The sequence below is a fragment of the Pedobacter sp. MR2016-24 genome (assembly GCF_026239655.1).
Classification (GTDB): Bacteria; Bacteroidota; Bacteroidia; order Sphingobacteriales; family Sphingobacteriaceae; genus Pedobacter.
In genome coordinates this window covers 230,686-461,371 of the sequence record NZ_JAPIVO010000002.1, presented here as the reverse complement: position 1 = coordinate 461,371, position 230,686 = coordinate 230,686, and the positions used below count along the sequence as shown (strand labels likewise).

216 protein-coding genes, 1 tRNA gene, 1 other RNA gene and 1 riboswitch (1 of these 219 cut by a window edge) are annotated in these 230,686 nt (G+C 41.6%); of the genes, 95 read left to right on the top strand and 123 right to left on the bottom strand.

The window, feature by feature from the left end:
• Positions 1-37: 37 nt before the first annotated feature.
• Positions 38-1,201: an MFS transporter gene (locus tag OQX62_RS06205; RefSeq protein WP_265830552.1), complete on the bottom strand. Its 1,164-nt coding sequence runs from the start codon at positions 1,199-1,201 to the stop codon at positions 38-40.
• Between the two features lie 113 nt (positions 1,202-1,314).
• Between OQX62_RS06205 and OQX62_RS06200 the strand changes: the two genes are divergently transcribed.
• Entirely contained in the window at positions 1,315-1,692 is a 378-nt protein-coding gene (locus OQX62_RS06200; protein WP_265830551.1) for a winged helix-turn-helix transcriptional regulator, read from the top strand.
• Positions 1,693-1,728: 36 nt separating this feature from the next.
• Here the strand turns inward: OQX62_RS06200 and OQX62_RS06195 are convergent, their stop codons facing one another.
• The 4 genes from OQX62_RS06195 to OQX62_RS06180 form a co-directional block, all read right to left on the bottom strand.
• Entirely contained in the window at positions 1,729-2,118 is a 390-nt protein-coding gene (locus OQX62_RS06195; protein ID WP_265830550.1) for a hypothetical protein, read from the bottom strand.
• A 176-nt stretch (positions 2,119-2,294) separates the two neighbouring features.
• On the bottom strand, positions 2,295-3,728 hold the full coding sequence (locus tag OQX62_RS06190; RefSeq protein WP_265830548.1) for a hypothetical protein: 1,434 nt from the start codon (positions 3,726-3,728) through the stop codon (positions 2,295-2,297).
• Positions 3,729-3,758: 30 nt separating this feature from the next.
• Positions 3,759-4,562 carry a porin family protein gene (locus OQX62_RS06185; protein ID WP_265830547.1) on the bottom strand — a complete coding sequence of 268 codons (804 nt, stop codon included), beginning with the start codon at positions 4,560-4,562 and terminating at the stop codon, positions 3,759-3,761.
• Between the two features lie 226 nt (positions 4,563-4,788).
• The gene (locus tag OQX62_RS06180) at positions 4,789-5,139 is read right to left on the bottom strand and encodes a winged helix-turn-helix transcriptional regulator (protein WP_265830546.1); all 351 of its coding nucleotides are present in this window, start codon (positions 5,137-5,139) and stop codon (positions 4,789-4,791) included.
• A 103-nt stretch (positions 5,140-5,242) separates the two neighbouring features.
• On the opposite strand from OQX62_RS06180, the gene OQX62_RS06175 reads away from it, so the two are divergent.
• Entirely contained in the window at positions 5,243-5,986 is a 744-nt protein-coding gene (locus OQX62_RS06175; RefSeq protein WP_265830545.1) for an SDR family oxidoreductase, read from the top strand.
• A gap of 413 nt (positions 5,987-6,399) precedes the next feature.
• Here OQX62_RS06175 and OQX62_RS06170 read toward each other — a convergent pair whose 3' ends face one another.
• From OQX62_RS06170 to OQX62_RS06125, 10 genes are all read right to left on the bottom strand, one after another.
• Positions 6,400-6,978, bottom strand: coding sequence for a hypothetical protein (locus tag OQX62_RS06170; protein ID WP_265830544.1), 579 nt, complete (start codon positions 6,976-6,978; stop codon positions 6,400-6,402).
• Between the two features lie 116 nt (positions 6,979-7,094).
• Positions 7,095-8,084 (bottom strand): basic secretory protein-like protein, encoded by a 990-nt coding sequence (locus OQX62_RS06165; RefSeq protein WP_265830543.1) that lies wholly within the window; start codon positions 8,082-8,084, stop codon positions 7,095-7,097.
• 71 nt (positions 8,085-8,155) lie between these two features.
• On the bottom strand, positions 8,156-10,006 hold the full coding sequence (locus OQX62_RS06160; protein WP_265830542.1) for a RagB/SusD family nutrient uptake outer membrane protein: 1,851 nt from the start codon (positions 10,004-10,006) through the stop codon (positions 8,156-8,158).
• Between the two features lie 11 nt (positions 10,007-10,017).
• Positions 10,018-13,221 carry a SusC/RagA family TonB-linked outer membrane protein gene (locus OQX62_RS06155; protein WP_265830541.1) on the bottom strand — a complete coding sequence of 1,068 codons (3,204 nt, stop codon included), beginning with the start codon at positions 13,219-13,221 and terminating at the stop codon, positions 10,018-10,020.
• A 58-nt stretch (positions 13,222-13,279) separates the two neighbouring features.
• Entirely contained in the window at positions 13,280-13,846 is a 567-nt protein-coding gene (locus tag OQX62_RS06150; protein WP_265830540.1) for an ATP/GTP-binding protein, read from the bottom strand.
• A 1,035-nt stretch (positions 13,847-14,881) separates the two neighbouring features.
• Positions 14,882-15,976, bottom strand: coding sequence for a glycoside hydrolase family 16 protein (locus tag OQX62_RS06145; RefSeq protein WP_265830539.1), 1,095 nt, complete (start codon positions 15,974-15,976; stop codon positions 14,882-14,884).
• A 10-nt stretch (positions 15,977-15,986) separates the two neighbouring features.
• On the bottom strand, positions 15,987-17,288 hold the full coding sequence (locus OQX62_RS06140) for a hypothetical protein (RefSeq protein WP_265830538.1): 1,302 nt from the start codon (positions 17,286-17,288) through the stop codon (positions 15,987-15,989).
• 63 nt (positions 17,289-17,351) lie between these two features.
• Positions 17,352-19,037, bottom strand: a complete 1,686-nt coding sequence (locus OQX62_RS06135; RefSeq protein ID WP_265830537.1) for a RagB/SusD family nutrient uptake outer membrane protein — start codon at positions 19,035-19,037, stop codon at positions 17,352-17,354.
• Positions 19,038-19,073: 36 nt separating this feature from the next.
• Positions 19,074-22,121 carry a SusC/RagA family TonB-linked outer membrane protein gene (locus tag OQX62_RS06130; protein ID WP_265830536.1) on the bottom strand — a complete coding sequence of 1,016 codons (3,048 nt, stop codon included), beginning with the start codon at positions 22,119-22,121 and terminating at the stop codon, positions 19,074-19,076.
• 41 nt (positions 22,122-22,162) lie between these two features.
• Positions 22,163-22,996 (bottom strand): PKD domain-containing protein, encoded by an 834-nt coding sequence (locus tag OQX62_RS06125; RefSeq protein WP_265830535.1) that lies wholly within the window; start codon positions 22,994-22,996, stop codon positions 22,163-22,165.
• 173 nt (positions 22,997-23,169) lie between these two features.
• On the opposite strand from OQX62_RS06125, the gene OQX62_RS06120 reads away from it, so the two are divergent.
• Positions 23,170-26,046, top strand: coding sequence for a ligand-binding sensor domain-containing protein (locus tag OQX62_RS06120; protein WP_265830534.1), 2,877 nt, complete (start codon positions 23,170-23,172; stop codon positions 26,044-26,046).
• 132 nt (positions 26,047-26,178) lie between these two features.
• On the opposite strand, the gene OQX62_RS06115 is transcribed toward OQX62_RS06120, so the two are convergent.
• The 6 genes from OQX62_RS06115 to OQX62_RS06090 form a co-directional block, all read right to left on the bottom strand.
• Positions 26,179-26,556: a hypothetical protein gene (locus OQX62_RS06115; protein ID WP_265830533.1), complete on the bottom strand. Its 378-nt coding sequence runs from the start codon at positions 26,554-26,556 to the stop codon at positions 26,179-26,181.
• A gap of 4 nt (positions 26,557-26,560) precedes the next feature.
• Positions 26,561-26,854, bottom strand: a complete 294-nt coding sequence (locus OQX62_RS06110) for a hypothetical protein (RefSeq protein WP_265830532.1) — start codon at positions 26,852-26,854, stop codon at positions 26,561-26,563.
• 10 nt (positions 26,855-26,864) lie between these two features.
• Entirely contained in the window at positions 26,865-27,029 is a 165-nt protein-coding gene (locus OQX62_RS06105) for a hypothetical protein (protein WP_265830531.1), read from the bottom strand.
• A 538-nt stretch (positions 27,030-27,567) separates the two neighbouring features.
• Positions 27,568-27,641 (bottom strand) — tRNA-Ile (locus OQX62_RS06100).
• Positions 27,642-27,798: 157 nt separating this feature from the next.
• Positions 27,799-29,517, bottom strand: a complete 1,719-nt coding sequence (locus OQX62_RS06095; RefSeq protein WP_265830530.1) for a GMC oxidoreductase — start codon at positions 29,515-29,517, stop codon at positions 27,799-27,801.
• Between the two features lie 12 nt (positions 29,518-29,529).
• Positions 29,530-30,060: a gluconate 2-dehydrogenase subunit 3 family protein gene (locus OQX62_RS06090; RefSeq protein WP_265830529.1), complete on the bottom strand. Its 531-nt coding sequence runs from the start codon at positions 30,058-30,060 to the stop codon at positions 29,530-29,532.
• A 221-nt stretch (positions 30,061-30,281) separates the two neighbouring features.
• On the opposite strand from OQX62_RS06090, the gene OQX62_RS06085 reads away from it, so the two are divergent.
• The 3 genes from OQX62_RS06085 (at position 30,282) to OQX62_RS06075 (ending at position 32,880) form a co-directional block, all read left to right on the top strand.
• Positions 30,282-30,920: an HAD family hydrolase gene (locus OQX62_RS06085; protein WP_265830528.1), complete on the top strand. Its 639-nt coding sequence runs from the start codon at positions 30,282-30,284 to the stop codon at positions 30,918-30,920.
• Positions 30,921-31,256, top strand: a complete 336-nt coding sequence (locus tag OQX62_RS06080; RefSeq protein ID WP_265830527.1) for a DUF962 domain-containing protein — start codon at positions 30,921-30,923, stop codon at positions 31,254-31,256.
• A 115-nt stretch (positions 31,257-31,371) separates the two neighbouring features.
• Positions 31,372-32,880, top strand: a complete 1,509-nt coding sequence (locus OQX62_RS06075; RefSeq protein ID WP_265830526.1) for a catalase — start codon at positions 31,372-31,374, stop codon at positions 32,878-32,880.
• 66 nt (positions 32,881-32,946) lie between these two features.
• On the opposite strand, the gene OQX62_RS06070 is transcribed toward OQX62_RS06075, so the two are convergent.
• Together OQX62_RS06070 and OQX62_RS06065 are read right to left on the bottom strand one after the other, a co-directional pair.
• On the bottom strand, positions 32,947-33,609 hold the full coding sequence (locus OQX62_RS06070; RefSeq protein ID WP_265830525.1) for a DUF6266 family protein: 663 nt from the start codon (positions 33,607-33,609) through the stop codon (positions 32,947-32,949).
• Positions 33,609-34,253, bottom strand: a complete 645-nt coding sequence (locus tag OQX62_RS06065; protein WP_265830524.1) for a DUF6266 family protein — start codon at positions 34,251-34,253, stop codon at positions 33,609-33,611. Before OQX62_RS06065 ends, OQX62_RS06070 begins: the two co-directional genes overlap by 1 nt.
• A 1,089-nt stretch (positions 34,254-35,342) precedes the next feature.
• Here OQX62_RS06065 and OQX62_RS06060 point away from each other — a divergent pair.
• Positions 35,343-36,011, top strand: a complete 669-nt coding sequence (locus OQX62_RS06060) for a hypothetical protein (protein ID WP_265830523.1) — start codon at positions 35,343-35,345, stop codon at positions 36,009-36,011.
• 77 nt (positions 36,012-36,088) lie between these two features.
• On the opposite strand, the gene OQX62_RS06055 is transcribed toward OQX62_RS06060, so the two are convergent.
• A complete protein-coding gene (locus OQX62_RS06055) occupies positions 36,089-37,273 on the bottom strand; it encodes a proline dehydrogenase family protein (protein WP_265830522.1) in 1,185 nt (394 codons plus the stop codon).
• A 95-nt stretch (positions 37,274-37,368) separates the two neighbouring features.
• On the opposite strand from OQX62_RS06055, the gene OQX62_RS06050 reads away from it, so the two are divergent.
• From OQX62_RS06050 to OQX62_RS06005, 10 genes are all read left to right on the top strand, one after another.
• A complete protein-coding gene (locus OQX62_RS06050) occupies positions 37,369-37,575 on the top strand; it encodes an RNA-binding S4 domain-containing protein (protein ID WP_265830521.1) in 207 nt (68 codons plus the stop codon).
• Positions 37,575-38,642, top strand: coding sequence for a 3-dehydroquinate synthase (aroB, locus tag OQX62_RS06045; protein ID WP_265830520.1), 1,068 nt, complete (start codon positions 37,575-37,577; stop codon positions 38,640-38,642). Before OQX62_RS06050 ends, aroB begins: the two co-directional genes overlap by 1 nt.
• Positions 38,643-38,997: 355 nt before the next feature.
• Positions 38,998-39,831 carry a prephenate dehydratase gene (locus OQX62_RS06040; protein WP_265830519.1) on the top strand — a complete coding sequence of 278 codons (834 nt, stop codon included), beginning with the start codon at positions 38,998-39,000 and terminating at the stop codon, positions 39,829-39,831.
• 55 nt (positions 39,832-39,886) lie between these two features.
• Positions 39,887-41,020: a chorismate mutase gene (locus OQX62_RS06035; protein ID WP_265830518.1), complete on the top strand. Its 1,134-nt coding sequence runs from the start codon at positions 39,887-39,889 to the stop codon at positions 41,018-41,020.
• Positions 41,021-41,022: 2 nt separating this feature from the next.
• Positions 41,023-42,279, top strand: coding sequence for a 3-phosphoshikimate 1-carboxyvinyltransferase (gene aroA, locus OQX62_RS06030; protein ID WP_265830517.1), 1,257 nt, complete (start codon positions 41,023-41,025; stop codon positions 42,277-42,279).
• Positions 42,280-42,290: 11 nt separating this feature from the next.
• Entirely contained in the window at positions 42,291-43,379 is a 1,089-nt protein-coding gene (gene aroC / locus OQX62_RS06025) for a chorismate synthase (protein WP_265830516.1), read from the top strand.
• Between the two features lie 338 nt (positions 43,380-43,717).
• Positions 43,718-44,830 carry a PAAR domain-containing protein gene (locus tag OQX62_RS06020; RefSeq protein WP_265830515.1) on the top strand — a complete coding sequence of 371 codons (1,113 nt, stop codon included), beginning with the start codon at positions 43,718-43,720 and terminating at the stop codon, positions 44,828-44,830.
• A gap of 1 nt (position 44,831) precedes the next feature.
• Positions 44,832-45,266: a hypothetical protein gene (locus OQX62_RS06015; protein WP_265830514.1), complete on the top strand. Its 435-nt coding sequence runs from the start codon at positions 44,832-44,834 to the stop codon at positions 45,264-45,266.
• A 1-nt stretch (position 45,267) separates the two neighbouring features.
• Positions 45,268-45,915 (top strand): hypothetical protein, encoded by a 648-nt coding sequence (locus tag OQX62_RS06010; protein ID WP_265830513.1) that lies wholly within the window; start codon positions 45,268-45,270, stop codon positions 45,913-45,915.
• Between the two features lie 32 nt (positions 45,916-45,947).
• Positions 45,948-47,123: a hypothetical protein gene (locus OQX62_RS06005; RefSeq protein ID WP_265830512.1), complete on the top strand. Its 1,176-nt coding sequence runs from the start codon at positions 45,948-45,950 to the stop codon at positions 47,121-47,123.
• Between the two features lie 72 nt (positions 47,124-47,195).
• Here OQX62_RS06005 and OQX62_RS06000 read toward each other — a convergent pair whose 3' ends face one another.
• A complete protein-coding gene (locus OQX62_RS06000) occupies positions 47,196-49,619 on the bottom strand; it encodes an alpha-ketoacid dehydrogenase subunit alpha/beta (protein ID WP_265830511.1) in 2,424 nt (807 codons plus the stop codon).
• 130 nt (positions 49,620-49,749) lie between these two features.
• Here OQX62_RS06000 and OQX62_RS05995 point away from each other — a divergent pair, with 130 nt between their 5' ends.
• From OQX62_RS05995 to OQX62_RS05980, 4 genes are all read left to right on the top strand, one after another.
• A complete protein-coding gene (locus OQX62_RS05995; protein WP_265830510.1) occupies positions 49,750-50,139 on the top strand; it encodes a DUF1573 domain-containing protein in 390 nt (129 codons plus the stop codon).
• A 62-nt stretch (positions 50,140-50,201) separates the two neighbouring features.
• Positions 50,202-51,401 carry a pyridoxal phosphate-dependent aminotransferase gene (locus OQX62_RS05990; RefSeq protein WP_265830509.1) on the top strand — a complete coding sequence of 400 codons (1,200 nt, stop codon included), beginning with the start codon at positions 50,202-50,204 and terminating at the stop codon, positions 51,399-51,401.
• Positions 51,402-51,564: 163 nt separating this feature from the next.
• Positions 51,565-51,963, top strand: coding sequence for a hypothetical protein (locus OQX62_RS05985; protein WP_265830508.1), 399 nt, complete (start codon positions 51,565-51,567; stop codon positions 51,961-51,963).
• Positions 51,964-52,107: 144 nt separating this feature from the next.
• Positions 52,108-53,220, top strand: coding sequence for a Gfo/Idh/MocA family protein (locus tag OQX62_RS05980; protein WP_265830507.1), 1,113 nt, complete (start codon positions 52,108-52,110; stop codon positions 53,218-53,220).
• A gap of 20 nt (positions 53,221-53,240) precedes the next feature.
• On the opposite strand, the gene OQX62_RS05975 is transcribed toward OQX62_RS05980, so the two are convergent.
• A complete protein-coding gene (locus OQX62_RS05975; protein ID WP_265830506.1) occupies positions 53,241-54,080 on the bottom strand; it encodes a transglutaminase-like domain-containing protein in 840 nt (279 codons plus the stop codon).
• On the bottom strand, positions 54,077-54,820 hold the full coding sequence (locus tag OQX62_RS05970) for a peptidase (RefSeq protein WP_265830504.1): 744 nt from the start codon (positions 54,818-54,820) through the stop codon (positions 54,077-54,079). The genes OQX62_RS05975 and OQX62_RS05970 overlap by 4 nt, the downstream gene beginning before the upstream one ends.
• Positions 54,821-55,009: 189 nt before the next feature.
• On the opposite strand from OQX62_RS05970, the gene OQX62_RS05965 reads away from it, so the two are divergent.
• The 4 genes from OQX62_RS05965 to OQX62_RS05950 all read left to right on the top strand — a co-directional run bounded on the left by OQX62_RS05965 (position 55,010) and on the right by OQX62_RS05950 (position 59,595).
• On the top strand, positions 55,010-56,458 hold the full coding sequence (locus tag OQX62_RS05965) for a circularly permuted type 2 ATP-grasp protein (protein ID WP_265830503.1): 1,449 nt from the start codon (positions 55,010-55,012) through the stop codon (positions 56,456-56,458).
• Between the two features lie 39 nt (positions 56,459-56,497).
• The gene (locus OQX62_RS05960) at positions 56,498-57,430 is read left to right on the top strand and encodes an alpha-E domain-containing protein (protein ID WP_265830502.1); all 933 of its coding nucleotides are present in this window, start codon (positions 56,498-56,500) and stop codon (positions 57,428-57,430) included.
• A gap of 10 nt (positions 57,431-57,440) precedes the next feature.
• On the top strand, positions 57,441-58,442 hold the full coding sequence (locus OQX62_RS05955; protein WP_265830501.1) for a transglutaminase family protein: 1,002 nt from the start codon (positions 57,441-57,443) through the stop codon (positions 58,440-58,442).
• A 226-nt stretch (positions 58,443-58,668) separates the two neighbouring features.
• Positions 58,669-59,595, top strand: coding sequence for a hypothetical protein (locus tag OQX62_RS05950; protein WP_265830500.1), 927 nt, complete (start codon positions 58,669-58,671; stop codon positions 59,593-59,595).
• A 1-nt stretch (position 59,596) separates the two neighbouring features.
• On the opposite strand, the gene OQX62_RS05945 is transcribed toward OQX62_RS05950, so the two are convergent.
• Positions 59,597-60,205 (bottom strand): YdeI/OmpD-associated family protein, encoded by a 609-nt coding sequence (locus tag OQX62_RS05945; protein WP_265830499.1) that lies wholly within the window; start codon positions 60,203-60,205, stop codon positions 59,597-59,599.
• Between the two features lie 116 nt (positions 60,206-60,321).
• On the bottom strand, positions 60,322-60,678 hold the full coding sequence (locus OQX62_RS05940) for a nuclear transport factor 2 family protein (protein ID WP_265830498.1): 357 nt from the start codon (positions 60,676-60,678) through the stop codon (positions 60,322-60,324).
• A gap of 82 nt (positions 60,679-60,760) precedes the next feature.
• On the opposite strand from OQX62_RS05940, the gene OQX62_RS05935 reads away from it, so the two are divergent.
• From OQX62_RS05935 to OQX62_RS05915, 5 genes are all read left to right on the top strand, one after another.
• Positions 60,761-61,657 carry an AraC family transcriptional regulator gene (locus OQX62_RS05935; protein ID WP_265830497.1) on the top strand — a complete coding sequence of 299 codons (897 nt, stop codon included), beginning with the start codon at positions 60,761-60,763 and terminating at the stop codon, positions 61,655-61,657.
• 109 nt (positions 61,658-61,766) lie between these two features.
• Positions 61,767-62,120: an SDR family NAD(P)-dependent oxidoreductase gene (locus OQX62_RS05930; protein ID WP_265830496.1), complete on the top strand. Its 354-nt coding sequence runs from the start codon at positions 61,767-61,769 to the stop codon at positions 62,118-62,120.
• Between the two features lie 91 nt (positions 62,121-62,211).
• Positions 62,212-62,718: a hypothetical protein gene (locus OQX62_RS05925; RefSeq protein WP_265830495.1), complete on the top strand. Its 507-nt coding sequence runs from the start codon at positions 62,212-62,214 to the stop codon at positions 62,716-62,718.
• Between the two features lie 277 nt (positions 62,719-62,995).
• Complete coding sequence (locus OQX62_RS05920; RefSeq protein WP_265830494.1) at positions 62,996-64,252, top strand: paraquat-inducible protein A; 1,257 nt, start codon at positions 62,996-62,998, stop codon at positions 64,250-64,252.
• 45 nt (positions 64,253-64,297) lie between these two features.
• Positions 64,298-65,626, top strand: a complete 1,329-nt coding sequence (locus tag OQX62_RS05915) for a paraquat-inducible protein A (protein ID WP_265830493.1) — start codon at positions 64,298-64,300, stop codon at positions 65,624-65,626.
• Between the two features lie 468 nt (positions 65,627-66,094).
• Here OQX62_RS05915 and OQX62_RS05910 read toward each other — a convergent pair whose 3' ends face one another.
• Both OQX62_RS05910 and ssrA read right to left on the bottom strand, forming a co-directional pair.
• A complete protein-coding gene (locus tag OQX62_RS05910) occupies positions 66,095-66,301 on the bottom strand; it encodes a hypothetical protein (protein ID WP_265830492.1) in 207 nt (68 codons plus the stop codon).
• Positions 66,302-66,382: 81 nt separating this feature from the next.
• Positions 66,383-66,748: a transfer-messenger RNA gene (gene ssrA / locus OQX62_RS05905) on the bottom strand.
• Positions 66,749-66,924: 176 nt separating this feature from the next.
• Here ssrA and OQX62_RS05900 point away from each other — a divergent pair.
• Complete coding sequence (locus tag OQX62_RS05900; protein ID WP_265830491.1) at positions 66,925-67,152, top strand: hypothetical protein; 228 nt, start codon at positions 66,925-66,927, stop codon at positions 67,150-67,152.
• A gap of 400 nt (positions 67,153-67,552) precedes the next feature.
• Here the strand turns inward: OQX62_RS05900 and OQX62_RS05895 are convergent, their stop codons facing one another.
• The gene (locus tag OQX62_RS05895) at positions 67,553-69,010 is read right to left on the bottom strand and encodes an ATP-dependent DNA helicase (protein WP_265830490.1); all 1,458 of its coding nucleotides are present in this window, start codon (positions 69,008-69,010) and stop codon (positions 67,553-67,555) included.
• A gap of 53 nt (positions 69,011-69,063) precedes the next feature.
• On the opposite strand from OQX62_RS05895, the gene OQX62_RS05890 reads away from it, so the two are divergent.
• Genes OQX62_RS05890 through coaD form a run of 3 tightly spaced genes read left to right on the top strand, consistent with a single transcriptional unit; the run spans position 69,064 to position 70,891 of the window.
• A complete protein-coding gene (locus tag OQX62_RS05890) occupies positions 69,064-69,897 on the top strand; it encodes a DUF3822 family protein (RefSeq protein ID WP_265830489.1) in 834 nt (277 codons plus the stop codon).
• Positions 69,888-70,427 carry an RsmD family RNA methyltransferase gene (locus tag OQX62_RS05885; protein ID WP_265830488.1) on the top strand — a complete coding sequence of 180 codons (540 nt, stop codon included), beginning with the start codon at positions 69,888-69,890 and terminating at the stop codon, positions 70,425-70,427. Before OQX62_RS05890 ends, OQX62_RS05885 begins: the two co-directional genes overlap by 10 nt.
• 2 nt (positions 70,428-70,429) lie before the next feature.
• Positions 70,430-70,891 carry a pantetheine-phosphate adenylyltransferase gene (gene coaD, locus OQX62_RS05880; RefSeq protein ID WP_265830487.1) on the top strand — a complete coding sequence of 154 codons (462 nt, stop codon included), beginning with the start codon at positions 70,430-70,432 and terminating at the stop codon, positions 70,889-70,891.
• Here the strand turns inward: coaD and OQX62_RS05875 are convergent.
• Positions 70,888-71,508, bottom strand: a complete 621-nt coding sequence (locus tag OQX62_RS05875) for an NUDIX hydrolase (protein WP_265830486.1) — start codon at positions 71,506-71,508, stop codon at positions 70,888-70,890. The two genes, coaD and OQX62_RS05875, sit on opposite strands and share 4 nt — an antisense overlap.
• A gap of 208 nt (positions 71,509-71,716) precedes the next feature.
• Here OQX62_RS05875 and pyrE point away from each other — a divergent pair, with 208 nt between their 5' ends.
• Both pyrE and OQX62_RS05865 read left to right on the top strand, forming a co-directional pair.
• The gene (gene pyrE, locus OQX62_RS05870) at positions 71,717-72,364 is read left to right on the top strand and encodes an orotate phosphoribosyltransferase (RefSeq protein WP_265830485.1); all 648 of its coding nucleotides are present in this window, start codon (positions 71,717-71,719) and stop codon (positions 72,362-72,364) included.
• Positions 72,365-72,379: 15 nt separating this feature from the next.
• Positions 72,380-72,778, top strand: coding sequence for an SRPBCC family protein (locus OQX62_RS05865; RefSeq protein WP_265830484.1), 399 nt, complete (start codon positions 72,380-72,382; stop codon positions 72,776-72,778).
• A 660-nt stretch (positions 72,779-73,438) separates the two neighbouring features.
• On the opposite strand, the gene OQX62_RS05860 is transcribed toward OQX62_RS05865, so the two are convergent.
• Together OQX62_RS05860 and OQX62_RS05855 are read right to left on the bottom strand one after the other, a co-directional pair.
• Entirely contained in the window at positions 73,439-74,257 is an 819-nt protein-coding gene (locus OQX62_RS05860; RefSeq protein ID WP_265830483.1) for an endonuclease/exonuclease/phosphatase family protein, read from the bottom strand.
• Entirely contained in the window at positions 74,247-75,167 is a 921-nt protein-coding gene (locus OQX62_RS05855; protein ID WP_265830482.1) for an EamA family transporter, read from the bottom strand. Before OQX62_RS05855 ends, OQX62_RS05860 begins: the two co-directional genes overlap by 11 nt.
• Before the next feature lie 241 nt (positions 75,168-75,408).
• Here OQX62_RS05855 and clpB point away from each other — a divergent pair, with 241 nt between their 5' ends.
• The 3 genes from clpB to OQX62_RS05840 all read left to right on the top strand — a co-directional run bounded on the left by clpB (position 75,409) and on the right by OQX62_RS05840 (position 81,477).
• Positions 75,409-78,015 (top strand): ATP-dependent chaperone ClpB, encoded by a 2,607-nt coding sequence (gene clpB / locus OQX62_RS05850; RefSeq protein WP_265830481.1) that lies wholly within the window; start codon positions 75,409-75,411, stop codon positions 78,013-78,015.
• 184 nt (positions 78,016-78,199) lie between these two features.
• Positions 78,200-80,449, top strand: coding sequence for a glycosyltransferase family 4 protein (locus OQX62_RS05845; RefSeq protein ID WP_265830480.1), 2,250 nt, complete (start codon positions 78,200-78,202; stop codon positions 80,447-80,449).
• A 26-nt stretch (positions 80,450-80,475) separates the two neighbouring features.
• Entirely contained in the window at positions 80,476-81,477 is a 1,002-nt protein-coding gene (locus OQX62_RS05840) for a glycosyltransferase family 4 protein (RefSeq protein WP_265830479.1), read from the top strand.
• An 18-nt stretch (positions 81,478-81,495) separates the two neighbouring features.
• Here OQX62_RS05840 and OQX62_RS05835 read toward each other — a convergent pair whose 3' ends face one another.
• Positions 81,496-82,977 carry a glycoside hydrolase family 130 protein gene (locus OQX62_RS05835; RefSeq protein ID WP_265830478.1) on the bottom strand — a complete coding sequence of 494 codons (1,482 nt, stop codon included), beginning with the start codon at positions 82,975-82,977 and terminating at the stop codon, positions 81,496-81,498.
• A gap of 400 nt (positions 82,978-83,377) precedes the next feature.
• On the opposite strand from OQX62_RS05835, the gene OQX62_RS05830 reads away from it, so the two are divergent.
• The gene (locus tag OQX62_RS05830; protein WP_265830477.1) at positions 83,378-84,010 is read left to right on the top strand and encodes an outer membrane beta-barrel protein; all 633 of its coding nucleotides are present in this window, start codon (positions 83,378-83,380) and stop codon (positions 84,008-84,010) included.
• Between the two features lie 311 nt (positions 84,011-84,321).
• On the opposite strand, the gene OQX62_RS05825 is transcribed toward OQX62_RS05830, so the two are convergent.
• Positions 84,322-86,829: a S9 family peptidase gene (locus OQX62_RS05825; RefSeq protein WP_265830476.1), complete on the bottom strand. Its 2,508-nt coding sequence runs from the start codon at positions 86,827-86,829 to the stop codon at positions 84,322-84,324.
• A gap of 161 nt (positions 86,830-86,990) precedes the next feature.
• On the opposite strand from OQX62_RS05825, the gene OQX62_RS05820 reads away from it, so the two are divergent.
• Positions 86,991-87,860: a polysaccharide deacetylase family protein gene (locus OQX62_RS05820; RefSeq protein ID WP_265830475.1), complete on the top strand. Its 870-nt coding sequence runs from the start codon at positions 86,991-86,993 to the stop codon at positions 87,858-87,860.
• Between the two features lie 149 nt (positions 87,861-88,009).
• Here the strand turns inward: OQX62_RS05820 and OQX62_RS05815 are convergent, their stop codons facing one another.
• Positions 88,010-88,462 (bottom strand): 3-oxoacyl-ACP synthase, encoded by a 453-nt coding sequence (locus tag OQX62_RS05815; protein ID WP_265830474.1) that lies wholly within the window; start codon positions 88,460-88,462, stop codon positions 88,010-88,012.
• A gap of 1 nt (position 88,463) precedes the next feature.
• Positions 88,464-89,042 carry a nitroreductase gene (locus OQX62_RS05810; RefSeq protein WP_265830473.1) on the bottom strand — a complete coding sequence of 193 codons (579 nt, stop codon included), beginning with the start codon at positions 89,040-89,042 and terminating at the stop codon, positions 88,464-88,466.
• A 109-nt stretch (positions 89,043-89,151) separates the two neighbouring features.
• Between OQX62_RS05810 and OQX62_RS05805 the strand changes: the two genes are divergently transcribed.
• Positions 89,152-90,774, top strand: a complete 1,623-nt coding sequence (locus OQX62_RS05805) for an ABC-F family ATP-binding cassette domain-containing protein (RefSeq protein ID WP_265830472.1) — start codon at positions 89,152-89,154, stop codon at positions 90,772-90,774.
• A 76-nt stretch (positions 90,775-90,850) separates the two neighbouring features.
• Entirely contained in the window at positions 90,851-91,039 is a 189-nt protein-coding gene (locus OQX62_RS05800; RefSeq protein ID WP_265830471.1) for a hypothetical protein, read from the top strand.
• 141 nt (positions 91,040-91,180) lie between these two features.
• On the opposite strand, the gene OQX62_RS05795 is transcribed toward OQX62_RS05800, so the two are convergent.
• The gene (locus tag OQX62_RS05795; protein WP_265830470.1) at positions 91,181-92,386 is read right to left on the bottom strand and encodes a GTP-binding protein; all 1,206 of its coding nucleotides are present in this window, start codon (positions 92,384-92,386) and stop codon (positions 91,181-91,183) included.
• A gap of 238 nt (positions 92,387-92,624) precedes the next feature.
• Between OQX62_RS05795 and OQX62_RS05790 the strand changes: the two genes are divergently transcribed.
• From OQX62_RS05790 to OQX62_RS05775, 4 genes are read left to right on the top strand one after another with little or no spacing between them, the layout of a single operon-like run.
• A complete protein-coding gene (locus tag OQX62_RS05790) occupies positions 92,625-93,251 on the top strand; it encodes an ABC transporter ATP-binding protein (RefSeq protein WP_265830469.1) in 627 nt (208 codons plus the stop codon).
• Positions 93,251-94,540 carry an ABC transporter permease gene (locus OQX62_RS05785; protein ID WP_265830468.1) on the top strand — a complete coding sequence of 430 codons (1,290 nt, stop codon included), beginning with the start codon at positions 93,251-93,253 and terminating at the stop codon, positions 94,538-94,540. The genes OQX62_RS05790 and OQX62_RS05785 overlap by 1 nt, the downstream gene beginning before the upstream one ends.
• A gap of 33 nt (positions 94,541-94,573) precedes the next feature.
• The gene (locus tag OQX62_RS05780; protein ID WP_265830467.1) at positions 94,574-95,014 is read left to right on the top strand and encodes a hypothetical protein; all 441 of its coding nucleotides are present in this window, start codon (positions 94,574-94,576) and stop codon (positions 95,012-95,014) included.
• A complete protein-coding gene (locus tag OQX62_RS05775; RefSeq protein ID WP_265830466.1) occupies positions 94,995-95,444 on the top strand; it encodes a Fur family transcriptional regulator in 450 nt (149 codons plus the stop codon). Before OQX62_RS05780 ends, OQX62_RS05775 begins: the two co-directional genes overlap by 20 nt.
• Positions 95,445-95,536: 92 nt before the next feature.
• Here the strand turns inward: OQX62_RS05775 and OQX62_RS05770 are convergent, their stop codons facing one another.
• Together OQX62_RS05770 and OQX62_RS05765 are read right to left on the bottom strand one after the other, a co-directional pair.
• On the bottom strand, positions 95,537-96,037 hold the full coding sequence (locus OQX62_RS05770) for an FKBP-type peptidyl-prolyl cis-trans isomerase (RefSeq protein WP_265830465.1): 501 nt from the start codon (positions 96,035-96,037) through the stop codon (positions 95,537-95,539).
• Positions 96,038-96,048: 11 nt separating this feature from the next.
• Positions 96,049-98,061 carry a thioredoxin domain-containing protein gene (locus tag OQX62_RS05765; protein WP_265830464.1) on the bottom strand — a complete coding sequence of 671 codons (2,013 nt, stop codon included), beginning with the start codon at positions 98,059-98,061 and terminating at the stop codon, positions 96,049-96,051.
• Between the two features lie 139 nt (positions 98,062-98,200).
• Between OQX62_RS05765 and OQX62_RS05760 the strand changes: the two genes are divergently transcribed.
• Positions 98,201-99,211 (top strand): type IX secretion system membrane protein PorP/SprF, encoded by a 1,011-nt coding sequence (locus OQX62_RS05760; RefSeq protein ID WP_265830463.1) that lies wholly within the window; start codon positions 98,201-98,203, stop codon positions 99,209-99,211.
• A gap of 63 nt (positions 99,212-99,274) precedes the next feature.
• Positions 99,275-101,164, top strand: a complete 1,890-nt coding sequence (locus OQX62_RS05755) for a gliding motility-associated C-terminal domain-containing protein (RefSeq protein ID WP_265830462.1) — start codon at positions 99,275-99,277, stop codon at positions 101,162-101,164.
• Between the two features lies 1 nt (position 101,165).
• Here OQX62_RS05755 and OQX62_RS05750 read toward each other — a convergent pair whose 3' ends face one another.
• Positions 101,166-102,125, bottom strand: coding sequence for a glycoside hydrolase family 25 protein (locus tag OQX62_RS05750; protein ID WP_265830461.1), 960 nt, complete (start codon positions 102,123-102,125; stop codon positions 101,166-101,168).
• A 59-nt stretch (positions 102,126-102,184) separates the two neighbouring features.
• The gene (locus tag OQX62_RS05745; RefSeq protein WP_265830460.1) at positions 102,185-103,555 is read right to left on the bottom strand and encodes a dipeptidase; all 1,371 of its coding nucleotides are present in this window, start codon (positions 103,553-103,555) and stop codon (positions 102,185-102,187) included.
• Positions 103,556-103,751: 196 nt separating this feature from the next.
• On the opposite strand from OQX62_RS05745, the gene OQX62_RS05740 reads away from it, so the two are divergent.
• The 3 genes from OQX62_RS05740 (at position 103,752) to murA (ending at position 108,190) form a co-directional block, all read left to right on the top strand.
• Positions 103,752-106,061, top strand: coding sequence for an ATP-dependent helicase (locus OQX62_RS05740; protein ID WP_265830459.1), 2,310 nt, complete (start codon positions 103,752-103,754; stop codon positions 106,059-106,061).
• Positions 106,062-106,141: 80 nt separating this feature from the next.
• Positions 106,142-106,825: a DUF4290 domain-containing protein gene (locus OQX62_RS05735; RefSeq protein WP_265830458.1), complete on the top strand. Its 684-nt coding sequence runs from the start codon at positions 106,142-106,144 to the stop codon at positions 106,823-106,825.
• Between the two features lie 39 nt (positions 106,826-106,864).
• Positions 106,865-108,190: a UDP-N-acetylglucosamine 1-carboxyvinyltransferase gene (gene murA, locus OQX62_RS05730; protein WP_265830457.1), complete on the top strand. Its 1,326-nt coding sequence runs from the start codon at positions 106,865-106,867 to the stop codon at positions 108,188-108,190.
• 225 nt (positions 108,191-108,415) lie between these two features.
• On the opposite strand, the gene OQX62_RS05725 is transcribed toward murA, so the two are convergent.
• The 4 genes from OQX62_RS05725 to OQX62_RS05710 all read right to left on the bottom strand — a co-directional run bounded on the left by OQX62_RS05725 (position 108,416) and on the right by OQX62_RS05710 (position 112,834).
• A complete protein-coding gene (locus OQX62_RS05725; protein WP_265830456.1) occupies positions 108,416-109,777 on the bottom strand; it encodes a pyridoxal-phosphate dependent enzyme in 1,362 nt (453 codons plus the stop codon).
• 146 nt (positions 109,778-109,923) lie between these two features.
• A complete protein-coding gene (gene dprA, locus OQX62_RS05720; RefSeq protein WP_265830455.1) occupies positions 109,924-111,024 on the bottom strand; it encodes a DNA-processing protein DprA in 1,101 nt (366 codons plus the stop codon).
• Between the two features lie 65 nt (positions 111,025-111,089).
• Positions 111,090-111,722, bottom strand: coding sequence for a 16S rRNA (guanine(527)-N(7))-methyltransferase RsmG (rsmG, locus tag OQX62_RS05715; RefSeq protein ID WP_265830454.1), 633 nt, complete (start codon positions 111,720-111,722; stop codon positions 111,090-111,092).
• Positions 111,713-112,834 carry a glycosyltransferase gene (locus OQX62_RS05710; RefSeq protein WP_265830453.1) on the bottom strand — a complete coding sequence of 374 codons (1,122 nt, stop codon included), beginning with the start codon at positions 112,832-112,834 and terminating at the stop codon, positions 111,713-111,715. The genes rsmG and OQX62_RS05710 overlap by 10 nt, the downstream gene beginning before the upstream one ends.
• 210 nt (positions 112,835-113,044) lie before the next feature.
• On the opposite strand from OQX62_RS05710, the gene tgt reads away from it, so the two are divergent.
• From tgt to OQX62_RS05685, 5 genes are all read left to right on the top strand, one after another.
• Positions 113,045-114,175: a tRNA guanosine(34) transglycosylase Tgt gene (gene tgt, locus OQX62_RS05705; RefSeq protein ID WP_265830452.1), complete on the top strand. Its 1,131-nt coding sequence runs from the start codon at positions 113,045-113,047 to the stop codon at positions 114,173-114,175.
• Positions 114,176-115,279 carry an LptF/LptG family permease gene (locus OQX62_RS05700; RefSeq protein ID WP_265830451.1) on the top strand — a complete coding sequence of 368 codons (1,104 nt, stop codon included), beginning with the start codon at positions 114,176-114,178 and terminating at the stop codon, positions 115,277-115,279. It begins immediately after the preceding gene.
• The gene (locus tag OQX62_RS05695) at positions 115,280-116,182 is read left to right on the top strand and encodes a DMT family transporter (protein WP_265830450.1); all 903 of its coding nucleotides are present in this window, start codon (positions 115,280-115,282) and stop codon (positions 116,180-116,182) included.
• 558 nt (positions 116,183-116,740) lie between these two features.
• Positions 116,741-119,563: a TolB family protein gene (locus tag OQX62_RS05690; protein ID WP_265830449.1), complete on the top strand. Its 2,823-nt coding sequence runs from the start codon at positions 116,741-116,743 to the stop codon at positions 119,561-119,563.
• A 4-nt stretch (positions 119,564-119,567) separates the two neighbouring features.
• Positions 119,568-119,864, top strand: a complete 297-nt coding sequence (locus OQX62_RS05685; RefSeq protein ID WP_265830448.1) for a LapA family protein — start codon at positions 119,568-119,570, stop codon at positions 119,862-119,864.
• Between the two features lie 67 nt (positions 119,865-119,931).
• On the opposite strand, the gene OQX62_RS05680 is transcribed toward OQX62_RS05685, so the two are convergent.
• A complete protein-coding gene (locus OQX62_RS05680) occupies positions 119,932-120,348 on the bottom strand; it encodes an OsmC family protein (RefSeq protein ID WP_265830447.1) in 417 nt (138 codons plus the stop codon).
• A gap of 4 nt (positions 120,349-120,352) precedes the next feature.
• The gene (gene ispE, locus OQX62_RS05675) at positions 120,353-121,156 is read right to left on the bottom strand and encodes a 4-(cytidine 5'-diphospho)-2-C-methyl-D-erythritol kinase (protein ID WP_265830446.1); all 804 of its coding nucleotides are present in this window, start codon (positions 121,154-121,156) and stop codon (positions 120,353-120,355) included.
• Between the two features lie 170 nt (positions 121,157-121,326).
• Between ispE and OQX62_RS05670 the strand changes: the two genes are divergently transcribed.
• From OQX62_RS05670 to OQX62_RS05655, 4 genes are all read left to right on the top strand, one after another.
• The gene (locus OQX62_RS05670) at positions 121,327-122,121 is read left to right on the top strand and encodes a thymidylate synthase (RefSeq protein WP_265830445.1); all 795 of its coding nucleotides are present in this window, start codon (positions 121,327-121,329) and stop codon (positions 122,119-122,121) included.
• A complete protein-coding gene (locus OQX62_RS05665; protein WP_265830444.1) occupies positions 122,118-122,603 on the top strand; it encodes a dihydrofolate reductase in 486 nt (161 codons plus the stop codon). The genes OQX62_RS05670 and OQX62_RS05665 overlap by 4 nt, the downstream gene beginning before the upstream one ends.
• Positions 122,604-122,715: 112 nt before the next feature.
• A complete protein-coding gene (gene secDF, locus OQX62_RS05660; protein WP_265830443.1) occupies positions 122,716-125,661 on the top strand; it encodes a protein translocase subunit SecDF in 2,946 nt (981 codons plus the stop codon).
• 79 nt (positions 125,662-125,740) lie between these two features.
• Positions 125,741-126,604: a hydroxymethylglutaryl-CoA lyase gene (locus OQX62_RS05655; protein ID WP_265830442.1), complete on the top strand. Its 864-nt coding sequence runs from the start codon at positions 125,741-125,743 to the stop codon at positions 126,602-126,604.
• A 4-nt stretch (positions 126,605-126,608) separates the two neighbouring features.
• On the opposite strand, the gene OQX62_RS05650 is transcribed toward OQX62_RS05655, so the two are convergent.
• The 3 genes from OQX62_RS05650 to fbaA form a co-directional block, all read right to left on the bottom strand.
• A complete protein-coding gene (locus OQX62_RS05650; protein ID WP_265830441.1) occupies positions 126,609-127,031 on the bottom strand; it encodes a GNAT family N-acetyltransferase in 423 nt (140 codons plus the stop codon).
• Positions 127,032-127,038: 7 nt separating this feature from the next.
• Positions 127,039-127,503, bottom strand: a complete 465-nt coding sequence (locus OQX62_RS05645) for a low affinity iron permease family protein (RefSeq protein WP_265830440.1) — start codon at positions 127,501-127,503, stop codon at positions 127,039-127,041.
• A 112-nt stretch (positions 127,504-127,615) separates the two neighbouring features.
• Positions 127,616-128,695, bottom strand: coding sequence for a class II fructose-bisphosphate aldolase (gene fbaA, locus OQX62_RS05640; RefSeq protein WP_265830439.1), 1,080 nt, complete (start codon positions 128,693-128,695; stop codon positions 127,616-127,618).
• Positions 128,696-128,846: 151 nt separating this feature from the next.
• On the opposite strand from fbaA, the gene accD reads away from it, so the two are divergent.
• Entirely contained in the window at positions 128,847-129,692 is an 846-nt protein-coding gene (accD, locus tag OQX62_RS05635; protein ID WP_265830438.1) for an acetyl-CoA carboxylase, carboxyltransferase subunit beta, read from the top strand.
• Between the two features lie 64 nt (positions 129,693-129,756).
• Here the strand turns inward: accD and OQX62_RS05630 are convergent, their stop codons facing one another.
• The 6 genes from OQX62_RS05630 to glmM form a co-directional block, all read right to left on the bottom strand.
• Positions 129,757-132,048 (bottom strand): GH92 family glycosyl hydrolase, encoded by a 2,292-nt coding sequence (locus tag OQX62_RS05630; protein WP_265830437.1) that lies wholly within the window; start codon positions 132,046-132,048, stop codon positions 129,757-129,759.
• 27 nt (positions 132,049-132,075) lie between these two features.
• Complete coding sequence (locus OQX62_RS05625) at positions 132,076-132,756, bottom strand: basic secretory protein-like protein (protein WP_265830436.1); 681 nt, start codon at positions 132,754-132,756, stop codon at positions 132,076-132,078.
• 193 nt (positions 132,757-132,949) lie between these two features.
• Positions 132,950-133,156 carry a hypothetical protein gene (locus tag OQX62_RS05620; protein ID WP_265830435.1) on the bottom strand — a complete coding sequence of 69 codons (207 nt, stop codon included), beginning with the start codon at positions 133,154-133,156 and terminating at the stop codon, positions 132,950-132,952.
• Positions 133,157-133,253: 97 nt separating this feature from the next.
• The gene (locus tag OQX62_RS05615; protein WP_265830434.1) at positions 133,254-133,793 is read right to left on the bottom strand and encodes a GNAT family N-acetyltransferase; all 540 of its coding nucleotides are present in this window, start codon (positions 133,791-133,793) and stop codon (positions 133,254-133,256) included.
• 70 nt (positions 133,794-133,863) lie between these two features.
• Positions 133,864-135,012: a cysteine desulfurase family protein gene (locus tag OQX62_RS05610; protein WP_265830433.1), complete on the bottom strand. Its 1,149-nt coding sequence runs from the start codon at positions 135,010-135,012 to the stop codon at positions 133,864-133,866.
• Between the two features lie 5 nt (positions 135,013-135,017).
• Entirely contained in the window at positions 135,018-136,406 is a 1,389-nt protein-coding gene (gene glmM / locus OQX62_RS05605) for a phosphoglucosamine mutase (RefSeq protein WP_265830432.1), read from the bottom strand.
• 138 nt (positions 136,407-136,544) lie between these two features.
• Between glmM and OQX62_RS05600 the strand changes: the two genes are divergently transcribed.
• The 3 genes from OQX62_RS05600 to OQX62_RS05590 are packed head-to-tail and all read left to right on the top strand — an operon-like array spanning position 136,545 to position 138,555.
• On the top strand, positions 136,545-137,276 hold the full coding sequence (locus OQX62_RS05600) for a class I SAM-dependent methyltransferase (protein ID WP_265830431.1): 732 nt from the start codon (positions 136,545-136,547) through the stop codon (positions 137,274-137,276).
• Positions 137,273-137,836, top strand: a complete 564-nt coding sequence (locus tag OQX62_RS05595) for a phosphatase PAP2 family protein (RefSeq protein WP_265830430.1) — start codon at positions 137,273-137,275, stop codon at positions 137,834-137,836. Before OQX62_RS05600 ends, OQX62_RS05595 begins: the two co-directional genes overlap by 4 nt.
• Positions 137,836-138,555: a ZIP family metal transporter gene (locus OQX62_RS05590; RefSeq protein ID WP_265830429.1), complete on the top strand. Its 720-nt coding sequence runs from the start codon at positions 137,836-137,838 to the stop codon at positions 138,553-138,555. The genes OQX62_RS05595 and OQX62_RS05590 overlap by 1 nt, the downstream gene beginning before the upstream one ends.
• Positions 138,556-138,570: 15 nt before the next feature.
• Here the strand turns inward: OQX62_RS05590 and OQX62_RS05585 are convergent, their stop codons facing one another.
• The 9 genes from OQX62_RS05585 to OQX62_RS05545 form a co-directional block, all read right to left on the bottom strand.
• The gene (locus tag OQX62_RS05585) at positions 138,571-139,071 is read right to left on the bottom strand and encodes a MarR family winged helix-turn-helix transcriptional regulator (RefSeq protein WP_265830428.1); all 501 of its coding nucleotides are present in this window, start codon (positions 139,069-139,071) and stop codon (positions 138,571-138,573) included.
• Positions 139,034-139,204, bottom strand: a complete 171-nt coding sequence (locus tag OQX62_RS25090; RefSeq protein WP_265830427.1) for a DUF5522 domain-containing protein — start codon at positions 139,202-139,204, stop codon at positions 139,034-139,036. Before OQX62_RS25090 ends, OQX62_RS05585 begins: the two co-directional genes overlap by 38 nt.
• A complete protein-coding gene (locus OQX62_RS05575) occupies positions 139,204-140,145 on the bottom strand; it encodes an exonuclease (protein WP_265830426.1) in 942 nt (313 codons plus the stop codon). Before OQX62_RS05575 ends, OQX62_RS25090 begins: the two co-directional genes overlap by 1 nt.
• A gap of 6 nt (positions 140,146-140,151) precedes the next feature.
• Positions 140,152-140,739 carry a dephospho-CoA kinase gene (gene coaE, locus OQX62_RS05570; protein WP_265830425.1) on the bottom strand — a complete coding sequence of 196 codons (588 nt, stop codon included), beginning with the start codon at positions 140,737-140,739 and terminating at the stop codon, positions 140,152-140,154.
• On the bottom strand, positions 140,739-141,686 hold the full coding sequence (locus OQX62_RS05565) for a YbbR-like domain-containing protein (RefSeq protein ID WP_265830424.1): 948 nt from the start codon (positions 141,684-141,686) through the stop codon (positions 140,739-140,741). The genes coaE and OQX62_RS05565 overlap by 1 nt, the downstream gene beginning before the upstream one ends.
• A gap of 78 nt (positions 141,687-141,764) precedes the next feature.
• Complete coding sequence (yajC, locus tag OQX62_RS05560; RefSeq protein WP_265830423.1) at positions 141,765-142,094, bottom strand: preprotein translocase subunit YajC; 330 nt, start codon at positions 142,092-142,094, stop codon at positions 141,765-141,767.
• A 23-nt stretch (positions 142,095-142,117) separates the two neighbouring features.
• Complete coding sequence (locus OQX62_RS05555; protein WP_265830422.1) at positions 142,118-142,585, bottom strand: DUF1573 domain-containing protein; 468 nt, start codon at positions 142,583-142,585, stop codon at positions 142,118-142,120.
• A gap of 3 nt (positions 142,586-142,588) precedes the next feature.
• Positions 142,589-143,482: a transcription antitermination factor NusB gene (nusB, locus tag OQX62_RS05550; protein WP_265830421.1), complete on the bottom strand. Its 894-nt coding sequence runs from the start codon at positions 143,480-143,482 to the stop codon at positions 142,589-142,591.
• Positions 143,483-143,573: 91 nt separating this feature from the next.
• Positions 143,574-144,662: a Glu/Leu/Phe/Val family dehydrogenase gene (locus tag OQX62_RS05545; protein WP_265830420.1), complete on the bottom strand. Its 1,089-nt coding sequence runs from the start codon at positions 144,660-144,662 to the stop codon at positions 143,574-143,576.
• Positions 144,663-144,771: 109 nt separating this feature from the next.
• Between OQX62_RS05545 and OQX62_RS05540 the strand changes: the two genes are divergently transcribed.
• Together OQX62_RS05540 and OQX62_RS05535 are read left to right on the top strand one after the other, a co-directional pair.
• Complete coding sequence (locus tag OQX62_RS05540; RefSeq protein WP_265830419.1) at positions 144,772-146,562, top strand: ABC transporter ATP-binding protein; 1,791 nt, start codon at positions 144,772-144,774, stop codon at positions 146,560-146,562.
• 69 nt (positions 146,563-146,631) lie between these two features.
• The gene (locus tag OQX62_RS05535) at positions 146,632-146,958 is read left to right on the top strand and encodes a DUF3276 family protein (protein ID WP_265830418.1); all 327 of its coding nucleotides are present in this window, start codon (positions 146,632-146,634) and stop codon (positions 146,956-146,958) included.
• Between the two features lie 63 nt (positions 146,959-147,021).
• On the opposite strand, the gene OQX62_RS05530 is transcribed toward OQX62_RS05535, so the two are convergent.
• Entirely contained in the window at positions 147,022-147,438 is a 417-nt protein-coding gene (locus OQX62_RS05530; protein ID WP_265830417.1) for a hypothetical protein, read from the bottom strand.
• A 79-nt stretch (positions 147,439-147,517) separates the two neighbouring features.
• A complete protein-coding gene (locus OQX62_RS05525) occupies positions 147,518-148,123 on the bottom strand; it encodes a hypothetical protein (protein ID WP_265830416.1) in 606 nt (201 codons plus the stop codon).
• A gap of 125 nt (positions 148,124-148,248) precedes the next feature.
• Between OQX62_RS05525 and OQX62_RS05520 the strand changes: the two genes are divergently transcribed.
• Entirely contained in the window at positions 148,249-148,857 is a 609-nt protein-coding gene (locus OQX62_RS05520; RefSeq protein ID WP_265830415.1) for a PAS domain-containing protein, read from the top strand.
• Here the strand turns inward: OQX62_RS05520 and OQX62_RS05515 are convergent.
• The 5 genes from OQX62_RS05515 to OQX62_RS05495 all read right to left on the bottom strand — a co-directional run bounded on the left by OQX62_RS05515 (position 148,840) and on the right by OQX62_RS05495 (position 151,442).
• Complete coding sequence (locus OQX62_RS05515; RefSeq protein WP_265830414.1) at positions 148,840-150,048, bottom strand: MFS transporter; 1,209 nt, start codon at positions 150,046-150,048, stop codon at positions 148,840-148,842. The two genes, OQX62_RS05520 and OQX62_RS05515, sit on opposite strands and share 18 nt — an antisense overlap.
• 21 nt (positions 150,049-150,069) lie before the next feature.
• Entirely contained in the window at positions 150,070-150,315 is a 246-nt protein-coding gene (locus OQX62_RS05510; protein ID WP_265830413.1) for a hypothetical protein, read from the bottom strand.
• Positions 150,316-150,613: 298 nt separating this feature from the next.
• On the bottom strand, positions 150,614-150,787 hold the full coding sequence (locus tag OQX62_RS05505; RefSeq protein ID WP_265830412.1) for a hypothetical protein: 174 nt from the start codon (positions 150,785-150,787) through the stop codon (positions 150,614-150,616).
• Positions 150,788-150,812: 25 nt separating this feature from the next.
• Positions 150,813-151,211 carry a (deoxy)nucleoside triphosphate pyrophosphohydrolase gene (locus OQX62_RS05500; protein ID WP_265830411.1) on the bottom strand — a complete coding sequence of 133 codons (399 nt, stop codon included), beginning with the start codon at positions 151,209-151,211 and terminating at the stop codon, positions 150,813-150,815.
• Positions 151,212-151,442, bottom strand: a complete 231-nt coding sequence (locus tag OQX62_RS05495; RefSeq protein ID WP_265830410.1) for a hypothetical protein — start codon at positions 151,440-151,442, stop codon at positions 151,212-151,214.
• On the opposite strand from OQX62_RS05495, the gene OQX62_RS05490 reads away from it, so the two are divergent.
• A complete protein-coding gene (locus OQX62_RS05490; RefSeq protein WP_265830409.1) occupies positions 151,429-151,953 on the top strand; it encodes a hypothetical protein in 525 nt (174 codons plus the stop codon). The genes OQX62_RS05495 and OQX62_RS05490 overlap by 14 nt on opposite strands.
• A gap of 305 nt (positions 151,954-152,258) precedes the next feature.
• Here OQX62_RS05490 and OQX62_RS05485 read toward each other — a convergent pair whose 3' ends face one another.
• Positions 152,259-152,570: a hypothetical protein gene (locus OQX62_RS05485; RefSeq protein WP_265830408.1), complete on the bottom strand. Its 312-nt coding sequence runs from the start codon at positions 152,568-152,570 to the stop codon at positions 152,259-152,261.
• Positions 152,571-153,200: 630 nt separating this feature from the next.
• Here OQX62_RS05485 and OQX62_RS05480 point away from each other — a divergent pair.
• Entirely contained in the window at positions 153,201-153,854 is a 654-nt protein-coding gene (locus OQX62_RS05480) for a YceH family protein (RefSeq protein WP_265830407.1), read from the top strand.
• 21 nt (positions 153,855-153,875) lie between these two features.
• On the opposite strand, the gene OQX62_RS05475 is transcribed toward OQX62_RS05480, so the two are convergent.
• Entirely contained in the window at positions 153,876-154,256 is a 381-nt protein-coding gene (locus tag OQX62_RS05475) for a DUF4440 domain-containing protein (protein ID WP_265830406.1), read from the bottom strand.
• A gap of 14 nt (positions 154,257-154,270) precedes the next feature.
• Entirely contained in the window at positions 154,271-154,702 is a 432-nt protein-coding gene (locus OQX62_RS05470; RefSeq protein ID WP_265830405.1) for a nuclear transport factor 2 family protein, read from the bottom strand.
• A gap of 161 nt (positions 154,703-154,863) precedes the next feature.
• On the opposite strand from OQX62_RS05470, the gene OQX62_RS05465 reads away from it, so the two are divergent.
• Genes OQX62_RS05465 through OQX62_RS05435 form a run of 7 tightly spaced genes read left to right on the top strand, consistent with a single transcriptional unit; the run spans position 154,864 to position 162,224 of the window.
• A complete protein-coding gene (locus OQX62_RS05465) occupies positions 154,864-155,664 on the top strand; it encodes a TIGR04325 family methyltransferase (protein ID WP_265830404.1) in 801 nt (266 codons plus the stop codon).
• On the top strand, positions 155,657-156,685 hold the full coding sequence (locus OQX62_RS05460; RefSeq protein ID WP_265830403.1) for a glycosyl transferase: 1,029 nt from the start codon (positions 155,657-155,659) through the stop codon (positions 156,683-156,685). The genes OQX62_RS05465 and OQX62_RS05460 overlap by 8 nt, the downstream gene beginning before the upstream one ends.
• Before the next feature lie 38 nt (positions 156,686-156,723).
• Positions 156,724-157,203, top strand: coding sequence for a hypothetical protein (locus OQX62_RS05455; protein ID WP_265830402.1), 480 nt, complete (start codon positions 156,724-156,726; stop codon positions 157,201-157,203).
• A gap of 5 nt (positions 157,204-157,208) precedes the next feature.
• Complete coding sequence (locus tag OQX62_RS05450; RefSeq protein WP_265830401.1) at positions 157,209-157,796, top strand: RNA polymerase sigma factor; 588 nt, start codon at positions 157,209-157,211, stop codon at positions 157,794-157,796.
• An 11-nt stretch (positions 157,797-157,807) separates the two neighbouring features.
• Positions 157,808-158,800, top strand: coding sequence for a FecR family protein (locus OQX62_RS05445; protein ID WP_265830400.1), 993 nt, complete (start codon positions 157,808-157,810; stop codon positions 158,798-158,800).
• A gap of 45 nt (positions 158,801-158,845) precedes the next feature.
• A complete protein-coding gene (locus tag OQX62_RS05440; protein ID WP_265830399.1) occupies positions 158,846-161,383 on the top strand; it encodes a TonB-dependent receptor in 2,538 nt (845 codons plus the stop codon).
• A gap of 1 nt (position 161,384) precedes the next feature.
• Positions 161,385-162,224 carry a hypothetical protein gene (locus OQX62_RS05435; RefSeq protein WP_265830398.1) on the top strand — a complete coding sequence of 280 codons (840 nt, stop codon included), beginning with the start codon at positions 161,385-161,387 and terminating at the stop codon, positions 162,222-162,224.
• Positions 162,225-162,250: 26 nt separating this feature from the next.
• Here OQX62_RS05435 and trxA read toward each other — a convergent pair whose 3' ends face one another.
• The 3 genes from trxA to OQX62_RS05420 all read right to left on the bottom strand — a co-directional run bounded on the left by trxA (position 162,251) and on the right by OQX62_RS05420 (position 164,491).
• The gene (gene trxA / locus OQX62_RS05430; protein WP_265830397.1) at positions 162,251-162,553 is read right to left on the bottom strand and encodes a thioredoxin; all 303 of its coding nucleotides are present in this window, start codon (positions 162,551-162,553) and stop codon (positions 162,251-162,253) included.
• 216 nt (positions 162,554-162,769) lie between these two features.
• Positions 162,770-163,933, bottom strand: coding sequence for an MFS transporter (locus OQX62_RS05425; protein ID WP_265830396.1), 1,164 nt, complete (start codon positions 163,931-163,933; stop codon positions 162,770-162,772).
• A 48-nt stretch (positions 163,934-163,981) separates the two neighbouring features.
• Entirely contained in the window at positions 163,982-164,491 is a 510-nt protein-coding gene (locus tag OQX62_RS05420) for a DNA-deoxyinosine glycosylase (RefSeq protein WP_265830395.1), read from the bottom strand.
• Between the two features lie 99 nt (positions 164,492-164,590).
• On the opposite strand from OQX62_RS05420, the gene OQX62_RS05415 reads away from it, so the two are divergent.
• Complete coding sequence (locus OQX62_RS05415; protein WP_265830394.1) at positions 164,591-165,424, top strand: S1 RNA-binding domain-containing protein; 834 nt, start codon at positions 164,591-164,593, stop codon at positions 165,422-165,424.
• Between the two features lie 74 nt (positions 165,425-165,498).
• On the opposite strand, the gene OQX62_RS05410 is transcribed toward OQX62_RS05415, so the two are convergent.
• From OQX62_RS05410 to OQX62_RS05365, 10 genes are all read right to left on the bottom strand, one after another.
• On the bottom strand, positions 165,499-165,993 hold the full coding sequence (locus OQX62_RS05410; protein WP_265830393.1) for a GNAT family N-acetyltransferase: 495 nt from the start codon (positions 165,991-165,993) through the stop codon (positions 165,499-165,501).
• Positions 165,993-166,784, bottom strand: coding sequence for a DUF3050 domain-containing protein (locus OQX62_RS05405; protein WP_265830392.1), 792 nt, complete (start codon positions 166,782-166,784; stop codon positions 165,993-165,995). Before OQX62_RS05405 ends, OQX62_RS05410 begins: the two co-directional genes overlap by 1 nt.
• 2 nt (positions 166,785-166,786) lie before the next feature.
• A complete protein-coding gene (locus OQX62_RS05400) occupies positions 166,787-167,791 on the bottom strand; it encodes an NAD(P)H-quinone oxidoreductase (protein ID WP_265830391.1) in 1,005 nt (334 codons plus the stop codon).
• Positions 167,788-168,498: an AcvB/VirJ family lysyl-phosphatidylglycerol hydrolase gene (locus OQX62_RS05395; protein WP_265830390.1), complete on the bottom strand. Its 711-nt coding sequence runs from the start codon at positions 168,496-168,498 to the stop codon at positions 167,788-167,790. Before OQX62_RS05395 ends, OQX62_RS05400 begins: the two co-directional genes overlap by 4 nt.
• A 171-nt stretch (positions 168,499-168,669) precedes the next feature.
• Positions 168,670-170,100, bottom strand: a complete 1,431-nt coding sequence (locus OQX62_RS05390) for a glycoside hydrolase family 30 protein (RefSeq protein WP_322973694.1) — start codon at positions 170,098-170,100, stop codon at positions 168,670-168,672.
• Positions 170,101-170,187: 87 nt separating this feature from the next.
• A complete protein-coding gene (locus OQX62_RS05385; RefSeq protein ID WP_265830389.1) occupies positions 170,188-171,402 on the bottom strand; it encodes a DUF763 domain-containing protein in 1,215 nt (404 codons plus the stop codon).
• A gap of 108 nt (positions 171,403-171,510) precedes the next feature.
• The gene (locus tag OQX62_RS05380; RefSeq protein WP_265830388.1) at positions 171,511-172,125 is read right to left on the bottom strand and encodes an HAD family hydrolase; all 615 of its coding nucleotides are present in this window, start codon (positions 172,123-172,125) and stop codon (positions 171,511-171,513) included.
• Between the two features lie 58 nt (positions 172,126-172,183).
• Positions 172,184-173,206, bottom strand: coding sequence for a cytochrome d ubiquinol oxidase subunit II (locus OQX62_RS05375; protein ID WP_265830387.1), 1,023 nt, complete (start codon positions 173,204-173,206; stop codon positions 172,184-172,186).
• Positions 173,203-174,537, bottom strand: coding sequence for a cytochrome ubiquinol oxidase subunit I (locus tag OQX62_RS05370; RefSeq protein ID WP_265830386.1), 1,335 nt, complete (start codon positions 174,535-174,537; stop codon positions 173,203-173,205). Before OQX62_RS05370 ends, OQX62_RS05375 begins: the two co-directional genes overlap by 4 nt.
• Before the next feature lie 116 nt (positions 174,538-174,653).
• Entirely contained in the window at positions 174,654-175,958 is a 1,305-nt protein-coding gene (locus OQX62_RS05365; RefSeq protein WP_265830385.1) for an NAD(P)/FAD-dependent oxidoreductase, read from the bottom strand.
• Between the two features lie 135 nt (positions 175,959-176,093).
• Here OQX62_RS05365 and OQX62_RS05360 point away from each other — a divergent pair, with 135 nt between their 5' ends.
• Both OQX62_RS05360 and OQX62_RS05355 read left to right on the top strand, forming a co-directional pair.
• Positions 176,094-176,606, top strand: coding sequence for a hypothetical protein (locus tag OQX62_RS05360; protein ID WP_265830384.1), 513 nt, complete (start codon positions 176,094-176,096; stop codon positions 176,604-176,606).
• Positions 176,607-176,668: 62 nt separating this feature from the next.
• A complete protein-coding gene (locus OQX62_RS05355; protein WP_265830383.1) occupies positions 176,669-177,709 on the top strand; it encodes a hypothetical protein in 1,041 nt (346 codons plus the stop codon).
• A gap of 86 nt (positions 177,710-177,795) precedes the next feature.
• On the opposite strand, the gene OQX62_RS05350 is transcribed toward OQX62_RS05355, so the two are convergent.
• The 10 genes from OQX62_RS05350 to OQX62_RS05305 all read right to left on the bottom strand — a co-directional run bounded on the left by OQX62_RS05350 (position 177,796) and on the right by OQX62_RS05305 (position 194,430).
• Positions 177,796-178,527 (bottom strand): DUF481 domain-containing protein, encoded by a 732-nt coding sequence (locus OQX62_RS05350; RefSeq protein ID WP_265830382.1) that lies wholly within the window; start codon positions 178,525-178,527, stop codon positions 177,796-177,798.
• A gap of 60 nt (positions 178,528-178,587) precedes the next feature.
• On the bottom strand, positions 178,588-180,567 hold the full coding sequence (locus OQX62_RS05345; RefSeq protein ID WP_265830381.1) for a sialate O-acetylesterase: 1,980 nt from the start codon (positions 180,565-180,567) through the stop codon (positions 178,588-178,590).
• A gap of 20 nt (positions 180,568-180,587) precedes the next feature.
• On the bottom strand, positions 180,588-182,927 hold the full coding sequence (locus OQX62_RS05340) for a glycoside hydrolase family 95 protein (protein ID WP_265830380.1): 2,340 nt from the start codon (positions 182,925-182,927) through the stop codon (positions 180,588-180,590).
• 24 nt (positions 182,928-182,951) lie between these two features.
• Positions 182,952-183,722, bottom strand: a complete 771-nt coding sequence (locus OQX62_RS05335) for an SDR family NAD(P)-dependent oxidoreductase (protein WP_265830379.1) — start codon at positions 183,720-183,722, stop codon at positions 182,952-182,954.
• An 18-nt stretch (positions 183,723-183,740) separates the two neighbouring features.
• Positions 183,741-185,393: a sodium:solute symporter gene (locus OQX62_RS05330; RefSeq protein WP_265830378.1), complete on the bottom strand. Its 1,653-nt coding sequence runs from the start codon at positions 185,391-185,393 to the stop codon at positions 183,741-183,743.
• A 30-nt stretch (positions 185,394-185,423) separates the two neighbouring features.
• Positions 185,424-186,647, bottom strand: coding sequence for an enolase C-terminal domain-like protein (locus OQX62_RS05325; protein WP_265830377.1), 1,224 nt, complete (start codon positions 186,645-186,647; stop codon positions 185,424-185,426).
• Between the two features lie 76 nt (positions 186,648-186,723).
• Positions 186,724-187,944, bottom strand: a complete 1,221-nt coding sequence (locus tag OQX62_RS05320) for a DUF4998 domain-containing protein (RefSeq protein WP_265830376.1) — start codon at positions 187,942-187,944, stop codon at positions 186,724-186,726.
• 42 nt (positions 187,945-187,986) lie between these two features.
• On the bottom strand, positions 187,987-189,222 hold the full coding sequence (locus tag OQX62_RS05315) for a DUF5000 domain-containing lipoprotein (RefSeq protein ID WP_265830375.1): 1,236 nt from the start codon (positions 189,220-189,222) through the stop codon (positions 187,987-187,989).
• A gap of 25 nt (positions 189,223-189,247) precedes the next feature.
• Entirely contained in the window at positions 189,248-191,170 is a 1,923-nt protein-coding gene (locus OQX62_RS05310; RefSeq protein ID WP_265830374.1) for a RagB/SusD family nutrient uptake outer membrane protein, read from the bottom strand.
• Between the two features lie 8 nt (positions 191,171-191,178).
• Positions 191,179-194,430, bottom strand: coding sequence for a SusC/RagA family TonB-linked outer membrane protein (locus OQX62_RS05305; protein ID WP_265830373.1), 3,252 nt, complete (start codon positions 194,428-194,430; stop codon positions 191,179-191,181).
• 322 nt (positions 194,431-194,752) lie between these two features.
• On the opposite strand from OQX62_RS05305, the gene OQX62_RS05300 reads away from it, so the two are divergent.
• Positions 194,753-195,649, top strand: a complete 897-nt coding sequence (locus tag OQX62_RS05300; protein ID WP_265830372.1) for an AraC family transcriptional regulator — start codon at positions 194,753-194,755, stop codon at positions 195,647-195,649.
• A gap of 8 nt (positions 195,650-195,657) precedes the next feature.
• Here OQX62_RS05300 and OQX62_RS05295 read toward each other — a convergent pair whose 3' ends face one another.
• From OQX62_RS05295 to thiS, 8 genes are all read right to left on the bottom strand, one after another.
• On the bottom strand, positions 195,658-196,050 hold the full coding sequence (locus OQX62_RS05295; protein WP_265830371.1) for a hypothetical protein: 393 nt from the start codon (positions 196,048-196,050) through the stop codon (positions 195,658-195,660).
• Positions 196,025-196,516, bottom strand: a complete 492-nt coding sequence (locus OQX62_RS05290; RefSeq protein ID WP_265830370.1) for a hypothetical protein — start codon at positions 196,514-196,516, stop codon at positions 196,025-196,027. The genes OQX62_RS05295 and OQX62_RS05290 overlap by 26 nt, the downstream gene beginning before the upstream one ends.
• Before the next feature lie 162 nt (positions 196,517-196,678).
• Positions 196,679-197,794, bottom strand: a complete 1,116-nt coding sequence (gene thiH / locus OQX62_RS05285; protein ID WP_265830369.1) for a 2-iminoacetate synthase ThiH — start codon at positions 197,792-197,794, stop codon at positions 196,679-196,681.
• The gene (locus tag OQX62_RS05280; RefSeq protein ID WP_265830368.1) at positions 197,787-198,551 is read right to left on the bottom strand and encodes a thiazole synthase; all 765 of its coding nucleotides are present in this window, start codon (positions 198,549-198,551) and stop codon (positions 197,787-197,789) included. Before OQX62_RS05280 ends, thiH begins: the two co-directional genes overlap by 8 nt.
• An 11-nt stretch (positions 198,552-198,562) precedes the next feature.
• The gene (locus OQX62_RS05275) at positions 198,563-199,201 is read right to left on the bottom strand and encodes a thiamine phosphate synthase (RefSeq protein ID WP_265830367.1); all 639 of its coding nucleotides are present in this window, start codon (positions 199,199-199,201) and stop codon (positions 198,563-198,565) included.
• Between the two features lie 37 nt (positions 199,202-199,238).
• On the bottom strand, positions 199,239-199,775 hold the full coding sequence (locus tag OQX62_RS05270; RefSeq protein WP_265830366.1) for a thiamine phosphate synthase: 537 nt from the start codon (positions 199,773-199,775) through the stop codon (positions 199,239-199,241).
• Complete coding sequence (gene thiC / locus OQX62_RS05265; RefSeq protein ID WP_265830365.1) at positions 199,776-201,659, bottom strand: phosphomethylpyrimidine synthase ThiC; 1,884 nt, start codon at positions 201,657-201,659, stop codon at positions 199,776-199,778. It abuts the gene before it with no gap.
• 35 nt (positions 201,660-201,694) lie between these two features.
• Positions 201,695-201,898 (bottom strand): sulfur carrier protein ThiS, encoded by a 204-nt coding sequence (thiS, locus tag OQX62_RS05260; RefSeq protein ID WP_265830364.1) that lies wholly within the window; start codon positions 201,896-201,898, stop codon positions 201,695-201,697.
• A gap of 60 nt (positions 201,899-201,958) precedes the next feature.
• A riboswitch (TPP riboswitch) is annotated at positions 201,959-202,046 on the bottom strand.
• A gap of 165 nt (positions 202,047-202,211) precedes the next feature.
• On the opposite strand from thiS, the gene OQX62_RS05255 reads away from it, so the two are divergent.
• Genes OQX62_RS05255 through OQX62_RS05245 form a run of 3 tightly spaced genes read left to right on the top strand, consistent with a single transcriptional unit; the run spans position 202,212 to position 204,103 of the window.
• Entirely contained in the window at positions 202,212-202,865 is a 654-nt protein-coding gene (locus OQX62_RS05255) for a FadR/GntR family transcriptional regulator (RefSeq protein ID WP_265830363.1), read from the top strand.
• A 6-nt stretch (positions 202,866-202,871) separates the two neighbouring features.
• Positions 202,872-203,705 carry a sulfite exporter TauE/SafE family protein gene (locus OQX62_RS05250; RefSeq protein ID WP_265830362.1) on the top strand — a complete coding sequence of 278 codons (834 nt, stop codon included), beginning with the start codon at positions 202,872-202,874 and terminating at the stop codon, positions 203,703-203,705.
• A gap of 2 nt (positions 203,706-203,707) precedes the next feature.
• Positions 203,708-204,103 carry a DUF1634 domain-containing protein gene (locus OQX62_RS05245; RefSeq protein ID WP_265830361.1) on the top strand — a complete coding sequence of 132 codons (396 nt, stop codon included), beginning with the start codon at positions 203,708-203,710 and terminating at the stop codon, positions 204,101-204,103.
• Positions 204,104-204,159: 56 nt separating this feature from the next.
• On the opposite strand, the gene OQX62_RS05240 is transcribed toward OQX62_RS05245, so the two are convergent.
• Positions 204,160-205,380, bottom strand: coding sequence for an MFS transporter (locus OQX62_RS05240; RefSeq protein WP_265830360.1), 1,221 nt, complete (start codon positions 205,378-205,380; stop codon positions 204,160-204,162).
• Between the two features lie 101 nt (positions 205,381-205,481).
• On the opposite strand from OQX62_RS05240, the gene OQX62_RS05235 reads away from it, so the two are divergent.
• Positions 205,482-206,354, top strand: coding sequence for a LysR substrate-binding domain-containing protein (locus OQX62_RS05235; protein WP_265830359.1), 873 nt, complete (start codon positions 205,482-205,484; stop codon positions 206,352-206,354).
• A 23-nt stretch (positions 206,355-206,377) separates the two neighbouring features.
• Here OQX62_RS05235 and ribB read toward each other — a convergent pair whose 3' ends face one another.
• Positions 206,378-207,028, bottom strand: a complete 651-nt coding sequence (ribB, locus tag OQX62_RS05230) for a 3,4-dihydroxy-2-butanone-4-phosphate synthase (RefSeq protein WP_265830358.1) — start codon at positions 207,026-207,028, stop codon at positions 206,378-206,380.
• Positions 207,029-207,056: 28 nt separating this feature from the next.
• The gene (locus OQX62_RS05225) at positions 207,057-208,346 is read right to left on the bottom strand and encodes a sensor histidine kinase (RefSeq protein WP_265830357.1); all 1,290 of its coding nucleotides are present in this window, start codon (positions 208,344-208,346) and stop codon (positions 207,057-207,059) included.
• A 220-nt stretch (positions 208,347-208,566) separates the two neighbouring features.
• On the opposite strand from OQX62_RS05225, the gene OQX62_RS05220 reads away from it, so the two are divergent.
• From OQX62_RS05220 to OQX62_RS05185, 8 genes are all read left to right on the top strand, one after another.
• Positions 208,567-210,957 carry a heavy metal translocating P-type ATPase gene (locus tag OQX62_RS05220; protein ID WP_265830356.1) on the top strand — a complete coding sequence of 797 codons (2,391 nt, stop codon included), beginning with the start codon at positions 208,567-208,569 and terminating at the stop codon, positions 210,955-210,957.
• Positions 210,954-211,136 (top strand): cbb3-type cytochrome oxidase assembly protein CcoS, encoded by a 183-nt coding sequence (gene ccoS, locus OQX62_RS05215; protein ID WP_265830355.1) that lies wholly within the window; start codon positions 210,954-210,956, stop codon positions 211,134-211,136. Before OQX62_RS05220 ends, ccoS begins: the two co-directional genes overlap by 4 nt.
• Positions 211,137-211,210: 74 nt before the next feature.
• Entirely contained in the window at positions 211,211-213,322 is a 2,112-nt protein-coding gene (ccoN, locus tag OQX62_RS05210; protein ID WP_265830354.1) for a cytochrome-c oxidase, cbb3-type subunit I, read from the top strand.
• 18 nt (positions 213,323-213,340) lie between these two features.
• Positions 213,341-213,520, top strand: a complete 180-nt coding sequence (locus OQX62_RS05205) for a hypothetical protein (RefSeq protein ID WP_265830353.1) — start codon at positions 213,341-213,343, stop codon at positions 213,518-213,520.
• On the top strand, positions 213,501-214,340 hold the full coding sequence (locus OQX62_RS05200) for a cbb3-type cytochrome c oxidase N-terminal domain-containing protein (RefSeq protein WP_265830352.1): 840 nt from the start codon (positions 213,501-213,503) through the stop codon (positions 214,338-214,340). Before OQX62_RS05205 ends, OQX62_RS05200 begins: the two co-directional genes overlap by 20 nt.
• Before the next feature lies 1 nt (position 214,341).
• Entirely contained in the window at positions 214,342-215,736 is a 1,395-nt protein-coding gene (gene ccoG, locus OQX62_RS05195) for a cytochrome c oxidase accessory protein CcoG (RefSeq protein WP_265830351.1), read from the top strand.
• Positions 215,737-215,739: 3 nt separating this feature from the next.
• On the top strand, positions 215,740-216,165 hold the full coding sequence (locus OQX62_RS05190; protein WP_265830350.1) for a FixH family protein: 426 nt from the start codon (positions 215,740-215,742) through the stop codon (positions 216,163-216,165).
• Positions 216,162-216,842 (top strand): sulfite exporter TauE/SafE family protein, encoded by a 681-nt coding sequence (locus OQX62_RS05185; protein WP_265830349.1) that lies wholly within the window; start codon positions 216,162-216,164, stop codon positions 216,840-216,842. Before OQX62_RS05190 ends, OQX62_RS05185 begins: the two co-directional genes overlap by 4 nt.
• Positions 216,843-216,869: 27 nt before the next feature.
• Here OQX62_RS05185 and hemN read toward each other — a convergent pair whose 3' ends face one another.
• From hemN to OQX62_RS05160, 5 genes are all read right to left on the bottom strand, one after another.
• Positions 216,870-218,234 carry an oxygen-independent coproporphyrinogen III oxidase gene (gene hemN / locus OQX62_RS05180; protein WP_265830348.1) on the bottom strand — a complete coding sequence of 455 codons (1,365 nt, stop codon included), beginning with the start codon at positions 218,232-218,234 and terminating at the stop codon, positions 216,870-216,872.
• On the bottom strand, positions 218,231-218,683 hold the full coding sequence (locus tag OQX62_RS05175) for a lactate dehydrogenase (protein ID WP_265830347.1): 453 nt from the start codon (positions 218,681-218,683) through the stop codon (positions 218,231-218,233). Before OQX62_RS05175 ends, hemN begins: the two co-directional genes overlap by 4 nt.
• 81 nt (positions 218,684-218,764) lie before the next feature.
• Positions 218,765-219,823, bottom strand: a complete 1,059-nt coding sequence (locus tag OQX62_RS05170; protein ID WP_265830346.1) for a response regulator — start codon at positions 219,821-219,823, stop codon at positions 218,765-218,767.
• 64 nt (positions 219,824-219,887) lie between these two features.
• Complete coding sequence (locus tag OQX62_RS05165) at positions 219,888-221,072, bottom strand: PAS domain-containing sensor histidine kinase (RefSeq protein WP_265830345.1); 1,185 nt, start codon at positions 221,070-221,072, stop codon at positions 219,888-219,890.
• 63 nt (positions 221,073-221,135) lie between these two features.
• The gene (locus tag OQX62_RS05160; RefSeq protein ID WP_265830344.1) at positions 221,136-221,462 is read right to left on the bottom strand and encodes a hypothetical protein; all 327 of its coding nucleotides are present in this window, start codon (positions 221,460-221,462) and stop codon (positions 221,136-221,138) included.
• A gap of 164 nt (positions 221,463-221,626) precedes the next feature.
• Here OQX62_RS05160 and OQX62_RS05155 point away from each other — a divergent pair, with 164 nt between their 5' ends.
• Positions 221,627-223,429, top strand: coding sequence for a hypothetical protein (locus OQX62_RS05155; protein ID WP_265830343.1), 1,803 nt, complete (start codon positions 221,627-221,629; stop codon positions 223,427-223,429).
• A 140-nt stretch (positions 223,430-223,569) separates the two neighbouring features.
• Here OQX62_RS05155 and OQX62_RS05150 read toward each other — a convergent pair whose 3' ends face one another.
• Together OQX62_RS05150 and OQX62_RS05145 are read right to left on the bottom strand one after the other, a co-directional pair.
• Positions 223,570-223,803, bottom strand: coding sequence for a hypothetical protein (locus OQX62_RS05150; protein ID WP_265830342.1), 234 nt, complete (start codon positions 223,801-223,803; stop codon positions 223,570-223,572).
• Between the two features lie 310 nt (positions 223,804-224,113).
• Complete coding sequence (locus OQX62_RS05145; RefSeq protein WP_265830341.1) at positions 224,114-224,758, bottom strand: DUF4142 domain-containing protein; 645 nt, start codon at positions 224,756-224,758, stop codon at positions 224,114-224,116.
• 108 nt (positions 224,759-224,866) lie between these two features.
• Here OQX62_RS05145 and OQX62_RS05140 point away from each other — a divergent pair, with 108 nt between their 5' ends.
• Positions 224,867-225,709: a DUF2911 domain-containing protein gene (locus tag OQX62_RS05140; protein ID WP_265830340.1), complete on the top strand. Its 843-nt coding sequence runs from the start codon at positions 224,867-224,869 to the stop codon at positions 225,707-225,709.
• A gap of 38 nt (positions 225,710-225,747) precedes the next feature.
• On the opposite strand, the gene OQX62_RS05135 is transcribed toward OQX62_RS05140, so the two are convergent.
• The 4 genes from OQX62_RS05135 to OQX62_RS05120 all read right to left on the bottom strand — a co-directional run.
• Positions 225,748-227,445, bottom strand: a complete 1,698-nt coding sequence (locus OQX62_RS05135; RefSeq protein ID WP_265830339.1) for a sodium:solute symporter — start codon at positions 227,443-227,445, stop codon at positions 225,748-225,750.
• Complete coding sequence (locus OQX62_RS05130) at positions 227,442-227,567, bottom strand: hypothetical protein (RefSeq protein ID WP_265830338.1); 126 nt, start codon at positions 227,565-227,567, stop codon at positions 227,442-227,444. The genes OQX62_RS05135 and OQX62_RS05130 overlap by 4 nt, the downstream gene beginning before the upstream one ends.
• A complete protein-coding gene (locus OQX62_RS05125) occupies positions 227,567-230,002 on the bottom strand; it encodes a PIG-L family deacetylase (RefSeq protein ID WP_265830337.1) in 2,436 nt (811 codons plus the stop codon). Before OQX62_RS05125 ends, OQX62_RS05130 begins: the two co-directional genes overlap by 1 nt.
• Positions 230,003-230,092: 90 nt before the next feature.
• Positions 230,093-230,686, bottom strand: the 3' portion of a protein-coding gene (locus OQX62_RS05120) for a hypothetical protein (RefSeq protein ID WP_265830336.1). 6 nt of this gene lie beyond the right edge of the window; 594 of the gene's 600 nt are visible here — the last part of the coding sequence; its start codon lies beyond the right edge, outside the window; it ends in the stop codon at positions 230,093-230,095.

Sequence of the window (230,686 nt, the reverse complement as noted above, 5' to 3'; positions counted from 1 at the left end):
GCTTGTCGCTCTTTTTAAGGCCAACATGGGATTTTTTCTAAAAAGACTCACAAGATACCAGCTTTTTTCTTTCCAGCGCATGCCTTAAGCCAATCATTGCAAAAGCCAGCAGGCCAAAAACCATTCCTATCCAGGGGTTGTACGCTACCCCTTTCGACATAATCATCCAGCCACCAAGAGTGGTGCCCAGGGTAACACCCAGATTACCAAAAGAAGTAGCCAGACTGTTGGCAAATTCCAGCGACTCCGGCACAGCGGAGATCATATAAGTCGATGCGTTTAAAAAGCTTGGAGAATACAGAAAACCCCAAATCGCTATGACAATAAAAGTGGAGACGGTATTTCCATCTGAAAAATGGAGCAGGACGGGAATTAATATGGTACCAGAGAGAAAAAAGGCAGTAGTTTTAGCCACATTCCTGTTGAGCATCTTACCTGCCACCCAGTTAGACAAGACCCCCATTAGGCCAAATAGCAGCAGCATATAACTCACCATCTTATTATCCATACCCTTCGCTTTATTCAGGTACTCTGCAAAATAGCTGTAAGTGGAAAACCAGGCTACAATCATAAAGAAGTTCATTGCTATGCTGATCACAAAAGCAGGTTTCCCAAATACTTTCAGCTCACTGCCAAACGACTTTTTCTCTTTTACCGGCATGGATGGCAGTACAAAATAAATTCCCGTTAAAGCGAGGAGACTTACTATAAACTGAACAAAAAATGAATATTCCCACGACCACAAGCTGGCTAAATAGGTAGCAAAAGGAACCGTTGTCACCATTGCGATAGCTACTCCGCTGAAAACAATACTCATCAACCCATTCTCATTTTTTTTGTCTGATCCTGAAACTGCTACAGACAAAGCTGTGGCGATATAAACAGGCTGGAGGAATGCAGGCATGATCCTAACCAGCATCAAAAGCCAGAACGGCGGAGAGAATGATGATACTAACCCTGTAATAGCGAATATAGAAATGGCCGTCAGCATTACCTTTTTACGATCGAAACCGGAAGCCAGTAAAGTCATAAAAGGACCGGTTAATGCAATAATCAGGGCAAAGGCACTGAGCAGGTATCCAGCCTGATCAATATCTATTTTATAAAATGTAGCTATCTGTGGCAAAATACCGATCACACCAAATTCTGTAGTAATCACTCCAATAAATCCGAGACAGCCGATGTAGGCATATTTTTTCATAATTATTTGTTATGTTATTTTATTATTAATCAAAATGAGCTGCAAATTTATCAGTCTTCGTTACTTTTGCGGCCTGTACAGTCAATTGTTCGGGACAAACAAATTTGTAAGTGATGGGAAAGAGAAAAGAGAATTCGACTAATATGGTCAATCAAAAGTGTATCACAGAAGGCTGTGACCTGACCTTTGCTGTATGCAAAATAGGCGGAAGATGGAAACTGCTGATTTTATGCAAACTTGAACATGAAAAGCTAAGATTCAGTGAAATCAGAAAGCTGATTCCAAATATTAGCGAGAGGATGCTGACGCTGCAGCTTCGCGAACTTGAAAAAGATGGATTGGTTAAACGGACTGTTTATGCTGAAGTTCCATTACGGGTTGACTATGAGCTGACCGATATTGCACAGGAACTCATCCCCATCTGGTTACAATTAAGCAACTGGGGAGCTAAACTGAGAGTGGCCACCGATGAGATTGCTGCTATAGGATAATAATTAAGAACCTGTCTCTAACAAGCCTTCTTCCGTTTAACGTTTTTCTCTGGTCGCTTTATCAAAAGAGAATACCAGATTTTTCTGATCAATCTCTTTCAATGATAGTTCATGTCTGTCTTCTCCAGGACGATCAGCGGTAAAATAAACTTTAACCTCATCAGTTTTTCCTTTTTCCAGCCCATCGTCAAATAAAGCAATTCCGAACAAGGTGCTATCCACTTTAGAATAGGCATTGATAGTTACAATGCCTAAATTATACTTACCATTATTTTTTATGGTAATAATTCCGTCTTTGTAAGTATAACTGACTCCTTTCAGTGTCGCAAGATAGGTTTTGTTCTTGCTGGTAATAGCTTTGTAGGTTTGCGCATATCCTGAAATTGAAGCGATGGATAAAAAAGAGGCCAGTAATATTTTCTTCATAGATTTAAGCTTATACAAAAATAGTCTTTAAAGCATTAACTAAAGAAATGGTTTACAAAATTCCGCTTGCTGTATCTCAGGCCCGAACTTCCCCCACTCATCAGCTTCTCCGAGTCATACAAAACCCCTGCAGGCGTTACTTGCAGGGGTTTCTAAAATACATAAATTAGATTTATCTAGAAGATTCTCTTTGTTCTGCTGTCTCCTGAGCCATAATAAAAGTTAACGACTTTTTTATCGCCCTTGTTAGCAAGAAAATAGGTCGTACTGATACCTAAGTTATTAGTAACGTTTAAGTTTAAATTATAACTCAGAACATATAAGTTTTGAGAAGTATCGTAAAGCGTAGCTTTTGAAATTAAACCTTTGGCGTTGGGCACCAGCACTCCGTTAGCATCTCTTCTCAGGTGAACATATCCATATCCGCCTTCTGCCGAACTATAATTTGCTATTTTTCCAGAAGCATTTGTCGTTGCACTTAACAAGGGCTGACTTTTGATTATAGTTCCTGTAATGTCAATAACTGATACATCTAATTTTACATTTGCATCATAGGTGCTTTGATTTAAATCGTAATAATTTCCATTATAATAATTATAATTACTGATATTCAACCGCTCTACCTGATAACCATCTGAAATGGAACTCAAGAAAATAGAATTGCTGTTATAGTTCGCATTTACTTGTAAATACATCTCCCTTCCTGATTTATCTTTTGGAAATTTCAGATATACAGGGCTGTTTACTGCAGGAACAGGTGCGTTATAGATATTAACATTAAAATATGTCTTAACTGAAGTTACGAAAGGTAATTGGAAAGGAATTGGATTAGCTTCGTTATCTTCTGTACCATAAACATACAATTTCTGATCTGCTTCGATTTGTCCAAAACTAAGTGTATATAAGCCTGGAGCGGCAGGTAGTTTGAGCGAATAAGTACCAGTTGGTGTAGTAAAAGTTGGGAATGATACACTATATGAGCCATTAAACCCGTTTGGAATATTAGTAGAGGCTGATACCAATACATTTCCTCCAACTTTTTCTGCTGACGAATTGGTTAAATCAGTATCGATATATAATGTTCCTGAAATTTCGTTTAACAATTCTGCTGTGTTCCATAACTTTGCAGTTCCTAAAGTGATGTCTTTACACATCACATGTGTTGCTGCATAGCCAGTCTTAGTGATTAAGAATGTACTGGTAGGAAACAGATATAAGGAAGAAAACATCGCTACGCCCTGCGCATTTGTTTTACTCGAGAATAGTTTGCCCTCCGAGGAGACAATTACATCTGCATCAGCGATCGGCGCATTTGTCACTACATCAGTCACCGCCACACTATAGTCTTGTTTAGCAGCAGCAATGGCGCCTGCACGGGCCAAACTGTCATTCAATTTAAGCTGTTCTAAAGCAGCAGTATTGGTAAGCTGCTGCAGTGCGTTTGCGCCTTTTTGTTTTAAAGTTTCTAAATCCAGCTCATGCTGGTATTTTAGCGTCAATAGCTCTTTTTGCGCAGCAATCGCATCTGCTTCGGAAAATTCGTCTTTGGAACAGCCCGCAACATAGATAGCCAGGGCGACTAAAATTAGTCTGGTAAATTTTAATTTCATATGAATTGATTCTGGATTGAGATTTTGTGGCTAGAGAACTGGAATAATAAGGCCTATTCTGGATATAAAAGAGTTGGATCTGATATCGCTCCCGAAACCAACCTTTTCCATATAAGAATAATTTTTCCTTGCCGGACTTAGGCCGGCCATATACCTGAAGTCTAATAATAACTTCACATTGCTGAAGAGTGGTAAACGCAGATCTGCGCCCAGTATAAAGTTTAATCTATCTTTGTTATACCTGCTGGTCAGGTCGTCTGAGTCTGATACAGTAGTGATAATATCTTCTCCTGGCAGTAAGTTACCTGTCTTTTGATAACGCTCCGTTGCATTGAAGTTATAAGCATAACTTCCTCCAAGGTACAGCGCTGGTTTCCAGTCTTTTTCCAAGAGAATAGTATACCTCAAAAGCAAGGGTATGTTTAAGCTGTTTAAATGAACGGAGCTGTTTTTAACATTTTTCGTCGTAAAACTCTCCGGTAAACCAAATCTCGTATCATCTTTAAAGCTCAGGAGCTGACCACCCTGTTGCACAAAACTTGCTTCCACCTGAACACTCCATTGTTGATGCACATGATAGGTAAGCAGCAGTCCGGCCGCATAGCCGGTGTTGGTTCCTGTTTGAGGCTGACCATTGCTAAACTTGTTTACAGCTAATCCTCCCGCTACACCGATCTCAAATTTAGAATCACTGAATTGAACATCAGCGCTATCAATAATACCCTGGGCCTTTGCGTGATCGGAAAATAAAAAAGGTAAAGCAAAACAGAAAATAAAAGCAGAAAATAGCTTATGAATTGCAAAAAATTGCAACTTTTGAGAGAGAGCGTGCATTAATTATTGGCTTAAGCAACAAAAGTAGTGAATTTTTACATAAAATAAAATACAAGAACTTATTTTTGATAAATTTTATTCAGATACTATGTACTGATCTCTATTTCTATTTCAAGAATTTGACTATACGGCTAATAGTCCAGTATTTACATTTTATTTGGTTACAGAATTATTTCCGTTAGTGACTTCCTTATTACCCTGAAATTTTCAAATACTGTAGCCATTTCTATTTTCCACTAATTACTTTTCGGTGCTCAATTCCCCATTCTGCCAGGTTGTTGATAATGGTTTTCAACGTTAGGCCATATTCTGATAATTGATATTGAACAGCTATAGGCTGCGTATCTAACACAGTTCTCTTTACCAGTTTATTGATCTCCAGGTCTTTCAATTCCTGACTCAACATTTTGTTTGATATTCCCGGTATATCATTCAGGATATCAGAGAATCTCCTTTTGTTATAATAGCAAATGGATGAAATGATAGAAATTTTCCATTTCCCATTCAAAACGTCCATCGCATCGTGGACAGCCATAATCTCCTTTTTGTGCCCTAATTGGCATTCGTTTTCAGTCATAAGTTACCTTGTTACTCAAAAGTTACTGTTACTTTTCGTTACAAAGTAACCTAAATAAATGTTCATAATATAACTTTGCACCATAAACATTATCAAAATCATCATGGACTTTACAAATAAAAACGTTGTTATTACAGGTGGAACAACCGGAATAGGCCTGGCAACAGCAAAAGCATTTATCAGCGCAGGCGCAAACGTATGGATCACAGGCAGAAATGCTGCCAATCTGGAAAAAGCGACCACAGAGATAAACAATCCCAAATTATTTACTGTAATATCAGACACTTCAAAAATCGACGACATTGCAATCCTGGAAAAAGCAGTTGCAGAAAGCGGGAACAAATTAGATGTGCTTTTCCTGAATGCGGGAATTGCGACATTCGAGCCCATAGCAAACGTAACTGAGGCAAATTTTGATGCACAATTCAACACCAATGTGAAGGGACATTTTTTCACCTTGCAAAAATTACTTCCTCACCTGGCAGATGGAGCAGCGGTGGTGTTCACTTCTTCAACAGTTGCCACAGCTGCAAACTCGGGATCCAGCGTATACGCTGCCACTAAGGGCGCATTGAATAAAATTGCCCAGATTGCTGCAAATGAACTGGCAGAAAGAAAAATTCGTGTAAACATCGTTAGCCCGGGACCTATTTTAACCCCGGGTTTAGAAGGCGCCGTGCCCGAAGAAGCAAAAGGGTATTTAGCAGGTGCTACAGCACTGCAACGAATTGGTGATCCTGATGAAGTTGCAAAAACTGTATTATTCCTGGCTTCTGATGCCGCAAGTTTCATTACAGGTACTGAGCTCGTTGTGGATGGCGGTTACCTGAACTATGCATTAAAATAGTTTTTAACGTTATTCTTCAATAGCTAAGCATAGAAAGCGGCATTGTCACTTTCTATGCTTCATTTCTGGGATTCATTGCAATAACATACTTCGAAGCGCTTTCCACACAAGGCCATTCTTCTGGCCAGCATCCCATAAAATTCGTAAGAGAAAATACGTGGTTTGGTTTTATTTACGAGACCTTTCAAAGAAGCAAACAGGTACATTTATGCTGAAGAGTCAGAAGAATTTTCACGGAGCGTAATTAAATCCTGAATCTGAGCGGGCGAAGGAAAAGAAGGAAGCAGCTGATCAGCCGGCCATAGGACCTGCCGCGTCGATGACGTGACAAACAATTCGAATAAAAGCAGGCATGCAACTTTGATTTCAAGCAATCTAATCCGTTTTATCATCGGTTAATTATAGTTTAGTTACTATTTCTTGTTTGAAGTTACAGACTGATAGGTTAGGATATCCGTACCTTTACATCCAAAAATCCTGCTCTTCACATCGTTTAGCACCAGAACTTCAGTTGAATCGAAGGCACGGCTAAAGGCTACATAATCGCCTTTTGAAGTTTTGCTATCAATAACGTACATATGCCACATCAGGTATCCGGAAGGGAGAGAGATGATCACTTTCCTTCCGGCTGCCAATTCGTGGTCAATTGTAGAAAAAAGCCGTTCATAAGGGAACTGATCTCCTCTGGGTACTGCGAACTGCTGGCCAAACCTAAGACCAGCAATAACTTTTTTGTCAAAGTTTTTAAAGGTCCCGTCCGCCCTGTTGTTCCAATTGCGCTGAAGCTGATAGTAATCCGCTGCTGCCTTTTTATTGAACTTCAGTATAAGCTCAACTGACATAGGAATGCAGGAATTGGGGGAGATCTGGCTGTGCTTTAGCGCAGCTTCCCGGATCGACCCATTACCTGACCTTCGGGTAGCTTTCTTTTGACTATAACCCGTTTGAGAAAAACACAGAATGGTGATTAGCAAAAATGTAAATCTTTTCATCTTTGAGCAGTAAAAATTATAAAACAAGATAGACAAAAACCAGCTTGCAAAGCCTGTACAACATCAACACTGTTACAACAGGGTGCTTGCCAAACCAGTTCTCCTCTCATTGGTAACTAATTGCCGGTTTCAGCCCGTTTATCACTGTATTTTAGTTGTATCTCATCAGGGTTTTTAGCATAGTCAACCCAAAGCTGATCAATAGACTTTCCCGTCAGATTTACCCAGCTCTGTTCAGTGTATTGATGTGCTCTCAGTTCCTGGTCCAGTGATGCTATTAAACCTGATTTCACATGCTGTTCTAACCACGTAAAAAATCTGGCAGTAATCCTATAGCTGTTTTTATAGCTTTGATTAGTATTAAAGGCTGGCAGACTCCATTTTGAACCCACATTATCTACACCATATGTATACCGCACATAGTCCGCAATGCCCTCAGTTAACCAAACCGGTCCGGCACTATAACCATAACCCTGAACAATATGCATGGTTTCGTGCGTTACTACGTCGATGTCGGTAGAATGGGCTTTAAGATATCCTGCACTGAATAAAATGCGGTTGCCACTTGCCTCGGCCACTGCTTTATAAGCCGTATCCACCACAAAAAGCACATCATGGATAGATTTACGATTATAAGTCTTCACCAAAGTTGGATACACCTCAAAATAGGTATCAATCAATTTTTGCTGTACTACCGGGTCCAATTGCGGGTCTTTACTAATAAAAGTAAGTTTATACCCTTTCTTTTTTTGCGAAGAGAAAACAGACCAGTTGGTGATAAAGGCTTCGCGTAATTGTTTTTCAATTTTATTCCGGGATTTTCCTTTTAACCAGTTTTCATTTATAATAATTTCTCCCGCCTTCGCTTTAATTCCGGCAGTTTCGGTAGCTGAAAATTTGACTATCACATCTCTTTTAGTCCGGTAACCATCAGCAGAAGCAAACCAGGGATAGACATTATAAAATGCTGCAGTTAATTTTTCTTTTGTTTTTTGTTCTATCGTAGTCCCTGTATTATTGATGGAGATAGTATAGCCCTTTTTTTGCGCTGATACTCCCGTCCAGCTAATGGCTAACAGGGAAATCGCAGTAAGTACCTTAAGCATGTATGTAATTGTTCATGTTTGTGAATAAAAATGATCACACCTGACAGTGCATCCGGTGTGATCAATAGTTTTTACCAGCCTGTGTTTTGTACCAGCATTGGAACTTTTTGAATTTCCCCGTTAGGTATTGGCCACAAGTAGTGTTTTTTTTGGAAAACTCTGTTTTCGGTTACTACAGGGGTGTAAAAACCTGGCGCATTCTGCGTGATGTTCATCCCTCTGATTTGCGTATCAGTCGTCTCCGCTATTTTCCATTCCCTGGTATAAAAATACCTGTCCGTCTCAAAAGCCAGCTCTACACGTCTTTCCCGGCGGATCGCCTCTCTCATATTTGCCGGAACCGCAATTGCACCAGCACCACTGCCATAAGGCGCTATACCAGCCCTTTCACGAATCCTGTTCAAATAAATCAGAATATCAGGATCTGATGGGTTTGATTCTTGTAATGCCTCAATATAATTCAGGTAAATTTCAGCTAATCTGATTACGGTGAAAATCGGTCTGCTAGTTGTCCAGCCCGCAACAGTTAAGTGCTTCCTTGACGTATAACCCGTTTTGGAGTAGTCGTTATTTGCAATTCCACCTTTACCCGCATTACCGCTATTGGTAAAATCGGTAATGATGTTAGACTGCGGATTGATCCATTTGCGCCCTGTATAGGTAATATTCGCATAAAAACGCGGCTCCCGGTTCACGTACATATTACTAATCGGGCGCGTAACATTCTGATCATTGGGATCAGGTGCCTGGAAATTCGAAGTTCCTATTGCAGTATAGGTTGGATCACTTTCAACAGGCAGTCCGTTCGCCGTAAAAAATGCATCCACCAGCTGTTGGGAAGGTGACAGGAATGAACCGCCTTTATCTCCTCCGGAAGCACCGTTGTGATTTGGTGCCAGGGAATATTGATAAAATGTAACATCCCCTCCTCTTCCAAATATGATTTCAGTGTTCCATCCATTTAAAAACACATCTCTTGTGGCTATAAAAGCACGGTTAAAAGCAGTGTTTGGCAAACCCGTAGGCGTGGCAGCAACCGAATACAGCGCGTAGCTGGAATAATTTGCATTCGTTAAAAATGCTTTAGCAGCAGCGGCCGCTTTAGTCCATTTTTCCATACTCGAAGCCTGACTGATCAGCTGTTTACCATCCTGGTTTCTAAGGTTCACATAATCCGTATTTCCATTAAATAAAGGACGGGCAGCAGTTATTAAAGCTCTGATTTTGTAAGCATCGGCAACAGACGAGGTGATATGACCATAATCTTCGTTTGCCTGCGGCGTAGCGGGAAGTAATGCCGCAGCTTCCTGTAGTTCATTTACAACATAATCTACACATTCGTCCATTGAATTACGCGGCTTGCTAATTTCCGAGAGCGGTGCGTCTGATTGCAAGGGATCGTTACCCAATAAAACCACGGGGCCATATTGTCTGATCAGGTAATAGTAATAGATTGCCCTTAAAGCTCTTGCCTCATTATAATAACGTTTAACAAGATCCAACCCACCAATATTACAGTCGGTACACCTGTTTATATTTGCCATAAAAGTACTCGCTGCCTGTATACCGCGATAATAGTTTTGCCAGTGATAATTAACCTGTCCGCTGGTTGCATCCCAGTTACCAGTATTGACATTTTCAGTAAAATTTGGCAGGGTATAGTCCGCTTCGTCCGAAGCCGCTGTGTAGGGGCCACTATTAGAAATGACATTATTAACGGAACCTACACTAGCATCACGTTCCATCACCTGATTTGGAAGGGTGGTATACACGTTTGCCAATGCCTGATCGACTGTAGCCTTTTTTTCATACAATTGCTGAAAAGTAAGTCTGTCATCGGGTACCTGATCTAAGTATTTTTTGCAGCTATAATTGCTCATCAGCAGCAATGCACCAGCTGTATATAGGAGTGTTTTTTTCATTCTTTGTTGTATTAAAAATTAGCTGTGAGGCCTAAAGAGTAATTTGAGGTGAGTGGATAACGTGTTCCGTTATCAGTTCCAACTTCCGGATCCCAAAGCTTGAACTTACTAAGCGTAAACACATTATATCCCATAGCATAGATTCTCAGACGTTTGACACCAATTGATTTGATACCATCTTTGAGAGTATAACCTAGATCAGCATTTTTCAACCTTAGGAAACTGACATCACGAAGCCACCAGGTGCTGGACTGGTAATTATTGCTATTGGTGCCACCATATGATAAGCGGGGATAAACTGCATCCTGCCTCGGGTTTTCTGGTGTCCAGCGATCTGCAGCTACCGCAAGCATATTACCCAAACCGCCCGAATTTGCAAATGAAGGGATATTTAAAAAGATATCCGCATTGTGCTGCCCCTGGAAGAACAGACCGAAATCAAAGTTTTTAAATGTTAATGAAAATCCAAAACCATAAGTAGTACTTGGCATATCTCCTCTACCAATAACTGTGCGGTCGAATGAGTCAATACGGCCATCACCATTTAAGTCTTTGTATTTGATATCACCTGGCATTAATGTTCCAAACTGTGTCGGACTGGCATTTATTTCTTCCTGACTATCAAATAATTTCTCTGCAATATAACCTACACGAGTACCTGCCAGCACATTACGTCCACGCAACTCCATCCAGGGATAAGCCTGAGGTGCCTGGTCGTTCTCAATTACTCTATCCTTGTTAAAAGTAGCATTGGCTCTCAAGTTAATAGACCAGTCTTTCCCCAGCTGTGCGTCATACTGAATAGTCCCGTCAATACCCTTATTTTCTACAATTCCTAAATTACCAATTGGCGTACTGGCCAAACCTCCATAATTCGGTACTGTACCTCTGGTAATGAATTGATTTTCTCTGCGTTCTTTGAAAAGGTCTACAATGATGGAAAGGTTACTATTTAATGCCTTTAATTCAAAACCTAAATCTTGTTTACGCGTTTCTGCCCAGGTTACATCTACTCCGTAGGCCGTTACACCGAGTCCGCCAGGTGAGATGTTTCCATTCTGACCAAAAGTATAACCACCCGCACTACCAACCTTTGTCAGATAATAAAAGCGCTCACTCTCATTGGAGACATATCCTGAGCCACTTCCCCCACTACCTACAATACCGTCAGAATAGCGGAATTTAACCATTTGAAAAGTATTCTTTAAAGGTTCAAAGAATTTTTCGTTGGATAGCAACCATCCCACACCAAATGCAGGGAAGAATCCATAGCGTTTATCTGGCGCGAAGTTTTCTGAACCATTATAACCCATGTTTGCCTCAAAGAAGTACTTATTATCATAAGCATAAGTGGCACGACTGGCAACACCTTGTAAACGATAGGGAATGGAAAGCGTTAGGTTACCGGCGAAGGGTGCAGTATTGTCATTTTGATTGTATAATACTAAACCAGTTACAGCATGTTTACCAAATGTGCGGTTATAGTTAATGGCTGCTTCAAAATAAATTTTCTTATCACCACCGTTTTCTTTATCATAGTTTAAGAATTCCTGACCCTGTAAAATCAAACCGTATTTATAGCCTGATGCCGCATCTCCAGGTACGATATAGGGATCAGAAGGATTTATCCTATATAAACTCTCTCTCTTGGTTCTGAAGATTGAGTTATCATTTTTCACATCAAAAGAGAACATGGTAGTGGCTGACAGACCTGGTGTTAACTCTTTCAGGTCTTGTGTTAAACGAAGATTGGAATACAGCTGATTGCTGTAGCCTATTCTATATCCATTTCTCGTCACGTCTCCATAGGGGTTACGCTGATCGGCTTGTGGACTAATCCCGGGCAAACTTCCATTTGGATAAAGAATGGGAAAAGAGGTTGGGTTAATTAAAAAAGCCTGACTAAAGATATTCTGAGCATTTATATTGCTTGGATAACTGGTCTGCGCAAGAATCCCTTTGATTCCTAAATCCAATTTAGTGGTTCCTGTGATATCCCAGTTTAAATTGGTGCTTACATTATAGCGTTTAAAACTCTGACTGGCGGCATCATTTACAGCATCATCTGTTTTAAATAAACCATCCTCACCATAATACCCCAATGATACATAATACCTGGCATTACTCACTCCCCCGGACAGATTTGCAGTTGCTGATCTGTTCCGGCCAAAATCGTTATAGATTGCTTTAAACCAATCTACATTTGGATATAAAACAGGATCCGTTCCTGCTGCAGTCCGCTGTATAGCATCAATAGAATATGCCGGATTAAACGCTCCTGCGGCACCCCCTCTCAGGTAATCAGAATATTTGGCCTCATTAGCCAGGTTCATATAATCTACCCCATCAATTAAATCAGGTTTATCAGTAAACCTGCTGATTCCTTCATAGTATTCTACATTAATTTTCGGAGCACCCAAAGTACCTTGTTTAGTATTGATGAGGATTACACCATTTGCACCGCGAATACCATAAACCGCTGTCGCAGCAGCATCTTTCAGTACCGTAAAATTCTCCACATCATACACACTGATGTCATTCAGGTTACGATTAGGCACCCCATCAATGATAACCAGGGGGCCCCTGTCGCCAGAATTCAGCGATGATATTCCACGAATAAAAATATCAGATCCGGTTGCCCCCGGCTCACCGTTTCTGGATACGTTTAGCACTCCGGGAATACGGCCTGCCAGTAATTGGCTCATACTCGAAACAGGCTGCCTTAATTCAGATGCTTTAACGGATGACTGTGCACCAACCAGGCTCTCTTTCTTCTGAGTTCCGAAACCAACAATAGCAATCTCCTTTAAGTCTGAACCAGGTGTTGCTTTTAAGCGGATATCCAGTACAGTTTGCGTTCCTACCGTGATTTCCTGGGTATCATAACCCACATAAGTGATCAGTAATACCGTTTTTGAATCTGGAACCGTAATCGTAAATGCTCCGTTTATGTCTGCTACAGCACTGATGGAACCACCTTTTACGCGAACGCCAGCTCCCGGTAATGGTAAGCCTGACTCGTCTTTGATGATGCCGCGTAATATGATATCGGCTCTGGATTGTTTTAGCGTGGCTGAACTGCTAATATGTATAGGTACTGCATTGGCTTGTGTATACAAACAGCTGTTCAAAGCCAGCAGGGCAGCAAATGCCTTCAACCTGTAGTCGCGCTGTTTAAGACTGCCGCCAATTGAATATTTAAATTTCTTCATCATTATTTATCGTTAACAGGTATTGTGATAGGTCAGTTAGTAATAAGTTTGTATCAAAATATTATTGTTGTTCTACCGGCACTTCAATCAACCGCCATTCAGACAATTGAAATAAAGTACCGCTTCCAACCGCTGAAATACTGATCCTGTAATGATTATACAGTATAATATTTTTGAAACTAAAGGTTCTGGTCAAATTGCGGCCTGAAAATGTTTCACCCGTTCTTACATCAAGATCTACCCAGGTTGTACCATCCATTGATCCGCTAAATTTCCAGTCCTTAGGGTCTCTGCCTGGGGCATCATTGCCTGACGTTAAAGTGTAAGAGGCCACCTGCTGTGGCGCAGGGAATGACAATTGCATGTAAAAGTCCGCCTGATAAGGGTTGATCAGAAATTTCGAAGCCGCGCTAAAGTCATTGTCAACAACTTTTTTCGATCCTTCATTACCTGTAGCGCCTCCGATACTTTCGACATTAACTGAAAGGTTGGCCTTATCGGTCACATCTACCTTAGCTTTCCAGGTAAAAAGATCAACAGCAGGAAATTCTTCTTTCCCGCATCCAAGAAGCAAAACCGGAACTAAACAAAGTCCGATAGTTCTCCTTGTAATTTTTAAGAGTGTCATAAATTAATTGGTTTTAGGTGGGTTGGTTTGTTTTCTATTTAAAATTGGGTTTACATCGTATTCGCTTGATCAGCTTAATAAAAACAGGGCATAATAATATACCTGACCAAACCATTTAAGGGTTTAATCATTAAGCCTCATCATGCTTATCAAAAAATATTGAAAACACACAAGTTAAAATACCTCGAATTTGAGTTAAGAATTGCCTGAATGGAATTACCTATCAGTCACCCAATATATACAGCATTTGATGTGTGGGTAGCGTTTGAGTTATCGGGGGTCGAAAACGCGAAATTGCAAGAAGCTTGGTTAGGGCTGGTGTAGTAAATGTTTTAATCATAATTTGTGGTTTAGGTTCTGTTTTGGTTTAAATAGGGGCTTAAAGTATAATAATAAAGCTGGTCGGTTAACTCATAGGAAAGGGTTTATTTCTGACAATTTAGGAGTTGAATAATATTTGAATAGGTTATTTTATGCTTCTTAATGAAATGGCCAGAGCCTGTAATTTATAATTGACATCTCATAAGCTAATTTTTTAGTCTTGTTAAAACGTTTTAGTAATACAATTAAAAAAAATGCATGTCGATAAACATACATCTTAACAGCCTAACAGTCAGGGAGAATTTTAGCCGCAATAACCGTTGCGAAACAATAATAGAAATATTATGGCAGAATAAAAATTACTTCAATCAATATTATTTATAACATTCTTGATACAAAGTAATATTAAGACTTATCTCCGGCCAATTACCTTATTAATGGCTTTGAAAGATATATTTCTTGTCAGCAGACCGTTTAATTTTCGGGGGGGGGGGGACTGTAGCTCAAGCAATACCTTTCCAGCAACGTAAAAAGGGATATATAAACCCAACTGGGCCTTTCCGAACCATTTCCTGCCTGACATAAATTTAACCGCTGATTTGTGCTTAACGAAAAGTAATATTTTTTGTAACTAATAAAAAAGGCTAAAAAAAAGGAAACCCCAAAAAATCGGGGTCCCCATTCAATAGACGCTGAAATTAACGGTATAACTCGTTATTGAAAAACCCGGACATAATCTACAATATACTTTTGTGGAAAGACTGTATTTTCATTAGGAGCACCTGGCCAGTTTCCGCCAACGGCAAGATTAATGAGCAGGAAGTAAGAACGTCTGAATTCATCTTTGTTGGCTCCTGTAGTATCAAATGTGTAAAACTCAACATTGTCTACATACCATTTCAAAGACGTCTCCGTCCATACTAAAGAAAACACATGAAATTGATCAAAAAAATCTCCCGATGTCAGGGTTGTAGAGCCGCCGACGTATTTATGTCCACCATCTTCATAATGTACTGTTCCGTGAGCGGTGTTATCTTTTCCGGAACCACCACCTACCATTTCCATAATGTCGATTTCTCCGGAGAATGGCCAGGGCGTAGTCCGGATATTTGCACCTAAAGCCCAAAATGCTGGCCAAATGCCCTGTCCTTTAGGTAATTTTGCTCTGAAATCGATACGTCCATACAAGAAGTCCTTTTTTGCTTCTGTTGTTAATCTTGATGATGTATATTCCCTGCCACCAAAAGATTCTTTTTTCGCAGTAATGGTCAGGTAACCACCAGATACCCTGGTATTTTCTTTACGATAGTATTGTAACTCCCGGTTACCCCAACCTTCGGTACCGTTTCCCTCTTCGAAGTTCCAAAACTTAGGATCCAGCGCACTGCCGTTAAATTCATCTTGCCAAACCAGGGTCATTCCCGGATAACTCTCCGGCGAGACGTAACCTGCATTATTGATCACTTCATTTCTATCCACGGTAATTTGCTTAGTGATTTCCATTGATTTATCACCAGCGTAGGCAATGACTTTGACTGTATAAGTTCCACTTTCCGCATAAATAGTATAAGCCTTACCATCGGCAGACCTGATACTTTCGTCGGTGCCTTGTCCAAAGGAGAACAGATAGCGATCTGCATTACCCGCACTGGCAACGAAATCTACTCTGCCCGAACCATCATCGCTTACCTGAGCTGCCAGTTGAAGATCAGTAGGCGCTGTTGCATTTGCTTCCTTCTTACAGCTTATATTAAGCATCAGTAAAGTCAATATCAGCAACAAGTTTTTAAAAAAGGTGTGTTTTTTCATTTCGCAGGCTTTATTTTATGTAAAACGGAATATTCGCTGTAGCAACTTTATTTTTGCCATCAGCAACATAGACAAATAAACGATAAGCACCTGATGCTTCAGGTGCAGTCAGGCTAATTTTACCTTTACCAATCTCCTTGTATGCCATTTTTACTGTCTTTGGTTTATCTTCATGATCGCCACCCTCGCCTACTTTCGTGGCTTCCGGCAACAATTCCCAACGGTAAATTAACGCATCATTATTGGGATCAAAAGCATCTACTTCTGCATTGCAGGTCGTCCCGGGCTTAAGGTAAACGCTTTGATTTGCTCTTTTGTCATCTAACGTAAAACCATAAACATGGGGCGCCCTATTTTTAGGATACGCTCCACTCCAGAGATACTTCATGACATCTATCACTTCACTTTCTTCGCCTTTGGCTGTAAAAAGACCATACCATGTTGGTGTTCGCTCTTGTTTCTGTCCCCATAAAAATACATACGAGCCCAAACAATTCGCCTTATCTTTCTCCACAGAATAAGTATACCTGCTTTTGTAAACAGCTGCTTTTTCACTGCTGGTTTCTTCTACAGGTGCATTCCATTCGGTTTGTAAGCCTTCCCAGTGACCTGTGGGCCCCCATTCAGTCACCATATATGGGCCAGCCCAGCCAGTCGATTTAATCATTGCAGGCAATACATCCAAATCGGCATAGATATTAATAGACAGGAAATCTAAATCTTTAGCACTCGCATTAATATGACCGATCTCTTTCTTATTAATTCCGGCAAGTACAGTAGTAGCAGGGTGATTAGGATCCACTTCATGAATCATCTTTGCAATATCATTAACCGCCTTCCAAACGTTCGGATTTGAGTAGGAAAGATTTAACTCGTTACCAATTCCCCAGCTTAACATAGCTGGATGATCTTTATACTTCATCACATCTGCTTTTGCTTTCTCGAACTGTTTTCTTACCGCAACAGTATCATCATAATTAAAGCCATGACGTTCTGGAGCTACCCATAGCCCCATCATCACAGTCAGGCCATTTTGCTGTGCAGAATCTAAAATCCCTTTAGCGCCATTGGTACCCCAGGTACGTATAGAATTGCCGCCATTTGCTGCCACTCTATGAAAGTAAGAACTTCCGCCAGCGCCTTTAACAAAATAAGGTTTGCCTCCGCGTAACAGCTCAAATCCTTTTTCAGTTTTTTTAACTTCTACTTTAATGGGCTGAAGTTTTTCGCCAGCTGGCAATGTGTCTGCCGCAAACAGGTGGCTACAAATTGTTGCGCACATGGCAATAGCGCCAAAGAATATTTTCTGCATAAGTTTTTGTAATCTTGATATGCTCATCCCTTTTAAAAATAAGGGATGAGCATATGGTTTCTATTAAGGATTTGGCGTTAGTTTTCCATTTCTCTCTATTTCAATTTGAGGAATCGGGAAAAGGTTATAACTTTCTTTATAAACCCTGTTTTCCAGCACGACTTTGCTGTATGTCAGGGTAGCGTTTGCATTTTTAATGATATTCATTCTGTAAACAGGCTGATTAAAATAGGTCATTCCTGTTTTCCAGCGTCTGACATCATATACACGGTGCTCTTCGAAACAAAGTTCTACCCGGCGCTCGTTACGAATCTTGGTACGCAAATCTCCCTGAGAAAAACTTCTGCTTAAAGGTGGCAAACCTCCTCTTCTTCGTACCACATCTAAGGCATCGTAAACAGTTCCGTCCGGGCCGCTGAACTCATTTTTCGCTTCAGCATAGTTTAATAGTACTTCAGCATAACGCATGTAAATCCAATCATTATCACCACCCTGATAAACCGCATCAGAAGTCATATTTTTTTCGTCAATGAATTTACGCAGGCCGTAACCTGTTTTGGTCCTGTCTCCATTGGTGCGACTATTCGCATTACCATCAGGAAAAGCATTAAGATCTGCACTTTGGAAAGTTTCTACTGTGATACCTTTGAATTGCGAGCCATTCATTAACATTGCTTTATCCAGGCGGATATCGCGGTTTACATACGGATTTTGTGGATCATAACCAGAACCAGCTTCATCAGGACGTAAGCCTGTTGTTCTCATTTCAAATGCATCTACCAGGTTTTGCGTCGCATGGAAAGCACCCCAGCCGCCCCATCCTGTTGGGGTAAAACTCATGTGTAACATCCAGGCACTTTGATGTGTACGGTTAGGGCGTCCAAATTTTTTAGCAAAAATCACCTCCCTGTTCCCAGTTTTCGTCATAAATAACTGGTAATAATCCGGATGCAAACTGTAAACAGCAGGAGACATGTTCATGACCTCCTGAGCTGCTTTTGCTGCGTCATCCCACCTTGAAGCTGTATTGGAAGGGTTGTTGAGCGCGCTGGCATGATATAGTAATACCCTGGCTTTTAAAGCTAATGCTGCACCTTTTGTAGCTCTGCCTAAATCTGCATCCGGGTACGTTGGTGATAATACCGCAGCAGCTTCATCACATTCTTTGATGATAAAAGCCACACACTCATCGTAAGTGTTTCTAGGGACTTCCAGGTCGTCATTTGCATTTTGTTCTGTAATAATCAAAGGTACTCCTCCAAAAGATTTTACTAAATCAGCGTAAGCAAATGCTCTTAAAAATTTAGTTTCCGCTTTCAGGCGATTTTTTAAATCTGTATTGGTAGTGGGTACACCATCTATACGTGCTAATAAAGTATTAGCCTTTCTAATTAAAGAATAATTAACAGCCCACAGCTGTGTACCCATAGAAAAATGTGAGTTCAAATCACCTGCCTGAACCCTGTTCATAGGCAAATCGTTATGTCCTTCAATGTCATCGGTCATCATATCTAAATTGGCAAAACCACGTGCCCAATCCTGGTCGTAACCAAAATCACGACGTTCGAAACCACTTACCATTGTGCCATAGATGTCGTTCACAAATTGAGTTGTAAGGGCAATATCCTCAAAGACGGCCGCATCTGATACGAAATCTATCGGTTTGATATCCAACAGGTTTTTTTTGCAGGAAGAAGTTGCCAACGTAAATACCATTACGCAAACCAACCATTTATATTGTTTAATCATGTCTTTTCTTTTAATATTTATTTCAACGATTGGTTATTAGAATTGTACATTAACCCCAAAAGTATAAGTCTTTTGTTGAGGGTAATACCTACCTATACCATTAGTGTTTTCAGGATCCAGATTGATCAAATCGGTAATGGTAAATAAGTTTTGACCCTGAGCATATAGCCGCAAATTATTAGCGCCAATCTTTGACAAAAGCTTATGCTTAATTGTATAAGCAAACTCCACATTCTTTAAGCGCAAATAGCTGGAGTTTTGAACCCAGAAACTACTGACCAGATAATTATTACCATTAGTGTTCAAGCTTAAACGTGGAAGCGGTGCATCAGGACGGTCTGGTGTCCATCTGTCTAACCATTCCGCATTTACACGACCACCATTATGGAAGGCCCAGGCTGCATTTTGAGTAAACAATTGTTGCGACTGTGCTGCTCCCTGAAATAAGAAGTTCAACTCGAAGCCTTTATAATTTACACCACCACTGATACCATAAAGGATTTGTGGCAATGAACCATTTCCCAAATACGTAATATCATCATCGTTGATAATGCCATCACCATTAATATCCTGATATTTGATATCGCCAGGCCCGGTAGAATTTAAATACGCACTATGTTTTGCTGAACCTGCATAATCTGCTTCATCTCTAAAAATACCTATTGCTTTGTAACCGTAAATTCCTCCGTTCGGTCTTCCTGTGATACGCCTGTGTTCTGGGATATTTGATGCTTCTGCAGCCTCTACGATTTTATTTTTTGCATAGGTAAAGTTACCACCAATGAAGTAAGAGAAATTGTCAGACAATTGCTTGTTGTGATTTAAAACCAACTCTAAACCTTTATTGTCTACAATACCGAAGTTTTCGCTCGGTAAAGCCGCTCCAAAACTCAAAGGAACAGACAATGCTCTGGTTGCCAGGATATCTTTCCTTCTTTCTTTAAAAACCGTTACGTCTACGCTCAATTGATTTTTGAAAAATTTAGCTTCGATACCTGCATCCATTTTGATTGAGGTTTCCCAGGTTAAATTTTCATTGGCAATTGCACCCGGTGTTAAACCAGTAACGAATGTGCCACCAAAAGGATAAACATTTGGTACCAGGTTGTAACGGTTATAGTAACCAAAGCGACTAGGGATACGGTCACTTCCCAATGTTCCATAAGACGCTTTCAGTTTTAAGAAATCCACAAACTTTACATTTTGCATGAAACTTTCCCTGGTCAGTAACCAACCCGCAGAAAATGCAGGAAAATAACCCACTCTTTCTTTTGGAGCAAAATTTTCCGACTCATCTCTTCGTAAACTCGCCTGAAAAAGGTATTTGCCATCAAAATCGTAATTGATACGGAACGCAGCACTACGCAAAGCCGTTTTGTCTTCACCATCGCTCAATACTTCATTTAGCGCCGGGCCGAAATTCAAAATTTGCAGTGCAGAACTTTCGTAAGAATTTCTGGCTGCATAAATTCCGGTACCCTGATTTTGTTTCTGCAACACCAGTGCTAAAGCGGAAATACCATGTTTTCCAAACCTTCTGTCGTAATTGATATGGCCTTGTAATTCTGTACTCTGACCTTCACCGTATCCTTTTGAAAGTGATGATTTAGACTCTGCGTTGATTGCGTAGGTGCCATCGTTATTTCTTACGTAAAGCGGTACCCACTGGTTCCAGGTTTTATTCGAATTGAAGTTTTTATCAAATGCAAGGACACCTTTGACAGACAGTCCTGCTACGCCCGGGATTTGTTGTAATACCTGAAAGTTGCTCATAAAAAAATTCGCATTATTTCTGTTGTAGCCGCTTTCTTCACTAATTAAGGCCAGGGGGTTAGGATATACACCTGGTGCAGCCAGTAATCCATTAGAAAACATTGCTGGTTGCACTGGCGGATTACGCATGGTATGCTCAAAAATATTATCTACACTTGCTGGCGGAGATTGCTTGTTCTCCACCCTTCCCGATAAGTCGACAGAGATTTTGGTCGTAGATGTGGCCTGGATATCAATGTTACTCCTAACATTATATCTATTATAATTCAATGATTTATACAAACCATCTTCATTAAGATAGCCAAAGGATGTAAAGTATTTGATTTTTTCGCTGCCGCCAGAAAGTGACAGATTGTGCTGCCTTCTTGGTGCAGTACCTCCCAGCACTAAATCCATCCAGTCTGTGTTCGGGTCTGCATCAGGGTTTGATCCATTTCTAAAAGACTCCAAACGCTCCAGGGAATATTCTGGCGTAGCTAAAGGATTGTCGTTTAACTTAGCTTCGTTGAATAATGTTGCGTATTCGTAAGAACCCAAAGCATTTGGTAACCTGGTTACTTTTGAGAAACCATAATTGAATGAATAATTTGCACTCATCTGGCCGGCTTTACCGCGTTTAGTAGTGACTAAAACTACACCGTTAGCACCTTTAACCCCGAAAATTGCCGCCGAAGAAGCATCTTTTAAGATGCTTACGCTTTCGATTTCATTAGGATCCATCTGCCCGAAATCACGCCCGGTGCGAACCACACCATCAATTACAAACAAAGGTTCCATGCTGCCACCACCAAAAGTAGAGTTACCTCTGATGAAAATCTGCGTACCATCGGCACCGGGCTCTCCGGAAGGCTGTTTCGTAATCACCCCCGGCGAACGACCAGCTAAGGCATTACTTAAATCGCCAACAGGAGTTTGCACCAATTGTTTGTTGTTTACCGTAGAAACAGAGCCGGTTACGTTACTTCTTTTCTGCGTACCAAACCCTACTACCACAACGTCATCCAGGTTGTTAGCGGCATCATTCATGATGATGTTAACAACCTCCGGTCTGGTCACAATAATTTCCTGGCTGATCATCCCAATAAATGAGAATACTACGGTTGTACCAGCTTTCGGTACGGTAATGGAATATTTACCATCTGCTAGGGTAGAAACACCTTTTGTTGTTCCTTTGATGATTACCGAAACACCCGGCATTTCTTTTCCTGTTTTGTCTTTAATCACCCCAGAAAGGGTGATGCTTTGGGCAAATGCCTCTGACAAGGCAACTGAACAAATCAGTATTACAATTAATAGTCGAATTCTTTTCATATTTATATTTGGCTTCAATTAAATAATAATAAAATAGCTGCTTATTTTTTCACAAAACGCATCGTATGTACTGCCTCATTGACTTTTCCAGAGCGTAATACCATTTCATTTGTCGTGATAGAAATAATCCGGTAATTGTTAGAAGAAACATCGGTTACACCAATAAATCTATTTGGCGGCGTATTGGGAATAGTTATCGTAGCAATGCCTGCTCCTTCCACTGCTGTAGTAAATGTAAAAGCAGAATCATAAGATCTATCGCTACCGCAGTTATAGTTAGGTTCTACATTTCCACCGTTGAAAGTTGCGCCATGAGCATTATAGACAACTTTAAAGGCATTATTTGCAAATGAGAAGGTGTAATCGTCATCTAATTGACAAGTGGCCAATGATCCGCCTCCAAAATATTCTGATGGATTACCTTCTGTACCTACAATAACCGGCGCAGAGGAACCTCCGTCTAATTTCCATGCATGGGCAGTTAATAATTTAAAATTTTCATTATTTAAAGTTGGAGTAAAATCATCCTGGTCAACCACTACTGATTGAGTAGCTATATCATAACCACCTTTGCCGTAAGCATACAATTTCACATTATAGGTTCCCTTAGAAACAAAATAGGCTTCGATAGCTGAACCGCCGGCTTTCAGGCCTTCATTTAAGCCGAAATCCCATTGGTAACGATAAGCATCCTGGGAAGTGCTTTCTAAAAGATAGGTATTTAATTTACCTTGTACCCGCGTCACTTTAAAAGAGGCCTTTGCAGAGGTACCTAATTTGCTGGCATAATCTTCTTTTTTACAGCCAAAGCCTAAAAGGGAAAAGAATACGACCAGCGGAAGACAACATTGCCTTACACACAATTTGTAATTCATACGATTTGAATATTTGGTTAATGGATTTGAGGCAAAATTATCCTTTAAACCCGGGATCTTCCAAATTTCCAACCCCTACAAAACTACATCAAAACCGCTTAAAATGGCGCAAGAGCTTGTTTAGCCCTACTACATTTGCAGATAGAAAGATTTTGTCTACTTTTATTTTGATAATGAAAAGCCAAATATTTTACCTGCTCCTTTTTTCTCTAAGCCTACCGGTTTTTGCACAAAATCCTATAGGAATGCCGGATATTGTGAACTATGACAATACTAGTTATAATGCCGGAACTCACAATTGGGATATCCAACAAGATCGTAACGGTGTAATGTACTTTGCAAATAATGAAGGGGTACTTACGTTTGACGGCAGCCGATGGAAAATATATCCATTACCTAACAAGACAATTGTCAGGTCGGTCAAAATAGGTTTCGACAAAAAACTATATGCCGGAGGTCAGGGCGACTTTGGTTTTTTCTCCCCAAACAGCAACGGGAAGCTGATTTTTACGAGCCTGAAAGATAAAATACCCAAAAAGCATCAGTCATTTGCCGACATATGGAATGTGCAAAGCATTGGAAACGCAATATTTTTCCGTGCGGAAAACAATATTTTTAAATGGCAAAACGAAAAAATCACCATTTTAGAGACAAAAACGAAGTGGCTTTATATGGGAATGGCCAACAATACCATTATTGCTCACGAAAAAGATAAAGGGCTGTTAAAACTTTCAGGGAATAATTGGCTGCCTCTTTTAACGGATCCTATTCCTTATGATTTCATGGTCAGTTCCATTTCCCAATTTGGAAAAGATACCATTTTAATTAGTTCGTTTGCGCATGGCTTACATACCATTCAAGGTGGAAAAATTACTCCGCTAAAATCCGCTGCAAACATCTTAAATATTAGTAATGCACGTAAAATAGATGATCATTCCATTGCTATAGCCACACTTTACAACGGCTGTTACCTGATGGATACCCGCGGGAAATTAATTTATCATATTTCCAAAGGCTCCGGATTGCAAAACAATGCCATCATCAGTGTCTTTAAAGACAGTAATAAGAACATTTGGCTGGGCCTTTCAGATGGAATCAGCTTTATTGCCAACAATAATGCCATCAAACACATCAATCCAGCAATCTTCGACAATGCTGCAGGCCATACGGCTATCATCTATAACCATACCTTTTATGTGGGTTTGTCGAATGGTTTTTATAGTCTTCCTCTAGCTGCTGAAACAGATATCAGCACAACCCAAAATAATTTTGCTACCGTACCCAACGCTAACGGACAAGCCTGGGGAATGAACCTCGTTAATGGGAAATTATTATTAGCCAGGCACGAAGGTGCTTTTGAATTGAACGGAAAAGGAACTCAACCTATTTCCAGTGGACAAGGCTATTGGAATTTTTTAAGTTATAAACAAACAAATACCACGCAACCGACCGTGCTTGCCGGCAACTATAATGGTATTTCCATTTTCAATTACGTTAATCATACGTTTAGGCTGGCTGGAAATATTGACAATTTTAGCGAGTCTGCCCGATTTGTCGTAAATGATGGAAAGAACAACGTTTGGGTTTCTCATCCTTATAAGGGGGTTTATAAAATCGCGTTGACAAATATGCACACCAAAAGTGTAACACTCTATACAGATAAAAAAGGCTTGCCATCTACCTTTAATAATCACGTTTACCAGGTTAAAAATAGAATTGTAGCAGCTACTGAAAAAGGTGTTTATGAGTATAATGCCCATAAAGACAGTTTTGAAATTTCAAGCTATTTTGCACCTGTTTTTGGCAAAAAGTATGTGAGATACCTAAAAGAAGATGCGCAGGGCAATATCTGGTTTATTGAAGAGAAGAAACTTGGTGTAGCGCAGTACAATGGTAAAACTTACAAGCTGCTCTACATCCCGGAGCTAAATGGCAAAACTTTAGGTGGTTTCGAAAACATATATTGTGTCGACAAAAACAATCTATTTGTAGGTGCACAAAAGGGATTCTACCATATCAATTACGAAAAATATTTAGCTGATGCAGGCAAACAGCAAGTGCGCATCAGTTTGGTTAAAGCTTTCGGAAAATCAGATATAGGATTGTTTAGCGGTTACTTTGGCAACGTAAATGAAAATTCGAAACAGATAGAAGTGCCCAAAATTAAACATGGCTGGAATTCTTTTCGCTTCGAATATTCGTCTACCATTAACAGGAACAAGGAAAATACTTTGTATAGCTGTTACCTGAAAGGATTTGATGAGACATGGTCGGCGCTCGACAAAAAGACAGAAAAGGACTACACCAATCTTCCGGCGGGGCATTATACCTTCATGGTAAAAACACAGGATAACCTGGGCAACGAATCGTCTGCAGCCACTTATAAGTTTGATATTCTGCCGCCCTGGTACCAAAGCATTGTGGCCTACCTGGTGTATGGCTTAATTTTCTTAAGCATTATTTATCTGGTGTACAAAAGGCAACAGAGAAAAATCATGAACCAACGGATTGCTTTTCAAAAAGAACAGGAGCATCTCCAATATATGCATCAATTGGAGATGGATAAGTCTGAAAAGGAAATCATCAATCTCAAAAATGAAAAGTTAGAACTTGAAATTGAAACCAAAAACTCGGAATTAGCTTCTAACACCATGCATCTGGTACAAAAGGCAGATATGATGTCCAAGATCAAGAATGAACTATTCAAGCTTAAGAATGAACTTAAGGATGATACCCAAACCGCCGACTTTAATAAGATCATCAGGCTGCTTAATGCCGAAGAAAAATCTGATGACAGTTGGGAACAATTTTCTGTCCATTTTGATAGAGTACATGTAGATTTCATCAAACATCTGAAAGACAAATTTCCGTCGATAACCAGCACTGAGCTACGCTTATCTGCCTATCTTAAAATGAACCTTTCGACTAAAGAAATAGCTACACTAATGAAAATATCGCCCAGGGGTGTTGAAGTTGGGAGATATAGACTGCGAAAGAAACTGAATATTGCAAGTAATGTAAATTTATTTGAGTTTTTTAATGCGGTGTAAGAAACTGCTTAATTATATAAATCCTGCCAAAAGGACCAAGCCTTTGACACTATAGCTAACGAAAATTAGCTAAAAAAACCGTTTCTACATCATAGAAAAGGGTTTCTGAAATAGTGGGCCGAAGCATAATCGTTAAGCAAGTCCTGTCTTCCTAGCGTATTCTTCTTTAAGAACAGTTACAAAATCTTTTTCATCACGCGGCAAAAAAAAGCCTTTTATTGAATTAAAATTCCTTACGCAGATTTGTATATGGTTTTTCATCTGGATAGCAGAGCCAGGGAATGCTTCTCCACCTTCAGTAAATACTCCACGGGTAGAATCGAATAACTTTACATTAGTATACCCATTATTTGCAATGATCTCCTGCTGGTAATCTGAGAAAATCTGCTCATGCATGAACTCAATCAGTGCACAATCTAGCTCCCGCATAAGTCTGTCCTTATGCTCATCTTGTTTTACGTCCTTGTTTATAGGAATAGGTTTCTTCAGTGCTTGAAAGTTAGCTTCCATTAATTTATAATAAACTGCTAAGGCTTAAATACTTGCTATCTAAAAAATCCAAGCAATTACCAAGTTGCAGCACAGCACCAACAACGGAGGATTCCTTAATTTCGCCCTTTCGCTCTTTATCTTTTGCCCAAAGCTTTGCACGTTCCAGGTTGTTTTCCCAAAAGTACATTCCATGTCCTAACCAATCATAAGGCTTTTCACTTTTTTCAATGGTGGGATGATTAGCAATAAGGTTATCAGCAATTGATTTGTCACATCCATGAAATCCAATAACTAAATTGGGGCGGATGTCATACATAAAAAAGTTGTTATAGAGTTATTTCTTCCAGGTCCTTATACGGCTCTGTATAAGTGCCTTCATTATTCAATATACCCGCATTCACAAAAGAGTTCAATGCTTCTTGTTCAGAAACACCTTTATCAAGCTTAGCATTAGCTAACTCAATAAGTAATTCGATATCTTTATCACTCATCGTATTTCCTCCCTTTGTATTAACACAAAAATAAGCATTAGATTTTATACCCGCAACTCCTTTTTATCTCCTCTTATTATAGGATCACTTTTCCTCTAACGGCGTAAGTTTTAAATCTCCTTATCCTTCGTTCTATAAGACATTCATAAATGAAGGATCTACTGCTTACCGGTAATGCAATGGTAGCGGTTTCTCAGTAATTCCTCAATTGTTGGGGCAATCATATTACAGTTTTTAACATTTAGAGGAATCCCAGACACTTTAAATTTACGACCATAGGAGTTTCGGCGTACAATAAGCTTCATGCCAAAAATATGTGCATGTTTCTTTTAAATGACATAACGAGAATGAATAAATTTGGTTTTGTAACAAAACAAACCCAAATTCATCCACATTTCGTAACAAAGCAAGCCCAATTTGAATACCGTTACATTTTCGTTACAGTTTTTATGAAGAATTAACGTAAAAGTCGTGGCCGATGATCAAAATCAGAAACAAAAAAAGCCGTTTTTCTTTACGAAAAACGGCTTTTACTAAGTGGGCCATGATGGGCTCGAACCATCGACCAAAAGATTATGAGTCTTCTACTCTAACCAACTGAGCTAATGGCCCCCATTTTGATTATAAGCGCAATGTTAAGACTTTTTTCTCGTATCTGCAAAAATTCTTTGGCTCATAATCGTTAGCTTTTGATTTACATGCACATAAAATATCAATATCGCTCCTTTACTAAAGAGCCATCGTTGTCCAGTAGTAAATTCAACTCTGTTTATATCTCATTTCTCTTCATTGCCTTTACCGCATAATCAACCGCCCTTGCAGTTAGCGCCATATACGTAAGGGAAGGATTTTGTGTAGATGTAGAAGTCATACAAGCGCCATCAGTTACAAACACATTTTTACTGGCATGCAATTGATTCCATTCATTAAGAATCGAAGTTTTAGGATCACGTCCCATTCTTGCACCACCCATCTCATGGATGTCCAGTCCCGGTGCCTGAGAAGATTCGTTAGGGGTTATATTTTTAAAACCTGCAACGGTAAACATCTCTGTCATCTGCTCCAGGTAATCTTTTTTCATTAAAACATCATTCTCATCATAGTCTACCGAAATATTCAGCAGCGGAACACCCCATGCATCTTTTTTATCCGGACTAAGACTTACGAAGTTGGTTTCTTTAGGAATGGTCTCCCCCATCATGTGTGAACCTACTCTCCAGGGTCCCGGCGTATGGTCTACCAGTGTATTTTTAAGCTCTTCACCAACCAAACCGGAGGTATCCTTACCACTCGATCTGTATGCGCTGAATCCTGCCGCATACCCTCTTTTAAAATTCGTTTCCTGTTTCAGTAAATTCCTGAAACGCGGCATATACCCACCTCCTGCAGGATTTCTGCCATCGGTGGTAAATTGTTTCAAACCGTCATATTCTGCACTGATCCTGGCGCTGTAATTATGAAATGCGACAAACTTGCCCAGCTGACCATTATCATTCCCCAAACCTTGCGGGAATCTTTGAGATTTAGAATTCAGCAAGATCAGGTTTGTATTTAATGCGGCAGCATTCACAAAAATTACCTTCGCATAATATTCTGTTACCTCTTTCGTATTCGCATCCACTACCCTTACACCGGTAACTTTCTCCTTTTTATCATCATAAATAACAGACTCTACCACAGAAAATGGTTTCATAGTCAGATTACCTGTTTTTGCTGCCCAGGGTAAGGTAGTCGCATTACTGCTGAAATATCCTCCAAAAGGACAACCCCGCTGACAAAGGATTCTATTCTGACACTGCGCCCTGCCCTGATCAAAATGGATTTGTTTAGGCTTGGAAAGGTGCGCACAGCGGGCACTGATCACATGACGGCTCGAAAACTTGTCCTTAATCACTCCCTTAAAATAGTCTTCCACTGCATTTAAAGGAAAAGCAGGTAAAAATTCACCATCAGGTAATTCTGCCAGTCCGTCATTATTACCCGAGATACCAGCAAACTTCTCCACATAACTATACCATGGCGCAATATCCTTGTAGCGAATCGGCCAGTCAACCGCGAAATCATCCCTTGCGGGGCCTTCGAAATCGAAATCGCTCCAGCGTTGTGTCTGCCTCGCCCACAGCAATGACTTCCCGCCAACCTGATATCCCCTGATCCAGTCGAACGGCTTTTCCTGCACGTAAGGATGTTCAGCATCCTTTACCACAAAATCCATTGCATCTTCTTTGAAGATGTAACATCTGGTAGCTATAGGGTTCGCTTTCTTAATCGCCAGCGCCGGATCTCCCCTATGCTCAAACTCATAAGGAAACTTATTTGTAGTAGGATAATCCTTAAGATGTTCCACATTTCTCCCACGCTCTAAAACAAGCGTTTTCAAGCCCTTTTCAGTGAATTCTTTTGCTGCCCAGCCGCCACTGATACCAGAACCGATCACAATCGCATCGTAAGTATTTGCTTTTTGAGCATCTATATTAATATTCGACATGTTTTGATTTAATTAAGCAGATTTAACGGGAAAATAACCATTGTACCTTCCGGGCACCAATTCATAAATATTCAGATTTGTCATCACATATTTTGAATTCAGGTAACCCTGCACTGTCCTGTTCTTCATGATTTTATAAAAGCCTTTTAATTCTTCCGACTGCTGTTCGTCCTTTTCAATGGCTAACAATAATTCTTTGCGCTGCGGAGCTTGTAATTCAGCAAAGGCTTTAGAAAATTTGTCCTTAGAAAGATCCTTAAACGCAGTAAGCCCTTTTACAAACAGCTGCTGATCTTTTTCCTCCTCACAATCATCCACCATTTTAAGCACGAAAAGATGCAGATTGAGATCTTTAGCTCCCGGAGTAGTAGTTTTAGGAATTAAGGTCTCCGCAATTTCCCCCAGTAATTTCTCATCATCAAGATCCACATCAAGATTTTTTAATACTATCGATGCTTTTCCAGCCTCCCTTAAACAGGAAGGTAAGAGGGCTAAACCGCCCGCCAGAATCAGAATTTGTTTTATCGCAAAACGTCTCTCCATTTTTTATGTAGATATTAACAGCTAAATATTTGGTATGCTCACCGCTTGAATTCATTATAACAGCTTAACATGCATGCTATACTGTTTTACCAATCGAATATTAAATGTAGTGAATTCTCCTGCAGTATTCCAAATTAACATTGTAGAATTAAAACCTGTCAGAATCTATTAGATTTTGCGACGCATAAATTCCATATTTGCAGAGATTTTAAAACCTGCTGATGAACAACATTAAAAACATCATATTCGATTATGGAAATGTTATTTTCGAAATCGACTTTAGAATAGCCCAAAATTCATTCGCTCAATTGGGAATCCCCGGGATTGAAGAGTTTTTTGGTCACAAAGGACACCATAGTTTGTTCGATCAACTGGAAACAGGGGCAATTACAAAAGCAGCATTCCGGACTGGCATCAGGGAAGCAGCTCATAATCCTGCATTAACTGACGAAGAAATTGATGCAGCATGGAACAGCCTGCTGATTGGTGTACCTGAAAATGTTCATGAAGTATTGCTGGCCGTTAAAAAGAATTACCGTACCTTTTTGCTGAGTAACACAAATCAGATCCATTACGATTATATTATGGATTATCTGAAAAATGAGTACAAAGTAGCTAACAATGATCATCTCTTTGAAAAGGCTTATTACTCGCAGCTGATGCAACTGCGAAAACCAAACGTGGAGATCTTTGAACAGGTCATCAAAGAAAACAACCTGAACCCGGAAGAGACACTGTTTATTGATGATAGTCCGCAGCACCTGATCGGCGCTAAAAAGGCCGGATTGCATACCTTATTAATGACAGAAAACCCTAAAAACCTGGGCGCCTTTTTAAAAAGTAACGGTATATTTGTATAAATGAACAACAATCATCAATTACCGGATCAAAAATATGCTACACCTGCAGAATTTTATCCGGTGTATTTATCAGAACATCAAAATACAGTAAACAGAACTTTACACTTCATAGGAATAGGATTAATGGGACTAAGCTTCGTTACCGCGATGCTCTTTCACCTGTTTATCTTTTTTGCACTGATGCTGGTATTTGGTTCAGTGTTCGCCTGGATGGGTCACCTGTTTTTTGAGAAAAACAAACCTTCCACATTTAAATACCCGATTTTAACGCTGGCCTGCGACTTTATATTTTTCGGAGACCTGATGATGGGCAGGCAATCCTTCAAAGTGAAATAGTTAATAATTATAGGTTTATAAAGTCTAATAGATTCTACCTATATCGTTATAGAAAATAGGTGTTTGGACGCGCAATGAATAGTGTATACTTTTATCGCAGTAAAACACTTAAATAATGGAAGAGCCCAACAAAATTAGCCGCAAATTAACAACCGCATCAGGCAGACCTTATACTGAGCACGAAAACAGCCAATCAGTAGGCAGCAGAGGTCCACTCTTATTACAGGACTTTGTTCTGCATGAGAAAATGGCACATTTTAACCGTGAGCGTATTCCTGAACGTGTAGTCCATGCAAAGGGCACAGGTGCATATGGTACTTTCAAGGTAACACACGATATTTCAAAATATACCAAAGCTAAAATCTTCAATGAAATTGGCAAAGAATGTAAAATCTTCCTCCGTTTTTCTACCGTTGGTGGTGAAAAAGGAAGTGCAGATTCTGAACGTGATCCACGGGGTTTCGCTTTGAGATTTTATACTGAAGATGGCAACTGGGATATTGTAGGTAACAACACCCCGGTTTTCTTCATCAAAGACCCTAAAAAATTCAGCGATTTTATCCACACACAGAAACGTGATCCAAGAACAAACCTGAAAAGCCCGACAATGATGTGGGATTTCTGGTCGCTTAACCCTGAAAGTCTGCACCAGGTAATGATCCTGATGAGTGATCGTGGTACTCCTTACTCTTACCGTCATATGGATGGTTTTGGCAGTCACACTTTTTCCATGATCAATGCCGATAACCAGCGTGTATGGGTTAAATTCCATTTCAAAACTCAGCAGGGGATTAAAAATTTCACAGGGCCAGAAGCTGATGCGATGCGCACACAGGATATGGACCACTCACAACGTGATTTAGTTGATGCGATTGACAACGGTGAGTTCCCTAAATGGACTGTAAAAATTCAGGTGATGACAGAGGAAGAAGCGCAAACCTTTAAATTTAATCCTTTTGACTTATCTAAAGTATGGCCACATGGCGAATTTCCACTGATCGAAGTTGGTGAAATTGAATTGAACCAGATTCCTAAAAACTATTTCGCACATGTGGAGCAGGCGGCATTCGCCCCTACTAATCAGGTGGATGGTATTGGCTTCTCACCAGACAAAATGTTGCAGGGCCGTATTTTATCTTATCCAGATGCAGCACGTCACCGCCTGGGTGTAAATTACCAGCAATTAGCAGTAAACGCCTGTCCGTTTATGACCAATAACTATCACCGTGATGGTGCCATGCGTTTTGATGACAATGGAAATGATGAGCCTAACTACTTCCCGAATAGCTTTGGTGATGTTATTCCGGATGAAAGTTATAAAGAACCTGCTCAGGAACTGGGTTCAAGTACGGCTGATTGGTATGATAGAAATGAAGGCCCCGGAGATAACGACCATTATACACAGCCAGGCGATTTATACCGCAAGGTCATGAGTGATGCTGACCGTAAAAATCTGATCAACAACATTATCGGTGCAATGAGCGGAATCAGCGGACCTAAAAAAGACCAGATCATTAACCTGCAGTTATGCCATTGGTTCAGAGCAGATATAGGTCTTGGGATGGCTATCGCCAGCGGCTTAGGCATCGATGCGGCACAAGCAATGCAACAGCAAAAACATTAATCGGCAAACAAACACACCTATTATATCCAAAGCCGGCTTACAGCGATGTAAGTCGGCTTTTTTGTGTTATAATATAAAGTTCCCCAGGTATTTGGTATGCGAAACCTTTTTGAAGTCAGCAGAACAAAAAAATATCCAGGCATGCATATCCCGTTCAGGTGCCGGTGTTTTTTTCAAAGCGCGTGAAAATTCAACAGACAATTCATCCCTTCTCACTGCATTGTAAAAAAAATACTGCTTATTTACTTCATAAAAAATGACCAGGGCCAGATCATCGGGATGAGTATGTTTTTGAGGAAAGGGATTAAGCTCCCAGCTCACCACCGCCGTTTGGGCTATGGAAGTATCCAATTTTACATTCCAGGCACCTCCCGTCAAATTGATAGGTTGCGTAAATCTAACCTTACTTAAGTCTAATTCAAATGGAGCAGTTTCTCCAGCTAGTGCATTGTGCCTATGATAAGCAAATGCCAAATTAGATGCTGTGTATTTCGACTTTCGTGGCAGTTGATAACCGAGATTTATAAGTTCCAGCGGTATACTTGCCACAAATTTTTGCACATTTGTAAAATTTGCTCTTTCTATTCGTTGTTTCTCGGTAGTTTTTGACTTTTTGGGAGGTGTTGGTGCGGAACGAACTACATTGATACCTTTCCATGTAAGAAAAACAACCGGCCCAACTTTCCCGTGGATATCGCCCGTGATTGAAAAACTTCTGCTCGTTCCCATTATTCCCAGATAACTTGTCCCATGTAAACACTGTCAGATATGCTTTTCCTGTCATCAGCAACAAATGCTACGTATACTTCTGCGGAATAACCTTTTTCTACTCCGCTAAGCATTAGCATATCTTTGCCAACATGGCGCTGCGCACCGGCAGTTGTATATCTTACCTCTGCCAGTTCAGGAAAATAAGCCACCATTACGAACTGATCCGTGAAATGAGCTTGTTTTGAATTGATTTCTTTATTCCAGTTAAAAAGGAGCCCAAACTCATTAATGCTTAAACTCACCTCAGACGGAGCAGACTTAGCTCCTCTGGTCACTAAAACTTTACTGAAATCAAAATGGCGCTCTGTACCTTCACCAGTGAATGAATGCTTCCGGAGATATTTTACCATTGCATTGTTTTGATTCATCTTCTCCATCTTGCCCTGAAGTTCCCAGCCCATCTTTACAAACTCTTTCATTACTGACATGAAAGCCCCCATTACTTTGGTCTCCTGCTGAACTGCCAGCTGCCTGATTGTTGGTGGAATATCACTTGCCTGGGGTGCCTGACTCACAGAAGTTCTGCCATCAGGTTGTTTTGCGAATATTAAATTCCCTACTTTTCCGGTCCAGCCTGCGCCAAGACCATTTACTATTGCCATTGTTTTTTGTTTTATAAGATTTATAATTAAACATTTATCGGGTATATCTTTCTTAAAAAATGCCCTTCAAAACAATGGCTTTACCTGAGTAAAGCAGATGAAATCCGAGCGGAAATTAGTTATTGGTAATCATATATGCAAAGGTAAATCATTAATCACAACAAAACAAAATTTTTTATAAAATAATAATACATTTCAATTGTTTGCATTTTAATAGTCTCCAAAGAATTTAACGTTCCATCTGCAATTTAGGAGTAATAAGGATGGAGTTGATAAAGGTTCGGATACGGCTCTATAGTTACACGTGTATCGATGCTAGTTCAATACTACATTGTACATCCCTAACATACCCCAGACTTACGCTGACCCTACCCCGGCTATACCCTGGCTATACCCACGGGGGTATAGCCAGGGTATAGCCGGGGTGACTTTAGAGTATGGTTAGGGTATGACCGGCAGGTCTAAACTACGTCTAATCTAAGAGCAATGCAGGTACAATTATATAGCCCTACCCAACCACAATACGATGCCGTGCTCTGCAGTAGGATATCCTAAAAATAACTCTTATTTAGGGCTACTTTTAATTAGAATCTGAGAGCTATTTACCAAACGTCGACTCTAATTATGGCAGACAGAGGTTATATGAAATATAATAGTTGATGGTGCTGAACAACTCTATCTTCAATAGTTAAATCAGAATGACCGGAATGCACATTACACAAAAAATGTTAGTTATTTAATTTTAAATATATTTTTTATTTCTAATAAAGCTAACTAAATTAGCATATGGAAAAATTAAAAAAGAAATAAAACAACCGCAATACTGAATTATAATTAAGAATTGCTTACAAGCCTCGCAGCATGAATCTAGTAAATTTAACTCAGCAAGCGTAAGTAAAGCAACCTAAACCCTATATTTGCTATAGGGCTGGTGCTCCTTATGTCATTGTTGAGGCCCTTTCGAAAGATGGGGTGGCTTTACTAGAGCCAATGCTACAATAGACTGAGTGAGTTACCAGCCCTATACCATTTAGGGTGTTAACCCCTCATAGAGGCTTATTTAAATTGAAAAAATTAAATAAGATCAATATGAAAACACAAATCAACTATCACACGCTTACCATCCCGCTGGAATTCCGTGTCGCCTGTGCCCTCTACAGACTGGATGAACGGGAAGTATTACAAATTTTCATCAATCATGCTACAGTTTACGATTCATTAGCTGACCCTTACAGTGAAGGTTATTCTGAAGCCTCAAAAACTATCGGACTTTATGTAGCGGAGAAAAGGAGAACTCCTAATGGCAGCCATGCTTTCAGCCATTGCCTGGCCAATGCCGCAAATTGCTTCAGATGGATCAATGAGCTGGCCGAAAAAGTATTGAGCAGTTCAGTAGCAAAAAGAAAGAAATCTCTTTTGTATATAGATGAACTGTATACCAATATGAACCGGGTATATACCAGTTCAGATACCTTTCACCTGGATGAAAATCGTTCCTTAAATTTCACGAAAGACTTTACCGTGCGTAAAAACACGAAATGGACTACCTTGTTCTTTCTGCAATATACAGAACTGATGGAGCAGGATAGCGATACAGAGTTTGACCTTGAAGATTTACTTACAGTATTTTACCGATACACTGGCCGAAAACATGGAAAAATACAAAGACGGCGGAGCGAAAGCGAGGGAAGCAGGAAGAGAAGTGATCCGGGAATGGCAAAAGGCTGTGCTGGCGGAAAGAGCAAAATATATTACTGATGAATTATGATGAAGATAATGAAAGCTTACCCTTTGTCACCAATGGTGATCATATTATAGGGTAAGCTTTCATCAAATTAAGCGTTCCTGCGTTTTTTCTCGCGCTCAATCAGATCAAGCTCTCTGCTGGTCTGGCCGGCAATAGAAGTATTTTCCTGCGCTCGCCTGAACAGATATGGCATAACAGCTTTAACAGGTCCATAAGGAACGTATTTAGCTACATTATAACCTGAATCTGATAAATTGAAACTTAGATTATCACTCATGCCCAGCAATTGTGAAAAGTATACATGGGGATGATTATGATCAATCTGATGCTGGTCCAGCAAAGCTGCCAGTACACCACAACTGTTTTCATTATGGGTACCGCAAACTATTCCTATTTCTTCGATATGCGCTACACAATAGGTAATTGCTGCATCATAATCCTGATCGGTAGATTTTTTATCTGGCTGGATGGGCGAAGGATAACCCATTTCAAGGGCTCTTTTACGCTCTTTTTCCATATAAGCGCCACGAACTACTTTCGCACCTAAGATAAAACCCGCTTTCTGAGCTACTAAATGGTCTGCTTTTAAATCGGCCAGTTTATCATGACGGTACATTTGATAGGTATTGTATACAATCAGCTTCTCTTTATTGAAAAGCAGCATCATATCCAAAGCCAGGTCGTCTATCGTTTTCTGAATCCAGGTCTCTTCTGCATCAATCATGATAGGCACATTTTTTTCAAATGCAGTACGGCAGATTCTTTCACAGCGTTTTTTCACTTTTTCAAACTCCGCTTTTTCTGCATCATTGAGGTCCTGTTTTGCATCAATTTTCTGCAACAGGGCAAAACGTGCAATCCCGGTAATTTTAAATACGGTGATGGGAATGCGTTTATCTCCCGCAGCACGGTCTACCGTTCTGATAATCTCTGCACAGGTAAAATCGAATACATGTTCTTCTTCCTCCCCTTCTACAGAATAATCCAGAATAGTACCTACTTTACCATCGGCCAGCTGTGCGATAGTATGTTCACATTCTGCAATAGTCTCCCCACCGCAAAATTGCTTAAAAATAGTAGACTTGATAATTCCCTGGATCGGAAGTCCCACATTCAGCATCAAATTGGTAACCGGAGTTCCTACTTTGATCAGTAGATTGCTGCTCATAGCTTTAAATAACCAATAAGCGCTGTTTAGTTCTGATTTTGACTTGTTCCGGAAGGCGATTTCGGTGTTATCAAAATTTATTTTTTTCCCTGAGGATTTCTGCATTTGGATTGATGTGTTAGTCAAACGGATGCAAAAATATAAATTCCCTCACTATCAGAGGTAAATCCCTTTGTAAATAATTGTAAATTTGCGCTACAATGATAGAATTTAAATTAGAAGGCGAGTTTATCCCCCTTATTGCTTTGCTAAAAGCAACAGGATTGGTTCAAAGTGGTGGCGAAGCACAGACTGTTGTAGAAGATGGTCTGGTAAAATATAATGGCGAAGTTGATCACCGTAAACGTTTAAAAGTACGTAAGGGCGATGTGATTGATTTCATGGGCAATCAAATTAAAGTAGTATAATGAACAATATCGAAAGCGCTGGTCACCAGATACACTTTGAAACACAGCTTGAGCCCCTTATGGAGCTGATCAATAAAGGAAAATACAGTAATGTATTTGTTTTTGCCGACCGTAATACAACGGAATTGTGCATGCCTGTATTCAGACAGATGCTGGATGAGTACAGCGAATTTGATATGATCGAAGTTGATCCGGGAGAAGAAAACAAGAATATCGATTTCTGTATCGGGATCTGGAAGACTTTACTTGATTTTGAGGCCGACCGCAAAAGTCTGATGATCAATCTGGGTGGTGGTGTAGTGACCGATATGGGTGGCTTTGTCGCTTCCACGTATAAACGAGGGATAGATTTCATCAATATACCTACCACGTTGCTGGCTATGGTGGATGCTTCTGTAGGTGGAAAAACAGGAATAGATGTAGACAATGTCAAAAACATGGTCGGCACCTTTAGTTTACCGCAGGCGGTATTTATCGAAACTGAATTTCTTAAAACCCTGCCTTCACGTGAGCTGCTTTCGGGCTTCGCAGAAATGATCAAACATGGTCTGATTGCGGATGCTGCGTATTATGACGAATTGAAAAAATCGGATTATAAAAATATCTCTGCGGCTGCTATTCACCGTTCGGTAGAAATTAAAAACCAGGTAGTGACGGAGGATCCGCTGGAAAAAGGATTGCGCAAAATTCTGAACTTTGGCCACACTATTGGTCATGCAGTAGAAAGTTACTCTCTGAGCAAAGATAAAAAGCCATTGACCCATGGTGAAGCAATAGCTATCGGTATGGTCTGTGAAGCTTATTTATCGCATAAAAACAGTGAGCTGACGGCAGAAGAGCTGCAGGAAATTTCTGCATATATCAAAAGTGTATATCCAGCGTATAAAATTAAAGAGAAGTCATTTCCTCAGCTTGCAGTTTTAATGCAGAGCGACAAGAAAAACGAACATGGTAATATTCTCTTTTCGCTATTGGAATCGATAGGAAAATGTACTTATAACTGCAGGGTATCAGAAAGTGATGTGATCAGCAGTATGGAATATTACAATTCACTTTATGCTAAATAACCTGATATAGGTAAGATTAAAAAGAAAAAGGTCACAAAAAATAATTTTTTTTATTTAGCTATTGACAAATTAAATTTTGTTAGTTACATTTGGCTCGGCAACAAAGAGGATTGAATCCTGCTAAAACGTTATCCTTCAATTTGAAAAAGATAAAGCAGCGGTTCCCATAAAGTCAAAAAAAGAAAAATGAGAAATATCACTACATATTGGTTTAGCTACTTCTACTATTTTAGTAAGAGCCGGGACTGATATGCAATCAAAATAAACACAAGATTAATTGTATATGAAAAGTCCCGGCATAACGCCGGGACTTTTTTTTGTTTAAGGAATTAGCGCAAATAAATTATCATTTAAAATGAAAACAGTTACAAGAGTAGCCATCCAGGGTATCAAAGCCTCCTTCCACGAAGAAGCTGCTTTCAAATTTTTCGGCAGGGACATTGAAACAATTGAATGTAACTCATTTAAGCAAACTTGCGACAGTCTGGCCAACAATGAGGCCGACTTTGTAGTCATGGCCATTGAGAACTCTATCGCAGGCAGCCTCTTACCGAATTACACCCTGATCCGTGAGTATAATTTTGCAATTACCGGCGAGGTTTACCTGCCGATCCAGCTGCATCTGATGGCATTGCCTGGTGTAAAACTGGAAGATGCTAAATTTGTGACCTCCCACCCTATTGCCATCCGTCAGTGTATTGATTTCTTTGATGAACTGCCGCATTTGAAAGTGGTGGAAAGCAGTGATACTGCAGCCTGCGCCAAAAAAATCAGAGACGAGCAGTTGACTGATACACTGGCTGTCGCAAATTCCCTTGCAGCGGAGCTTTACGGACTGAATATCATTGAAAAAAGAATAGAATCGAATAAGAAAAACTACACCCGTTTCCTGATCCTGAAACGCGACAAAAGCGAAGAAACTGCCATGGTAAATAAAGCATCGATCTGTTTCCAGCTGGGCAACTATGTTGGCGCATTATCCAAAGTACTGAACCTGTTCGCAGAACAGGAGGTTAACCTTACAAAAATCCAGTCGATGCCTGTATTGGGCAAAAGGAACGAATATTATTTCTATATCGACACCGAATGGGACGATATGAATAAATACGACTTCGCCATCCGCAAGGCCCTTAAATATACTGTGAACTTCAACATTATGGGCGAGTATCAGAAAAACGATAAAGTATAAACACAACAATTAACGATATAATTTAACAACGGCAAACGCATAAAAAACCTTCATCATGAAATTAAATTTAAACATCCAGCCTTTAGAGAGCTGGTTAAACATCAAAAATGAACCATTGATCATCTCTGGACCTTGTAGTGCAGAAACAGAAGAGCAATTGGTATCTACAGCACATTTATTGGCTGCAACTGGTAAAGTGTCTGTATTGAGAGCTGGTATCTGGAAACCACGTACCCGTCCGGGAGAATTCGAAGGAATCGGAAGTATCGGTCTGGAATGGTTAAAAAGAGCTAAAGCGGAAACAGGATTACCTACAGCGGTAGAGGTTGCAACGGCAAAACATGTTGAAGAAGCATTGGCTGCCGGCGTTGACATCCTTTGGATCGGTGCACGTTCTACTGCTAACCCTTTCACTGTTCAGGAAATTGCTGATGCTTTAAAAGGTCATGATATCCCGGTATTGGTTAAAAACCCGGTTAACCCTGATATTTCCCTATGGGTTGGTGCTTTAGAGCGTATCAATAATGCCGGCATCACTAAACTGGGTGCTATTCACCGTGGTTTCTCTTCATACGAGAAAAGCTCTTTCCGTAATGAGCCAATGTGGGAACTGGCTATTCAGCTGAAAACACTTTGCCCTGAATTACCGATCATCAATGATCCTTCACATATCTGCGGAAACCGCGAACTGATTCCTTATATTTCTCAGAAAGCATTGGATATGGACATGCAGGGATTAATGATCGAAAGTCATATTGATCCTTCTGTAGCATGGACTGACGCTAAACAACAGGTTACTCCTGCTGCTTTAGACGAATTGGTTTCTAAATTAAGCATCCGTGAGCCCGAATCAGCAAATGAAGCTTTTGTAGATAAATTAGCAGAATTACGTACCAGCATCGATAAAATCGACGATATCATCATCCAGAAATTAGGTGAGCGTATGGCTATCGTAGAAAAAATCGGTCTGTACAAAAGAGATAATAACGTAACTATTTTACAGGTTAACCGTTGGGATGAAATCCTTAAAAAAGGAAGCGCATTTGCAAGGGCATTGAAATTAGACCTTGGTTTTACAGAGAAGTTTTTAGAACTGGTTCACGGTGAATCGATCAGGAAACAAACTGAAATTATGAACGAAGGTAAAGTTGCTGCTGATGTAGCTGCAGCAGAATCTGTAAAATTATAAGGATGAAAAAGAATGCAATTGTTTCTTTCAGGGGGCAAAAAGATATCGCTGCCACTATTAACCTGACTGGCTCTAAGAGTGAGAGCAACAGGGCGCTGATCATCTCTGCGCTGAGCAAAGGTGTGGTGAAAGTGGAAAACTTATCTGATGCAGCCGACACGGTGATTTTGAACAGGATCCTGAGGGATCTTGAAATTAACCCGGCTACGGAGAAACAGACAGTGGACGTTGGTCATGCGGGCACAGCAATGCGCTTTCTGACGGCCTACCTTTCTACTTTACCGCAGCAGTTTACGCTGACCGGTTCTGGCAGGATGCAGGAACGTCCTATTGCAATTCTTGTAGATGCACTGAAAACACTGGGCGCGGATATCTCTTATGAGAAAAATGAAGGCTATCCGCCTTTAAATATCAATGGCGGACTAAATAGTGATGCTGCCGAGGTGTCTATCAAAGGCAATGTGAGCAGCCAGTATTTATCAGCCTTGCTGATTATTGCACCCACATTACCTTTAGGTTTAAGGCTGAAAATTGAAGGCGGACTTACGTCGAGACCCTATCTGGAAATGACCCTGAATATGCTGGCTGCAACAGGAATACAGCATGAATGGTCAGACGACACCATTTATATTGCTCCTCAAAAACACCAGGAAGCTACTTTGGTAGTGGAGCCCGACTGGAGTGCTGCGTCTTACTGGTACAGCATCACTTCGCTGGCAGATACGGGCGATATTACGCTGACGAATATGCGTGAAGAAAGTCTGCAGGGCGACAGTAAGATCCAGGAAATCATGATTGCACTGGGTGTCCGCACCTCGCGTGTGCCTGATGGAATTGAACTGAAAACCGGCACTTCGGTAGATATTCAGGAAGTATTAAACCTGAAGGACTGTCCGGATCTGGCACAAACAATTATTGTATGTGCAGCGGCCAAAGGACTGAACTTATCTTTCACAGGATTAGAAACACTGAAAATCAAGGAAACAAACAGAATCCTGGCTTTACAGCAGGAACTGGCTAAGATTGGTGTAACACTAAATGAAGACAACGAGGTGTATACATTAAACTGTGATGCACTCGCATTTCCGGAAAAGATGACGATCGCTACTTATGATGATCACCGGATGGCCATGGCTTTCGCGCCATTAAGTCTGCTGATCAAAGAGGTAGAAATTGAAGATTACCAGGTAGTGGAAAAGTCTTACCCGGATTTCTGGAAAGATTTGGAAACGGCAGGTTTTACAGTTAACGAATTATAAAATATAAAAATATGGCAGGAAATTCCTTCGGGCAATTATTCAGGATCTCTACTTTTGGAGAATCACATGGCGAAGCTATTGGAGTGATCATTGACGGCTGTCCTGCACAGCTGCCGATTGATCTGGAGTTTATCCAGGCAGACCTGGACAAACGCAGACCTGGTCAGTCCAAAATCACCACCCAGCGTAAGGAAAGCGACACGGTAAAAGTGCTGTCTGGTATATTTGAAGGTAAAAGTACCGGCACACCTATCGCATTGATGATTCCGAACGAGGATCACCGTTCTAAAGATTATGAGCATAACAAGGATGTTTACAGACCTTCTCATGCAGATTATACTTATGATGCAAAATATGGTATCCGCGACCACAGAGGTGGCGGCCGCTCTTCAGCAAGAGAAACTGCTGCCCGCGTTGCGGCAGGTGCAATTGCGAAGTTGTTATTGCAGCATTACGGTATCTCAGTTTTCGCGCATGTAAGTGCCGTTGGAAAGATCAATGCGCCGAACCTGGAAGCTTTACCTGTAGCAGCATTAATCGACCTCAGGGAAGATAACATTGTGCGCTGTGCAGATCCGGCAACGGCTAAAGAGATGATCGGGTTTATCGATGAAATCAGGAAAGATGGCGATACTGTAGGTGGAAAAGTGAGTTGTGTGATCAATGGCTGTCCGCCGGGATTGGGTGAGCCGGTTTTTGATAAACTGCATGCCGACCTGGGCAAAGCGATGTTAAGCATTAATGCAGTACATGGTTTTGAATATGGATCAGGATTTTCTGGTAGTGAAATGAGAGGATCTGAGCATAATGATATTTTTCTGGCCACATCAGATGCACCTAAAACGCTGACTAACTTTTCCGGCGGTATTCAGGGGGGGATTGCTAACGGCATGGAAATCAACTTTACTGTTGCTTTCAAACCGGTTGCGACCATCATGCATAACCAGCAGACTGTAAATGCGGCGGGTGAAGCTGCTGAGATCAAAGGAAAAGGCAGACATGATCCTTGTGTAGTACCAAGAGCAGTTGTAATCGTAGAAGCGATGGCTGCATTGGTTATCGCAGATCAGCTGTTAAGGAATAAAAGCAGTAAACTTTAAGCGCGTTGCATTTAGCTACCAGTTAGTTAAAATTCCGGCTTTATAAAACCGCCCCGTATTCTTTCGATATACGGGGCGGTTTGTTTTTACATGTATCCTAGTCCAGCCGGGGGTGATTGCTGATTCCTGATGTTAGGGTTTACATCAATTTCATTTTGTGGAATTGGGAATACCCATACTCTTAAAGTAAAAGGCAGTGGTGTTTCCTGCACTGAAGCGGCTGCCCCCACAAAGTCCGTTCTGGTTACAGTTCTGGTTCAACATTATTCCTTCAGAAGCAATTTTGTTTTGGCATCTTATTTGTTAACAGAATGATAAGTAAAATTAACTCCTGAGAAATGGGAAAACCTGCCGCACGGGCTAATATAGATACAGGAGCCCATAGTGGCCCAATCGTAAAAGGAAGCCCCGATGTTAAAATCGGTGGTATGCCTGCAGCGCGTAAAGGTGACCCGGTAACGTGCTCGCTGCATGGTGACGCTTCTATTGTTGAAGGATCAGCATCTGTATTTATTAATGGACAACCGGCAGCACGCATGGGTGACAAAACATGCTGTGGTACCGCTGCAAAGCCTGCTTCATACGGACCAACAAAGGCAGAGGATAAAATAAAAGTACATACACTTGCCCCAAACGTCAGAGCAGACGGCACTTCTAAAAACTCGCCGGATTATATTGATGCTAAAGCCATGTACCTTGAATATGGAACAAAGGACAGAACCGGCGATGGGAGTCGCGACCAGGCAGTTTTTGGTACGGCAATAGTTGATTTAAAGACAAAGGGTAAAGACAAGCCAATTTTTGGAGAGGGCAACGGCGGACTTGGCGGAGGCGCCAATATTTCAGTAGCGAAAGTTGATGCAATGGCTGGTGCGTATGGAAGTAACGGAATTGGGGGCGCAGAAGTAAATGCAAAAGCCGTAGGTGTTGGTGGTGGCGTTGAAGGACATGTCGGCAAAGAAGATGTCGCCTATCTGAAAGGTGAAGCAAAAGGGGATATAGGTTATGCAGAAGCTGGTGCTAAAGCTGAAGGTTATGCTGGTGGCTCCGAAAATGCATATGGATTTGACCTTTCTGCAGTGGCAGAAGCTGGTGTAGCAAGAGGTTCGATAGGTGCATCTGGCGACTTATTCGGTCAGAAATTAGGTGGTAGTTCCAAAGCAAATGAGACCAGTAAGGTGAATGGTGAATGGACAAAAAAACCAGGCGGAAAAGGTGGCGGAAATTATCTGGAGGGTAAAGCTGGTGGTGTTGGAGGAGATATTGGTCTTGGAATTATAGCAGATACCGATGATTATACCTTACGGGTAAAGGCTAAGCTGGGGGCTGAACTCGGACTTGGACTGGAAATTGGGGTTGACTTTACGCTTAAATTCTGGTTCAGTGATAAAAAACCGGCAATTGTTCCCGGACAAGTATTAATAGGTTGTGCTAACGTTTTAATTGGTTAATATGTCTGTAATCTTCTTCATCCTCTTCATACTTTTAAACTATCTGCTTATTTTCAAGTTTGCTGAACAGCTGAAAAATAAGGGGATCACAATTGGACTTATCATTTTGTATTTTGTATTACTGGGTATAGCACTGGCAGTGCACACTTGGTTCCTGGACAAACAAATCTTCTCACATGCAGCAAGGAGCATCATTTTTCGCAGTTATTTGTCCATTATGATTTCCATAGCGCTAAGTTTTGTGAACCGGATCTTTCCGGCGTTAACGTCATACATCATCAATTTCCATAGAAAGTATAATACAGCTAATATTAACCGGCAGCCAATTAAATTTTTAATAGAAAATCAGCAAAACATAATAACTGTTAGTTCCTGTCTGATCCTCGCTGGTGCAGTATTAGCCATGTATGGCGTATGGTTCAATGTAAAGCAATAGCATGAAAAAAATAACGATAACCCTGGCCTGTATGGCTATTTTAAGCAGCTGCGAGTTTAAGGCAAACAGCGCAGCGAATCAAATCAAAGAACAGACAATGGAAGAAAAAGCAGTACTACCTTTTCCTTTAACGGTAGCCTTTTCAGAAGAGTATCTACGGGCAAATTTCTATAAATGTAATTATACTGAGGCCGGAGACCGCTTCGCGTACTGGGTATTTCTGCCTAATTTTATCAAACCTACGGTACTGAAGCCGACTGCTGTGGAAAAACTGAAAGTGATCAATGCGGGATTTTATGAATCTGCCGATAAGGAGCCTCGTATTGAAGTTTGGGCAGCTTATGAGACGCTGAAAGAACCCATATCAACATCTGAGTGGCTTCTTAATAAGATTAAAATAACTGATGGGAAGGTAGTGAAACAGAATAGTATCAATGCTCCTAATGGAGAGCAAAATATAGATGTCCTGACTTCACAAAATGTAGGTGATGGAGAAACAGTGATTACCCGCTGGATTGCTATGAAAAGAGACAATGACTATTTAGTAGTTAAAGCTACCTGTACAGAAGATGATTATGTGAAGCATGCAGATACTATTTTTTATATCGTTTCTCACTGGAATTTTACGAACCAAAAGTCATCATCGTAAAAATTGATATCCATATTCCTGACCCAACATGTATGACTGAACAGCAGATTAAAAAATATAGCTTTCCCACTGAACAGCGCTTGTCTCCTGATGAGCTGAGAGCTGCTTTCTGGAAATGTAATTACACAGAAGGATCGAAGCCATTACACTACTGGGTAATTCTTCCGAATAATGTAAAACCGCTGGTTGTTGAACCAGTACAGGCAGATGAAGTGAACCTGACTATCATTGGTCAGTATGTCCGCACAGATGACAGTCCGTATTACGAAGTTCAGGTAGTGTATGAACATGTGAATTACGAAATGAATGCGTCAGACTGGCTGTTGAAAAAAATATCATTAATGGGAGAAACAATTCTTGAAAACAGAATTGTACAAGGCGAAAGTACAGGGAAATATCTGGACGTGCTGACCTGGAAAGAAACATCAGGTGGTGAAGAAATGATTTCACGGTTCACGGTTTTAAAGGACTATGATGTGGAAAAGTCTGGCGCGAACCTCTTTTGTATCAAGGCATCTTGTGTAGCAGCAGCATATGAACAGCTATCTTTGGGTATGTTGCAGACAGTTGCTAATTTTGACCTTCTAAATAAATCAGATTGGCAGATGGCTGAATCCATTTTTCCATTCAGTTACGAATTTGTGGAACCACTAAGTTTTTATATCCCTGATTCATGGGAGGTTAAATATGATGAAGGTAATACCACATCATATGCCCATTTTATATTTTTACACAACACGGTTACACATGGCAACAAAGGACTCATCTCTGCCTGGTTCTATGAACGTGATACGGCAATAAACCTGGATATTGTATTGAGGCGTGCTGCTGGCATCTATGCAAAACATAGCCATGAATTGCCAACCTTAGCACTACAGGACTGCCTTAATCCTGCTGTAGAGCAGTCATGGAATACCCAGGGGGAAATCCGCTACGATGATGCAGATGGCTCAGCTTTCCTGACCGTCTGCCTAGTGAGAACAGCAAAGGGCTGGTACCATTTCGAGATGATGGGTCCGGGTCCAAATTTCGAAAATGATTATTGGGAGATCAATAAAAGGTGCATGGAAATGATCATAGAATCGTTGAATAATCCGGAATTTCATAAAAGCACAGTAAATCATGGAACAAAACCTGATGCTGCTGATTTCCCGGAAATAGATGAAAAACAGAAAAACAGCTGGCTCCCGCCTGACTGGAATTATTAAAGCACAAAAAAGCGGGTGATTAAATATTCACCCGCTTTTTGTGCTTTAATAATTCAGGCTTAAAAACTGGTATCAGAATATAGCCGGATATTTACTGCTATTGTATTTGTGCATCATTTCATAAATGGTTTCCACTACATCGTCTACAGAAGGCTTGGTGAAATAATCACCATCAGTGCCATAAGGTGTGCGATGTGGTTTTGCCGACAAGGTCTGGGGCTGCGCGTCCAAGTGATAATAACCCTGCTGCGTTTCTAAAACCTGTTGCAAAATATAAGCAGAGCCACCGCCCGGTACATCTTCATCCACTACCAGCAGCTTATTTGTTTTCTTCAATGAAGCGGCACACAAATGTTCTGTATCAAACGGAAGCAGCGTCTGCGGATCAATGATCTCAACAGAGATACCAAACGCAGCCAGTTCTTCCGCAGCTTCTTCTACAATTCTTAAGGTCGAGCCGTAAGATACCACAGTAATAGCTGTACCTTCTTTGATGATCTCTGCTTTTCCTAATGGAACAGTGTAATCGCCCACGTTATCCGGCATCATCTCTTTCAAACGGTAACCATTCAGACATTCAATCACCATAGCGGGCTCATCAGCCCTGAATAAGGTATTGTACATACCCGCAGCCTGTGTCATGTTTCGTGGCACACAGATATGGAGACCCCGTAATGAACCTAAGATCATGGCGATAGGAGATCCTGAATGCCAGACCCCTTCTAAACGATGTCCGCGAGTCCTGATAATAACTGGTGCTTTCTGACCCGCTTTTGTACGGTAAGATAAACTTGCCAGGTCATCACTTAATACATTGATGGCATATAAAAGATAATCAAGGTACTGAATTTCGGCAATTGGTTTCAAGCCCCTCAATGCCAAACCTATACCCTGACCAACAATAGTCATTTCCCTGATTCCTGTATCGGTAATTCTTAAATCACCATATTTTGCCTGCAAGCCTGCAAAACCCTGATTTACGTCCCCTATTGCACCTAAATCCTCACCAAAAGCAACCAGACGCTGATCACGTGCAAAATTCGCATCAAAACAGGCATTCAGCAATTCGCGGCCGTCTACCATTTTACTGTTTTCATGGTAAGCAGCAGGCACTATTTCGATTAAAAGCGGACTATCTTTTCCATCTGTAAACAGCTTGGTATTGTAACGTTCCTGATTTACAGCAGCTTCCTTTTCATACCAGCTCATCAGCATCGTTCTTTCGTCAGATGGCTCATTAAGCGTCAAACGAAGTGCTTTTCTTGCGGAAGATATTAACTCTTTACGTTGTGCATCCGGCGTACCGGCCAGCTGGCCGGCTATCTTATCCAGCGCAGGATTTCCTTTCGCCAGTTTATTGATCAAACTGATGGCCTGATCTTTCTCTACTTTAATATCAGCAAGGAATTCATTCCATGCTTCTTTTTGTGCGGTCCGTACCAGTTTTTTAGCCGTATCTTCTATGACCACCAAATCTTCTTCAGCAATAATGGCCGACTCCAGCATCCATAACCGCATCTGGCGGATACAGTCAAATTCTTTCTCCCATTCCAGTCGGGCTTTATCTTTGTATCTCTCATGCGAACCTGAAGTAGAGTGGCCCTGCGGCTGAGTTACTTCTGTCACATGAATTAATACAGGAACATGTTCGTCCCTGCAGACAGTGATGGCCTGCTGATATGTTTCGCAAAGGGCAGGATAATCCCATCCCCTTACTTTATATATTTCATAACCAGCGTTATTTTCATCCCGCTGGAAACCTTTCAATATTTCAGATATATCTTCTTTTGTGGTTTGATATTTAGCCGGAACAGAAATGCCGTAACCATCATCCCATACCGATACGGCCATAGGAATCTGCAGTACTCCCGCAGCATTGATGGCTTCAAAAAATACGCCTTCAGAAGTAGATGCATTACCAATCGTACCAAAAGCCACCTCATTTCCTTCTACCGAAAAGTTTTTCAGGTAGCTCAGTTCCGGATTCTGGCGATACAACTTTGAAGCATAAGCCAGGCCTACCAACCTTGCCATCTGTCCACCCGTAGGGGCAATATCCGAAGAAGAGTTTTTCATCTGCGTCAGATCTTTCCATGACCCGTCCTCATTTAGCGAACGTGTAGAAAAGTGGCAGTTCATTTGCCGGCCTGCCGACGCAGGATCTGCCTCTAAACTGGGATTCGCATATAATTGTGCAAAAAATTCCTTGAGGGTACAGATGCCCGTTGCGAATGCAAAAGTCTGATCCCTGTAGTAGCCCGAGCGCCAGTCGCCGTTTTTAAAAGCCTTTGCCATGGCAATCTGGGGCAGCTCTTTACCGTCGCCGAATATTCCAAATTTAGCCTTACCCGTCAATACCTCCTTACGACCTAATAAACTAGCTTGTCTGCTTTCAAACGCAATCTTATAATCCTCGATTACAATCGTCTTAAAGTCGTCAAAACTTAATTCTGAGGCGTCAATCGGATTCGTAGTAAGTTTATCATTTAGCATCATATCTACAAAAGTTTATTGGGCAAAGATACATATTTTCTAAAGTCTGACTTTATTCTGAGTGTAATATATATATTAGCTTAGTCCTTTGATTTATCAATCAAATCATTAAATTTGTGTAAAACATACAAACATGAAAAAGCTAATTGTACTATTAACCTTTGTTTTAGGTGTAAGTGTTGCAGCAATCGCGCAGAATAAACCTGCTGAATTTAAGTTCGAAAAAGAATCGCATGATTTTGGAAAAATTCCATTGACTAAACCAGTTTCGGTAGAATTCAAATTTACAAATATTGGTGATGAGCCATTGATCATAACTAAAGTAGAAACTACTTGTGGATGTACCGTTCCTACCTACACCAAAACACCAATTAAAAAAGGTGATGCAGGTGTAATCAGCGTAACTTATACCCCGGCAGGTTCACCATTGCCATTCAGCAAAAGCATTACAATCACTTCTACATCAAAAACACCTACTAAAGTGTTGTACATTAAAGGAGAGACTGTTTCAGCAAGCAAATAATTTAAACAGATATTTTTTAATAAAAACCTCGTTAATTAACGAGGTTTTTTATTTTTGTGCCCATGCCACACATTTCAGAGAAAGGGGTTCAAATGCCCGCTTCGCCAATAAGAAAATTAACACCTTATGCCGATCAGGCAAAAAAGGAAGGTAAAAAAGTTTACCATTTAAATATCGGTCAGCCAGACATTGCAACACCTGAAGTGATGTTGAATGCGATTAAAAACATTGATTTTAATGTTTGGGCCTATACCGCGTCTGAAGGGACATTGAGCTACAGAACAAAACTTACTGAATATTATAATAAACTAGGGTATAATATCACCCCTGAAGATATACTGGTGACCCTTGGTGGTTCTGAAGCGATTACTATCGCTATGCAGACCTGCGTAAATGAGGGTGACGAAATTATTATTCCTGAGCCTTTTTATGCCAACTACAATGGTTTTGCCTGCATGAGTAATGTAGTGGTAAAACCGATCCTGTCTTACATTGAGAACGGCTTTGCATTACCTGCGATTGAAGAATTTGAGAAGCTGATTACAGCTAAAACCAAAGCAATTATTATCTGTAACCCAAATAACCCGACAGGATATTTATATTCCAAAGAAGAGCTGGATGAGTTGAAGCAGTTGTGTTTGAAATATGACCTGTTCCTTTTCTCTGATGAAGCTTATCGCGAATTCTGTTATGATGGCAGGGAGTTTATATCACCAATGCACCTTGATGGTCTGGATGAAAATGTAGTGGTACTGGATACTGTTTCTAAAAGATACAGTGCATGCGGCGCACGTTTGGGTTGTATGATCACTAAGAACAAAGAAGTGATTAAGTCGGCATTAAAGTTTGCACAAGCCAGGCTGAGTCCGGGTTTAGTAGAACAGATTGCAGGAACTGCCGCTGTGGATACGCCAGACAGTTACTTTGAAGAAGTAAATAAGGAATATACTTTGCGCAGGGATACATTGGTGTCACGGTTAAATGCAATTGAAGGTGTGTTTTGTCCTAATCCGGGTGGTGCATTTTATGTAGTGGCCAAGTTTCCTATTGATGATGCAGATGCATTCTGCCAATGGATGCTGGAAAGCTTTGACCATAACGGGGAAACGGTCATGATGGCACCTGCTACAGGATTCTACTCGAGTCCGGGTTCTGGCAAAAATGAAGTAAGAATGGCTTATGTGTTAAATACAGAAGACCTTAATAAATCGATGGACTGCCTGACTATTGCTTTGCAGCAATATCCGGGAAGAACAGTTTAATCAATACTGATATGAGCAGCCGGCTTGCTGATCTCTTTTCACCTATTGTATGATAAGGAAAAAGGATTGGTAAGCCGGCTGTTTTATTGAACAAATGTCTGAATATAAAAGGGCTAAAACTTTTAAATCTTTTGTACTGTTGTTCAGCTATTAGGCAACTCAAATGAACGAACAGATCATCAAACTTTTTATACTGGCAATCCCCGTAGCCTGCATCGCATGGACTGTAACTCATGAAGAAGTATTCAGGGAACCAAGGGAATACTTTATGAGCCAGAGTGTATCAAGAAAAACAATTCTTGGCCGCAAATTCTTTTATCTCTTTACTTGTGAGTACTGTTTTAGTCATTATGTAGTATTGGCGATGTTGTTTATAACAAATTACCACCTGTTGTTTTTGGATTGGCGGGGCTACCTGATTGCGGGTTTCTCTTTGGTATGGATCGCGAACTTATACATGAGCATCTTTGGTCGTTTAAGGTTAGGTATCCGTAAAGAAAGAACGGTAATTAAGGCTATGGATGATGAGTCAGCGAAAAAAGAAGACCATATTCAAACCTAGAGCAGACAATATTTGATCTCCTTGTTCTTTAACAGCATTTTTTCTCAGACAAATCAGGCAAATCCTTTTAATAATTGTAAAACAATATCAATAACTGTGTGTTAACCAGCTAATAATCCAATTGTTACCATAAAATTCAGGTATATGGAGTCTGCTCATCACTATAACAGGAGAAAATTTCTCAGATCATTGTCCCTCGGCCTGGGTGCATTAACATTAGCGCCGGCATTGGATACGTTTGCCGGTATATATCCCGGATCAGCTACTAAAAAATTAGGTATCGCATTGGTTGGACTGGGCGGCTATAGCAGCGGACAATTGGCCCCGGCTTTACAGCAAACTAAAAACTGTTACCTGGCAGGAATCGTTACCGGCACCCCGGCAAAAGCTGATGAATGGGCATCAAAATATAATATTCCTGCGAAGAACATTTATAACTATTCAAATTTTGATACGATCATCAACAATCCTGCAATCGATATCGTCTATGTGGTTTTGCCTGTATCGATGCATAAAGATTTTACTATACGCGCAGCCAAAGCGGGTAAACATGTGATTTGTGAAAAACCTATGGCATTGAACGCAGCAGAATGCAGAGAGATGATCACTGCCTGCAAAAATGCCGGCCGGATGCTTTCTATTGGCTATCGTTTGCATTTTGAGCCGCATAATATAGAAATGATGCGGCTTGGACAAAAACAGGCATACGGAAAACTTACCTCGCTGGATACTGCTAATGGATTTACATGGGGAGGAAACAGTGACTCATGGCGGTTGAAAAAAGCGATGTCGGGCGGCGGTGCATTGATGGACATGGGTATCTATGCTATACAAGGTTCAAGATATACCACCGGTATGGAACCAATATATGTCACTGCAACAGAGAAAAAGACCCGTCCCGATTTGTTTGGTGAAGTCGATGAAACAATATACTGGGAACTTGAATTTCCGGATCAGTTTGTAGCTACAGGTAAGTCCAGCTACAATGCAAACTGGAGTTATTTAAAAGCTGTAGCCGAAAAGGGCACATTTGAAATCTCACCGGCTTACGGTTATAGCGGCATTACGGGTAATACCACGGCCGGAAGAATGCCTTTTCCGCAGATCAACCAGCAGGCTGCACAAATGGATAATTTCGCCGATTGTATTCACCAGAAAAGGCCCACTATAGTGCCAGGAGAAGAAGGATTGAAAGACATGCTGGTAATTGATGCCATCTACAAAAGTATTGCATCAGGTAAAAAAGAGAGGATTTAATCCCTACTATTTACCGGAAATTATATGTAGGAATAACCCTGCGATGACGTATTGATATTAACGCCATGAAACTCCGGATCCAGCAAAACAGTACCAACCTCCATATTCATGAACCTTAGATTTCCAAAAATACTGGCGAAGGCTGTGTCTGTTGCGTCAGCGCCTGAAGCGATTTTTATCAGCCCGTTAACAGGAGCAAGTTTTGTCGCGTCAATCACTACCCAGTGCCCTCCAAGATAAGCTTCAAAGCAGGCGTGAAAATCTGGCGGATGCAGCTTGTAAGCATAACAGGTAAAATACCTGGCAGGAATAGTGAGGGCCCGGCACAATGCTACGCCCAGGTGTGCGAAATCACGACAGACACCCACCTGTTCTGTAATCGTATCATAAGCTGAGGTTTGTGGTGTAGTATAACCTCCGTATTCTACATTCGTATAAATCCAGTCGCGAATGGCAATAACCTTCTGGTACGCATGTTCAATGTTTCCAAATTGGTTATAAGCAAATTTATACAATTTGTCTGACTGGCAATAGCGACTCGGATGAAGGTAAAATAGTGCTGCAGGAGGCATTTTGCTAATCGGAACATCATCCAGCTGATCTGCAGGAATAACTTCAAACTTATTCTCCACTACAGCTTTATAATTAATCGTGATTTTTCCGGTTTCAGGTATCTCAATTACCTGAAACCTCTTCTCTCCTGATAAAGAATTGAGCTCTTTCATTTTTAGCCCCGGTGTTGACGAGAGATTCTCACTGAGAATAACCTGTCCATCAGACCTGAACGGATTTAAGTTTAAAATGAGTGTAGATGGCGCCAGGGCCTCGTAAGCTATTTTAGCGGAGACTTCAAACTTCATATGGTATCTTCATTAGGCGTATGCATTTTTTGAAAAGCTATGTCCATCCAGCTGTCTGGAATTCTGTTTAGTGCTGCCTTTAATTCGTCAGCCCACTGATCGGAGATATTCTCCAGATCTTTTTTAGTATACCGGTGTTCCGTCATGCCGAAACTGTTGTTACGGTAAAGCACAACATCAATCGGGAAATCGACATCATTTGCACTCGCTCTTGTAGAGTCGAATGAAAGAAATCCTGCCTTTAAAGCAGAATGCATACTCGTTTCACTGGTCAATGTTCTGTTGAGAATAGCCTTCCCATGTCCCGAATTACCTACGATCACATAAGGCGCTCCCCCACCAAGTTCAACCCAGTTTCCTTCAGGATACAACAGGAAAAGTTTGTGTTCTTCGTCATCCTTCAACTGTCCGCCAATAATCGTATTCAAGTTAAACCTGAAACCGGATTTCTCCAACGCATCTTTATCCTCATTCGCCACCCGTTTTACCTGTTCACCAAAAGCATTTACCGCCTTGTACAACTTGTTATGTTCTGCGCCTTCATCGATCAGTTCCTTAAAATACAATACCGCTTTGTCTCTAACCGACCTTAAACCGCTGGTCATGATGAAAAGCGAGTATTTATCTTTCTCATACAGATATATTTTCTTCTTCTCTGTCGTGTCAGAACCTGAGGTTATTCTTGTATCAGCAATAGCTACTAATCCTTCTTTAACCTTAATTCCCAAACAATATGTCATAAAACTCCTTTAATAAATATAGCACTAAATATATCATTCAAACTGAACAATTATTCATTTTATTATACACAATTCCTCCTTACGCCGATGTTCACAAAATAGGCTTATAAAAACAATTTAAACGTAAAAAAGACAAAATAATAGAAGATTTAACTATATTTCAATACACATTTATACTATTTGGCTAAAATGATTAAAAATACACACGCAGAATCATACGATTTACCAAAGAATACCTGGGACGAGATGTTTGATGAGTCTAAAAAGGTACGAGATGAGTATAAAAAGGTAATAGACTACCTGGATCAGGAGTCTACAGAGGAATTAAATAAAAAAGAAGAGCTCTCCAAAGTACTTTTCATGAGTCAGGGCATTACATTCACCGTCTATAACAGCGGTGAAGGTGTAGAAAAAATTTTCCCCTTTGATATTATTCCCAGAATTATCACTTCCGAAGAGTGGGAATTCATAGAGAAAGGAATCAAACAGCGGGTTACTGCCCTGAACCTTTTTCTAAAAGACGTATATAGTGATCAGTTTATTATTAAAGATGGGATTGTACCTATAGATATCATTTATTCCTGCCCGCATTTCCTCAGAGAAATGGTAAATGTAAAGGTGCCGCATGATATTTATATCCATATTGCCGGAATAGACCTGATCAGGGATAATGACGGTACTTATTATATACTTGAAGATAATGTCCGCACCCCATCTGGTGTAAGTTATATGCTGGAAAACAGGGAGATTACCAAACGTTTATTTCCCGATCTGCTGCCCCAGTGTAAAGTGAGGAGCGTGACGGAGTATCCGAATGTATTATATAATAACTTATTGGCTTTGTCGCCCAGAGATATTGATAATCCGACCATCGTTTTATTAAGCCCGGGCAGTTTTAACTCTGCTTATTTTGAACACACAACGCTTGCGCGCTTAATGGGAATTGAACTGGTAGAAGGGCCGGATTTGATCGTTGAAGACCATAAAGTATACATGAAAACCACGGCAGGCCTGCAGCAGGTAGACGTAATTTACCGGAGGGTGGATGATGAGTACCTGGATCCACTGGTTTTCAATGCGAGTAGTATGCTGGGTGTAGCAGGTTTAATGAATGCTTACCGGAAAGGCAATGTAACGATAGTAAATGCAGTTGGCAATGGTGTGGCAGACGATAAAGCGGTGTATGTGTATGTACCGGATATGATTAAATACTACCTTAATGAAGAACCCCTGCTCAAAAACGTACCTACTTATCAATTGGGCAATAAAGAAGAAAGGGCACATGTCTTTGAGCATATCAATAATATGGTAGTCAAACAGACCAATGGCAGCGGCGGATATGGAATGCTGATGGGTCATGCAGCTACGGAGGAAGAGATTGAAGCCTATAAAGTAGAGATCATGAAAGATCCCAGACAGTTTATTGCACAACCGACAATCAGTCTTTCTTCTGCACCTTGTTATATGCACGGCGTATTGCAGCCAAGAAGGGTCGATTTCAGACCTTTTGCCGTCTGTGGTCCCAACGGCATTACCATAGTTCCCGGTGGATTAACCAGGGTTGCTTTAAAAGAAGGATCGCTGGTTGTGAACAGCTCTCAGGGCGGTGGCAGTAAGGATACATGGGTACTTTCCTAGGTTTATAATTTTTATGCAGTATCAAATAATAGTATTTATATGTTAAGCAGGGTTGCAGAAAGTTTATATTGGATTAGCCGTTATGTAGAAAGAACGGATGGTATGCTGCGCATGCTTAAAATAAATTATGCTGCATCGCAGGATGCAGTTTCAGATTTTTCATGGAGCCCGATAGCCAGGATGTTTTGCGGCCCGGATAATGAGGAGATTGAAAAAATAAAATTTAATAGTCGCCCTGTACTGCAGTACATGGTTACTGACAAAAACAATCCCAACTCTATCATCAATATTATTACCCAGGTAAGGGAAAATGCGAGGAGCGTACAGGATCACATTACCAAAGATGTGTGGCAATGTCTGAATGAGTATTACCACACGGTAAAAGATCCAAAACTGAATACGATGCTCAGGAAAGATGATCCAATATCTGTGCTTGATATCCTGATCAAACAGGGAATGCTGTTTTATGGCACCACGGAAATCACCATGGCAAGAAATGAAGGCAGCAGTTTTATGCGCATCGGCAAGTACCTGGAGAGAAGTATACAATCGGTCAATATCCTGGATATCAAATTCGGATCAGTAGACGAGAACCCCGATTTGCTGACAGACACAAGTTACTGGAAACACTTGTTATTATCTATCGGAGGTTACGAGTTATATCTTAAAACTTACCGTCAGGGTTTTGAAGCAGAAAATGTGCTGGCGCAGGTAGTACTCAATAATGAATTCCCCCGGTCTGTGATCTATTCACTGAACCAGCTGGTCAAGTATTTCGAAAGACTGAGGATTGATGGTCATATCAATCCCGGCGACCTTTCCTTTTTAATCGGAAGACTGCAGAGCAAGGTAAAATACAGCTCTGTTAAAGGCTTAAAGCAGGGAGACCTGCACCTTTATCTTGCTGAAATTAAAACTGAGCTATATGGTATAGGGAATGCATTTAATCAAACCTGTTTTTCATTGTCTTAAAATTTGTAAAATGCCTGAATTTAATATCAAACATATCACCAGATATACTTATGAGGCCCTGGTAAAGGACAGCGTAAACCATATCATTTTGTATCCTAAAGAGAACGAATACCAGAAAGTGCTGAAACATGACCTGAAAATTTCAGGAAAACCCAGGGTTGATACTTTCACTGACTATTATGGAAACCAGATTGGCTTTTTCACCTACAGTGAGCGACATAAGGAACTGGAAATCTATTCAGAACTGACGGTAACGACGACTGCAAAAGAGCCACCTACTGACTCTATGTTCGGAGATATGGAATGGGATGAATTCCGTATCCTGAGACATCAGGTTCCTTATATAGATTACCTGAAGTGGGAAGCTTTTGATGGTTTGCCGGAGTTAAAAGAAATTACCGGTACCTACCTGGAAACGACTCCTTATCAGACGGCCTTGCACTTTTGCCAGTTTGTATATGAAAAGTTCAACTATATACAGGGAGTGACAACGGTACAAACTAAGCTGGATGAAATATGGCAGCTGCGAGCAGGTGTTTGTCAGGATTTTGCCCATATCTTATCCCAAATGCTTCGTATGGCTAATATTCCTGCGAAATATGTGAGTGGTTATATCTGTCCTAATAAAAACGGGATCAGAGGTGAAGGCGCCACACATGCATGGGTAGAAGCATATATTCCATCTTATGGGTGGCTTGGTCTCGACCCTACTAACAATTGTATTGCTAATGAGACCTATGTGATCCTGGCTTATGGAAGAAGTTTTACCGATTGTTCTCCGGTAAAGGGCGTATATAAAGGTCCGTCGAAACACAAACTTGCTGTCCAGGTAATCGTTGGATATGATAACGGGGAAACTGATTTACATGAACCTATCGCTGAAATGGTAAACCCGGAACCTGAGCCGGTAATTTTGCAGGGAAATAGCTACCGCAGAAATCTGGAGATGATGCAGCAAATCCAACAACAACAACAACAACAACAACAACAACAACAACAACAACAACAATAGTCCCGTCAGCGATAACAAGTGTATGGCTCAGATGGGCTTAATCCTGGTATTTAAAACACCAGCTTAGCTGTATCAGAATAATAAACACAGGGTTCAGTTGCACAGATGAATATGAATTGAATAGGGAAAAAGCGTATTTGCTTCTTCCCTATTTTTGCTTGGCAAACAAATTTTCTTTTTTTTTCTTTTAAAATCTAAAATGTAAAAATTCAGTATATACGTTCATATGAGACCAACCTCCTTATTCGCCCTGCTTTTTATTTACGGCCTTACGGTCGCTGCACAGACGCTTCCTGAAACACCCGCAGACACCGTAAAACAAGCACGCCTACTGTCTAATGAGCGGTTCATTTACTTGTACAAAGAAAACAGTGAGCTTTCTTATACTGCACCTAAAGGCGAAATTGGTGCACCATCAAAATATGTGATCAACGGTAAATTAACGACTACCTACATGCTGCTGGCGAGTCCTAAACTGCCGGTTGCTTTTGCTGTAATACCAGATTTTACGGTAAGGGTAAGAAATGAAAGATCTGCCGGAGTGCGAACGCCAAGCTTCAGACTGGGGGGTATGCTATATGTCAGGCTAAACCAATTGGCTGACGATTACAGCTATGCTGCTCTTAAATTTATGCACCATTCTAACGGGCAGGATAATGAAGCGTCAAATCCTGATGGCACGGTGAATACCAGGAACGGCAATTTTAACACTAACTACCTGACTGCTTCTTATCATTTTGGCCATCGCAGACCAGTCGCGGACAAAGTATATTATACAGTCAATCATGATGCCGGTTTAGAATGGCATAAATGGTTTAACTATGATCAGGTACTTGAAGGAGAATATGGTTTTACGAGGGTGATTTACAACTTTTCATTGAGGAGATATGAAAATGACAAGGAACATTGGCGCCTAAATGCCGGGTTAAATTATGCTGTGAATCAAATGACAGATGATCATCTTGGTGCCGTTAAAAAAAGGCTGAATATCGAAACGTCCTATAACTACAGCTTTCCTTTTATGAATAACGTATTTTTAATGGCAGCTGCCGGATATTATGGAGAAGACCCTTACAATATCTATTTCCGCGACAAATACGGCTATCTGCGGTTTGGCATCTCTTCGGGTTTTACAAGAAACAAAAAGCGGTAGGCTATTTATATTTCCAGTGTCTTATTTTCCCTTCACTGATCCATTCAATTGCCGTATCCAATCTTTTGGTACGGGTAGCTTCCGTTTTTGCCTCTTCAAACCAGCTGAGGTATTCTTTTTTTTGCGACGGACTGAATTTTTCAAAATGCTCATTTACTAACGGATGTTGTTCAAGTATTTCAGTAAAATAAGCGGGAATAGTTGCTGCTGTTTGCACAACCGGAGATTTTGGACGTTTCGCAGCCTTAATGCCTTCTACATTTAAAGATAATGCATGACGGATATATTGGATGAGCACTTGATCATCCGGCAGATCCGCGAGACTCGTGATTCGTCCTATACTGCCTGCAGTATCGGCCTCCTGATTTAATATTTTATTCGGATCATTCATCAGCGCAGCCTTCCAGAACCCGAAAGCGCAGTGTTGTTTAAAAGCGGCCATCTGGCATACCGGTCCCTCATGATCAAAAAAAGGACAGCTCCATTTCATCGTTTCTTTCAGTTCCGGTGCAGCAAGGTGTACAAGATTGCGCAGATGTGTAAGGATAGGCTTAGCAAAATCTGCGCTTTTAGCGATGTAAACATCAACGCGGCTGTCGTATTGTTCCATAATGCAATATAATAAATTGTCGATTTGATCTGATATTGGTGACACAGCTTATTGTTTGCAGTTCCAAACACTTTGTAAAAATGATGAATTCCTGATTAAGCCTCCTTTTGAAGCAGCTAATCCTTCTTTTTATTGATCATATAGGACGTCATTGTTTTCACCTTATCTTTTTCAAACTCATAGAAATCGCAGTAATACATGTCATGCGTGATACCTTCAGCTTTATTTTTGCATTGCACTTCGCCGTTTACTACCCCCACTTTATCGTCAATAACCATATGATCCACTGTGCTGCTGATCATTTCCATATCTGGATTGGTAGTAAAAAACTTCCTGATTGTTTCTTTTCCAGCTAAAGTCCGGTCGCCCACCATCACCCATTTGATATCATCCGTGAAATGGCTCAAAATAAGTTCTGTATCGCTTTTTTCAAAAGCTGTAATTAAGGACTGGATAATTTCCTGATTTTTCATGTCTGTAGGTTTTGTTACAATTCAAAATTAAGTGTTCAATACTAACTTAAAAACCTATATATACGACAATTTTGAGGGGCAAATGGGACAAGGGTATCTGTTTTTTGATTTTTATGCCGTTATTGTATACATGCGCACCCTGAAACAATTTGAGGCTTTGGTACTGCACGATTTCGAAGAAGCTGTATTTCATATGGAAAGTCATGGACATACCTATTTTGAGATGGGCTATATCTATAAAGGAAGCGGTACACATTTTTTGAACAATAGTGTGCTGCCTTATACTACGGGCGACCTCTTCCTGCTTTGTCCGGAAGACAGCCATACTTTTGAGATCAGCGAAAGCACACGTTTCGTCTTTATAAAATTTACAGATTCCTATTTCAAGCTCTTTCAGCAACCTGGTGCAGCAGATTTCTTTGCCACTGAAGCTATCCAGATCATGAGAAGTAAGTTATTAAAAGAGAACAAACTGGATATTAACTTTCCAAATTCAGGCATTTTAAAGAACAGTATAGACAGCATTCTTCTCGCTGCTCAGAATGATCAGAACATCAGTCATTCACAAATTATCTATCATCAGATCTTGTCGGTTATTGCGCTGATTAAAAATACCATCAGTACGATGTCGATTAACTTGTCACTACCAGATCCCAGTCAGGAACTCTTAATTTCTTATCTCCATGATCATATTTACAGTCCCGCAGCGTTAAAGATTCCGAATATAGCCCTGCACTTTAATATCGCCCCAAAATACTTCAGTGAATATTTTAAAAGGAGATTTGGCATAGCCTACAGTAAATACGTCAATCAATATAAAGCCCATTTGATTGAACTCAGGTTCCAGTCCAAAATATTTACACTCAAACAGGTGGCAGAAGAGTTTGGCTTTGCAGATGAAAGTCATTTATCCAGGTTTTTTAAAAAATATTACGATCAGTCGCCCGGTGCCTATCAAAAAGAACAAATCAGCCCCTGACATTCCCGGTCTTTTAATTGTACCTGTTATTCTTTTGATAGTACAATTGATAGCCCGCATATAAGCCTCAACTTTGTCATCAATTATTCTAATTACAATTTAAAAGTTTATGATTACTGAAAAACAAACCCTGGCAGTTGTACTGAATGCAAATTCTACAAAAGGCATGGAGGCTGCAAAAGACCTTATAAATCAGTATAGCCGTGTATTGCTGGTGGGCGATAAGAGAGAAGAATTAGATCAGTGTGTTACAGAGATATCTGGCACAGAAGCATCAAATAAGGCTTATTATGTAGAAGCTGATCTAACTAAAAACTATGATCTGGAAGAATTCATTAGCCTGGTTAAACATAAATTTGGCGGCGCAGATCACCTGGTGAACTGCATGGAAATTGAAGATCAGACAGGAAAAACAACCTATAACCTGGCGATTGAAAGATTTGAAAAATACGCCATGAACTAAGAATAAATATTACAAATGATGGTGTATTACAAACATTGATGGAGATTAGCGGTTTGTATTTAAGGCGTTAAAAAATAAATAGTCAGATACGATGCATCACGAGGAAATACAAGAAGATAATACCAAAAAAAATGAGCAGCTTACTTTGCTCTTTGCTCATTATGGAAGAGCGATATATGTTGCCCAGGTTTTAGAACAGCAGGCGATTGACATGGTTGCCATTGATGAGGTTGTTACCAGTAAGCCGGATTCAGATGAGGCTTATGACATGATCTGGTCCAAATATGACATCGGTAAAAAGATGATGGGTATCATGACTAATCTGCTGCAGGAAGCGTATCAGATTGAACAGACAGACATGGAAGAACTCAAATCACTGCTGGCTGTGAAGGATGATTTAGCTGACAGGTATTTTAGGTTTAATAATCTGACAACGGCATCTGACGAAGATTGCGAGCAGATGATTAGTGATTTTATAGCTTATACGCAACGTATCCTGGCTATCAACGAAAAGTTGAATGTTTACAGGGAAGCACACCATATCAGAACAAACCTTACTGAGGAGAATATAGTTCTCGCTTTTGCTTCCAGAAAGTAATATGGGCAAACTATTCATACCAATAAAGAAAGCCGCTGAATCTTCAGCGGCTTTCTTTATTGGTATGAATACTATTCTTTCTGATTTCTATCGCTCTGCCAGGCGCAAATCGTATGCTATCAGAGCCTGTAAATATTTAATTTAATCGTGTTCAAACATTTATGAAATTTTTGAGTTGTATCATCATTGCAACTAAATTTTGAACCAATTGGCCGCTCAACAACCGAATACATTTACGAAAGGATTTAACATCTCCAAATTATTATTAATCCTTGGCTTGAGCGTACTGCTAGCCAGCGAGGCTTATTTTGGGGTTCAACTCTACGTGCTTTCGCATCAGCAAAAAGAAATCAAAGAAGATTATTCTGAGATCAATAATATCATGCATGGCCTGTTTTCGGCCGACCAGTGGAAGGATGAAGTAGCCGGCATTATCAAACATCAGGTGCGGCATTTTACCATGACGAGGAAGCAGAAGAGACAACTTCAGCTCGAGGTGGAAGAAATTATCCTGGCACTGATCAAAAAAGCTGAAGCACTGGTCGACAAACCCACCAAGACCGTTAGTGGGAAGCTGAAAAAATTTGCCATTAAAACCTTTGTAAATACGGATAAGATCAAAGCTCAGGTTCCTGATTTTGCAAGGACTGTCATCGCCAAGGTAGATGACCCTGCGAATAAAAAGAAGATGAGTTCAATGGCAATGGGTAAGTTTCAGCAGATCCAAAAAACCGGGTATATTGACAGTACATCGGCTGTGAATACTACATTAAATCGTACGATGTACAAAAAATACCATGTTTCGTCCAGGGATGAATTCAATCAGAAAGTTATCTCCTCACTCGCCAAAATAAAAACTGTCACCTACAATTACTGCTTTGGCATGCTGGGCTGTATTGCCGTTGTGTTAGCTATGTGGTGGATCTTTCGTAAAAGAGGAGATCTGCATGCTACACTTTTTGTAATGTCGTTGTTATTTGCCTTTATATTGCTGGCAGTAGGTTTAACTGCATCTATGATCGAAGTTGATGCCCGTATCCGATCGCTCGACTTTGTGTTATTGGGAGAACACGTAGTTTTCAAAAACCAGGTATTGTTCTTTCAAAGTAAAAGCATACTGGACGTCGTCAAGATTCTGATCAGCCAGGCTGGAATAGATTCGATCCTGGTGGGGGCTCTGATTCTTATTTTCAGTATCCTTTTCCCGATCATGAAACTCAGTTCTACAGGTATACATTTACTGGGCAAAAAAAGTATTGCTGAAAATAAATTCATTAAATACTTCGCCTTTCAGTCGGGGAAATGGAGTATGGCAGACGTAATTGTGATTGCCATTATGATGACCTATATTGGTTTAAATGGTTTATTGGAAAACCAGTTATCCAGCCTTAACATTAAAAGTGATTTTTTGACTATAATCACCACAAACAATACTGCGCTGCAGCCAGGCTTTATCATATTTATCAGTTTTGTCTTATACGGACTTATTTTATCTACGATCCTGAAGTATATCACCCCCTACGATTCACATTAGATGCCAACCAACATTTTGCCTATTACAATCTAATTCATTAAAACATTGACAACTCAGCAAACAAATACTACAGCTAGAAAATCCGGACTGACCAGGATCTTACTCATTCTTGGGCTTAGCGTACTGCTTTGCGGGGAAGCCTATTTTGGTTACCGTCTTGATATACTGTCGGCCGAGCAGGAACAGATCAAGGAAGATTACAGCATGTCCAATAACATTACGTTCGGACTGTTTTCTCTGGATCAGTGGCGCGAAAGAATTGCGGCAGTTGTAGATCGTCAGGTAACTGACTATAAAGTTACACCGGCTCAAAAGAAGGCAATGCAGGCACAGGTACAAGAGCAGCTGAGCGGTTTAATCAATACTGTTGTTAAAGAAATCAATAAACCTCAGAAATCTTTGGGTGGTAAATTGAAGAAATTTGCTTTTAATCAATTTGTGGAGCCTGCTCAGCTACAGGCACAGGTACCCTCATTTTCAAAAACGATCGTTGATAAAGTGAACAGTCCTACCAGCATTAAGAGGCTTAAGAACATTGCGACCAGTAAAATTGATCAGCTGGAGGATGCTACTTATGACAGCACCAGTGTAGCGTATAGCCAGGTCACCAAAAGTTTATACCGCAAGTATCAGGTTTCTAATCCGGCTGATTTTAACAAAAAGGTAAACTCACATCTGGCTGCCATTCGTAAAGTAACCTACAACTATGCCTATGCCATGCTGGGCTGCGTTGTATTGGTGATGGCCCTGTGGTGGCTCCTGAGGAATAAGGCGGAGCTGCAGAACACGCTCTTTATCATGTCGCTCTTATTCGCATTTATCTTGTTAGCTGTTGGAATGACGGCATCGATTATAGAGGTTGATGCGCGTATCCAGACACTTAATTTTATGCTGATGGGTGAAAAGGTATCATTTGAGAATCAGGTGTTATTTTTTCAGAGTAAAAGCATTATGGGAATAGTGCGGACTTTGATTGAGCAACCGAAACCGGATGCCATTCTTGTGGGTATACTGATCCTTTTATTTGTGATTATACTTCCCCTGCTGAGGATGATTGCTAAGGGAATTGTGATTCTGGGAAATGAAAAGCTGGCCGAAAATAAAGTAGTTAAATACCTGACTTTTGAGTTGGGTAAATGGGATATGGCGGATGTGATGGTGGTAGGTATCGCGATGACCTATATTGGTTTGAATGGTATTTTAAAGAGTCAGCTTTCTAATTTGAATATCAGCAATGAATTCTTAAATACGACTACGATCAATTACACCTCACTACAGCCGGGATATATCATTTTTGTGGGCTATGTGGCTTTTGAAATGGTATTAACTTACCGGTTAAACAGGATTAAGACGAATGACCCGGTGGTGAGTTAGTTTTAATTAAAATTCTAAGATGCGCTCTATTAATAATTGTTTTTCAAGAAAGAGGCACTCCTTAAAAGGGAACCTGCTAAATTTCTGAAATCTCATTCTTCCACCTTACATAGCTATCGGATATTTTCAAGACGTTATTTAGTACGTATTATACTTTTCGTTCGAGCAACTTATCCCATATTTTGGGATTCCTACTGGTGTGTAATATTGCAAAAATCACAACTGTTTCATCTTCAATTAAGAAATGAACCATAAATGGGAATTTCTTAATCACCATACACCTAACTTCAGTATAACGAATTTTGTAAAGGTGAGCCGTAGTACTAGCTTACCGATTTGTTTTATGACTTGCTTTTGAAAACGTGTACCAAGACCGTAAGATAGTTGATTATACCAATTGGTCGCTTTTTGGATATCAGTCAAAGCCTCAGGAAAGACTTTAATTTTATAAGATGACATTACTAATCTTTAAGATCTTTTGATGCAAGATCCAATCCAGTAAAATTTCGGTTTAGTCTTAAATTCTGAAATCCTTTCATTTACTATATTCTGATGGTCCATAGGAATACTCAGATCTTCAGACCAGATAACCTCATTGAGTTCCAGTTTTTCAGAGGGCGATAATTGTTTCACCTCATCTACTAATTGTCTAAATGATACTTCTACAGCGATCATAGTATTTTCTTTATGCCTTTAACAAATTTTGCTTAATATCTCCCAAATAAAGAAAGGCTTCTGAGATGATCTCAGAAGCCTTTGTGGAGCCGAAGGGGTTCGAACCCTTGTCCAGTTGTGTGGCAAATTATGCCTTCTACATGTTTATTTTCCACTTTATTTTCGGGATCAGACGGGCCGGAAACCTACCTTGCCTTTCTCCTTAGGTACTTTATCTCGCGAATGTTCCGTACCTAACAATCGCCAGCGTCGTTATTTCGATGCCCCATATTCTAGCCTAACAACACAGCAGCCAGAGGGACAAAAGCTATTTAATTCTAAATTAAGCAGCTAAGGCGTAGTTATTTTCGCCAATCAAAGTGTGAACGTTCTCTTTTAAGTGCTCTCCGTACAACGCACTACATGCTAACATACGTACCTCCACCCTGTCAAATCCAAAACGGCCCCGGTAACGTCCTGATGGTGTGTGGCTAACTAATCCTTTCCAACCATCAGGATACAAATATAACAAAAAAATAAACATAGAGGGAATTAGCTTCTTTAATTGCTGTAAAAATGAATCCATTCCAAAAATGGCAGGATTACTGCAAAATAGATAAGGACAATTAACCTTATAAACACAGATGACGAAAACCGTAGAAATCAGTTTCAAAAAAAAGACCTACAAAGTAGAGCAGCCTATTTCAACTATCAATTTGTACAAAATAACGCATCCAAATGGCCTGATTGAAATTACAAGAAACAAATATAGTGGAGAATGGAAGGTACTTTGTAAATCTAAACCTACACTGAGAGTGCCAATGGAGCCTATTGTTAAGGCAATTGAAGAGAACCTGAGCATAGTAAATTAAGATCTAATCCGCTATGTTATCAACTTGCTTTTGCAAAAGATGTTGATTTATTTTCCCATTTTGACCGCACAATTACCTCATTCCAACGCACATACAATAAATATCTATTTAGTAAGCATACGAATTAAAAATATTTTTCAGGGGTTGGTTCAATTATGATTACCTTCATCGAAATTTTTAATTCTAACATTTATTAAATTATGGAAAATAGCGAAGTAACCACCATCGTACTTACTTTATGTATCATCATTGCTGCACTAAGCTTTTATCTTTCTTTCATCAAGAAAAAACACGATTCACATTAATTTTTGCTATTTACAATAGCTGACAGGAAGAGCTTTTTGCACCAGCCGTTTTAAAGCCGGAAAATGTGCGGGCGAGTCCTGTTTTACATCATTAACTAATAATCATCTTCTGAAGGTGTCGCAAATAAATTCCTGGAAAAATTAACCAGGAATAATTCTTCCTTAGCTCTGGTCACCGCAGTATATAACCACCTGAGAAAATCAAGATCTATCATTTCCTCAGTCAGATAACCCTGATCTACAAAAACTGCATCCCATTGTCCACCTTGCGCCTTGTGGCAGGTCACTGCATAAGCAAATTTAATTTGCAGGGCATTATAATACGGATCTTCCTTAATGGCCAGCATCCGCTCTCTTTTATTGGTAATGTGCTCGTAATCCAATGCAAGCCCTTCAAAAAGCTTTTTACTGTCTTCATAAGGCAAATTCGGCGTCTCTGCCTGCAAAGTATCCAGCATTACCTTACAAGTAATCTGTCCCGCATCGGGATAGTCCAAAAACTCCAGCTGCACTTCTGAAAACCTGAAGCCATAACGCTCCTCTTCATTCCTTACACGTACAATTTTAGCCATATCGCCATTGGCAATAAATGAAGTAGACTCATTATCGGGCAGCCAGAAATAGTTATTCTTCACGACCATTATCTGATCGCCCCCGGTCAGTTCCTCATCACGATACAATAGGCGGGATCTGATCTGCTGGTTATAAACGTTAGCTGATTTATTGGAGCGGCAGACAACGAGGGAATTTTCGATATCAAATTTCCGGTAAGCATACTCCAGTCCTTCTACCAGTTTCACACCAGTCATGCTGAATATATCTTTATAACTTTTAGTGATAAATTGGGGAAGAGTAATTTTTTCATCCTCATCGCCCGATTCCTCCCGGGCCACATGCGCATTGATCAAATCGCGCAGCATAGTAGCATTGGCAAGAATACCTGATTTCTGACCTTGCCTGACTACTTCTCTCAGTTCAACTTCAGTAACCTGCAGCTGGAAATTCTGTGCTACATAATTTTTGTTCAGCGCCGGACTATCGATACTGCCCACAGGAGGCAGCTGTGCAGTATCACCGACGAAAAGCACAGCACAGTTTTTACCGTTGTAGATAAACTCCATGATATCTTTAAGAAAAGATGACCCGTTTTGGGTATTCCATTCATCGGCAATCATGGATGCCTCGTCAATGATGAACAGCGTATTTTCTGCAAGGTTAGGCGCCAGCTGAAAAGCCATTTCTGTCGAAACTGCAGAACGCTTGCGATAGATCTTTTTATGTACGGTAAGAGCAATACGACCGGAATAGTTACTCATTACCTTCGCAGCACGACCGGTCGGAGCAAGTAATATAACCCGTAGCCTGAATTTCGGCAACGCTTTTACGAGGGCGGCTACAGAAGTAGTTTTCCCGGTACCTGCATAACCACGTAAAATGAAACACTTGTTATTCAGCTCCTGCGACAAGAAACTGGCCATCTCCCGGCAAAAAACCAACTGTTCTGCAGTGGGTGTAAACTGGTAAGACTGGGCAATTATTGTGGCTCTATCCATTTTACAAATATGCAATGGTGTTGTTATAGAAAAAAGAATTAATTTTGCTATTGATGAAGAATGATAAAAACAGCATCCTATTAGTAGATCCGGAGTTTGATCCCAATACTGCGTCCGACTGTAATTTGTTACTAAAAATTACTGCAGACAGCTTTTCTTATGCGATCATCGACCGTAGCAGTAAGCAGTTAAAAGCTGTTTTTGATGAGCAGGAATGCGAAGACATGATCAGCAGCCTTACCCTGGCCCTTAAACAGGATGTTTATCTCAGTTTATCATTTAAAGATATCAAAGTATCTGTATATACAGTAAATACCATTGCTATCCCTGATGAACTGTATGCCGAGGAAGACCTGAATGTTTATGCAAAATTCTTCACCGATGAACAATCAAATACACTTTACGCACAACCTGAAAATAAATTCGGCTTTACGTCTATTTTTAACCTGCAGGTATTTGTGGAAGATATGCTGAACACCTATCTGCTGAATGCAAAAAGATTTGAGCAAAATGCACCTGTTCTTGCATTGGCACCGACTAAAACCGGAAATTTGCTGCTGCTTGATTTTACAGTAGGTTCTGTGAACGCATTACTGATAAGGGAGGAAAAGATGATCTTCCAGAACACCTATGAAATATCCAATGCGGAAGAATTTAATTATTACCTGGTGTTAATGATCCAGGAACTCCAATTAGATACACCTACTACTGAAATACTGCTTAGTGGTATTATTCATGAGAATGACAAATCCTATAACTGCCTTTCTTCTTATTTTGATACTATTTCTTTTAATCTCCCCCCTGCTGCTGATATTGACTATGCAATCTTAGAAGATATGCCTGCTCATTATTACAGTAGCTTATTAGCCCTGGATTTATGCGTATAATTGGCGGTAAACTTAAAGGTATCCGCATGAGTGCGCCTGCCAGTCTTCCCGTAAGACCAACTACTGATATGGCCAAAGAGGCCTTATTTAATATTTTATATAATACTTACGATTTTGATAGCTGTAATGTGCTCGACTTATTCTGCGGCACGGGCAATATCAGTATTGAGTTTGCTTCGAGAGGAATTCAGCATGTAACGTCGGTAGACAAACATTCTGGCTGCATCTACTGGATTAAATCTGTCATTGAACGCTATGACCTGAAAGAAATAGAACTGCAGAAGGCAGATGTTTTCAAGTTCCTGGAAGGGCATACAAAATCTTATCAAATCATATTTGCTGATCCGCCGTACGACCTGTTAACAATTCCTCAGATTCCGCAACTGGTGGCGAAAAATAAATTGCTTACAGAAAACGGGCTGTTGGTGGTAGAACATCCTTCACTCCTTAAATTAAAAGACCAGCCAGGATATGTGGAGACCCGCAGATATGGCAATTCATCTTTCAGCTTCTTTAACTATACTCCCTAAATATGAAAATCGCACTGTTTCCCGGCTCATTTGATCCGCTTACCATCGCACATGCAGATATTCTAAAACGCGCATTGCCGCTGTTCGACCAGGTAATTGTAGGTATCGGATTGAATAGTTCAAAGCAAAACTTCCTGGAAGGAAATGTTCGGGAAGAAATTGTTAAAGCCGTATTCGCGGATTATAAAAATATAAGTGTACAATCCTATGAGGGTCTGACGGTAGATTTCTGCAAGAAGGTAAATGCGACTTACATGATCCGCGGAATCCGCTCTGTGGGTGATTTTGAGTATGAGCGTGCAATAGCACAGATCAATCAGACCATGATGCCGGAAATGGAAACGATCTTTATACTGAGCAAACCGGAGTATTCGGCCATCAGTTCCACCATAGTACGGGATATTCTCCGTAACCATGGTGACATCACTCCTTTCCTGCCGAAAGAAGCGCTGAAGTTCCTTTAGACTTTTTCTTTGATCAGTTTACCTGCTTTAATCACATCCATAATAGACGGGTAGGTATTCTTGACGATGGGCTTCAGGTCTTTCGCACTGATCCATTCAGCCTTGGTGATACCTTCTTCTTTTTGCGGGATCAGCTTTGGCGTGCCTTTAACAGTCATACTGTACCAGTTTGTTTTCTTCAGCACCAGCTTTGTACCCATTTCATAAACATGATAGGTCTTACACAGCTTTTTATCATTCGTGTGGATTTTCACTCCACATTCTTCTTCTACCTCACGTACCCCGGCATCTCTCATTCCTTCCCCCTTCTCTACCTTCCCTTTAGGCAAATCCCATTTTTTGTTCCTGAAAATGAAAAGGTAATCGCCATCCGCATTTCTCACCAAACCACCCGCAGCTTTAATAATGGTCAGACTCTTTTTTACCAGTTCAAAAAGTGCTTTTGGATCTTCAGTTACCAAGGCATACTGATTATGGGCACTCTTGCCTAATCCGGTATAAAAAGCAGAGAAATCAAATCCTTCTACCCCTATCTGTTGTAAGCCCTCTGTATAATGAGGAAGTTTATCTGCAATAACTAGTGTATTCTCGTTAATATAAATTCTATATGTCTTCATTGGCCTGTCTTTATCATCTCCGATATGGAGTGCCTTAGTTCTTGTTTGGAAAATAAAAGTATAAAAATTCTCAGGTAAACAAGGAGGAATCGCTTTTTATTTAGGACGCTGAATTTTAAATTCTATTTATCGCATTGAGTATCAATTACTGGCAAAAAAAGCACAAACGGTTTATGCGATAAAGCTATAATTTGACTAATTTCGCAGCATGTATAATAAAAGTGATATTGAATTAAAGGTAGCTGAATTTTTATTACAAATTAAAGCAGTAAAACTACAACCGAAGACCCCCTTCACATGGGCGTCAGGCTGGAAATCTCCAATTTATTGTGATAATAGGGTAACGCTCTCCCATCCCTCAGTACGTACATACATCAGGCAGAAGCTTACGCAACTGATTCAGGAAGAGTTCGGCTCTGTGGATCTGATTGCAGGCGTTGCAACTGCAGGTATTCCTCAGGGCGTATTGGTAGCTCAGGAACTAGGATTGCCTTTCGCTTATGTAAGAGCAAAAGCGAAAGAGCATGGTACGGGTAGTTTAATTGAAGGTGAAATTGTTGAAGGGCAGCGCGTTGTTGTTGTGGAAGACCTTATTTCTACTGGAAAAAGCAGTTTGCAAGCCGTAAATGCATTGAAAGAAGCGGGCTTATCTGTTGCCGGACTGGTTTCTATTTTTACTTATGGTTTTGATATCGCTGAAGAGAACTTCAAAGAAGCAAAATGCCGCTTCGCCACTCTATCTAATTACAATACATTGATCGAATATGCTGCTGAACACAGCTTCATTGCGCAGGATGATGTTGATCTGTTAAACAGATGGCGCAGAAACCCTGCTGAATGGGGTAAAGATTTATAAAACCAACCAGATTATATGACCGTTATTGAAAGTACAACCGTAGTTAACCAGCCGGTAGAGAAAGTTTATGCTTTTCTGGCTGATTTAAACAATCATCAGCAACTGATGCCCGACAATATTTATAACTGGTCTTCTACAGTAGATGAAGCTAGTTTTACCATCCAAAACATGGCGAAACTGGCAATCAGAATCTCTAATAGAATAGAGAACCAGGAGTTAACGGCTATACCGACTGAAAAAGCGCCTTTTGAGATAGAATTAAAATGGACAGTTGCAGATAATGGCAATGGCACTACTACAGTAAGTCACATTATCTCTGCTGATCTGAATATGATGATGAAAATGCTTGCGGCAGGTCCTTTGCAGAAATTAGCAGATCACCAGACGAAGCGTGTTGCAGAAATATTGAACTAGTCATAACGTATAACAATTTATGGAAGAGGTTTGTCTGTTGTGATAAACCTCTTTTTTTGTCCCGGAAAATTGGTTAAAAATGGGTTGTACTATTTCCGGCTGCCTATCTTTTGCTGCGCAAAACTTAGGAGGCCGGAAACAGTACAACCCCATTTTTAAGATGATCTCAGGATGATCTGCATACATGAAGCATACCTGCTTATCGTACATAGCCTGGATCCATAATTAATTAATATACGTCAAACTTATGTCCGATGCCTTGTTGCAGCTGTATTTGAAATAATCAGTTCACCAGAACAGGATTTGATTTATCAGATACCCCCCTAATAGCGTAATACATATCTGATATATCTCTGAATCATCCCGACAGTTATACGATCGCTATTGATCTCCTTTGGACTGATCTCATTCCCAAATGCAGGGTAATGCCTGACACTACAAATTAAACAACATATATTTACACCCAACTCCTTTGGATGATCTCATTTCCAAATGCAGGATCTTCTGCTGTATGTAAAAAAACGCGAGTCTGTTTTTCGACCTTCTGGTTTTTGCATCGCAAAAAGCAGGCAGGCGAAAAACAGACTCGCGTTTTTTTGTCTTTTAAGGACAATCCCAATGCAGGATCTTGTAATATCCCTTAGAATAAGGCCGGTTATATCAATTAATTGAAAATCTAAGAAACACAGGTAAGTGATCAGATATTTTCCTTGCCTCTTTGATATCCGTAAAAGACGTATAGAATGGAACAATACCTGCTATGATACAGTTGACCCTGGCTTGGTTATAAAAGAAATTATCATACTCTGATGCCAGGCAATCGCCATTAATACATTTTTGTCTCAGGGAAGTTTTCTGTTTACTAAACGCAGATGGATATCCTGCTTTTTTCAGGGGATTAAAGACGGAATGCGCTTCCGACAGATTGAAGTCGCCGCAAAAGATCAGGCTGTTTTCAGGATACTCAGCAGGCAGATACTGGAGATACTTAATCTCAGTCTCTGGTTGTTTAGCCTTAGGGATAGCATGGAACGTAACCAGCGTAAACTGTTTTTTACCTACCTGAAACCTGGCCAGATAGGGCTCCCTGCTAATTTCCAGGTTATACTTTTTCTCCAGCCAGGCGTCTCCCAACTTTTGAACACGGCTCTTTTTCCAGAGAAAAGCGTATCGTTCTTTGCTATACCTGTCACTTGAAGTCCCGTGACTAATGGTATAATCCCATTTCGCTCCCGTCCTGTTCAATGCATCACTTAGTCTGGCTACTGCCTTCGGGCCACCGGGACCAGCCACTACTTCCTGCACGGCAACGACATCATAATTTTTTAGCGTCTTCGCAATGAAGGTGATCTGTTCCTCTGTTTTAGTCTGCCCGAAGTCTTTCAGGTTCCAGGAGCAGATATTGATGGTTTGTGCGACACCAGAAAAGGAGATGAATAAAAATAGACAGCAACTGAAAAGATACTTTTTAAGAAGCATAGGGAGATTTATTTTTTGATTTGCTGGTTTTCAGACTTTTCACATTCATTAATACTACAGCACTGATAATTAACAGAATACCTGTCCACTGCACCACATTCACAGGTTCTTTCAACAGGATATAGGCAAACAGTACCGATACGGGGAGTTCAATAGAAGCGATGATAGTTCCTAATCCAATTCCGGTATGCGGCATACCGCTTGTAAATAATAACGGCGGCAGTATGGTACCAAAGAAAGCCAGGAAGATACCCCATGGCCAGAAGATGTGAAAATTAAAGTTACCATATGAAGTAGTAGAGAAGATCAGCACGATAATGGTTAAACCTCCTGCCAGCAGCCACAGACTTCTTTTTATCGGGTGCAGGTGCGTAGCGATACTGTTGGAAGAATATAAGGAAATGGTATAAGAAAATCCGGCAGCAAAACCCCATGCGATTCCTTTCCAGTTCAGTTCATGAGCGGAAGAGAAGATATTGGTAGCTAAAGCTGTACCCAGGAGAACGATGAGTGTTGCTGCAATTTTTCTTTTAGAAGGCGCTTTTTTATCCAGCATGGCTTCCAGTAGTAAACCCATCCAGACTGACTGCATTAATAATACAATGGCGACAGAAACCGGGATATATTTTACAGCGAAATAGTAAAATACACTCGTCAGTCCCAGGGATGTCCCTCCTATCATGAGTTTTAAAACAGAAAACCTGTCTGTTATTGATGATTCTTTTTGGGGAGTCTTGAGAAATAGCTGAAGCAGCAGTATGCCTATGAATCCGATTGAAAACTGGGAGGTGGTCACTTCTGCGGTGGTAAACCCATTTGCATAGGCTAATTTGACTACCGTAGCCAGAGCACCATAACTCGATGCGCCGAGGCCGACCAGCAATGCTCCTTTTAGTACGTTTTTTTCCATTAATTGTTGCTTGTATAATTTGGTGCAAAGAAACTGATTCCAATTAAACTTTATATCAGATGGGCGTATAAATACAAATATCAGGGGATGGAATTATCATACACACCAAAAAAAGCAGACAGAAATACAGTACAATGAGTTAAAAAGCAGACATTAATTCTGAATTAAATATTTTTAAACGACATAATTTCCGATTAAAGCCTTTCCTTTACTATGGCATTTCTTTTGTGCCAAGCCAGACATGAACTTCAATAACTTTACTATTAAAGCACAGGAAGCAATCCAACAGGCTTCTGAAATAGCTCAGGGCAATCAGCAACAAGCTATTGAAACGGCACACCTGCTCAAAGGTCTGCTCACTGTTGATGAAAACGTGGTTTCATATGTACTAAAAAAGCTTAATGTTCATTTAAATGCATTAAATCAGCAGCTGGATGCGCAGATTGCGAAATTCCCGAAAGTGAGTGGCAGCAACGCTTACTTGTCCTCTGGTGCAAATGCAGTATTGCAGAAAGCGCAGTCTTATTTAAAAGAATTTAAGGATGAGTTTGTTTCTGTAGAGCATCTTCTATTAGGCATATTAGCCGTTAATGATAATATATCCAAGCTTTTAAAAGAGCAGGGGGTAAATGAAAAAGACCTTAAGAAAGCGATTGCTGATCTTAGGGGAGATAATAAAGTAACAGATCAGAATGCTGAAGCCAGTTATAATGCGTTGAACAAATACGCAAGAAACCTGAATGAGTATGCTGAATCGGGAAAACTGGATCCTGTAATTGGCAGGGATGAAGAAATTCGCCGTGTAATTCAGATTCTATCCAGAAGAACAAAAAACAATCCTATTCTGATTGGTGAACCGGGAGTAGGTAAAACTGCTATAGCGGAAGGAATTGCCTTCAGGATTATTAAAGGTGATGTGCCTGAAAACCTGAAAAGCAAAACAGTTTATTCACTTGATATGGGTGCATTAATTGCCGGAGCGAAATATAAGGGCGAATTCGAGGAGCGTTTAAAAGCTGTCATTAAAGAAGTAACGCAAAGTGAGGGCGATATTATCCTGTTTATTGACGAGATCCATACACTGGTAGGTGCTGGTGGCGGTGAGGGCGCAATGGATGCAGCTAATATTCTTAAACCGGCATTGGCACGTGGAGAATTAAGAGCAATCGGTGCGACAACATTAAACGAGTACCAGAAGTATCTGGAGAAGGATAAAGCACTGGAACGTCGTTTCCAAAAGGTAATTGTAGATGAGCCGGACACTCAGGATGCAATTTCCATCTTAAGAGGATTGAAAGAACGCTATGAAACCCACCATAAGGTGAGAATTAAAGATGAGGCCATTATTGCAGCTGTCGAGTTGTCCCAACGGTATATCAGCGACAGGTTCCTGCCTGACAAAGCGATCGATCTGATGGATGAAGCTGCTTCTAAATTACGTTTGGAAATGGATTCTGTACCGGAAAATGTAGATGAGCTGGACCGCAAGATTATGCAGCTGGAAATTGAGCGCGAAGCTATCAGGAGGGAGAATGACGACAAAAAAGTGGCTTCCCTTGGGGAAGAGATTGCAAATCTTTCTGCTGAACGTGACGAACTGAAAGCGAAATGGCAGTCGGAGAAGGATGTGGTAGACGGAATCAATAACGAACTACAGCAGATTGAGAATTATAAACTGGAAGCAGATCAGGCAGAAAGAGCGGGTGATTATGGAAAGGTTGCCGAAATCCGTTATGGCAAAATCAAAGAGTCGCACGACAAGGTAGAGCAGCTGAAAGTAACTCTGGAGAGTCAGCAAGGTGACGGACGCATGTTGAAAGAGGAAGTTACGGCAGATGATATTGCAGGAGTTGTAGCGCGGTGGACCGGGATTCCGGTAACCAAACTGATTGCCAGCGAGCGGGAGAAACTGCTGAACCTGGAAGATGAGTTACATAAACGCGTGGCTGGTCAGGATGAAGCAATTGAAGCCATTTCGGATGCTATCCGCCGTTCACGTGCAGGTTTACAGGATAAAAGAAAGCCGATTGGTTCTTTCATCTTCCTGGGAACTACAGGTGTGGGTAAAACCGAGCTGGCTAAGGCGCTTGCTGAGTTTTTGTTTAATGATGAAAATGCATTAACCCGTATCGATATGAGTGAATATCAGGAGCGGCATTCAGTTTCCAGATTAATAGGTGCGCCTCCGGGATATGTAGGTTATGATGAAGGCGGGCAGCTGACAGAAGCAGTGCGTCGCAAACCTTATTCGGTCGTATTGCTGGATGAGATTGAGAAAGCACATCCTGATGTATTCAATATCCTGTTGCAGGTATTGGACGACGGAAGGCTTACCGATAATAAAGGAAGACTGGTAAATTTCAAAAATACAATCATCATCATGACCTCCAATATCGGTTCACACCTGATTCAGGATAACTTTAAGGAGCTAAGTGATAATAACAGAGATGAAGTAATTGCGAAAACTAAAAATGAGCTTTTTGAGCTGTTGAAACAGACCATCAGACCAGAGTTTTTAAACCGTATTGATGAGCTCATTATGTTTACTCCGCTGAACCGTAATGAGGTCAGAAATATTGCCGAACTGCAATTCAGACATGTACAGCAAACCCTTGCAGATATGGGTATTGAGATTGAGGCTTCGAAAGAAGCGCTGGACTGGCTGGCTGAACTGGGCTACGATCCGCAGTTTGGTGCAAGACCTTTGAAAAGGGTTATACAGAAACGTGTACTGAATGAACTATCCAAAGAGATCTTAGCTGGAAAAATCGATAAAGAAAGCAAAATCAAGCTGGATATGTTTGATCATAACTTTGTGTTCCTGAATACAAAACATGTAGAAATGTAACTGGAAATGGATTGATTTTACAGAAAAGCCGGATATTTTAAAACAATAGCCGGCTTTTTTGAATTACATTGTGTACGAACCAATAAACTGTATCATATATACATGAAACCTGTACAAGATGACATTTTAAAAGCAGTGGACATCTTACGCAAGCTTCGTAACCTTTAAAAACAATTATTCCTTAATGAAAATAGCTTACATATCAACTTACCCTCCGCGTGAATGTGGTATCGCTACATTCAATCATAATCTCTTAAAAGCGATTGGCCACGACGTCAAATCGGTATCATCAGACAGTTTTGTTGTCGCAATGACCGACTCAGAGCACATTGATACTTATGAATACCCTGCTGAAGTACAATATGTCATCAGACAGGAAAACCAGAAAGATTATACCAGAGCGGCCGATTATATCAATACGAGCCTTACCGACGTCTGTATTTTAGAACATGAATTTGGCATCTATGGTGGTGAAAGTGGGGTATATATCCTTCCGCTGATTGCAAGGCTGCAAAAACCACTGATCACGATTCTGCATACGATCCTGAAGGATCCCTCTTACGTGCAGCTCACCATTATCAGGGAGATTGCAAAATATTCTTCGAAGATTGTAGTGATGAGCCAGAAAGCCGTCGGTTTTTTAACCACCATCTACGGCATTTCCGAAGATAAAATCAGACTGATAGAACATGGTGTGCCTGATCTGGAGCCTAAGGCAGATAACCCGGTAAAATCATCTTTAGGTTTTAAAAATAAAAAGGTGCTTTTTACTTTCGGTTTAATTAGTCGTAATAAAGGCCTGGAAACAGTAATCGAGGCTCTTCCAGCTATTGTAGAGAAAAATCCGGATACCATGTATGTCATACTTGGTACAACCCATCCGGGTGTCATCAAGAATTCAGGTGAAGAATACCGTGACAGTTTGAAAAGACTCGCTAAAAAACTTAATGTAGAGAATAACCTGATCTTCATTAATAAGTTTGTATCCGAAGAAGAGTTATACGATTATCTGACGGCGGCAGACATGTATATCACACCCTACCTGAATGAGGCGCAGATCACCAGCGGTACACTATCCTATGCAGTGGGTGCAGGTGCAGCAGTAATTTCCACTCCATACTGGCATGCACAAGAGTTGTTAGCCCGCAACAGGGGGAAACTGTTCGACTTTAAAGATTCTACCGGACTGGCGCATATTATAAACGAGTTATTCGAGAATGAGTCATTGCTCAATGAACTGAAAAGTAACGCCTATAATTATGGTTTGCACTTACGCTGGCCAAATACAGGCGGTGTATTCATCGATACTTTACGCGAAGCGATCACACATGCAAAACAGGAAAAAGAAGAAATAAAGCCCATCATTGATCCCGATATGATGCCTGCATTTAGTATGGCCCATATTCAGCGTCTGACGGATGATACCGGTATTGTACAGCACGCAAAATATGGCATACCTAATCTGAAAGAGGGATATTGTCTGGACGACAATGCCCGTGCATTGATTATGGTGATTCAGGCATGGCAGCAAAATAAAAGTAAGGCAGCATTAGAACTCCTGCCTGTCTATCTCAGTTATATTCAATATATGCAATGCGATGACGGAAATTTCAGGAACTTCCTGAGTTTCAGAAGGGAATATCTCGATGAAATTGGCACTGAAGATTCTTTCGGCAGGACAGTATGGTCACTCGGTTACCTGATCAGCAATGCACCTAATAATTCTTACAGAGAGTTTGCAAAAGAATTATTTGATAAGTCAGTCCCGCATTTTAGTCAGCTGAAACACTTAAGAGGTCTCGGAAATACGATGATTGGTCTGGCTAATTACCTGAAAGCACATCCCTACGATGAAGGCATAGTTAAGGAATTCAATCAGCTGGCTGAACCTTTGAAAGCCGCTTACAGAGCAAACAGGACGGACAACTGGCATTGGTTTGAAGAAAAAATGACTTATGATAATGCCATTATGCCATTGGCATTGCTGAGTCATTATCAGATTACACATGACCAGGAATCTTTTGACATCGCGATGGAAAGTATGGACTACCTGACGGCAAAAACTATGAGTAATGGCTATTTGAATCCGGTAGGTAATGATGGCTGGCTGTTCCGTGACCAGGAGATGGCTTTATATGATCAGCAGGCGATTGAAACGATGGCAATGGTACTGATGTATTTCAAAGCTTATGAAATTACCCACAACCTGGAATATATCAAACAGATGTACCTGAGTTATCAATGGTTCCTGGGTGAGAATAGTCTGAGATTACCTTTATATGATTATGAGACAAAAGGTTGCGGAGACGGATTACAGACCTATGGTGTGAACAGAAATCAGGGTGCTGAAAGTACACTGGCTTACTGGATATCGCACCTGACAGTATTAAAGGCACTTGAGTTTGAATATGAATTCAATCCTAAAAAAGCCTGAATAAATTTTAAAGAAGAAGCGATTAAATGAAGATAGCCGTATTATCTCCCGTTGCATGGAGAACTCCACCGCGCCATTATGGTCCCTGGGAACAGGTAGCATCCAATCTTACCGAAGGCCTGGTAGCTGCCGGTATGGAAGTTACTTTATTTGCTACCGGCGATTCCGTGACCCAGGCCCAATTGGACAGCGTGGTATCAGTTGGATATGCAGAGCAGCAGGATCAGGATGCTAAAGTACTGGAATGTTTGCACATCAGTAACCTGATGGAGCGGGCGGGTGATTTTGATCTGATCCATAATCATTTCGACTTTTTGCCCCTGAGTTATACAGGACTCATTAAAACGCCTGTAATTACAACTATCCATGGGTTTTCCTCTGAAAGGATTATTCCGGTATACCAGAAATACAATGCCCACACGCATTACGTGTCTATCAGTGATGCTAACCGGCACCCGCTTTTGAATTACCTGGGCACAGTTTATAATGGATTGGATACTGGTGATTTTGAATTTAATGCCGTGCCGGATGATTATCTTTTGTTCTTTGGAAGGATACATCCCCACAAAGGTACCTCTGAAGCAATTGCAATAGCAAAAGCCAGTGGCCGGAAGTTGATTATTGCCGGCATTATTCAGGATGAAAATTATTTCAAAAACCATGTTGAGCCGCATTTGAATGAAGACATTCAATTTGTAGGTTCTGCAGGGCCTGCAGATCGTAATCACTTGTTGGGTAAAGCCACCGCTTTACTTCATCCTATCAGCTTTGAGGAGCCTTTTGGATTAAGTGTAGCAGAAGCCCTTTTATGCGGTACCCCGGTAATTGCCTTTAACAGGGGGTCGATGCCTGAACTGATTCAGGATAAAAAAACCGGTTATCTTGTTGGAACGATTGATGAGGCGGTAGAAGCGCTGAAAAGTATAAAAGAGATAGACCGTTCCTATTGCCGCGATTGGGCGAACAGTAAGTTTTCAAGAGAAAAGATGGTAGAGGATTATATCCGCCTCTACCATCAAATCGTATAATACCAGCTTAGATACCGGTTAAGAATTTTGCTGCTCCGCAGCAGAGTTCAGTAACCTTTCCAGTAATAAGTCAATCTTAACTGACGCAAAAGATGAACAATAATCTGATAAGCCATATGGGATGATCAGTTCACCGTTATGTATAATTGAACCACATGAATAAAGCACATTTGGCACATAACCTTCTCTTTCATCATTATTCGGGATCACCAATGGCTCACTTAACCTGCCAATCTCTATAGAAGGATCTTCAAGGTCCAGCAAACATGCACCCAGGCAATACCTGCGCATTGGTCCCACACCGTGCGTGATAATCAACCAGCCGGCTTCCGTTTCTATAGGCGAACCGCAATTACCTATCTGAATAAATTCCCATGGAAATTTTGGCTGTTGTAGCATGACAGGGTTGTCCCATACCGTAATCTTGTCAGAATACATCAGGTAGTTGTTCCACCCGTCGATACGCGACATCATTGCGTACTTTCCCTTTATCTTCCTTGGAAACAAGGCGAGGTTCTTATTTTGTGCACCTGCGCCATGCAGGGGGCTGATTTTAAAATCATAGAAATCAGTGGTCTGCAACAGCTTTGGCATAATCATAGCACCGTCAAAGGCCGTATAGGTTGCATAATAGATAACCGTCCCGTCATCCTTCACAAAACGAACAAACCTGGCATCCTCAATCCCCTTACGCTCAAATTCAGATATCGGGAAAATTACGCGGTCGGAAATGTCAGTATCCCTCGAAAAGCTGATTTCATGGTAAGTATCAGAAAGCCAGAGTATTTTATCATATTCCAGTTTCTTTAAATCGTCTTCCTGCAGATTTTTGGAATCTATGATCAGCCTTCGCAAAACGGAATAATCAAACTTCTCTTCCAGTTTCAGTCCCACCTCATCCAGTACTTCCAGATCAATCTTGGAATCTGCTGCTTTTTTTAAAAACAACTTCTTATTGTATATCGCATTTCGCACTATCTCTGCTTCATCAATATAATTTCCGGCAGGATTTACCGTAATGTTACCATTCCGGTCCACCAGTGCCCTCCTGAAGACTACAGAAGAGATATGGCCTTCACCCACCGCACGAAAACTAATGATTAATCGTTTTTCGCCCTCAACCAATTCGGACTGGTCAGGATCTTCTACCACAGAGGGATTGAAAAATGCCGCAGACTCAATAGAATACTCATGCGTAAAATAAGAGCCCAGTAACAGGCGCTCGTATTTATTTAAGGCCTCGAAGTCGATCCCCAGCTCATCAATAATGTGCTTGATCTTTTTGCAATGCCGCGCAAGAATTTTAGTAATATTTCTATGCCTCTTGGAGTATTCCTGAAGGATTGGCGATATCAATCCAAAAACTTCTTCACTTGAAAGTGATAATACTCGCTTTACTACTTCCTTAGCCCTGTCATCACCGTTAAAAAAAAAACGGGCAATCACACGTTTCGGATCGGGATATACTTTAATTGATTTTCGTTCTACTAACAGTCTCATAATGGTATAACGTTTAGAATACATGCAAAGGTTTGATGAATTTAGATTTTTTTTTAAGTAAAAACGCAGTTACACCATATTTATTTAATCTGACCTGTATCGATAATCATGAAAAAACTGACAAAAACACCGTTAAAGAAGCTGACATTACAACAAATAAAGTCAATTTGTCTCATCAAGCAACAGGTTAACAATTTGTTAAATTAATGTTAATTGTCATACCAGAATAATAAAGGCGAAACTAAAACATTTTATCTTACTATCCGATAAGCTTTTACAAAAAAGTGCCTTCCCGCAATCTGAAGCAAATAATTCTTTGGCATCAGTCTTGACTATATGACAAACATAGTCAGACATTAAAACAAAAATCTGGCTTTGTATAAATTAAAAAAGCAACAAAATGAAAAAAGTATTATTATCGTTAATCGCAGTAGCTGGATTAGCATTTACAACTCAGGCACAAACAGAAAAAGGTAATTTCTTAATTGGTGGTAACGTAGAATTAAACACTGGTAAAACTGATGGTGCAGCTAAAACAAACATTAATTTCGCTGTAATTCCCAGCGTTGGATATTTCTTCAGCAATGATTTTGCAGTAGGTACTGGAATTGGTTATGAATATGCTAAAAATTATTCATCCGTTGACGTTGCAGGTACTTTGGTAGGTGCTTCAGCACAATCTTCAGCATTTGTTGTAAGCCCGTTCTTACGTGGTTACAAAAGTGTAAATGACCAATTCAAATTCTTTGCACAATTATCTGTACCAATGGCTTTCGGAAACAATAAAATCGGTGATGCTGAAGGAAACAACATGGTTAAAACTGGTAAAAACAACCAGGTAGGTGTTGCTTTATCTCCAGGTTTCGCTTTTTTCCCAAGCAAAAAATTCGGTATCGAATTCTCTGTTAACGGAATCAGCTACAATGACTACAATGCAGAAGACGCTAACGGAAACAATGTTGGTGGCAACAAAAACTTCAATATCGGTGCAAACTTCTTTGCTCCAAAAATCGGTGTTCAGTTCTACTTATAATATGTAGATATTCTACACAACGAGTTTTTAATACAAAAAGGGACTGTCCACAAGGCAGTCCCTTTTTGTATTACATGCATCATTCAATTTGAAACTGAGTATCTTTTATTAAAGACATCACGTTCCTTTATCTTCTGCAAACCTGACGAGTATTTCTTTAGCTTTCATGGCAGCTCTCTCAATAACCCTTTGCTTCCTACCGGCCTCTCCCCTCCTGTTAGATGAAGAAAAAAACACCCTGTATGTATTTTCGACCTTCTACGTTTTGCGCAGCAAAAGGTAGGCAGGCGAAAATACATACAGGGTGTTTTTTATTTTCCGTTTAACTCCACTTCTCTATCCATTTCCACTATATCCACTTCCTCATTAGGAGAAAAATCGCCAATCAGATATTTATTAAAGTGATCAGCCAGCTTCCAGAAACCATATTCCGTCAAGGTGCCAAAGCCATGGCGCTGCCCGGGCATAATCACAAATTCAAACCTTTTACCGGCCTTCATCAATGCATTTGCTAACCTGATCGTATTCGCAGGATGTACATTATTATCAACATCCCCCGTCATCACCAGTAAATGCCCTTTTAAGTTCCTGGCCAGGTCAGGATTCTTATCAATGCTATATTGAAAAGTAGTATCCCCTTTAGCTGAGACTATCTCCTTCACCCCGTGATGTTTCTCACTCCACCAGCGGTTGTAAATACTGTTATCGTGATTTCCAGCATTAGATACTGCAGCCTTAAAGAAGTCGGGATAAACCAGCATAGCGGCGGTCGACATAAAACCTCCGCCAGAGTGCCCTGTAATTCCAACCTTATTGATATCAATATAACTGTATTTATCCGCCAGTTGCTCTACCGCGGCCTTTTTATCTGCCAGACCATAATCACGTAAATTGCCGTAGCCAAAAGTATGGTACCATTTAGAACGCGCAGGGTTACCACCACGATTTCCAACGGTGATCACCACGTAACCGAACTGCGCCAGCCTGTCTGTACGGTCCATCGACTTGTTAAATGATTTATTTACCGCTTCCGTTTGCGGCCCCGGATAAACATATTCTATAATCGGGTATTTCTTCCTCGGATCAAAGTCGAACGGCTTGTACATTACCCCATAAATATCCGTAACACCGTCATCGGCTTTTACCTTGAACGGCTCAGGGAACTTGTACCCGGTTGCCATTAACAATGAAAGATCTGTTGTTTCCAGGTCCATCAGTTTATTTCCGTTCTGATCCAGCAGTACCGATTTAGGTACAGTATTTACCCTTGAAAAATTATCCACTACATACTTCGCTTCATCATTCATATTTACTGCGTGGTCGAAGTCGCCGCTATTTAACAGCTTCATACCAGAGCCATCAAAATTGACGCGGTACAGGTGTACATAATAAGGATCTTCTTTAGCTTCTCTGCCATTTGCCGTAAAATACAGCACTCTGTTCTTTTCATCAATGTTCACGATACTTTCGCAATGGAAAGCCCCCTTAGTGATCTGGTTTTTAAGTTTACCATTGTTGTCGAACAAATAAAAATGTGCCCATCCGTCACGTTCTGACCAATGGATGATTTCGTTGCCATCTTTAACCAGTCCTGGTCGGTTGATCTCTACATAGGTATTAAAGCGCTCGTCAATCAGCGGAGAGACTGTTCCCGTATTGATATCGATAAAACAGATATCTACACGCTTCATGTCCCGGCTTGTTCTTGAAAAATAGATTTTACTATTGTTCCCCAGCCATAGTGACGGTCTGAATTCATTGTCACGGTCTTTATTTAAAGACGGAGCCGGCCATACAGATAAGTTCTGATCCTTGAAGGCAGCTACATTCAGCTTTTTAATTGTTTTCGCTTCAAAATTAAACAACAGCAGCTCTTCCACTGCAGCTTCTTTTTCACCCGGCATCTGGTATTTGTATGTTTCCAGCGTGGGGCGACCAGCAGCAACGTTATTAATTACCCACAGGTCTTTCACTTTGCGTGAATCTTCCCTGTTTAGAACGAAGTATTTGGCGTTGGGCGACCATAAAACATATGCGCTTCTCCTTTTCTTGTTATTTTTTTCATTTTCCTCGTTGTTCTCCCCATCCCCGTCACTGCCATAAGCATAGAATTTAACCCCGTCTTTAGTCAGCTGATGTTCAACAATAGTACTGTCCTCCTCATTTTTAACCGCTTTCAGGTAATTTGCTTTATCCATCCAGTACAGGTTATAATTCCTCGAAAAGATTACCGCAGAAGAATCCGGCGCTACAGAACCCCATTCTGGTTTTGCTTTCGGCTTCTCATAGTTCTTTACTTCCGTCAGTTTTGCAGCATTCAGCTCATAATTGAAGTAAAAGATTTTTTTCTGCATCGAATCGGCTGCCTTTTTATCCTTTCTTTCTTTCTTCAGTTCATCAATAGTACTCTTTACCTCGAAAGTGATACTTTTCTCATCCTTCGAGAACTTTAGATTTTCTATCGGCAGATGTTGTGCGTCAAAAGGATCACGGATAATATTGGTAATTTCCGCAGCAAGCGTTGCACTGTTAAACAGTGTTCTTTTCTTCCGCACTGAAGGGTCAACAATGTACCACTCCTTACCATTTGGCGTTTCGTACATATACCAGAAACGGTTACTCAATTTCAGCCAGTGCGGATCTACCGCTGTAGAGTAAACAATCTTTTTTAGTTTATTCGGCGAAAACCGTGATGCTGCCTGGTAATTTGCTTTCGGTGCATCAGCCGCAACTTCCGTCATGGTGAAGGTTTTTGTCTGCGCTTCTACTGTAAAATGTGCAGTTAGTAAGAGTAAAAATAAAAGGTAAAATCTTTTCATAGTTAATGATTTAATAAAAGGCCTAAATTATCACATATACCGCTCAAAAAAGGCTGAACAGTGTAATAAATTGGATAGCTGATAAAAACGTACGATTTATAGAATAATTTACGAATGAATTGCAGGATTTTATAATTTTGCAGCTCACATATAAGACCTGAATGAAAAATTATTTTTTATCCTTTACTGCAGCAGCTATTATTTTTACAGCAGGCTGTCAGTCTAAATCACAAACAACAGCTAAAGAGGCCGACCAGCAGGAAGGCGCGACCACAACTGCAACGGCTGAAGCTCCGGGCAAGACCGTTGATGTTAACAAAGTAAAAGTGGCAGATGCAAAAACAATCCTTGCACGTAAGCAGGTACCCGTTTTGTGTTACCATCAGATCCGCGACTGGAAACCGAAAGATTCACAGACCGCAAAAGATTATATCACTCCGATAGCGACTTTTAAAGGACATATGAAAATGCTGGCAGACAGTGGGTACCATACTATTTTACTGGATCAGTTATACGATTACCTGAACAACGGTACGCCACTTCCAAGCAAACCTATAGTATTGACATTTGATGATACAGATCTTGATCAATATACAATTGCAGCCCCGGAAATGAAAAAATACGGCTTTAAAGGTGCATTTTTTGTGATGACCGTCTCCCTTGGTCGCCCCAACTATATGAGCAAGGCACAGGTTAAAGATCTTTCGGATCAGGGTCAGGATATCGGCTCACATACATGGGATCACCATAACGTTAAAAAATACCAGGGTAAAGACTGGGAAACTCAAATTGATAAACCTACAAAAACCCTTGAAGAAATTACCGGCAAAAAGATCTATCACTTTGCTTATCCATTTGGATTATGGAATCCGGAAGCAATTCCTGAGTTAAAGAAAAGAGGATTTAAAAGTGCATTTATCCTTTCTACCAAACGTGATGAAAATGATCCGTTGTTTACGATCAGAAGAATTATAGCAAGCGGATACTGGACGCCAAAAACACTGAGCAATAGCATCAAGAACAGCTTCTAGAACTACTCTTTTATAGGCAAAAGCGCCCTGTTATTTTAAATAACAGGGCGCTTTTGCATGAATGGATTTAAAGATCCGTGCTCATCCTTACGAAGAGCTTACTATAGACATATGCTCTTCACAGATTTTTCGTCATTTTTGATTACCGCTTATGCGATACTTACAATAGTATATTCGTTTTTATTAAAACTAAAAGCATCACCAGTCTGCTTACCGATCAGCAAAGCACCTATCGGTGATGCTGCAGAAACAGCGAAGACCCGCTGATTATCCAATTTCAGTAAACCTGCACTGATTGCTATATAAAAAATGCCGTTAGAAGTGTAAACCAGGCTACCGTTTCTCACGGTATCTCCTACCGGCATATTTGCCAGAGATTTGAGCATAGCAAGGTTCTGCTGACCATCAAATAACAGGTTTTTGTTTCTTGCAATATCCTGTTGCATCATTTCACGCGTGGTCTCAAACTTATCACCCGCACTGCTCTTTGTGTCATCATTGCTTGCCTCCTGCGCCTGCTGCAAAGCCGTTTCTGCAGTCTCGATACGCTGTGCAATAAAGCTTAGACACAGTGCATACAATCCCGATTTAAAATCTTCCATATTAATCCTCAACCCATTTAACCTTCTGTGCCATTGATGTACGCTTTGCTAAACGGGGTGCTTCATTATGATAGCCCATATAAAACAGGCCAAAGCATTTTTCATTTGGTGCAAGCTCCATATATTCTCCCAGTTCAGTAATGGTACCTGGTGAGCTCCAATAAGCACCCAGCTTTAAAGCTTCTGCCGTTAATGCCATGTTTTGTACTGCACAGGCAAATGAGGCAATCTCTTCCCACTCTGGCAGTATTTCTGGATGAAATTGTGCATTTAAAGCAATTACACAGCTCGACTGATCAAATTTATCTACTATGGCATCGTACTTCTTCTGCAGAAATTGTTCTTCAGGAGTCATCTCCTTATATAAACGCGCCATTTCTTCGCCGAGACGGTGTTTACCTTCATTACGGTAAACAATAAAACGCCATGGCTGGGTTAACTTATGTGTTGGTGCATAATTTGCACTTTCCAGGACCTGCTCAATAATTGCTGACGGAATCTCTTCCTTTGTATAACTAGGCGGAAAAATACTGCGTCTGCGCTGTATAACCGAACTTAAGATATCTATTTCTTTTTCCATAAAGCTTAAAAAACAAAAGTAACATTTAAGGGTCAGGATGATTAGTCTGGTAATGAATTTTATCATTTTATTTTATTATCACTACCTTTGCGGCTTATTTTTGTGCAATATGATTTCAGTTTCTAATTTATCCCTGCGTTACGGAAAACGTACCCTATTTGAAGATGTCAACTTAAAATTTAACCAAGGCAATTGCTATGGTGTAATTGGAGCGAACGGCGCGGGTAAATCAACTTTCTTAAAGATCCTTTCAGGTGAGGTGAACCAGACTTCCGGTACCGTTGCTTTCACTCCAGGTGAGCGCATGGCCGTTTTAAATCAAAATCACTATCAGTTTGACGAGTTCCCTGTAATTGAAACCGTAATGATTGGCCATAAGGAGTTATATGACATCATGAAGGAGAAGGATGCTATTTATCTGAAAGAAGATTTCACTGATAAAGACGGCGAGCGTGCCGGTGAACTTGAGAACAGGTTTGCTGAGATGGACGGATGGAATATGGAAAGCAATGCAGCTACCATGCTGAGCAATCTTGGAATTAAAGAAGAGCACCATTATAAACAACTAAAAGAGCTTGACGGTAACCAGAAAGTACGTGTATTATTAGCACAGGCCTTATTTGGTAATCCTGATATCCTGTTACTGGATGAGCCTACGAATGATCTTGACATCGAGACAATCGCGTGGCTGGAGAACTTTTTAGCAGATTACCAAAGCATTGTATTGGTGGTATCACACGACAGGCACTTTTTAGATGCAGTATGTACGCATATTGTGGATATTGATTTCAGCAAAATGAGTATTTATTCAGGTAACTACACTTTCTGGTATGAATCAAGTCAGCTGGCACTGAAACAACGTGGTGATCAGAATAAAAAGCTGGAAGAGAAAGTGAAGGAACTGCAGGAATTTATCCAGCGTTTCAGTGCAAATGCTTCGAAATCGAAACAGGCAACTTCCAGAAAGAAAGCTTTGGATAAAATTGATATCTCTGAAATTAAGGCATCCAGCAGGAAATATCCGGCTATATTATTCAATAACCTGGGCAGAGAGGCTGGTGATCAGATTTTACAAGTGGAAAATCTATCCTGCACGCTAAATGGCGAGGTGATGTTCAAGAACATCAATTTCATGGTCAACAAAGGCGATAAAATTGCTGTACTCTCTCAAAATAGCTTAGCTACCACTGCATTTTACAATGTATTGAGCGGAAGAGAGACAAATTATACAGGAGAATTTAAATTTGGAGTAACGATCAATGTAGCAGATATTCCTAATGATAATTCGCCATATTTTGAAGGTAAGGACGAAAATCTGGTAGACTGGTTGCGTGAATATTCAGGCACTGATCAGGATGAGCAGTTTGTAAGGAGTTTCCTTGGCAGGATGTTATTCTCTGGTGAAGAGGTACTGAAAAATGTGAAAGTCCTGTCAGGAGGAGAAAAAATGAGATGTATGTTTTCTCAGATGATGTTAAAGCATGCGAATCTGCTGATGTTTGATGAGCCTACCAATCACCTTGACCTGGAATCTATTACCGCTTTAAACAACGGCATGAAGGACTTCAGAGGTACAGCCTTGTTTACTTCAAGGGATCATGCCTTAACTGAATCTGTGGCTACACGCATCATAGAGATTACACCTAAAGGTACAATTGATAAAATGATGAGCTATGATGAATATATCAATAGTGATGAAATAGCACAATTAAGAGCTGAACTCTATAAATAATCATACATAAAACGAAATAGAAACGGGCGCTGTAAAACTTTACAGTGCCCGTTTTGTTTTATACCTAAACGAGATTATGGAAAGAGAAGAAATAAAGACGCTTTTAGCGTCAATTGAACAACAGGTAAGCTCTTCAATTTTAGGTGGCATGGAAGATACTTACAGCGAACTGGCAAGTCTGGGATATATAGTTCTGCACGATGATGAAGCACATCCTTCAGCAACCATTACACAAAAAGGAATAGATTTCCTTGAAAATGAGTAGCTATTAAAAAATGAAAGCACCGCAATAAGGTGATGAGTCCTGTTGCAATGCTTTCTGCTCAACTAAATAATGAATAACAAATATATCTATTCACATTAACACCTGCAACTAAATTGCATCTATTATTTTTACTCCCTTTTTTTACTGAATCACATTCGCAAAAGGATTAATAAAATCTTTCTTATCGTGGTAGTTGTCTATCTCCACATCTGTTAATAAACAAGCGTTCAGCTCTGCATGTAAGTCTTCCTTTTTCAAATCCTGCGCAATGAAAACCAGCTCATTTAGCCGATCGCCGAATTTCTCATCCCATCTGCTTTCTATAGCTGTACGGTTTTCTACGAAATTTATATCATTAAGACGGTCAGCTAATACCATTGAAGCCCACCAGCTGCCAGCACTTTCTACGCGCAGGGAGCCACCTGCCTGCGAAAAATTAAGCGCGGCATCCGGCATTGCTGCCAGCCAGAACAAACCTTTGGTTCTGATTACATTAGGTGGAAATTGCAGGTTTAAATAGTTCCAGAGGCGCTCCGGATGGAAAGGTTTAGCGGACCGAAAAACTGTACTGCTGATACCATACTCTTCAGTTTCAGGCTGATGTTCAGCACTCAGCTCTTTAATCCAGCCCGCGCCCTGTGCAGCCTCGTTAAAATCAAATAATCCGGTATGGAGAATTTCCCTGAGATCAACCTTACTAAAAGAAGACGCTATTTGCTTTGCTGAAGGATTCAGCCTGCTGATGAGTGCTTTCAGCAATTTAAGATCGTCTGCAGAGATTAAATCAATTTTATTGAGGACAATTACATTCGCAAATTCTATCTGATCTGTAAGCAGATTTACGATCGTACGCCGATCTGCAGTATCATCTACCCAGTCGCGATCCAATAATAGCTCACTCGTACCGAAATCTTTTTTAAAGTTAAAGCAGTCCACCACAGTCACCATCGTATCCAGCTGACTGAACTTGCTGAGATCGATTCCCTTCTCCTCATCAATATAACTAAACGTTTGCGCAACAGGGATCGGTTCAGAGATACCGGTACTTTCAATAATCAGGTAATCAAAACGGTTTTCTCTGGCCAGCTTCTCTACTTCGGCTACCAGATCTTCACGAAGTGTGCAACAGATACATCCATTACTCATCTCCACCAGCCGCTCTTCTGTACGTGACAATATATTTTCGCCCTCAACAGTTCGCGCGTCTATATTGATCTCACTCATATCATTCACAATCAGCGCCACCTTAAGATTCTCCTTATTGTGGAGAATGTGGTTCAATAAAGTTGTTTTACCGCTGCCAAGAAATCCGCTCAGCACACTTACAGGTAATAATTTCTGTTTCATACGTTAATGCAATATAGTTGCAAATATACAGATTAGATCATAAATGCAATACTATTGCATTTATATTTTATGTTTTACAACAATCAAAAAAATGTATCGTTATCTGTCTACCAGACAGGAGACTTATTTTAAATCAAAATTTTGTTTATATGATGATACAGATAGTAGTTGCAATTGACTTGCAAATACTATTTTTGTCTGTATTTTAGCTTTAAATCATTTCTACACCAAAACATCAATGATATCCATCAAATCAGTTTCGCACAGTTACAGCAATGCTTTACGTATCAGCTTTAAGGACTGGGAAATCAATAATGGCGACCAATGGCTCCTTTTAGGCGAGTCTGGCAGCGGTAAAACCACCCTACTCCATATCCTCACGGGAATTCTAAAGCCCGAAGAAGGCGAAGTTAATATGGATGGTACATCGGTGTACTCACTTTCATCGAGAGCACTGGATCAGTTCAGGGGTAGAAACATAGGTATCATTTTTCAACGTCCGCACCTGATAAAAAGCCTGACGATTAAAGAAAACCTGTTATTGGCACAAAGCTTTGCCAAACTGCCAGAAAATCCGGAGCGTATAAACGAAGTGCTCCACTCGCTTGGAATTATAGAGAAAAAAGATGCTTATCCAAACGAGCTGAGTCAGGGTCAGTTACAGCGGGTGTCCATAGCAAGGGCCGTGATTAATAAACCAGCTTTATTAATTGCAGATGAGCCGACCTCTAGTCTGGACGATAAAAACGCCATTGCCGTGCTCAATTTACTAGTGGAACAATCAGGTTTAAATCAGGCTACCCTAATTGTAGCTACACACGATAAAAGAGTTAAAGACGCATTTACCAATACTTACGAATTATAATGAGCCCTATAAAAATCAGCTGGAAAAGTTTATGGTCTAAACCGCTGTCATCCGCATTAAATATCATGCTCATTGCGTTTGGTACAGGTATCCTTACCATTTTGCTACTGGCATCCACACAGATCAGTCAGAAACTAGATAACAATTCAAAAGATATTGACCTGGTAGTGGGCGCCAAAGGGAGTCCGCTGCAACTGATCCTGAGCAGTATTTATTATATAGACTTTCCTACGGGCAACATTCCTTTGAAAGATGCACAGGAGCTTTCACATAGCCCATTCGTTAAAAGAGCGGTCCCACTGGCGCAGGGCGACAATTACGAAGGGATCAGGATTGTAGGTACAGACAGCAACTTTGTGCGTGTATATAAACTAACTACAAGCAGTGGAAAGTTCTGGTCGGCCGACTTCGAAGTCACCGTTGGGGCGACCGTTGCAGCGACCAAAAAACTTAAAATCGGAGATACTTTTTTCGGTGCCCATGGTTTAACCGGCAGTACGGACGTCCATAAAACTCATGCCTATAAGGTAGCCGGCATTTTAACACCTCAGGGCAATGTGACAGATAACCTGATTCTCACCAATATCGCAAGTGTATGGAGAATGCATGACGATCATGAAAAAGAGGAAGCTACGGAACAACATCAGCGATCAGCACATCACCATGAAAAAACAGAAGGTCAGCAACAGGAAGAAACAGGAGATCATGAGAAGGAGACAAGGCCTGACCAGGGTGGAGCGGATAGTGGAAGAGAGATTACCGCTTTACTGATACAGTACAGGTCACCTATGTCTGTAGTGATGTTTCCAAGAATGGTAAACCAGTCTACTGCCCTGCAAGCCGCCTCTCCCGCGATGGAGAGCACACGTTTATTCTCATTAATTGGCGTAGGGGTCGATACCTTGCAATGGTTTGCTATACTCATCATGCTCATTGCTGCGATCAGTGTATTCGTTAATCTCTATAATTCTCTAAAAGAACGTAATTACGATCTTGCTATCATGCGCACGCTTGGTGCTTCCCGGGGGCAGTTATTTCAGATTATTATATTTGAAGGGATACTTTTAACTTTCGCTGGTACAGTTATTGGCATTGCATTAGGTCACCTTGTCCTGCAGTTTATTGGCGCATACCAGGAAAGCAGTCAGGCCCGTTTAAGTGGTTTGATTTTCCTTGGTACGGAGATATATTTATTTGTTGCAGGGCTGGCGATTGGTATATTTGCAGCCATTATACCTGCGGTGCAGGCGTACAGATCCAATATTTCAAAAATACTGTCCAAAAACTAGGTTATGATTTTCATAACCCTTAAAAATAAAAATATGAAGAAGTTACTCCTGATATGTTTACTATTTTCCGGCTTTGCAGTAAAAGCACAACATGATCCCAATGATCAGATTATGTCTGCCAACTGGGAAGTTATCGGAGGCGTTGATTTTAAAATTGTAAAAGACACGCAGATGCTACCTGTATTCACACCGGAAATCAAAAAACACATGAATAAACCTTTCGAACTGGAAGGTTATATGGTGCCGATTAAAGATGGAATGAAGCAGACAAAATTTATGCTTTCTACCCTGCCCATTAACCAGTGTTATTTCTGTGGGAAAAACGGTGTACCCATTATGGTGCTTGTTGAACTCGCCGAACCTATTAAGTTCACCTACCAGACCGTGATGATTAAGGGCACACTGAAATTAAATTCAGGTAATGCAATGGACAATCCACCAATAGTGTTAACTAATGCAAAATCAATCCAATAATATGACTATCGATCCGGTTAATATACTAAAAGAGCATTCCCTTAAACATACCAAACAAAGGATCCGTGTTTTAGAAGAGATTGCGTTGGATACCGTGGCCATTTCACAGCCAGAGCTGGAGAAAAAGCTGGGTAAAGAGATAGACAGGGTAACCTTATACAGGATACTGAATATTTATGAGGATAAGGGGATTCTGCATAGAATAATGGATATGAACGGGACGGCAAATTATGCTATTTGTTCATCTTCCTGCTCCGAGGACCATCACCATGATGAGCATGTACATTTCAACTGTACCAATTGTACAAAAATATATTGCCTGGATGTAGTGCTACCGCAGATAAAAATGCCTCAGGGTTTTACTGCTGCAACGATGCATACTACTGCTTACGGCATTTGTGAGAAGTGCAGTGTTATGGTATCGAAATAACGATTGACTGCATAACGATCAATCAGCTTAATCTTTAACAGCAAAGGGCCGGAAAATATTTCCGGCCCTTTGCTGTTAAAAAGATATCAGGACTAGTGTCCAGCGTGTCCGTCTGCACCATGTGCATGACCGTGACTTAATTCTTCTTCAGTTGCCTCACGTACAGCAAGGATAGTACCACCGAAAATAAGGTTTTTACCAGCCATCGGGTGATTTAAGTCTACCGAGATCGTCTCGTCATGAATCGCAGTTACACCAGCTCTGAAGTGGTTACCTTCATTATCCTGTAGCGGAATAACGTCACCAACATTCGGCAGATCTACTTCTTTGAACATATCCTTTGGCAAGTCAGCAAAAGCTCCCGGATCTTTTTCTCCGTAACCGTCAGCTGCGCTTAACTCAAATTTATATTCATCACCTACATTCAGTCCAGCTAAATGCTCTTCAAATTTAGGTAACATCATACCTGTACCGTATAAGAAGACCAATGCGTTTTGCTCATCAGCTTTTTCTACGAAAACTTGTTGTCCCTCTTCATTAGTCGTATGCAATTCGTACGTTAATGAAACTACTGTATTGGGTTTAATACTCATTGGAATCTTATTTAGTTAATTAATTTTAATGCTTCTTCAACTGTTGTTACAGGCAGCTGACATGATTTATTCCGGCAAATATAGATTTTTGTTTCAATGCTTTGCTTATCTTTTAACAAAGGAAGTGAAGAATTTGTTCCTGCCAATATTATTTTATTTGGAATATAGCTCTTACTCAGTTCTTTCCGCATTTTTAGTGCGGAATCACCCGTCAGCGCGATTTCATTTATTCCGCAAACCTCATTCAGCAGTTGTATGGCCCAGTTGGAATACGCAGAGCCATAGGTTTTGATCTGGGGGAAAACCGCGGCCAGCATTGCTTCGGCTTTATCCAGAAATCTGATTTCATCAAATAACAAACCCAGATGTTTCAGATTCTGCGTCATCACAGAATTTGCCGAAGGAATTACATTATCCATAATTTCATGTTTACGGGCAATCAGCTTCTCTCCGTTGGCGGCCGTATAAAATAACATCGGACTATCCAGATCCCTGAAGTTCGTTAATACATATTCAGTCAGTTTTTTGGCTTCTGACAACCAGGTTTCATCAAAATCTACTTCATATAAGGCGATCAATGCAGCGATAAAAAAGGCATAATCGTCCAGGAAAGCGGTGATTGAAGCTTTTCCATTTTTGTAGTTACGGAACAGACCGCCTTTTGCGGTCGTCAGATCTGAAAGTATAAAAGCCGCGGCTTTTTTAGCTGACAAATAATATGATTCATTTCCAAATACGCTGCTGCTTTCTGCAAGTGCTTTGATCATCATCGCATTCCAGGCCGTCAGACATTTATCGTCCAGTCCGGGTTTGATTCTCTTATCTCGTACCTCAAGCAATTTTTCTTTAGCCCGACTGATTTTTAAATGAAGTTCTTCCAGCGGAATACCTTTAAGGTCTGCAAAGGCAGTAGCGGTTTTTCGTCTCAGCAGGATATTGGTTTCTTCCTCCTCCCAGTTGCCGGCTGTACTAACCGTAAAATAATCGGCCATCAAGGCCGCGTCTTCTCCCAGTATCTGCTCAAATTCCTGCAGGTCCCATACATAGTACTTACCCTCTATACCTTCACTATCTGCATCCAGTGCGGAATAAAATAATCCTTCCGCAGAAGTCATATCTCTTTCCAGCCATTGCATCGTCTCTTCTGCAACTTCCTTAAAAATTACATTTCCACTATACTGATACGCTTCGGTATATAAGCTAACCAGCTGAGCATTGTCATACAGCATTTTCTCAAAGTGCGGGACATGCCATTGCGCATCTACGGAATACCTGGCAAAACCTCCACCAAGCTGGTCGTAAATTCCGCCCAATGCCATCTTTTCTAAAGTAGTCAGCACAGCTCCCTGGATGACCTGGTTATTCATCAGGTGACCATAACGCAGTAAAAACTGCCAGTTATTGGGCAAAGGAAACTTTGGTGCCCGGTTATAACCCCCATCAGATAAATCGAAAGTTCCCTTCCATGGGATAACAATATCTTTAAGATCTTCTGCATTATAAGGTTGTGTCTGGATATTAGGAATCACTTTTTCTGCACTGCGTATACCATCAGTCAGCCTTTCTGCATACTGTTCTGCCTTTTCCGGTTCATTTTCCCAGAGATCTGCAACATTTATCAATATATTGATCCAATCGTCTTTCTTAAAATAAGTTCCACCATAGATTGGGCGCTGGTCTGGCAAACAAATACAGTTGAGTGGCCAGCCTCCGCTGCCAGTCATCAGTTGTACTGCCGTCATATAGATCTGGTCAATATCAGGCCGTTCTTCCCTGTCTACCTTGATACAAACAAAATGTTTGTTCATCACTTCTGCCACCTCCTGCAACTCAAAACTTTCGCGCTCCATGACATGGCACCAGTGACAGGCAGAATAACCTATACTGACCAGGATCAGTTTGTTTTCCTGCTTTGCTTTCAATAATGCTTCCTCACCCCATTCATACCATTCAACAGGATTATAAGCATGTTGCAAAAGGTATGGGGATGAGGCATTGATCAGATTATTTGGTACTGCTTTCATATTGTATTCTTCTACAAAGACAAAGTTATATTGTTTTTTTATTTACCCATAAAAATGTAGCATAGCAGGGAAATGATTCCATTTTATTGTTTTTATGTGTAGGTTAGTACCATTAAAAAATTAACGCTCCAAGCTCTATATGAAGATTATAATTAAAATCTCTCTGCTCTTATTTTTAATTATAAATTCCGCATCTGCACAACAGCTCCCTCAATATACACAGTACATTTTTAACAGTTTCCTCATTAATCCTGCAGTAGCAGGGATTGAGAATTATACTGATGTGAAGCTGGGTTACCGCAAGCAATGGTCAGGCATAAACGGCGCACCTACTACAGGTTTTGTTTCTGTAAACATGCCTTTGGGTAATAACTATCTTTATGGCAATGCTAATTCGTTTTCCGGCGAAGGCAATAATCCGATGAGCAGAAGTTTTGTGCAGGAATACCGGGCAGCAGAACCTCATCATGGAATCGGGCTTTCTGCGTTAACGGATCAGGCAGGTCCCTTGCGCCAGAGCAATATATCGGCCGCCTATGCTTATCATATCGGGATCAGCAGTGATTTTAACCTCGCATTGGGAGTTAGTGCCGGGGTCACAAGATTCAATTTAGACTATTCGGCACTTACGACTGAAAATTTTGATCCGACAATGGCAGAAGCCATCACTACTCAGTTCAAGCCTTATTTAGGTGCTGGATTATGGTTATACGGACCAAGGTTTTTTGCCGGCATTTCCGGTCAGCAGATTTATGCACAGCGGATCAGTTACACGACTGACGACCAGTACAAGGAGGGAAAACTGGTAAACCACGTTTTTGCCACTGCAGGATACAAAATTTATATGGATGATAACTTTGCTGCTATACCATCCATCATGTTAAAATACAGCGCCGGGGCCCCTCTCTCTTACGATATCAATGCCAAGATCGCTTATCAGGATAAGTTTTGGGTGGGTGCCGGTTACCGCCACAACGACGCATTTTCAGGTATGGTTGGATTTAATGTGAGCAGCCTCATTAACCTCAGCTACTCATACGATGCAACCACTTCTGCGCTTCAATCCGTATCCAATGGCAGTCATGAGATTATTCTCGGAATTTTACTAAATAACAGGTATCATGTGAAATGTCCGCAGAGACAATTTTAAAGATCATTTAACGCTATGAGATCATTACGCAAACAACTATTCACATCTATAAGCTTAGTCTTTTTGAGTTGTATACTTTTACTACCTGGTATTGCTTCAGCTCAGTTGTGTACAGGAAGTTTAGGGGATCCGGTAGTGAATATCACTTTTGGTGCAGGTCCGTCTCCTATCGCTCCAGCGCTGGCCAACGGGATCACAAATTATACTTATACAGCAAATAGTTTTCCTCAGGATGGTTATTATACTATTGAGAATACAACAGCAGGGGGTGCCCAGGGCTGGTGGGTAACTACGGACCACACGGGAAATACAGGAGGTTATATGATGATGGTCAATGCACGTACTTCGGTGAGCGACTATTTTTACAAACAGACAGTTACCGGGTTGTGCGGGAGTACGACCTATGAATTTGCTTCCTGGATTATGAATCTACTGAAAACGAATGATATAAGTCCACCAAACATCGAGTTCACTATACAAAGTACTGCAGGCACACTGTTAGGTAAGTATACTACAGGTACAATAGCCAGAGAAAATTCCCCGATATGGAAACAGTTCGGTTTCAACTTTTCAACTCCTCCTGGAGTTACTGATGTCGTATTAACCATGAAGAATATCAGTCCGGGGGGAAGTCCGGCGAATGATCTGGTGCTGGATGACATTACCTTTCGCCCCTGCGGGCCGGAAATAAAGACCTATATAGAGATTCCTAATGAACCAACTATATTGGAAACCTGTTCCGGATCCACGACCAGTTATAACCTGAAAGCAACTATAAATGCAAATTACCTTAATCCTGATTATCAATGGCAGGAAAATACGAATAACACTGGCTGGACGGATATTCCAAATGCAACGAGCTTGTCGACCACCGTCAGCCAGTCAGCAACAGGAAGCTATCAATACCGTTTATCCGTTGGCGAAGGTGCCGTTTCAGTCAGCTGCCGTGTCGTATCAAGTGTCGTAAGCATCACTGTTAAAGACGCACCAGCTATCGTTATTACAACCAACAGTCCGGTTTGTGCCGGAGATGTACTCTCACTGAATGCTACAGGGGGCGCGACCTTCCAGTGGTCCGGTCCTGGTAATTTCACTTCAAATACGGCTGCAAATGGAATCAGTACAGCCGGACCAGCGCAGTCCGGCACCTATACCGTAACTGCAACCACCACTGGCGGCTGCACCAGTTCTGCCTCAGTAGAAGTAGTGGTTTCACCGCGTCCAATTGTCAGTACCAGTGGCGATATAGAAATCTGCGAAGGCAGCAGTACGACCTTAAACGCTGGCGGAGGCACTACCTATCTATGGTCGCCCGCCACAGGTTTATCCGACCCAAATATTGCGAACCCTATAGCCACACCAACAGCAACGACAATTTATACCGTTACAGTAACCAGCGATGACTCCCCTTGTCCGATCCGGGAAGACGTTACCGTGAAAGTTGTAGCTAAGCCTGTTGCTGATGCCGGGCCGAATAAGAATATGATTAAAGGTAATTCCGTTCAATTATCCGGGAAAGTTGCCGGTACTAACATCGGCTATTACTGGACGCCGACAGACTTTCTTGATGATCCGAATTTACTTAATCCCGTGGCGTCGCCCGACAAGAATATTACTTATACACTCAATGTAACTTCTGCTGCGGGTTGTGCTATTGTACAGGATCAGGTAACTGTTACTGTTTATGGAAAGATCGTGATCCCGAATACCTTTTCTCCCAATGGGGATGGCATTAACGAAGTATGGAATGTGACTGCCCTGGATGGTTATACCAGGGCTTTAGTCTCTGTCTTTAACAGGAACGGCAGTCTGGTTTATAAAAGTACTGGCTATGACAAGCCATGGGACGGTACAAATAATGGTTCACAACTGCCCGTGGGTACATATTATTATACGATAGACCTTAGAAACAATAGCCCTGTTTTGAGCGGATGGATATGGCTTACGCGGTAATTTACCTGATCAGCATTTGCTGAAAAGACAGGCTGTCTCCCTTGAAAGCATTAAAGTCTACCACATGGTTGATTCCCGTGATCCTGGCTTTGTCCGAGTGCTGCCAGAAGAACCATTTCGTATCCGCACCTGCTTTCAGGTCCTTTTTATAGTAATGCGCTATCCATAAGGGATATGCATCAAAATGCCCTTTCAGGTAATCTTTATAGAAGACCAGTCCCGAATAAATGATCGGTTTAACCTTTGTCTTTTCTTCAACATGCATAAGAAAATCGCTCAGCTCCATTCGCATTTTTGCCGGTGATACACCACTCAGCTGCTCTACATCCACCACTGGGGGAAGATCTCCCTGTTCAAACTTCACCGTTTGCAGGAAAAAACGTGCCTGCCATAAACCCGACTTTTTCGGGATAAAATAGTGATAAGCACCGCATACTATACCTACTTTAGGTGCTTCCCTCCAGTTACGCTGAAAATAAGGATCTACACTGGAAACCCCTTCCGTAGCCTTGATAAAAGCAAAAGTAACATGTACATCATCCTCTTTCATGGCCTTTACCTTTTTCCAGTTGATCTTACCCTGATAAGAAGATACATCTATCCCATGTACAGAATAGCGTTTAGGGATCTGGATATCGTAGCTTTTATACGTTCTGTAATTGGGGTCTTCACCGATGTCCATAATCCATCTTCCGGTAGAAGTGAAAACTTTGAGTACATAACCATAATATAAAGGAGAGAACAGAATCAGCAGCAATCCGGCGATGACGAATTTCCATTGCAGTGACAAACCCTGTTTTCTCTTAACAGCGGTTTTCCTCGTCGCGGGTTTTCTGGCTACAGGCTTACTTTTGCTTACAGGCGTTTTTGACACTGGTTTTGCGGATGGTTTCACAGCCAGTGGATTCTCAATTTCTGTTAGTTCTTTAGCTGTTGCTGGCTTTTTCTTTATAGGTGGCACGTTGTAAAAATACAAAAGGGCAGCCTAACAGCCGCCCTTTCCAACAAATTTATCTGAAATTATTTACTCAGTTCTGCAAAGTACTTATGAAACAGCGGTAAAGTTTCTATGCCTTTATAATAGTTATAAATGTCATATTTCTCATTAGGCGAGTGTAAAGCATCACTATCCAAACCGAAACCGAAGAGTACAGATTTAATACCCAGTACATCCTCAAATAAAGCAACAATCGGGATACTTCCCCCTCCCCTTGTAGGGATTGGTTTTTTACCAAAACTGTCCAGAATAGCTTTTTCAGCAGCACGGTAGGCAGTGCTGTCCGTTGGCGTTACTACCGGCTCACCACCATGGTGCGACATCACTTTAACCTTTACAAATTCAGGAGCAATGCTTTCAAAGTGTTTCTGGAAGATAGCAGCTATCTCTTCTGAACTCTGGTGAGGCACGAGGCGCATAGAAATCTTTGCATTTGCCTTTGAAGGCAATACCGTTTTTGCACCTTCCCCGATATATCCACTCCAGATCCCATTCACTTCTAAAGTAGGTCTTGTTCCCGTGCGCTCTAAAGTAGAATATCCTTTCTCTCCCCATTCAGCATCAATACCCAGGTCTTTTTTATATGCATCCAGTTCGAAAGGAGCTGAATTTAACGCTGCTTTCTCTTCTTCGGTCAATTCAATCACCTTATCATAAAATTCAGGAATAGTGATATGGTTATTTTCATCATGTAACGAAGCAATCATTTTACATAAAATAGTAGCCGGATTAGCTACAGCACCACCATAAACACCCGAGTGAAGATCCCTGTTCGGGCCTACTACTTCTACTTCCATATAAGCCAGTCCGCGTAATCCTGTTTCGATAGAAGGATTTTCCATGCTGATCATTGACGTATCGGAGATCAGTACTACATCCGCTTTTAAACGTTCTGCATTGTCTTTAACAAAGATTCCCAGATTGCTTGATCCTACTTCTTCTTCTCCCTCAATCATGAACTTCACATTACAGGCCAGCGTATTGGTCTGCATCATCAGTTCGAATGCCTTTACATGCATATAGAACTGCCCTTTATCATCTGCAGAACCACGAGCGTAGATCTTACCATCGCGCACAGTGGGCTCAAACGGCGGTGTATCCCATAATTCAAGCGGATCTGCCGGCTGCACATCATAATGCCCGTATATTAATACTGTAGGTAGTTTTTCATCAATAAGTTTCTCTCCATATATAATCGGATAACCCGCTGTCTCGCAAACTTCGACCTTATCGGCACCAGCTTCTTTCAGCTTTTCAGCAACAAAATCAGCCGTTTTTAACACGTCCGCTTTATATTTAGGATCAGCACTTACTGATGGAAAACGTAACAATACAAACAACTCATCTAAAAAGCGCTGTTTGTTATCTTCTACATATTTTTTTATCTCCTGCATAACAAAATGATTTTAGGCAAATATAGAATAATTGAAATCCGATTGTGAAAAAACCGGTTGGATAAAATCAATAAACCGGTCTGCAGCTCCATGCAAATCCGGCTGTCCGCTATTTAAAAAGAAAATATATTGTGCTGGAATAACAGCCGATATTTGTTATTTTTGCAAATTAAAGACGCAAAAAACAGGATTCGATTTGGATTATTTAGCAGGATTAAACCCCCAACAACGTGCAGCAGTAGAGAATACCCAGGGACCGGCAATGATTGTTGCAGGTGCAGGATCGGGTAAAACCAGGGTAATTACCTATAGGGTAGCCCACCTTATTGAAAAGGGTGTAGATCCTTTCAATATCCTGGTCCTCACCTTTACCAATAAGGCTTCAAAAGATATGCGCGAGCGAATTTCCAAAGTGGTGGGTACGGAAGCGAAAAACCTCTGGATGGGAACTTTTCACTCTGTGTTTGCGAAAATATTACGTGTTGAAGCAGAAAAAATCGGCTATCCTTCGAATTTCACGATCTATGATACGGATGACAGTAAAAGTCTGATCCGTGCCATACTCCGGGAAATGCAGCTGGATGATAAGTTATACAATGCTAATTTTGTTTACAACCGTATTTCATCTGCTAAAAATAACCTGGTGAGCCACGGGGAGTACCTGAATAATGCGGAGATCCAGGCAGAAGATATCAGCAATAAACGTCCACTTACAGGCGTGATTTACGAAACCTATACTAAAAGGTGCTTCAAAGCAGGTGCAATGGATTTTGATGATTTACTATTCAAAACCAATGTATTACTGAAGGATCATCCTGATGTATTGAATAAATACCAGCAGAAATTCAAATACCTGATGGTGGATGAGTACCAGGATACTAACTTTTCGCAATATACTATTGTGAAAAAGCTGGCCGCAGCATACCAGAACATTTGTGTGGTGGGTGACGATGCGCAGAGTATTTATGGTTTCAGGGGGGCAAATATCCAGAACATCCTGAACTTTGAGAAAGATTATCCCGAATTACAGGTATATAAATTAGAGCAGAACTACCGCTCTACACAAAATATTGTAGAAGTAGCCAACAGTATTATTGCCAATAACAAGAACCAGCTGGAGAAAAACGTTTTCTCAGAAAATGAGTCGGGCGACAGAATCAAGGTATCCCGTGCCTTTACAGACAATGAGGAAGGTAAAATTGTGGCCGAAGCCATCGTACAGGATCGTTCTACTAATGGTTTAAACTTCAGTGATTTTGCTATCCTTTATCGTACCAACGCACAGTCGCGGGCAATGGAGGAAGGTTTAAGAAAATTAAATATCCCTTACAAAATATTCGGGGGACTCTCTTTTTATCAGCGTAAAGAGATTAAAGATTTAATTGCCTATTTCCGTTTAACCTTCAATCCAAGTGATGAAGAGGCGATTAAACGTGTGATCAACTATCCAAAAAGAGGATTAGGGGATACCACAGTAGACAAGATTATCGTAGCAGCAGATCAGCATAACATCACGATGTGGGAAGTGATCTGTGAGCCACAAACCTATATAGCTGGCAGGATTGCCAATCAGCTGAACGACTTTTCGATGCTGATTAAAAGCTTCATGGCAGAATCCAAAAAACTGGATGCCTATGAAACTGCCTTATATATTGCACAGCATTCCGGCATTTTGAAGGAATTACATACTGATGATAGTGTAGAAGGCCGCAGCCGGTATGAAAACATTCAGGAATTACTGAACGGGATCAAGGAATTTGCTGAACGTGAAGATATTGAAGACCGTAGTCTGGCTATTTTCATGCAGGACATTGCCCTGCTGACCAATGACGACAGGCAGGATGACAAGACTAAAGATACCGTTTCATTAATGACGATCCACTCCGCTAAAGGACTGGAGTTTAAGAACGTATTTGTGGTAGGCCTCGAAGAAAACCTCTTCCCTTCACAAATGTCGCTCACTTCAAGGACAGATTTAGAGGAGGAACGCCGCCTGTTTTACGTTGCCATTACGCGTGCAGAAAAAAAACTGACCCTCACCTACGCCACCTCGCGCTACCGCTGGGGAACGCTGACCAGCTGTGAGCCAAGCAGGTTTATCAATGAAATCAATGCCAGGTATCTGGAGCTGGAGACTGTAAAAGCACCAAAAAGCAATATGGATTCCGGCAGTTTTGATAATGAACGCAGGTCATGGTCACAACAAAGAGATAGTTTTAGCAAACCAAAACCTGCCTCTGCGGGCACTGCAAGTGGCACAGCACAGGCACCGCGACCAAAAACAACATCTATTCTTCCGAAAGCACACATACCTACACCAGGTTTTGCACCCGATGAGGCTAAAGCTTTCCAGAACGGCATGGATGTGGAGCATGAGAAGTTCGGATTTGGCAAGATCATCAATCTTGAAGGCACTTTACCAGACGTAAAAGCGACTGTTTTTTTCCAGGGATTAGGAAATAAAGCTTTGTTATTAAAATTTGCTAAATTGCGAATTGTAAAATAAGGTTTATCTTTAAACAAAATATACCAAAACAGGCACGGTGTCGTTATTCCCTTCTACGACTTGCCATTAGATAATATAGAATGAATTTCGATTATAATACCACAAGAAACGAGTTAATTCTTGCAGAATACGGCCGTAATGTACAAAATATGGTAAAGTACATTTGCGAATTACCTGATTTAGAAGAACGCAATAAATATGCTCAGGCAGTCATTGATCTGATGGGCTTTTTAAATCCGCATTTACGTGATGTGGCTGATTTTAAACATAAACTCTGGGATCATTTACACATCATCTCGGGTTACAAAATAGAAGTTGACAGTCCTTATCCGAAGCCGACTCCGGAAATGGCGCTTGTAAAACCAGCACATATAGGCTATCCTCAAAAAAGAATTACCTATAAACATTACGGTAAAACTGTTGAAGTACTGATCGAAAGAGCTAAGGCTGTTGACGAGCCAGAGCGCAGAGCCGCAATGGTACAAGGTATCGCTAACTTCATGAAAATGGCTTATGTAACCTGGAATAAAGACAGTGTGGCTGATGAGACCATTATCAAAAACTTACGTGAACTATCCGGTGGTCAGTTACAACTGGATGAAAATGTGAACCTGAATAAAGTGGAATTCAGACCTCCTGTAAACAGGGCTGCAACGAATAATAACCGCGGACGCAGCAATAGCAACAACAATAACAAAGGAAGACAAAACAACAATAACCGTCCTCCCCGCAGCAATAACAACAACCCGAAACAAAGACACTAATACAAGCAGCATTTACATTATTATTACAGGTTAAAGCACATGAACGCATTTGAAATTATAGGCGGGAAGAAGTTAAAAGGCGAAATCCATCCACAAGGCGCCAAAAACGAAGCCCTTCAGATCATATCTGCAGTTTTACTTACTGAGGAAAAGATCACCGTCAGCAACATCCCAGACATCAAAGATGTAAATAAACTGATTGAATTATTAGGAGACCTTGGCGTTCAGGTAGAACGCATTTCAAAAGACACTTACACTTTTGAAGCAAAAAACATCAACCTTGACTTCTTTAAATCTGCTACCTTTAAATCAAAAGGCGGAAGTTTAAGAGGATCTATCATGATTGTAGGTCCTTTACTCGCACGTTTTGGTCAGGCTGCTATCCCTAAACCGGGCGGAGACAAAATCGGAAGAAGAAGATTGGATACCCACTTCTTAGGTTTTGAAAAATTGGGCGCAAAATTCGTTTACGATGCTAAAGAATCCTTTTTCAATGTAGATGCCACCGATCTTAAAGGTGCATATATTCTTTTAGACGAGGCTTCTGTAACCGGGACTGCCAACATCGTAATGGCCGCTGTATTGGCTAAAGGCATCACGACTATCTATAATGCAGCCTGTGAACCTTACCTGCAGCAGCTCTGCAAAATGCTTAACCGCATGGGCGCAAAAATTTCAGGCATAGGATCAAACCTGCTAACGATAGAAGGGGTAACTAAACTAGGTGGCACAGAACACCGTATGCTGCCTGACATGATTGAAATCGGCTCTTTCATCGGCCTTGCGGCAATGACAGAGTCAGAAATCACCATCAAAAATGTATGTTATTCGGAACTGGGTGTGATACCTGATGTATTCAGAAAACTAGGTATCAACTTCGAATTGAGAGGTGACGATATTTTTATCCCATCTCAAAAACATTATATCATCGATACATTTATCGATGGATCAATCCTTACTATTGCTGATTCACCATGGCCGGGCTTTACGCCTGACCTGCTCAGTATTGTATTGGTTGTAGCTACCCAAGCCAAAGGATCAATTCTGGTTCACCAGAAAATGTTCGAAAGCCGTCTTTTCTTTGTAGATAAACTAATAGAAATGGGTGCTCAGATTATCCTTTGCGATCCACACAGAGCTACTGTAAACGGTATTGACAAACAATATAAGTTAAGAGGAATCAGCATGACTTCGCCGGATATCCGTGCAGGTGTATCATTATTGATTGCTGCATTATCAGCAGAAGGAACCTCTACCATCTTTAATATTGAACAGATAGAGCGCGGCTACCAGGATATCGATACACGTCTGCGTGCATTAGGTGCACAGATTAAACGTGTTGACGGATCAGGACCAAGCCACTAAAAAATACGACGTTAAAAAGGGGAATCTTAGCAGATTCCCTTTTTTTATGCCCAGAAAATCGGCTCAGAAAACATAAATTCTACACATTAATCATTGCTGTCCACGATACCGGTATGCATTAAAAAAGGGACTACCTGTTCTCGGCCTTCTATGTCTTGCGCAACAAGAGATAGGCAGTCAAAAACAGGTGATCCCTTTTTTTATATTTGTTCAGACCTTCCCTAATTATCCTGAGATCGCATTAATAATATCATACTGCGTAATAATCTCAAAATGACCATTTTCATCCTCCACTAACACCGCACTATTTTCTTTATTAATCAATGCAGAAATCTTATCAATAGACGTATTCATATCTACAAAAGGAAAAGTAGCAGACATCACTTCCTGCACCGGTGCAGACTTCAGCGACGGATTCTCTAATAAAGCCTTTAATATATCACCTTCAGCTAATTTACCCACAATCATGCCCTTTTGCGTAACGGGAATCTGAGAAATATTCAAGCTGTTCATCGTATTAATAGCTTCAAGAATGGTCTTTTCACAATCTATGGTAACAATCTCCGACTGTTCTTTTTTAGCAATAATTGCCTTAGCCGTCAGCTTTTCGTCCGTTAAGAATCCACGCTCCCTTAACCAGTCCTCATTGTACATTTTACCCATGTACCTGCTGCCGTGGTCATGGAAAATAACCACTACCACATCTTCGGGTTTCAATTTATCCCTCAATTGCAGCAATCCGGCAATTGCTGAACCTGCAGAGTTTCCAACAAAAATACCCTCCTTACGGGCAATATCACGCGTCATTAAAGCAGCATCCTTATCCGTTACTTTTTCAAACAAATCAATAATATCAAAATCCACATTCTGAGGCAGGAAATCTTCCCCTATCCCTTCCGTGATGTAAGGATAAATCTCATTTTTGTCCAGAATACCCGTCTCTTTATATTTCTTGAATACTGAACCGTAAGTATCGATACCCCACACTTTAATATCTGGATTCTGCTCTTTTAAGTACTTCCCGGTACCTGAAATCGTTCCTCCTGTACCTACACCAACCACTAAATGGGTAATCTTACCCTCAGTCTGTGCCCAGATTTCGGGTCCGGTAGACTCATAATGTGCCTGCGTATTTGCAAGGTTATCATATTGATTTGGCTTCCATGAATTCGGTACTTCGCGCTCTAAGCGGGAAGAAACGGAATAATATGATCGCGGATCTTCCGGTTCAACATTCGTCGGACATACAATTACTTCTGCTCCGAAAGCACGTAAAGCATCAACTTTTTCTTTCGACTGTTTATCTGTAGTAGTGAAAATACATTTATATCCCTTAATGATCGCGGCCATAGCCAGCCCCATTCCGGTATTACCAGAAGTACCTTCTATGATTGTTCCGCCGGGTTTAAGCTTACCGCTCTTTTCAGCATCCTCAATCATCTTAACCGCCATACGGTCTTTAATGGAATTTCCAGGGTTAGTGGTTTCCACTTTTGCCAGAACTGTCGCTTGAATATCCTTTGTAATGTTATTCAATTTAACCAATGGCGTATTGCCAATTGTTTCTAAAATATTGTTATACCACATGTTACAAAAATACGACTTGTTTGCTAGATTTTTATTGCAAATAATTATTCATAATCAAATTCTGAATTAATGACGTTCATGAAATAATATTCTGAATCCACTTAAAAATGCGCTACACAACCAATAATATATCGGTTTCGGACCTTTTAAGGTATCATATTTAGTTGATAAATCTTACCCGGAAGGGAAATTATTGATCCCTTCAGTTCCAGATTGAGCAGGTGTATAGCGAGTTTACTTTGCTGTATTTCTGCCCTGATACCCAATTCATCTATCCTTAAAGGAGCCTGCACGAGCAGGGTCATGATCTTACTTTCCTCTTTAGACAGATTTAGCGGAAGCTCAGTTTGCCTCGCAGGTGATACAGGCAGTACATCGTCCCAGCCCATATAATAAACGAGGTCTCTGGGATCTGATATCAGTCCAGCTCTATTGGTTTTGATCAAAAAATTACAACCTTTACTGTATTCGTCAGACACTTTCCCGGGAAATGCGAAGACATCCCTGTCATATGAATTTGCGATTTCGGCAGTGATCAGCGCGCCTCCTTTCATCGCTGCTTCAACCACTACCGTTACATCTGCCATGCCCGCAATGATACGGTTCCGCTTAGGAAAATTCTCTTTATCCGGATTTGTTTGCAAAGGGAATTCGGTCAGCAGTCCCCCATTTTTAAGCATTTGATTTGCGATCTGCTTGTGTACAGAAGGGTACATCCGGTCCAGACCATGCCCCAGCACACCAACTGTAGGAATATTAAAAGCCAGACTTTCCCGATGAGCTGCCACATCTATACCGTAGGCAAGGCCGCTCACTATTAATACGTTGTAAGGTTGTAAAGTTTCTGCCAGCTGCCGGCATAATGCCTGCCCATATTTGCTTGCGTTACGCGTGCCTACTACACTAACTATCCTGGGGTGGTTAAGATCTGCATTGCCTTTGTAATAAAGCAGTACAGGGGCATCATAACATTCTTTCAGTCGCCGGGGATATCGATCTGACGTATAAAAAAGCAACTCAATTTTATGTTTTTCAATAAACCTCAGCTGTTCTGCAGCTAATGCGAGTGCATTGGTACTTAAGATCTGGCTCGCAATCACTTCGCCGACACCAGGAATCTGCAGCAGAGATTGCTTATCAGCACTAAAAACAGCCTCTGCCGATCCATATCGATCCAGCAGACGCTTTGCATTTATATGTCCGACATTCCTGATTAATGTCAGCGCAATTTGATGGATTAAACTCATAAGCTAAATTAATACACATAAACCAATAAATGGTAATGTATTAATAGCAGCTCCGGAAATTAATGCTATTGCGGGATGTAGACCACGAACTTGGTGTCAAAAAAGTCCTCTTCAAAGTAGGCAGACAATGGATATAACTCCGCTTTTAACCGCGATTCTGAAATTTCTTCCGCGAGTTCACCACCTTTTAAATAAAGTATACCGTTAGGAATGGCATTTTTTGAATCTTTATTGAACTTGCCCTGCACCCATGGATAAAAGTCTATTAATCTGGTTACCGCACGCGACACGACAAAATCATACTTATCGGCCACCTGCTCTGCTCTTAAATGACTCGCTTTAACATTCGTTAGTCCTAAAGCTGTTGCCACTTCGTTTACTACCTTGATCTTTTTACCAATAGAATCTACCAGATGAAACTGTGTTTCAGGAAACAAGATAGCCAAGGGAATACCCGGAAATCCACCACCAGTACCCACATCCAGCACTTTTTCTCCAGGCCTGAAAGTACAGAATTTAGCAATTCCCAGAGAGTGAAGAATATGTCTTTCATACAATTCTTCGATGTCTTTACGTGAAATCACATTGATCTGCGCATTCCAGAAACTGTATAAATCATATAAACGGTCAAACTGTGAAATCTGTTCCGCAGTAAGATTCTTGAAGTATTTTTGAATTAGAGATGAGGTTATTTCCACTTTACTTTTTTGACAAATATAGACAGAAAGCCGTTAAAGACTAAGAAAATGAACAATAGAATATCAAGAAATGGAAACCACCACCGTAAATCTGCGTAGTTTAATCGCTTGAGAAGTCGCGGATAAATAAAACATCTAGTGATTACGCTCAGGAGAAAAATCCCAATACTTATATATAATGTCGATTTAAACAGCAGTAACAGTACAAAAAACAGGTAAAAGAGAAACTGGAAAACAATCTGTGCAGATAAAATGAACTTATGCTTTGCCTTATAAAACTTACCCGCACCAAAATGTCTCTTCTTCTGCCTTAGATATGCTCCAAATGTAGCATTTGGGGCAGACCATACATGCGTTTGACTATTGATCCGGATCTCCGTATTGGAATGGGTAGCATGTGCATTCACAAACAAATCATCGTCACCCGAGGGGATATGCATATGTGCGGCGAAACCTTTATTCTTGAAAAACAGCGACTTTTTATAGGCCATATTCCTGCCCACCCCCATATAAGGCATTCCTTTAATGGCATAAGAAAGATAATTTACTGCCGTAAAAAAGGTTTCGAAGCGGATAAGGCTGTTCAATAACCCGCGCTTTTTCAGATAAGGCGAATAACCTAAAACTATAGCAGTTGAATCCTGCTCGGGCTGCTGCATTCCCATTAACCAATGCGGTGAAGCAGGCATACAATCTGCATCAGTAAAGACAAGCCACTCATTAGATGCCGCTTTAATTCCCATTGTTACCGCAAACTTCTTACCGGCGATAAATTTTCCACCATCATTTACAGTAACTACTTTGAGGTTTTTATAAGCTTTTGAAAATTCTTCCAGTATATCCCTTGTGCCGTCCCATGAGCGGTCGTCCACCACGATCACCTCAAAATCAGGGTATTCCTGCGCCATTACCACCGGTAAAAACCTGTTAAGGTTCTCTGCTTCATTACGTGCGCAGATAATCACACTGACAGGTTGACGGGCAGCGAGAGGGATATCCTCTACCTTAAATCGTGCTAATTTTAAATGTACAAAGAGGCTGAAATAGAGTTGAACAGCAAAACAAAAAACGAGGGCGCCTAACAGGCAGCTCTCTAATAAGGTTAATTCCACGATTTAGTATTGATTGGCTCAAATTTCTGATTTTAAATTTGTAATGTTCGTTTTTGTTGATAAAAATTTTAGCAGGCTTATCGCGCGTTTTTTGCTACTTTTGCGCAGATTTTTCGAATCGCACAAACATGTGTGAATCTGTATCAGACAGCTCTGCAAATTAATGGCAATTTTGTGCAGGCTTCATAAACGTTAAAAATAATATTACTAATGAAATTTACCTTAGAGGCAAACGATACACAATCAAAAGCTAGAGCCGGAACAGTTACCACCGCGCATGGCGAGATCCAAACACCCATTTTTATGCCTGTAGGTACTGCCGGAACGGTAAAAGCGGTGCACCAGCGGGAGCTGGAAAATGATATAAATGCAAAGATAATACTTGGAAATACTTACCATTTATACCTACGACCGGGATTGGATGTGATTGAAAAAGCCGGTGGTCTGCATAAATTTATCGGCTGGGACCGTCCGATTTTAACCGATAGCGGAGGCTACCAGGTGTATTCTCTGAGCAAAGTAAACAAAATAAAAGAAGAAGGTGTAACCTTCCGCTCGCATATTGACGGGTCAAAACATTTGTTCAGCCCTGAAAATGCAATGGATATCCAGCGTACAATTGGTGCCGATATTATTATGGCATTTGATGAGTGTACTCCTTATCCATGCGATTATAAATATGCGGCGAACTCCATCAATATGACCCATCGCTGGTTAAAGCGCTGCTGTAAGCGCTTTGATACCACGGAACCTAAATATGGCTTTGATCAGACCCTGTTCCCAATTGTACAGGGTTCGGTATATAAAGACCTGAGAATGAAATCGGCCGAATTTATTGCTTCAATGGATCGCGAAGGCAATGCAATTGGTGGTTTATCGGTGGGGGAACCTGCAGAAGAAATGTATGGCATGACTGAAGTGGTGTGTAATATTCTGCCGGCTGACAAACCAAGGTACCTGATGGGTGTAGGTACACCAATCAATATTTTAGAGAATATTGCGTTAGGTATTGATATGTTTGACTGTGTGATGCCTACCAGAAACGCGCGGAACGGGATGTTATTTACGCGTAATGGTATTATTAATATCGGCAATAAAAAATGGGCAGATGACTTTTCGCCGATTGACGCAGAAAGTGATTTATACGCAGATCAGGTATATTCCAAAGCCTATCTACGTCACCTGATGCACTCTAAAGAGATGCTGGGCGCTCAGATCGCTACACTGCATAATCTTCATTTTTATATGTGGCTGGTTAAAACAGCCAGAGAAAAAATCATTGCTGGTGAATTTAATGCATGGAAGAATAAAATGGTTACTATATTAGGGAACAAGCTGTAAATGAATATCATCAGGAACAATATAAAGATTATCGACCGCTATATTATCGGGAAGTATCTGGGTACATTTATTTATACCCTGACTATCTTCGTAGTCATTATTGTTATTTTTGATCTTTCTGAAAAACTGGATGATTTCCTGGGGAACAACCTTACTTTCTGGCAGGTTATTTCCTTGTATTATGCAGGATCGATTCCTTTCTATGTGAACATGTTGTCTCCTTTGATCAACTTTATTGCAGTAATTTTCTTTACTGCAAAAATGGCAGATCAAACGGAAATTGTTCCGATCCTTAGTGGTGGCGTAAGTTTTAACCGCTTTTTATTGCCCTATTTTATCTCCGCATTTATCATTTTTGCTGCAAATCTGGGGGCAAATTTATATGTGTTGCCTTATACGAATCAGCTTAAAAACAGCTTTGAAAACACTTACGTAAAGAAAAACGATCCTTCCAGCAAGAACAACATCCATATGAAACTGGATGAGAACACTTATATCTATATGGAAAGTTTCGATAACAAGAGTAAGTCGGGTTATCACTTCTCCCTGGATAACTTCAAAGGTGATGTGTTGGTTAAAAAGCTGGTTGCAGATCAGATTACCTGGGATTCTTTAAAGCGGAGCTGGAAAATAACAAACTACTCCATCAGGAATGTGAGCGGATTAAAAGAAAGTATGATCAGTGGTTCTGCAAAGACCAAAGATACCATACTTGATATGCGGCCGGATGACTTCTCTGCCTATGAAAACGTCTATGAAAACCTAACTAACAGGGAATTGTCCGATAAAATTAAGAAAGAAAAAATCAGAGGTACAGGGATCTGGAATGATCTGTTATTTGAACAATACAAACGTTACCTGCAGCCATTATCAGCCTTTGTATTGACACTGATAGGCGTTGCGCTCTCGTCCCGTAAGGTAAGAGGCGGTGTTGGTTTACCCCTTGGAATAGGTATCATACTAAGTTTTGCTTATATTGTACTGAATCAGTTTGCAAAAATGTTCTCTTTAAAAGGCGGCGTCCCCCCTTTGCTGGCGGTATTGATCCCAACAATTTTCTTCGGCCTTTTAGGCATGTACTTATTACGAAAAGCACCAAAATAAATGAATGCCCTATCTCCTTCCAGCGTCAATAAAAACCTTTTAATACTTCATTTTACTGTATTTATATGGGGATTTACGGGAATCCTGGGCGCACTAATTTCAGTTGACGCGGTGCAAATGGTATGGTACAGGGTACTTATTGCCAGTGTAACCTTATTTATATATTTCAAGGCAACCGGTCTGGACCTGACTGTAACACGGAAAGAATTCCTGCAATTCTTTTTTACAGGCAGTATCGTCGCCCTCCACTGGATCCTGTTTTTTCATGCCATTAAAGTATCTACTGTATCGGTTACGCTGGTTTGCTTATCTTCTTTCACCCTTTTCACTGCTATCCTGGAACCTATTGTCAAGAAAACTGCCATACAGGTGGGCGATATTGTGATTGGGCTGATTATCATTTTAGGCATCTACCTGATATTTAAATTCGAAACAAAATATACATCAGGCATTATTTTCGGACTCTCAGCAGCGGTTGCCTCGAGCCTGTTTTCCATTATGAATTCTACCTTTGCGCAAAAGAGTGATGCCAGGGTGATTGGCTTCTACGAACTTGCAGGAGCATTTTTCTGGATTACAGTTTACCGCCTGTTTGACCACACACTACTTCATGAAACATTTGATCTCAGCGTAATGGACTGGATCTGGTTAACTGTTCTGGGTACGATCTGCACAGCACTAGCCTATATAGCCGGTGTATCCGTGATGCGTACGCTATCCGCTTTTCGCGTTGCGCTGATCAGTAATCTGGAACCCGTTTACGGTATTATTTTAGCCTTCCTTTTTTTCGGTCACAAAGAAACGATGTCTGCCGGATTTTATATGGGTTCTATCCTTATTCTGGGTGCAGTATTTTTGTATCCCATCTATAAAAAACGGCAAAGCAAAAACCAGGAACGTTAATCCAAACCGTTTAAGAGCCATATAGATTCCATCTACACAGTACTTATCCCGGCAGGTCATTTTCATATCAAGATCAGTCTCCCCGCCGGACCTGATGAGGTCCTTATCATCAGGCGATACGGATTTGAGTCAGCATCTTCTATTACTTTTTGCAAGACAATACTGGAAGATAAAGCCTCGAAAACCTAGCATTTTTATTGTTTACAAGATAAGGTATATTTTTGTTTATGAATTGATTAATATACTGGAAAATGAAGAAATAAGATTCATAACTATCGGAATCAGAAGGATAACGAGAGGCTTTGAAAGCAATTTTTTTTTCTTCTATTAAGTGTAAATAGTGTATCTTCAACCTACATTAAACAGCAGAAAAAAAGCACAGGAATAATGTAGGAAACAAGCCTTGATTTCTTAGAAAAAAAACGTTAATTCATTCCATATTTACAGATCCTTATTTTATATCATTAAGTTTATCAGCACATTAAACACAAAAACGCAACAGTTTAATTTACATAGACCAAACATCCAAATCTTTAAAAAAACTAACTATTTTAGTAAATGCAAATTAAGCTATCCTGGAAACACAATACAAAGTTAATAATCAGTACTTTAACATATTTTATATTAATATTTATCTCATCTAAAAGTGAAGCGCAGATTTTTGGCGGAGAACAAAATCCGCTGAGTGTAAATTGGAGAGAAATTAACACTTCGGGCTTTAGAGTAATTTATCCGGTAGAACTGGAAAGTGAAGCACAACGTATGGCTAATACCATCCGCTATATTTTTCCTGCCGTTGGCCGGAGTTTAAACGTAAAAAAAACAACCATTCCTATTCTTTTCCAAAACCGCGGAGTGGTAGCAAACGGCTATGTGCAGCTTGCACCTAAAAAGTCGGAATTCTTCACTACTCCCCCTCAGCAATTTGATAGTCAGGACTGGCTGAATAATCTTGCCGTGCACGAGCTTAGACATGCTGCACAATTTGATAAACTGGTTAATGGAAGACCCTATCCTTTTCCTGAAGAAGTTTATTTCGCATGGATGGGTGCGAGCATTCCACTCTGGTTTTTTGAAGGTGACGCAGTCAGTACGGAAACTTCGCTCACACACGCAGGGCGCGGGCGACAGCCAAGCTGGATTATGCCTTATCGTGCAACACTGCTGGAAGGTAAAAAACTATCTTACAGCAAGGCAAATTTTGGCTCGCAAAAAGACGTTACACCTGGTTACTATCAACTCGGTTATCTGCTCAGCTCACTCATCAGAGAGAAGGCTGGAAAGTTCGTTTTCGACAGTGTGCTGACCGACATTAAAAATCGTCCCCTGCGCATCTATCCTTTTGCCAAAAGTCTTAAAAAATATTCTGGAAAAAATGGTAAAGAATGGTACGATTTCGCAACAGAAAAACTGACAGGAGACTGGGAACATCAAGCGAAAATTACACCTTCAGAAAACTATGCTTTACTGAACAGACCGGTCAGCTTTGCCACAAATTATCAGTTACCTGTAAAGCTCCCTGATGGAAACATTTTAGCACTGAAACAAAGTAAGGCTGAGCCGCCACACTTTGTACTGATCTCCCCGGATAAAAAAGAAAAAAAGATCCAGGGGATCGGTCAGCAGGAACAGTCATGGTTCAGTTATGCCAGCGGTAAAATTGTTTGGGATGAAATCAGGTTCGATCCGAGATTCAGACAGCGAAGCTATAGTGTCATCTGCAGCTATGATATGAAAACCGGGAAGGTTCGCAAGCTGAGTTCAAGATCTAGAATTTTCTCCCCTGCCCTGTCTGCTGACGGATCAAAAATTGTGGCTGTAGAAATTGACCTCAGTAACAAAATCAGCATGATAGTGCTTGATGCACGGAACGGATCGGTGTTACGAACTTATCCGAATCCAGAAAACCTGCTGATCCAGACGCCATCATTTGATCAGACAGGAACAAGAGTTGCCTACATCAGTGTGAAGGAAAGCGGAAAATCACTCTGGATTGCTGATGCAGACGGTAAAACACGCCAAATTATAAAAGATACGCCACAACAAATCAGCCGCCCGGTATTCATCAATAACAATATTGCATTTAACGCCCACTACAGCGGCATAGATAACATTTACATTGTTGACATCAACTCAAAGAAGATAAGCGCGCTGAGCAACGCTAAATACGGTGCATTCAACCCTACAGTAGTAGCAGGTACTGATTCAATTTTGTTTAATGATTACAAATTATTCGGCTATTCGGTAGCTGAAACTAAAATTGCGCCGGTTAAAACCGGGAAAAACAATTTTATTTATTTTGGTGCGGCAGCGGAGAAACAGGAAAACGCTGGAAACGTATTTGCCAGCGTGCCGACAGACAGTACTTTTTCTTCAAAACCTTATAAAAAACTGGGTAACCTTTTCAATTTCCATAGTATCATTCCTGTCATAGAGAACGAAAATCAGGGAGGGATCCAGTTAAAGTCAAATAATCTGCTGAATACGTTCGACGCTTATGCGGGTGTAGATTATGAAAGTGACCTGAGGAGGTTTGAGTACAATGCGGGAATCAGCTTTAAAAGTCTCTACCCTATTTTCAATCTGGATTACAGGAACAGGCCGCGTAGTACGTTTTACGGAACTACGCGCGGACTACAGCTGGGAGAATGGAGAGAAAATTATGTAAGGCTGCAGGCAATTGTCCCGGTAAGCCTCAGTGCACAAAATCATAATTATAACTTTTCGTTCAATCTCGGCACCAGTTATACCCAGCGGTACATGCCCGAAAATATGCCAGCAGATTATGTAACCCGAATCCTCTTTCCAATGGAAACTGGCTTCACGCTTTCCCATAGCATCCGTGCCGCAGAAAGAGATATTGCACCAAGGTGGGCACAGATACTCCGGTTTACTTACCTGAGTCAGCCTTTCGACAAGCAGCTGAGCGGAAACCTCTTTGCAGTGGAGAGTTTCCTCTACTTTCCCGGGATCGCGAGAAACCATACCTTTCTGGCCAATTTTAATTATCAGGAATCCAGCGGCATCCGTACAAATACCTCCGAAATTGGCAGGGTCTATGGATATAACAATATTGCGGCAAAAAGTAAACTGGAAAATACCTTGCTGTTTAACTATCGTTTCCCGATTGCATTTCCGGACGCAGAAATCGGCCCCCTGGCTTATATTACGAATGTCAGAGGCGGACTTTTCTGCCATTATGAAAATATCGGAAAAGACACCAACCTGTCGCAGCCCAAGACTTACGGCTTTGAATTGTACAGCAGTATGAACCTGCTGCGGTATCAGCCGGTTTTTGATTTAGGTACAAGATTTGTATTCGTAAACCGGGAATACCATCAGAACCCTATATTTGAAGTCATTGTAAATTATACTTTTTAACATTATGCGCACCAGAACCATCTTCATCATTGTTTTCACCGTCTTAATCACCATTTTTTTGATGATGAACACTGAACCTGTTAAATTCGATTTCATTTTTGTAGAGAAGGACATCTCCAAATTACTGGTCGTGGGTGTATGTACTTTTATTGGATTTGTACTGGGATACTGGGCAGGGCGACCAAAAACTGTAGTCAGCACTTACGATGACAGGTTTGAAAATAATCATCACACTGAGCCTGCTAAACCCGAGCAGCCAAAAGATGGTCTTAGCGACGAAGACCGTGAATATATCAGCTAAAACTGACAAAAAAATCCCCTTTCCTGTTTAAGAAAAGGGGATTTATATTTTAAGTCAGCCTGCCAGTTTATTCCTGGATAGCGTAAGAAAAATTAATCGTTGCCGAGCGGCCAAGAATATTAGATACCGAGCAATATTTTTCAAAAGTAAGCGCAAGTGCACGTTCAACCTTTTGTACATTCAATGTTCCCTGGAGATCAAAATGGATATTGATTACATCAAATATGGCAGGTGTCTCCTCCTCCTTACGTGTAGCCTTAATATTGATTTTAATATTTTCCAAAGGCTCTTTCTGCTTGGTCAGCACATTCACCATATCAATACCGCTACATCCTCCCAGACCTACCAGCAGCATCTCCATTGGTCTGAATCCTTTCCCTTCACCACCTATTGCAGGATTGGCATCCAGTTCTACCTTTTGTCCGGAACTACTTTCCGCTTCAAAATTGAACTTATTGTTTTTACGTACCAGGTTAATTTCCATTTCGCTAAATATTATAAAACACTTTATTCTCTTTTTCCAGTCCGGGCAGCCTTACAGCCTCTTCAAAAATTGCATACACACTTGATCCACTGCCACTCATTAATGCAAATGTAGCACCTGCAGCGTAAAGCTGATCTTTAATAAGCGCGATTTCGGGATATTTTACAAAAACATGTTGCTCAAAATCATTCTTCATTAAGTCCCGCCATTCCTCAACAGGGGAAGCGATCAGCTCTTTAAGCGAGACTGAAGGTTTAACCGGAACAAGGCCGGCATAAGCATCAGCAGTCGATACATGAACAGGAGGCTTGACCAGTACCATGAAATAGCGCGACAGCGCTACGGACAATTCAGCGAATTCATCTCCTTTACCAGTGGCGTAAACTGGTTTATTCTTAATAAAGAAGGCACAATCGGCGCCAAGCTGCCGGGCATAATCTTCCATACGTTCTGCGGAAATTCCAAGTTTAAATTTTTCATTCAACAGTTTAATCAGAAAAGCAGCGTCCGAAGAGCCACCACCCAGACCTGCCCCTACAGGGATATTTTTCAACAATGTAATTTGCTGTGCAGGCAAGTCAAAATCCTTTTTCAGCAACTCATATGCTTTCATACAGATATTATCTGCCGTATCTCCCGGCACCGTTATACCCTCAGTTACGCAGCTGGTTTTTTCCGCATCAGTGATTTCCAGCACATCATGTAACTTTACAGGATAAAACACAGTTTCCAGATTATGGTAGCCATCGCTCCTTTTCTCTGTAACATGTAAACCCAGATTTATTTTGGCATTGGCGAATGTGAGCATCCTTATGTTTTTAAAGGTTTGGTCACAAACATATAAAAATCATTTAATCCATCTAAGGGATATCTGTTTTTATACACAACTCGTAATTTATACACAAATGCGCAAAACATATTATTTTCATAAGACCGATTTGCCTAGTTTTGCAAAAGAGCAAACGCTTAACTTTTATCATGAAACAATATTTGGACTTAATGCAGCACGTGCTTGATCACGGCGCACAGAAACACGACCGCACAGGAACAGGTACGATCAGTGTATTTGGTTATCAGATGCGCTTCAACCTGCAGGAAGGTTTTCCTATGGTTACTACTAAAAAATTACACCTTAAATCTATCATACATGAACTGATCTGGTTTTTAAGCGGAGATACCAACATCAAATACTTAAAAGACAATAATGTAAAGATCTGGGATGAATGGGCAGATGAGCAAGGTAACCTTGGTCCTGTTTATGGATCACAGTGGCGTTCATGGCCTGCGCCTAACGGAGGACAGATTGACCAGATCAGCCAGATCATCAATACCATCAAGACCAATCCCGATTCCCGCAGGATTATTGTGTCGGCATGGAACGTTGCAGAGATCGAAAACATGGCACTTCCGCCATGTCATGCCTTTTTTCAATTTTACGTGGCCGATGGTAAACTCAGCTGCCAGCTTTATCAGCGCAGTGCCGATATATTTTTGGGTGTTCCATTTAATATTGCCTCTTATGCATTGCTCACCATGATGGTGGCACAGGTATGCAACCTGGAATGTGGTGATTTTATCCATACCCTTGGCGATGCGCATTTGTACAATAACCACATTGAACAGGCAAAATTACAGTTAAGCAGAGAGGCGAAACCATTGCCCGTAATGGAAATCAATCCTGACGTGAAAGATATTTTCAGTTTTACTTATGAAGACTTCACCTTAAAAAATTACGAACCACATCCGCACATTAAAGGAATAGTTGCAGTATGATCATATCTATCGTTGTAGCTATCGCGGAGAATAACGCGATAGGAAAAGAGAATAAACTACTGTGGCACCTGCCGGCAGACCTGAAACATTTCAGGGAAGTTACCACTGGTCATACCATTATCATGGGCCGTAAAACCTATGACTCGGTAGGTAAACCTTTGCCCAATCGCCGTAACATTGTAATTACACGGAAAAACGGATTGGAAATACCCGGTGTAGAAGTTGTACATACATTGGAAGAGGCACTGGCGCTTTGCGATGAACACGAAGAAGTATTTATAGGGGGCGGCGCTGAAATTTATAAAATGGCGATGTCACTGACTGACAAAATTTACCTGACTGTGGTGAAGGGAATATTTGATGCAGATACGTTTTTTCCTGAAATCGACCCAAACAACTGGGAAGAAACAGAAAGTATCAGCTTTGAACCGGATGAAAAAAACGCCTTCGGATACACATTTTCCACCCTTATCCGGAAATAGTTTCATATCATCAATAAATATTATATTAGGCTGACTATTAATTAAAAAAATAATTAGATTTGCCGACTTGTTGAAAAACAATACAGCATAGACAAATAATTACAAACAAAAAATGCAAGGTAAAGGTTTCATTAAATTTATGGCAATACTATTAGGTATTGTCTGTGTGTATTCCCTCTCGTTTAATCTCGTTACTTCGAAGGTAGAAAAAGACGCTAAAGCATATGCCAAAGGCGACTTAGTTAAAGAAAAAGCTTATTTGGACTCTATGGCGGCTGTTCCGGTTTATCCGATCTTCGGATTTGACTACCAGTTCTGCAAAGGGAAAGAAATCAACCTGGGTCTTGACCTTAAAGGTGGTATGAACGTAACGATGGAAATCTCGTTAGGCGAACTGGTTAAATCACTAGCCAATAATACCGACGATGCAAACTTTAACAAAGCATTATCAACAGCACAAACTCAGTTGAATGCTGGTGGTAAAGATTTCATTAGTTTGTTTGTTAATGAATTTGAAAAAATCAGCCCTAATGTAAAACTTGCAGATTATTTCGCTAATCAGGATAATGCAGCACAGCTGAAAGCCAGTGCAAGCAATTCTGAGGTTAAGACTTACTTATCAAAAGAAGCTGAAAGCGCAATCGACCGTTCATTCTTCATCATCAGAAGCCGTATCGACGGATTTGGTGTAGTAAGCCCGAACATGCAGAAACAGGAAGGTACTAACCGTATCCTGATTGAGATGCCAGGTGTTCAGGATATTGAAAGGGTTCACAAATTATTGCAAGGTTCTGCAGAATTACAATTCTGGCAGGTATATCAGAATGAAGAAGTTTATTCTGTGATGGAAAACATCAACAAAACGCTTGCAGCAACTTTAAAAGATACATCAGCAACAAAAGTTACAGACACTGCAGCTAAAGGAAGTGCTTTAGCTGGTCTGGGAGCTCAAACTGCAGCAAAAGGAAAAGACTCCACTGCACTGAAAACTCAGGAGCTTTCGAAATCGAATCCTTTATTCGCTGTTTTAAATATTCCTACTTACCAGGGAGAAAACGGACAACCTGCTTTACGTCCGGGTCCGACTGTTGGATGGGTAGCTCAAAAAGATACTGCTAAAGTAAATTCATATTTCAGATTACCACAAATTGCAGCTATCATTCCTCAGAGTTTTAAGTTCATGTGGAGTGTCAGACCGATGGACGGTTCGAAAGTATTTGAATTGTATGCGATCAAATCTGTAAATCCTGACGGAAAACCAGATTTAGGTGGCGAAGCTATCAGCGATGCCCGTGCTGACTACGATCAGAAAGGTAATCCTGATGTGACCATGATGATGACTGGCGACGGTGCTCAGAAATGGAAAAAAATTACAGCTGAAGCTTCAGCTGATCAAAACAACAAAAAAGCCATTGCCATTGTATTGGATAACGCAGTTTACTCTGCCCCTACTGTTCAGAATGAAATTCCTAACGGAACATCTTCGATCTCTGGTAACTTCACTGTAAATGAAACACAGGATTTAGCGAATATCTTGAAAGCGGGTAAATTACCTGCTCCGGCACGTATCGTTGGAGAGTTCGTTGTAGGTCCTTCATTAGGTCAGGCAGCTATTGATGATGGTTTACTTTCATTCGTTCTGGCGTTTATCGTGATCCTTGTGTTCATGGCCTTGTATTACAACAAAGCAGGGTGGGTTGCCAACCTTGCATTGGTTATCAACTTATTCTTTATCGTTGGTATCCTGGTATCATTAGGTGCGGTATTAACCTTACCTGGTATTGCGGGTATCATTTTAGTAATTGGTTTATCTGTCGATGCCAACATTCTGATCTTCGAACGTGTAAGAGAAGAGTTAAATCATGGCAAAAGTACTGCTGCAGCAATCAAGGAAGGTTTCAAACATGCAATGCCTTCTATCATTGACTCCAATGTTACGATCTTAATCCTGGGCGTTATCCTTTATGTATTCGGTAGCGGTCCTGTTCAGGGCTTTGCAACTACATTATGTATCGGTATCCTTTCTTCATTATTCTGTGCAGTATTAATTTCACGTGTTGTATTTGAAGGGCTGCTGAATAAAAATGCAAACATCACTTTTGGTAACAAGGCAACTATCCACGCTTTCAAAAACATTGCATTTGATTTCGTTGGACGCAGAAAGATCTATTATATCATCTCTTCTGTCATCATCCTTTTAGGTATTGTATTCTACTTCAAAAACGGTGGTTTAAGATTAGGTATCGACTTTAAAGGTGGAAGAACTTATATCGTTCATTTCGATAAAGGAATGGATACTGAAGATGTAAAAGCTAAACTGGCACCAAGCTTTGAACATGAAGAAATTCAGGTTAAAACAGCAGGCGGTGATAACCAGTTGAAAATTACAACTACTTACCACATTACTGACCAGGATGCTGGTGCAGATAAACTGGTAGAAAATGCTTTAAGAGGAGGCCTGGATAAAACAGGTGCTAAATATACCATTGAAAGTAACCAGAAAGTTGGTCCTATCATTGCGAGTGACCTTGTTTACAGCGCTTATGGTGCAATCCTATTTTCTTGTTTAGTGATGTTTATCTACATCATTGTAAGGTTCAAGAAACTTAACTATGGTCTGGGAGCAGTTATCGCATTATTCCATGATGTTTTACTGGTACTATCTTTCTATACTATATTAGACGGTGTATTGCCGTTCTCATTAGAAATTGGTCAGGATTTCATTGCTGCAATCTTAACGGTAATGTCTTATACCATGACGGAAACAGTTGTAGTATTTGACCGTATTCGTGAGAAACTTGCAGAAGCGGGTAAAGAAGATTTATATGGCGAAGAACGTAATACACTTATCAACTTTGCACTGAACAGCACATTGAGTCGTACCATCTTAACTTCACTGACTGTATTCTTTGTATTACTGGTAATCTTTATCTTCGGCGGTGAAAGTATCCGCGGATTTATCTTCGCCTTATTGATCGGCCGTATCATTGGTACTTACTCATCGTTATGTATCTCTACTCCGATTGTAATCGACTTGGGTCAGAAAAAAGCAAAATAAGCTACGCTTAACAAATATCAAAAGGCACCCGATGGTGCCTTTTTTCGTTTCTGCCAATTTTTACCTATTTTGAAGCCCCATGAAACAGCAACCGGTTAAACTGATAGAATGCCCAAGAGATGCAATGCAGGGTATTCACGATTTTATTCCTACTGCCCTGAAAGCGGCTTATATCAATTCGCTGTTAGCGGTAGGATTTGATACCATTGATTTTGGAAGTTTTGTGTCCGCCAGGGCAATACCTCAACTGACCGATACGAGGGAAGTGCTGGCACAACTTGATCTGAGTGAAACCAGGAGTAAATTACTGGCTATTGTAGCCAATTTGAGAGGTGCTGAAGACGCGATGACCTTTCCGGAGATCAGTTATATAGGCTTCCCTTTTTCTATCTCTGAGACCTTCCAGCAAAGGAATACAAACTCCTCTATCGCAGAATCTCTGCATACGGTGGAGCAATTGCTGGAACTGTGTGACAAACATCAGAAAACTGCGGTTATTTATTTGTCCATGGGATTTGGAAATCCTTACGGTGATCCATATCACAAAGAAGTTGTAGAACAATGGGCTACTGCACTGACAGAACGTGGTACAAAAATTCTTTCCCTGTCAGACACCACCGGAGTATCAAGCCCGGAAAAGATAGCAGAACTAATTCCGCTGTTAAATAATAAATGCGGGTCGGCCGAAATAGGTCTTCACCTCCACAGTACACCAGAGACAAGTCTGGAAAAAATTGAAGCCGCCTATAACAGCGGCTGCAGAAGATTTGATAGTGCTGCAAAAGGCTTTGGCGGTTGTCCAATGGCGGCAGATGACCTTACAGGTAATCTGGCCACGGAAGAACTGATTGCTTTCCTTGAAGCACGCGGAGAAGTCCTGAATCTGGATACCAGTAAATGGCAGGAAGCATTGAGCTTATCAGCGCAGGTATTTAAAACCTGAGCTTTTAACGTTTCACCATTTTGAAGTGTTTGATCCCGGCTTCTTCAAACTGTTCTCCCTCTACTGCAAAACCAAATTTTGCATACAGTCCAACTGCATCCAACTGCGCATGCAGATATATCAGATCCGCGTCAGCAGGCAGATCGTCCAGAACAGCAGCCAGCATGGCTTGTCCTACTCTTTTGCCTCTGAATTCTTTTAGCACAGCAAAACGCTCCAGCTTATAACCCTTGTCTGTTTTACGCCAGCGACAGGCCCCACAAGGATGGTTATCCATTAAGGCGAGAAAATGTGTTGATACGTCTTCATTTTCATATTCCAGTTCTGGCGGGCAGTGCTGTTCTTCCACAAAAACTTTCTTACGGACAGCGAATGCACTTTCCAATTCTTCCTGAGTCCTGATCTTATTCACCTGCAGTATTTCCATCGTTATTTTAATTATTTTTGTGGGAATGTTTTGTTTTAATCTCGTTTATCTCCTGCGCTGCATCTATAGAATGAGAACAATGAATATCGGTTTCTTGTTTTGCCAAAGAGGACAATGTAACATAGAATTTATGCAGCTGGTCAAGCTCAGCTTCAGTTAAATCTTCTATATCAACCATCCTGTTACTTGCCCTTTCATGTGCAGCAATCAGTTCATTCAATTTCAGCTGAATAGCCTTACCATCCTTGTTCTGTGCTTTCTGGATCAGGAATACCATCAGGAATGTAATGATCGTAGTTCCGGTATTAATGACCAGCTGCCATGTTTCAGAGTAATGGAACAACGGCCCTGTAACCGCCCACAAGATTACCGTGACCAGCGCAATGACAAAGGCAGAAGAACTACCCGTAAATTTTGTTGCAGCATTTGAAAAACGTTCAAATAGATTTTTATTCTGAGCGGTGGATTCCATGACCTTAATTTTATTTTACTAATATATATATTAATGATTGCATCGATTTTAAATGACAAAAAAAAACCGCTTTCTGAAATTCAGAAAGCGGTTTTTAACCTATTGATAAGGATTATAATTTATCACTTGCATTTCTGCAGTTTAAATCTTCAAAAGCCTGGGTTAAACGCTTAACAAAAGCTTCTTCACCTTTGCGCAACCAAACGCGTGGATCATAATACTTTTTGTTAGGTTTATCTTCACCATCAGGATTACCAATCTGACCTTGCAGATAAGCTTCATTCGCTTTATAATAATCAAGGATACCTTCCCAGTATGCCCATTGCATATCCGTATCGATATTCATTTTGATAGCACCATAAGAAATTGCTTCTCTGATTTCTTCAGTAGAAGAACCAGATCCACCATGGAATACAAAGTTAACCGGCTTTTCAGCAGTAAGGTTAAATTTCTCTTTCACGAAATCCTGGGAGTGCTTCAGAATTACCGGTTGCAATTTCACATTACCTGGCTTGTAAACACCATGAACATTACCGAAAGCCGCAGCAACAGTAAATTTATCACTTACTTTACTTAATTCTTCATAAGCATAAGCTACTTCCGAAGGTTGAGTATATAACTTAGAGCTGTCAACATCACTGTTATCAACACCATCTTCTTCACCACCTGTTACACCTAATTCAATTTCCAGCGTCATGCCCATCTTGGCCATACGCGCTAAATATTTCACAGAGATTTCCATGTTTTCTTCGATAGACTCTTCAGAAAGGTCAATCATATGCGAAGAAAACAACGGTTTTCCGGTTTCAGCAAAGAATTTTTCTCCGTGATCCAACAATCCATCAATCCATGGCAATAACTTTTTAGCAGCATGGTCTGTATGCAGAACAACAGCAACACCGTAATGCTCTGCTAACAAATGAACATGTTTTGCTGCAGATACTGCACCAAGGATACATGCATTTAAGTTGTCATTATTTAACGTTTTGCCCGCGTAAAACTGCGCGCCACCATTAGATAACTGGATCATTACTGGTGAATTCACCGCTTTTGCAGTTTCCATAACCGCGTTGACCGTATTTGTACCGGTAACATTAACTGCAGGTAATGCAAACTGATGTTTTTTAGCCTGTTCAAATAATTCCTGAACGGCATCTCCGTAAATTACGCCTTTATAGCCTTTTAAACTCATTGTTATTAGATTTTATATATGCCGAAGTTAGGAAAAATATCAGGGTGGGCAAATCTCTTGTGTCATTATTTAGCCAAAGTAATCCTGAAACTAGGTTAAACTGTTCTAATTTTTTTTCGTTTCTTTGTAATCGCATTTTTCAACGAATAACATGGCTTGGTTTAAGAGAGAAAAAAAAGGTATCAGTACGCTGACTGAAGAAAAAAAAGAAGCGCCGGATGGCTTATGGAACAAATGTCCTAATTGCAAAAAAGCATTACATAGCGCAGACCTTACCGAAAATAAATATGTTTGCCACTATTGTGACTATCACTTAAGAGTGGGCTCTAAAGAATATTTTGAGGTATTATTTGATAATAACGATTTTACTGAACTTTTCAGCGACCTGACTTCAGGAGATCCGCTTAACTTTATAGATAGCAAACCTTATACAGAACGCCTGGTAGATACTATGGCTAAAACAGGTTTAAAAGATGCTATACGTGCCGGCGTAGGTAAAATTGAAGGTGAAGAGCTGGTTATCGCCTGTATGGATTTCAACTTTATTGGTGGCTCCATGGGGTCAGTGGTAGGAGAAAAAATTGCCCGCTCTATCGATTATAGCATAAAACATAAAATTCCATTCCTGATGATTTCTAAATCTGGCGGAGCAAGAATGATGGAAGCTGCATTCTCACTGATGCAAATGGCAAAAACATCGGCTAAATTAGCTTTGCTGAGTCAGGCGAAAGTACCCTACATCTCTTTGCTTACAGATCCGACTACAGGTGGTGTAACGGCTTCATATGCAATGCTTGGTGATATCAACATCGCAGAGCCAGGTGCATTGATCGGCTTTGCCGGTCCGAGGGTAATTAAAGAAACCATAAAAAAGGATTTACCGAAAGGATTCCAGACGGCAGAATTTGTACAAGAGCACGGATTCCTTGATTTTATAGTAGACCGCAGGGCAATGAAAGCTAAACTCGCGTCATTCCTTAAGATGGTAAAGAACTAATATGTCTTTTATACAAGAAAGCCCGGTTGACAATGTTAACCGGGCTTTCTTGTATAAAAGATAATTACTTTTTGTCAGTAGACAAGGAATAAGGAAAATCAGTAGTGTGTACTCCTCTTTTCTTATTTGGCTGCGCTGTCATATTAAAATCAAGCGTTGCTCCTTTCAGTAATTCTGAGTGGGTAAGGTAATTTTTACCATACTCTTTGGTGTTGAATTTCAAAGATTGTATATACCTGTTGTCTGCACTGTTATTGGCGGCATTCAATACTACCTTTTTCCCGTTCTCCAGGTTAAGTGTTACCTTTTTAAACAAAGGCGCACCCAATACGTACTGATCCACAGCAGGTGTAACCGGATAAAAACCTAAAGCAGAGAAAACATACCAGGCAGAAGTCTGACCATTGTCTTCATCACCGCAATACCCGTCAGGCGTAGCTTTATACATCCTGTCCATCACTTCTCTTACCCAGTACTGTGTCTTCCATGGCTGACCTGCATAATTGTACAGATAAGTCATATGCTGAATGGGCTGGTTACCATGTGCATACTGTCCCATATTCGCAATCTGCATCTCACGGATCTCATGGATCACACCACCGTATTCACTCTCATCAAATACCGGAGGCAATGAAAATACGGAATCCAGTTTGGTAGCGAATTTATCTTTACCACCCATTAATGTAGCTAAACCATCAATATCCTGGAATACTGACCATGAATAATGCCAGCTGTTACCTTCAGTAAATGCACCACCCCATTTAAAAGGGCTGAATGGCGACTGGAAGGACCCATCTTTATTTTTACCACGCATCAATCCTGAAGAAGGATCAAACAGGTTCTTATAGTTCATCGCTCTTTTGGCGTATATATCAGTCTCTGATTTCGGTTTGTTTAATGCTCTCCCTAACTGGTAAATAGTAAAATCATCATAAGCATATTCCAGTGTTTTGGCGGCATTTTCAGAGATCTTCACATCAAAAGGAACATAACCCAGTTCATTATAATATTTCACACCATTTCTGCCTACTGCCTCTATCGGACCTTCATTATTCGCGCCATGTGTCAATGCTTCGTACAACTTTTCAATGTCATAACCGCGCATACCTTTGATATAGGCATCGGCCACTACGGAAGCTGAATTGTTGCCCACCATGATATTGGCATAACCCGGGCTTGACCATTCAGGCAACCATCCGCCTTCTTTATAATCATTGATCAGACCTTCCTGCATCTCTTTATTAATAGATGGGTACACCAGATTTAAGAATGGATATAATGCCCTGAAAGTATCCCAGAAGCCAGTTCCAGCAAACATGTAGCCTGGCAGGGTTTTACCATTATACGGACTCCAGTGTACAATTTTATTGGATGCATCGAGTTCATACATTTTGTTAGGAAAAAACAATGTACGGTATAAACTAGAATAGAATGTACGTGTCTGATCTACCGTTCCTCCTTCCACATTTATCCTGTTCAGGGTTTTATTCCAGATGGCTTTAGCTTTTTGTTTGGTGACGTCGAAACTGTCATTTGCCAGCTCACGCTTTAAGTTTAGCTCAGCCTGTTCTATGCTGATGAATGAGGAAGCTACCTTCATCCCAACCTGCTCGCCTTTTTTTGTTTTAAAGCCGACTATAGCACCGGAATGATTACTCTTTAACTCCAGCGTATCTTTTGCCAGCTGATTACCATGCCATGTATCTGCTGATACAATTGGCTTATCAAAATAAATAACGAAGTAGTTTTTGAAATTAGGTAATGGTCCCCTTGCATATTTTGTACTGTAGCCAATGATTTTTCCCTCTTTAGGGATTACCTTAACGTAAGACCCTTTGTCGAAAGCATCGACTACAACAAAAGAACTGTCAGATTGTGGGAAAGTAAAACGAAATTGCGCTGCTCTTTCTGTAGGTGTAATTTCTGTGGTCACATCAGCATCAGCCAGGTAAACACTGTAATAGTAGGGTTTAGCTGTTTCGGCTTTATGGGAAAACCAGCTCTCGCGATCCGTCTGTGAAAATCTCTTTTTACCCGTTACCGGCATTACAGAAAACTGTCCGTAATCATTCATCCAGGGAGATGGCTGGTGAGTCTGTTTAAAGCCTTTAATTTTATCGGCATCATAGGTATATGCCCATCCGTCACCCATTTTACCTGTCTGTGGCGTCCAGAAGTTCATTCCCCAGGGTAAAGCAATAGCAGGGTACGTATTTCCATTAGACAGATCCGGTTTACTGGCAGTTCCCATTAAAGGATTGATCCATTCAACCGGATCAGTAATTTGAGCAGTCTGCTGTGCCAGGGCCGGCAATGCGGCAGAGAACAGCAGTACTGATAAGAATTGTTTAATCATTATTATAGGTTTATATTATTGTTGGTTTTACAATGTAGGATTTATTGTGTAGGCGGTCCATAAATCAGCTAAAGTTTTACCTGTCTTTATTTTCCATATTTCTTCTGTATAGCTGTGATTGCGCATGTGCTGATCCAGTGTTTTCACAATTCCGGCATTCCCGTTTTTTTCCAGCCAGGCCAGAAACCTTGCGGTGATACGGTATCCGTTATCATAATTCTGACCGGCTTGATATGCTGGCAGGGTCCATTTGGCACCAACGTTATCTACCCCGTATTTGTATCTTACATAATCTGCAATTCCTTCTGTCACCCACCATGGACCATTGCTCTGACCATATGCCTGCACAATATGCATCACTTCATGAGTTACCACATCAATATCTCCGGGATTCTTTTTAAACCAGACCGGACTGTACGCAACACGGGCATCGCTTGTTGCTGCTACTCCCTTATATGCGGTATCAATTACAAAAGTAATTTCCTTTACAGCTGCAGGATTATAGGCTTTACACAATTCCGGATAGACTTTAAAAAATGTCTTTATCATCCTTGTCCTTAATGCCGGATCGAAAGCCTGCTCCTGATTGATAAACGTCAGGATATATCCTTTTTGCCTAAATACTTCCTTGTCCTGTGCTGAAACAGAAACTGACAATGAAAATAAGAATAGAATTGCGGCTAAATAGCGAAAGTGGTGTCTGTTCATACAATTTATTATTTAAAACGTTTTAGCATATCAATTATTCCTTGTTATTAAAAAATATTTAATATGTTCAACGCTCTAATGTAATGGAGAATTTCTTAACAGCCAAATTTATATCGTAATATTTACTCTGGAAAGGACATAAAAAAACCCTGAGATTTTTATATCTCAGGGCCAAATTTTGATCATTTCTTTTTTAGAAGTCTCTTCCTGGTGTTACACCCGGCTCATGACTTGATCCTAAAGGCGGGTTCTTTCTATCCGGGTGGCGTGTAAATTCTGATCTGCCGGACTGACCCGGAGAAGAGGTTTCGCCACTGTTCAACTCTTCCTCTTCTGTAGTTTCTTTATACACAGTTTTTTTATTTTCTTCTTCCTGATGTTGTTCTTCCGGAGTTATCATAACAAATATATTTTGATGAATAATTATATGAACTACCTAAATAACAGGTGAAGGTTAGCTTTGTTTAATAAATCTTCCTTGGAACGGAATGGATATTTTATTTACACCCTTTAAAATATACGCAACGCTTGATGAAGCTAATGACCTCAGTAAAATATACTTCCTCTTTTTCAACAGCATTACTCATCAGTAACATTGGATATGATTGTTCAGGATTAGAATAAGATGGCTGCAAATAATCGAAAGGCAGACAGGTCAGTCCATTTCTTTTATAAAAGTGAATCCTGCGTACAGCATCATCAGTTTGAGGAGGCTCTACTTCCAGGATCAGTTTTGTATGATTCAGACCAGTTAGATCCTGCATTACCTGTGCTCCATAGTTTTTTCCTCGATGTTCAGGATCAATGGCAAAATATTCCACAAATAACCACTCCTCCAGAGCCCATAACACCAGGAATCCAATTACCTGTTCATCTGCCTCAATCAGCTGCAACCACATCTCGGGAGTATTTTCAATCATATCCAAGAGCTGGCTCCAATCTCTCCGTTCTTTCTCCGGAAAAGTCGCCATATATAATTCCTGCACATAGGATATATATGGATCATCAACAGCGGTAACTGATAAATATCTAATCATAAATTATAAAACATAAAAAAAGCTCTGACAGTTGGCCAGAGCTAGTGATTTTCTCAAATTAAGAATCCCGTTAAACAGCAATGTTCTGTTCTACGATATGTTTAACTTTTTCTGCAACAATATCCAGTTCAGCTTTGGTATTATATTTACTGAAAGAGAAGCGTACAGAAGGTCTGTTCGGGTCTACCCCTATTCCTGTTAATACATGAGAACCAATATTTGATCCCGAAGAACAGGCACTGCCGCCGGAAGCAGAAATACCCTGAATATCCAGATTGAACAATAACATATCAGCCATGTCCATTTCAGGGAAAGATACATTCAATACTGTATATAAACTTTTTTCAGCATCAGTTTCGCCATTAAAACTAATTCCCGGAACTTCTGCTGTCAATTTATCTTTCAGGTATGTTTTCAGTTCAAGAATATAATTTTTATGCTCTTCCATTTCTGCATAGGCAATCTCAAGTGCTTTCGCTAATCCTACGATGCCATAAACATTTTCCGTTCCTCCACGCATATTACGCTCCTGTGCACCACCAAAAATGAAAGGACTGATTTTTACACTATGTTTTACATACAGAAACCCAACACCTTTTGGTCCGTGGAATTTATGTGCTGCACAAACAATAAAATGAGCTTTCAGTTTTTTAACATCATGCACATAGTGCCCCATTGTCTGCACCGTGTCGCTATGAAAAATAGCATCGTAAGTCTCACAGATTTCACCTATACGTTCGATATCATTTAATGTACCCAGCTCATTATTTGCGTGCATCAAAGAAACAAATGAACGGCTGTTTTCTTTCAGCAATTGCTCTAAATGAGCATAATCCAGATTTCCCTTAGCATCAATATTTACAAAGCTCAACTTATCAATCACTCCATCCTTCAATAACTGCTCCAGCGTATGTTCTACAGCATGGTGCTCAATTTTCGAGGTGATTGCATGTTTAAGTCCGAATGCGGCAATACCACCACGTATTGCGGTGTTATCTGCTTCCGTCCCTCCGGAAGTAAAAAATACTTCCGCCGGGGCTGCATTTAATAATCCTGCAACCGTCTTTCTGGCTTTTTCAATCAGCGTACGAACCTCACGGCCCTGCCCATGAATCGAAGATGGATTGCCGTAATAGTTCTCCATTACGTTTACCATTTCAGCCATCACTTGTTTATCAAGAGGTGTTGTTGCAGCATTATCTAAATAGATCCTGGTCATCGTTTTTAATTCAGTTTTAAAATTTCTTTGATATCAGATATGATTTTTTTAGCGAGGTTTTCTGCCACGGTCTCATTTTCTGCTTCACTGTAAATACGAATAATTGGCTCCGTATTAGATCTGCGCAAATGAACCCACTCGTTATCAAATTCAATCTTTAATCCGTCTATTGTACTATTCGGCTGGCTTTTATATTTCTCCTGTACTTTAACAAGTAAAGCATCGATATCCATTTCCGGTGTCAGTGTAATTTTGTTTTTAGAGATATGGTAGTTTGGGTAACTACTACGCAGCAGGGAAACAGATTTCCCAAACTTAGCTAAGTGCGTTAAAAATAAGGCAATACCTACTAAAGCATCACGACCATAATGAAGTTCCGGATAAATGATTCCTCCATTCCCCTCTCCTCCGATAATGGCATTTGTAGCTTTCATCTGGTTTACCACATTTACTTCACCCACAGCTGAGGCATGGTATTCACCACCAGCCCTAAGGGTAACATCTTTCAATGCCCTGGTAGAGGACAGATTAGACACTGTATTTCCAGGTGTATTTTTAAGGATATAATCTGCTACAGCAACTAAAGTATATTCTTCACCAAACATAGATCCGTCTTCACAAACGAAGCATAAACGATCTACATCCGGGTCTACCACAATACCAAGGTCTGCACCCTGACTTTGCACCACTTTAGCTATTTCAGTCAGGTTCTCCGGTAGCGGCTCCGGATTATGAGGAAACTCCCCGTCCGGGGTACAGAAAAGCTCGAAAACCTGTGTTACGCCCAATGCTTTCAATAAAGCCGGAATGAAAATCCCTCCTGTAGAATTAACACAATCGATAGCCACCTTAAAATTCGCTTTTTTAATCAGCTCAATATCTACTAAAGGAAGTGCAAGCACCGCTGCAATATGTTTCTCCAGGTAAGAATCATCATGAGTTACTTTACCCAGATCATTTACCTCAGCAAAAGCAAAATCTGCCCGTTCTGCCATTTCCAGGATCTCCTTGCCATTGTCATCACTGATAAATTCACCTTTATCATTCAGCAGTTTCAATGCATTCCATTGTTTTGGATTGTGACTGGCTGTAAGGATAATCCCTCCACCTGCCTTTTCCATTGGAACAGCAATTTCCACTGTAGGAGTAGTAGATAAACCGAGGTCAATTACTTCAATACCTAATCCCTGCAGCGTGCCGGTAACCAGGTTATTGACCATATCTCCCGAGATGCGCGCATCCCTGCCTATTACAATTTTCCTGACATTTGTATTTTGAATGACCCATGAACCGTAAGCCGCAGTAAACTTAACAATGTCAATAGGTGTCAATGAGTTTCCGGCTATTCCGCCTATGGTTCCTCTAATTCCAGAGATAGATTTTATGAGTGTCAACGCTATAAATTTTATTCTTCAAAAATAGCAAAAATTTAAGAAGGACGACCAATTAAAAACAATTGAACCTAAAAATCGGGTGTATGGAACAGTATTCCTTATATTTGTTTTTTTTAAGCTTATTAATATACCGTCTCTATGCAGCGTAAGTGGTTTCAATACTGGTTCAATTCTCCCTATTATCACATCTTATATAGTCAGCGGAATGATGAAGAAGCAGAGTTCTTAATTGATAATCTTACCGCCTATTTAAGACCCGCTGCAGAAAGCCGGATACTTGATATTGCCTGTGGAAGAGGTCGCCATGCCATTTATTTACAGAAAAAAGGATTCGATGTAACGGGTATCGACTTATCTGAACAAAGCATCAAATATGCCAAACAATTCGAACAGAAACACCTTCATTTTTTTGTACACGATATGCGCAAACTCGGTTATATCAACTATTATGACATCGCGCTGAATATGTTTACCAGTTTTGGCTACTTTGATACAGAGAAAGAGCATGTAAATGCGCTTAAATCGTTCCGGAAAAGTATAAAAGATGACGGTACACTGGTTATAGATTATTTCAATACACAGAAAATCATTAAAAATCTTACACAAAGGGAAACCAAAAGTGTGGAAGGTATTGAATTTGATATTCACAAATATGTGTCAGATGGTAAAATCATCAAAAACATCGACTTTGAACATAAAAGCAAACACTTCGCTTTTGAGGAAAGAGTGCAGGCATTCAGTAAGTCTGACTTCGAGCGGATGCTTGAAAAAAGCGGTCTGGCTATTAAGGCAGTATTCGGTAATTATGCGCTGGAAGAATTCGATGAAACAAAATCTGACAGACTGATCCTGGTGTGTAAAAAGATATGATAGCTACACTGCAGGAATTTGATGTGGATCTTTTTTTAAGAATCCACCGCGGACTATCAAATGGTTTCTTTGACTGGCTGTTGCCCTTAATGCGTAACCGTTTCTTCTGGGCCCCGCTCTATCTGTTTATTCTCATCTTTTGTTTCAAGGAATATAAGAAAAAAGGCTGGTACATCATTGGGCTGTTATTGCTGACATTTGCCCTGGGTGATTTTGTTTCATCCCGGTTTATTAAACCCACAGTCGCCAGAATCAGGCCTTGTAATGATATTGCGTTGGTTGACCAGATTATACACAGGGTGCCATGCGGCGCCGGATACAGCTTTCCGTCAGCACATGCCACTAATCATTTTGGCATTGCAGTATTCCTGATTATTATTTTTTATTCACGGTGGAAGCCAATTTTGCCTATAGGCCTGGCATGGGCCTTCCTGATCTCATTCTCACAAATATATGTTGGCGTTCATTATCCGATAGATACCTTCGCAGGAGCATTGCTGGGTACCGCTATAGGATTGTTTACAGGCCGGCTCTTTAAAAAATTACAACCAGTACACTAATGGAAATTTGGAAAATATTAATCTTGTTCTTCTGTGCTTTTTTAGGCGGACTCTCCATATTCTTGGTTAAAAGTGATAAATCACAACTGTTAAAGCTGATACTTTCTTTCAGTGGCGCATATTTATTTGCAATCACCGTCCTGCACCTTATTCCGGAAGCCTATAGCGGTCCGGATCACGATGAAATAGGTATCTTTATTCTGATTGGATTTCTGCTGCAGATCTTCCTGGAGCAATTTTCAGAAGGTGTAGAACATGGCCATATCCATAAACATGCAGAAGGACAAATTTTTCCTTACGGGATCATGATCAGTTTATGTTTGCATGCGTTTCTGGAAGGAATGCCGCTGGCTGCCGACCAGCACAACGCACTGATTTTCGGTATCTCCCTGCATCATATTCCTGCTGCCTTTGCATTGTCCAGTATCCTGATGCAAAACAAGTTAAAGCGCGGTGGGATTATCTTTTACGTTGCTATCTTTGCGCTTATGGCCCCTTTGGGATTCTGCTTTAGTTATGGCATCAGCAACGGAAGCATAGGTGGTATAGAAACCTATTTCAATAAAATGATGGGCATAGTGATAGGTATATTCTTACACATTTCTACCACTATCCTCTTTGAATCGAGCGTAGACCATAAGGTTTCAAGACGAAAAATGATTGCGGTGCTGCTCGGTATCAGCATTGCGCTTATTGGATTTTATACTTCAGGTCACTAAAAATAGTCCAGCGTATTAATCTTTTTCACCGGTAATTTTATTCAGCAATCTATTTAATTCTTCAGCTTCCTCTGCGGTGAGGCTGGCAGAAATGATAGCTGATAAGTCAATTTCCTTATCCGTTTTTTTCAACAGCTGTATACCCTTCTCGCTGATAACAATATCTACCGCTCTCTTATCATAAGCATTGATATTTTTATCCACCAGATTTTTCTGTACTAACCTGTCCACAATCCGGGAAGCATCACACATTTTATCCAGCATCTTTGCCTTGATCAGATTGATCGTGGCAGGCTTGGGATGCTGCCCGCGTAATATTCGTAATACATTAAATTGCTGTGAGGTAATATCAAAAGGTAGAACAGCGTGCCTTACATCTTCATTGCACCTGTTATAAGCTAAAAATACATTAATCATAGCCTGGTGAAATACCTCTTTTACCGAACTACTTAATTCTTTTTGTACATGCATCATTTTGTTATTTAAATTGTTCAGGTGCAGCGGCGTCGTTATCATTTTTAGGTTTTCCAAAACCCCATGGACAATGTTTGCATTTATTCTTGCAGCAATACCCCCTTTTCAGATGATATGCCGCAGTAAATACCATTAATCCTTCTTCATTAAAATAATAATCAACCCCCTCTTCCATCAACTAAGCAATTTAACTTCTAAAATGTTTTCATAAAAAGTTTTCAATTGATGACCGCTCCCGTGAGTTGTCCATACTTGCCTGGGATTAACCTTTTCAATAGTAAGTAAAATCTCTTTCCAATCCACATGATCTGATATATAAATTTGCAATTCATTATTGTTTTGCAAATGTTTCCAGCCAGTCACAAAAACACGTATAACGTTAATTGCCCTGATATAACTCCTGTAGACCATAGGAGGAACGATATAGATCATGTGTTCGGGATTCGACTTCATGACCTTTCTGTCGTACACCTCATATTTACCCATATTGATACCCATTTTTTCATATATTTTCACAAACGGGACAATATTATGGTGCACTAAAATTCTTTTTTCAGGACAGTGATCGTTGATCATGCGGATCAGCCGCTGGCTTTTCCCCAGCGCATATGCGCCAAGCATCACATTACTACGTGTGGTATTCAGCTTTTTAATCTCCCCCTCCGGATCCGGATGGGCAGTATCCGGATTTGCAAAAGTGGTTTCTGTAATCAATACATCGGCCGTAACAAATTCAACTGGCTCACAGGTAATATCAGGCTGCAGTTTATAATCTCCCGTGTACAAATATTTAATCCCTTTATATTCCATCATGACCAATGCAGAGCCCAGAATATGACCAGCCGGAATAAAACTGATTCGCACGCCATTCAGTTCAAAAACAGTATGATAAGGTTTAATATGAAAATCTGCCGCAGCGAATTTTTTATAGCGCTGAAGCATGAACAGAGAAGTAGCCTCCGTACAATAAACATTTAAATTCCCGCTCACGGCATGGTCACCATGGGCATGGGAAATTACCGCCTCTTTAACCGCTTCTTTTGGATCGAGGTAAAAATTACCATAAGCGCAAAACAAGCCAATCTTAGTAGGCACTAAAAAATCATCTAATATCATTAATAATTATTTTAAAAATTGATGGTGCAGTTTCAGCACCTGGGGGATGAGCGCAGCTGTCTCCTTATTTTCTATAAAATAATCAGCCATACCCTTCTTTATTTCATCACTTAATTGTTTGTTTATCCTGGACGCTACCTGTTCTCGGCTCACCTCGTCACGTTCCATCACCCGGGCGATTCTAATATCCACAGGAGCCGTAACCAGCACACTTTTATCACACAGGCGATAAGAACCGCTCTCAAATAATAAAGCAGCCTCTTTCAGGATATAAGGTGTACCTGCTGGTACAGTATTCATCCAGCGTTCAAATGCACGAAAGGTGGCGGGATGCACTAAAGCATTCAGTTTATCCAGTTCCTGCTGATCATTGAATACGATCTGCGCTATATATTTATTGTTTAATTTTCCTTCAATAGTATAACTTTCATCACCAAAGGCAGCTTTTACACCTGCTACCAGAAGCATGTCAGTAACCATAATTTGTTTGGCTACAGTATCTGCATAAAATACGGGAATACCCAGGGATTCAAAAATTCTGCAAACAGTGGTTTTTCCACTGCCAATACCGCCGGTTATACCTATCTTCAGCATTATCTTTCTATAATAAAATCTACCTTGTCAGGCGTGAGTTTAACCAATCTGCAATAATCAGGAAAACGGTTCAGTTTAATTGTCAGCTGACTATGTTTTTGTAATTTCCACTCATTCATGTCTACCACAGCATCAATAAAATCCTCATTTACCTGCTGATAACTCGATAAAGCCACCATAAAAGTAATCCTTACTTTTTTAGGAAACAGCTTTACATTATAGTATTCTGTATTGTTAATAATTTTGACAGGCAGATCCAGCGTCTTCTCCGTAAACTCATCTACCGGTAATTTCACCTGTACACTTGACGGAAAGATATCCACATTTTTAAACACGTTTTGTTTCATTGAAACGCGGGTGACTACAGAGTCATGAATATGCTGTAATTTCAGCGTATCCGTTTTCCATTCCTTGATTTTATCCAGCTCTTCCTGCGGACCAGAAACGGTTACGTAATCAGGTTTGAACTCCAGGTCGTCCGAAATCCCAAACTGATTAGCGAATGAAAGGTTGGATACCAATTTTACGGGCACTCTTTTCACCGTCCTTTTAGAAAAATCAAAATATAACGTATCCGGACGTACAGAGATAATTTTCTGCGAAGTCTCCAGTTGCTTGTTCACACTATAGAGTTGCTCAGAAAAAAGAATAAAATTTCTGTTGCTCAGTTTATCCAGACTGATGCTGATAGATTGAGGATTGACACGTAAACGGGCAAAAAGTAACTGCCAGCCGGTTCCTTCCACCTGCAAATCAACCGTATCGGGCTGTAAAGGATGAAAAGCTTTGTTTTGCGGAAAGTTTTCATAGACTAAAACCGTCTTCGCTGTATACACATACTTATTATTCAGGGCCATAAAAAGCCAGCCCGCTATTGCCAGCAGCAAGCAGCCAACCAAAACAAAAAAACGCTTTTGCTCTATTTTTGTAAGTTTTATGAATGCCATGGCTGTAAAGTAATCAATTTTAGCAAAATAAAAAAAAGCCGCACCAAAACGGAGCGGCTTCAATTTTCTTTTTACAAATTAAGCTTTTGGTAATGCTGCAGGTGCTGCAGATGCTTTAGTAGCATCCAGAGAGATAGCCGTTTTATCAAAACGTATTTTAGTACCGCCTTCTACTTCAATCAAAAATGTAGTTTCGTTCATGTCTACAATTCTGCCATGGATACCAGCCGTAGTAACTATTTTGTCCCCTTTTTTTAAGTCGGCAACCAGTTTTTTATGATCTTTTGCTTTTTTAACCTGAGGTCTGATCATGAAGAAATAAAATACTACCATGATTAATACCATTGGAACCAATGTACTTAACATACTGCTACCGCCGGCAGCCTGTAAAATTACTGTAGATGTCATATTGTTTTGTTTGTTATTATAAATTATAAACTTGCAGCCTCTTTCACTTCACCAATAATGTGAACTTCAGAAGTTGAAGGGTTACCATTTGAAGTAATTGTCACTACCTTATCCTGCATTCCCATTTTACCAGTACTGTTAAATACAACTTTGATTACTCCTGTATCACCAGGTTTGATCGGCTCGTTCGGTTTCTCCGGAACAGTACATCCGCAGGATGCAGTAGCATTAGTAATGATCAGGGGACTTTTACCAGTGTTCTTAAACTTGAAATCGTAATGCACTTTTTCTCCCTGTAAAATCTTTCCGAAGTTGTACATGCCATTTTCAAAGCTCAGTACCGGCGCATCGGGTGATACTACTGTAGTGGTAGTCGTTGAAGTAGTTGTTTCTTCAGTCGTTGTTCCGGCTACAGTGGTTTCTGCTGGTTTATTACTATTACATGCAGACATTGAAGCTGCTATAAAAGCTAAAAATAATACTCTTTTCATAATTTATTCCTCTATTAATCCGCGGCCTAATTTCTTAATGCTGTTTGTGCGTTTCAAGTCGCCTAAAATTTTGTCTAATATACCGTTTATAAAAGAATTACTTTTCGGTGTACTGTAATCTTTAGATAAATCCAGGTACTCATTTATTGTAACTTTAACAGGGATAGACGGAAAATTCATCAGCTCACAGATTGCCATTTTCATCAGAATAGTATCCATTAAAGCGATACGCTCCGATTCCCAGTTTTTAGTACGTTCAGCAATTAAGCCCTGGTATTCGTTATTATTTTTCAACGTATACACAAAGAGGTCTTCTACAAATTTGCTATCCTCTTTCCAGTCTGCACTGATTGGCGTAAGCTTATTTTTGAAAGGATCTTCTGAAACAAAGTTTTTAATTGTTTTTGCAACCATACCCTGCATTACTTCTTTATCTACCGGCCAGTTGATAAATTTATCTTCAAAAGCCTGGATAATATTCTGGCTTTTTAAAATGATCTTCCTGAAAATAAATTTGATAATTTCCTTTGAGCCTTCCAGACTATCGTCAGCATCAGCAAGGTAAGCAGTATACTCTGGTGTAGTCTTAAGCTTGTTATAGATCGTCCTGATGAAATCGGGATCTGCATGCCAGTTTACCTGGTATTTGTTAATGGCCGACTGATATTCGGGGTTTTTCTGCAAAAGCACGATAAATTTATTGTGCAGCAGTTTTTCATTAGGGTGTAGATCTTCTTCTGTAGGGAAGTGTTTATTTGCCCTTTCTATCGTATCAACGGCTGTGAACTCCGTGATTTCTGAGATCAATGCGAGCATTCTAACGTACATTTCGTATACGTTATCAATACTAAGCATTAATGCTTTTTTAGACGTAAGGATATCCTTCTTGTCTGTCATTTGCCAAGCAAAAATGTTTTGCAGAGCTTTAATTCTTAAGTGCCTTCTATTTAACATGAATGTAAGAACGAGTTGGTAATTTTACCGGTTATTAAAATGATGATTTTATTTTCTTTATATCTATTATTCTTTGTTCTGCAATCCGGTTAGCTGCCCAGATTGTTGGTATATTATCTGCTTTTGATAGTTTGATCACATTCCTGGTGGCGTCATAAATATTTTCTGTCAGCTGCATCGTCCGCTTTTTTCCGAAACCTGTAAGTTCCGAATAACAATTAATTAATCCTCCTGCATTGATCAGATAATCAGGCGCAAAAAGTATATTCTTTTCAAGCAGTAATTTACCATGTACCTGCTCATCAGCAAGCTGATTATTTGCTGATCCGGCGATAATGGCAAACTTCATTTTTGGTATGGTCATATCATTTACCGTCGCTCCTAAAGCACAAGGCGCATAGATATCTACATCCAGACCAAATATTTTGTCGCCCTCAACCGGTTTAGCCTTATATTTCCGGGCAACATACTGCAAGCGTTCCTGGTTAATATCACTCACAAAAACCTCTACATTTTCATTTCTCAGCAGCTCAACAAGATGTTCTCCAACATGTCCTGTCCCCTGTACAACCACAGATCTTCCGGCCAGCATATCCGTACCAAAAACTTCTTTTACGCAGGCTTTAATACCCAGAAATACCCCTTTCGCTGCCACGGCAGAAGGATCTCCCCCGCCACCTATAGATTCAGGTACTCCTGTAACATGGCTTGTCTCCATACGGATATATTCCATGTCTCTGGTGGTAGTTCCTACATCTTCAGCAGTAATAAATTCGCCGTTAAGGTTCTTAATAAAACGACCGTAACTGCGCATCATTGCCTCAGACTTTCCTTTTCTTGAATCACCGATAATCACAGCCTTCCCGCCACCCAGATTTAACCCTGTAATTGCAGCTTTATAAGTCATGCTTCTCGATAATCTCAGTACATCTTCCAGTGCCTCAGTCTCTGTAACATAATTCCACATCCTTGTTCCGCCAAGAGCCGGGCCCAGCGTAGTATCATGAATCGCAATAATAGCTTTCAGGCCACTATCAGGATCATTACAAAAAACGACTTTTTTATGTCCCAGTGCACTTAGTTGATCTAAAATTGAGGTTACCACAGAACTATTAGCAGACATATGATTTCGTTTAACTGAGAGCAGCAAAACTAAGCAAAAAAACATTATTTACATTGTTTTAACTAAACAGTTTTCAAAAATCCTCCCCAATTGGCTAACTTTACAGCACATGAAGCACCTCCGTTTTTTAAACAAACATTTCTATAAATATAAGTGGTGGATAATACCAGGCGTTTTCTTTGTCATCATCTCCAATATATTCGGTGTAATTCCCGCCCAGGTGATCGGACATGCATTTAACCTCATTACAGAAAACATCCAGATTTATGGTCTCTTCAATGGTTTTGAAAGGCAGGAAATTATTTATGATATATTCAGCTACAGCCTCCTTTATTTCGGGGCATTGGTGCTCTTCCTTTACCTGATCCGTGGGCTGTTCCTCTTTTTTATGCGGCAGACGCTCATCCTGATGTCCAGGCATATAGAGTTTGATATGAAGAATGAGATCTATGCACACTACCAGCAGCTCAGTCTTGGATTTTATCGCCGCAACAATACTGGCGACCTGATGAACAGGGCTACAGAAGATGTTAACAGGGTAAGAATGTACGTTGGGCCCGCGATCATGTATGCCATCAATACCGCCGTATTGTTTTTACTGATCATTACTTCCATGTATGCAGTTAATCCCAGGCTGGCTACGTTTTGTCTCCTGCCCTTACCCGTACTCGTGATCATTATCTATTTTGTAAATACACAGATCAACAATAAAAGCGAGCAGATTCAGGAACAGTTATCCAGACTGTCCAGTTTTGTTCAGGAAAGATTTTCAGGAATCAGGGTGATTAAATCCTATGTACGTGAAGATTATACGAGGAAAATATTTGCCGGAGAGAGCGAAACCTATAAAACCAATGCAATGAGTCTGGTTAAAGTTCAGGCATTGTTCTATCCAACGATGCTTTTGCTGGTCGGCCTCAGTACCATATTAACCGTTTATATTGGTGGTGAGCAAGTCTTGAACGGCTCCATCACCGCGGGTAATATTGCGGAATTTATTGTCTATGTAAACCAGCTCACTTTCCCCGTAACGATGCTTGGATGGGTAACTACTCTTGTACAACGCGCTTCTGCTTCACAAAAAAGGATCAATGAATTCCTTGAGCTGAAACCCGATATTATTTCAGGGAAGCTGCCGGCAAAAGCGATTACCGGAAATATCCGCTTTGACCAGGTAAGCTTCACCTATCAGGATACAGGCATTCAGGCACTGAAGGATGTAAGTTTTGATATCGAAGCCGGTTCTTTTGTTGCCATTATTGGCCGTACAGGCTCTGGTAAATCTACCCTAGCCAACCTGATCATGCGGATGTACGATACTGATAGCGGTACAATATCAATTGATCATATGCCATTGCCGCAAATCAACTTGAATTCCTACCGCAGTCAGGTAGGGTTCGTACCTCAGGAAGTATTCCTGTTTTCGGACAGTATAAAAAATAACATTGCATTTGGTTTAGACGAAGTAACAGACGCAGAAATTGAAACTGCAGCAAGAAATGCAGCAGTGTATGATAACATTATCAATTTTGAACTGAAGTTTGAAACGATGCTGGGCGAGCGGGGAATTACCCTGTCCGGCGGACAAAAACAGCGGGTCTCTATCGCCCGTGCGCTGATCGGCTCACCTAAAATATTAATCTTCGACGATTGTCTTTCTGCAGTAGATACCAGAACAGAAGAAGAAATATTAAACAATCTGGGTAAGATGATGAGCGGAAAAACGAGTATTCTTATCGCCCACCGTATTTCAACCATCAAAAAAGCGGATAAAATATTAGTTCTTGAAGAGGGGCGTATCGCCGAGCAAGGCACTCATGATGAACTCATTAACCTGCATGGTATCTATGAAGAGATGTACCAGAATCAACTTCTTGAAGAAGAAAGTAAATCTATTTAACTTCTATTTTGAACTTTACTGATTATTACTTTATATTTACCCGTACCAAAACCAAGATCAATACCAAACATGGGAGAATTTGACAACAAAGAGAGAGAAGAGGTTTTTTCTAAGAAAGTAAGAGCAGGTAAGAGAACTTACTTTTTCGATGTTAAAGCGACAAGAACGGGCGACTATTATTTGACCTTAACAGAAAGTAAAAAGAGACTTGAAGACGGTGTGTTCGTAAAGCATAAAATCTTCCTTTATAAAGAAGACTTTGAAAAGTTTGCTGAAGGACTAACTGAAACAGTGGATTACATCAAAAACCATCAGGACGTAACAGAAAAAAGGTATGAATATTCTGAGAACCATGAAGGCTCCGGTAAAAATCAAAACGACGATTTTTCATTCTAGATTTTAACTATTTACCGAAGCTCCTTAACCAGGGGCTTTTTTTTGGCGTGTCCTGAATTAAGATTAACCTTCTTTCACGCTGCATTCTTTTACAGAGGCAGCTGATATTTCTATCCAGTTTTCTTCCTCAGATACATTCGACCCAAGAATAATCTTTTTATCTCGCTGTAACTGATCCTCAATCTGCTCCAGCAATTCATGCGAAATCGCTTTGTTCAGTATTCGAACCGGCTCGTCTAATGCTTCCGTTTTAAGTTCCAGATCGTAGATTCCCGAAACCAGTGTCCTGCAAATAATGAATTCTACATCGCTATCCGCTGTAATCTTCTTCAAAGCCGTGAACGCATTGATCACCTGATCAACATTCGCAGCCTTAAAGCCCAGTACAATAGATGGATTCAGTGCAGGATTTTCGTTGTCAGTTGATAAATATATCTCATCAACATCCGCTAATATTGATTCTATTACTAATCTGTCCATAAAAATTTCTTAATGTATACACTAAAAAGGATTGAACAGGGTATATTGTTTGCGCTAAAAAAAAAGAATTGATTTTAAATTATTCAATATGCTCCAGCTGATTTTCGTCTTCTGCCAGCGCAGTGATCAGATTATGCAAGAGGGCAACATTTTTATTATCAGTTTCCAATTTATTCGCAAGCAGGTCATCAACAATTTCAAAGAACTCATCATATACCTGGTCATAGATTTCCATCTCCTTTAATACCAGTTGCCGGGTAGCATGGTATAAAAGCTGATAAATATTATAATATAAACCGTTCAGATCATTCAGTACATCAGTATAAGTCTGACCTTCATAATCGATCATATAAGCAAAAAATACATCCGCTGCCAGCTCTCTGAATTCTTCATTATCCAGCACCTCATACTCATCAAGATTATTAATCAGCATATAACTTTTCAGGCACTCTTCAACCTTGTGAATAGATTTAACTACCACCTTTACCGCAGGATCCCCTAAGGTCTCCAGCAACTCAAAATCAGCATTCGAGATCGTATCCAGTTCCACCAGCCCCTTTAAATCAGGCAGCTCCTTTTCAAAAGCAAGGAGATAACCGTACTCGCAGAATTTGATAGACACGAAGCTCAGAATCTGCGCTATCATCCCAATAAACTGATCCTCTGTGTATTTTTTATCTGACATAAAAACTTTTTAAATCTATAAGTGTAATTTATAATACGTAAATCGCCGATTATTGAGTAAGTGGTTTTTCATATTAAAAAGCACAAATGTATAATTTATTAGCTACATCCCTATAATACTTGTCTATGCAAAAATTTGAAGAGATAAAAACACTTCTTGATAATTCCAGTATTTATTACCTGATCGCTGTGAGTATGGACAGTACCTACAATTATGTAAACTCCCGCTATAGAAGTATATTCGATGGCATGCATGGTAATCTTATTGGTCAGCATTATTCTGTAACGATTCATCCTGATGACCTGCATATCTGCAATACCGTCTCCTCTCAGTGTTTCAGTGATCCGGAAAATGTGTATCCCGCAGTAATCAGAAAGCATGACGGTAAAGGTGGTTTTATCATCACCCAATGGGAATATAAGGCAATGTTTGACCAGGATGGTCAACCAGTAGGGATGTTTTGCATAGGGCATGATATTACGGAATTTATGCAGGCGAGTTTTGATTTGAAATCAGCTAATGAGTCACTCATAAAAACACAGCTCAGTCTTGCACAAATCACCTATATACAGTCGCACTGGGTTAGAAAACCAATCGCAAATATCATGGGCTTAACCATGCTGCTGGAAACGATGGAAATGGATCCTGCAATCAGGGGTATCTTTGACAGAATTGATGAAAGTGCAAAAGAACTTGACGAGGCCATCAGGAAAATGTCAATCAGCACCAAGTAACCTGAACCCGTAAGCACAGGCAGCAAGTAACAACACCAGTAGACACCATAGCCAATTGTAACCAAAGTGTTCTGCCAGATAAAATCCACTTGCAGGGCCAATTACCTGGGCTACCGACCAGCTTAGCGTATAACCGGCAGCATACTGACCACGGTTGCCACTATTGGTCCTGCTCATCACAAAGGTGTTAATAAATGGCAGTGCAAACATCTCCCCCACCGTAAACATCATCATCGATAATACGGCAAGAATAACGGAAATAAGTCCTGGCAGCATCAATATCAGGTAAGAGGACGCAATCAGCAGCACTCCTGTCATGATATAAAACACAGGAGAACGCTTATTCTCTATTTTACTGATCATTACCATTTCAAACAATGCGATAATGACACCATTCATCCCCAGTATGATGCCAATCACCATCTCATCCAGATGCCACTCTTCCTTATAGAACAGCGGTACTACTCTGAACATCAGAAAAAAACAGGTGGTTAATAAAGTGGTTAGCAGTAAAAATTTAATAAATAAGAAATCCTTCCAGGGTTTTACAACAGCAGCATCAGCCCGATCCTCCATTGTTACCCCAGCATGTACCTTCAGGGCAGGCAACAGAAACAATATCAGTGCTCCTGCCAGGATGCTTACCGATCCATCGATCACAAAAAGCAGTTGGTAATTAAAAGAAGCTACAATCCCTCCCACACTACTTCCAAAGGCCCAGCCCAGGTTAGTGGCCAGTCGGTTAAGGGAATATGACCTGGTTTGTGTCCCGGGGGCAGCATATGTGGCTATGGCCGCGAAATTGGCCGGTCTGAAAGCCTCCGAGAAAAAACTGATTACAATTGTCAGTATACATAAAAAATGGAAATTTGTCAGCGTGGAGAAAAAGATAAAAAAGACACCTCCAATTACAGAAGAGACGATCTGTACTGTTCTGAAGCCAACTACGTCAGTTAGCTTTCCACCCGTTGTCGCACCAAGAATAGAGCCTATTCCAAATAAAGTGATAATCAGACCTGCATCGGAGGGCGGGCGGTGCAGATACTGTGTCATGTACAGGCTCATAAAGGGGACTGCCATAGAACTGCTCCTGTTGATGAGCATAACCATACTCAGTAACCATGTTTCCCTGCTTAGTCCTGTAAACGAATTTTTATAGGCAAGGCTGAACTGGTTAATGATTCCGGGCATTGATTTATTTGTAAAGGGCTTTTATGGGTGAAAAAATCTTTGATAGGCCGAGAGAATCATCTCTCTGATCTCTTCAGGCAAATCACTATTTGTGAGAAAATTCAGTTGCCCGGTAGTACTATCTAGTATAAAATGATCATAAATACGTTCTGTTTCCAGTGACTTCTGGATAGCCTTTAATCCGAAATAGATATAATATTCCTTTTCAATTTCATTAATAAGACTGTAAAACATATTCTCTTGACTGGTAAGGTCAGCGTTTTTCATTCCTCTGTTCAGGTTGGTTTAAATCAATTATTTACACATACGTGAAATAAAGGGGGTTCAGATCTGGTTTTATCACCACAAACTTACAATACATGAAGGAACATATCAAATAACTGCATAGAATATGCAGTAAATATCAGAAGGATTGAAAATATTTTTCACCGCGCACAATAATAAAGATATTTACTCGTCTATATACCTGAGAGCGTTAATTAGATAACGGGGAGCAGCCGCCTGGCTGTTCCCCGTTTCTTATTTCAACTGATGCTGTAATCCAGTCCTTTTAAAGTTTAGAAGATTATCTCCTGTTTTCAGTAGCAGGAGAAGTATTCAGCGCAGCACGCTGAGGTGTTCTGCTGCACTGGCCTAAAGCCATATAGATAATAACAAATATTACAATAGTAGACAGGCAACCGCCCCCTAGTTTCTTCGCGCCCCAGCCGGCTATGATCGTTTTGAAAAATGAGTTCATAAATATAAATTTATTACAAAACAGCCTATGACGGGAATAGTTTTAACAAGTAGGCTTCCAGCACCGGAATATCTGCCGCCGCCCAATCCAGCGCTGTCAATTCATTAGCCGGCAGCCATAAATAGGCAGCATGTTCATGGAGTATGATTTCTCCTGCCACAATTCTGCACAGAAATGGAAACAGACGGATGGACTGCATTCCATCATTATACGCACTGGGCAGCATAACATCAGTAACCTCAACCTTCACACCCAACTCTTCCATAAGCTCCCTGATCAGGCATTCTTCTGCAGTTTCCCCCTCCTCTATTTTACCGCCCGGAAATTCCCACTTCAGAGGAAGACGCATAACAGCACTCCTCTGAGCGACCAGCACGTTATAATTATCATCCAGAATTAATGCACAAGATACGTCAGTCATCATTTAAAGATATTGATTAATGGGACAAATATGTAGTGATTTAGCCGAAATAAGACAGAAATGCCGCTCTGCAACAAAAATCAGGTGGCTGAAAATGATACTTTCTGTCGGCACATCCACCTTATTGGTCGGCACATTCACCGCATTAATAGAACGCTCCCCTAATTTGCCTTCTGATGGCACATCGTTTGGAATATACCTGATATAAAACACACAAATAATGAAAAGAATCATTTTAGCTGCAATAATCGGAGTAGCTTCGTTAAGCAGCATCAGCACTCAGGCACAAGTAAATGTTAGCGTTAATATTGGTTCACAGCCACAGTGGGGACCTACAGGATATGATCATGTAGATTACTATTATCTGCCAGACATGGATGTGTATTACAATGTACCCGCAAAACAATATGTATACCTGGAAAACGGAAGGTGGATTACAAGAAGAAGTCTTCCCTCAAGATATAAAGATTACAATCTGTACAATTCTTATAAGGTTGTAATGAATAATCCAAAACCTTATTTAGCTCACCAGTCGCATGTTCAGCAATATAGCAAATACAAAAACTACAAAGGACAGCAGGGCAATATAAGAGATAGCAAAGACAGCAGATATGCATCCGCCAGGAGTGGCAGAGTGCAAAGCAATACAAACAGAGTGGCAGCCAGCAAGAATAATAACAGTAACGCTGGAAAAGGCAATAATTCCAATAGGAATAACAGGTCTCAGGGTAACAGACAAAGATAAATTTCACACATCACCCCAGGCCGCCAGTATTTAAAAACTGGCTGCTTTTTTGTTTCCCACAGCTTTCCACATAGTATTCCACATTTTATGTTGATAAGTCTGTTTATCCACAACGTTATTAACAATAGATGTGGATAACAAATAATCCGGAAATGTATAATGTAAAATTAAGCATATTATATCTTGATAGAGATCTGTAGAACAATACGTTATACAAAAACAATTTTTATAAAAAAAATAAATATATGTTAATAAAAAAGCCGGATTGCTCCGGCTCTCTAACGATATTATAATTTGAATGAGGCTTATTGAACAACCACACCATCTTTATTGATTTTAATAAAAGCAACTTCAGTTCCTTTTTTAACATCTATATGGTAGTATTGTGTTTTGTCAGCATTGGTTACCAAGAACGCAGCAGTTGGTGCCCAGTCTTTGTAAGCATCTGCTTTTAGCGTAGTTGTCACGGGAGCAGGAAGCTCTTCAATTTTTACAGGTACTTTCGTAGTACTGTCTTGTCGAATGGTAATTGCTACCGGCTCTTTAACCGCCGAAGCTTTTACTGTTGATATACCTGCGAATGCTAATACTGTTGCTGTTAAAATTAAGTTTTTCATAAAATTTGTTTTTTTGATAGCAATGAATGATATGATATAAATCTTTCTTACGACCTGTTAAATTCAATTATTAATTCTGAACAGTATAGGTTCATAATAGTGCCAGTACTGGCACAATAAATGAAATAACTGAAAATCAGCAAATTAAAGATAAAGAGAGAAATTGTAATTGTAGCAATAATCCACACATTGTTGAATTATTATTCAGAACTCATTAAAAAGGATGTAAAAGGAAAATGCTGACATCCATCAGCATTTTCTTTTATTAACTACCTATTATAGGCCGAAGCCTATTTCTTTCGCAGTTTATATAACCTGCACATTTTCAAAAATCAATTCTGACGACAAATTTTATGATCAGAATTCAAGAAATAAAAAATATGTTACAACAAACTAATCTGGTAAAGCGCTAATCAGATAAAATTGCATCAATTGTCTATTTAATTCCGAATATATAACAAAAAACATACAATCAAAACACATAAACTACTTTTTTTTTGATTATATGAAAAAAAATCTGACTAAAATGCATTTCCAACTAATTGACGCCATTTTAGCCTGCTAAATCTTTGGATAAAACTATTTTAAATCTTCATCGCTGCCTTTTTAAATATTTATATATTTATGGGCATGGAAACCAGCGAATCAGTAATCATACTTTCTGCAGCAGAACAACGTGTTCTGGGTGCACTGATAGAAAAAAGCAAAACAACGCCCGATTATTATCCAATGACTATTGCTGCACTGACAGCAGCCTGTAATCAGAAAACATCCAGGAATCCGGTAGTGAACTATGATGAGGAAACAGTAACCCTTACCCTCAATGCCTTAAAAATAAAAGGCCTGACAGGAACTGCAACAGGAGCCGGTAGCCGCAGTACAAAATACAAGCATAATCTGGCAATTGTATATCCTCTCTTGCCCACAGAACTGGCTATACTCTGCCTGCTCCTGTTAAGAGGTCCCCTGACCCCCGGAGAGATCAATACAAATGCTGCCCGGCTATATGAATTTGATACGATAGAAGATGTGCAGGAGATCCTGCAAAAGCTGGCATCAGACCAGCCCCCTTATGTAAAACAACTGGAAAAGAAACCCGGTCAAAAAGAAGCACGGTATATACATTTGTTTGGAACAATAACAGAAACTCAGGATACAACGGAAACGACAAACCCGGAAGGCTCGACGCCGGAAGCAACCAACAAGCTGCTGGAAGAGCGTGTGGCACGATTAGAGCGGGAACTCGAAGAAGTAAAAGAAATGCTGAACCTGCTGATGAACTAGCAGGTTCAATTGGCGGACATCTTAGTCGAGCGACACAAAAAGTTCCGACTGGGTCATCCACATGCCATTAACTTTACGCCACATTGCCGCATAATTGCCGCGGAATGTCTCATTTTTATAATTCCATGTGCCTTTTTCCCAGGCAATCACCTTACTGTCACCCATCACAATTTCCTCAGGCAGGCGCTCAAAAACCGGCGGTACCTTCACGGCAAACATCTCTGTCCACACCTTACATAACAGTTTCTTTCCGACGTAAGACGTTCCTTCTCCCGAAATGACCACAATATCGTCCATCCAGTATTTAGCCACGCCAGCCACGTCCTTTTTTATAATTGCTGCATTTGATGCATTTCTGGAGTTCAGGATCTCATCAGCTCCCGACAATTCAATTTCATTCATTATCTCAACATATTTTATACCGGGACATGGAAAGCACGCCTTGCAATCATTTTCCACTGTCCTCTAGTCTTTTTCCACACCAGCACTATACCCAAATGGATATTCGCAGGCTTCCCGCCATCATTTGTATCGGCCACGAGTAAATGTCTTACTACGGCAACATCACCTGTTACCGAAATTGTCTGATCATTCAGCTGAATCATCTTAAAATCAGATTTCCTGGTGGATATCGCCGTCACAAAAGATGCCTTATTTTCTATTTTACCACCAGAGTGACCATAAGTCAGGTCGTCTGATAATATGCTTTCCAGCTCCGCTTTATTACCACTGATCATCGCGGTCCGTAATTTCTCTACTCCCGCAGCCACCTCGGCTTCATCTTTACTTTGTGCTTTAGCATTTATCAAAATAACACTCAACAGCAGTAATACAGCTAATCTCTTCATAAATCTATATTTGGTTTTTAATTGACGTTCCTATCTCCCGGCAACGATTTAAAGTTATCAATAATAAAACCGGTTCCCTCATAAAATTTTCTTATTTCCTTATAGGACCTTTTCAGGAAACAGTTGTCATGCACATGAAAACCCGAAATCACTAAGGCATTATGTTCAAACTGTTTTCCTCAAAACCTAAAAAACCGCAATACGGCTGGTTTGGAAATTATCCATCATGGCAGGATGTCTCTGCCGCAGCAGGCGGATATGATCAGGCAACTATCCTTAACAAAACAAGAGATGCCCTGCTGCAGGTAAAAAACGGAACGGCAGTTTATGAGCGGGACTCTGTTTTATTTGACAAAAAAGAATATCCTTTCCCATTGATGGCTTGCCTGCTAAAAAGTGCTGCGTTAAAAAAGAGACCAATTCATGTCCTCGATTTTGGCGGATCATTAGGCAGTACCTATTACCAGGTAAAAGATTTCATTGGCACAGCTGTTTGTTCCAGCTGGAATATTGTTGAGCAGGATCATTATATCAATTGCGGAAAAGAGAATTTTGAAGACGAACATTTAAAGTTTTATGCTTCAATAGATGAATGCCTGAAAGATAAAGAAATCGATCTGATCCTGCTGTCAAGCAGTGTGCAGTATTTGCCGGAACCACACGCTTTTCTTCAACAGCTTAACAGCTATGATTTTGACTTTATTGTATTTGACCGTACTGCATTTCATTACGGACCAGCAGACAGGCTCACTTTACAAACCGTGCCACCAGAAATATATGACGCATCATACCCCTCATGGTTCTTTAATGAACATAACTTTTTGACACACTTTAACAACAAATACAACATTATCTGTGAACTGCCTCCTTATGTAGAAGGCGAACAGATCATGTTTATTGACAACCAGCCGGAAGGCTTCAATAAAGGTTTTTATCTTCAAAATACGACCAGATATGCTTAAATTCTGTACCCTATTTAACACCACCTACCTTTCACGGGGATTGGCCATGTATAATTCATTGAAACAGCATTGTGAAGATTTCCATCTGTACATCTTTGCTTTTGACAGCAACAGCTATGAACTGTTGTCCAAAATGAACCTGGAACATGCCACTATTGTAAGCCTCCGTGAATTTGAGAATGAAAGACTGCTGAACATTAAAGGCGGCCGGACTGCCGGAGAATACTGCTGGACCTGTGCATCCTCTACCATAAAATATTGTATAGCAGCTTTTGATCTGGATCACTGCACCTATATAGATGCAGATTTGTTGTTTTTCAGTGATCCAACTGCGCTGGTAGCAGAAATGGGTGAGCAATCAGTGCTCATTACAGAACACAGGTACACACCTAAATACGATCAAAGTGCTACAAGCGGTGTGTACTGCGTACAATTTGTCACTTTTAAAAACAATGCAGCTGGCATGGAGGTATTGAACTGGTGGGTAGATGCCTGTATAACCTGGTGTTTTAACAGAATGGAAGACAATAAATTTGGAGATCAGAAATATCTTGACGACTGGACTACGCGGTTCGACTGCGTCCATGTATTGCAACACCTTGGCGGAGGTGTTGCACCATGGAACGTTCAGCAATACAGTTTTAATGATAAGGCTAAGGCAGTTAAAGGCACTGTAATGGAAGGAAATGAAAATTTCGATCTTGTATTTTACCATTACCATGATTTTCACTACCTGAAAGGAGACAATTATTGTTTATCAAATCCGGTATATATACTGGACAGGAACGTAGTTAAACACATTTATAAACCTTATGCTAAGGCGCTGTCCACCGCCAAAGCACAAATATTTGACGTAAATAAAGAAATTACCGCACATGAACTGGTAGATGACCTCCGCTGGATCAAAGAAGTAATCGGGCGTTCCGTTCTATTTTTCCTGCGCGGATATTACAAGAATTTTTACCGTCAGCGGTCTATAGAACAAAGTTTTCTGAGTATAAAAACATTTAACATCTTTTAAGTCATAATTAGTATTTTAGCCTTCTGTTTTGAATTCAAATGAAGGTGAAAAAGCTGCTGTTTTATGTACTGCCAGGTGTGATTTTAAGTATATGTATCCTGTTGTCTTGTAAAAAGCAACAGGTTGAAGAGGAAGCGAAGCTTGAGCCCCCTATCCGTACCTATATCATTACGGCGCGGATCGATAAAAAAGGGACAAACGTTGCTTCTCCTGGTGTTGGAGTTTTAAAGGGAACATATGATGAGCAGCTTAAGCTGCTCACCTATACATTGGTTTATGATAGCATCACCCCCTCACTGATTACACTGAGAAGTGGTGCAAAAGGAACAGCTGGAGAGCTGATTCGTGAGATTTATAAAAACAAGGATATACCGCCGGCAAAACTTCCCCTTACGGGATCTTTAACGCTTAATCCTTTACAAGAACGTAACCTGTTGAAAGGGCTTTGGTTTTTAGCCATCGGCACGCCTGCTATTTCACCGGAAATTTCAGGGAGCCTGACCTTAAAGCAGAAATAAGCCGGATGAGCAGAGAGCAGGAGATTATTGATGCCATCAGGGCAAAGGATAAAAAGGTGTTTGAAGCCTTATATAAAGAACATTACAGGCAGTTATTTGCGGTCGCCCTCCGTTATGTACGTCAGGCGACAGCGGCAGAAGAGATTGTACATGATGTATTCCTGATGATCTGGAATAAAGCTGAGCAGCTGACCATCCAGTATTCGGTAAAAAGTTATTTGTACAAAGCGGTGGTAAATGCATCGCTCAATTATATAAAAAAAGAAAAAACAGAAAGCGGCAAACAGGAAGTATACATGAAGGTACAGGTTCGTGATGAACAGGAGCAGGAAGAGCGGGAAAGAAAGGAATCTTTGCTATTGAGCCTGGAGAAGGCACTGGATATTCTCCCTCCAAAATGTAAAGAAGTGATGTACTTAAGCCGCTTTGGAAAATTAAAACAACAGGAAATCGCAGCTCAGATGCAGATATCTGTGAAAACAGTTAAAAACCATCTTACCTACGGCTTCCAGAAATTACGTGAACACCTTGAAAATCAGCAGCTGAATATATGGTTGGCAGCGCTGATTTTATTAAAATACTGGAGGCATTAATATTGCAGGCTATGAAAGAGTTTGAAACAAACGAAGAATTTATTTATTCACTGATTATTGACGATCTGGACAATTCCATTAGTCCGGATCACAAACACTTGCTGGAACAGTGGCGCAGCTCAAGTGTGGCGAATGAAAGCACCTACCGGGAATTTGTCTCCGTACAGCGAAATATAGATCAGTTGTATGAACAACAATACTATACTGCACAGGAATCATGGGCAGTACTGGATAAAAAAATCAGTGCCGCAGATGACAACACCCCGGTTGGCCGCAAAAGTGGTACAAGCATCTGGTTCAGCATTGCAGCATCTGTATTACTCGTCTTTTCTATCGGCTATTATTTCTTTAGCGATAGTCGTTATACCGTAGTTAAAAATGAGATGAATGCTGCAGTGAAAAGCGTTTATCTGCCCGATGGCACACAGATTAACCTCAATGGCGGAACAACTTTAAGGTACGTCGCCAGCCAGTTTAACACTAAACGTCATGTTGAACTGTTAAACGGGGAAGTGTTTATCCACGTCGTACACAAGAGCAGGTATCCTTTTATAGTTGATATGGGAGAGGTACAGGCACAGGATATTGGTACCAGCTTCAACATCATTAAAAATAAACAAGATGTAACCCTTACAGTGGAGGAAGGTAAAGTTGCACTCAAACAGGTTAAAACCGAGAAATCTATTCTGCTTGATGGAGGAAACACAGGCATATATCATTCAGGAACAGGTGAGCTTGTCGCAAAGAAAAATGCGGATGTAAATTATAAATCATGGATGGATAAGGATTTTGTTTTCACAGAAACGCCCCTGCTGGAAGTCGCCAGCCAGCTGAGTAAAGTTTACCATACCCCGGTCACCATTTCAGGCAATCAACTCAAAACAAAAAAATTAACCGCCCACCTGCATTACCAGACGCCCGATAGTGCGCTGAACGTAATCGCTGCAACTTTACAATGCAGCATCAGCAATACAAAAAATGGATATACCCTTTCTGCAGATTAAAATTATATATTAGCGCTGCCAACACCACAGCGGCGATGATAGGATATGTTGAACAAAATTATTGCACTGTGTTTATTTGTGATCATTCTGCAAACAGGTAAACTATCTGCACAGCAAGCCGGCGTATTGAATAAGCCCGTTAGCATTCACTTAACGGCAGATTCGCTGATTGCTGTTTTATTAAAACTGCAAAACAAGACGAAATCAAGTTTCTCGTTCGATCCCGATCTGCTCAGAAAATACCGCACAACACCTATCCATGCCGATCAAATGCCGCTCAGTACGCTACTGGAAAAGGTGTTTACCGATCTACCGCTCACTTTCAGCCTGGTGGGCAATGATATCGTAATTACTGAAATTAAGCCAGTAATTTATACCCTCCACGGTCATATCCGGGACATGGCCAGTGGTGAGGCTATCATCGGCGCCACGGTATTTGTCCCCGCACTTAAAGCAGGAATCCTGACCAACCAATATGGCTTTTATTCCATCAGTATTCCCGCCGGAAAACATGAAGTCAAGATCTCCAGCCTGGGTTATGAAACCAAAACAGTTACACTGATATTAAATAAAGAACAGGAACTTGAAGCGGAACTGACTGCCGTTGCCAATAACCTTGCTGAAGTTCACATCCGGCAAAATTTAACACCAAATCCACTGTTGCTGAATGCCCAGAATTTCACACCTGCACAACTTAGCCACACTGCTTATTACGCCGGGGAAACGGACGCCGTAAAAGCCTTGCAGATGCAGAATGGTATCAAAGCAATTTCCGAAGGGAGCTCCGGACTCTTTATCAGGGGTGGAAATTCAGACCAGAACCTGATCCTGCTTGATGAAGCGGTGATTTATAACCCCTCACACCTGTACGGACTGGTATCAGTATTTAATCCCGATGCGATCAATAACCTGCAGGTTTACAAAGATTATATGCCGGCAAACTATGGCGGCCGGCTCTCCTCTGTGATCGAAAACCGCATGGCCGAAGGAAACAACAAAGAATACCATCTCAATGGCGGGATCAGTTTAATGTCGGCCCGCATCGCTGCAGAAGGTCCTATTGTTAAAGAAAAAGGTTCTTTTATTGTGGCTTTCCGCAGAAGTTTGCTCGACGTATTCCATAACAAATTCAAGCTCTTTAATCCAAGCTCTGTTTACTACGACCTCAATGCCAAGGCAAACTACAAACTGAACAGCAACAACAGTCTTTTCTATTCCATCTATGGTGGAAAGGATCACCTCTTGTCAGAAAATTCTTTCAGCAATAACTGGGGAAATATCACTTCTACCCTACGCTGGAATCATTTATTCAATGCCCGGCTCTTCCTCAACGTATCTGCTATCTACAGCAATTACAGCAACCTGCTGGATTTGAATGCCGATACACTTTCCAGCAAAAGTCAGTGGAGCACCGGCGTGAAAGACCTTACGCTAAAGGCCGACTATACTTATTATTATAATCCACAAAATCTGATTAAATTTGGTCTTACCAGTACCTACCACCGATTTATTCCCGGGGAAACCAACAAAGCTATCAGTACCGAATTTAACATCGCTAAAGACAGGTCCCTGGAATCTGCCGCCTACTATCATCAGCAAATTTACATCGGTCGCTTTGCCCTAAACTACGGCTTAAGGTTAGGTATATTTAAAAATGCAGAGGAGCGCCTTGATGTGTTCGATGAGAACGGTAACCGCCTGGAACAGGAAGACCACAAAACATTTATCAATCCCGAACCGCGTGTAAACATCAGCTACCTGCTCTCCCCAAAACAACGTTTTTTCCTTACTTATAACAGGAATTACCAATACCTGCAACTCATCCAAAACAGCACCCTGGCCTTTTCATCCCTGGAACCCTGGATACCAGCATCTGCCACCATCAAACCACAGCACGCAGATCACTTCTCTGCCGGCTATAAATATTCGCCAAACAGCTTTTCCCTGCTGATGAATGCTTATTTAAAAAAGATGTATCATCAGCTGGATTTGATTGGCCATGCCCAGATCATTCAGAACCCGGATATCAGAAATCAATTGAAAGCGGGGCAATCCAATGCTTACGGCCTAGAAGTGGAGATCAACAAAACAGAAGGTAAGTTTACAGGAGTTCTCGCCTATACCTATACCAGGGTGTTCCGCACCATAGACGGAATCAATGAGGGTAACAGGTTTGCCGCTAATTATGACATCCCTCATGAGCTGAAGCTGACTGCCACCTACAACTTTAACAGCAAGCTTTCCGTACAGTCATTTTTCACCTATGCTACAGGTCGCCCGCTCACCTTACCAACAGGATATTACCAGCATGACGGCATCAATGTCCCTATTTTTGAAGGCAGGAATACTTCCAGATTCCCTGATTTTAGTCGCCTGGACCTATCTGCACAATATAAAATGGAATCTCCTTTATCTAAAAAACGAAACCTGGGCAGCACAATTTCCGTAGGTATCTATAACTTATACAACAGGAAAAACCCTTTATATTATCATTTGAATACAAACGCAGCAGAACCGCAGAAAAGTGCATTGGAATATGCCTTCGGATTTTATCCATGGGTGGCTTACAGCTTTAAAATTTAACATGAAACAACCATCATTTATCCTCCTGTTATTGCTGCTGCAATTCCTTCTGGTTTCCTGTAAAAAGAATTCCGATGAATTATCCTTTGCTGCGCCCGCACGTCAGTATGACCTGGCCGTTGAAGGAGGAATGAATACAGCTAATACCAGTCAGTTTCTCCGGCTTAGTAAACCTTCCACTAATCCGGATTCATTACCTAAGCCAATCAGAAAAGCGGTTGTCACTGTAAATGATGGTAAAAAAGATATGGTATTCCGGGAAACCAGCACACCTGGTGTGTATTCGGCTCCAAAAATTGCTGAGCCCAATTACAATCAGGCCTATACGCTCACCATCCGCTATAATAATAAAACTTATACAGCAGCAGATACGTTAAGACAGGTGGTGAATATCATCGATGATTTCCTACCCTTTTCCGTTACTAAAACTGCTGACGGAAAATATAACGGCACCATTCCTAAACATACATTCGGTTATCTGAATCCAAACAAATGGTGGATCAGCTATACAGGCATTCCTGCATGGAGCACCGAAAGATTTGACCAGGTACAATATTACAACTATACTCACTTTCTTGGTTCTCCAAATTCATTATACCCCCTAACCAATTTAAAACGCACTTTTAGCCTTGGCGCAGAGGATGTCATTTTGATCTACAAAATCTCCATCTCTGCAGGTTATGCCAAATATTTGTACGGAGTATTTTTAGAGACCGACTGGAACGGGCTGTTCTCCAGTGTGCCGGTGAATGCAGATGGAAATATATCAGGCAATGCCCAGGGATACTTTTATATGAGCGATGTTGACCGTCGGGTTTACCGCATGAAGGAACTGAAGTAAGTGTCTCAAATCATTTATCAGCCTCTTTAAGAAGCCGTATGTCTTTCAATAATATTCTGCAGCTGGTTGGCAGGGATTACGCCCGACTGACGCCATTTAATCTCCCCATTTTTAAAGAGAATCAGTGTAGGCACACCCTGGATCTGATATTTACCAGAAACCGCAGGATTTTTATCTACGTCCACTTTTAAGATCGTTGCACTCTCCCCGATCAGGCCTTTCAGTTGTTTCAGGATAGGAGCCATCATTTTACAGGGTCCGCACCATTCTGCAGAAAAATCTACCAATACCGGTTTATCAGAATTAATGATGTCAGCGAAGTTTGCCATGATGATATGTTTTAGTCAATAACATTCCTGTTGCAGCTATTGTTTGAGTAGCCAGATTAAACGCAGAAATCCGGTAATAAAAGAAACGGGGATATCGTTTTCACCATATCCCCGTTCATCTAAATTAACGCTCTCAGGTATATAGACGCTCCGGTTTGAATATTATTGTATAAGCGCTCAATTTTTTTTAATTATTTTCTGAAAGTGGCGTCAAAGCTATACCTCTTCCGCCAGCACGGATTTCTGATACTTAAAAAACAGCTGCGAGATAGGAATCAGCATCAGTCCGCAAAAACCGAACACAATAAAAGAAACCCTCAGGTTAAATGCATGCGCCAGGTATCCGATCAGCGGCGGACCAAGCAACATACCCGTAATGGAATAGGTAGCGATAATGGAAATAGCCATTCCCGGAGAATATTTTTTAGAGGCTCCCGCAAGGGCGTAAGACATTGGAATTACAGCCGCAGTACCAAAACCTACCAGCGAAAAACCAATCATGGCTGTCCAGAACTGCGGCACAATAATCGCCAGTCCAATTCCCGAAACAATAAATGTAGCACTCATGATATAGGTGGCAGGCATGCCGAATCGTGAAATAATGATATCAGACAGGAACCTTGAAGCTGCCATAAAGGTCATAAATATCAGGTAGCCGTAAGTAAAGATTTTTACATCCAGCACTTCCTTAAAATAGATCCCGCTCCAGTCGAACATTCCCCCTTCACAAATCGCAGAGAAGAATACAACCAGTCCCAGGTAAAGTATATACGGATCCGGCTTCCCCACAATAATCTTATTCCCTTTCTCTGCCCGGTCATTTTTGAGCAGATAGCGGTAAGAATAACAGGTAATCAGTAAAGTAATGATGGCAACTATTAAAAAATGCGTTTGAATAGGGGTATTAAACTCCAGCAAGAAAGTAGAAAAAGCTACCCCGGCAATACCTCCTGTGCTCCAGAAACCGTGGAAAGAACCGATGATCTTCTGACTAAATTGCTTTTGTAACGTGATCGCCTGCGTGTTCACTGAAATATTGAAGATCCGCGTAGTAAATGCAAACAATACTACCGCAGCTACCAGGCTAATGGTAGCATGTGTAAACCCGATCAGGGCGAGCGACAGGGCATTTAGGCCATAACCTACCGCCAGCGGCACACGACTGTTATACTTTGATACCAGCCAGCCGGAAATAGGCAGACCTAGCAGGGAGCCTATCGGCATCGCCAGTAAAATACTGCCCAGCTCCGCTTCATTAAAGCCAAAGGCCATTTTAATCGTTGGAATCCGTGATGCCCAGGTGGCAAAACTGAATCCGGACATGAAGAAAAAAGTACTTAAAAATATCCTGTGTTTGTTCTTTGTGATCGTAGTTGTCATTCCTGCGCAAATATAAGCGATCAGGTTTTTTTTATTCAGCAATAAAATTTATTTGACATAAAGCAGCAGCTCCTTCCACAATTCCAGCTTCTGATCAAATGTTTTTGAGGCATTTGCACGACTCGGTGAGGGCAGCAGATGATAAGTCTTACCTTCACTTTTACCCACATGTTTGAGGTAAAACTTTTCCGCAGCTTTGCTGTCAAAGAAAACATGCGCAATCTCAGGATGCTCGCTATAAAATAAAGCAAAGTCATTTACCACTTCATTTTTGATATTGCTGTCCAGACTACCTACACAGGTGCAGGATTCCAGCACGTCCCATAAAGCAATTCCATGCGCCAGTAAAAACCTTTTCCTTGCTTCATAATCAGGTTCAACAGCTGCATCAAAAAGCGTATAGATCAGCTTCCAGAAATGGTTCCCCGCATGTCCGTAATATTGCTGCATTAACAAGGAGCGGTCGCCCGGCATAGTGCCCAGCAAAAGCACGTTACAAGTCTCGTCTACTATTGGTGGAAATGCCGTTTTAACCGGAATGATGCTATTGTTGTCCATATATCTATTAATAACGGTATTAACGTTTTTATATTAAAAATGTTCTGCCGCCCATTCTAAATGATATTGCTACCTTTGCAGATCGAATAACACAATACCATGATACAGATAGGACAATACAACGAACTCAGAATTACAAGCAAAACAGAAGCAGGGCTGATCCTTTCAGACGGTGATAAAGAAGCCTTGTTACCATACAACCATGTGCCAAAAGATGCAGAAACAGGCGATAATATCAATGTGTTCGTTTATATGCATAAAGATGGCAGGCTGCATGCTACTTCGCAGAAACCCCTGGCTTGTGTAGGTGATTTCGCTTATCTGACGGTTGTAGAAGATGGAGAGAACGGTGTTTTCATGGATATTGGTATCGATAAAGATATTTATGTACCTGAAAAGGAACAGAAACGCCCGATGTTTAAAGGTGATAAACATGTGGTTTATGTTTTCCTTGATGACAGTAACGACCGTATGGTGGCTTCTTCGAGGCTAACCAACTTCGTAGAGGAAGAGGAAATCAATTTCGAAGAAGGTGATGAGGTGAGTTTGTTAATTGCGGACCGCAGTGACCTGGGTTACAATGCCATCATTGATAATAAATATATAGGCTTATTATATCAGAATGAACTATTTGATCAGTTGAATCCCGGCGAAGTAAGAAAAGGGTGGATCAAGAAAGTACGCGTAGGCGGAAAGATTGATTTAAGCTTACAGCCGATGGGTTATGGCCATATTCTTGACACTAAGGAAGTCCTGATTAAAATGCTGGAAGAAAACAAAGGTGTAATCAACCTGGGCGACAAAAGTTCACCTGAGGATATTTATGACCTGCTGAAGATCAGCAAAAAGGCATTTAAGAAAACTACGGGCGCTTTATACAAGGAAAGACTTATCCTTATTGGTGATCATGATATCAGGCTGATCTCTGAATAACTCAGCAGCTGAACAGCTATTATAATCTGCAGCTCATTTAAATACGGAATGAGCTGCAGATCCTGTTCAACAGATCAGGAATTACCCCGCTTGTACAGCATCCAGATCGAACACGAATAATGTCCTGTATTCCCAATCGGACCGTCCAGTAATTCAAATCCCAGTTTCTGATAAGCCGAAACAGCATCTTTCAGCTGTGGCATAGATTCCAGATATATGTTATTATACCCCAGCTCTTCCGCTAAGGTGATGCATTTTTTCATTAATAATTTACCCAGCCCTTTACCCCGCTGTTCCGGAATCAGGTACATCTTTACCAGCTCCACCGTATCTTCCGGCAAACCGTCTGTAGGATAAATCCCTACACCACCAATCAGCTTTCCATCACTATCCAGCGCAACATAGTAGCAGCTTTTTTCTACCCGGAAAGCTTCATACAGCCGGTCAGTACTTTCATCAAAATAAGCCGTACCCGGAATGTTCAGTCCAAACTCTGTCAGACTATTCCTGATAATCAGCGCCATGGCTTCATTATCCTCCGGTAGTATTTCTCTGATCAGCACCTCCATTAAGCAGGTACATTATTTTTAGTATTTACAATTTCATTGTAAACGCCATTCCACAGGTTAATACGTTGCTGCAGGGATGCAATCGTTACTTCTTCTGCGGCTTTCCAGTAATCTTCATTTTCGCCACACAATTCCGCAGTCATTTCCAGTGCCAGGTGACTATGATGATCACCATCCACCTCAATATGGCGCTCCAGGTAATATTTAATCAGCGATAACTGATCAGGGAATTTTGCATTCAGATCTCTCACAATCGAGATGAACATGTTCGGAATCAGGTCTTCACGACCGAAAGTAAAGGCGGCCGATTGCAAATGAGATGCCTTACCGTCAATCACTTTAAACGTAAATTCCATAAATTCCCTGGCCTCCTGCGGTACATTTGCAATTTCATAAGCCTTAGTCAGGGAGCCTGTTTCTTTTAATGCAACAATAAATTGTGCAATTACATTCGTATCTGCCCCGCATTGCTCCATCGCTTCCAGGTACATCTCGTAATGACTTTTCCTTACTCCCTCACCATCCACATCAGACTCCTCTCCGGCGACAATTTCATTGATCAGGTAACGTGTATTTGCGTTCCCCACCGGAAACCATGGCGTAGTTGTACAGGTCAGGTTGATCTGCAAAGATTTTAATAGCGACATAAAGTCCCACACCGCATACACATGATACTGCATAAATACCTTCAGATCATCCAAATCGTTAATAACCGAGTATACTTTATGATTGATAATTTCCTGTCTGAGCGGCTCAATAACCTGCTGGATCCTTGTGATATGACTGTTCATTGTTATAATATGTGTGTGGTTGCAAAGGTATGAAACTCATCTCCAACCTTCAATATAATTTTGCCTATATGCGTACTGCTTTCCATCAGGCGATGCGCATCTGCTGCCTCTGCCAAAGGAAATACCTGGTGTACTACCGGCTTAATTTTACCTTCAGCTACCAGTGGCCAGATCACTGTTTCAATCTCCCAGGTCAGTTCTGCCTTAAAATCATCCGTCTGTGGTTTCAGCATGCTTCCCGTCAGCTGTAGCCGCTTGCTCATCAGCTGGAGAATATCAATTTCTGATTTGGTACCGGTCATCGCATTGATATAGGCCATGCGACCATCAGGATTCATAATTTCCATATTCTTCAGGGTATTCTCCCCACCCGTCATGTCCAGGATCACATCCATTCCCACAGGTTTCAGCAGCGCCACAAAATCTTCTTCTTTATAGTTCACTGCCATTGATGCACCCAGGCTTTCACAGAATTCACATTTCTCCACACTGCCGGCAGTTGCATAAGCCTTTCCACCCATGGCCACCACCATCTGTATCGCCGTCACGCCAATACCGCTGGTACCGCCGTGTACCAGAAAATTTTCACCCCATTTAAAGCGGGAAGTTTTGAATACATTATACCATACCGTAAAGATAGTTTCGGGCAAGGCAGCAGCCTCGATAAAATCCAGACCGTCAGGAATAGGTAAACACAAACGCTCATCAACCGTTTTGTAAGCCGCATAACCACCACCCGCAACCAGGGCGCAAACCTTATCTCCCTGTTTCCATCGTTGTACATCTGCCCCTACCGCTTCTACTACACCTGCAATCTCCAGCCCCGGGACTTCATTTTCCACCGGTTTGCCATAACCCTTACTGCTTCTTGAAATCACATCACTCCTGTTCACACCCGCTGCCATGATTCTGACCAAGACCTGATTCCCCTGAGGCTCAGGTTTATCAACTTCCATTAATTTCAAAACCTCTGGTCCGCCTTTCTCTGTAATTACGATCGCTTTCATTGTCTGTTCTGTCTAAATAATTGATTTCTTCTAAGTCTTTGCATTGCCTTTAATATTGCCGGATAACCAGCAGGTTCATAATGATGATCACCCGGCAGCAGTTTCAGAAAAAAGTTTTTCTTCTGTAGCGCAGCCATAGGTTTAGGATCTTCATCTTCACCATAAAAGCAGAAAATATGTACACGTGCAGCTTCAATTTCAGGCTGCACTTTATAAGGCCGGTCGTCCGCCGCAATGTTCAGCAGGTCTGAGGTATGCACCATGAAATCTGAGGAGGCAAAGGGCGACAATAATTCGAGCGCTACTACACGGTTTTTAAGATGTGCAGGCAGCTTGTTATAGATAAAAGGGACTACATCGGCGCCAAATGAATAACCGCAGAAGTAGATCCTGTTTGTTTTATATTTTGCAGCGTATTTATTGATCAGCAATACGATATCGTCCGCTGTATGTGCCGGTGTTCTGGCCGACCAGAAGTAACTCCTGGAATTAAATCCTATGGTCTGAAAACCCTGTTCCGAAAAGCTTGTTGCCAGCCGATCCTCAAAATCAAGCCAGCCGCCATCACCAGAGAAAAACAACAGCAGTTTTTTGGCCGAAACATCAGTAGCGGGATAAGCAATCACAGGTAAATCAAAATCGTCCGTTTCTATTCCATGGTGATTGGTTTTTCTGATTTTCTGAAAAACCCCGCAACCTGAAAGCATGAAAACTATTATCAACCACCAACCCTTTTGCCAGAAACCCATTACCATTTAATACATAAAATCAGGAATATTCATCAACCATGCCAAATTGAGGTATTAATTATCAATAAACGAACAAAGGGCTACATTTTTACCTGCAGCCCCTTGTTTATTCAGATTCGGAATAATTTTTTACTCTACAATGATCGTGGAAATAGAGTGTGGCAGACTGATCGATTCTGCTGCTTTACCACCAATCCATAAATAGTACGGTAATTGAACATTTGATTTGTTCATTACCACTACAGCCATCTTTCCATCAGGATTGATAAAAGCTGTAGTCAGCAGTTGATCACGGTTCGAAGAACTTACAATTCTTTTCGCTCCCGGTTTGATAAACTTAGAGAACTGTCCCATATAATAGTAAGAGTTTGTATAAATCAGCTTACCCGTTTTCAGGTCGGCATGCAATGGTGAAAAGCAGAAGTTGCCCACATGGTTTGGTCCGCCTTTTTCATCCAGCAGCATATTCCAGTCGCACCATGCTGCTGTACCACTATTGAAATCATTGATCATCGAATAACCATATCGCTCTCCTAAATCCCAGCTACCCACGCTGTCCAGATTAAATTTCTCTACACAGCCTTCCGTAAAGATCAGCTCCTTATCAGGAAAAGCCTGTTTGACCAGTTTCAGGTTGTCAAATAACATCCCGCTGCCCGTCCAGGTCTCATACCAGTGAAAACCGATTCCCCATACGTATTTCGCCGCTTCCGGATCACTTAAGATCGTGCTTGCACGCTGATACACCTGGTCACGGTTGTGGTCCCATGCAATCAGTTTTTTGTCGCCCAAACCTTCTTTTTGCAAAGTCGGACCTAAAAATTGTTTGATAAAGTCACGCTCCTCTTCAGCAGTATATACACAAGACTCCCAGGTCTGTGTCGCCATAGGCTCATTCTGCATGGTCAGTCCCCAGATCGGCATTCCTTTCGCTTCATACGTTTTGATAAACTTTGCATAGTAATTTGCCCAGTTCTGTCTGAATTCCGGTTTCAGTTTACCACCCTTTAACATATTGCCAGTGGTCTTCATCCATGCAGGCGGACTCCATGGGCTAACAAACATCGGCAAAGTACCACCTGCAGCCTGTATAGCTTGTTTAATCAATGGAATCCTGTATTTCTCATCATGTTTTACATTGAAAGTTTTCAGTTCCGCATCGTTCTCTTTCACATACGTATAGCTGTCGCTCGAAAAGTCGGTACTATGGATACTCGTTCTTGCCAGCGAAAAGCCAATTCCGTTTTCTTTATCATAATAAGCCTTTAAAAACTCGGCCTGAGTCGCCTTAGGCAGTTTCGCATAAGTTTCTGCCGTAGCATCTGTAATTGCGCCACCAATCCCCACCATGGTCTGGAAGGTCTTCGCCGGATCAACGAAAATGCATACCTGCGTTTCCAGTGGCTGTTTCATATCCGTAAAATTCAGACTGCCGTTTTTCGACAGGCGAAGATCAGAACCCTTAGCGGTCGTGAATACGGTAGCCGACAATTGTTTTTGCTGCGCCATCAGTCCCGATCCGAACGGGAAAAGTAACGCCAGTAGATAAATTTGTTTCATTTGCTCTTTGATTCAATTTGACGTTGCCAGCCGCTAAAAACGGCCCGCAACAAGACATTTAATTTTTAAAGGTAGAAAAATAATGAACTAAAATAATTTCAGCTGGCTATCCTTCGGTGGCTTTGCATCACCAAAAATCGTTTTACCCCCATACTGCCAGGACGCATTCCGTTCCCGCTCAAGCAGTTCCTCAAAGTTTGCCTCCGCATGTTCATTTACTGTAAAATCTTTCTCGGCCTGCCGCGAAAGTTCACTCAATTTGCGAACAGCCTCTAATTTATCCGATTCTCCCACTTTAGCCTTTCCAATCGCCTTAGACAAAACTGACAGTGTTTCATCATAAACTTTAATCGGTACCGGAAAAGGGTGACCATCCTTTCCACCATGTGCAAAAGAAAAACGCGCAGGATCTTTGAACCGCGACGGGGTACCATAAATGATTTCGCTGACCAGCGCCATAGACTGCAGTGTTCTTGGTCCCATTCCCTGCAAGAGCAGCAACTCTTCAAAATCTGCCGGCTGTTTTTCATGCGTCAGCCATAACATCGCGCCCAATCGCTTCAGGTCTACATCCTTTGCTTTCACTTCGTGATGCTTCGGTAAAACCAGGTGCTGCACTTCTGCCAGCATGCGCGAAGGATCTTCTTTTCCCATCGCCAAAACCGCTTGGCGCGCCGGCGAAGCTGCCTTTGCTGCCATGTTCAGAATAGCTCCCTGGTTCACTCCGCAAATTGCGGTATGCGGATCTTCTACAAAGGAAGTCATCCCTGCAGAATGCCAATGGTAACGTCGTGCCGTAGAAGTACCATCCTGCATGCCCTGCTGCACCACCGTCCACAGTCCTTCCGTACTCACCACAAAACTATGCATGTACAATTGGAAACCATCCTGTACCGCAGTATTGTCCACTTTTGCACTTAGCTTACTGCACCTCACCAGTGCATCGCCATCCAGGCCATTTTTCTCCGCATAAAAAAGCAGTTCCTGTGGGGTCTGCCGTGATGATTTCCCTTTGCCTCCACACATGTAGAGCCCCAGTTCTTTCGCATGCGGATTGATTGCACTCTTTAAAGCACCCATTACCGAAGTTGTGATGCCAGACGAGTGCCAGTCCATCCCCATTACAGCACCCAGACTCTGGAACCAGAAGGGGTCACTTAATCGCCGTAAAACCTCTGCCGTTCCATATTCTTCAATTATTGCTTCTGTAATCGGGAAGCCTAACCGGGACATACGCTCAGACAGCCATTTAGGTATATGGCCATAGTGCAAAGGCAAATCTGCTGTTCCCGATCTTTTCATTATATATTTATATCTGTATATCTAGACAGCAAGATGTTGGTGTATCTTTATGTAATGATATTTAAACATCATACCAGCAAACACCCGCAGCCTGATAGATCAGCAAACTTAACCAAATTTAAACTGGTCGATGCGCACCCAGTGCATGCCTGCTGCTTCTGCCGCCTGTGTTCCCGGATTGCCGTCCTCAAAAACCAGGCATTTCTGTGGGTTTACCCCAAGCAATTCTGCAGCTTTCAGGAAAGGGTCAGCATAAGGTTTACCCCTTTCTGTCTCACCTGCACATACCAGTACTTCCACTAATTCGCTTACCCCGATGATCTCCAGCGTACGTTCTACCGCTACCCTGTCGCCCCCAGAAACCACTGCAATCTTCACCTTTCCCGCATTCGCTTTCAGGTGTTCCACTACATAATCAATCGGCTGTACATGCTCAATAAAACGTTCTGCAAAAACAGCTGCCTTTCGCGTTCTGAACTCTTCAGGATCCATCGTTGATTTGTATCTCACATTCAGTTCTGCCACTACATTTGCAATCGGCCATCCTGCAAGCTCATCAATAATTGCCGGATCCATCATTACATTATATCCTTTGGCCACTTCCACGTAACTTTCTGCATGCGCAGGCATGTTATCTGCCAGTGTACCATCACAATCGTATAAAAATCCTTCGTAATCTCCCTCAGTCAGTTTGCTCAGTCTTAAAAAATTGGATTCTTCCATGTTATTCTTTTCGTAAAATCTTTTAAATATGCTATCTCTTCAAATGCCCTCAGGGCGATCAGTCATGCCCGCTGATGCTGCTCTTCTTTTTCTGAAAGCTGTAGATCAGGTAAACCAATGCAGGCAAAATAAATACACTACCAATCAGTAACGCATAAGCCAGACTTTCAATTGCCTTATATTGTCCCTGGTGTGTCAGTAAAGACAAATTAGGTCCTCCTTTGAGCATTACGATATCAGGAAAATGGCTGTATGTTGCTGCAAATAAGATCATCGTGACCTGGAAACCTGCAAGGATGCGTAATAATCCCGGCCTGTTTTTGTTCAGCATAAAAAACATGATCACCAGCGAAATACTTGCCGAAATGATTGCCAGAATCCCTAAAATATTATTGAAGATCCAGCTTAACAAAGGGATTCCCTCAATAGATGCAGCCACAAATACCAGTGCACCTGCCCCCATAACCACAAATACCATCCGCCTTGCTTTCCGCGTAAACAGTAGCCTGTCCGCCTCATCATCCGCTTCGCCAATAATAAAAACCGTTGCCAGATACGCACAGATCGCTACCGTGAAGAGTCCTACTGTCACCGAGAACCAGCTCAGCCAGCTAAAGATGTAGGCCGACAGGAAATCATGCGCCTGCAAATCAATCTGTCCCGATACCGCACTTGCTGCAATGATCCCCAGGAAAAAAGGCGTTACCGCACTCGAAATGACAAATATCGGTGTATACACCTTTTGCATGTCGTCCTTAACTGCATCATAATTCCTGAACACAAATGCCGTTCCCCTTGCGATAATCCCCAATAACATCATCACCAGCGGGATGTGCAGGTAAATGGAAACCGTTGTATAAATCTTCGGAAAACCCACAAATAAGATCACAATCACAATAATCAGCCACATGTGGTTGGCTTCCCATACGGGGCCTATCGCCTCATACATTGTTTTGCGTGTCCTTTGCCTGTTTGCACGTGAGGTAAACAATTCAATTATTCCAGCGCCATAATCAGCACCACCCAGCAAAATATATAACAATATAGCTGTCCACAAAAAAACGATCACTACATATATCATAAGCTGTTGTTTTTATCATTTGTGGAAGAATCATACAATTTGTCTACCATCGTGATCTGTCTGAATAACAGCAGACTCACAATTACTGCCAGGGAAATATAAACCGCTGTAAATAAGTAGAAAGAATAAGCGATGCCCGGCATAGGCGTTACTGCATCAGCCGTTCGCATTACCCCATAGATAATCCAGGGTTGCCGGCCTACCTCCGTCACTGTCCATCCTGCTTCCAGTGCAATAAAACCCATTGGTGTAGCGATGACGAATAATTTGAGCAGCCATTTAGTTTCCAGCCATTTCTTTTTCTTCCACAGCGCCAGGAAATACAGCAGCGCAATTCCCAGCATGGCCATTCCCAATCCCACCATGATCTGGAACGCAAAATGCGTGACCATTACAGGCGGCTGGTCCTTTTTAGGAATCTGATCCAGTCCTTTCACTTCCCCATTAAAATTACCCGTCGCCATAAAACTCAGCGCCTTCGGTATTTTGAGTCCGTACTTAACCGTTTGTGTCGCTGTATCCGGGATGCCCCCGATCAACAGTCCCGCGCCCTTCTCCGTATGAAAATGTGCTTCCATCGCTGCCAGTTTTGCCGGCTGCCTTTCCGCCACATCCTTTGCAGAGATATCCCCGCTGATGGGCTGTAAACAGGCCGCAACCGTCGCGAATACCGCAGCAATTTTAAAAGCTTTACTATGAAAAAATACATTTTTGCGCCTTAAGATCATCAGCGCATGCACACCTGCTACTGCAAAACCCGTAGATACAAAAGCCGCTACACACATGTGCAGTGCCTGCGAAAACCAGGCCGCATTAAACATCGCTTTGACGGGGTCTATATTCAGGTATTGTCCATTTACAAAATCAAAACCTGAGGGGCTGTTCATCCACGCATTTGCCGCTACCACCAGGATGCCCGATAGTAAACCACTTACCCCGACTACTACTCCCGTGAACCAGTGGAACCAAGGATTAAAGCGGTTCCAGCCATAGAGATAAAAACCAAGCGCTATCGCCTCAATAAAAAATGCAGTTCCTTCCAGCGAGAAAGGCATCCCGAAGATCGGCCCTGCATGTTCCATAAACTTTGGCCACAGCAGCCCCAGTTCAAAAGACAGTACCGTTCCGGAAACTGCACCCGTAGCAAAAAAGATCGCTACCCCTTTGCTCCAGGCTTTGGTTACGTCCAGGTAAACCGTCTTTTTCTTTTTTAACCAGATATAGTGGGCCGTACACATAAAGAAGGGCATCACCATTCCTATACAGGAGAAAACAATGTGGAAGCCCAGTGAAAAGGCCATTTGGAGTCGTGCAGCGAAGAAATCATCCATAAAAACAAATGTAATAGTTAAACACTACCCTGCCCAGTCTAACCAAATATAATTTGCCTTAGAATTGTAAATTTCAGGTCTCCTGCCTCAGCTTACCGTTATGTCTTCTTTTTTCGCTATACCTTTTGCGTTTCCAGTGTCTTTCTCTCTTTTCTTGCTGCCGGGCGTACAATGAATCGCAATGCCTGATCCTTTGTAAAATAAGCAATTGTCCAGTTGTACAAGGTTTTGATCCTGTTTCTGTAATTGATCAGCGATAAAAGGTGGATAAACAACCACATTACCCAGGCGATAAAACCACTAAAGAATAGCTTAGGCTTAGGTAATTCCGCCACAGCTTTGTTCCTGCCGATGATTGCCATTGAACCTTTATCATGGTATTTAAAAGGTGCCGGCGTTTCGTTGCGCAAAGCTTTAAGCAGGTTCTTTCCTAAATTCTGTCCCTGCTGTATCGCTACCTGTGCTACCTGCGGGTGCCCTTGTGGAAAAGCTGCATCCGTAGTCTGCAAACACGTATCCCCAATTGCATAGATATCTTCCTGACCAATTACCTTATTATACGCATCAACCACCATTCTTTTGCCTCTTCCATACGCCTCTTCCGGTAAACCCTTAAAAACGATTGCCGTTACGCCCGCTGCCCAGATCAGGTTTTTGGTTTCTATCGTATCGCCATTTGCAAAATGTACCGTATCATCAATAAAATCTTTCACCATGCTATTCAGCCTGATCTGCACACCCATCTTAGTCAGCATGTCATGCGTATATTTCTGCGATTTCTCGCTCATTGGTGCCAGTACAGACTTTAAGCCATCTACCAGAAAGATTCCACCATTCGCACCTTTCAATTCCGGATAATCTTTGGCGATGATATTTTTCTTCATCTCCGCAAACATCCCCGAAATCTCTACTCCCGTTGGTCCGCCCCCGGCAACTACTACCGTCAGCAGTTTTTTGCGGATAGCCGGATCAGTTTCCCTCGAGGCCTGTTCCAATCTCTCCAGCAAAGTATTCCGCATGGATAGTGCATCAGATACCGTTTTCATCGGGATGGAGTTTTCCTGAACACTTTCCATTCCGAAGTAATTCGTGATACATCCCGTCGCAAATACCAGGTAATCATAGCTGATTTCTCCCGTAGAGAGGATCAGTTTTTTCTCTGCAGGCACTACTTCTTCCAGTTCGCCCATCCTGAACGTAAAGTTCTTTTTACCACGGAAAAGCTTGCGGAAGGGATAGCTGATATTAGAAGTTTCCAGGTAACCCGTAGCCACCTGATAAATTAGCGGAGGAAAGAAGTTATAGTTATTTTTGTCGACCAGTATGATCTCAAAAGCGTCGTTGTCAGCTAATTTTTTCGCCAGGTTTACACCTGCAAAGCCACCACCAACAATAACTAGTTTTTTTTTGTCAATATTCATTTGTCAAATGATTCTTATAATCTATCTCAACAACAGCAAAAAATATGCAAGGTTTATTAATTCTGATGATCTTTTGTCATCAATTTCCAATTTTAAGCCCGATTATTGAGTAGTTTTACCAAATAAGATTTAAACATGGCGATAGCAGTAGATAAAACAGGTCACAGTATCAACTTATTAAAAAAAGGGAAATATGTTTTTACCGGCGCACTGACAATAGTTCAGGAAGAAGGTGCTAGTGTACCCTATTTTAGCGCTGAAGCTATCGCTATTATCGAAAAAGATAGCGAATTTGAAGGCGATGTGATTCATGTTAAACTGAGCGACCTGATCCTGAAGCAATCTTCTTTTATCGATGAAAACGGAAAGATACTCGAAGCCCATAAACTCTATGTCTGGCCACGCAATCTGGGCAGCACCACACAATGGACAGCCGGGAAGGAAGAATTCCTGAATGAATTTGTCATGAACTTTCCTATTGAGGTTCTTTCTCTCGAAGAGTCTAATGGCGTAACCTGGAAGTATATCACTCCTGAGGAGTTTAAGGTCATTCCTGAAGGGATCAATAGTTCTGACAGTTTTAAGGAGTACCAGGAGCATATGGGGGAGTACTTCTTTTTGCGGAGGCCTTTGAAGGAGGTGAAGTAAGAAATTACTCAGATTAAATTTTAAGGCAAGATATTTGATTAAGAATCGTAGATATTCAATTCATGCAAAAATTAATCCTCTCTAAAAATCTAACTGGACTTGTTTTTATCCTAAGCGTTCTTTTTTCTACAGCTGGCTGTAGCCAGGAAAAGACTTACTGGAAAGCTACTACTTTTAACAAAAAAAACAAGGAGCCGATGCATGGGGCTACTCCTGATTATATTTCAGATTTACTGACTGATTTTCAGTACGTCATTAAAGATGGTAATTCGTTTCATCTTGATTTTCCTACAAAAAGAGATATACAAATAGATACACTCCAATCCTTCAGTTATCGTCGTTTTGATGCCGAAGAAGAGAGCGATGCTGGCAAATTGATAGACACTATTACCGATATATCCATTAGCGGAGCATCCCTTCAGATCAATTTTAATTTTCTGGGGACCTTATCCGATGACAATAGATTTGTACTTCATTACCAGAAGCTGACAGCGGCAGAATATAAAAAAGAAATAGAAGACGAATCTGCTTACCTTAAAACTAAGACTGAAGCATTCGAAGTTTACGCAAAAAACTATAAAATAGATCCGGATTGGAAGACAGCTCAAAATGCGTCAACTGTAAGTTATAATTTACCTGATTCCTATGGTAAGTTGGTTGCTACTCTACCAAAAAACTTTGAAATAGCAGAAGACGGCTCTTTTTATAAAGACACCTTTGATAAATTGAAAGCAGGAACACTCGCAAAAAACAATAAGCTATTTAAAATAGAACTGACAAGTCTGTCTGAAAGTTTTTACGATGCTAAACTGGTATTGATCAAAGCTCCTGAATCTGATTTTGATATGAAGCGCTATCTTGCAGGAAAACCTTTTAATTTTAAGGTTGTAGAGCAAGACGCTAATAGCTTCCACGCTGTTATGCTATCTTATAAAAAGAAGGATCAGTCAGTGCGGGTTAGAAATTATATCAGCTTCAAACATATCTATAAAAATGGGATACATGTGTTTTATATTGCTGATGATGAAAATGATATTAAGGTGAAAAATAGTAAGGAATTTGCTAAGCAACACTATATGTTGATGAAGAAGTTGGTTCTGTAATGATTCGAAATTCACTAAATCCATCCGAACTCAAGAGTGTAAAACAAACTATATCAACAAGTTATTTATACACAAATAATATCAAGCTAGAAGTACCTTTCAAAACTCAACCCATAACTCAGCAACGAATTTTGCCTGTCAGTCCTGGCCACCCTGTTAAAATTAAAAGCAGTCGTCAAACTTAGCCATTTGTTCACTTTAAAAGCAAGAGAAGAATCAGATTTCATTATATAATCACTCCCATTGCTGAATGAGCTTTGAAAGTAAGAGGAACTATTCACAATGATAATCTTGCTGATCACAAACCTGAAGGATAAACGCAAAGAGTTTCTGTAAGTATGATAAACGTCCCTGATCTCGTTATCTAACGTAAGGTCACTGCTATCAAATAAGATGCCGTCACTGATATTGAGATAGGCATCTTCCCTGTCGTAAATACTGTAAGCAATACCCGCCCCTGCAAGTAATTGGTTATTAACTTTCAAAGACTTGCTGGTATTGTAATTCACGAGCCCCCAGTAAAAGAAATGGGGCAGCGTTTTATAAAGATTAAAATCTAATGAAGAGGAGAAATCGTTATTGGTCAGCTGCCTGTTCTGCTTCCCGTAAATCCATTTGTTATTGAAATTGAGGCTGACCGACTTTTTCCTGACACCAAATTTCAATCCATTATTCAACAGGTAAGATTTGCCATCATTGGTATTGTTTAATGATCCTGTGGAGGAGTAATTGACCACGTAATTGGTACTGTCAGTAAACTGGGCGAAACTAGTCTGATAAAGGAATAAAAAGGGAACAAGGAAAAACAATTTATACATACGCTCGGGATAACCAAATGATAGGGCTAACAGGAAGGCTGTATAAATTGTTTTTATCTCCTACTTTTTGCCGTCGGTAACACCAGCCCAGGTATCTGTCCTGAAAGGACTGGCAGGCAGGCCGGCACCGTTATAAAGGTTGCACCCGGGACTATTTGCCCAGCCATATCTTACAGCTACAGGTGTTTTTACATCCGGACTGCTCAATACTACCTCGTTGCCTGCTATGGTAGCTGTTGCCCAATAAAAATGCTGATCGGCTCCTGCAATGGCAAAACCTTTTAAAGCGCCGTCTTTGGCTTTTAAACCGTCCTCGGTATGTTTAAAGCTCAACCGTATCACACTGCCTTCCACTTTTTGAGCACTAAAGAGCGGGCCCGAATAAGGAATATCTTTTTTATAATTTTTTGCAAGGGCAATTAAAGCTAACCTGCGACCAACCTCCTGTTTATTTTTAGGGTGGATATCTGCAGGATTACCGATGTCAATCGTAACGGCCATGCCGGTATTGGGCAGGGTCAATGTTTTCAGTTGTGCATCTCTCAACTCTGCCCAGGCAGAAGGTACAGGCTGCGCTTCAGGTTTCATATAATTGGCGAGCTGTACAAAGTAAAAAGGGAAGTCGCCGAGGTTCCAGTGTTTTCTCCAGTCCTGAATCATGGCCGGGAAAAGGGTCTGGTACTGCTGCGCACGATCGGCATTACTTTCTCCCTGGTACCAGATGGCACCACGGATCGTATAGTTGAGATAAGGATTGATCATCGCATTGAACAAAACAGTAGGTCTGTTGGCACTTTGGTTTGATGCGGGAGAAGGACCTGCATCTTTCAGGTTCATGCCGATCTGGTAAGCCCAGTCGCCAGCTAAAGAAATCTGCTCACCTGTGGCAGATTTTAGTGACAGTACATCTTTCTCTCCGTAAATCCCACCGCCACCGCTGCCGTCAAATACCCGGACAGTGAGCACGTGTGTTCCTGCTTTTACTTTATCTCCGGGAATCTGGTAAACCCGGGGCACATTATATCCAGTGGTTTCGCCAATCTTTTCACCGTCTAAAAAAGTAATATCATCATCGTCTATAGCGCCCAGATTAAGGGTCACGGATTTTCCTGCCCAGGAAGCGGGGATGGTAACAGTTTTTCTGAAATAGACGATCCCGTCAAAATCCGGCAGACCAGCTTCTTCCCATAACACAGGCAGCGCCATATGTTTCCATGATTTATCGTCTACAGACACAGCTGCCCATGATGGTTTCCCATTGGTGTATCCTGCATCTTTTTTGAGAATCAGGTTTTGCCATTCGGCTATCTTTTGGGCATCTGTACGACTATCATTGACTTTTGCTTCGTTCTCAATTGCGGCACTGGCCTCGGCAAAGTCGGCCATATTTTTCAGCGTATTCCTGCTGGTCCATGCCTCAGCGATCGTCCCGCCCCATGAAGTGTGAATCAGGCCAATAGGAATCCCTGTTTTTTGAAATACTTCCCGCGCAAAAAAGTAGGCCGTGGAAGAGAACTCCGCTACATATTCCGGGTTACAAACCGTCCAGCCGTTGTTGGTTACTTTTGCATCTTGCAGTGGAATATTACTGGTTACATGTACCGCCTGCAGCAACCTGATGTTAGGATAATTTGCGGCTTTGATCTCTTCCTGGTAATTGTCAATTTTCCCCCAGCCGGCTAAAGGCATCTCCATATTGGATTGGCCTGAACATACCCATACTTCACCTATCAGGATATCTTTTAAGACCGTTTGCTCTCCATCAGAAATGGTAATGGCATAGGGACCACCAAAACTAGGTGTAGCCATACTGATTTTCCAGTCGCCGGCACTCCCTGCTTTCACTTTATAGGATTTCTTGCTCCAGGTATTGGTCACTTCAATGGTCTTCCCCGGATCTGCCCAACCCCATACACCCACATTGCTTTGCTGTTGCAACACCATATGGTCGCTAAATACAGTGGGCAATTTGACTTTAGCCTGTAGGCTTCCTGCCAGTAAAACTGGTAGAATCGCACTCATTTTAAATAAATTCATCATCTTGTAATTCATTATATTTTTTATAAAGCTTTACCAGCCATGACTTCTTTCAGTTCTCCATTGATCTTCATTTTCACTTTTCGCGGGTTGGAAGAAACGACTTTGTAGTTCACAATCTTACCATTTTTCCAGCTCATATCTATGGTAAAATTGCCTCTTGCTCTTAAACCTTTTACCGTACCGGTAGCCTTCCAGTTTTCTGGTATAGCAGGGAGTAATTCGATATAGCCTTCATGACTCTGAATCAGCATTTCTGCAATCCCGGCAGTACCTCCAAAATTACCGTCAATCTGGAAAGGGGGACCGGCGGATAACAGGTTCGGGTAGATCCCGCCACCAGCACCATAGTTAATGTCTGTTTTTGTGGTAGGTTTTAATAATTCTGTCAGCAGTTTATAGGAACGTTCACCATCATGCAGCCTGGCCCAGAACAGGAGTTTGTAAGCGATAGACCAGCTCGGTCCATCGTTTCCTCTTACCTCGAGGGACTTTTTTGCAGCTTCGGCAAGTGCGGGTGTTTCACTGGTGGTAATTAATGCTGCCGGATATAAGCCATATAAATGGGAAATATGCCTGTGCTGCAGTTCTGTTTCTTTGTAGTCTTTAATCCACTCCTGAATTCTGCCGTCTTTGCTGATCACACCAGCTGGCGGAACGGATTTCAGTTTTTCTTTTAATTCTGCTCTGAAGGTAGCATCAAGGCCTAATGTTGCTGAGGCATTGATCACATTGGTAAATAATTCACGCACAATCTGGTTATCGATAGTCGGCCCCATAGAGATACTTGCGGTTTTACCGTTTGGCAGGTAAAATGTATTTTCGGGCGACACCGATGGTGCCGTAACGAGCCAGTTTGTTTCCGGATCTTTAATCAGCGCACTGCTGTAAAACTGTGCAGATCCTTTTAAAATCGGGTAAATGCTTTTCAGATAGTTTTTGTCATTGCTGAAGGCATAATGATCCCACAAATTATTACATAACCAACCAGAACCTGCATTGGAAGCCCCCCAGGAAGCACTTTCACCGGGCTCTGTAAATCCCCATACATTGGTAATTACATGTGCAATCCAGCCATCGGCATTGTAATAGGCTTTTGCCGTACGTTCTCCGGGTTTAACCATTCCGCTTACAAGCGCTGCAAGGGGCAGGTTTAATTCTGATAAATTGCTGACCTCTACGGGCCACTGGTTCATCTGGATATTCACATCGAGGTGATAATCGCCGTTCCAGGGGGTATGGATCTGATTTGCCCAGAGTCCCTGCAGGTTTGGTGGCAATAGACCGACGCGTGTACTGCTGATGCTGAGGTAACGGCCATACTGATAAAACAAAACGGGAAAGCCCGGATCTGCTTTAGGATTGGCATGGAAATTTGTGAGTCGCTGATCTGTGGCTACACTTGTTATCAGGTTATCACCTATGTTCAGACTAAGCCTGTTAAACATTTTCTGGTAATTCCTGATGTGGTTCTGTCTTTGCAGGGTGAAGTTCTTTTTCACTGCGGCATTTAACTGCTGTGTAGTTTTGGCGATGAAGTCCTTGTTTTTGAAATCGGTACCGGAAGCAATAAAAAGGAGGACAGCACTCGCATTTTTCACAACGAGTGAATTTTGATCTGTGCTTAAGGTACCGCCGGTTAACAGGGGTTTCACTTTACTGAGATAGCGCATACCTTTACCGTCAATGCCATTGTCAAGCTGACCAGACAATTGTAATTCCTGTCCGGAAACGCTGGTTTGTGATCTTTCGGGGCGCGACAAAGATATTTTGAAATTCAGCTGTCCGGCTTTATCAGCGGTTAGGCGGATAATGCTCACATCGTCATCAAAGCTGGTCAGGTATTCCCTGGTATAGGTTACTCCGTTAACAGTATAAACGCTTTTAGCGATGGCATCATTCAGGGAAAGTTCTCGGTAATATTTTTCTGCTTTAACGGCTCCAGCAGCGATGCCGGGATAGCTAAAATCGAGCTGCAGATCGCCGAGTAACTGAAAACAGCCGTAGTTCACGCCGCCGGAACCGGGACCAGTACAGATAAAGTCGCGGTTAACCAAATCCTGCGCCTCATCGTTTTTACCTTCCAGAATGAGTTTCCTGATTTGCGGCAGACTTTTATAGGCGTTATAGTTATTGGCATCCTGGGGTGCGCCCGACCATAGGGTGATATCATTTAAGACTACTTTCTCGGTGAGCACTCCTCCATCGGGCATCATGCCTAAGCGGCCATTCCCTAAAGGCAGTGTTTCTTCCCATATTTTTGCGGGCTGGTTATACCAGAGTTTTAAGGGCTGCTGTGCGTAACTATGAATAGTAAATAAGGGAATCAGCAAGGTAGAAAAGAGGAAAAATTTCTTCAACATGTTCATTTGTGTGTTTATATATGGTTATTCATTTGTTCTTCTGTAACCCAGCTCTGCACCGCCACTAACGGGCATGATCACACCGGTGATAAATCTGGCTTGTGAGGAGACCAGGAAAACACAGACGTCGGCAATCACATCGCCCGAAGGGCAGTAACCTAATGCATGGATGCCGTCGAGATATTTCCTGATTCCGGCCACATCGTCCTGCTCCCTGCCCCAGTCCTCCAGCATTTGCGTCCACACCCCGGCAGGCGCAACCGCGTTCACCCTGATTTTGTGTCTGGCATAATCGAGAGCCATCGACTTGGTCAGGGCATTCACCGCGCCCTTAGTTGCAGCATAGACGGCATGGTTCTCCTGCCCTATTTCTCCTACAAGACTACTGGTGTTCAATATACAACCTTGAGAATGAATTAATGCGTTGAGGCCAGATTTTGTGGTATGGTAAATCCCTTTGAGGTTGGTATTAAATAAGTGATCCCATTCATCCGCCCCGGTTTCATGAAGTGGTTTAGAAGGATGGGCAATCCCTGCATTGTTATGGATCACGTCTATCTTTCCATAGGTCAGGAGCGTATAATCAATGGCATTGGCTACGTCTTCAGCATTGGAGATATCACAGAATACAGCACTATGGCTCTCCCCCAGTTCGGAAAGGGCCGTTGCCAAAGAAGGGGCATCATTAGATACAATCATTACTTTGGCACCGGCTTCAGCATACTTTTTAGCACATTCAAAACCTATGCCTTTTGACCCGCCTGTAAGGAATATAACTTTATCTTTTAGTAACATGATTGGAATATTTGGGAGCTATTTAAAAATATAAAACAGGGTGGCCATGACCAGGAAAAGCAAGAGCGACAGTACTTTGTAATTGCCAATACTTTTCCATCCGGGTGATTGCAAGGGTTCACGAAAGGAAGTCCAGTACAGTGTGCTGCTTTCTTTGCTATGCTGCACAGGATATATATAGGAAAAGATCACTTGCAAAACCAGGCAGGCACAGAAAAGATAAAAAGCTACCATCAGAAAAGGAATCTGGGCCATTACCGTATGGCTAAAGGTTTTATTGATAATAAAGACAGCCGCGCCGAGACCAGACCCTAACCATAAAGTGAGTCTGGCCGACGCAGCAGAAGCTTTTTTCCAGAACACACCAAGTAAAAATACACAGGTGATCGGAGGAGCAATATGTGCAATGATATCATTTAATCCGTTGAAGATACTTTCATACTGATTGAGCAGCGGAAGTAAGAAAAGCGAGAACACCAGGGCTATACCCGCAGCAATCTTGCCGACCCTGACCAGCTGCTGATCGCTCATTCCGGGTTTATAGCGGGCGTAAATATCGTAGCTGACCATGGTAGAAATGGAATTCAGTGCACCGGATACCTGGCTCATTAAACCGGAAAGCAATGCAGCGACAAGCACACCGATTAAACCGCTGGGCAGCAATTGGGTAATCATCAGTGTATAAATTCCTTTACTGTCTACCACCGCTTCACCTGTCGCGCTCATGGTCGTAATTGCAGAGAGGTCTAATTTTCCGGACTGCGCCAACGTATAGGCGAAAAGGCCGGGCAGGATAAAAATAAATACCGGCAGGATTTTGATAAATCCGCAGAAGAGCACGCCTACACGGGCATGGTTTTCATCTTTAGCACCAAGTACCCGCTGAACGATGGTCTGATCAGCACACCAGTACCAGATGCCAAGTACTGGATAACCTAAAAACACAGCGTACCAGGGCATGCCTCCAGGATCACCGTGTGGCCGCAGCATATGGAGTTTATCCCTGTGATTTGTTTGTGTAAGCACATCGAGCATGGCTTGCCATCCATTCATGCGGTGATAGGTAGCTACGCAGATGACAGTTGCACCGGTAAGCAGCACGATGGTCTGAATAGACTCGGTCACCACTACTGCTTTTAAGCCGCCAACAATGGTATAAATTGCGGTAATGAGGCAGATCACAATGACGCTGATATAGAGGTTAACACCGAAGAGTGTCTTGAGCACTATCCCCCCGGCCAGCATGGAAAAAGCAATATGGATAATGATGGCCGAAAGGATGGAAACGAAGGTTAGCCAGTCGCGACTGGACCTGTCATATCTTTTCTCGAGGAAATCGGGCAGGGTAGCTACGCCGGACTTGATATAAAAAGGAACAAAAAACAAGGCCAGCAGGATGAGGGTAAAAGCAGCCATCCATTCAAAATTTCCGTTGAGCAGCCCCGTGTCAAAACCACTTTGTGCAAGGCTGACCAGGTGTACGGTAGAGATGTTGGTCGCGAATAAAGCCAGGCCAATTGCGGGCCAGCGGAGTGATTTACCGGCCAGGAAATACTGGCTGGCAGCACCTGCTTTACTTTTGCGGCGGTGGCGGATACCTACCCACAATCCGATCAGTAAAATCGCGGCAATATAAAATATACTTATCAGCAGGTCGGTCGTTTGTATCATTTCAGGTTTCGGCTTATACTAAAATAGGTTTTATAATTTAAGGTCGCAGCTGCTCCCGGCTTCCTGTGGAGTCAGATAAACTCCGTTTTTAACTTGTACAGGATGAACGAAATGTTGCTGCAGGTGCGGAATCTGTTCCAGGAATAAAGCTTCGTGACCCAGGCTGATGTGGTTAAACAAAACCAGGTGCTGGTGCAGTTGTCCCATATCACCAACATGCGGAACAACAGGAATCCCGAATTTCCGGCAAAGGAGGCTGACAGTAATAAATTCACTGACGCCGCCTACGCGAACGGCATCCACTTGTATAAATCCGGCAGCGCCGGTCTGCAGGTAATTCTTAAAGATAATGCGGTTGGGCACATGTTCTCCCAAAGCTAATTTTGTCGGCGCAATGGCTTTAGCCAGGGTCTGGTGCCCGAGGATATCATCAGGATGTGTGGGTTCCTCGATCCAGTAGGGGTTCATCGACTGCAGCTGTCCGCAGATCTTTATCGCCTGTGGCAGCGTCCATTGCTGATTGGCATCCAGCATAATTTTCACCTGGTCGCCCGTGGTTTCTCGAACCAGTTGTGCACGGCGAATATCGCGTTCGGCCTCGGCAGACCCTACTTTCAGTTTCATAGCGGTATAGCCCTCTCCCACAGCGCGCAATACGTTTTCCCTGATCTTTTCATCTGTATAGTTGAACCAGCCGATGGAAGTATCATATCCGGGATATCCCTGAGTAAGGATGCCTTGTCTGGCAAAAGCGCCGCCGGCATTCTCCCGCAGCAGTTGCAGGGCCTGCTCCCTGGTCAGCTCATCTTCAAGATAAGACAGATCAAGAGTATTCACCAGTTGTTCCGGACTCAGGTCGATGAGCAGTTTCCACAGCGGAACACCTCTTTTTTTTGCCCAAAGGTCATAACAGGCATTGGTTACCGAGGCAAGGGCAAGGTGCACCACACCTTTATGAGGCCCAAGCCAACGGAACTGCTGCTCATTGGAAAACCTGTTGAAGGTATTGCCAAAATCGGCCATCAGTTCTTCTATGTCCATGCCCCTGAGCTGATCGGCATAAAACTGCGCGGCTTTACACACCAGGTCATTGCCCTCACCAAGGGTGAAAGCAAAGCCTGTTCCTGTATGGCCATTATCGTCATGTAAATAGGTTACGGCATAAGAATATACCGGGTCGCGGTGGATAGCATCACTGCCTGCACCTTTTCCCAGCGGGTAACGCACATCTCTGGTCGTGCTCTTTTGTATCATATCTTTGGTATCTTATTGCTGATTTTTTTCTTATTCAGCGTTATATGTTCGTTCTAAAAGTGCTATGGCTGTTTTGCTATTGTCTGTTCCAGAAGGTAAGTTCGCTGATATTGCTGTAACTCGAATCCCCGGAAGCCACTTTTTTCACCCTGATCCTGATATAGCGGACTGGCGGCGGATTACTGACCAGGTCAAACTTCAGCGCTGCCTGCCCATCGTCTGTTCTTAACGCATCCTTGAGCAGCACCCATCCTTTTGCAAGGGATTCTGCTTTCCATCCCGGATCATTGGAGGCTAAAGTGGTAGCCGCACCAGTCAGGTCATTGATGCCCCATACCTCGAACTCAATCGGGTTGTGCGACTGGTTCCTGCCTGTTTCTTCTATGGTTACAAGATTGCGATAGGTCTTTCCAAGGTCGAATGTAAAGTGATGAGGTAAGGTACTGCCGTTACTGTGGAAAATGTTAGGATATCCCTGCGGCCCCACACTGCCATCCCATAGCTTATCAAAACTGGTGTCAAAATCGGCATAAACATCATGCGGGAGGGACACTGCTTTCATGAGCGACTTATCGCACTGCACATCGCGGTAAACATAGGCCGGAAAAGTACTGAAAGCGGAAACATAAAAAGTATCGATAGCTCCCCTGCCAGGAATATAGGCTGATTTATACAGTACTTCGCTTCCTGTTTTATAGCCGGGAAGTATAACAGCGGTATCTCTTGGCAGCAAAACCTTTTCTACCGCAGCATTAGCAGTATTGGTGTATCTGATGACCGTGTTTACATTAATCGTATCTGGTGTATTGAAATTCAAAGTCAATGAACCGTCGTCATTCAGTGCTGAAGGATTTGACGCATTATATGGCCTGTTCAATAAACCGCCCTGATATAGCGGTCCATAGATTCTTACATTAGGCAGTTCTATCGGAATAGACCGATGCCCTGCGGCATCGAGCGAGTATACCACAAAGCTGTAAGCAATTTCATTTAAGCCGGGAATAATAACCTTTACTGTATCCTGCGGACGGTTACTCAGGGCGTTGACCACCATAGAGTCGACCTTGTTATTCCAGTAGATCACATATTTTGTAACACTTGGATCGGGATTGGGACTAAACCACAGGCCCACCCTCAGGTTACCTGGTTTAGGCACAATGGCAGATACACGTCCGGGATAAATCTTTTCCCCATCCTTGAGGAAATCCTTAAATTCCAGGTCATCTTTGCTACAGCCAATCAGCAATGCCAGCAGGCAGAAAATTAAGAGGCTGTATGATTTATATAATGATTTCATATCTTCTATATTAATTGATATTATTCTTTAATGGCTGGTCGCCTATCTCGGATCTCCGTAAAATGCCATTTCCATTGCATGGGCAAAATTCCCATTGGACCAGGTGCCTTCAACAGAGAGGCGGATAAATTTGACTTTAGGACTGGCGAGCGGCACATTGAAGCTCACTCCTGCCTTCACAAAATCATTATCGGCCGGGGTATGCGCAATAGGTTTAAGGCCTGAGGGCGGATCAGGATAGTTATAGTTGCCGAGATTTGTCCAGTCGCCCAATACGGTCCCCTCAGGTGCAGATTTTGGCAATTGCACATCTCTTGGTGCATCCACGTTCGATCCCCAGATGGAGAACACCTTCGGATTACCGTGACCATAAGCAAACTTATCACCGCCATCTGGTCTTTCCCAGAGGACAAACCTGCTCAGTTTAGCACTCACACCCAAACCAAAGGTGGCAACGATAGGTAAGGTACCGCCGGGATTGGTATGCCATCCGTTTGAAGATCCATCCGTTTTACCATCCCACAAATAAGGAAGATCCCAGCCATAGCCAATCGCCCCGTCGGTAGCCAGACGGTAAGAGAAAAATTTGGTCCTGTCCATCAGGGTCTCAAAAAAAGGCGTGATCGTGGTGTAGGTCGTATCAGAGATATTACCAAAGGTATCCATCACATAATAACCAAATTTTTTGGCCACCGGACTGTAACCTCTTAGAGAATAATTGATGGAATTGACAGCGGTGTAATGCTGATCAATAATTTCAGAATGATTGGTATTATCCACTTCAAGGAGGATAATGCCTACGGAATTTTTTGAGGTATTGGCTGCTGAAATTTTGATTCCCCCAAAATCAGCTTCTGCTACTATGGTGGGCTTTAGCAAAAGGTAGGGCGGGGTTTCCGGGTTTACCTGTACTATAAGGGGGTCTGACTTTACATTGGCCCGTGACACAGAATACAGGGTCACCTCATAGGCCTGCTTTTTTGCAAAGCCATCCACTTTAATCGTATCCGAGTAGTAGCTTGATTTAGTTTCTCTGGTCACCTGACCATTGATGCTGTACCTGGCCAGCACATATAACAAGTTTTTTGAATCCGGCAGTTTGTAGGTAATGTTGGCCCCACCGTTAAAATTATCCACCTTGATATCACTCACCACTCCGGGCTTGGTCATATCGGCAGAGGCAGGATCGTTATAGCTTTCGCTTTTCTTGCAGGCAGTAAAACAGGCCAGCACCGCGATGAGCAATAACAAATAGCTATTTTTATGTTTGATTTCCATGTCTGTTATGATTTAATAATAGTGACTACCAGTAAGGATTCTGAACCAGGTTGGGATTAACGATTAACTGATCATTCTTAATTGGCCACAGATAATCTCTTGTACCAAATACCGGGATAAATTTGGTAGCGGGTCTGTAATAATTGATAGCCTCACTGTCGTATACACTCCATCCCTGCAGCGGCTGACTCAGCACACTTTGCATCTCTTTCCATCTTCTTAAGTCCCAGCCAATCTGCGCTTCAAAACACAATTCAATTCTTCTTTCCTGATGGATAATCTGTCTCATCCCTTCTTTAGAAGAAAACCTGGTTGGATTTCTCGAATAGGCCGACCAGGCAGCCTGAACTCCCTGCAAACCAGCACGTGCACGCACCCTGTCTATATAGGTAAAAACCTCGGACACCGGCCCCTCAGCTTCATTTAAAGCTTCAGCATACAGCAAATATAAACCTGCCAGTCTGATGATCGGTAAACGGAAAGGTGAAGGCTGGAAACCGTCATCATATACAGATTGATAACTGACCAGTTTTTTTGGCCAGTAGCCCGTAATATTTAAACGGATATTATCTGTTGGACCGGCCAGGGAATTTCCTCTGGCTTGCACATGGTAAAGTGGCAGTGAATTGTTATTCGGGTCAATTCTTCCGTTACCAAACCAGATCCCGCCATCAAAAGCCAGATCTGCATAGAATCTTGATTCTCTGGCAAAATGTCCTTTAATGGTCTGATAACCTTCTTTGATATAATAACGGCTGGCTTCGTCGCCTACTTTAAGCGTATTCCTGCCCTGGTAATCCCAGGTTTTATCTTCACTGATCGGCACACCATTTACCGTGTAAAATAACTCCTGGGTAGAGATAGGTGCAGAAAACGTAGACGGATTAGAAAAAGCATTGACAGCAGATTTATCGGTTAATCTTGGCGTTGCAAAACCCTGGTAGCTAAATTCGGGGTTTGATGCCCAGATCACTTCCGGATTCAGTTCCCATTTCTCCGTTACGGCATTTTGTACGTCGAGCTCCCTTTTCAATGAGTCTGGCAACCTGCCTACAGAAGCCGGAGCAGAAAAAGTGTACAGTCTGTTGCCCTGCGTTTCTGCCGCCGTGATCGCTGCTTTTGCCGCATCGGCGGCGAGTTTCCATTTGTTGCCATCATAGCTGGCAGAGAAGAGGGATATGCCGTCTTTGTCTCTGTAGCTGGCATAATCGGGGTTACCGTTGAAAAGGGGGCTGGCAGCGGTAGCCAGCACATCTGCTTTCAGCGAAAGTGCAATGACCGAAGTGGCACGGCCCAGTTCTGTAGTCTGACTCACAATTGCCGCGGGTAAATCCGGAATAGCTTCATCGATCAGGGAAACAATGTAACTCACAGATTCATCTACGGATGACCTTTTTACCCTGATTTCTTCTGTAGTACTGGAGATGGACAGATTGGTTTTGATCAATGGAATCGGACCATACATTCTCAGCAGCACATAGTGATAATAGGCTTTGAGGAACTTTGCTTCAGCAATCCAGCGTTTTTTCTCAGATTCCCCCAAGTCTATGGGTTTATCTATATTTTCCAGCATGATGTTACAGATCCGGATAGACCGGAACATGCTGTAACTGCCTTGTGTACCTTCCCAGGTATTTAAACCGGGATTACCTGAGTTTTGCAGGCCACGCAGTAAATTGAAACCGGTGATATTAAATCCCAGGTATTGTTCAAGCGTGTTGGAATAAATCAGCTCCCCGGAAGCACTGAAACCGGGATTGGTAGCCACATCGTTTAGGCGCTGCAGATAGGCATAACAGGAGTACAGATAATTTTCTGCTTCATTACGGTTTCTGAACGCATAATCGAGCGTACCCAGATTGTCCGGAGTAATATCCAGGTATTTTTTACAGGATAAACTGGAAACTGCCAGTAGCCCGATACATATATATTTGTAATATGATTTCATAGTTCTCATTATAAATTCACGTTAAGACCAACATTGAACACCTTCTGTATAGGATAAGCAAAACCATTACCTCCCTGTTCAGGATCCCACATTTTGAAAGGACTCCAGGTGAAGAGATTCAATCCGTTGAAATAAATTCTGCAGGAAGAGAGTTTGATGCTGCTGGAAACACGTTTAGGCAGGGTATAACCAATTTCTAAAGATTTCAGGCGCAATAAACGACCATTACGCATCCACCAGGTACTGGTTTGGTAATTGTTCTCCAGATCTGCAGCAGTAATAGAAAGCCTTGGATATAAAGCGTATAAGTCCTGGTTTTCTGGCGACCAGTGGTTGTCTGCAAAATCTTTCAACAACTGGGTATTACCGAGTATATATTGCTCATCGCTTGGCACGAAAGGACTAACTTTACGCGGATTGATGAAAAAAGTCATGCGCTCCTGTCCGGTAAAGAAGGCCGATAAATCGAAGTTTTTGTAAGATGAGCTGAAACCAAAACCGTATACAATTTCGGGCGACTGCGGGAAGCCGATAAAGGTCTGATCGGCACCGTCAATTTTACCGTCGTTATTTAAATCGCGGTATTTGATATCACCTCCTCTTGGCGCTTTACCGTTAAGGGAGAAAATTTGTGTCGGTGAGTTAGCCACTTCATTATCATCCACAAATAAGCGTTCTGCGATGAAACCATAGTTTCTGCTGATGGCCTGTCCGGTCTGGTAACGGTAAGCTTCCGCATATTGCGGCTCTTCGTAATTGAGGTATTTGTTTTTAGCGAAGGTGAAGTTTCCTCTCAAAGCAAAGGAGAACGCATTGATATTCATTTTATAATCCACGGATAAGTCCATCCCTTTTGACCTGGCTACACCAATGTTGGCACCAATATCTGGTAAGCCGGTTCTTGGATCAATCGCTTCCAGTCCCAGTGAGGTAGGTAAATTTTTACGCTGCATATAAATATCATAGCGGTAGTTATTGTAAAACTCTGCAATGATATTCATGTTTTTGAACAGCGTCGCTTCCAGGGCTAAATTGGTTTGTCTGGAAGTTTCCCAGGTAATATTCGGGTTTTCATAACTGTTGATAAATACGCCTTCACGACTGGAACCGTTATTATAACCAAAAGATGCATAGTTACCACCACCGTTAAGGTTGACGTCCGACTGATAGAAGAACCTTTGTGAACCGATCGCATCATTACCGACTATACCATAACTGGCCCGAAGTTTAAGTCGGTCAATAGTCCCCGTAAAACCCTCCCAGAATTTCTCGTTAGACACTACCCATCCCGCACCAATAGTAGGGAAAAAGCCAAACCTGTGGTTTTCAGAGAAGCGTTCCGACCCGTTATAGCCAAAGTTTGATTCTACATAATACTTGTTTTTATAAGCGTAGGTTAAACGGCCTGCCAGTCCCAGATTTCGGTAAGGCAGGGAATATTGCAATGTTCGCTGATCCGTTTTAGGATCTTTTGCATTGTTATAAGTAGTTTGCTGACTGGTTCCGATGAGTGTACTGCTGATATTGTGGTTGCCAAATGTTTTGATATAGTTCAATGAGGCCTGGGCATATAAAAATGTACTGATATTAGGCGTGCCGGCAGTATAGCTTAAATATTCCTGCGGAATGTTAGGGACATTGTTTGCTACAGAAGAGTTCAGCCAGTTCAACGTATAGTTATTGCTTTGCCGGTCATAAGATCCTACACTGTAATAAAATGGCGAATAGGCCAGCTGGGAATCGAAATAGGAATACCTGTTGGTACTGAAAATGGATTTGAAGCTCAGACCATCTGTAAGGAAATCCAGTTTCTGGTTGATTTCAAACTGGGCAGACATTCTTGATTCGGAAGAGCTTTTATGTCCTCTTAACAATGCTGCATAGGGATTATTGTATAAGATAGAATTTTGCGTAGTTGAGCCCTCATTGCCAAACAAAATATGTTGTGCATTAGCATTTGCCGCATCTGCAGGAAAAAAAGCAGGGAAAAGCACCGGACTGGTGTGTACTGCTATATTGTACAAATCTGTGGAAAAACCACCATCTGTTGCCAGAGGACCGGTGTACTCACTGAAGTTACCCGACAAGCGCACAATCAGTTCAGTTGTTTTGCTCAGGTCTATATTGACGTTAGAGCGCAATTGATAATTACGGAATTTGACGTTATTATCATTGTTGTTTCTATCATCCTGATTCAACACCCCATTATCAAGACTATAAGAGCCCGCTACATAATATCTCGCTACACCGCCCCCACCGCTGATCCCTAAATTGGCACGCTGGGTATTGGTTCTTTTTTTGAATAATAAACCCAGCCAGTCTACCGCGGGATACACGTATTCATTATATCCCGGGCTTTGATTCACCGTTGCCTGGGTATTGATGATTTGATTCTGAGAAAATTTCGGTGCTAAACCTCTTCCTATAGACGCTTCGTTATACAGCTTCATATAGGTAACCGGATCTGCCAGTTCTAAAGTCTGCGTAGATTGGGAAACAGAGTTTTCCAGGCGGAAGTTAATTTTAGCCTTACCTTCTTTACCTTCTTTGGTACTGACCAGGATCACCCCGTTTGCACCCCTTGCACCGTATAGTGCCGTTGCACTCGCATCTTTCAGAATGGAGAAACTTTCGATATCATCTACCTGTAGTCGGGCCAGATCTGAAGGCGTAAGCTCCACGTTATCAATCAGGATCAGGGGATCCTGTTTATAACCAAAAGTAGTTACTCCCCGGATAAAGAACTGAGAATTATCCTGCCCCGGCTGTCCGCTGCGCTGATAACCGATTACGCCGGCAATCCTTCCGGCAAGTGCATTGGTAAGGTTACTGGAGGGGATTTTCAGGTCTGCCACCTTTACGGTGGTTACTGATCCTACCAGTGCTTCCTTTCGCTGCTTTTGTCCCAATGCGGTAATGACCACCTCATCTGCCTGGATGTTATTTTCGAGCAGACGGATATTGATCACATTTGCGGTAGCTCCAACGGTAACCCGCTGTTCTTTATAACCCACGTAGGAAAATCTCAATAGCGTACCCGGCTCAACGTCAAGCACAAACTTACCGTTGTTATCCGTTTGCGTACCTACATTAACTTTAGTTACAGCAGCAACTACTACACCCGGAAGACCGATGCCCAGCGTATCTGTAACTTTACCTGTGATAGTTTTTTTGGGTAATGATTGCGAAAATGCATGATCATAGACTACAATGAGCAGAAAGATCAGTACATAGCATAAGCTAGTAGAAGTTTGCTTCATAAATTTTGTTTATACCTGTTTAATATTTGGTTTAAAAGGCTTTTTTCAGGAAAGCTAAAAAGGAAGATCTAACCGGCTGGTTGATGTGTTCTTCCTTCTCTGATCTTTCGGGATTGAATAATCGCCTATTGACTTTCAAATTTAGGTGTTGCAGACAGTTTAAAAATAGCGAATTCATTTATTCGCATGAACTATACAACGATTTAGCGTTTTTACGATCTAAATGATATATTTGTTTCACCAGATATAAATAGCGGAATAAGAGGCAATGTCTTTTCTTATGCTGATATAATTTAGGATGATATCTTTTTGTATGATAAATATGAAGAAAAGAGACGGTTTTGAGGGGGAAAAGAACATTTCCATACCGGAAGCAGCGTGGAAGAATGCGATTAAGGAAAATCCTGCCATGAGCCAGATTTACATTACAGCTTTGGGCTATTTTCCAAAGGCTACGCATCATTACAGGGAACGGCGTACAGGCTGCAGGGACAATATCCTGATTTATTGCACGCGCGGTCGCGGATGGTTTATCTTAAACAAAAAGCGCTTTGAAGTCGGCCCCAACGAGTATATTATCGTTCCCAGAACTAAAGAACCAATGAGTTACGGATCAGACCAAACCAATCCCTGGACGATCTACTGGGTTCACTTCAGCGGAAAAGACATGGATTATTTCAACAGCGGATTTAAGATCGGACTGTATGACGGGGCAAAACAAATCCTGTCAAACGAAAAAGGACTGAAACTCTGGGAAATGATGTACGAAAACCTGGAAATGGGTTATAGCCCTGAAAACCTGATCAATACCAATTTATGTCTCTATCATTTTCTGGCTACCTTCCTGTACCCGGAAAAACACAATGATGTGAAGGTAGAGGATGAAAAGGTAAAGATAAAAGAGACGGTATTGTATATGAAAGATAACCTGAAGGAAAAGCTCACCGTAGAATTGATGGCCAAAAAGAGCGAGCTGTCCACTTCTCATTTTTCTACCTTATTCAGAAAAGCAACGGGCATGTCGCCCATGGATTACTTTATACACCTCAAACTCCAGAAAGCCTGCATGCTGTTATATTTATCAGAAACAAAAATCAAGGATATCGCTGCCGAGATCGGATATGATGATCCCTTTCATTTTTCCCGGATCTTCAAAAAGAACATGCACGTTTCACCTAACCAGTACCGCAGCCTGAGAAGAAAAAAAGAAGATGATTAGTCTGATCCTTATGTCATACACAGCATTTTAATCACCTTCATTATCTCATTACAAGTTTTTGCTTTATTGTTAGTTACTCTAAATTCATAATAGCGCACATTCATACAGGTATCTTTCAAAAATCTATATTGATGATCAATGGCGGGAATCCGATATTTCACCAGTTCGGATTTTAAAAAATGTTTGCTCCTGTTGTTATAGGCATTATATTTATAAGTACAGTAATCTTCAAATGTTTCGTAATTCACTCCATCCATTTTACATGGAAATAGTTTATGTTCAACGAAGTGAATACAGGCATAAAAAGCTGTCGTTATCACCCAGTCATTAAACTTACCGTTCTCGAAGTTGAGTAAATAATCGCTTAAGATTTCATTATGCTCTCCATGTGTTTTTCTCATCCTGATCATTAAGTTTGAAAATATAACCATCAGCTATAAGTCTGGTCCTGTTAATTCCTGTTGTATAATCTAAAAAGGAAAACTCAATATAGAAGTCATCTTTCCGCACCTTATCCTCAAGATTGCTTACATACCCGTAAACATTCAGAAACTCAGGATTTAAAAAATCAACCTCCTTCACTGTTATCATTACCCTGTAATAGTTTGGGTTTTCGATCTTCAGAAATGCTTCACTACCTAAGAAATTTATATCGGTTAAATGTCTGATAATATCAATCGTGTATAAACTGCATCGCTTTATATTCCTATCAAAACTGAAAACCAGGTCCTTTTGACAGGGCTTTAATCCCTCACTATTACCTGTAGCATATGCGTCAATAACCTGATCACCTGTAAAAATGATCTCTCTACTAATTTGAAAATGACGATTTTGACATATATTTCTTGCTGCTATGATTGCTGACATATTGAATTAATTTAAATACCATTACCAACTCAAGTCAAAGTTATCGTTAATAATTCAATTTAAAAAATTAATTAAACAATAATTTAATCAATATGACAACAAACACAAGTCATAATCTAAATAACCAATACAAAATAGAAATATCAGCATGAATTAACAATATTACGCCAGACTACTGTCCCAGTCTTTCCAAACCGGTTCATACCCCTTTGTTCTTAACATAGCGGCAATTTGTTCAGGACTGCGTTCATCGGATATTTCAAACTGCTCCAGTGATTCCGGCTCTACCGAATAACCACCAGGATTGGTCTTAGACCCCGCACTCATGGCGGTAATGCCCAAACTGACCACATGATCTCTAAAAATAACAGATTCCCGGGTAGAAATAGATAATTCAAGCTCCTCGTTGAATAACCTGTAGGCACAAATCAGCTGCACCAGTTCGCGGTCATTCATTTCAACTTTAGGTTCCAGGCCACCACTAAAAGGCCGGAGTCTGGGGAAAGACAAACTGTATTTGCTCTTCCAGTATTTCTTTTCGAGGTAACTGAGGTGCAGGGCAGTAAAAAAAGAGTCCGTGCGCCAGTCCTCCAGACCAATCAGTACACCCAGTCCCATTTTATGGATTCCTGCCTGTCCTAGTCTGTCGGGAGTTTCCAGTCTGTATTCGAAATTGGATTTTTTACCTTTAGGATGGTGCTTTTTATAATCCTCGCGGTGGTAAGTCTCCTGGTAAACGAGTACGGTGTGCAAGCCATAAGGTTGGAGTTCCTGGTAATCTTCCAAATCTAAAGGCTGCACCTCCATAGATATATTCGCAAAATGCGGACGGATGAGTTCCAGCACCTTTTTGAAATAATCGGTGTGGACGGATTGGTTGGCCTCCCCTGTCACCAGTAAAACATGATCGTAATTCATGGCTTTGATGACCGCTACTTCCTGCATGATCTCTATCGGGGACAGCGTTTTCCGCTTTACTTTATTGTCGTAACTGAATCCGCAATAGGTACAGATGTTATTGCATTCATTGGAAAGGTAAAGCGGGACATAGAGCTGCATAACCTTCCCAAATCGCTGGAGTGTCAGCTGCTGACTCATCCTGGCCATTTGCTCCAGATAGGGCGCAGCAGCAGGAGAAATTAATGCCTTAAAATCCTCCAGCGTACGTCTCTTATTGGCAAGCGCCTGCTCCACATCTTTGCTGGTTTTTGCATAAATGCTGTCGCTGGTCGTTTTCCAGTCGTAGGTATTAAATAGTGTAGTGAATGTATCAGTCATCTAAAAATGAGGTTAAAGGGCTGCTGGCCACAGCCTGTGAATGGATTAAACCCAATTGCGCTTCAAAAGCCATTCGTCCTGCCTGCACTGCAATTTTAAAAGCTTCGGCCATCACCGCAGGATTGCCGGAAACAGCGATAGCCGTATTCACCAGCACTGCATCGGCACCAATTTCCATCGCTTTTGCCGCATCAGAGGGAGAACCGATCCCTGCATCAATAATTACCGGAACATTACTCTGACTGATGATGATCTCGAGAAAATCTATAGTTCTCAATCCTTTATTGCTCCCTATTGGTGAACCCAGGGGCATTACAGCTGCGGTTCCGGCATCTTCCAGTCTTTTACACAACACCGGATCGGCGTGGATATAGGGTAATACGATAAATCCAAGTTTCGCCAGTTCTTCTGTTGCTTTCAGTGTTTCTATCGGATCGGGCATCAGGTATTTCGGATCAGGATGAATCTCCAGTTTGATCCAGTTGGTATGCATGGCTTCGCGTGCCAGCTGAGCAGCGAAAACAGCTTCTTTAGCGGTTCTTACACCTGAAGTATTGGGTAAAAGATGGATATGGGAATGCTGTAAATGCATCAGAATATCATCTTCCGTATCTTTTAAATCTATTCTCTTCAAAGCTACGGTGACCAGTTCTGAACCGGAAGCGAGTAAAGCGGCTTCCATCTGAGCCGCCGAATTAAACTTGCCGGTTCCGGTAAATAACCTGGAACTGAATGTTTTGTCTGCTATTTTTAACATCTGTATTGCGTTTAATGTTGCTGATACAACTGGTTGAAAAGATTTTGAATCTGCTGGTGTTGTTCCGGATAATGTGTCAGCACACCGGAAATGGCCACGCCGTAAATGCCTGTCTGCAAAATGGCAGGAATATCTGCCAGGTTTATTCCGCCAATGGCGATCACAGGAATGGTGATGCCGGCATCGCTCATCTGTTTCATTAATTCGGTATAACCCTGGAGGCCCACTATCGGACTGAGGTTCTTTTTGGTTGTAGTGAACCTGAATGGACCCAGACCGATGTAGTCGGCGCCTTCTGCTGCCCTGCGCTGGATATCGGCAAAGGTATTCGCCGTGCCGCCGATGCATTTATCGGGTCCGAGCAAGGCACGCGCCTCGGGCACAGGCATATCATCCAATCCCAGGTGTACACCCCAGGCATCTGCCTGCAGGGCGATCCGCGGATAGTCATTCACAATTAACCTGGCCTGGTAGGCACGGCACAGTTCGGCGGCAGCTAACGCGATAGGCAGTACCGCTTCCTCCTTTTGTTCTTTTACCCGCAGCTGGATCCAGCGCCCTCCCGCCTGCAGCACTTTTTCTATGGCCTTGAGATGGGATCCGTTGGCGGGCGACTGGGATATATAGTGTATCTGATCTATTGGTTTCATGTGAATAGGTTGTTTTTGTTACAGGTGAGGAATCATTTTACCAGACAGCACCAAGCAATGCTGCGCCGTCAAAATTCATGTCTTTTAAGATTTGCAGTTTAGACAGGGTCACACCGCCAATAGCGATCAGCTGAGGTCCGACTTCACGTACAGGCAGCGTAAAATCGTCCGCCAGCACACTTTCGTAACCTGGTTTCGAGATACTGTTAAATACAGGACCATAAAAAACATAGTCATATGCCGCGCAATCTTTCAGCGCGCTAAGGTCATGGATCGAAGTGCTGAGGATATAACCTGCATCTTTCATTTTCCCTAACGCTCCTGCCAATGGCCGTTTTTTCTCAGGATAATGCAACCGGATTAAAGAAAATGCAGCCGCCAGTTCATGGTGCTGATGGATGACAATCCTGTCATAAAATACAGGTTCGATTTCCTTCATCAGCTGCCTGAACGCAGCGGGATCATTCCCCGGTTTCCGGATGTGCAGTACCTGCATACCATTCCGGAAAAGCTGGTTGACCCGCTGTGCTTCCCCCTCAAAATAATCCGGTCGCGTCACCACAAATACGTCCATCTATAAATATATTTCGCTTCCCTTTGCCGTAAATTCACGTGATTTTTCTGCCATGCCCTGCGCCAGTGCATCGTTTTCTTCCACACCTTGTTTGGCCGCGTATTCCCTCACATCCTGTGTAATTTTCATTGAACAGAAGTTCGGGCCGCACATGGAACAGAAATGCGCAATCTTGGCACCATCTGCAGGCAGCGTTTCATCATGAAATTCTTTGGCCGTATCCGGGTCAAGCGACAAGTTAAACTGGTCTTCCCACCTGAATTCGAACCTGGCTTTACTTAAGGCATTGTCCCTGTATTGCGCACCGGGATGTCCTTTAGCCAGATCGGCCGCATGCGCAGCAATCTTGTAGGTAATCACCCCATCTTTCACATCTTTTTTATTCGGCAAACCCAGGTGTTCTTTGGGGGTTACATAACACAACATCGCTGTACCAAACCAGCCAATCATTGCCGCACCAATAGCGGAAGTGATGTGATCATATCCGGGAGCAATATCTGTCGTTAATGGTCCCAAAGTATAAAACGGTGCTTCAGAGCAATACTCCAGCTGCTTTTCCATATTCTCTTTGATCAGGTGCATAGGCACATGGCCCGGTCCTTCAATAATCGTCTGGATATCATGTTTCCAGGCAATTTTGGTCAGCTCGCCCAGTGTTTCCAGCTCGGCAAACTGCGCTGCGTCATTGGCATCGGCAATACAACCTGGTCTTAAACCGTCTCCGAGAGAAAAGGAGACATCATAAGCCTTCATAATCTCACAAATCTCTTCGAAATGGGTATACAGGAAACTTTCCTGGTGATGGGCCAGGCACCATTTGGCCATGATAGAACCACCGCGGGAAACGATTCCGGTCACTCTTTTTGCCGTAAGCGGGATATATCTCAGTAATACGCCGGCATGGATGGTAAAGTAATCTACCCCCTGTTCTGCCTGCTCAATCAGGGTATCCCGGAACAATTCCCAGGTCAGGTCCTCCGCTTTTCCATTTACTTTTTCCAGTGCCTGATAAATCGGCACCGTCCCTATAGGTACCGGCGAATTACGGATAATCCATTCCCGTGTTTCGTGGATGTTTTTGCCGGTGGACAAATCCATTATTGTGTCTGCACCCCATCTGCAGGCCCATACCGCCTTTTCCACTTCCTCTTCAATGCTGGAAGTAACTGCAGAATTACCAATGTTGGCATTGATCTTTACCAGGAAATTACGGCCAATAATCATGGGCTCCAGTTCAGGATGGTTGATGTTTGAAGGGATAACGGCCCTGCCACTGGCTACTTCTGCCCTGACAAATTCGGGAGTAATGTATCCTTTCGGGGTATTTGCACCGAAACTATGACCGCTATGCTGGTGGTTCATGACTGTCGCCTGCTCACCAAGCTGACTGTTCAGCAGATCTATCCGCTGGTTCTCACGGATAGCAATATATTCCATTTCTGCGGTGATAATTCCTTTTCTTGCATAATGCAGCTGGGTCACGTTGGCACCTTTAAGCGCACGCATGGGCTGATGCTGAAAGGCAAAACGCAGGTTATCCAGTGAAGGGTCGGATAAACGCTTCGTGCCATAATCGGACGAAATTTGCTGCAGCTGTTCTACGTCAGCCCTGTCAGTAATCCATTTTTCCCTCAGTCGGGGTAACCCGGCTTTCACATCGATGTGTACATTCGGATCAGTATAGGGTCCGCTGGTATCATAGACTGTAACCGGCGGGTTTGGCTCGGTTAAACCGAATCCATTATGGATTGTGGTTTCGGAGAGCGTGATTTCGCGCATAGCGACTTCGATATCATGCAGCTCGCCTTTCACAAAGATTTTGCGGGATGCCGGGAAAGGCGTCCTGCTGATGACCTGATCATCTGGTGTTTTTTCTACTTTCATAAGCTTTCCTGATTAGATTTTGATGGTTTTAGAGATTATCCGCCCTGAGTTGCCCTGATCAGCATGACCTGATCGCCTGCCCGCAATAAATGGCGCGGCCATTCGGGTCGGGTGACGATAGACTGGTTAACGGCGACCGCAATTCCGTCGCCTGAAATTTGTAAAACAGCAGAAAGCATCCCGGCTACTGAGCAGGATTCATCAATCGTATAAGCCTGATTATTTACAGTTATTTCCATTCCTTTTGATTTTTAACAACGATAGGAATGGCCTGTACAAGGAATGAAAAAACAACACAGCTGTTGCTTCTTACTTTTCCCTTCGGCAGTACTAACTGCATCAGGTTCAAAGGGTATATCTCAGCGCAAGGCACCCCTAAAGTTTTTTGTAAACCTATAGTATTTTTAATAAATAAAGAAATAATTATTTTTTTTTAGGGTATTAATCCCATATAATTTACTGCCCCAAGCATTCATTTCAGTGTCACATTACGCTTACAAACATCAGATGTTTAAATATAATACCCACCTTTGAAACATCAGATGTTTACAAATGGATCAGAAAGAAAAATTATCAGATAAAGTCATCATGGCCATTAAGAATGATATTGCTGGCGGGCGACTAAAAAAGGGGCAAAAAATTCCCGCAGAGCCGGAATTAATGGAATTGTACCAGGTAGGACGTTCCACCATCAGGGAGGCAATTAAAACACTGGCTATTTCAGGAATCCTGAAAGTACAGCAGGGATCGGGCACTTTCGTGACTTCAAAAATTAAAGACGAGACTCTAAATCAGCGATTAAGAAGAGCAGATTTTGAGGAGATCAATGCCGTCCGTTCCCTGCTGGAAAAAGAACTGGTGAGATTAGCGTGTATGAACAGAACAGAACATCACCTGCTGGTGATGGAAGATTTATTAGTCAGACGAAAAGCAGCAATCGAAGCCAACGCAGAGAAAAAATGTACAGATGCTGATATCGATTTTCATATCGCCATTGCCCGGGCTTCGGGTAATAGTGTACTGACAGATCTTTACCAGAGCTTCACGAAAGTTATGCGCGATTTCTTTTCCAAACGGGAGGCGCAGAACATTGCAAGGTTTGCCGATAGTCAGCCTAAACATGAAGCATTGGCCAAAGCCATTGCAGACCGCGATCAGGGGCTGGCAGAAGAAATTACAGTAAATATTTTAAATAACAATTATTAACAGATCATGACCATTTTAACTTTTACCATCATCCTTTTATTAGGTGCTTATCTTGCCGGCTTGGCTGGTTCTTTAACCGGCCTCGGCGGCGGCGTTGTCATTATTCCATTGCTCACACTCGTATTTAGTGTTGATATCCGCTATGCGATCGGTGCAGCACTGGTAGCTTCAATTGCCACCTCATCCGGTTCTGCCAGTGCCTATGTGAAGGAAGGCATTACCAATATACGCCTGGGCATGTTCCTGGAAATCGCGACGACAATGGGTGCCGTTGGCGGTGCTATCCTGGCCATTTATACACCGGTTAATATCGTAGCCATCCTCTTTGGCGTCATGCTTATCTTTTCTGCAGCAATGACACTGAGGAAAAAACATGAGGATGCCCTGCCGGAAGGCAGTAAACTGTCTTATACCTTGAAATTGAACAGCAGTTATCCTTCCAAAGATGGCCCTGTAGAGTATAAATTAAAGAATATTGGCGGAGGTTTCTCTATCATGACCATCGCCGGTGTATTGTCTGGTTTACTGGGTATAGGCTCCGGTGCACTAAAAGTGCTCGCTATGGATACAGCTATGCGGGTGCCTTTCAGGGTAAGTACAACGACCAGTAATTTTATGGTGGGCGTAACTGCGGCAGCGAGTGCCGTAGTATACCTGCAAAGAGGATATATTGATCCGGGATTGGCCTTTCCTGTGATTATCGGTGTACTGGCAGGTGCCTATACAGGATCAAAACTACTGATGCGGATCAACGTAAAATCACTGAAGCTGATCTTTAGTATCGCCATCACAATGATTGCGCTAAACATGATATATAACGGTTTTTACCATAAATTTTAAAAATGAAGTCTACAGAAAATAACAGCGTGACCGACTATGATATGCAGCAGCTGATTGGTACGGTTTTAAGATATGGGGTTTTGCTTTCGGGGGCAGTAGCGATTATCGGCGGCGTCCTTTACCTGGTACAAAAGGGAGCAGGTATCCCGGACTATACAACTTTTAATGGGGAACCTGCAGGTTATACCAGCCTCACAGGGATTATCAATGGATTAAAAAGTGGCAGTGCCACAGAAATTATCCAGCTGGGTGTGGTGATCCTGATTGCTACACCCATCATCAGGATCGGTTTTTCGCTGGTCTCTTTTATACTGGAAAAAGACAGGCTCTACGTGGTGATCACGCTGATCGTGCTGCTGATTATCCTCTTCAGTATGTTCGGCGGACTAGCGGTATAGCAAAAAATAACCGCTTTGATCTTTAAGCAATTTGATAAGCAGCTGGTTGTTATCCATTAATGACCGGCTGTTTTAATTGCAGCTTGTCTGCTCCTGTAATACACAAATGCAGCGGTGGCGGTTAAACCTATCAGCCCTTCAATAAACACAGCGGGTCTTGGTCCGATACTATGTGCCAGCCAGCCAATCAATAAACTTCCTACGGGAATGATACCCTGGTAAGCCATCACATAATAACTGATTGCCCTGCCCCTCATTTCTGGTATCGCATGGGTTTGAATATAAGTATTGATGGCTGAAGTTTGTGCCATCATTCCCAGTCCGGAAAAAGCCATGAACAGCAGGGCGATAGGCAACTGCGGCGCATAAGCCAGCAGCATCAGACTAAAGCCGAAAACTCCGCCTGCAATGGTAATCAGTTTACCTAAAGTATTGCTGTGGGTAAGATTAGCCAGGTAAACCGCACTGATAATAGAGCCCAAACCAGCCGCACTTTCAAACCAGCTAAAGGTTTTTGCATTTCCGTCAAAGATATCTTTGGCGAAGATCGGCATCAGGGTATTAAAGGGAATAACGAACAAACTGCTGATCCCGATCATCATCAGAACGCTGCTCAGGTCTTTATCGCCTGATACATATTTAAAACCTTCCTGTAATTCCACCCAGATACTTTTTACAGGTTTGGCCATGACAGGTACTTTCAGGCGCATCATGAATAAACAAATTAATACAGGAATGTAGCTCAGGAAGTTACCTACAAAACAGAAGTCGGTACCAAAAGTACTCAGGATAATCCCTGCTACTGCCGGACCAGCGATACGGGCAAAATTGGTCATGGTAGAATTGAGCGCGATAGCATTAGGCAAATCTTTTTTGTCATCCACCAGTTCCACCATCAGTGATTGCCTGCAGGTCACATCAAATGCATTGATCACGCCTTGCAGCAAACTCAGTCCGATGATGAAAAGTATATTGTTATAGCCGAAAAATATGATTCCCGCCAGTGCACCGGCCTGGATCATCGATACGATTTGTGTGATGACCAGAATATGGTAACGGTTATGACGATCTACCAGGCTCCCTGCATATGGCGATAAAAACAGGGAAGGAATTAAACTCACAAAACCTACTACCCCTAATAAAACTGCAGATCCTGTCAGCTGATAAACCAGCCAGCTGACTGCCGTCTTTTGCATCCAGGTCCCGATCAGGGAGATGGTTTGTCCATAGAAAAAGAGTTTGAAATTGCGTGATTTTAAAGACCTGAATAGATTCATTGTGTGTATTGGAATTGTTACCTGCAAATTTCTGCATAACTTATCTATTTATAAAATTGATAGTTTTAATGATTTTGATTAGTTTTAACGATTGATAAATTATGGAAGTCAGACAAATAGGTTATTTCATTAAAGCAGCAGAAATGCTCCATTTCACAGATGCCGCAGCAGCATCTTTTGTGACACAGTCCACCCTCTCCCAGCAAATCAAACAGCTGGAGGAAGAACTGGGTATGCTGTTGTTTGACAGGGTGGGCAAACAGGTAAGATTAACCGAAGCAGGAAAGGTTTTTCTGGTGCATGCCAGGCAGATTATCCTGGACATCAGGAAGTCAAAACAAGCGGTATTCGAATTGAATAACCTGGTCAACGGGGAACTAAAGATTGGGGTGACTTATGCCTTCAGCTCATTGCTGCTACCGGCCTTAACGCCTTTTTCTGAAAAGTATCCGGGCATCATGATCCATGTAGAATATGGTACTTCGGGGGAGCTGGAGAATAAGCTGATGATGGCGGATCTGGATTTTATGGTAGCCTTCCATGAGCAGGAAGATACAGATGGCTTAGAAATGCAATCCTTATTTTCTTCCAGGATCATGATGGTGGTATCTAAAAAGAATCCACTGGCACAACTCGCAAAAATATCGCTGAAGGAGCTGGGAAAACTGGAGCTGATCCTTCCAAGCAACGGATTCAGTTCAAGGGATTTATTGAATGAGATGTTCAGAAAGAACAATATCTCACCGAGGATAAAGATTGAGATGAATGATGTGCATTCACTCCTGTCTATGGTAGAATCAGGCCACTGGGCAACGATTATTAATGAGAAGGCCATCAGTACCTGGGATAGCCTCACTGCGGTACCCATAGCCGGGGAAGAGTTGTACAAACAGGCTTTTATCCTGTGGCAAAAAGGGGTATACCGGAAGAAGTCGGCCACCCTGTTCATAGAAGAGCTGATGAAGATTGTTTAAGCCTCATCAGCCCTGCCATAAATCTACGCTTTCTGCAGCAGGCGGTACTGAAAGATATCTTCAATAGTCACTACAGTAGTGTGCTGTTCCTTTGCGAATGCGGCAATTTCCGGAATTCTGGACATGGTACCATCGTCATTTGTTAATTCGCACAATACAGCAACGGGACGTAATCCCGCCAGTATCATCAGGTCAATACTGCCTTCTGTATGGCCTCTTCTGCCCAAAACACCGTCAGGATTTGCGCGCAGCGGAAATACATGTCCCGGTCTGGAAAGGTCTTCAGGTTTGGCCTGATCTGCGATCGCTGTTCTGATCGTCTGCATCCGGTCGGCCGCAGAAACCCCGGTAGTTACCCCATCTCTTGCCTCAATAGAAACCGTGAATGGCGTATGAAATTTGCTGGTGTTTACTTCCACCATAGGCTTCAGTTCTAACTGCTCAATCCTGTCCGGCCTGAGACAGAGACATACGATACCAGTACATCTTCTGATCATCAGTGCCATATCCGCCACTGTCATCGTCTCCGCAGGAAAGATCAGGTCGCCCTCATTTTCCCTGTTTTCATCGTCTACCACCAACACACCTTTACCGTTTTTAAGGCATTCCAGCGCATTTTCTACTCTTTCCTTAAAACCTATCCCAAAGCTGGCCAGTTCATTCAGATTCTCCATATATATTATTTTGACGCCGCAAAGGTGGTTATTTAAATAATCGCAGACTAATAAAAAATGTAGTTCCGGTACCGACCGTACTTTCCATCCATATTTTGCCTTGCTGTACGGTGATAAATTCCTTACAGAGTACCAATCCCAGGCCTACCCCCTTTTCATTATTGGTACCAAAGGTGCTGGAGGATTGTAAGGTAAAGATATCTTTATGTTTAGATTTCTTGATACCCACACCGGTATCCCTGATCAGGATCCAGCAGTCTTCACCATGAATTTCAGCAGATATGGTAATTTGTCCTCCCGAAGGAGTGAATTTTATGGCATTGTTGACCAGGTTGCGTACCACCAGCTCCAGCATGTCATGATCTGCGAACAGATCGATATTTTTGGCCAGCCGGTTATCTAATAAAATTGCTTTCTCTTCGGCAATGCTGGCCTGCAGCAATAAAGTCGGATCCAGTGTTTCTGCCAGATCCAGCTTTACCTGCTTAACTTTCATCCCATCCATCTGGGATTTACTCCAGGACAGCAGGTTGACCAGCATTTGTTTTGTATACTTTGTCTCCCGCAGCAAACTGGTTTTTATCGTTCTTCTTTCCTGTTCCGTTACATCAAACTCAAGCAGAATTTCCAGAAAATTCTGTATAGAGTTGAGTGGTGATTTAAGGTCATGCGCCAGGATGGAGAACAGTTTTGTCTTCGACTGGTTGGCATGCTCCAGTTCTTCGGCCCGCTTCACCGCCAGCAACCGTTCCTTATTGTAATTGTCAAGAATACTCGTCACAGTGAAATAGACGATCAGTAAGGTGAAGAAATACACATAAGCAAAATCCGCATATCTGGCCGTGGCATCATGATGTTTTAAAGGAATAAATTCCGGATGATCATGTTGAATACCCAGCAGCATAAAGGCAATCACCGTATTGATGGCCATCCATATGATGCGCTGCGACTTCGGAACAATACTCAAAATCAGGAAGAAATAGAGCAGATAAATGATTAATCCCGGTCCGTTAATGCCGGAGTTATTGAAGTAAAATGCAATGAATAAAACATTCCCCAACACACAAAAAATCGTTACAGCAAGGTCATGCCGGTATTTGGCCTTTGACAGGTAGTAAACTCCGCAGGCGGCAACAACACCGGGAATTAAAAGAAGGGAAACCGTATAAAGTCCGATGAAATAGTTAAAAAATATACTGCAGGAAAACAATATAATGGTAAAAAGGCAGGTGATGTGGAAGATTCTTGCTTCGAGGGCGTGCGTTTCAGGACTACCTGTCAGCTTTACCCAGGTAGATCGTAGTTGATTAATTTTCATATTCAGGATCAGTCACAGAAGAAATTAAACTTCCGGCAATATACATTTATGCATTACAACACTCTTATTTACGATGTAAATAGATTATTAGATTTGCCTTTTAATCCATAAATTTTAAAGAAATTAAAAAAATATGATCGGCGTCACTTTTTAACGTTTCCATTATCATTTTAACCCACTACAGTTCAGGCCATCTTTGAGGGGATTATAATTTCCTTTTATGGTAGAAAAAACGACGTTTACGGTAGACACAAAATGTTACCATTGTGGTGACGACCTGCCTGCAAAACCATATAACGCAGACGACAAAGCATTTTGCTGCCTGGGTTGCAAAGGGGTGTACCAGATCCTGACCAAACATCACCTGTCTAATTATTATGCCTATAATGATGTACCCGGACAAACGCAGAAGAAAACACCTCAGCATTTTGATTACCTGGAAGATGAGGGAATTGCGGCCGGACTGATTGATTACAAGGATGAGAAAGTAACAGTTATTACTTTGTTTATTCCTGCTATCCACTGCAGCTCCTGCATCTGGCTGCTGGAACACCTGCATAAAATCAACCCCGCCATTTTCCAGTCGCGCATAGATTTTCTGAAAAAACAGGTTGCCGTTACCTTTAAAAACCAGGAGATATCGCTCCGAGAAGTGGTAGAATTACTGGAAGCCATCGGTTATGAACCGTTGATCAGTCTGCAGGATGTAGTCAAAAAACAGCAGTCAGATCATTCAGAAAGACACCTGATGACCAAGATAGCGGTCGCCGGTTTCTGCTTCGGTAACGTAATGCTGCTGAGCTTTCCTGATTATTTCGGATTAACGAGCTTTGAACAGAACTTCAAATATTTCTTTGGTTATATTAACCTTGCCTTCTCTATTCCTGTATTGTTATACAGTGCCAGGGATTATTTTATCTCGGCCTGGACAAATGCCAAACGGGGCATTCTCAATCTTGATTTCCCCCTTGCGCTGGGTATAGCGGTGATGTTTATCCGCTCTGCGGCCGAAATTATCACCAATACAGGTGCCGGATTTGTGGATACCTTATGTTCGCTGGTTTTCTTCCTGCTCATTGGCAGATGGATGCAGCAGCGTACCTATCATTATCTCTCTTTTGAGCGTGATTACCGTTCCTATTTTCCTGTTGCGGTGACGCTGATTAAAAATGGCGCAGAGCAACCGCTGCCATTGAATGAACTGCAGACGGGCGACAGGATCCTGATCCGCAGTAATGAAATTATTCCCGCCGATGCGATACTGCTGAAAGGCGAAGCGAAGATCGACTTCAGCTTTGTGACAGGAGAATCACTGCCGGTAGAAAAAGTGCTGGGTGAAGTGGTCTATGCGGGCGGGAGACAACTGACCGGCGCGATTGAGCTGGAAGTGATCAAACCTGTTTCACAGAGTTACCTGACGCAGCTGTGGAACAATGAGGCTTTTTCCGGTAAAAGGGATACAATTAAAACCTTTAGCGATACGGCAAGTAAATATTTCAGTATCGTGCTGCTGGGAGTAGCCTTCTGTGCAGGATTTTATTGGATAGGATCGGATATCAATAAAGCTGTGGCCTCTTTTACCGCAGTGCTGATCATCGCCTGCCCTTGTGCACTGGCACTGAGTTCACCCTTTACATTAGCGGCTGTACTGAGCATATTTGATAAAAATAAGTTCTACCTGAAAAATACCGCAGTCATTGAAGAGCTGGCGAGGATAGATACGATCGTGTTTGATAAAACGGGTACGATTACCAATCCTGAAGCGGAAGCCTATGAATTGAGGGGCGATCTGACTGCAGCAGAAAAACAAATGGTGAGTGACCTGGCCCGTAATTCTGGTCACCCCCTCAGCAGGGAGCTGGTCAAAGCGCTGAATATCCCCCCAATTTATCCTGTAGATCATTATATGGAAAAAGTGGGTCGCGGTATCAGCGGCTGGGTAAATGGCCAGGAGATCAAAATGGGCAGTGCTGCTTTTCTCGGACTGGACCTGTCGGAAAGGGGCAGTGTGGTACATCTGGTTATCTGCGACCGCTATGCGGGTTATTTCTTATCCAAACAGGACTGGAGACCGGGTTTTAAACAACTGGCACTGAAACTGGCAAAAACGAAAGACCTCCATTTATTGTCGGGCGACCATGACCATGACAAACAACTGCTCACTCCCTTTTTCCCAAGGGCGCAGCAACTGCATTTCAGACAAAGTCCGCAGGACAAACTGGATTATATCACCGCCTTACAATCGGCCGGTTCAAAGGTAATGATGTTCGGCGACGGGCTCAATGATGCAGGGGCACTCAGAAAAAGTGATCTGGGTATCGCGGTTACGGATAATATCAACAATTTTTCTCCCGGTTGTGATGCCATCCTTGACGGTGCTGCTTTCCAGAAAATCCCGCAATTCCTTAAACAGGCAAAAGATGCGGTGAGGGTCATCCATATGAGTTTCGTGATCTCTGTACTCTATAACGTGGTCGGTTTATTTTTCGCAGTTCAAGGTTTATTATCGCCCCTGATGGCTGCGATCCTGATGCCGATGAGTACGGTGACGATCATACTCTTTACCAGTCTCACCGCAAGATATTACGCACACAAAAACAAACTGCTATGAACATGATTTACCTGCTGATTGGCTTCAGTATTTTGCTGGCACTGATCTTTCTGATTGCTTTTTTCTGGGCCAGCAGGTCGGGACAGCATGACGATCTCTACACCCCTGCTGTCCGGATGCTGTTCGATGATGAGCTGACGCCGGAGCAGGAAGAAAAAAGTGATGAAGATCACGCTTAATCGCAACTTCTGTCATACCCCGGTCAGCACGCTCCTCTTAATTTTACCCGCATAAACCATACATCATTTTTCTCATGACTGAAAAATTTCACTACGACAACAAGATCGTCAGAAACTTTGCTATCGCCACCATCATCTGGGGCATAGTAGGGATGACGGTTGGCCTCCTGATCGCCATGCAACTCTTCACCCCGTCATTAAACATGGGCTCGCAATACACCACTTTTGGGCGTATCCGGCCTTTACACACCAATGCGGTGATTTTCGCATTTGTGGGTAATGCCATTTTTATGGGGGTTTATTATTCGCTGCAACGCCTGCTTAAAGCAAGGATGTTCAGCGATGTATTAAGTTATATCCATTTCTGGGGCTGGCAGCTTATTATTGTAGCCACGGCCATTACCCTTCCTTTGGGCTTCACCACTTCACATGAATATGCAGAAATGGAATGGCCGATTGATATTGGTATTACCCTTATCTGGGTGGTATTTGGGATCAATATGTTCGGAACAATCATCAAAAGACGAGAGAAACATATGTATGTGGCCATCTGGTTTTACATTGCTACTTTCGTTACTGTCGCCGTTTTACATATTGTCAACTCGATTGAACTGCCGATTTCTGCATTCAAAAGTTACTATGTTTATGCAGGTGTGCAGGATGCACTGGTACAATGGTGGTACGGCCACAATGCAGTAGCATTTTTCCTGACTACGCCTTACCTGGGTATGATGTACTACTTTTTGCCTAAAATGGCAGAACGCCCGGTATATTCTTATAAACTGAGTATCCTCCACTTCTGGTCGCTCATTTTCATCTATATCTGGGCTGGTCCCCATCACCTGCTCTATACCTCCTTACCAGGCTGGGTACAATCTTTAAGTGTTGTTTTCTCGGTGATGCTGATCGCACCAAGCTGGGGCGGGATGATCAACGGTTTGTTAACCCTGCGCGGTGCATGGGATAAAGTAAGAGAAGATCCAAGATTAAAATTCATGGTAGTGGGTATCACTGCTTATGGGATGGCCACTTTTGAAGGCCCGATGCTCGCTTTTAAACAGATCAATGCCATTGCGCATTATACCGACTGGATAGTTGCCCACGTACACGTAGGTGCCTTAGGCTGGAACGGATTTTTAACCTTCGGTATCCTGTACTGGCTGATCCCGAGAATTTACAGCACAGAACTCTATTCTAAAAAACTGGCCTCTTTCCACTTCTGGATTGGTACGCTGGGTATCATATTTTATGCAGTGCCGCTTTACTTCGCTGGTTTTACACAGGGATTGATGTGGAAAGAATTTACACCAGAAGGTGTATTGAGATATCCTAATTTCCTGGAGACAGTGATTCAGATCATCCCGATGTATATGCTAAGGGCTTTAGGTGGCGCGTTATACCTTACAGGGGTAATTGTGATGACTTACAACCTGATCAAAACCATGAAAGCAGGTAAACTGGTTGCAAATGAGGCCGCTGAAGCACAACCATTGCCGGCAGTATATGTGCCTCAGGGTTCCGATAAAAAAGTACACCGCTTCCTGGAGCGTAAACCGATGTTATTCCTGGTATTGTCACTGATCGTGATCCTGATCGGTGGAATGGTGGAAATGATGCCAACGTTTACGATTAAGTCCAATATCCCTACCATTTCCAGTGTGAAACCTTATACACCTTTAGAATTACAGGGAAGGGATATTTATATCAGGGAAGGTTGTGTCAACTGTCACTCACAGATGATCAGACCTTTCCGCTCGGAAACGGAGCGTTACGGAGAGTACAGTAAAGGGGGTGAATTTGTGTATGACCATCCATTTTTATGGGGATCTAAACGTACAGGGCCCGACTTACAACGTGAAGGCGGAAAATATGGTAATGCATGGCATTACAATCACTTGTACGACCCGCAGACGATGTCGCCGGGCAGTATTATGCCTCCGTATGAATGGCTGATCAACCAGCAACTGGACACGACCACGACCCGTTCCAAAATCAGCGCAATGCGTTCCCTGGGCGTTCCTTATCCGGAAGGATTTGAGAATAAGGCAAATGGAAAACTGGATGCACAGGCAAAAGGAATAGCGGCCGACCTGAAACAAAATAACATAAAGGTAAAAAGCGACAGGGAAATTATAGCGATCATCGCTTACCTGCAGCGACTTGGAACAGATATTAAAGCAAAATAACATTAAAACCAATCAGACATGTTCAAACAATTCCTGGAGCAGGCCGACGGAAACCAAGGGTATCTGCTGAGCTCAATGAGCGTCTTTCTATTATTCTTTATACTGGTAGGTGTGATGCTGCTGAGAATGAAAAAAGAAGAAATTACCTATATGAGCGAACTCCCACTAAAAGATGACAATGATGAAAGAGGTAATTAACAGCAGCTGGTCAACCGGAAATACTTCGGTAGACATTGTAATCGGCCTCATGCTGATCACTTCCATCATGGTGCTTTGCGTATCCATACTGATGCTGAAAGTGATTAAGTTCTACGTTAAAGAAGCCGCTAATCCTATACCTTTCGCTACGCCGGAAGAAAAAGAACGCCGCAGACTGGAGCTGGAAGCCGCACAGGCACTGGTGAAAAAGAAACCTTCTATCTGGCTTAAGCTCATGCAGCTTAAGCCGATGGAAGAAGAAAAAAGCCTGGAAATGGAGCACAAGTTTGACGGCATCGCCGAATTGAACAATCCTACTCCGGCCTGGTTTATGGTGCTCTTTTATGCCACCATCATCTTTGGTGCAGGCTATTTGCTCACCTACCATGTTTTTGGTTATGGTAAACTGCAGGAAGAGGAATATGTAGCAGAAATTGAACAGGCTGCTGAAGATAAAGTAGCCTTCCTGGCCAATCCTGTTAATGCGGCCAGCGCGGTAAATGAGAATAATGTGGTACAAAGTAAAGACGATGCAGTATTGAAAAGTGGCGCGGCATTGTTCACTAACCGCTGTACCCCCTGTCATGGTGAACATGCAGAAGGTATTGTTGGTCCTAACCTGACGGATGAGTATTGGCTGCATGGCGGTGGTATCAAAAATGTTTTCAAAACCATTAAATATGGTGTGCCTGAGAAAGGGATGATCGCCTGGGAAAAATCCCTGAGTGCATCGCAGATTTCAGATCTCGCCAATTATATTTTATCGTTAAAAGGAACGAAACCTGCGGGTGCAAAAGCGCCGCAAGGGGAAAAAGAATAAAATGTCACAAACTCCGCTACATTTCAGAGATCAGATCAGCACGGTGACTGATGATGGAAAGAAAAGAAAATGGCTATACCCTAAAATCGTTAAAGGTAAGTTGTACCAGTATCGTTCCGTAGTCAGCTATTTTTTCCTTAGCCTGCTGTTTGCTGCACCATTCATCAAACTGAATGGTGAGCAACTGGTCTTGCTGAATGTACTGGAGCGCAAATTTGTGCTGTTCGGGATTGTCTTCTGGCCGCAGGATTTTTACTTGTTCGTACTGGCCCTGCTGACTTTCATCGTCTTCATCGTTTTGTTTACGGTGGTATTTGGCAGGGTCTTTTGCGGCTGGGCCTGTCCGCAGACCATTTTCCTGGAAATGATCTTTCGCAGGATTGAGAACTGGATTGAGGGTGATCATTTCAAACAGAAGAAACTGGATGACGGACCGCTCACATTTGAGAAGGCATGGAAAAAAACACTGAAACATGCTGTATTTTTTGCCATCTCTTTCCTCATTGCCAATACCTTTCTGTCCTACCTGATTGGTCGCGAGCCCTTATGGAAAATCATCACAGAACCTGTATCTCTGCATGTATCCGGATTTATCTCCATCTGCGTTTTTACCTTTGTTTTTTACCTGGTATTTTCCAGGATGAGGGAACTGGTTTGTACCGTGGCTTGTCCCTATGGCAGGTTGCAGGGTGTATTATTGGATAATCAGAGCATCATTGTAGCTTATGATTATCAGCGTGGCGAACCCAGGGGAAAAAGGAAAAAAGAAGAAAATGTACTGGGTGATTGTATTGACTGTAAGTTATGCGTGCAGGTGTGTCCAACGGGGATCGACATCCGGAATGGTACGCAAATGGAATGTGTGAACTGTACTGCCTGCATTGATGCCTGTGATATGGTGATGGAGAAAATAGATCGTCCCCTGCGACTCATCGGTTTTAAATCCGAGGATGAAATTGCAACCAAGCAGCCCTTTAAACTGAATAAACGGATTTATGGTTACAGTGCTGTTTTATGTTTACTGATGGGCACACTGTCTTACCTGCTGATCACCCGTACTGATGTACAAACTACCATCCTGAGAGCCGGCGGCACCTTATATCAGCTCAGGGATAAGGAGAAGGAAGTCAGCAACCTGTACACTACCGAGCTGGTCAACAAAACCAGTCACCCCCTTAAATTCACCATTGTACCTGATGATAAAAACGCAAGGATCCAATACATCCAGAAAGAAGACAGCCTGAAAGTAAACAGCAGTGTGAAGATTACCTTTTTTGTGATTATGCCACAGCAGGTGATTCAGCAATACAAATCAAAAATAGGCTTCAGGCTGATCTCTGGTGGCAAAGAAGTAGATCATTTTGAAACCACATTTATTGCACCATTAAACGACTAGAAGATGAACTGGGGAACAAAAATCGCTGCAGGCATGAGCATATTTATGGTATTCATCGTAGTGATGGTATTTACCATGTTCAACAGCAAAACAGATGCGCTGGTGGATAATGACTATTATGAAAAAAGTATCAATTATGATAAAGTATATGATAAAAAAGAACAGGTGAAGCTGGATAGCGCTGCGCCTGTCATTGCTGTGAACGCAGAAAATATCATCCTCGTGTTCAAAGCCCCTTCACAGGGAACCATCAGGCTGATGCGTACGTCAGACAAAAAACTGGACAAGGCAATCGCTTTTGAGACCAATTCCGCAAAACAGGTCAGCATTCCCGCTACATCTTTGCAAAAGGGACCATGGCGGTTAAGTGCCGACTGGCTCAGTCACGAAAAAAGTTATTTATACGAACAGGAAATTACTGTAAAATGAGTTATCAGCACCTTGCCTTTATGATCGGATTGCTCGGCAGTGTACACTGCGTGGGCATGTGCGGACCGCTTGCTTTTGGCGTGCCTTCTCTCCGTTCCGGCTGGTTTTACCTGGTGCTCGATAAGCTCCTGTATCAATCCGGCAGGATCATTTCTTATTGTATATTGGGTGTGCTGATAGGTTTATTAGGTCGCCAGATCTGGCTTGCCGGTCTGCAACAAGGCGTAAGCATACTCAGCGGTGTACTCATTATCCTGGCCGCCTTATCCCGCATTTTCAAATTCTCCCTGAGCAATTCCAGCTCCTTATTACTCAAGCCCTTTAATGCCATGTTCAGCTATGCCCTGCAGCATCGCGCAAACCATCTGATCATCGGACTGATCAATGGCTTCCTGCCCTGCGGATTTGTCTATCTGGCGATGGCCGGCGCATTGAACACAGGCGCTGTACCTTCGGCCATCAGTTATATGTTCTGGTTTGGATTAGGCACTACGCCCCTGATGTTTATCGCAGCGGTCAGTGTTGGTTTCACCTCTGCCTTATTCAGGAAAAGGATCAATCAATTGATCCCCTTCCTGATGTTATTTCTTGGTTGCTGGTTTATGCTGCGCGGTCTGGAACTGAATATCCCTTATTTGAGTCCGCCTAAAGCGGCAACCATTACCGAATGTATGTAGATGAAATGCATAGCCGGGATTAACTAATTAACCGGCCATGCTGAACAGCTGTGTTTGCGGCTGATTGGCCCACAGTCTTGAATCCAGTGCCATGCAGATATTCCTCAGGAACCTTTTCCCTAAAGCAGTAACGTTCAGTTCAGTTCCGCTGATATTGACCAGTCCATCTGCAGCAATTAATTTCATCCGTTCCAGTCCTTCCATAAAAGCAGCATTACGTTCCTGCGGCAATGCCCATGAAGTGGTGCCTTTACACATCAGGTTTAAGATATGCCTTCTGATGATCAGATCTTCCGAGTTCAGGATATGTCCTTTAAAAACAGGTATTTCTCCGTTGTTTACGATCTCCAGGTACTCTTCCACCTTCTTTACATTTTGTGCAAAACCTGTCCAGCTGTCGCTGATAGAAGAGACACCCAGCCCAACCATTAATTTACTGTACTGGTGCGTATAACCCATAAAATTACGGTGCAGTTTACCTGCTTTTTCCGCTGCATACAAACTATCCGTTTCCAGTGTAAAATGGTCCATGCCAATCTCTATATATCCGCCCGCTTTCAGCATTTCGCGTCCCAGTTCATAGAGTTCCTGTTTTGTTTCTGCTGAAGGCAGGTCCTGCTCTGTATAACGACGCTGACCCGGTTTAACCCATGGTACGTGCGCATAGCTGTAAAAAGCAATCCTGTCCGGCCTGAGGTTCAGTACAGATGCGATGGTATCTTTCAGTCCTTCCAAATTTTGCAGCGGCAGACCATAGATCAGGTCGTAATTTACAGAATTGTACCCTGTAGCCCGGGCCATTGCTGTAACCTCCATTACCTCCTCTACACTCTGTATCCTGTTGATCACCAGCTGCACCCTTGGATCGAAATCCTGAATACCCAGGCTCAGTCTCCTGAAGCCCAGCTTATTTAATGTAATCAAATGTTCTTCAGTAGTATTCGCAGGATGTGCTTCAAAGCTGAACTCTGCCTCCGGGTGGATATCTGCATGCTGAAGGATACCGTTGATCAGCAGATTAAGATTGTGCGCACTAAAAAAGGTGGGCGTACCGCCGCCAAGATGGAGTTCCCTGATGATGGGTCTGGCGTTAAAAAGTTTCAGGTAGAGCTGCCATTCTTTTAATAAGGCAAGAATGTAGGGCTCTTCTACTTTATGGTTACGTGTGATGCGTGTATTGCAGCCACAATAGGTGCACAGGCTTTCACAAAATGGCAGGTGGATGTATAAACTCATGCCATCCCTATGATTGCTCGCATTGAAGGCCTTGCTGACGGCATCTGCCCATTTTTCTTTGCTGAATCTTTCATTATCCCAGTAAGGCACCGTTGGATAACTGGTATACCTGGGTGCCGCGACGTGGTATTTTGCGGTTAAGGATGTATTGCTCATGGCTCTTCGTTTTTAGGCGTGACCTGATCACATGCCCTGGAGCATACACATGCGGAACCCAGACAACGGTTTTGCTGCCATTTATCCAGGTTGAGAATAGTTTCATTGGCGAGGGCCATAGGCATTCCCTGCTCAGACATCCCCATCAGGGAAACTGCAGGCACATTAGCGATCTTAATGTTTCGCTCTGCTGCCGCATCCTGATCGATATGCGTAGTTGCGGTAGATCTGGTGGCGATAAACTTTACGCCCAGATCTGCCAGGCTATTGATCACTGCAGCTGATACCTGATCTTCACTAAACACAATTACCGCTTCTTTCCCCTCCGCATAACTTACCGTTGCGGCACTTAGCGAGTTCGATATCAGGGTAATATCATGCTTTTTATGATTGGCTATCGCCAGTGGCTCTTTTTCAAAAGACTTTATACTGTAGGCTACTACTCTCATTCGAAATTGATTTATTTATCAAAATTAGCGGTTAAGTGCCCGCCGGGGAATGAGATTAGTCAGCCATAAATGTGATCCTGATCAGTTTTTCATCTGCTGCAGTTTCATCTCATCCAGTATGACGATCTGGCTGCCTTTACGTTCAATAATGCGTTCATCCTTAAAATCACTCAGGATACGACTGACCGTCTCAGTGGCCATTCCGGCCATCGCAGCAAGGTTATCTCTCGAAATACGCAGTACAATCTGCCCTTCCTGTTTTTCCTGCTTACATAAACGGATCAGTACATCAGACATGCGTTTGCGTACCGAATGATAAGCCAGTTGTAACAGTTGTTCTTCCTTCTCCAGCAAATTATTAGACAGGATATGGATGAACTGTCTTGCCACATCAGGGTAACGGTTCAGCAGTTCTTCCAGCATTTCTTTTGGCAGCTGACATACTGTTGTATCCTCCAGTGCTTCAGCGGTTTCATTGTAAGGTTCGTTCAGTAACAATGCCGGAATACCGAAATATTCATCAGGACCATACATGCCTGTCAGCAATTCGCGGCCGTCCTCACTCAGTTTAACTGTTTTCACTTTGCCACTCAATACCAGGTAAATACCCGACACGGAATCGCCCTCATAATAAATAATCTGTTTCTTTTTGATGGTCCTGACCTTACGCTCAGACATCATTTTATCCAGCTCTTTTACACCCTGCGTACCAGATACCAGGTGCGTGAGCTTGTCAATCGATTTACTGTAAAAAAGCTCCTGCTTCTCCTTTTTATGCAGCCTGCTCTCAATGGCATTCAGCAGCTCTACATCATCGAAAGGTTTCACCAGGTAATCATCAGCCCCCATCTCCATTCCTTTGCGCATATCCATTCTTTCGGCCTTTGCGGTTAAAAATATGAAAGGGGTAGCAGCGGTCTGCGGATTTTTATTCAGCAGATACAATACACCATAACCGTCCAGCTCCGGCATCATGATGTCGCAAAGAATTAAATCAGGCAGGTGTGAATTGGCCAGTTCTACACCGGTTTTTCCGTTATCCGCCTGAAAAACTTCATAATTGGCCAGTTCAAGGATTTCCGCTGTGCTTTCTCTGATGTCTTCGTTGTCTTCAATGATGAGTATACTTTGCTGTTTCATATGATATCTGTTTAATTAGAACTGCCGCCCAAAAAGATCTGTGTGCAGCTTAAAAAATATTGATCTATTTATTAAATGACAGGATAAAGGTAGTGCCTTCGTTCTGTTTGCTCTCAAACTGTGCTTCGCCTTTCATCAGACTTACATAACGCATGACGATGTTAAGCCCAAGACCTGTGCCGGGAATATTCCCTGTATTGTGCGCCCTGAAAAAGGGTTGAAATAAGTGCTTCTGATCCGTATCAGGAATCCCGATGCCATTGTCTTTAATGGTAACGATGCACTGTCTTTCATTGATTTCCGTATTGAATTCAATGAACGTATTTTCTCCGGAATATTTGATGGCATTATTGATCAGGTTGATCATGCAGTTCTTGAGCAGGTTCTGATCCAGCATCACCACACTTTCCAGTCCGGTATGCTGGTAGATAATATTCTGGTCCTGTTTTGCAATCATCTGCATTTCTTCCGTAATTTCTTCCGCTAACTTCACCAGGTCGAATGCCTGAAACGCGGGTTCTACCCGGCCCGCTTCCAGCCTTTCCAATGACAGAAAGTCGTTCAGAATCGTAGTAAGATTGCCTACCGCATTTTTGATCTTATGCACATGTTTTTCAATGTGTTTATTTTGGAAAGGCTGTGCATATTTTTCGATCAGGGAAGAAGACAACTGGACAGAGCTCAGTGGTGTACGGAACTCGTGCGAAGCCATAGAAACAAACCTGCTTTTCATCTGGTTCAGCTCTTTCTCTTTTTCCAGGGAAATACTGACTTCCTCCTTCGCTTCCCTGAGTGCAGTAACGGTTTTCTTTAAAGATTTAGTCCGCTCATCTACCAGGTTTTCCAGTTCAGCAGCGTATTCACGCAAGCGCTCTTCTGCTTCTTTCTCCTTGGATAAGTCGTGGATAAAGCCGGTAAAGATCTTACGGTCCTGGTACTGCACTTCACTCACGGCCAGTCGGAAAGGAAACGTGGAGCCATCTTTTCTCAGGCCCCGCACTTCCCTTCCAATGCCAATGATATGTTTTTCACCGGTCTGGTGGTAATGTCCCAGATAACCATCGTGGGCCGACTGATCCGGCTCCGGCATCAGCATGGAAATATTATTCCCCATTACTTCCTCCAGTGTATAGCCAAAAAGTTTCAGCGCAGCAGGATTTAGCAGTTCAATTTTTCCTTTTCCGTCGATGGTGATAATTCCATCAATCGCGGTTTCGATAATCGCCGCTAATAACCTGGCATTTTCCATATATTGATTTTTACAAATATAGAAAATCTATAAACGGTTTATATATTGCATTATCCGCCTTATTTAAATACCTGCAACAGTAATTAACAGGATAGCCAGGTGGATAAAGAGACTCAGTCCGAAGATGAAAATCGTAAACCTCGTGGTCATACCACTCATATTTGCTACAATGTTGGCGAAGAAGATGACCATACTTGTTGCCAGGCAAGGTAATACGTGACCTCCTAAAGAGTAAACCACTACAAAAGTTAAAGGCACTAATAGCGTTGCATGTAAAATGATAGACACGAGAAACCATCCTAAATGGTTTTCTTTCTGTGTGTCTGCAAAGTTTAAATATCTGGTATACAATGATACTGTTGGGGCGGTTGTTAGGGTTAAAGTTGCCATGATAATTTGTTTTTGTTGATACAAATATCCTCGCTCAAATCACCCTTTTCCATGATTTCTGTCACCGCACTTAGCAATATGCGTCACCAAAAACAGTGATCAATGTCATATTTTTAAATGAATTTTCTCTGCTATTTTGCAATCCTACAGATAAATATAATGCTATGAACCATACTTTTCATATTCCGGTTTTAGGACTGGGTTATTCGGTCGACACCCCTCTAAAAGTAGCCAGATACGGTATTTCGTCAGTTGTTTCCATCGTTGATGACGAGTTGTGCGAGCGAATGAGAAAGTTCCATTCAGAGAAAAACAATCTGCCCTACACGCTCATCAAAAAAGAGGAGCCGGATAGCAGGGCGAAACGTATTACGGCCTACCTGAATCTATTGCATATATTGGTTACCGCAGCCTTTTCGGCCTTAGCGCAGGAAGATTTTGCTGCAGGCACTGAAATTAATACCTATTTCGATTTTCTGCCGGAAAATTCATCACTGAAAAAGGCCTATGAGCAGATGCTGGCGTTGCCCGATGGTGAAGCAAAAAAATACCGGCAGGAGGACCTGCGGGCGAAAATGAAGGCAGGAAATATCGATGTAAACATCATGTCTAAGGTAGACAAAGCGAATTATACGAAAGATAATGAACATGAAGGGAACGATTTTACCGATGCCCTGGCCGCCATGCGGGGTTTTGCAAATAGTTCATTAGGCTCATCAGTGATCATTTCAGCCGGATTAAACCCACGCCTGTATACTTATATGGAGAATTGTGCCGACTTCTATCCCAATCGGTTCGGCGACATTAAAAAGAAGATCACACTTAAAGTAAGTGACTACCGTTCTGCCCTGATCCAGGCGAAAATGCTCGCTAAAAAAGGCTTATGGGTATCAGAATTTCGTGTGGAATCTGGTCTTAACTGCGGCGGACACGCTTTCGCAACGGAAGGATTGTTATTGGGACCTATCCTGGAAGAGTTTAAACAAAAACGAACAGAACTGCATTCGGAACTCGCTGCCATATACCATGCTGCTTTAAGTGCAAAAGATATCAGCACAACCGTAGCAACTACCTTGAAAATAACTGCACAAGGCGGCATCGGTACATTTGAAGAGCATGAATTCCTCCTGAATTATTATGCGCTCGACGCAACCGGTTGGGGCAGTCCATTTTTGCTTGTTCCCGAGGCCACTAACGTAGACGAACAAACAATGGAATCACTGGCTACAGCTACGGCAGACGACTATTATGTGAGCAACTCCTCACCATTGGGTGTACTTTTTAACAACTTCAGAAAAAGCACTATGGAAGAACAAAGATTGCAGCGCATAGAAAAAGGTCGCCCGGGAAGTCCCTGTGTAAAGAAATTCCTCTCTACCAATACAGAGTTTACCGAATTGCCTATTTGCACCGCCTCCCGGGAATATCAAAACCTGAAGATCAAAGAACTGGAACAAATGGAGTTGAGCGCAGCGGCATTTACAGAAAAATTTGATACCATCACGGAGAAGATATGCCTTTGCGAAGGGCTTTGTTCCTCCACTTATATTAAACATGGCCTGCTCAAACCTAAAGAGAGTCCGGCAGTAAGCATCTGCCCCGGCCCAAATCTGGCTTATTTCTCCAGACAGTATTCCCTGAAAGAAATGATCAGCCATATCTATGGTCGCGAATCCATCTCGTTCAAGACCTTACGCCCGAATCTATTTGTCAACGAGCTGAACCTTTATATTGATTACCTTAAAAAAGACCTTAACGCACAGATCAATGAGCTCAGCGTTAAAAAAACGAAGTATTTCGAGAAGTTTACTGACCAGTTGTTTAACGGAATCAACTATTATAAAGACCTGATTCCTGAACTGAAGCTGCAGACAGATCTGGCTGCGCAGGAGCTGCGTCATCAGCTGAGCGTTGCTGAAGAAAAGCTGATGTCTATTGCGAAAGATTTGAACTTGGCGATTGCTTAGAAATTGTGCTTATTAAGTTTACAAGGGTAAGACTAATCATTGCTCTTGTAGACTTAAATTGATTACGTCGAATTTGAGAAAATTAGAACTATATAAACTTCTAATACGCCGAGAATTACGATTTACTGCAATTTCTTGCTTTAATTTAATTTTCTCATAATGGTATCCTTAATCTCAACCGCCCTACCCTGTGCATCGAATATAATTTCAATTGACACCAAGTATTTCTCTCCGGTTGGTAATTCTTTACGCCAATATCCATCATCTTCTTTGAATTGAGCATAAAATGGATTCCCTAATTCAAAGGCACGTTGACGACCCAACTCATGCATATTACTTATATTTTTTAGCAGACGGTCAACTACTGATTTCATAGCTTTGTATCTTGTATTATTGAACTCAGTCAAATATATCGAAACAATTCATCATTCGTCTTTGACCTCCAACAGGATTAATTGTACAAAGGCTGCCAAGTTACCCAGAAGAAAGACTATATGTATATTTACATCTGGATATAAGAATATCTATATTTGGATATACAAAGACATAGAAGAACCCCTTCCCCCCCTGTACATTGCGAATACCTAATAAAACAGGAAGGGTATTTTCGGCCTCCTATGTTTTGCGCAGCAAAAGATAGGCAGTCGAAAATACCCTTCCTGTTTTATTATTCCTTTCGGAATACTATTTCATTTCCCCTTGTAAAGCCTTCGCCTTTGCAAAGTGCCCTTCAATTACAGGCAATGTTTTAGCAGCGAAATCCTTCACTTCTTTCGTTCTTGAACCCGACGCAGCCCCTTTAAATAAAGCAACAGTCTTATCATGATCCGTTACCATCATCTCCACATAATGTTTATCAAAAGCAGCACCTGTCATTTTCTTCATCATATCCACATGTGCCTGCTCCGCTGCCGGATAAGCTGATGGCAAAATAATACCTGAACTGGTAGCAATGGCTTTCAACTCTGCATTTGCTTTACTATGATCGGCAACCATCTGAGCAGCAAAAGCTTTAACTTTCGCATTCGCAGATTTCTGTGCAAGCTTACCCAAATCAACCTCCATCATACCGCCAACAGCAGCAGTTTTCATAAAGACAGCTTCATCTTCATCAACTTTCGACTGGTTCGTTACGTCTTTCGGCATATTACCTTTATCTGAAGAATCCTTACTTGCAGACGATACTGCACCTGTATCTGATTTTCCTGAATCCGCAGCGGCCGATGTACCCGTAGAATCACCATTTGCACCACGTTGTTCCGGACTCTGACAAGCCTGGAAGCTGCATGCCGCAGCAATCATCAACCCAAATAAATTTAATTGTTTCATGTTTTTCTGTTCTAAGTAATAATACCTAAACATGCAGTCCTAAAAAAAGTTTGAATCTCCGAAATCCGAAACAGAACTGTATTTTCGTAGCAACAAAAACAAAACAAGATGAAAACGACATTAAAAGTTGCGCTAAGCATTGCTCTTGCGATTTGCATGAACAGTGAAATGAAAGCACAAGGCATCAAGATGCCACAACCCAGCAGCGGTCAAACAATCACACAAGATTTCGGTCTGGGTACTATCACTGTAAAATATGCACGCCCAAATACAAAAGGACGTAAGGTTTTCGGAGAACTGGAGCCTTATGGATCAGTTTGGAGAACAGGTGCAAACAATGCTACAGTAATTACTTTTACCGAAGATGTGACTTTTGAAGGTCAGCCGGTACCTGCAGGAGAATATGCTTTGTTTACTATTCCCGGCAAAAGCGAATGGACAGTAATTCTGAACAAAGGCACTAAACAATGGGGTGCTTATGAATATAAAGAAGCAGAAGACTTTTTACGTGTGAAAGTGAAACCCGCAATCTTAAAGGACAAAGTAGAAACATTCACTATTGGATTCGCTAATGTTTTTCCTACTAAAGGCCAGTTACAGTTGTCGTGGGACAATACTTCAGTAGCAGTAAATCTGACTACAGATATTGATACCAAAGTAATGGCAAGTATTGAAGAAGCAATGAAAGGCGAGAAAAAACCATACTTTCAGGCAGCACAGTATTACCTGGAAAATGGTAAAGACCTGAATAAAGCTTTGGAATGGATGACAGCTGCAGATGATAACAAATCTCCATGGTTTATACTGTGGAAAGGCCGTACTCAATTGAAAATGGGCGATAAAAAAGGCGCTGCGATCAGTGCTGAAGAAGGTATCAAAAGAGCAACAGCCATTAAAAACCCGGAATATATCCGTTTAAATACGGAGTTGTTAGCTTTAACCAAAAAATAAGCACACATCAGGCAGGAATAATAATAAAAACCGTTGCCTTAAACAGCAGCGGTTTTCTTTTTGAAGAACTGCTGGATAACATATGCCAGTAATACCACCAGCAAACAGCCAATCACATTCAACCATAAATAAGCAACAACTTTCTGGTATCCGCAGATACACACCACAATTTCAGTGATGATCGCCGCGTAGAAAACAGCCTTACCACCAACCTGCTTCACATAAAAAGCGACTAAAAATACGCCCAGTATAGTACCATAAATATAAGATCCCAGGATATTCACCGCCTCAATCAGGTTTCCGATTTTACTCGCATATAAAGCCATTGCGATGCAGATGACGCCCCATATTACAGTTGACCATCTGGAGGCCTTCAGGTATTTCTCATCACTAGCTTCTTTATTGATGAGTCGCTTATAAATATCAATCACACTCGTCGAGGCCAGAGAATTCAGCGCACTTGCTGTCGAACCCATCGATGCCAGGAATATAATTGCAATCAGCAAGCCTATCAGCCCCTTAGGCAGATATTTGGTAACAAAGCTGAGAAAGATATAATTGTTATCATTGATATCAGCACCTTTATCGTTTTTAAGCATCAGGTCGGTCACCTCCTTCCGTACCGTTTTTGTTTGCTCATCGGCTATTTTCAGTGCGATCCGCTGCTGGTCAATCACCGGCTGATCTTCCCTGTCCAATGCCGCATTCAGCTTATTCACTTCCACCTGCTTCTCCTGAAATGCTTTATCGTATTTCTTTTCCAGCACCTTTAACTGCGGGTTGTAGCTGCTTTGTTCCAGCTTGTTCAGTTCAAAGCTATTGAAAAACACAGGGGGACGATTGTACTGGTAAAAAGTAAAGACCAATACACCGATCAGCAGGATGAGGAACTGCATGGGGATTTTCACCAGTCCGTTCATGAGCAGACCTAAACGGCTTTCACTGACTGATGCACCAGTCAGATAACGGCCTACCTGACTCTGGTCTGTCCCAAAGTAAGACAATTGCAGAAAGAACCCGCCAATCAATCCGCTCCAGACCGTATAAGGATTGTTCCAGTCGAACTTAAAGTCGATCGCATTTGTACGCCCCATTTTACCAGCAATACTGATCGCTTTACTGAAGCCGACACCACCGGGCAACAGCTGTACGACAAGGATTCCTGCAACGAACAGTCCGCAAAAGATAATTGTCATTTGCAGCATCTGCGTATATGAAACGGCTTTAGTTCCACCATAAACAGTATAGGCGACCACAATTCCACCAATACAGATCGTCGTATAAGTCGTATTGATATTTAAGATCGTAGATAAGATGATAGAAGGCGCGTAAATCGTGATTCCGGTCGACAGTCCCCTTTGGATCAAAAATAAAAAGGCAGTGAGCGCTCGTGTATTCAGATCAAAACGTTGTTCCAGATACTCATAAGCAGTATATACTTTTAACCGATGAAAAATAGGCACAAAAGTAATGCACAATACAATCATTGCCAGTGGCAGACCAAAATAGAACTGCACAAAGCCCATTCCGGTAGAATATGCCAATCCGGGTGCGGATAAAAAAGTAATCGCACTGGCCTGTGTAGCCATTACCGACAAACATACGCTGTACCAGGGCAAAGACTGATTACCCAGCAGGTAACCATTGATATTCTGTGCACCCCTGCTCTTGTAAATGCCATATACAACAATGACGACCAGCGTAAATAGTAAAACACCCCAATCTAGATTACTCATTCAAAATACCTGGTAAAAATGTAAAAGCCCACAATCAGCAAGGCCAGCCAGCCGATCAACAATACATAAAACTGTTTCCAGCTTTTCACAAATGGAGGCAATTCCTGACCTGGCTTCTTCATTATTTATCTTTTGATATCAGGTTCACGAATAAACGATAGGCACCTGGTACGCCCGCCGGCAATTCCCTGAAGAACGCAAGCGAGGTATATACAAACTTACCCTTTCCATAATCTGCCACCAGTAAGGAACCATTGTTATTTTCCTCACCTGTATCATGCATTTGCAGGATAGGCGTGTAATGCGTGTCGATATCCCTTGCGAAATATAAACCCCGTTCCTGAATCCAGCCTTCAAAATCCTGATCGGTAATTTTATTCGGGAAATTTAATGCCGGATGATTTGGCGCAAGGAAGTTAACTTTTGCATCTTCCTCCGTGGTACGGTCGCGCGTAAGCTTAAATGGATAAGGGCCTAATTCCTGTATTTTTAATGGAGAGTTCACATTGTATTGCACTAATAATACACCACCATTTTTAACATAATCCATCAGTTTGGGCTGCATTGCTGCAATTTGCTCATTGATGTTGTATAAACGCACACCAGTGATGATGGCATCAAACTCAGAAAGGTCACCATTGATGACCTGTTTTTCTGACAAACGCGTTACCGTATAACCGATCTGCACCAATGATTCAGGGATCAGATCACCCGCACCAGCAATATAACCTATCTTCTTTCCACCAAATTTCAGGTCTATCTTTTCCACTTTCGCCTCAGCAAATGGAAAGAGTGTCTGTGTAGGAATATGTTCATAGCTTAATACCTTTAATCCCTGGTGGTAAGGTTTGCCATCGACAGTGACCGCAAAAGAGAATTTACCACTGCTGATTTTACCAGCGGGCGTAACTGTAAATTCGATATTGCGTTCCTCCCCTTTAATCAGCCTAAAATCTATTTGCTCCGGACTTACCTTCCAGCCTTCCGGAACTTTAGGTGTTAAGACTCCTGCCGCATTATTTTTAAAACTATGCAGTTGCACGTTTATTTTCTTTGCTGTATTGTTGTTGAATACAAATGCCTTTTCAGCCATTGTCGCTGTTACGGGAGGTGCTACTACAAGCGGCTCATAAATCTCACCCCTTACCGGATCTGTGGATTTATACACAAGAGGTCTTACCACGTCCACAAACTGGTCGCCAAAGCTGATCCTGAATGTTCCTCCAATAGGTGCAGCAGCTACCGGCATACCTAAGAAATTCAATGAATCTATCACATAACTACCTATAGGATGTTTTTTCTCCAACCAGTAAGGTTGGGTAATGCCGATCTGACTAGCCGCAATTTTCCTGTTCAGCGATACCATTTCATCAGGAACAAGCACCGCATTGATCCCGGTTTTTAATTCCCGTATAGTAATTTTCAATGGAAATCCTGCCTTTACTCTTGAAATTGCATTGATGGTGACAGGAATTGAGTCACTCACCGCATATGCCGATTCAGGTGCTGATGTTTCAAGCCATAATCCGGCACAGGCCAATATCAGCTCATCCAGTAACTGGTGTTTAAAAGGAAGGTTTTTAACGATCGACTTCAGCTGTAAAAGCTTTGTGATAGATAGTGCCGGGTTGGCTGCATTGTATGTGGTATTGATCTCGTCGATGAGCTGTTGCGCTTTCGCCAGGCCCTTATCGCGACTCAATGTATTGTTGATCCCTTCGAACAGATCTTTTTTGGCAGTTTCACCTGCAGTAAAACTGAAGAATTCTGTAGATGCTCCTCTTTGCCGCGCGCTGCCAAAACCCTGACTACGGTGGTTGGATCTGCTTTCTGCGGCAATTTCGCCATAGCTTTTACCCAATAGCGGATTATATACACCAACATCCAGTTTCAGCTGATCATCTGCTGTTGTATTGGTGCCACCAAAATTAAAAGTATTCCAAAAGATCCTTTTGGCCTGCCATGTTTTCACATATTTCAATTGTTCAGGAAAACGTTTGGGATCTGCCGCGGCATAAAATGCTTCTTTTGCAAGAATGGCCGAAGCGGCATGGTGACCATGTCCGGCGCGAGCATCGGGTGGAAAACGAGTGATAATCACATCCGGGCGGAACTGGCGGATTACCCATACCACATCCGAAAGGATTTGTTCCTTATTCCATATTTTTAAACTTTCATCAGCATTTTTAGAGAAGCCAAAATCGTTTGCCCTTGTAAAAAACTGTTCTGCTCCGTCCATATGCCGTGCTGCAAGCAATTCCTGTGTACGGATTAAGCCCAGCAACTCTCCCTGTTCAGTACCGATCAGGTTTTGTCCCCCGTCCCCCCTCGTTAAAGACAGGTAACCAGTCCTGACTTTTTTTTCTTTAGCCAGATAAGCCAGCAAACGTGTGTTTTCATCATCCGGATGTGCTGCCAGATACAACACACTGCCTGTAACGTTCAGGCTTTCCAGTCCCTGCCTGATTTCCGCCGCATTTAATTGCGCAGAAGACTGGGCTTTAAGAAATAAAGGGGTAGTGAATAAGAGTAAAAGCAGGGATAAACGAGATTTCATATACCAATATTAATTGCCGAAAATAATTAAAAAAAGTGGAGGCCGCCCCCCTTATGGCAATTAATATTGGTAACAATCCTGCTTGCAGGATTATAGCAGGATTTTGCTGCTTACTTCTTTATCGATCGTAATATAACCAGGGTATTTAACCAGCGTATTGCCAACCTTGATACTTGGTTTGATTTTAAGGGTAACCAGACCTTTTCTTTCCTGTCCGCTGCCGCCACCTTTCAGGAATTCTGAAATTTCAGACATCACCCTGGCGTTAGAAATGAACTGGTAAACATTGGCAGTGATATCTACAGGTACCACAACCGACTGTCCCGGTTCTACACTCACCATCTGGTTAACAAAACCATTAGCCAGGTCTACCTTATTGATCAATACTTTGTATTCAAACTCATTGATAGCCGCCAGACTGCTAGATGGATTCGTGATTTCCATATTGATGCGTGCTTTAAGCGGCACATCTTTTCTCAGCAAACCGAAAGCCAGGCCAGGTAAGCTGGCCAGGTTGATGTCCTGCATGTTGATCATCTTTTTAACATCCGCACCACCAACAGTTACGTTACTGGCAGACATTACCTTGTAGGTACACTTTTCCAGTGCTTTGATTTGCTGCGCCTGTTTGTTCACGCCACAGCCCGCCATGGTAATGGCCGCTAAACAAATCATTATTATTGA

Excerpts from the sequence above, each read along its gene's own strand:
- OQX62_RS05400 (WP_265830391.1), bottom strand. The coding sequence starts at position 167,791 with ATGAAAGCGATCGTAATTACAGAGAAAGGCGGACCAGAGGTTTTGAAA.
- OQX62_RS06060 (WP_265830523.1), top strand. The coding sequence starts at position 35,343 with ATGAAAACACAAATCAACTATCACACGCTTACCATCCCGCTGGAATTC.
- OQX62_RS05585 (WP_265830428.1), bottom strand. The coding sequence starts at position 139,071 with ATGATAACGACGCCGCTGCACCTGAACAATTTAAATAACAAAATGATG.
- OQX62_RS06180 (WP_265830546.1), bottom strand. The coding sequence starts at position 5,139 with ATGACTGAAAACGAATGCCAATTAGGGCACAAAAAGGAGATTATGGCT.
- OQX62_RS05185 (WP_265830349.1), top strand. The coding sequence starts at position 216,162 with ATGAGTTATCAGCACCTTGCCTTTATGATCGGATTGCTCGGCAGTGTA.
- OQX62_RS06120 (WP_265830534.1), top strand. The coding sequence starts at position 23,170 with ATGAAAAGCCAAATATTTTACCTGCTCCTTTTTTCTCTAAGCCTACCG.
- hemN (WP_265830348.1), bottom strand. The coding sequence starts at position 218,234 with ATGAGCAATACATCCTTAACCGCAAAATACCACGTCGCGGCACCCAGG.
- ribB (WP_265830358.1), bottom strand. The coding sequence starts at position 207,028 with ATGGAGAATCTGAATGAACTGGCCAGCTTTGGGATAGGTTTTAAGGAA.
- OQX62_RS05405 (WP_265830392.1), bottom strand. The coding sequence starts at position 166,784 with ATGAACAGTCATATCACAAGGATCCAGCAGGTTATTGAGCCGCTCAGA.
- OQX62_RS06125 (WP_265830535.1), bottom strand. The coding sequence starts at position 22,996 with ATGAATTACAAATTGTGTGTAAGGCAATGTTGTCTTCCGCTGGTCGTA.
- OQX62_RS05825 (WP_265830476.1), bottom strand. The coding sequence starts at position 86,829 with ATGAAAAGATTTTACCTTTTATTTTTACTCTTACTAACTGCACATTTT.
- OQX62_RS05245 (WP_265830361.1), top strand. The coding sequence starts at position 203,708 with ATGAAGTCTACAGAAAATAACAGCGTGACCGACTATGATATGCAGCAG.
- OQX62_RS05415 (WP_265830394.1), top strand. The coding sequence starts at position 164,591 with ATGATACAGATAGGACAATACAACGAACTCAGAATTACAAGCAAAACA.
- OQX62_RS05955 (WP_265830501.1), top strand. The coding sequence starts at position 57,441 with ATGCCTGAATTTAATATCAAACATATCACCAGATATACTTATGAGGCC.
- OQX62_RS05315 (WP_265830375.1), bottom strand. The coding sequence starts at position 189,222 with ATGGAAATCAAACATAAAAATAGCTATTTGTTATTGCTCATCGCGGTG.
- thiH (WP_265830369.1), bottom strand. The coding sequence starts at position 197,794 with ATGACTGATACATTCACTACACTATTTAATACCTACGACTGGAAAACG.
- ccoS (WP_265830355.1), top strand. The coding sequence starts at position 210,954 with ATGAACATGATTTACCTGCTGATTGGCTTCAGTATTTTGCTGGCACTG.
- OQX62_RS05815 (WP_265830474.1), bottom strand. The coding sequence starts at position 88,462 with ATGGAAGATTTTAAATCGGGATTGTATGCACTGTGTCTAAGCTTTATT.
- OQX62_RS06140 (WP_265830538.1), bottom strand. The coding sequence starts at position 17,288 with ATGCAGAAAATATTCTTTGGCGCTATTGCCATGTGCGCAACAATTTGT.
- OQX62_RS05360 (WP_265830384.1), top strand. The coding sequence starts at position 176,094 with ATGGCGATAGCAGTAGATAAAACAGGTCACAGTATCAACTTATTAAAA.
- OQX62_RS05380 (WP_265830388.1), bottom strand. The coding sequence starts at position 172,125 with ATGGAAGAATCCAATTTTTTAAGACTGAGCAAACTGACTGAGGGAGAT.
- OQX62_RS06170 (WP_265830544.1), bottom strand. The coding sequence starts at position 6,978 with ATGAAAAGATTTACATTTTTGCTAATCACCATTCTGTGTTTTTCTCAA.
- pyrE (WP_265830485.1), top strand. The coding sequence starts at position 71,717 with ATGTATAATAAAAGTGATATTGAATTAAAGGTAGCTGAATTTTTATTA.
- OQX62_RS05910 (WP_265830492.1), bottom strand. The coding sequence starts at position 66,301 with ATGATCGCTGTAGAAGTATCATTTAGACAATTAGTAGATGAGGTGAAA.
- OQX62_RS05475 (WP_265830406.1), bottom strand. The coding sequence starts at position 154,256 with ATGAATGAAATTGAATTGTCGGGAGCTGATGAGATCCTGAACTCCAGA.
- OQX62_RS25090 (WP_265830427.1), bottom strand. The coding sequence starts at position 139,204 with ATGGAAGAGGGGGTTGATTATTATTTTAATGAAGAAGGATTAATGGTA.
- OQX62_RS05305 (WP_265830373.1), bottom strand. The coding sequence starts at position 194,430 with ATGAAGCAAACTTCTACTAGCTTATGCTATGTACTGATCTTTCTGCTC.
- OQX62_RS05965 (WP_265830503.1), top strand. The coding sequence starts at position 55,010 with ATGATTAAAAATACACACGCAGAATCATACGATTTACCAAAGAATACC.
- OQX62_RS05225 (WP_265830357.1), bottom strand. The coding sequence starts at position 208,346 with ATGAAAATTAATCAACTACGATCTACCTGGGTAAAGCTGACAGGTAGT.
- OQX62_RS05465 (WP_265830404.1), top strand. The coding sequence starts at position 154,864 with ATGTTCAAACTGTTTTCCTCAAAACCTAAAAAACCGCAATACGGCTGG.
- OQX62_RS05960 (WP_265830502.1), top strand. The coding sequence starts at position 56,498 with ATGTTAAGCAGGGTTGCAGAAAGTTTATATTGGATTAGCCGTTATGTA.
- OQX62_RS06065 (WP_265830524.1), bottom strand. The coding sequence starts at position 34,253 with ATGGCAATAGTAAATGGTCTTGGCGCAGGCTGGACCGGAAAAGTAGGG.
- OQX62_RS05985 (WP_265830508.1), top strand. The coding sequence starts at position 51,565 with ATGAACGAACAGATCATCAAACTTTTTATACTGGCAATCCCCGTAGCC.
- OQX62_RS05940 (WP_265830498.1), bottom strand. The coding sequence starts at position 60,678 with ATGAAAAATCAGGAAATTATCCAGTCCTTAATTACAGCTTTTGAAAAA.
- OQX62_RS06070 (WP_265830525.1), bottom strand. The coding sequence starts at position 33,609 with ATGGGAACGAGCAGAAGTTTTTCAATCACGGGCGATATCCACGGGAAA.
- OQX62_RS05490 (WP_265830409.1), top strand. The coding sequence starts at position 151,429 with ATGAAAAGAATCATTTTAGCTGCAATAATCGGAGTAGCTTCGTTAAGC.
- accD (WP_265830438.1), top strand. The coding sequence starts at position 128,847 with ATGGCTTGGTTTAAGAGAGAAAAAAAAGGTATCAGTACGCTGACTGAA.
- trxA (WP_265830397.1), bottom strand. The coding sequence starts at position 162,553 with ATGGCAAACTTCGCTGACATCATTAATTCTGATAAACCGGTATTGGTA.
- OQX62_RS06175 (WP_265830545.1), top strand. The coding sequence starts at position 5,243 with ATGGACTTTACAAATAAAAACGTTGTTATTACAGGTGGAACAACCGGA.
- OQX62_RS05805 (WP_265830472.1), top strand. The coding sequence starts at position 89,152 with ATGATTTCAGTTTCTAATTTATCCCTGCGTTACGGAAAACGTACCCTA.
- OQX62_RS05680 (WP_265830447.1), bottom strand. The coding sequence starts at position 120,348 with ATGGAAATTAACCTGGTACGTAAAAACAATAAGTTCAATTTTGAAGCG.
- OQX62_RS05445 (WP_265830400.1), top strand. The coding sequence starts at position 157,808 with ATGAAAGAGTTTGAAACAAACGAAGAATTTATTTATTCACTGATTATT.
- coaE (WP_265830425.1), bottom strand. The coding sequence starts at position 140,739 with ATGCTGAAGATAGGTATAACCGGCGGTATTGGCAGTGGAAAAACCACT.
- OQX62_RS06145 (WP_265830539.1), bottom strand. The coding sequence starts at position 15,976 with ATGAAAAAACACACCTTTTTTAAAAACTTGTTGCTGATATTGACTTTA.
- OQX62_RS05545 (WP_265830420.1), bottom strand. The coding sequence starts at position 144,662 with ATGTCTGCTAATAGTTCTGTGGTAACCTCAATTTTAGATCAACTAAGT.
- OQX62_RS05235 (WP_265830359.1), top strand. The coding sequence starts at position 205,482 with ATGGAAGTCAGACAAATAGGTTATTTCATTAAAGCAGCAGAAATGCTC.
- murA (WP_265830457.1), top strand. The coding sequence starts at position 106,865 with ATGAACGCATTTGAAATTATAGGCGGGAAGAAGTTAAAAGGCGAAATC.
- OQX62_RS05240 (WP_265830360.1), bottom strand. The coding sequence starts at position 205,380 with ATGAATCTATTCAGGTCTTTAAAATCACGCAATTTCAAACTCTTTTTC.
- OQX62_RS05435 (WP_265830398.1), top strand. The coding sequence starts at position 161,385 with ATGAAACAACCATCATTTATCCTCCTGTTATTGCTGCTGCAATTCCTT.
- OQX62_RS05565 (WP_265830424.1), bottom strand. The coding sequence starts at position 141,686 with ATGGCATTCATAAAACTTACAAAAATAGAGCAAAAGCGTTTTTTTGTT.
- OQX62_RS05520 (WP_265830415.1), top strand. The coding sequence starts at position 148,249 with ATGCAAAAATTTGAAGAGATAAAAACACTTCTTGATAATTCCAGTATT.
- ispE (WP_265830446.1), bottom strand. The coding sequence starts at position 121,156 with ATGCTCACATTCGCCAATGCCAAAATAAATCTGGGTTTACATGTTACA.
- OQX62_RS06195 (WP_265830550.1), bottom strand. The coding sequence starts at position 2,118 with ATGAAGAAAATATTACTGGCCTCTTTTTTATCCATCGCTTCAATTTCA.
- thiS (WP_265830364.1), bottom strand. The coding sequence starts at position 201,898 with ATGGAAATAACTGTAAATAATCAGGCTTATACGATTGATGAATCCTGC.
- OQX62_RS06040 (WP_265830519.1), top strand. The coding sequence starts at position 38,998 with ATGAAAACAGTTACAAGAGTAGCCATCCAGGGTATCAAAGCCTCCTTC.
- OQX62_RS05155 (WP_265830343.1), top strand. The coding sequence starts at position 221,627 with ATGAACCATACTTTTCATATTCCGGTTTTAGGACTGGGTTATTCGGTC.
- OQX62_RS06015 (WP_265830514.1), top strand. The coding sequence starts at position 44,832 with ATGTCTGTAATCTTCTTCATCCTCTTCATACTTTTAAACTATCTGCTT.
- clpB (WP_265830481.1), top strand. The coding sequence starts at position 75,409 with ATGAACTTCAATAACTTTACTATTAAAGCACAGGAAGCAATCCAACAG.
- OQX62_RS06115 (WP_265830533.1), bottom strand. The coding sequence starts at position 26,556 with ATGGAAGCTAACTTTCAAGCACTGAAGAAACCTATTCCTATAAACAAG.
- OQX62_RS05875 (WP_265830486.1), bottom strand. The coding sequence starts at position 71,508 with ATGAAGACATATAGAATTTATATTAACGAGAATACACTAGTTATTGCA.
- OQX62_RS05335 (WP_265830379.1), bottom strand. The coding sequence starts at position 183,722 with ATGTTACTAAAAGATAAAGTTATATTCCTTACAGGCGGGTCAAAAGGC.
- OQX62_RS05945 (WP_265830499.1), bottom strand. The coding sequence starts at position 60,205 with ATGGAACAATACGACAGCCGCGTTGATGTTTACATCGCTAAAAGCGCA.
- OQX62_RS05885 (WP_265830488.1), top strand. The coding sequence starts at position 69,888 with ATGCGTATAATTGGCGGTAAACTTAAAGGTATCCGCATGAGTGCGCCT.
- OQX62_RS05890 (WP_265830489.1), top strand. The coding sequence starts at position 69,064 with ATGAAGAATGATAAAAACAGCATCCTATTAGTAGATCCGGAGTTTGAT.
- OQX62_RS05130 (WP_265830338.1), bottom strand. The coding sequence starts at position 227,567 with ATGAAGAAGCCAGGTCAGGAATTGCCTCCATTTGTGAAAAGCTGGAAA.
- OQX62_RS05590 (WP_265830429.1), top strand. The coding sequence starts at position 137,836 with ATGGAAATTTGGAAAATATTAATCTTGTTCTTCTGTGCTTTTTTAGGC.
- aroA (WP_265830517.1), top strand. The coding sequence starts at position 41,023 with ATGAAAAAGAATGCAATTGTTTCTTTCAGGGGGCAAAAAGATATCGCT.
- OQX62_RS05420 (WP_265830395.1), bottom strand. The coding sequence starts at position 164,491 with ATGGACAACAATAGCATCATTCCGGTTAAAACGGCATTTCCACCAATA.
- OQX62_RS05175 (WP_265830347.1), bottom strand. The coding sequence starts at position 218,683 with ATGAGAGTAGTAGCCTACAGTATAAAGTCTTTTGAAAAAGAGCCACTG.
- OQX62_RS05480 (WP_265830407.1), top strand. The coding sequence starts at position 153,201 with ATGGAAACCAGCGAATCAGTAATCATACTTTCTGCAGCAGAACAACGT.
- OQX62_RS05200 (WP_265830352.1), top strand. The coding sequence starts at position 213,501 with ATGATGAAAGAGGTAATTAACAGCAGCTGGTCAACCGGAAATACTTCG.
- OQX62_RS05255 (WP_265830363.1), top strand. The coding sequence starts at position 202,212 with ATGGATCAGAAAGAAAAATTATCAGATAAAGTCATCATGGCCATTAAG.
- OQX62_RS05165 (WP_265830345.1), bottom strand. The coding sequence starts at position 221,072 with ATGGAAAATGCCAGGTTATTAGCGGCGATTATCGAAACCGCGATTGAT.
- OQX62_RS05650 (WP_265830441.1), bottom strand. The coding sequence starts at position 127,031 with ATGGAAATACTGCAGGTGAATAAGATCAGGACTCAGGAAGAATTGGAA.
- OQX62_RS06075 (WP_265830526.1), top strand. The coding sequence starts at position 31,372 with ATGGAAGAGCCCAACAAAATTAGCCGCAAATTAACAACCGCATCAGGC.
- OQX62_RS05600 (WP_265830431.1), top strand. The coding sequence starts at position 136,545 with ATGCAGCGTAAGTGGTTTCAATACTGGTTCAATTCTCCCTATTATCAC.
- OQX62_RS05975 (WP_265830506.1), bottom strand. The coding sequence starts at position 54,080 with ATGAAGTTTGAAGTCTCCGCTAAAATAGCTTACGAGGCCCTGGCGCCA.
- OQX62_RS05345 (WP_265830381.1), bottom strand. The coding sequence starts at position 180,567 with ATGATGAATTTATTTAAAATGAGTGCGATTCTACCAGTTTTACTGGCA.
- OQX62_RS05690 (WP_265830449.1), top strand. The coding sequence starts at position 116,741 with ATGCAAATTAAGCTATCCTGGAAACACAATACAAAGTTAATAATCAGT.
- OQX62_RS05145 (WP_265830341.1), bottom strand. The coding sequence starts at position 224,758 with ATGAAACAATTAAATTTATTTGGGTTGATGATTGCTGCGGCATGCAGC.
- dprA (WP_265830455.1), bottom strand. The coding sequence starts at position 111,024 with ATGAGTTTAATCCATCAAATTGCGCTGACATTAATCAGGAATGTCGGA.
- OQX62_RS05925 (WP_265830495.1), top strand. The coding sequence starts at position 62,212 with ATGCATCACGAGGAAATACAAGAAGATAATACCAAAAAAAATGAGCAG.
- OQX62_RS05170 (WP_265830346.1), bottom strand. The coding sequence starts at position 219,823 with ATGAAACAGCAAAGTATACTCATCATTGAAGACAACGAAGACATCAGA.
- tgt (WP_265830452.1), top strand. The coding sequence starts at position 113,045 with ATGAAATTTACCTTAGAGGCAAACGATACACAATCAAAAGCTAGAGCC.
- OQX62_RS05150 (WP_265830342.1), bottom strand. The coding sequence starts at position 223,803 with ATGAAATCAGTAGTTGACCGTCTGCTAAAAAATATAAGTAATATGCAT.
- OQX62_RS05540 (WP_265830419.1), top strand. The coding sequence starts at position 144,772 with ATGAAGCACCTCCGTTTTTTAAACAAACATTTCTATAAATATAAGTGG.
- OQX62_RS06155 (WP_265830541.1), bottom strand. The coding sequence starts at position 13,221 with ATGATGAAGAAATTTAAATATTCAATTGGCGGCAGTCTTAAACAGCGC.
- OQX62_RS05980 (WP_265830507.1), top strand. The coding sequence starts at position 52,108 with ATGGAGTCTGCTCATCACTATAACAGGAGAAAATTTCTCAGATCATTG.
- OQX62_RS05190 (WP_265830350.1), top strand. The coding sequence starts at position 215,740 with ATGAACTGGGGAACAAAAATCGCTGCAGGCATGAGCATATTTATGGTA.
- OQX62_RS06080 (WP_265830527.1), top strand. The coding sequence starts at position 30,921 with ATGAACAACAATCATCAATTACCGGATCAAAAATATGCTACACCTGCA.
- OQX62_RS05950 (WP_265830500.1), top strand. The coding sequence starts at position 58,669 with ATGAGACCAACCTCCTTATTCGCCCTGCTTTTTATTTACGGCCTTACG.
- OQX62_RS05930 (WP_265830496.1), top strand. The coding sequence starts at position 61,767 with ATGATTACTGAAAAACAAACCCTGGCAGTTGTACTGAATGCAAATTCT.
- OQX62_RS05995 (WP_265830510.1), top strand. The coding sequence starts at position 49,750 with ATGAAAAAGCTAATTGTACTATTAACCTTTGTTTTAGGTGTAAGTGTT.
- OQX62_RS06050 (WP_265830521.1), top strand. The coding sequence starts at position 37,369 with ATGATAGAATTTAAATTAGAAGGCGAGTTTATCCCCCTTATTGCTTTG.
- OQX62_RS06110 (WP_265830532.1), bottom strand. The coding sequence starts at position 26,854 with ATGTATGACATCCGCCCCAATTTAGTTATTGGATTTCATGGATGTGAC.
- OQX62_RS05810 (WP_265830473.1), bottom strand. The coding sequence starts at position 89,042 with ATGGAAAAAGAAATAGATATCTTAAGTTCGGTTATACAGCGCAGACGC.
- OQX62_RS05685 (WP_265830448.1), top strand. The coding sequence starts at position 119,568 with ATGCGCACCAGAACCATCTTCATCATTGTTTTCACCGTCTTAATCACC.
- OQX62_RS06105 (WP_265830531.1), bottom strand. The coding sequence starts at position 27,029 with ATGAGTGATAAAGATATCGAATTACTTATTGAGTTAGCTAATGCTAAG.
- OQX62_RS05340 (WP_265830380.1), bottom strand. The coding sequence starts at position 182,927 with ATGTTGAAGAAATTTTTCCTCTTTTCTACCTTGCTGATTCCCTTATTT.
- OQX62_RS05555 (WP_265830422.1), bottom strand. The coding sequence starts at position 142,585 with ATGAAAAGAGTATTATTTTTAGCTTTTATAGCAGCTTCAATGTCTGCA.
- OQX62_RS05455 (WP_265830402.1), top strand. The coding sequence starts at position 156,724 with ATGAAGGTGAAAAAGCTGCTGTTTTATGTACTGCCAGGTGTGATTTTA.
- OQX62_RS05655 (WP_265830442.1), top strand. The coding sequence starts at position 125,741 with ATGAAACAGCAACCGGTTAAACTGATAGAATGCCCAAGAGATGCAATG.
- OQX62_RS06200 (WP_265830551.1), top strand. The coding sequence starts at position 1,315 with ATGGGAAAGAGAAAAGAGAATTCGACTAATATGGTCAATCAAAAGTGT.
- OQX62_RS05845 (WP_265830480.1), top strand. The coding sequence starts at position 78,200 with ATGAAAATAGCTTACATATCAACTTACCCTCCGCGTGAATGTGGTATC.
- OQX62_RS05125 (WP_265830337.1), bottom strand. The coding sequence starts at position 230,002 with ATGAAATCTCGTTTATCCCTGCTTTTACTCTTATTCACTACCCCTTTA.
- OQX62_RS05610 (WP_265830433.1), bottom strand. The coding sequence starts at position 135,012 with ATGACCAGGATCTATTTAGATAATGCTGCAACAACACCTCTTGATAAA.
- OQX62_RS05270 (WP_265830366.1), bottom strand. The coding sequence starts at position 199,775 with ATGGACGTATTTGTGGTGACGCGACCGGATTATTTTGAGGGGGAAGCA.
- secDF (WP_265830443.1), top strand. The coding sequence starts at position 122,716 with ATGCAAGGTAAAGGTTTCATTAAATTTATGGCAATACTATTAGGTATT.
- OQX62_RS05625 (WP_265830436.1), bottom strand. The coding sequence starts at position 132,756 with ATGAACAGACACCACTTTCGCTATTTAGCCGCAATTCTATTCTTATTT.
- OQX62_RS05330 (WP_265830378.1), bottom strand. The coding sequence starts at position 185,393 with ATGATACAAACGACCGACCTGCTGATAAGTATATTTTATATTGCCGCG.
- OQX62_RS05575 (WP_265830426.1), bottom strand. The coding sequence starts at position 140,145 with ATGATATTAGATGATTTTTTAGTGCCTACTAAGATTGGCTTGTTTTGC.
- OQX62_RS05310 (WP_265830374.1), bottom strand. The coding sequence starts at position 191,170 with ATGAAATCATATTACAAATATATATGTATCGGGCTACTGGCAGTTTCC.
- OQX62_RS06000 (WP_265830511.1), bottom strand. The coding sequence starts at position 49,619 with ATGATGCTAAATGATAAACTTACTACGAATCCGATTGACGCCTCAGAA.
- OQX62_RS05320 (WP_265830376.1), bottom strand. The coding sequence starts at position 187,944 with ATGAAATCATTATATAAATCATACAGCCTCTTAATTTTCTGCCTGCTG.
- OQX62_RS05780 (WP_265830467.1), top strand. The coding sequence starts at position 94,574 with ATGAAGAAGTTACTCCTGATATGTTTACTATTTTCCGGCTTTGCAGTA.
- OQX62_RS05355 (WP_265830383.1), top strand. The coding sequence starts at position 176,669 with ATGCAAAAATTAATCCTCTCTAAAAATCTAACTGGACTTGTTTTTATC.
- OQX62_RS05700 (WP_265830451.1), top strand. The coding sequence starts at position 114,176 with ATGAATATCATCAGGAACAATATAAAGATTATCGACCGCTATATTATC.
- OQX62_RS05745 (WP_265830460.1), bottom strand. The coding sequence starts at position 103,555 with ATGCAGGAGATAAAAAAATATGTAGAAGATAACAAACAGCGCTTTTTA.
- OQX62_RS05425 (WP_265830396.1), bottom strand. The coding sequence starts at position 163,933 with ATGACAACTACGATCACAAAGAACAAACACAGGATATTTTTAAGTACT.
- nusB (WP_265830421.1), bottom strand. The coding sequence starts at position 143,482 with ATGACAGACAAGAAGGATATCCTTACGTCTAAAAAAGCATTAATGCTT.
- OQX62_RS05280 (WP_265830368.1), bottom strand. The coding sequence starts at position 198,551 with ATGTTAAAAATAGCAGACAAAACATTCAGTTCCAGGTTATTTACCGGA.
- OQX62_RS05135 (WP_265830339.1), bottom strand. The coding sequence starts at position 227,445 with ATGAGTAATCTAGATTGGGGTGTTTTACTATTTACGCTGGTCGTCATT.
- ccoG (WP_265830351.1), top strand. The coding sequence starts at position 214,342 with ATGTCACAAACTCCGCTACATTTCAGAGATCAGATCAGCACGGTGACT.
- OQX62_RS05970 (WP_265830504.1), bottom strand. The coding sequence starts at position 54,820 with ATGACATATTGTTTGGGAATTAAGGTTAAAGAAGGATTAGTAGCTATT.
- OQX62_RS06160 (WP_265830542.1), bottom strand. The coding sequence starts at position 10,006 with ATGAAAAAAACACTCCTATATACAGCTGGTGCATTGCTGCTGATGAGC.
- OQX62_RS05450 (WP_265830401.1), top strand. The coding sequence starts at position 157,209 with ATGAGCAGAGAGCAGGAGATTATTGATGCCATCAGGGCAAAGGATAAA.
- OQX62_RS05525 (WP_265830416.1), bottom strand. The coding sequence starts at position 148,123 with ATGTCAGATAAAAAATACACAGAGGATCAGTTTATTGGGATGATAGCG.
- OQX62_RS05440 (WP_265830399.1), top strand. The coding sequence starts at position 158,846 with ATGTTGAACAAAATTATTGCACTGTGTTTATTTGTGATCATTCTGCAA.
- OQX62_RS05385 (WP_265830389.1), bottom strand. The coding sequence starts at position 171,402 with ATGAAAAGATCGGGAACAGCAGATTTGCCTTTGCACTATGGCCATATA.
- OQX62_RS06020 (WP_265830515.1), top strand. The coding sequence starts at position 43,718 with ATGGGAAAACCTGCCGCACGGGCTAATATAGATACAGGAGCCCATAGT.
- OQX62_RS06135 (WP_265830537.1), bottom strand. The coding sequence starts at position 19,037 with ATGATTAAACAATATAAATGGTTGGTTTGCGTAATGGTATTTACGTTG.
- OQX62_RS05835 (WP_265830478.1), bottom strand. The coding sequence starts at position 82,977 with ATGAGACTGTTAGTAGAACGAAAATCAATTAAAGTATATCCCGATCCG.
- OQX62_RS05645 (WP_265830440.1), bottom strand. The coding sequence starts at position 127,503 with ATGGAATCCACCGCTCAGAATAAAAATCTATTTGAACGTTTTTCAAAT.
- OQX62_RS05485 (WP_265830408.1), bottom strand. The coding sequence starts at position 152,570 with ATGAAAAACTTAATTTTAACAGCAACAGTATTAGCATTCGCAGGTATA.
- OQX62_RS06190 (WP_265830548.1), bottom strand. The coding sequence starts at position 3,728 with ATGAAATTAAAATTTACCAGACTAATTTTAGTCGCCCTGGCTATCTAT.
- OQX62_RS06035 (WP_265830518.1), top strand. The coding sequence starts at position 39,887 with ATGAAATTAAATTTAAACATCCAGCCTTTAGAGAGCTGGTTAAACATC.
- OQX62_RS05495 (WP_265830410.1), bottom strand. The coding sequence starts at position 151,442 with ATGATTCTTTTCATTATTTGTGTGTTTTATATCAGGTATATTCCAAAC.
- OQX62_RS05375 (WP_265830387.1), bottom strand. The coding sequence starts at position 173,206 with ATGATATATGTAGTGATCGTTTTTTTGTGGACAGCTATATTGTTATAT.
- OQX62_RS06165 (WP_265830543.1), bottom strand. The coding sequence starts at position 8,084 with ATGCTTAAGGTACTTACTGCGATTTCCCTGTTAGCCATTAGCTGGACG.
- OQX62_RS05515 (WP_265830414.1), bottom strand. The coding sequence starts at position 150,048 with ATGCCCGGAATCATTAACCAGTTCAGCCTTGCCTATAAAAATTCGTTT.
- OQX62_RS05530 (WP_265830417.1), bottom strand. The coding sequence starts at position 147,438 with ATGGACAGATTAGTAATAGAATCAATATTAGCGGATGTTGATGAGATA.
- OQX62_RS06095 (WP_265830530.1), bottom strand. The coding sequence starts at position 29,517 with ATGTCGAATATTAATATAGATGCTCAAAAAGCAAATACTTACGATGCG.
- OQX62_RS06150 (WP_265830540.1), bottom strand. The coding sequence starts at position 13,846 with ATGACACTCTTAAAAATTACAAGGAGAACTATCGGACTTTGTTTAGTT.
- OQX62_RS05160 (WP_265830344.1), bottom strand. The coding sequence starts at position 221,462 with ATGGCAACTTTAACCCTAACAACCGCCCCAACAGTATCATTGTATACC.
- OQX62_RS05770 (WP_265830465.1), bottom strand. The coding sequence starts at position 96,037 with ATGAGTATTAAACCCAATACAGTAGTTTCATTAACGTACGAATTGCAT.
- OQX62_RS05735 (WP_265830458.1), top strand. The coding sequence starts at position 106,142 with ATGAATTTCGATTATAATACCACAAGAAACGAGTTAATTCTTGCAGAA.
- ccoN (WP_265830354.1), top strand. The coding sequence starts at position 211,211 with ATGACTGAAAAATTTCACTACGACAACAAGATCGTCAGAAACTTTGCT.
- OQX62_RS05500 (WP_265830411.1), bottom strand. The coding sequence starts at position 151,211 with ATGATGACTGACGTATCTTGTGCATTAATTCTGGATGATAATTATAAC.
- OQX62_RS05275 (WP_265830367.1), bottom strand. The coding sequence starts at position 199,201 with ATGAAACCAATAGATCAGATACACTATATATCCCAGTCGCCCGCCAAC.
- OQX62_RS05390 (WP_322973694.1), bottom strand. The coding sequence starts at position 170,100 with ATGAAACAAATTTATCTACTGGCGTTACTTTTCCCGTTCGGATCGGGA.
- OQX62_RS05295 (WP_265830371.1), bottom strand. The coding sequence starts at position 196,050 with ATGAGAAAAACACATGGAGAGCATAATGAAATCTTAAGCGATTATTTA.
- OQX62_RS06085 (WP_265830528.1), top strand. The coding sequence starts at position 30,282 with ATGAACAACATTAAAAACATCATATTCGATTATGGAAATGTTATTTTC.
- OQX62_RS05830 (WP_265830477.1), top strand. The coding sequence starts at position 83,378 with ATGAAAAAAGTATTATTATCGTTAATCGCAGTAGCTGGATTAGCATTT.
- OQX62_RS05990 (WP_265830509.1), top strand. The coding sequence starts at position 50,202 with ATGCCACACATTTCAGAGAAAGGGGTTCAAATGCCCGCTTCGCCAATA.
- OQX62_RS06185 (WP_265830547.1), bottom strand. The coding sequence starts at position 4,562 with ATGCACGCTCTCTCTCAAAAGTTGCAATTTTTTGCAATTCATAAGCTA.
- OQX62_RS05615 (WP_265830434.1), bottom strand. The coding sequence starts at position 133,793 with ATGATTAGATATTTATCAGTTACCGCTGTTGATGATCCATATATATCC.
- OQX62_RS05460 (WP_265830403.1), top strand. The coding sequence starts at position 155,657 with ATGCTTAAATTCTGTACCCTATTTAACACCACCTACCTTTCACGGGGA.
- OQX62_RS06205 (WP_265830552.1), bottom strand. The coding sequence starts at position 1,201 with ATGAAAAAATATGCCTACATCGGCTGTCTCGGATTTATTGGAGTGATT.
- OQX62_RS05630 (WP_265830437.1), bottom strand. The coding sequence starts at position 132,048 with ATGATTAAACAATTCTTATCAGTACTGCTGTTCTCTGCCGCATTGCCG.
- OQX62_RS05410 (WP_265830393.1), bottom strand. The coding sequence starts at position 165,993 with ATGGAGGTGCTGATCAGAGAAATACTACCGGAGGATAATGAAGCCATG.
- OQX62_RS05205 (WP_265830353.1), top strand. The coding sequence starts at position 213,341 with ATGTTCAAACAATTCCTGGAGCAGGCCGACGGAAACCAAGGGTATCTG.
- OQX62_RS05140 (WP_265830340.1), top strand. The coding sequence starts at position 224,867 with ATGAAAACGACATTAAAAGTTGCGCTAAGCATTGCTCTTGCGATTTGC.
- OQX62_RS05325 (WP_265830377.1), bottom strand. The coding sequence starts at position 186,647 with ATGATACAAAAGAGCACGACCAGAGATGTGCGTTACCCGCTGGGAAAA.
- OQX62_RS05725 (WP_265830456.1), bottom strand. The coding sequence starts at position 109,777 with ATGTGGTATAACAATATTTTAGAAACAATTGGCAATACGCCATTGGTT.
- OQX62_RS05855 (WP_265830482.1), bottom strand. The coding sequence starts at position 75,167 with ATGGAAAAAAACGTACTAAAAGGAGCATTGCTGGTCGGCCTCGGCGCA.
- OQX62_RS05365 (WP_265830385.1), bottom strand. The coding sequence starts at position 175,958 with ATGAATATTGACAAAAAAAAACTAGTTATTGTTGGTGGTGGCTTTGCA.
- aroB (WP_265830520.1), top strand. The coding sequence starts at position 37,575 with ATGAACAATATCGAAAGCGCTGGTCACCAGATACACTTTGAAACACAG.
- OQX62_RS06130 (WP_265830536.1), bottom strand. The coding sequence starts at position 22,121 with ATGAAAAGAATTCGACTATTAATTGTAATACTGATTTGTTCAGTTGCC.
- coaD (WP_265830487.1), top strand. The coding sequence starts at position 70,430 with ATGAAAATCGCACTGTTTCCCGGCTCATTTGATCCGCTTACCATCGCA.
- OQX62_RS05595 (WP_265830430.1), top strand. The coding sequence starts at position 137,273 with ATGATAGCTACACTGCAGGAATTTGATGTGGATCTTTTTTTAAGAATC.
- OQX62_RS05670 (WP_265830445.1), top strand. The coding sequence starts at position 121,327 with ATGAAACAATATTTGGACTTAATGCAGCACGTGCTTGATCACGGCGCA.
- OQX62_RS05300 (WP_265830372.1), top strand. The coding sequence starts at position 194,753 with ATGAAGAAAAGAGACGGTTTTGAGGGGGAAAAGAACATTTCCATACCG.
- OQX62_RS05775 (WP_265830466.1), top strand. The coding sequence starts at position 94,995 with ATGCAAAATCAATCCAATAATATGACTATCGATCCGGTTAATATACTA.
- OQX62_RS05800 (WP_265830471.1), top strand. The coding sequence starts at position 90,851 with ATGGAAAGAGAAGAAATAAAGACGCTTTTAGCGTCAATTGAACAACAG.
- OQX62_RS05220 (WP_265830356.1), top strand. The coding sequence starts at position 208,567 with ATGGTAGAAAAAACGACGTTTACGGTAGACACAAAATGTTACCATTGT.
- OQX62_RS05510 (WP_265830413.1), bottom strand. The coding sequence starts at position 150,315 with ATGAAAAACGCTGACCTTACCAGTCAAGAGAATATGTTTTACAGTCTT.
- OQX62_RS05860 (WP_265830483.1), bottom strand. The coding sequence starts at position 74,257 with ATGCTTCTTAAAAAGTATCTTTTCAGTTGCTGTCTATTTTTATTCATC.
- OQX62_RS06055 (WP_265830522.1), bottom strand. The coding sequence starts at position 37,273 with ATGCAGAAATCCTCAGGGAAAAAAATAAATTTTGATAACACCGAAATC.
- OQX62_RS05820 (WP_265830475.1), top strand. The coding sequence starts at position 86,991 with ATGAAAAATTATTTTTTATCCTTTACTGCAGCAGCTATTATTTTTACA.
- OQX62_RS05395 (WP_265830390.1), bottom strand. The coding sequence starts at position 168,498 with ATGCTTTCAGGTTGCGGGGTTTTTCAGAAAATCAGAAAAACCAATCAC.
- OQX62_RS05370 (WP_265830386.1), bottom strand. The coding sequence starts at position 174,537 with ATGGATGATTTCTTCGCTGCACGACTCCAAATGGCCTTTTCACTGGGC.
- OQX62_RS05760 (WP_265830463.1), top strand. The coding sequence starts at position 98,201 with ATGAAGATTATAATTAAAATCTCTCTGCTCTTATTTTTAATTATAAAT.
- thiC (WP_265830365.1), bottom strand. The coding sequence starts at position 201,659 with ATGAAAGTAGAAAAAACACCAGATGATCAGGTCATCAGCAGGACGCCT.
- OQX62_RS05895 (WP_265830490.1), bottom strand. The coding sequence starts at position 69,010 with ATGGATAGAGCCACAATAATTGCCCAGTCTTACCAGTTTACACCCACT.
- OQX62_RS05505 (WP_265830412.1), bottom strand. The coding sequence starts at position 150,787 with ATGAACTCATTTTTCAAAACGATCATAGCCGGCTGGGGCGCGAAGAAA.
- OQX62_RS05350 (WP_265830382.1), bottom strand. The coding sequence starts at position 178,527 with ATGTATAAATTGTTTTTCCTTGTTCCCTTTTTATTCCTTTATCAGACT.
- OQX62_RS05795 (WP_265830470.1), bottom strand. The coding sequence starts at position 92,386 with ATGAAACAGAAATTATTACCTGTAAGTGTGCTGAGCGGATTTCTTGGC.
- OQX62_RS05765 (WP_265830464.1), bottom strand. The coding sequence starts at position 98,061 with ATGAAAGCAGTACCAAATAATCTGATCAATGCCTCATCCCCATACCTT.
- OQX62_RS06005 (WP_265830512.1), top strand. The coding sequence starts at position 45,948 with ATGACTGAACAGCAGATTAAAAAATATAGCTTTCCCACTGAACAGCGC.
- OQX62_RS05665 (WP_265830444.1), top strand. The coding sequence starts at position 122,118 with ATGATCATATCTATCGTTGTAGCTATCGCGGAGAATAACGCGATAGGA.
- OQX62_RS05620 (WP_265830435.1), bottom strand. The coding sequence starts at position 133,156 with ATGATAACTCCGGAAGAACAACATCAGGAAGAAGAAAATAAAAAAACT.
- OQX62_RS05785 (WP_265830468.1), top strand. The coding sequence starts at position 93,251 with ATGAGCCCTATAAAAATCAGCTGGAAAAGTTTATGGTCTAAACCGCTG.
- OQX62_RS06010 (WP_265830513.1), top strand. The coding sequence starts at position 45,268 with ATGAAAAAAATAACGATAACCCTGGCCTGTATGGCTATTTTAAGCAGC.
- OQX62_RS05695 (WP_265830450.1), top strand. The coding sequence starts at position 115,280 with ATGAATGCCCTATCTCCTTCCAGCGTCAATAAAAACCTTTTAATACTT.
- OQX62_RS05790 (WP_265830469.1), top strand. The coding sequence starts at position 92,625 with ATGATATCCATCAAATCAGTTTCGCACAGTTACAGCAATGCTTTACGT.
- OQX62_RS05470 (WP_265830405.1), bottom strand. The coding sequence starts at position 154,702 with ATGAAGAGATTAGCTGTATTACTGCTGTTGAGTGTTATTTTGATAAAT.
- fbaA (WP_265830439.1), bottom strand. The coding sequence starts at position 128,695 with ATGAGTTTAAAAGGCTATAAAGGCGTAATTTACGGAGATGCCGTTCAG.
- OQX62_RS05250 (WP_265830362.1), top strand. The coding sequence starts at position 202,872 with ATGACCATTTTAACTTTTACCATCATCCTTTTATTAGGTGCTTATCTT.
- OQX62_RS05290 (WP_265830370.1), bottom strand. The coding sequence starts at position 196,516 with ATGTCAGCAATCATAGCAGCAAGAAATATATGTCAAAATCGTCATTTT.
- OQX62_RS06090 (WP_265830529.1), bottom strand. The coding sequence starts at position 30,060 with ATGGAGAGACGTTTTGCGATAAAACAAATTCTGATTCTGGCGGGCGGT.
- OQX62_RS05840 (WP_265830479.1), top strand. The coding sequence starts at position 80,476 with ATGAAGATAGCCGTATTATCTCCCGTTGCATGGAGAACTCCACCGCGC.
- OQX62_RS05535 (WP_265830418.1), top strand. The coding sequence starts at position 146,632 with ATGGGAGAATTTGACAACAAAGAGAGAGAAGAGGTTTTTTCTAAGAAA.
- OQX62_RS05865 (WP_265830484.1), top strand. The coding sequence starts at position 72,380 with ATGACCGTTATTGAAAGTACAACCGTAGTTAACCAGCCGGTAGAGAAA.
- yajC (WP_265830423.1), bottom strand. The coding sequence starts at position 142,094 with ATGACATCTACAGTAATTTTACAGGCTGCCGGCGGTAGCAGTATGTTA.
- aroC (WP_265830516.1), top strand. The coding sequence starts at position 42,291 with ATGGCAGGAAATTCCTTCGGGCAATTATTCAGGATCTCTACTTTTGGA.
- OQX62_RS05900 (WP_265830491.1), top strand. The coding sequence starts at position 66,925 with ATGACGAAAACCGTAGAAATCAGTTTCAAAAAAAAGACCTACAAAGTA.
- OQX62_RS05935 (WP_265830497.1), top strand. The coding sequence starts at position 60,761 with ATGGGACAAGGGTATCTGTTTTTTGATTTTTATGCCGTTATTGTATAC.